We start from the raw sequence: 227699 nt of genomic DNA, 5'->3' as shown, positions 1-227699 counted from the left end.
TGCGCTCGCCAACGGTATGGATCTGACGCGCGACCTCGGCAACCTGCCGGGCAACGTCTGCACTCCGACGTACCTTGCCAACACGGCGAAAAAGCTCGCCAAAGACTGGAAGCTGAAGGTCGAAGTGCTCGGCCAGAAGCAGCTCGAAGCGCTGCGCATGGGTTCGTTCCTGTCGGTTACGCGCGGCTCGGTCGAACCGCCCCAGTTCATCGTGCTGCAGTACCAGGGCGGCCCGGCCAAGGCTGCTCCGGTGGTGCTGGTCGGCAAGGGCATTACGTTCGACACCGGCGGCATTTCGCTCAAGCCGGGCGACAGCATGGACGAAATGAAGTACGACATGCTCGGCGCGGGTTCGGTTCTCGGCACCATGCGCGCGGTTGCGGAAATGGGCCTGAAGATCAACCTCGTAGTGATCGTCCCGACCTGCGAAAACATGCCGTCCGGTACCGCTACCAAGCCGGGCGACATCGTCACCAGCATGAAGGGCCTGACGATCGAAGTGCTGAACACCGACGCGGAAGGCCGTCTCATCCTGTGCGATGCGCTGACCTATGCGGAGCGCTTCAAGCCGGCAGCCGTGATCGACGTGGCAACCCTTACCGGAGCTTGCGTGATCGCTCTGGGTCACCACAACAGCGGGCTGTTCTCGAAAGACGACGCGCTGGCGGGTGAGCTGCTCGACGCTTCGCGCGAAGCGTCCGATCCGGCATGGCGCATGCCGCTCGACGAGGAATATCAGGACCTGCTGAAGTCGAACTTCGCGGACCTCGCCAACATCGGCGGACGTCCTGGCGGCAGCATCACGGCGGCGTGCTTCCTGTCGCGCTTTACCGAAGCGTACCCGTGGGCCCACCTCGACATCGCCGGCACGGGATGGAAGAGCGGTGCCGCGAAGGGAGCAACGGGCCGTCCGGTGCCGCTTCTGTCGCAGTTCCTGATCGACAGGGCCGCTGACGGTCGCACTGCACAATGATCCATCGCAGTACCGATGCGCGTGTTGAGGCGCTGAGGCGGACCCGCCGATGACGAGAATCGATTTTCACTCGAACGTCGGCGATTCGCTGTTGTACGCGTGCCGCCTCGCGCGCAAGGCGTACCTGGCCGGCCAGCCGACTGTCGTGCTGGCCGAGCCGCCGCGGCTGCGCGCATTCGACGAGCAGCTGTGGACCTTTTCGCCGCTCGACTTCGTGCCGCACTGCTACGCCGACAGCCCGCTCGCCGCGCAAACGCCGATCGTGCTGACAGCCAGTGCCGACCGGGTGCCGCACTATCAGGTTCTGCTGAATCTGGGCGCTGAAGTGCCGGCGCAGTTCGCCCGCTTCGAAAGATTGCTGGAAGTGGTCGGTAACGCACAAGACGAGTTGTCCGCGGGCCGCGAACGCTATCGCTTTTATCGCGATCGCGGCTATGCTCTAAACAACTACAAGCAGGGCGGCTAGCGTCGCCGTGCCACTGGGTCTGGACGCCGCCGCACACCGGCAGGGTCCGCGCCGGGTGGCCACGCGGCTTCGCTATATCGCCCGATTCATCGACGGAGTCTATTCGTGCCCGATTCGTCCGATACTCATTTCGACACCTCGATACCGGTCCTCGACGAGGTCCTCGTGCCGGGCAATCCCGATTACCGGCGGCCCTTCAGAGGCGCGGAGGCCGACGCTGCGCCCGTGGATGACAGGGCCGCTGGCGAGTGGGCTGCCGCCGACACGGCGGCTCATGAGCAGGTGCCGGACGTGGAGCCGGCTGACGGCGTAACCGTCCACAGCGTGACCCATGCCCACGTGGAGGCCTTCGAGTTGCCCGAGCCGCCGGCGCCGTTCGAACTGGCCGGCGCGCCGGAGCCTGCTCCCTTCGAGGCCACTTCCGCCTTCCACTTTGCCCGCGCGACTGCTCCCGAGCCTGTCGTGCCGGTTCGCAGCCTCGATGCCGACGTGCTGGCCGAACGTCTGCGTGGACGGTTTGCCAGTTATCTCACCGGAGAAGGGCGTTCGGTGATCGAAGCGCGCTGCCGTGATGCGCTGCAAGATCACACCACGTGGCTGGTCAACCAGATTACGCGGGAAGTCGCATTGGCGCTCGAAACGGAGATGACCGGCTGGGTGCGCGAAGCGGTCGAAGAAGAAATTGGGCGGCGTTCGCCTGAGCATTGAGCGTGTGACGGTGGCAGGGCGCTTGGCGATGACCGCCCGCCACCCGCTACCGTTAGTTAATTCGAAGGCCTTATTTCAGCGTCAGGATCCAGCTGGCGAGGATCGCGGCCTGATCGGGCGTGAGCTGGGTGTTGGCGGGCATCGGCACTTGTCCCCAGATGCCTGTGCTGCCGTCGATGATCTTATGGGCGAGGTAGGTTTCCGCGTCGGCGCGTGAAGCGTATTTGTCCGCGACGTCATGCAGAGCCGGTCCCATGAACGGACGGTTCACCGAGTGACAACTCATGCAGTTCTGCTGCTGCGCCAGCGCGAGGCCGGGTGCGGGCTCCGCCTGCGCCGGGGCGCTGGTTGCGAGAACTCCCGCAAGCGCCAGTGCTGCATACGACGTTGATTTCATTCTGGTCTCCGTCGGTGCAGGTGCCCGACTTGTGGTGGAGGCATTATAAAAGGAAAGGGGCGCACGGTTTTTTCGTGCGCCCCTTTGTGTTTCTTAAGCGTGCTCGCGGCGTTAGCCAGTCACTGCGCCCTTGTTGGCCGGCAGCGCCAACGCCGAGTACTTGGCCAGCACGCCACGCGTGTAACGCGGCTTCGGCTGTTGCCACGCCGCGCGGCGGCGTGCGAGTTCGGCGTCGTCGATGTTCAGTTGCAGCAGCAGCTTGTGTGCGTCGATGGTGATCGAATCGCCTTCCTGCACGAAGGCGATGGTGCCGCCCACGAACGCCTCTGGCGCGACGTGGCCCACCACCATGCCCCACGTGCCGCCGGAGAAGCGGCCATCGGTGATCAGGCCCACGGTCTCACCGAGCCCCTTGCCGATGATCGCTGAAGTCGGGGCGAGCATCTCCGGCATGCCGGGGCCACCCTTCGGGCCAAGATAGCGCAGCACCACGACATCGCCGGCCGTGATCTTGTCCGCGAGAATCGCTTCCAGCGCGCTTTGCTCGTCGTCGAACACGCGGGCAGGGCCGGTGATCACCGGATTCTTCAGACCTGTGATCTTGGCGACCGCACCGTCCGTGGCCAGGTTGCCCTTCAGGATTGCCAGGTGCCCTTCCTTGTACAAAGCCTTGTCGATCGGGAAGATCACCTGTTGGTCCGCACGCGGTTTGGCCGGCACGTCCTTCAGTTCTTCGGCGAGCGTCTTGCCTGTGATCGTGATGCAGTCGCCGTGCAGCATGCCTGCGTCGAGCAGGAGCTTCATGACTTGCGGGATACCGCCTGCCTTGTGCAGATCGGTGGCCACATACTGGCCCGACGGCTTCAGGTTGCAGATCACCGGCACCTTCTTGCGCATGCGCTCGAAGTCTTCAATGCTCCATTCCACTTCGGCCGCGTGAGCGATGGCGAGATAGTGCAGCACGGCGTTGGTCGAGCCGCCGGTGGCCATGATCACGGCTACGGCGTTTTCGATCGACTTCTTCGTGATGATGTCGCGCGGCTTCAGATCCTTCTTGACCGCTTCGACCAGCACGCGCGCCGATTCAGCCGCCGAATCCACCTTCTCCTGATCCGGATTGGCCATCGTCGACGAGTACAGCAGCGACATGCCCAAGGCTTCGAACGAAGAGCTCATCGTGTTGGCGGTGTACATGCCGCCGCACGAACCTGTGGAGGGGCATGAGTTCTGTTCGATCCCATCAAAATCTTCCTGCGACATCCTTCCCGCGGTGAATTCACCTACCGCTTCGAATGACGACACGATGGTCAGATCGACGCCCTTCCAATTGCCCGGACGGATCGTGCCGCCATACACGTAGATGCCCGGCACATTCATGCGCGCAAGTCCGATCATGCCGCCCGGCATGTTCTTGTCGCAACCGCCGATCACGACCACGCCATCCATCCACTGACCCTGCACGCAGGTCTCGATACAGTCCGCAATGACCTCGCGCGACACCAGCGAGTACTTCATGCCCTCGGTGCCCATCGACATGCCGTCGGAGATCGTCGGCGTGCCGAAGATCTGCGGATTCGCATCAGCGCCCTTGACGGCGACGACCGCGGCGTCAGCGAGACGCTGCAGGCCGGCGTTGCACGGCGTGATGGTCGAATGGCCGTTGGCGATGCCGATCATCGGCTTGTCGAAGTCTTCCTTCTGATAGCCGAGGGCGTAAAACATCGAGCGATTCGGCGAGCGCGAGACGCCTTGTGTGATGTTCTTCGAGCGACGGTTGTACGGCATGGGGATCTCCAGGTTGTTCTTGGTCCAGTTTAGCCGGTGGTGCGTCGCGCAAGCGTGCGGTTTCTCGATGCGCGCGTCCAATATATTATTTAGAGGCCATTAGGTCGTAAAATGTATCGATCATGTTGCCCATCACGCCCGATCTGCGCCAGTTGCGCTATTTCATCGCCGTGGCCGAAGAAAAGCACTTCGGCCACGCGGCCGCCCGCCTGTCCATGACACAGCCGCCGCTGTCGCAGGCGATCCGTGCGCTGGAGGAGACGCTTGGCGTCGCGCTGTTTGCACGCACCAAGCGGTCGGTCGAGCTGACCCAGGTGGGAGCCGACCTGTTGCCCGAAGTGCGGCGTCTGCTCGCCAGCGCAGAGGCGCTGCGGCCGCTCGCGCAAAGCCTCGCACGCGGCGAGGCAGGGCTGCTGTCGCTGGCGTTCGTTTCTACTGCGGATTACGGTCTGTTGCCCTCGTTGCTGCGCGACTTCGGGGCGCGTCATCCGCGTGTGCGTCTGCAGTTGACCGAGGCGACCAGCGACGTGCAGATCGAGGAACTGGTGGCCGGCCGCATCGACGCGGGGCTGGTCATTGCGCCGCTGCCACCGCGCCATGCGGCGCAATTGTCGTGGCTCCCGATCGCGCGCGAGCCGCTGGTGATCGCCATGTCGTCCGAGATGGCGGCGCGTGTCGAAGGGCGGGGCGCATCGGCCGGCGCTGAGTGGCGCGACGCGCCAATCAGCCTGCGCGATGTCGCCGATGCTCCGCTCGTGATCTTCCCGCGGCGTCTCGCGCCTGGCTTTTATGACATCATTATGGATTGCTACGGCGTCGCGGGCCTCACGCCGCGTATCGCGCAGGAGGCGATCCAGATGCAGACGATCGTGAGCCTGGTGTCGGCCGGCATGGGTGTCGCACTGGTGCCGCAATCGCTGCGTAATCTGCGCCGCACCGGCGTGGTGTACCGGCCGCTGCGCGAATCGGTGCCGGCCATCGAGACGGGGCTGGTCTGGCGCACGGCGCAGGTAAGTCCGGTGTTGGCCGGCTTTATCGGTATCGTGCAGGCGCATGCGGCCACCGTCGAGTCTTGTTGAGCCTTATTGAATCCGCTTTTGAACCTGAACTGCCCATAACAACACGATGCACATTCATCCCAATTTCGACCCGATCGCCATCCATCTAGGGCCGCTCGCCGTGCGCTGGTACGGCCTGATGTACCTGGTGGCATTTATTCTGGCGATCGTCGTCGGCCGGCTGCGCCTGCGTCTGCCGTACGTCGCAGCGCAAGGCTGGACCGCCAAAGATATCGACGACATGCTGTTCTACGGCGTGCTCGGTACGATCTTCGGCGGCCGTCTTGGCTACGTGCTGTTCTACAAGGCTGACTATTACTTCGCGCATCCGCTCGACATCTTCAAGGTGTGGGAAGGCGGCATGTCGTTTCACGGTGGTTTTCTCGGCGTCACGTTGGCGATGGTGCTATTCGCCTATCAGCGCGGTCGTTCGTGGCTGCAGGTCACGGACTTTGTGGCGCCGATGGTACCCACAGGGCTTGCCGCAGGGCGCCTGGGCAACTTCATCAACGGTGAACTGTGGGGCCGCGTCACCGATCCGAATGCGCCATGGGCGATGATGTTTCCGGGCGCATCGAACGACGACGCCGTCTGGCTCTCACGGCATCCGGAACTGGCCGCAAAGTGGCATCTGAACGAGATCTTCGCGCAATATCACATGCTGCCGCGGCATCCGTCGGAGCTGTATGAAATCGCGCTCGAGGGCGTCACGCTGTTCTTCGTATTGTGGTTCTTCTCGCGCAAGCCGCGTCCGCTGGGCGCCATATCTGCGGTGTTTCTGATCGGCTATGGCCTTGCCCGTTTCACGGTGGAATTCGCCCGTGAGCCGGATGACTTCCTCGGCCTGCTGGCGATGGGACTGTCGATGGGGCAGTGGCTGTCGCTGCCGATGATCATCGTTGGCGTGCTCATCCTGGTGTGGGCGTATCGACGCAAGGACCGCGAAGCGGCCAAGCCGGTCGGCGCGAACTGAGCGTCCATCTAGGCATCCAGACGGGGCTGCACCTCTGCCTGAATGACGAAACGCCACGGCATGCCGTGGCGTTTTGTTTTACTGCGGCCTACAAGTGGGTTACTTCATCTGCACCGAACCCGACACATTCACGCTCACGGTCGACGTACCCGCTTCGAGCGGCAGCGGCGCAGCTGCTTTGGCATCAGCGCCCATGACGCGCGCGCTCATCATCATCATGGGACGCGGCATCACGCCGTTATGCCCGACGGTGACCTCGCGGATCGAATAGCTGCTATAGCCGAATGCCTGAGCACCGGCACTGGCCTGCTGCCGAAACGAGGCGATCGCTTCGCCGGTGAGCTTCTGTTCGGCGGCGCGCTGCGCTTCTGGCGAGAGCGAGAACTGCACGTTACCGACCTGCATGTTAGATGCCATCTGCCCGGCGAGCTTCGAGGCCGCGGCAAAATCATGCGACTCCAGCACGACTTCCGTGCGGCCACGCCATGCGGAGATGCGTCCGTCGCGATCGGTTGACGGAGAAATCGCAAACGATCCGGTGCGCGCGGTGACACCGCTCACGCCCTTGGCCTGACGCAGTGCTGCATCGGCACGCTGGTTCAGCGTGCTGGTGAGCGCGGACGGGTCGCTTGCTTCCTGTTCGTAAAAGAGCGTGATGTCCACGACATCCTGCGGGACTTCGGCACTGGCTTGCGCATTCAGTGACAGCACGCCCGACGGCTCCGCCTGCGTGACGGTTTGTGCGTGGACCGCGGCGGATGCGAACGCGAGGGGAGTGGCGAGAGCCATGGCAAGTGCGATGGCTCGTGCGTTTTTTTGCGTCATTTGTATTGGACTCCTTGCTTGAGCGGTTATGCGCGATGACTCGTGCTTGAGTTCGTGCGATGACCTGCAAGAGGCCACGCACGACTAGCGCTGCGTGCCAGTAGCGGGATTGATCGTTCTACCCGATGGCATGACGCTTGCGAGCCAGTTAGGCGCACACACGGCTGTCTTGGTTCCCCAACTTGACAATTGCCTTGCTGCGACCCACGGTCACACGAGCAACTGCGATCGCATTTGCGTCTTCAGACACGCCACGCAAGTACTGCGCAAACTCGCTGCACAACAAGCATGAACAGCTGCAGCCACTTCAAACAAGCCGCTTTGTGATGAAGCGCCACTCGGCCTCGGTGACCGGCGTGATCGACAGACGGTTGCCTCTGGCGAGCACACGCATGTCGGCGAGTTCAGCATGCTCGCGCAACGCAGCCAGCGGAATCAGCGGCACTTTCTTTTTGAATACGACGTCGACGAGCACCCAGCGGGGTGTCTCAGGCGTCGATTTGGGATCGTAGTACGGGCTCTTCGCATCGAACTGCGTGGGATCGGGATAGGGCGTCGACGACACCTCTGCAATCCCGGCGATGCCCGGCTCGGGACAACTCGAGTGATAGAACAGCACACCGTCGCCGATCTTCATCACGTCGCGCATGAAGTTACGTGCCTGATAGTTGCGCACGCCGGTCCACGGCAACGTGTGATGCGGCGCGTGGGCGAGGTGGTCGATGCTTGCTTCGTCCGGTTCGGACTTCATTAGCCAGTAGCGCATGAATCGAATGGAAGGTTGAATTGAGCGTTAAATTGGGCACCAAAAAGAAAAACGGCACCGGACCCATGTCCGATGCCGTTTGATAAGGTCCCCGCCTTAGCCGCTAGGCCGGCATCCTGAACCGGGAGTTCAGAATTGGTCGCAGTTAGCAGCACTTCGGGTACATCAGACAGAGTGACGCGCACACCCGTGCTGCAAATTTCCACAACCGTGCACATGGCATTGGTTCAAGGAATATATGACCTTGGCGAACCAGGCAGGGAAGCTAAACAGATTGAACTCAGACGTTTGCTGATCCTTGATCACGCACTTCGTCTGGATTCTGAATTTGACCGTACGACTACTTTAGACCTTTTTACTGCACGCTGTACTGCTGAATCACAGTACCTAGCTGTTCGTTCATCTGGTGCATTGTACGCCGGATTTCCTCTGCGGGAAATGCTTCTCCATGGCGCACGCTCGATTGCAGCTTAAGCAGTTCCGATGCCAGCGAGAGCGCAGCCATGACCGCGATGCGATCGATGCCGCGCACGTTGCTGTGCGAGCGGATCTTCGACATCTCTGCGTCGACGCGTGCCACGGCTTCCAGCAGTGCAGCTTCGGTTTCCGGCGAGCAGGCGAGACGATACGGCTGGCCGAGAATCGATACTTCGATCTGCTTGGTGGTCATGCGTTTTCTCCGTGGCGGGTGACGGCGCTACCGGCTTCTTCTTCGTGATGCGCATTGAGTTCGAGCTCGGGCGCGAGAAGATCGAGCTGATTGTCCGGCTCGTTTTGAGCGCGTGCACGCGGCAATTTTTCGAGGATCGCGTTCAGGCGCACCTGGGCGTCGTCGATCTTCGCTGACAGCGCATCGCGCTCCGCTTGCAGTGCGTCGCGTTCTTCGCGCATCTGCGCAAGTTCTGCACGTGTTGCATCGGCTTCGGCGCGCACCTGGGCGAGCTGGGTTTCGAGCGCCTGACGCGCTTCGTTGTGGCGCTGACTGATCGCAATCAGTCTGCCGATATTCTGTGAAAGTGTTTCGAGTTCGGTGAGCATGTGCTGCGTCCTCTAAAGACATCGCATTTTAGCGCGGAATGTCGCAGGTTCCGACAATTGTCTCGTTTCGAGACGTAACAGCATCGCTTTGTGCAGACTTCGCTGGCGGAATCGGCCTGAACGTCCCTCCGAACCAAAAATTCATCCGTCTGTCATCGCACCAAAAGCAGCCTGCTTGACCTTTCTTGACGCGTTCTGCGGGCGCTCCTAAACTTGCGGCACTTCAGTGCCTGCGGGCAATGCGCAGGCAATTTTGTCCGGTGCATGCTGATCAATCGGAAACGGGGACGACGCCCGCCACCCAGGATTATGAGCCGGCCTACATCTGCAACATCCCGCGTCGCAACGTGTGTCCCGCGCCCTGCTCGCAACAGCTATGACGTTGTGTCCGCGGCCGTGGGGCTGCGCGGATGAACCGAATCTTCGCACGCACGATGCCGGTCATGCACGCGAGACGTGCTGCAGCCATCTGGTGTGTGCTCGCCATTCTGGCGCTCGCTGTGCTGTTGGCGTCGCTTGCGCTCGGCAGCGTCCCGCTCACGCCCGCCCGGGTGTTTGCTGCGTTGATGCCGCTCCCTTCTCACTCCGGCGCACCTGCCGGTCTCGCAGCAGAAATCGTGCGCTCGCTGCGTTTGCCGCGAGCGTTAGCCGGTTTCGCATGCGGCGCATTGCTTGCCGTCGCCGGTGCCTTGCTGCAAGTGTTATTGCGCAATCCGCTCGCTGAGCCGTATGTGCTCGGCGTATCCGGCGGTGCCGCGAGCTTTGCGCTGTTCGCGATGATGGCCGGCTGCGCGTGGTGGCTCGTCGATGCGAGCGCGTTTGCCGGGGCGTTCGTCTCGATCCTGCTGGTGCTCGGTCTGGCGCGCCGCGAATTGTGGCGTGGCGAACCGCAGGATACGTCGCCGCGTCTGCTATTGACGGGTGCCGTGATTGCAGCGGGGTGGGGCGCGCTGATCACGTTACTGCTGACCCTCGCACCGGATAACCGCCTGCGCGGAATGCTGTTCTGGCTCACCGGCGATCTGAACGGTGGTGGCTTGCCCTGGATCGCACTCGCGGCGCTGGCGGTTGTGCTGGCGGCCATTCTTCCTGCTGCGCCGCAACTCAACGTGCTGTTGCGCGGCGATGCGGCTGCGCAGGCATTGGGCGTCCCTGTGATGCGCCTGCGTCTGCGTGTCTACCTGGTGGCGTCGCTCGCAGCCGCTGCTGCTGTGACGACTGGCGGGACGATCGGCTTCGTGGGCCTGGTTGTGCCGCATACGTTGCGACTCGCGTTCGGCAACGATCAACGCATGCTGTTGCCCGCTGCCGCGCTTGGCGGCGGTGTGGCCGTGATGGGCGCGGATCTCGTTGCGCGTACGGTGATTGCACCCGCTCAATTGCCGGTGGGGGTGATCACGGCGCTGATCGGTGTGCCGGTGTTTCTCTGGATGCTCTTGCGCAGGCCGCGATGAGAATACATACAACACCGCCAGCGGCTTCCACTGGATCGACCCTGAGCGCGCAACAGGTGACGTTGCGCGCCGGCGAGCGCACGCTGCTCGATCGCTTCACGCATACGTTCTATCCGGGCGAAGTCTGGTGCATCGCTGGACCGAACGGTGCCGGCAAGACCACCTTGATCTCGACGCTGGCCGGTCTGTCGCAGCCGGCAGCAGGCCACGTTGAGCTGGACGGTTTGCGCGTCGCAGCGTGGCCGCCTGTGTCGCTCGCGCGGCGTCGTGCGTTGATGCCGCAAAGTGCGCACGACGCGTTCAGCGCCAGCGTGCTCGAGATCGTGATGCTCAACCGCTTTCCGCACCTCGCAGGCTGGGGATGGGAGCGTCCGGGCGATCGCGCGGCGGCGCATGCCGCGCTCGACCTGCTGGGACTCACGGACTTCGCATCGCGCGACGTGCTGTCGCTCTCCGGCGGCGAACGCCAGCGCGTGGCACTGGCCGCCGTGCTGTGCCAGGATGCGCCGCTGTTGCTGCTCGATGAACCGTTGTCGCATCTCGACCTGCATCACCAGATCGACTGCCTCGAGGCGTTGACCGCCTGGGCAACGGAGCGCAAGCGCACGGTAGTGTTTTCATGTCACGACCTGAACCTTGCGCGGCGCTTCGCGACACACGGGTTACTGCTGGATGGCGTGGGCGGAGCATTCGCCGGCCCGGTGCGCGACGTGTTGACACCGGCGCTGGCGAGCCGCGCGTTCGGCTATCCCCTGATCCTGTTGCAGGACGGCGGCCATGAGGCGCTGATTCCTGCGCCGCGCGCGCACGACGCGCAGCAGGGCACCGCTGGTCCGGCGGGGTGAAGGACGAGCCCCGGTCTTCTCCGTCCCCCACCGTCTGGCAATGCTGCGTTGCGTAGCCCGCGCTTTATGCAGTAGTACTGCGAGTCTGCTCACTGCGCACCCGCTGCCGGTCTGCGCAAGCGCGCTACCTCCAGAAAGCGGCCAGTTCGCCTGAGACTATTAACTCCTGTGCGGAAATAATCTAAGTCTGAATCGCAGTTTTTCTCACTCCACGGTTCGAATACAGTCCGGTCTATCGATGGCGCGCGTGCGCCGTCCCACTCAACTGACAAGGACTCTTGATGAACTCGAACCGTTCAGCCGATTTCGCTGCCACGCTCCTGCGTGTTGCTCTCGGCGTCTTGTATCTCGCGCACAGCCTGCAGAAGATTTTCGTCTTCACGTTGCCTGGCACCGCGCATTTTTTCGAATCGCTTGGTTTGCCGGGCTGGCTCGGCTATGTCACGGCGTTCGTCGAACTGGCAGGCGGCATCGCCTTGCTGCTTGGCGTGCAGGTTCGCTGGGTTGCGCTGGTGCTGCTGCCGTTCATGCTCGGCGCGATGTCCGCTCACCTGCATAACGGCTGGGGTTTCGCGTCGCCGAACGGCGGCTGGGAATATCCGGCCTTCTGGGCAGTGACGCTGGTGGTGCAGTCGCTGCTTGGCGGCGGCGTGGGCGCACTTGCCGGAGCGAAGGTGCCGCGGGCGGTGACGGCTTGAGGGGCCACGTACGAGTTAACTGGTCTCGTACGGGCAGTGTTGTCGAACAAATATGGCGGTTGGTCTATCGCGCGTCAAAGGCAAATTCGAGCCGCCAGCAAACCCGCTTTGGCAGACGCCGGAGCGGGTTTTTACTTTTTCGCTGACCAATATTGCCGAGTGCCACTTGCCGCACACAGCGCTCAAAATGCCAAGGGCTTGATCTTCATCCGCTTGGCATTGCGCGCCAGGACGTCATCGAGTGTCGCCAAACTGTTGGCGTTGGCATCGAGAGCGGCCGCGAGATGCAGCGCATCCCCTGCACGGAGGCCTGTTGTAGCATCCAGGGTCAGCTCGGCAGCGCGATGGAAGGTTGACGGCTCCACGGGTAGTAGTTGCAGATCGCTGGCGCAAAGACGTTCGAACGTTTGCCACGCGAGCATGCCTTGTTCTGCCGATATCTGTTTCGTTCTTTGCTTGATGCCCAAGGCGCTGGCAAATTCGGTCACGCACCATGTCGCGGATCCTAGTTCTTCGGAGCAGACCGCATACCACTGTGCCACGGCGGGGCTCATCGCCTCTTTGACGCACAGTGCGACAAGCACGCTCGTATCGACATACACCATCAGTAGCGCGCTCCGCGCCGAAGCTCTTCCATTACCGATTCCGTCATCGGCATCGACTCGCGCGTCTTTTCCAGTTCCAGCGCAAAAGCGCGACGATCCCATTTTGCGGCGTGAATACTGATGCCGCCATCGACCGTCAGGTTCACCTGAACCTGGTCGCCCTCCCGGATGCCGATATGGCGCACGTAGTCCGCGGGAATACGAAGCGCAAGGCTATTACCCCATTTTGCCACCTGCAAGTTCATCGAAGCCTCACGTATCTACATAATGGTAGATACATTATATCGCGCCAATCTATATCTGCAAGGTCGACTGTTGCTCTTTACCGTTTTGTCGGAACAGTGTGACCAGCGGGAGCAAAGCTGCGTCCACCATTCCGCGCGCTCACCTCACACCAGCACCATCTGCGTACACCGGAACAGCGCAATCGTCTTGCCGTTCGGATCGGACACAGTGGCATCCCATACCTGCGTTGTCCGTCCCAGATGCACGCCCCTGGCGACCGCCCGGATCGTCCCGTCGACGCAGGTGCCGAGGAAGTTGCTCTTCAACTCGATCGTGGTGAAACTGCGCGCCGTCTCCGGCAGATGGGCAATACACGCATAGCCACAGGCCGTGTCAGCCAGGCCGATCACGCTTGCCGCATGCAGAAAGCCGTTCGGCGCCAGCAACTCGCGCCGCACGGTCAATTCGGCCGTGAGCGAACCTTCCTCGAGCGCGATCACCCGCACTCCCAGCATATCGGGCAAGCTGCCCCGCTGACGCTCCATCAGGCTCTCGACCGTGCAACCTGCGCGCAATTTGCTCATCGTATTCGCTCCTTTTTTGTAAGAATGGCAGCCCAAATGCCCCTTCGGGGTTTCGGTCCAACTCGATTTATCGATATTATCAACGGCTGGATCGACGGGGTCGACGCAAGATCAGACTAGAAGCGGCAATCCGGCTGGCGGCGCCAGCCATCTTCCCGGGAGTATTCATGACGGTAATCGTGGTGGCCAATCCGAAGGGCGGCGTGGGTAAGAGCACGCTCTCGACCAATCTGGCGGGCTATTTCGCCGCGGCAGGCGAGTGGGTCGCGCTGGCGGACCTGGACAAGCAGCATTCGGCCCACGCGTGGCTCGAACTGCGGCCCGCCACGCTGCCGCCCATCGAAGTCTGGGAAATCGACCAGGAGACGCCGGTCAAGCCGCCCAAAGGACTGGAGCACGCCGTGATCGATACGCCGGCGGGTTTGCACGGCAGCCGGCTCGGCATTGCGCTCGATCTGGCCGATAAGGTCATCGTGCCGCTGCAGCCGTCGCTGTTCGATATTCTCGCCACCCAGGAATTTCTCGAGCGGCTCGCCAAGGAAAAGGCCGTGAGGAAGGGGGGGATTGAAATCGGCGTGGTGGGCATGCGGGTCGACGCCCGCACGCGCTCGGCCGAGCAATTACACCGTTTTGTCGAGGGACTGGAGTTGCCCGTGCTGGGCTATCTGCGCGACACCCAGAACTACGTGCAACTTGCGGCGCACGGCCTGACGCTGTGGGATGTGGCAAAGAGCCGGGTCGAAAAGGATCTGGAGCAGTGGCAGCCGATCGTCGAATGGCTCGAACGCAAGGCTCCCAAGGCCTGATTGAAAGCGGGCCGGCTTAGGTCCAGTTCTGGGTGGGCACGTGGTCGCGGCTGCCCTTGATCTTGTTCTTGTCGTCGACGAACACCAGATCGGGCTTCCAGCCTGCCTTCAGTTCCGCTTCTTCCACCATCGCAAACGTGGCGATAATCACCAGGTCGCCCAGTTGCGCGCGCCGCGCCGCCGAACCGTTCAGCGAGATCATCCCGCTACCGCGCTCTCCCTTGATTGCGTAGGTCGAGAAACGCTCGCCGTTGTTGATGTTCCAGATATCGATGCGTTCGTTCTCGACGATATTCGCGGCTTCGAGGAGATTTTCATCAATCGCGCACGAGCCTTCGTAATGCAGCTCGCAGTGAGTCACCGCGGCGCGGTGGATCTTCGACTTCAGCATGTGACGTTGCATGACCGTTCTCTTGGGCCTTTTTCCAGGTGTTCTGTTGGTCAGATTTCGAGGTTGTCGATCAGGCGGGTGGCGCCCAGCTTGGCCGCGGCGAGCACGACGAGCGGCGCATCGATGTCCTGCGCGGTGGGCGGCAGCAGGTTCGAGCGCTTACGCACGGCGATATAGTCGGGCTGCCAGCCGCGTGCGGCCAGCGCGTCCATCGCCGCGCGCTCGATAGTCGCGAAATCCCGGTTGCCGGCCAGTACGGCATCGCGCACCCGGTTCAGTTCGGCCGCGAGCTTCGGCGCCTCGGCGCGCTCGGCGGCCTGCAGGTAGCGGTTGCGCGAGCTGAGGGCGAGGCCGTCGCTGTCGCGCACGGTTTCAGCGGCGATGATTTCCGTGGGCAGCGCGAACTGCTGGCACATCTGGCGCACGATCATCAGTTGCTGGTAATCCTTCTTGCCGAACACGGCAACGCGCGGCTGCACGCACGACATCAGCTTCATCACGACTGTGCACACGCCCTGGAAGAAGCCCGGGCGGAATTCGCCCTCGAGGATGTCGCCCAGATCGTGCGGCGGATGCACGCGGTATTCCTGCGGCTCCGGATACAGATCGCGCTCGGTCGGCGCAAACAGCACGTAGACGTTCTCGCTTTGCAGCTTCTCGATATCGGCTTCGAGCGTGCGCGGATATTTGTCGAAATCCTCGTTCGGCCCGAATTGCAGCCGGTTGACGAAAATGCTCGCTACCACCGGGTCGCCATGCTGGCGCGCCAGACGCATAAGCGACAGATGCCCTTCATGCAGGTTGCCCATCGTCGGGACGAACGCAGTGCGGTTCTGGCCGCGCAACTGGTCGCGCAATTCGTGGATCGAGCTGATGACTTTCATGGTCGGACGTGTTTTCCTCGCGCGGCGCAGGACCTGGTTTGCACGATAATGGTGCATGGGGCATCATTTCGGCGGCCAGGCTCCCGTTCCGGTGATGACGGGTTCGGAGCGCGGGATTGTAGTGGATTTGCGCGCGCTGTGCCTACGGATCGGCGCACCGAAGTGAGGCGCGACTCTAATGCGAGGCGCCGCCTATGCCGGCAGGTATGCGAGCCGCACGTAGATAGGCGCGAATGGCTCGGCCTGGGTGATTTCGATCAGCGATTCACGCGACAGCTCCAGCATGGCGATGAAGTTCACCACCACCACCGGCACGCCGCGCGTCGTGTCGAACAGCTCCGAGAACTCCATGAAGCGTGCGTTCTGCAGCCGGCGCAGGATCACGCTCATGTGCTCGCGCACTGACAGCTCTTCCCGCGAAATCCGGTGATGCTGCACGAGCTTCGCTCGTTTGATCACGTCGGCCCAGGCGGCGCGCAGATCTTCGCTATTCACGTCCGGGAAACGCGGCGTGATGCTCTGCTCGATATAGACGTCGGCGCGCAGGAAGTCGCGGCCGAGTTGCGGCAGGTGATCGATACGCTGCGCCGCGAGTTTCATCTGCTCGTACTCGAGCAGGCGCCGCACGAGTTCGGCCCGCGGATCTTCGGCTTCCTCGCCGGTATCCGCCTTCTTGACCGGCAGCAGCATGCGCGATTTGATCTCGATCAGCATCGCGGCCATCAGCAGATACTCGGACGCGAGTTCGAGATTGGTCTGCCGCAGCTGCTCGACGTAGCCCAGATACTGCGTGGTGACATCCGCCATCGGGATGTCGAGCACGTTGAAGTTCTGCTTGCGGATCAGGTACAGCAACAGATCCAGCGGACCTTCAAACGTTTCGAGAAAGACTTCGAGGGCGTCCGGCGGGATGTACAGATCGGTCGGCAGCTTGAAAAGCGGCTCGCCGTACAGGCGTGCGAACGCAATGCCGTCGACGGTATCGGGCGTCGAATCGGTCGCGGGCGCGGCGAGCGCAGCGTCGGGCTGCGCCGCTTTGGCGGCGCGGGCCTCGTCGGCGGAACTCACGCTCAGAAGTTCTGGTAGTACTGGTAGGCGGTCTGTTGCACGCGCGAGGCTTGCTGCTCGGCGCGCTCTTCGAGGTCGATCGGCTGCTTGTCCCACAGCAGCGAGCGGCCGCGGCGTTGTTCCGCCTCGAGGGTGGGCTTTTGTTCCTTCAACTGATTCAGGAACTGCGTGATGTCCGATTGATACATGGCTCAACGTCCGTATGGGGAGGTGGCGGCGGTTATTGAGACCGTCGCTCGGGTCGACGCAATTTTACAGCAAGCGTCGCCTGTGGGCGAAAACTCGCGGAACATCGGCCCGGTTGCCACGTCCAAGGCGGGCGAGCCGCAACTGCAGAGCCCATGCCAGAACAGCCGGGGAGGGCGTGGATAGGCCGCCTCCGCCAATTTCGAGATGCCCGCGAGGCGCCGCCGATGTGGTCAAATAGCGAGCTTCGGGCCGCCGCAGCGGCCGGCAAGCGGAATCTTTCATCAACAACGGCCGCGGAGGTCCTGTTTGGCGGGTTGTGCGATCGAACCGTCGCGTGTGCAACATGGCAAACCGGCTGCGCGGCGCGGTCGGCTCGCGCGCCACGCGCCGGGCGCGGCGTGGCTGTTGCGCGCATGGCTGACGCTGGGTCTGGTCTGGCTTGCGTTCGCGGCTGTCGAGGCACGCGCAGCTTACAAGGTGGATATCCAGGCCTCGCCGCGCGCGGTGCGCAAGCTGCTCGAGGAGCATCTGGATATCGCCCGCTTCGCCAAACGCGACGATGTCAGCGACGACCAGTTCGACTTTCTGGTCACCGCGACTCCGCAGCAGGTGCGCGACCTGACCGCCACCGCGGGCTATTTTTCGCCGGTGGTGCGCACCGACGTTCGTACGGTCGACGGCAAGAAGCGCGTCACGGTGAGCGTCGATCCCGGTCCGCAGACCACAATTTCTTCCGTTACGCTGTCATTCAACGGGCCGGTGCTGACCGAAGACCCGGCGCAGGAAAACGCTACCCGCTTTGCCTTTTCGCTGCATGAAGGCGACCCGTTCTCGCAGGGCGGCTGGGACGATGCCAAAAGCGCGGCGCTCCGCGCGTTGCAAGCACGCCGCTATGTGGCGGCGAAGATTACGCAGTCGCAGGCACGTATCGATCCGCGCACGCATGAGGCGAAGCTGTCCGTCACCTTCGACAGCGGTCCGACCTTCACGATGGGCAAGCTCGAAGTGGTAGGCACCGAGCGCTATCCCGCGAAGATCGTCGACAACGTGAATCCGATTTCCGTCGGCGCCATTTACGACGTGCAGCGAGTGGCTGAACTGCAGCGCCAGTTGCAGAACACGCCGTACTACGCGAGCGTCGCGATCGACGTCGGCAACGACCCGGCCAAGCCGCTCGAGACACCGGTGCGGGTGAAGGTCAGCGAATATCCCTACAACAGCATTCGCGGCGGCGTGGGTTACGCCACGGATACCGGTCCGCAGGTGCAGGGCAACTACTCGTATCTGAATACCTTCGGCGCAGCGTACCCGTTCACGGTGGGCGGCCGGATCGACCAGATCGAGCAGTTCGGCCAGATCCAGCTGTCGATGCCGCCGGGCGAGCGCGCGTGGACCAATAGCGTGCTGGCCTCGTATGGCACCACCAATGTGTCCGATACCCGCATCTACAGTATTCGCGCCGGCGTGCAAACCACCCGCACATCGCAGTACCTGGACTACGGCTACTCGCTCTTCTATTACGACGACAGGCTCGACCAGAATGCGGTCGGACCGATTACCGCCCACGCACTCGTGCCCGCATGGACCTGGACGCGCCGTAATACCGACGACCCGCTGTTTCCGCGCTCCGGCAACCTGATTCACGTCGAAGCGGGTTTCGCGGTCAAGGGCGCCCTGGCCGATCAGACTTTCGGGCGCCTCTATGCGCGTGCCCAGCAGTACTTCCCGGTCGGCAAATCCGATCTCGTCTTGATACGTGCTGAATTCGGCGGTGTGTTCACGTCGGGCAGTTCGAGCGGCATTCCGGCCTCGCTGCTGTTCCGGGCAGGCGGCTCGAACTCGGTGCGTGGGTATAGCTACGAAGGCATCGGCAATAACGTCGACGGCTCGGTGCTGCCGACCAAATATTTGATCACAGCTTCGAGCGAATACCAGCACTGGTTCACCCATGACTGGGGCGGCGCGGTGTTCTTCGACATCGGCACGGCCACCGACACATGGGGCGAAAAAGTGTTCTACCCCGGCGTGGGTTTTGGCGCGCGCTGGCGCAGTCCGGTGGGGCCAGTGAACGTCGACCTCGCGTACGGGATTCGTAACAAGGATATCCGGCCGTATCTGACGCTCGGCATCGCCTTTTGATCTTTTACTTCCAACTGCAGTGACTTTCGCTTCAGGCATTGTGATTCGCATGGCTCGAGTATGACGACGGATTCTTCCGCCAACCCTCCTCCGCAGACACCCGGTGGCACCACGCCGGATGGTTCTGAGACGCCGCCTCCCGTGCGCCGCAAGCGCCGGTTGTGGACGCTGCTCGCGTGGTTTATGGGGGTGCCGGTGGTGCTCGTGGCATTGCTGGCGGGAGCGTTATACGGCGCGGTGGCGACTGAACGCGGCACTGCCTATGCGTGGCACGCTGCAGTGAGGCTGCTGGGCGGCCGCCTCACCGGCACGCTGGACGGCGGCGCGCTGATCACGGGCTTGCGTTTGCACGGGGTGGAGTGGCGCAGTCTCGATGGCAGCGGCACGGACATCAAGGTGGACAAGGTCGATGGCCGCTGGGCGGTGAGCGGGCGGCCGTGGCGTTTTGCGGTCGACTATCTGCATGTGGGCACCATCGACGCGCGGATCGGCTCGTCCTCATCCAGCAGCAGTTCGCCGATGAGCCTGCCGAAGGACCTGCGCTTACCGATGCAGATCGAGATACGTGACGTGCGGGTCGATACGCTGCTGTTGCATCAAGGCGGGTCGACGGCTGAGTATTCGCATTTCATTTTCCATGGACGCAGCGATGGGCAGCATCACGAAGCCGCGATCGATCGGCTCGATACGCCGTTTGGTTCGGTGACGGCGGCGGCGAAGCTGGATGGCGTGCGGCCGTTTCCGTTGAGCGGCAATATTGGTTACTCGGGCAAGGTCAATGAGGAGCCGGTGCAGGTCAGCGGGCGCTTGAGCGGCACGCTCGAGACGCTGATGGCGGAACTGGATGCGAGCGGCATGAAACTCGCGGGCCATGCGCACGTGGAGGCGACGCCGTTTGCCGAGGTGCCGCTGCAGCGCGCGACGTTGACGTTCGATCACATTAACCCGCAGGCTTTCGCGCCTGGTGCGCCGTTGGCGGATCTGGCGGTGCGGGCGGATCTGCAGCCGGTTGTGGGTGAGGGCGGCGGTGGCGCAGCGGCGGCGAGTGCGGCGAGCGCGAGTGGGAGTGGTGTGGTTGCGAGCGGGAGCGTTGCCGGTCCGGTTGCAGCGAGCGCCTCGACCACCGCCGCCCCCGCGGCGAGATCTGCCGCTGGCTTTGTAGTCGCTGGTCAGGTGTCGATCGTCAACGCGAAACCGGGCGCGATCGACGAACATCTGCTGCCGCTCATCGAAGCCCATACCGACGTGCGGCTCGATGCGCACGCCCAAAGCATCTCGAATCTGAACGTGCGACTCGTCAAGAACGCGACGCTCACAGGCGCGGGCACGCTGACTGGCAAGCGTGGCCAACTCGATCTGCATGTGGCCGGTCTCGACCTGAACGCGCTCGAAGCGAGCGTGCGCTCAACCCAGCTTGCCGGGCCGATCGGCATTCGCCTGAATGACGACGTGCAGAGCATCACGCTCGACCTCGCTGATCCCAAGGCCGCGCTGCGCGCCCAGGGCAAAATCACGTTTGACCCGGCGCGCATGAGTTTTAGCGATGTGCGGATCACCTCGGGCCGCGGACGGATTGACCTCTCGGGCGCCATCAAACACGACGCCAGTTCCACATACAACCTGAAAGCACAACTGACCGATTTCGATCCGCTCGGTCTGACTTCGCAGATGCCTTCGCGTTCGCCAGCCGGCGCTGCAGCAAACGACGGCAAGGGCCGCAGCAATCCTGCCAGGGCGACACCGGCAAAAGCCCCGGTGCGTCCAGCACAAGCCCCGGTACCTCCGGCAAAGCGCTCGGCGCCTGCCGCAAAACCATCGTCGTCTCCGTCGCCGAAGATCCAGGCGCGCGTCAACGGCACCATCACGGCAGCCGGCGTGCTCGGTCCTACCTTCACGACCAAAGCTGAGATCAAACTTGGCCAGAGCGTCTACGACGACTTGCCGATGACCGGCGGCGGCACGATCCAGCTCGCAGGTTCGCGGATCCTGCCCAGCAAGCTCACGCTGTCAGTAGCAGGCAACCAGGTCGATCTGCAGGGCAGCTTCGGCGCGCCGGGCGACCGGCTGCGGTTTCGCGCGGATGCCCCGCAAATCGAGCGCCTCGGCTTCGGTCTGGCCGGGCAGGTTACCGCCAACGGCGATGTGACCGGCTCGTTTGCGCATCCGAATGTCACGCTGGACTACAAGGCCGATAGCGTCGTGTTCGGCGCGAACAAGCTCGGCCACGCGGAGGGCCACGCCGAGTTGCGCGACGGTGCGAACGGCGCGATGGTCTTTACGACCGACGCGCGTGACCTGAGCACAAACGGCGTCGAACTGTCGACGCTCAGCGCGCGCCTGAACGGCACGCGCGCGCACCATACGCTGCAAGCCCAGGCGGTCGGCACGCTGTATCAGCGGCCGCTCGACCTGACGCTGGCCGCCAACGGCCGCCTCGCCGATACATCGCAAGGCACGGCCTGGGATGGCACCGTCACGCAGTTGCAGAATCGCGGCACGCCTTCGATCAATCTCGAATCGCCGCTAACCATCAGCGCGGCGCCTAACCACGTGACGCTCGGCGCAACCCGGTTGACGCTGGAAGGCGCGGTGCTCGATCTGAAATCGTTCGCGCTGGATCACGGACGCATCCAGTCGGCCGGCTCGTTGACGGGCGTTTCGGTGGCTCGCCTGATGGCGATCCAGCAGGAGTTCACCGGCGAGCCGCCGCCGATGAAAACCGATCTGGTGTTCGACGGCGACTGGGACTTCGCGCTCGGCAACACGGCGAGCGGCCACATCCAGTTGAAGCGCCGCGGCGGCGATGTGACGGTGGAAATCGGCAACGGTCTTGCATCGATGGGTATCACCGATCTCTCGGCGCGCGTCGACTTTAGCGCCGGCAATCACCTGAACGCGACGGTGCATGCGCAGGCGAGCCGGATCGGCGTGATCGACGCCGACGCTCACACGACGCTTGCGATGAACAACGGTGCATTGAGTGTCAACGACGAGGCGCCGCTCACGGGCAACATTGACGCCAATGTGCCGTCGCTGAAGACCACCGGCGGTCTGCTTGGCCCGACTTATATGCTCGACGGCCATCTCGCGCTGAAGCTCGCGCTTGGCGGCACGGTGGCGAAGCCAAGCGTGTCGGGGTCGCTGCTGGGCGACGGCATCTCGGCCACTGCGGTCGATCAGGGCATCCAGTTGAAGGATGGAGTGATCCGCATTGCGTTGTCGCAGAATCTGGTGGACTTCCAGCAGGTTGAATTCCACGGCGCAACCGGCACGTTGCGCGCTACCGGCAAGGTGCGCCTCGACGGTTCGGAGCCCGATCTGACCGCGAGCATTGTTGCCGACAAGCTGGAACTGTTCGCGGCGCCGGACCGCAATCTGTCGCTCTCGGGCAGCGCGACCGTGGCCAACGGCGGGCACCTGGGGGCTATGAATATCAATGGCAAATTCACCGTCGATCACGCGCTTTTCGACATGCCGGAGCAGGCGGCGCCCAAGCTCGGTGATGACGTGGTGGTCGTGCGGCCTGACGGCACGGTGCCCGGCGAGGCGAAGCCGGGTGTGCTCCCCGGCAACAAGCCGGCAAGCCGCTTTGCGCCGACCGCTACCGTCGAGATCAATCTGGGCAACAAGTTCCGCTTCCGCGGTCAGGGCGCGGACCTCGGGCTGACCGGCAAGATCACTGCGCTGAGCGCGCCTGACGCGCCGCTGCGCGCAGTGGGCGACGTGCGCGTGACACAAGGCTCGACCTATACCGCTTTCGGGCGCAAGCTGAACATCGAGAACGGCTTCTTCACGTTCAACGGTCCGGTGGCCAATCCGGGCATCAACATTCTGGCGATGCGGCGCAACCAGCAGGTCGAAGCGGGCGTACAGGTGACCGGTACCGTCGACGCGCCGGTCGCCAAGCTGATCTCGGAGCCGTCCGTGCCCGACAACGAAAAGCTGTCATGGCTGTTGTTTGGCCACGGCACCGATCAGGGCAACAACCTCGGTCAGCAAAGCGCGATGACGACCGCCCTGGCGCTGCTCGGCAATACGCAAGGCAAGCGGATCGCGCAGACGTTCGGGCTCGACGAGTTTTCGATCGGCACGAGCGATGTGGGGCTGACGGATCCGCAGGTCGTGATGGTGTCGAAGGCCATCAACCAGTGGCTGGTGCTGGGATATGAGCAGGGTCTGCAGTCGGCGAGCAATGCGATCAAGGCGACGGTCAATCTGACGCGCTACTGGTCGGTGGTGGCGTACGGCGGGACGTTCCAGGGGATGAACCTGTTGTACACGCGGCGCTTCGATCGCTGGCCGTGGTTTGGCAAGTCGAAGCAGTAGGGCGATGCATGCGGGTTGCCCCAGCATGCTCGCAAAGCAAAAAAGCACGTCGGCTGACGTGCTTTTTGCTTTTCCAGTGACGGCGGTAGCGCGACCCGCGCCGCGGTCCTACTTGACCCGCATGCCCGGCTTCGCGCCGCTATGCGGTTCGAGGATGTAGAGGCCCGGTTCGGCCTTCTCGTCGGTCGCCGATGCCGCTAGCACCATCCCTTCGGACAACCCGAACTTCATCTTGCGCGGCGCAAGATTTGCCACCATCACCGTCAGCTTGCCGATCAGTTGCTCCGGCTGATAGGCCGACTTGATACCCGAAAACACGTTGCGGGTTTTCTCTTCGCCGACGTCGAGCGTCAGTTGCAACAGCTTGTCAGAACCCTCCACCGCGCGACAGTCGACGATCTTCGCGATACGCAGATCGATCTTTGCAAAGTCGTCGATCGAGATGATGCCGGAGCCGTCGTCTTCGGTGCTTGCCTTGTCGCCGGCGGCAGCAGCTTTTGCCTTGGCCTTGGTTTTGGCGTTGTCGGCGGCGACAGGCGCCGCCGAGTCCGTTGCCTGCAGCGACTCACGATTGGCCGCCAGCAGTGCTTCGATCTGCTTCGGATCGACGCGCGTCATCAGATGCTTGTACGCGTTGATCGGCCGCTCTGAGCTGAGCGGCGTGGCGGCATCGGACCACTTCAGCGGCTCGATGCCGAGGAACCCTTCGACGGCTTCCGCGAGCTTCGGCAGCACCGGCTTCAGCGCGAGCGACAGCAACCGGAACGCCTCGACGCTGACGCTGCAGGTTTCGTGCAGCGCGACCGCGTTGGCTGGATCTTTCGCCTGATCCCACGGCTTGGCTGTATCCACGTAAGCGTTGACGGCGTCGGCCAGATCCATCGTCTGACGCAGTGCGCGGTTGTACTCGCGCGCTTCGTAGTTGGCAGCGATCTGCGGGATCGCCGCGCGCAGCGTGCCGAGCAGCGGATGCTGCATCGCGCTGTCCTGCACGCGCCCGTCGAAACGCTTGATCAGGAAGCCCGCCGCGCGGCTCGCGATGTTCACGTACTTGCCGACCAGATCGCTGTTCACGCGTGCCTGGAAGTCGTCCAGATTCAGGTCGAGGTCTTCCATCGTGCTGTTCAGCTTGGCGGCGAAGTAGTAGCGCAGCCATTCCGGATTCAGGCCGGTGTCGATCACGCTCTGCGCCGTGATAAACGTGCCGCGCGACTTCGACATCTTCGCGCCGTCCACCGTCAGGAAGCCGTGCGCGAACACGTTGGTCGGCGTGCGATGGCCCGAGAACTCGAGCATGGCCGGCCAGAACAGCGTGTGGAAGTACAGGATGTCTTTGCCGATGAAGTGGTACTGCTCGGCGCTCGAGCCCTTGCGCACCCACGCGTCGAAATCGATGCCGCGCTTTTCCGCGAGGTTCTTGAAGCTCGCGTAATAGCCGACCGGCGCATCCAGCCACACATAGAAGTACTTGCCCGGCGCGCCGGGGATCTCGAAGCCGAAGTACGGCGCGTCACGGGAAATATCCCAGTCGGCCAGCTTGGCCTCGCCGGAATCGCCGAGCCATTCGCGCATCTTGTTGGTGGCTTCAGGCTGCGCCAGCCCACCCACCCAGCCGCGCAGGAAATTCTCGCAGCGCGGGTCGGAGAGGCGGAAGAAATAGTGCGTCGACGTCTTGCGGATCGGCGTGGCGCCCGAGACCACCGAGTAAGGGTTGATCAGCTCGGTGGGCTGGTAGGTCGAGCCACACACTTCGCAGTTGTCGCCGTACTGGTCTTTGGCGCCGCACTTCGGACACTCGCCCTTGATGAAGCGGTCCGGCAGGAACATTTCCTTGACGGGGTCATACGCCTGTTCGATATCGCGTGCGTCGATCAGCCCTGCGTCCTTGAGCGCCGTATAGACGGATTCGCTAAGAACCCGGTTCTCTTCCGAGTCGGTCGAATAATAATTGTCGAAGGAAATACCGAAGCTGTCGAAATCGCGCTTGTGTTCCTGCCAGACGCGGTCGATCAGCTGCTTCGGCGTGACGCCTTCCTTTTCCGCCCGCAACATGATCGGCGTGCCGTGCGTATCGTCGGCGCCCACGTAATACACCTCGTGACCGTGCATTCGCAGCGTCCGGACCCAGATGTCCGTCTGGATATATTCGACCAGATGGCCAATATGGATTTGCCCATTCGCATAGGGAAGGGCTGACGTGACGAGAATCTGTCGACGGCCGGACGGCGCGCCTGCGGGGAGACCGGTTGCGGGTGCTGACATAGGGAGTATGAGGGCTTGCGGGAGACGAAACTACGATTCTAGCAGGGCGGCCGCGGCGAGCAGACCCGCGGTGTTTTGGTGCGCCAGACCTTGAACTGAACGGCGCGCGGAACCGGCACCAAAAAAAACCGGGGCTATGGGCCCCGGAGCAACAACGACAAGAGGAGAATGGTGCCGTGGCGGCAAAGCCAGCCACGTACCGTAAAGAGAGACAGCGGATTTTCGGGAGAGTTCGAAATTTTTTTCGATTCACCTACCGGTGTTTCCGTCCCCATCACATGGTGGGATTCGCGGCGCGGCGACTGACTGCACGCCGCGCGCTGGCCCCACACCCATTCCCCGCTGTACTAGCCGTTAGCCTGCGTGTTGCGCGGTCGCGCGCAGGTAGATTTCCACGCGGCGGTTCGCAGCACGGCCCGCGTCCGTGTTGTTGTCGGCGATCGGATTGTTCTGACCCATGCCCTGTGCGGACAGGCGTTGCGGATTGATGCCGCGCTGGAGCAGGGTGTCGGCGACGCTTTGTGCACGGTTGACCGACAGGGTCTGGTTGTACTGGGGCGAACCGGTGCTGTCTGTATAACCGACCACTTGCGCGATCAGCTCCGGATTCTGCTGGAGCGTCTGCGCCAACTGGTCGATGATCGGCGTGAACGACGGCTTGAGCGCATAGCTGTTCGTATCGAACGTAACCGAGCTCGGGATGTTCAGCTTGAGCGAACCGTCCGGCTGTTCCGTGATCTGCGTGCCGGTACCCTTGGTGGCGCCCGACAGCTTGTTGTGAATGGCCTGCCAGTTGTAGCCGGTGATGCCGCCAACCGCTGCGCCGACGCCCGCACCGATTGCCGCGCCCTTGCCACCACCAAAGATCGCGCCGAGTGCCGCACCCGTACCGGCGCCCACGCCCGTACCGACGGCGGTGTTGGTGCCCTGTTGCGTGGCGCAGCCTGCCAGCAGCGAACCGGCGACTGCGAAGACTGCCAGGCGAGTCATGATTTTTGCGTTCATTTTGATTCCTCTTGATTATTAAAGCGGGTCGTCCGTCCACGATGGGCATGTTGGTCGACGCCGCGCAAACACGGTGAAGAAGGGTCTTCCGGCAACCTCCCGCGCCAGCCACTACAATGACGACTGAAGTATCTGGCGATGCGACCCTGCGGCCTGCTGCTGGCGAAGGGTGCCCGGCAAGGCTGATTTGCGCAATCCCACATAACAATTTCTTTCAATTTCCAGTCGGTGGCCGAAACTTCGATTCGGTCGCGCCGCAAGTGTTCCCATGGAGTCTCAATGAGCATTGATCGGGCATTGGTCGACGCCGCCCTCGCGACTGTCGCTGACCCCAACACCGGCCGCCCTTTCGCGGCGGCGAAAGGCCTCAAGAACACCGCTATTGATGGTGCCACGGTTAGCGTCGAAGTGATACTCGGCTATCCGGCCAAACGGCAGTTTGAAGCGATTCGCACACTGATCGGCGACGCGTTGCGCGCCGTGCCGGGTGTGGCCGAGGCACGTGTGCAGGTTTCCCAGCAGATCGCGGCGCACACCGTGCAACGCGGCGTGAAACTGTTGCCGAACGTGAAGAACATTATCGCGGTGGCGTCGGGCAAGGGTGGCGTCGGCAAAAGCACGACCGCCGTGAACCTGGCGCTGGCGCTCGAGAGCGAAGGCGCGTCTGTCGGCATTCTGGATGCGGACATCTATGGCCCGTCGTTGCCGATGATGCTCGGCATCGAAGGCCGTCCGGAATCGGTGGACGGCCAGACAATGAGCCCGATGCGCGGCCACGGCATGCAGGCCAACTCGATCGGCTTTCTGATCGAGCAGGACAACCCGATGGTCTGGCGCGGCCCGATGGCCACCTCCGCGCTCGAACAGCTGCTGCGGCAGACGAACTGGGAAGATCTGGACTACCTGATCGTCGATATGCCGCCCGGCACCGGCGACATCCAGCTCACGCTGTCGCAGCGCGTGCCGGTGACGGGCGCGGTGATCGTGACCACGCCGCAGGACATCGCGCTGCTCGACGCCAAGAAGGGCCTCAAGATGTTCGAGAAGGTCGGCATTCCGATCCTTGGAATCGTCGAGAACATGGGCATCCATATCTGCTCGAATTGCGGCCACGAAGAGCATATTTTCGGCGCCGGCGGCGGCGATCGCATGGCGAAGGAATATGGCGTCGAAGTGCTCGGCAGCCTGCCGCTCGATATAGGCATCCGCGAGCAGGCGGACTCCGGTCGCCCGACCGTGGTGGCCGATCCGGACGGCCGGATCGCTGAGATTTATCGCTCGATTGCCCGCAAGGTGGCGATCCATATCGCCGAGCGTGCCCGCGACATGACTTCGAAGTTTCCGACGATCGTGGTGCAGAACACCTGAAACTCCTTTCGGAACACGGGCGCAGGCGTTGGAGACGCCTCCGCTCGCGGTATCATGTCGACTTCATCAGGTTCGGCTCGGCGACCGCAGGGGCGGCCGGCGGTCGACAAGAGGATCGCATGGGAAAACGAATCGACGGGCAGGCGGTGCATGCGTTCATCGTCCTGGCTGCCAGCAGCCTGCTGCTATGCGGCTGCACTACATTCCTGAGACCACAGGAAAAGCGCGCCGAGGCACAACTGGTGCCGGCCGTAGGAAGCCAGACGCGCGGTCTGGTGACCTTCATTGAGCGCTCCGACGGCGTGCAGGTTACCTACAATCTTTCCGGCTTGCCTCCTGATAGCGATCATGCGCTGCAGGTGCATGAGCGCGGCGATTGCAATTCGGTGGACGGTTCGAGCGTCGGCGCGGTTTTCGCGCCGGCGGCCGAGCGGCTGAAGATGGGTGCACGGGTTGAAGGCGATCTCGGCAATATCCACGCGGATTCGAACGGTGTGGCGAGCGGCTTTATCGTGGCGCCGGACGTTTCGCTCGACGGCATCCGCTCGGTGCTGCAGCGGGCGGTGGTGGTGCATCGCGACGCTTCCGATCCTTACGCCTGGCCGCAACATGGTGCCGGCCCGCTGCTCGCTTGCGGCATCATCCGGCAGTAACGGCGGCCAGTGGTGGCTGGCGCGCGGTCATCATCAAGTCTCGCGCCGCATTTTCGACGCGTCTTCAGCATTCTGCAGAACCGGTCCGTTCTCACTCCGCTGCGCTGCAGCAATCTTATTTGCCGCAGTTGCGGCAGCAGCGCGCTGATCGCGTAAAATAAGCGCCTTTCGTCCGGCAACACGCGGCCCGGCGGGCCTTTGCCGGCTTCATCCTTATTCATCCATGCTTCATCCGTTACGCAGCGTTCAACTATGACCATCAAATCCGACAAGTGGATCCGGCGCATGGCCGCGTCGCACAACATGATCGAGCCGTTCGCGCCCGATCAGGTGCGCGTTTCCGAGGACGGCCGGAAGATCGTCAGCTATGGCACGTCGAGCTACGGCTACGACATTCGCTGCGCGGACGAATTCAAGATCTTCACGAACATCAACTCGACCATCGTCGACCCCAAGAACTTTGACGAGAAGTCGTTTGTCGATTTCAAGGGCGACGTCTGCATCATCCCGCCGAATTCGTTCGCTCTGGCGCGCACGGTGGAGTATTTCCGTATTCCGCGCAGCGTCCTGACGGTGTGTCTGGGCAAGTCGACCTATGCGCGTTGCGGGATCATCGTCAACGTGACGCCTTTTGAACCCGAGTGGGAAGGGCACGTTACGCTGGAATTCTCAAATACGACACCTTTGCCTGCGAAAATCTACGCGAACGAAGGCGTTGCCCAGGTGCTGTTTTTCGAAAGCGACGAAATTTGTGAAACGTCGTACGCGGATCGCGGCGGCAAATATCAAGGTCAGCACGGCGTGACGTTGCCCAAAACGTGACGCTCGCAGCGCACTGACCCACCCGGAAATACAGGTGACCGCTGCTCTTTACCCAGGAAAGCAGCGGTCGTTCCTTTTGGAGAATCGCCCATGAAGTTTCGTTTTCCCGTCGTCATCATTGACGAAGATTTCCGCTCCGAGAACATCTCGGGTTCCGGCATCCGGGCTCTCGCGGAAGCAATCGAGAAAGAAGGCGCGGAAGTGCTCGGGCTGACGAGCTATGGCGATCTGACCTCGTTCGCGCAGCAGTCGAGCCGTGCGTCGTGTTTCATTTTGTCGATCGACGACGATGAGCTGCTGCCGTATTCCGACAACGTGGTGGTCGAGGGCGACGCGCCCGAACTGGCCGCCGCAATCGTCGCACTGCGCGCGTTCGTGACGGAAGTGCGCCGCCGCAACGCCGACATCCCGATCTTCCTGTACGGCGAAACGCGCACCTCGCGCCATCTGCCCAACGACATTCTGCGTGAGCTGCACGGCTTCATTCACATGTTCGAGGACACGCCGGAGTTCGTCGCGCGCCATATCATCCGCGAGACCAAGGTTTACCTCGATTCGCTCGCGCCGCCGTTCTTCAAGGAGCTGGTGCAGTACGCGGACGAAGGCTCGTACTCGTGGCACTGTCCGGGACACTCGGGCGGCGTGGCGTTCCTGAAGAGCCCGCTTGGCCAGATGTTCCACCAGTTCTTCGGCGAGAACATGCTGCGCGCGGACGTGTGCAATGCCGTCGACGAACTCGGCCAGCTGCTCGATCACACCGGCCCGGTGGCCGCCTCCGAGCGCAATGCCGCGCGCATTTTCAGCGCCGACCACGTGTTCTTCGTGACCAATGGCACGTCGACCTCGAACAAGATCGTCTGGCACGGTACGGTGGCGCCGGGCGACATCGTGCTGGTGGACCGCAACTGCCACAAGTCGATCCTGCACGCGATCACGATGACCGGCTCGATTCCGGTGTTCCTCACGCCGACGCGCAACAACTTCGGCATCATCGGCCCGATTCCGCGCAGCGAATTCGAGCCTGAGAACATCAAGAAGAAGATCCTGGCGAACCCGTTCGCGCGCGAAGCGCTGGCGAAGAATCCGGACCTCAAGCCGCGCATCCTGACCATCACGCAGAGCACCTATGACGGCGTGATCTACAACGTCGAGATGATCAAGGAAATGCTCGGCGACTGGCTCGATACGCTGCACTTCGACGAAGCGTGGCTGCCGCATGCCGAGTTCCACGAGTTCTACCAGGACATGCACGCCATTGGCGCGGGTCGTCCGCGCATCGGCGCGCTGGTGTTCGCGACGCACTCGACGCACAAGCTGCTGGCCGGCATTTCGCAGGCATCGCAGATCGTCGTGCAGGATTCGAAGAACAGCCGCTTCGACAAGCACCGCTTCAATGAAGCGTATCTGATGCATACGTCCACGAGCCCGCAGTACGCGATCATTGCTTCCTGCGACGTGGCCGCGGCGATGATGGAAGCGCCGGGCGGCACCGCGCTGGTGGAAGAGTCGATCGCCGAGGCGCTCGATTTCCGCCGTGCGATGCGCAAGGTCGACGACGAATACGTCGACGACTGGTTCTTCAAGGTGTGGGGGCCGGAGGAGTTCGCGGAAGAGGGCATCGGCTCGCGCGAAGACTGGATGTTGCGCCCGAACGACGCGTGGCACGGCTTCGGCCCGCTCGCCGAAGGCTTCAACATGCTCGACCCGATCAAGGCGACCATCGTCACGCCGGGTCTGGACATGGACGGCGGCTTCGGCGAGTCCGGCATTCCGGCGGCAATCGTCACGAAGTACCTGGCCGAGCACGGCATTATTGTCGAGAAGACCGGCCTGTATTCGTTCTTCATCATGTTCACGATCGGCATTACGAAGGGTCGCTGGAACTCGATGGTGACCGAGTTGCAGCAGTTCAAGGACGACTACGACAACAACCAGCCGCTGTGGCGCGTGCTGCCGGAGTTCGTCCAGCATCATCCGATGTACGAGCGCGTCGGCCTGCGTGATCTGTGCGAACAGATCCACAGCGTCTACCGTGCCAACGACATCGCGCGTCTGACCACCGAGATGTACCTGTCGAGCATGGAGCCGGCCATGAAGCCGTCCGACGCGTTCGCGAAGCTCGCGCATCGTGAGATCGACCGGGTACCGATCGACGAACTCGAAGGCCGCGTCACGTCAATTCTGCTCACGCCGTATCCGCCGGGCATTCCGCTGCTGATTCCAGGCGAGCGTTTCAACAGGACGATCGTCAACTATCTGCGTTTTGCACGCGAGTTCAACGAACGCTTCCCTGGCTTCCACACGGACATCCACGGTCTGGTGGGCGAGACGATCAATGGCCGCATCGAGTACTTCGTCGATTGCGTGCGCGGCTGAAAATGAGACGATTGCAACGGATCGGCGGCGCCTGGTTGTTGGCCGCTGCCGCGCTGCTGACGACGGCGTCGACGCTGGCGATCAGCGCGCGCGCCGAAGTGGCCGCGGCCGATCCGATCGACGCGGCGATGCGTACGTGTCTGGCCCGCAGTGACATGTCGTCGACGACGGGCCAGTTGCATTGCATGGAGACGGCGCGCTTTGGCTGGCAGGCCGCGATGAATACGGCATGGCAGCAGCTTGCGGCAAAGCTGCCGCCTGCACGGCGCAAGCTGTGGGAAGAGAGCCAGACCCGCTGGCAGGCTTCGCGCGATGCGCAGGCGCCGTTGCTGGACGCAGTCTTCGCGACAAAGCAAGGTGCCATGTATCAGACCGCCGAGGCGGACATGCAATTGCAGCCGGTGCGCGACCGCGCGCTGGCGCTGCGCAGCGCGGCTGCCGACGCGGGCAGTGGCGGAACTCTGCCGGTTCGCCCACGACCGTGTTCCGCGGACGCGATGTGCGAACACGCGACTTTCGACATGAACCGCTATTACCGCCGCTTGCAGACCAAGCTGCCGGCGCGTGCCCGGACGATCCTGACGCGGGCGCAGCGCGCGTGGAGCGCGTATCTGGAGGCGGCGACCGCGGTGACCGACGAGCGCGGCCGGGTCGACATCATTGGGGCGCGGGTGGCGACGCTCAAGCGGCTGTCGGATACGGTGGGCAGCGACGGCGATTGACCGCGATTAGCGGCGGTGAGCCGCCATTGAGCGTCAGGTCACGAGGAACTGCTCTGCTTCGGGGCCGGGGATGACGAGGGCGGGTTCGGCGAGCAGATCGCGGACGGCGTCCTCGATATAGACGGACATCATGGTCAGGGCGAGGTCGTTTTCGTCGGTGCCGAAGGGGTCTTCGAGCTGCGAGGCGATGGCCTCGTGGGCCATGAAGGCGTAGGCAACGAAGACCGAGAAGACGGGCGTAAAGATACCGATGTTTTCGACGAGTCCGAACGGCAGCGCTGCGCAGAAGAAGTAGACGGTACGGTGAATCATCACCGAGTAGGCAAACGGCAGCGGCGTAGAACCGATACGCTCGCATCCGCCGATGACATCCGACAGCGAATTCAGATTGCGATCGAAGGCGAGCACGGCCATCGGGTCCAGCGCGCTTGTGCGCGACTGGCGATGGACCCATTCGCCGAGCACGAGCATGAGGGTGGTGGGACGATAACGTGAGGCCATGACGCGGTCGAGCAGCGGCGCGGGCAGGCGCGCGGCGAGGTCATCGCGCGGATCGGTTTTGCGGAGCTGATGACGCAGTGCATGGGGCAGCGCGCTTAGGGCCTGGACGAAATCTTTGACGTCTGACTGGGCGAGGGACTCGCGGGGCAGGGTGAGGACCTGGCGGGTCATGGAGCGGGCATCGTTGAGGAGTTGGCCCCAGAGTTTGCGGGCTTCCCACCAGCGGTCGTAGCTGGCGTTATTGCGGAAGCCGAGGAAGACGGCGAGCGCGATACCGATGAGGGAGAAGGGGGTGGTGCTGAGGTTGACGGTGATCCTGAGGAGGTGGTCGTGGACGGCCACGGCCGCGATGGAGATGCAGAAGATCAGGAAGAGGCGCGGCAGAAGCTGCGGGAGGACTGAGCCTCGCCAGGCCAGGAGCATGCGAAACCAGTGGAGGTGGGGGCGGATGATCATTTGGCTTTGTAGGGCTTTTTTTGACCTTCGGTCGGTGGGGGTATTATCGCTTGTGGGGTGGTTGGTTTGGTTGCCTGCGGCGGTTTGTCGTTGTTCTTGCGGTGTTGGCCTTTCCTTGCTTTCTTTTTGGTTTGCTGGCGTTGCCCCTGTGCGGGGCGGCACCTACTTTTCTTTGCCGCCGCAAAGAAAAGTAGGCAAAAGAAAGCGGGCTTGCAACCGCTAGCCTGTAGGTGTCCTCCACTGACATCAAGCCGGAGCGGTCCGCGCACGAAAGGCGCCATCGCACCACACGCATTAGTGACAAAGGACTCATTCATCCCGCCCACGCACTATGTGCGTGGCGGATGGGTCTGCAAGGGGAAGCGGGGCAACGGAAGACTTGAAGCTGCATGCATCGCCGAACCCCGAGCCCAACCGATGAAACGCCCAATCCCGTTGAAGGAAGGCCCCAAATATAGTTAGCATTCCTATAAAGTCTGCAGAAGCATCGGGCTTCTAACGCTGGCCTATCGGACAATTTTCTTCGCACGGCTAGGTGAAGTTATGCCCGACGGCGGGGCGCGCAGCGCAACGCTGGAACGGATGACTGCCTTGTCACTGCCGTGTGTGGCGCGAGGACAGATTTCGTGCGCGGACCGCTCCGGCTTGATGTCAGTGGAGGACACCTACAGGCTTGCGGTTGCAAGCCCGCTTTCTTTTGCCTACTTTTCTTTGCGGCGGCAAAGAAAAGTAGGTGCCGCCCCGCACAGGGGCAACGCCAGCAAACCAATAAGAAAGCAAGGAAAGGCCAACACCCCAAGAACAACAACCCAAACCAAGGCGCCGCAGGCAAAAACACCCCAAGCGCTTACTTGAGCGCTTCCCGAGCAACAACAACAGCCAGCCGAACCTGCTGAGGCGCAGTCCCCCCTGCATGATTCCGGCTAGCCACAGACCCTTCAAGCGTCAAATACTCAAACACATCCTCACCGATGAGGTGAGCCACATTTGGCAGCTCCTGACGCATCTCATCAAGCGAAAGATCCGCCAAATCGCAGTTGCGATCCACACAAACGCGCACAGCATGTGCCACCGCCTCATGCGCATCCCGGAACGGCAACCCACGCTTGACGAGATAATCAGCCAGGTCCGTAGCAGTAGAAAAACCTTGCAACGCCGCAGCCCGCATAGCCTGCGGCTTCACCGTAATCCCTGCCACCATCTCGGCAAAAATCCGCAACGTATCTGCCACCGTGTCCACGGTATCGAACAGCGGTTCCTTGTCTTCCTGGTTGTCCTTGTTATAGGCCAGCGGCTGACCCTTCATCAATGTCAGCAATGCCATCAAATGCCCGTTCACGCGACCCGTCTTGCCGCGTGCCAGTTCCGGCACGTCCGGGTTCTTCTTCTGCGGCATGATCGATGAGCCCGTGCAAAAACGGTCCGCCAGATCGATAAAGCCCACTCGCGGGCTCATCCACAACACCAGTTCTTCGGAGAGACGCGACACGTGTGTCATCACCAGCGCCGATGCCGCCGTGAATTCGATCGCGAAGTCGCGATCCGATACGGCGTCCAGCGAGTTCGCGCAAATACCGTCGAAACCCAGTGTCTTTGCCACCGCGTGACGGTCGATCGGGTAGCTCGTGCCGGCGAGTGCCGCCGCGCCCAGCGGCAGGCGGTTCACGCGCGTGCGGCAGTCGCGCATGCGCTCGGTGTCGCGCGTGAACATCTCGACATACGCCAGCAAGTGATGACCGAACGTCACCGGCTGCGCCACCTGCAAGTGGGTAAAGCCCGGCATGATCGTTTCAGCGTTCTGCTCGGCCAGGTCGATCAGCGCCGCGCGCAGATCCTTCAGCAGGCCGCCAATCCGGTCGATTTCGCCGCGCAGCCACAAGCGGATGTCCGTCGCCACCTGATCGTTGCGCGAGCGGCCCGTATGCAGGCGCTTGCCAGCGTCGCCGATCAGCGCCGTCAGGCGCGCTTCGATATTCAGATGCACGTCTTCCAGGTCGAGTTGCCACTCGAACTCGCCGCGTTCGATTTCGCCCTTGATCTGCGCCATGCCGCGCTGGATAGCCGCCAGGTCGTCCGCGCCGATGATCTTCTGCGCAGCTAGCATCGCGGCGTGCGCGAGCGAGCCTTCGATATCGACCAGCGCCAGTCGCTTGTCGAAGAAAACCGACGACGTGTAGCGTTTGACGAGATCCGACATCGGCTCGGAGAAGCGAGCCGACCAGGCTTCGCCTTTTTTATGCAGTTGGGACGTCATGGTGTTGGGCAATGAAGAACGTGCGGTGGAAAAGCTCTCGGCAGTAGAGGCGCCGCCGAAACGAACAAGACCTCGATTTTAACATCCGGCAGCGCCGCTACTCCCTTACCAGCACCACCAGTTTCAGATCTTCCCGGTGCGCGGGCTTGAACGTGATCTGGTCGTACACCACCCTTCCATCGCGCGGATGGTTGAATTCGCGTCGGCCACCTTCGCGCTCGCCTACGTCCTGCGACGCCCAGAAGCGTGCGAACGCGTCGCTCGTGCTCGTCAGCGTATCGATCAGGCCGTGGGTGGGCGCATCCGCCAGATGGCGGATCGAGTCGGCGCGAAACTCGGCGGCAAGCCGCCGTGCGCGCGTCTCCCAGTCGACGATCAGCTCGCGCGCCGCCGGTTCCATGAACGTGAAGCGCAGCAGGTTGCGGTCGTGCGTGCCGTCGAGCCAGCCGACAAACAGGTCGGCCGCGCGCTCGTTCCAGGCTAATGCGTTCCATTGCCGGTCCAGCACGTAAGCCGGTGCGTTCACCAGTTGGACGGTTTCGATCAGCGTCGCGGGGGCGTCGGCGGCGGCTGGATCGGGTTCGGCCGGGTCGCGTTGCGCCGCCAGTTCGAACAGATACGCCCGCTCGGCGCGCGACAGTTGCAGCGCGACCGCGATCCGCGCGAGAGCATCGGCCGACGCCGAAACCGGCCGTCCCTGCTCGATCCACGTGTACCAGGTGGGACTGACCCCGCAGAGTTGTGCAACTTCCTCGCGGCGCAGGCCCGGCGTGCGCCGGCGCGGCCCGGGCGGCAGGCCGACCGCCTGCGGCGAAAGCCGCTCGCGGTGGGCGCGGATGAAATCGCCCAGCGCGTGAGCGGGCGTCGCATCGAGCGGTGGTGGGGACGGGTCGGCAGGGGACGGCGGGCTCATCGTGTCGGTAAAGGGAGTGTTGTTGATACCAGAATAATCGCCTGACTTGTACTGGTACAGGCGGTCTCTATTGTAGCGGCAGGTGGCAATAGGTAGGCGGACCGTAGACACGCGTGCGTTTGCACGCAGGGCATGAGGCTGCCCGATGCGCCGTTGTGGATGTGCGCACAAAGCAAAGCGCCCCGTATTGCTGTGCAGTACGGGGCGCTTTGAGTATCCAGCTCGGTCATCCAAGGAAGCCAGCGAGAGGTTCTTCCACCAGCGGCCTGCGCCACCGGCGTCTCATCGACCCACAAGCCACTCCCTCAACCCGTATTGCGCAGCCCCGCCGCAATCCCGTTGATCGTCAGATGAATCCCGCGCCGCAGCCGCGCATTCGAATCGCCCGCACGGTGGCGCTTGAGCAGTTCCACCTGCAAGTGATTGAGCGGATCGAGGTACGGGAAGCGGTTCTTGATCGAGCGCGCCAGCAGCGGGTTATCCGCGAGCCGTTCGCTCTTGCCGGTGATTTCGGAGAGCACCTTCGAGGTACGCTCCCACTCCGCGACGATGCGCTCGAACACGTGCTTGCGCAGCTTCTTGTCGCTCACCAGCGCGGCGTAGCGCGAGGCAACCGCGAGGTCGGTCTTTGCCAGCACCATATCCATGTTCGACAGCAGGTTCGCGAAGAACGGCCACGTCTTGTGCATCTTCTTCAGCAGTCCAAGGCGGCGAGCCCGTTCGGCTTCGGATGGTGCGCTGTCCAGATGCGCGGCTACCGCACTGCCGAAGCCATACCAGCCCGTCAGCAACAGACGGCATTGGCCCCACGAGAAGCCCCATGGAATCGCCCGCAGATCTTCGATCTTGCGCTGCTTCGGATCCTGCAGTTTGCGCGACGCGGGACGGCTGCCAATGTTCAGCTCGGCGATCTCCGCAATCGGCGTCGATTCGAAGAAATATTCCTTGAAACCAGGCGTTTCGTAGACCAGCGCGCGATACGACGCCATCGCGGCATCGGACAGTTGCTGCATGGTCTCCTCGAAGGCCGGCAGTTGCGCGGGCGTATTGCCGTGCGGCAGCAGCGATGCTTCGAGCGTCGCAGCGACCACGGTTTCGAGGTTGCGCCGGCCGATTTCCGGGTTGCCGAACTTGCTGGCAATCACTTCGCCCTGCTCGGTCAGGCGGATCTGGCCGTCCACCGTGCCCGGCGGTTGCGACAGGATGGCCTGATAGGTCGGGCCACCGCCGCGTCCGACTGTGCCTCCGCGGCCATGGAACAGGCGCAGCGTCACGCCACGTTCGTTGAAGAGCGACACCAGCGCGAGCTCAGCGCGATACAGCTCCCAGTTTGACGTGAGGAAGCCGCCGTCCTTGTTGCTGTCCGAGTAGCCGAGCATGACTTCCTGCTCGCCGCCCTGATGTTCGATCAGCGTGTCGACGCCCGGCAGCGCGATCAGATCGCGCATGATGTGCGGCGCGTTTTGCAGATCGGGAATCGTCTCGAACAGCGGGATCACCATCAGCGCGCCCTTGGCCGGCTCGTGCGCATTGCCGAGCAGCCCTTGCAGCAGGCCGGTTTCCTTTTGCAGCAGCATCACTTCCACCAGATCGCTGACCGTTTCCGTGTGCGAAATGATGTAGTTGCGCACGGCGCGCGCGCCGAACTTCTCGCGCGTCACGCGGGCAGCTTCGAGCACACCCAGCTCGCTCTTCACCAGATCCGAGTACTCGAGATACGGCGAGCGCAGCAAACGCGGCTGCGCCAGCTCGGCCAGCAGCACGCGCAGCTTGTCGGCTTCGGACAAGCTGGCGTAGTCGGCTTCGACGCCGGCGTGTTTGAGCAATTCGGCGATCACCGCTTCGTGGATGTCCGAGCTTTGCCGCAAGTCGATGCTGGCAAGGTGGAAGCCGAACACTTCGGCGGCACGCGCGAGCGGCGACAGACGCGGGCTCGCGAGCGACGCGCCGTGGTGCTCCGCGAGCGAATCGATCAGCACGTGCAGGTCGCGCACGAAAGCGTCGGAGTCTGCGTACGGTTGCGCGCGCACCGGTGCCGCACCGCGGCCGGCGCTGCGCAACGGCACGGCGCCTTCGCCGAGCCGCACGCGAGCGCTCGCCGCAAGGCGCGTGTAGATGCCGATCAGCGCGCGGCGATACGGCTCGTCGACGCGATGCGGCGACTGGTCCGGCGACGCCTTCGCCAGTTCCTTGAGCGGCTCGCTTGCGCCCGTCAGCAGGTTCGAGATCGACAGCTCGGCGCCGAGCTTGTGCACCTGTTCCAGGTAATGTTCGAAGATCACCGCTGCCTGGCGCGTGATGGCTTCCTCGAGCGTCGTTGCGGTCACGTTCGGATTGCCGTCGCGATCGCCGCCGATCCAGCTACCCATCTGGAAAAACGGCGGCAGACGGGCGTCGAGACCATGCTCGGCGAGCGCGGCTTCGATGTCGGCGTACATGGCCGGGATTTCTTCGAGGAAAGTCGCGCGGTAGTACGACAGTGCGTTCTCGATTTCATCGGCCACGGTAAGGCGTGCGTCGCGCAACATCCGTGTTTGCCACAGCGAGGTGACGCGGGCGCGCAACATTGCCTCGTTGTGGGCGCGCTCGCGCTCGGTCAACGGCTGATCGCGCTCGGCAAGCAGGCGGGCGATGTCGTGCTGCGCGTCCAGAATGCTCTTGCGCTGCACTTCAGTGGGGTGCGCGGTCAGCACCGGTACGATCAGCGCGTCGTTGAAGAACTGCTGCAACACCGGCGTAGCGGCGGCGTTGGCCTCCATCAGACGTTCGAGCGCATAAGCGATCGTGCCGCCCTGCGAAGCCGAGCCGGCCAGCGCGTGAATCCGGTGACGCCGATTGCGGTGCCGGTCTTCCGCGATGTTCGCCAGATGCGAAAAATAGCTGAATGCCCGCACGACGCTCACAGTCTGCTCGGGACTCAGCGAACGCAGCTTCTTGTCGAGCGTCTGCGCGGCGCTGCTGTCGTCTTCGCGGCGAAAGCGCACCGCCGTCTGACGGATCGTCTCGACCACGTCGAACACCTCGTCGCCTTCCTGCTCGCGTACGACATCGCCGAGCAGGCGTCCCAGATAACGGATGTCCTGGAAGAGCGGCTGGTCCTTGTCCTCGCGCGTGCGGCTGCTGGTTTTCGGTGCGGGCGGCACGGCTGTCTCTTTCGACACGTCGTGCAGCGGCGCGGCTGCGGCTGTGCCGTTGCCGGCCTTGGACTTCGAGGCTTTGCCGGCTTTTGCGCTGCCAGCGGCCTTATCGCCTTTCCCTGCTTTCGCGGCCTTACCCGTTTTCACGGCTTGCGTGCTTTTGGCAGAGCTTGCCGTATCGCGTTTGGATAAGGCGCTGGACGTGGCCGGTGCGGTAGGAACAACTGCGGGCGCACCCGCAGAACCGTTGAGCGATGCAGTGTTGCGGCGGGCAGGGCGCGCCGGTCCGGAAGACGTCACGATGGGTTTCCTCAGGGAAGCCAGGGTCTATTGAGAGATGAACTGCTGTTACTGCAACTGCGCTTCAACTACGCTTGAACTGCAGAATCTTCAGTACTGCGAGAGCAATGGCAAACACGGCCATCGGCAAATGGGAGAAGGCGGCCCCTCAGTGCTGTTGCGCGGCGCACCGCATTGCATCATCCCGCATGATGCCGTTTGACGCGCGAACGATCGTGCGTGAACGGCGACACTGCGCTATGGCTGAAATTTGCGGTGTGCCCATGCGGGCCTGTCTCCTCCAGCGGTGGCGCGCCAGCATAGCCATCTGGCCTATAAAGCAAGGCTGGAGCGCGTGCTAACATTGTTTGTTATAACCTCCCGTCATCCACCGAACTTGTAATGAATTCCGAGACGCTTTCGGCGCCACCGCCCTCCACCCTGATCATCGCTTCGCGGGAAAGCCGCCTTGCGATGTGGCAGGCAGAGCACGTACGGTGTGCGCTGCACAAATTATATCCATCTTGTGACGTAAAAATCCTCGGGATGACGACACGTGGCGATCAAATTCTCGATCGCACCTTATCGAAGGTGGGAGGGAAGGGCCTGTTCGTGAAGGAACTGGAGAACGCGCTGGCCGATGGCCGTGCCGATCTGGCGGTTCATTCGCTCAAAGACGTGCCCATGGAGCTGCCGGCGGGCTTCGAGCTGTCCACCATCATGGAGCGCGAAGATCCGCGCGACGCCTTCGTGTCGAATGCCTATGATTCGCTTGCCGCGTTGCCTGCAGGCAGCGTGGTCGGCACCTCCAGCCTGCGCCGCGAGTCGATGCTGCGCGCGCGTTATCCGCAGCTTGTCGTGCAGCCGTTGCGCGGCAACCTCGATACGCGCCTCGCGAAACTCGACCGTGGCGACTATGCGGCGATCATCCTGGCTGCGGCGGGGCTAAAGCGCCTCGGTCTGGGCGAGCGGATTCGCGCGTTGCTCGATCCCGCGGATAGTTTGCCGGCTGCCGGGCAGGGTGCGCTTGGTATCGAGATCCGCGCCGGACGGCCCGAACTCGCGGCATGGCTTGCGCCGCTGCATCACGAGCACACCGCTGCGGCAGTCGAGGCCGAGCGGATGGTGTCGCGTGCGCTCGGCGGCAGTTGCGAAGTGCCGCTCGCGGCGTACGCCACCTGGCGCGACGGCGCGCTGCATCTACGCGGCATCGTCGCGACGCCTGACGGCCAGCAGGTGCTGAGCGCCCATGCATCGGCGCCGGCGCCCACCGTCGAACGCGCGCTGCAGTTGGGCCGCGAAGTGGCGAACGCGCTCGAAGAACAAGGCGCGCTTGAAATCGTCCGCGCGCTCAGCACGGCGAGCGGTCCGGCGACCAGCACGTGATGACGGCGCAAACAGGCGGCAACTCGTCCCCCAACTCGTCTGGCAAGACGCGGTATACGGTTGTGATCACGCGTCCCGCGGGGCAGTCGACCGCGCTCGCGGCGCAACTGGACGCGGCCGGCATCACCACGCTCGAATTCCCGCTGATCGAGATCGTGCCCGTCGAAGACGTGGCGCCGTTGCAGGCAGCGTTGGTCGCGCTCGAACGTTACGCGCTGGTGGTGTTCGTCTCGCCCAACGCCGTCGACTACGCGTTTGCGGAGTTCGACTCGATCTGGCCGCACGCGCTGCCGGTCGGCGTCGTGGGGCCGGGCAGCGTCGCGGCGCTGGCGCGTCACGGCGTCGAGGCACCGGCGTACCGCGTGATTACTCCATCGGCCGGGGCGGATGACGACGTGGCGCGTTTCGATTCGGAGGCGCTCTTCGCGGCCATCGACGCCTCGTTCGGTGCGACCTCGCTGGAAGGCAAGCGCGTGCTGATCGTGCGCGGCGACGGCGGTCGCGAATGGCTGGCCGATCGTCTGCGTGAGGGCGGCGTCGAAGTGGAAACCGTCGCAGCTTACCGGCGGCTCGTGCCGGAGCCGTCCATCGGCGCCTGGAGCCGGGTGCATGAGCTGCTGGCGGGTGAACCGCATGCGTGGCTCATCACCAGTTCCGAAGGCGTGCGCAATCTCGACGAACTCGCGCACGAGCACCTGAACGCTGGCGAAATCGCTCAATTGAAGCGCGCCACGCTCGTCGCGCCGCACCCACGCATCGCGCAGACCGCGCGGGGACTGGGTTTTGATAGCATTACGGTGTCCGGTGCGGGCGATGAGCGCATTGCCCATACCTTGCTTTTAGCCGTACCTCCCGTTGTTCAACCGGTACCGACCAACCCGGCTCACTCACGCATGACTGAATCGAACGCTCCCACGAACACCTCCCCCCAGCCGGCTGCGACCGCTGCGTTGCCGCCCAATCCCCCCTTCACGCCCTACGAAGCGCAGCAGCCGCGCCGCAGCGCGGGCGGACCGCTGCTGTGGTTGGTCATCGTGATCATTGTCTGTGCGGCGGTTGCGGGCGGCATCACGCTCAACCGGAAGCTCATCAGGCTCGATCAGCAATTGACGCAACGGCAGCAGGCCAACGACGCGCAAACTGCTGCACTGAGCGTGAAGACGGACCAGGCGGTGTCGACCGTTCACGAGATCGATTCGCAGATGTCGCAACTCGAGGGCAAGCTGACCGACGCGCAGCAGGCCGAGCAAGCGCTGCAACAACAGTACGCGGACCTCGCGCGCAATCGCGACGACTGGACGCTCGCCGAAGTGGGGCAGATGCTGTCGGCCGCGAGCCAGCAGTTGCAACTGACGGGTAACACGCAACTGGCGCTGTTCGCACTGCAAAGCGCCGATACGCGACTCGCGGCCTCTGACGGCGCGCAGGTCATGGCCGTGCGCAAGGCGATTGCGGAGGACATCGACAAACTGAAGTCCGCGCCGTCGACTGATCTCACGGGTCTTGCCATCAAGCTCGACAACGCGATCGACCAGGTTGACACGTTGCCGCTCGACGGTGAAGCGCTGACCGCTCACACCGTGCCGCAGGCCACTGCGCCCGCCGATACCGCGAAGGTCGCAGCGGCCACCGGCGAGCCGCGTTGGAAGGTATGGTGGCAGGTGTTCTCGGCGGGTATCGCCCAGCAGTTGACGAGCCTCGTGCAAGTGCGTCGCATCGACAATGCGGACGCGATGCTGGTCACGCCGGATCAAGGCTACTTCCTGCGCGAGAATCTGAAACTGCGCCTGCTGTCGGCGCGCCTCGCGTTGCTTTCTCGTAACCAGACCACGCTGAAGTCGGACCTGCACGCTGCCGACGCAGCGCTCGCGCGCTACTTCGACAACGCCTCCAAACGCACGCAAACCGTGCGTGAGTTGGTGAAGGAAGTGGACGACGGCTCGGCGGCGGTGGAAGTGCCGAACCTGAACACGAGCCTGCAGGCTGTCAACCAATACCGGAGCCGGAGTTAATCATGGCGATCCGGGGACTTATCTGGCTGGCGTTGTTATTTGTCATCGCGGTGGCGTTGGCGACGGTGGGACGTTTTGATACGGGGCAGGTGCTGCTCGTCTATCCGCCGTATCGTGTTGACGTGTCGCTGAACCTGTTCGTGGTCGCGCTCGTGGTGCTGTTTATCCTCGTGTATGCGTTGCTGCGTATCGTGCGCAACATCTGGCGCATGCCGCAGCGCGTGGCTGCTTACCGGGCCCGCTCGCGAGTGGCGAAGGCGCACGCGGCGCTGCGCGATGCCATTGGCAATCTGTACGCGGGACGTTTCTCGCGTGCTGAAAAAGCGGCGCGCGACGCGCTTGCCAACGGCGACAACAAGGGTGCGGCGGGCCTTGTTGCGGCCACGGCGGCGCACCGTATGCGCGAATACGCGCGGCGCGACGAATGGCTTTCGCAGATCGATGAGGCCGACTGGCAGGACGCACGTCTGATGGCGACCGCGGACATGCGTGCGGACGGCCGCGACGCAGACGGTGCGCTGACCGCGCTCACGGAGATGCAGTCGCAAGGCGCGCGGCGGATTCATGCGCAGCAGATCATGTTGCGCGCGCAGCAGCAGTTGAAGAACTGGAGCGAAGTGCTCAAGCTCGTCAAGACGCTGGAGAAGCGCGAGGCGATTCACCCGGCTGTGGCGGTGCGTTTGCGCCAGCTCGCGGCGGAGAATCTGTTGCGCGACCGGCGTCACAATGCCGATGCGCTGCTGGAGTTGTGGCATTCGCTCTCGCCAACCGAGCGGCATTCGCCGCGCCTGGCCGATCTCGCCGCTGAACTGCTGGTGACGCTCAACCGTCCGCAGGACGCACGCAAGATCGTCGAGGAAGCGCTGGCGCAGAACTGGGACGCACGTCTGCTGCGCCGCTATCCGGACACGGCAGGTGGCGATGCGCTGCCGCTGATCCAGAAGGCCGAAGCGTGGCAGAAGGAGCGTCCGGAGGATGCCGATCTGATGTTCACGCTGGGACGCCTGTGTCTGCATCAGCAGCTGTGGGGCAAGGCGCAGTCGTTCCTCGAGACGGCGCTCAAGCTGGCCGACAACGAAACCCTGAAGATCCGTTCGCATCGTGCGCTCGCACGTTTGCACGAGCAGCTTGGCGACGCTGACAAGGCGAGCCAGCACTATCGGGAAAGCGCGCTCGCGATGAACGTGGTTTAACAATCCGCGGTGGGCGCTGGCCTGTTCAGGTCGCGCCCCGCTCATCTACACACAACGCCCGCCGTCCACCTCCAGGCATGTGCCGGTAATGAACTCCGCTTCATCCGATGCCAGATAGAGACAGGCATTGGCGATGTCTTGCGGTGTCGACAGGCGTCCAAGCGGAATTCCAGCCAGGAAGCGCTTGCGATTCTCGGGCGTGTCTTCGACGCCCATGAACTCGGATAGCAGGCCGGTTTCGCCCATTACCGGGTTGACGCAGTTCACGCGGATACGGTCCGGTCCCAGTTCGACGGCGAGCGACTTGCTGGCGATGATCACCGCGCCCTTGCTACCGTTGTACCAGACGAGGCCAGGGCGGGGCCGCACGCCCGCCGTCGAGGCGATGTTGATGAACACGCCGCCGCCTTGCTCGCGGAAGTACGGCACGAACGCCTGCACACTCCAATAGATGCTCTTCACGTTGACCGCATAGACGCGGTCGAACTCGGCCTCGCTCACATCGAGGATGGGCTTGTTGCGATGGGTCGTACCCGCATTGTTGACGACCACCTGGACGCTGCCGAAGTCCTCCAGCGCGGCTTCGCGCAGACGGGTCCAGTCGTCGCTGCGGGTGACGTCGCCGGCTACCGCGATGGCCTTGCCACCCGCCAGTGCGATTTCGCTCGCGACGCGCTCGGCTGTCGCGCCGTTCAGATCGTTCACTACCACGTTCGCGCCTTCGCGCGCGTAGGTCTTCGCAATGCCTTCGCCGAAACCCGAGCCGCCACCCGTGACGATGGCCGTTTTACCTCTCAAGCGCATGATGTCTCCGTTGTCGTTGCTGATGCGTTCCGTGCTGCCACTTGCGTTCGTGCCCGCGGTGCGTTCATTACGTTGATGCGTTAGCGCGGCCAAGCCCGCAGGCCGGCTAGCCGTGCCGGATCGCGACCGTCTTCAGCACTGTAAAACCGTACAGCGCTTCAAACCCTTTTTCGCGGCCATGCCCCGAATGCTTGACGCCGCCAAACGGCAATTCGACGCCGCCTCCCGCGCCATAGTTGTTGATAAACACCTGGCCCGAGCGCACACGCCTCGCGAGCCTTAACTGGCGCGCGCCATCGCGCGTCCAGATACCGGCGACGAGCCCGTACGGCGTGCCGTTCGCGAGTGCCACGGCTTCGTCTTCGTCGGTGAAGGCCATCGCGGCCAGCACGGGTCCGAACACTTCTTCGCGTGCCAGACGATGGGCCGGAGGCACATCGCGCAGCAGGGTCGGTGCCTGATAGAAACCAGTTTCCGGCGCCTCGTGGATCACCTCGCCGTGCGCTGCCATCGGAATACCGTCGTGCTGCGCATCGTCGAGAAAATCCCATACGCGCCGCTGTTGCTTCGCGCTGATGAGCGGCCCGCAGTCGAGGTCCGCATGCGACGGCCCGACACGGAGCGCATTGAACGCCGTGGCGAGCTTATCGAGCAACGGCTCGTAAATGGCCCGCTCGATCAGCACGCGGCTGCCCGCCGAACAGGTCTGCCCGGCGTTCTGCACGATAGCGGACACCAGCACAGGGACTGCGGTGTCGAGATCGGCATCGGCGAACACGATTTGCGGTGACTTGCCACCGAGTTCCAAGGTGACGGGCACGTGGTTTTCCGCGGCCATCTGCGTGACAGCCTTGCCTGTCTGCGGCGAGCCGGTGAACGAGATGTGGTCGATCCCGGCGTGGCGCGCGAGCGCGGCGCCCGCCTCGTGGCCGTAGCCCGTGACGATATTTAGCGCGCCGGCCGGCAAGCCGGCTTCGGCAGCCAACTCGGCGACGCGTAGCACCGACAGGCAAGCGTCCTCAGCGGGCTTGACGACGCACGCGTTGCCTGTCGCGAGCGCCGCGCCGACGCTGCGGCCGAAAATCTGCATCGGGTAATTCCACGGCACGATGTGGCCGGTCACACCGTGCGGTTCGCGCACCGTGAAAACCGTGTAGCCGTTCTGATAGGGAAGTGTCTCGCCGTGCAGCTTGTCGGCGGCGCCCGCGTAAAACTCGAAGTAGCGGGCCAGTGCTGTCGCGTCTGCGCGCGCCTGGCGCAATGGTTTGCCGGTGTCGCGCGCTTCGAGTTGCGCGAGCTCTTCGTGATTCGCGGCCACCAGCGTGGATAGCCGGTACAGCACCCGTCCCCGGTCGGCTGCGCTGGTGGCGCCCCATGCGCCATCGAAGGCTTTGCGCGCGGCCTGCACGGCGGCATCGATATCCGCGGCGCTGCCACGGGCTAACTGCGTGAACGGCTGTCCGTCCGAGGGATCGAGCACGGGAATCGTCTCGCCGCCGGCAGGGGCGACCCATTCGCTGCCGATGAAGTGTTTGGCTTCTTCCATGCATGCTCCTGGCTGAAAAGTCTTGGAACGGCTTCTGACGCGCCCGTGGCCGCGGTTGCGGTCACGGCTGCAATCATTGCTGCAAGTGCGACTTCGTCTGCGTCCGAAAGCACGGTTCCAACGATTATCGCGCCGATCGTCACGGAGGTGCCATCGGCCGATTGGCTATAATGGGGTATTCCGCACTTCCGGTCCGCTGTGCCGCGTCCGATCCAGGTCAGACGCCGTATCGCGCGCCGTGTTCCGAATTTCATCCTGTTCAGAGAGCGCTCATGAGCTTCAATCACGTACCCGCAGGCAAAGACCTTCCGCAAGATTTCAACGTCATCATCGAAATCCCGGCGCAAAGCGATCCGGTGAAGTACGAGGCAGACAAGGATCTGGGCCTGCTCGTCGTCGACCGTTTCATCAGCACGGGCATGCGCTATCCGGCTAACTACGGCTTCATTCCACAAACGCTGTCGGGCGACGGCGACCCGGTCGACGTGCTGGTGATCACGCCGTTCCCGCTGCTGGCCGGCTCGGTGGTGCGTGCGCGCGCGCTCGGCATGCTGCAGATGACGGACGAATCGGGCGTCGACGCCAAGCTGATCGCCGTGCCGCACGACAAGGTCTGCCCGATGACGGCAACCCTGAAGTCGATCGACGACGTGCCGTCGTATCTGAAAGACCAGATCAAGCACTTCTTCGAGCAATACAAGGCGCTCGAAAAGGGCAAGTGGGTGAAGGTCGAAGGCTGGGCGGATGTCGAAGCCGCCCACAAGGAAATCACGGAAGGCGTGGCGAACTACAAGAAGTAAGCTGGTTCGAGCATCCCGGTGTTAAAAAACCGCGTTGACCCGAGAGGGCGGCGCGGTTTTTTCATGGGAGTATGTTTTAGCGCAATCATTTGCCTGCTGATCTGAAGCCGCTGGCGATTTCAGCCAAGATATACTTTACCGATGGCGAAGCGTAGAAAAACCAACTCTCCGAGCGATCAATACCCGATGCACAATCGGGCCTCCATGCTCGGGAAACGAGCGCCAGTTGGACCGCCTCGGCGGACGTTTGGCTTTCCCGCGACGGTGACGCATCCGCTTTTTGTCTGGACTGACGACAAAGTACTGAAGCAGCATCCGTCTTATCAGAGTGCAAAAGCCGGTGATGCGGACGCGGCAATTGCTCTTGTTTCCGATATCGCAGGCCCGCTATTGCAGGATGTCATATCTCGTATGGATGCTGGAACGCTGCCAGTCGACGTGATCTTTGTGGCTCCGCATGCGCGAGAAGCCAGGGGCGACAACGCGATACCGCAGGTTCTCGCTACGATGCTAGCCATCGCCGGCGGCGTAGTGGATGAGGACATTGTGCAGACAACGAAGGTCTATCACACCGGGGCGGATCCGATGGAGCGCCTGAACGCACGCGCCTCGTTTCACGGCGTCGTGTTTCGGGGAAGTGACTACGTTCTGGTCGACGACGTCATGACGCTTGGCGGAACGCTTTGCGATCGTGCAGGCCATATACGGCGTGGTGGCGGGAACGTCGTCGCGGCGGCCGTCCTGGTCAGCGCTAGTCGGTCGTAGACTGTATCCAGTCCAAAAGACGGTGCAACGCTTAGAGAAGGAGTTTGGCCATGACATCCGTGAAACCTTTGGGATCGAGCCGGTTGCGCTCACGGCCGACGAAGCACAGTACCTCCTCGGGTTCCGTAGTGCTGAGGAAATCAGAGGTCGCAGTGCTAAAGCGCGGGAAAAAACAGATCTCCGACTCCGCGCAAAAGGCGTTTTCATCCCTCAAGCAGAAGGTGGACGCCGACAGAGGACGCCGCTAAGGCGGCACAAGGTCCCCTTCCCTGGTGCCAGCGCAGTATCAAACATCAGCTCTTGGGTCGGCAAGCGTAAAAGGTAGGGTCCCGCTACGCGTCGCTTCCTGATTTATCGGACTGTTCCTCAGCGATGCTTACCGGCACCACCGATTCCAGCGTACGAACCCCCGCCGCCAACGCACGTTTCTCCACCGCCGTCAGCCGTTTGACGAAGTACTCCGCGCGCGACGCGCTCGACCGATCCGCCAGTTCAAACGAAGCGAGTACATGCAGCGGCTTCCGCGAGCGCGTATAGCGCGCGCCAGTGCCGCTCACATGTTTGTCGAAGCGCGCCTGCACATCGATGGCGATGCCGGTATAGACGCTACCATCTGCGCATTCGATCAGATAAAGAAACCACGGCATGGCGATACGCTAGCTCTTGAACGGGTTGTGATCACGCAACTCATCGACGTATGCGTGAATGCTGTTCGTCTCGTTGTCGAGAAAGCGCGCCACGGCGTCGGAGAAGGCGGGATGGGCGAGCCAGTGCGTCGAGCGGGTGACGGTAGGCAGGAAACCGCGCGCCATCTTGTGCTCGCCTTGCGCGCCACCCTCGAACACCGCGAGTTTCTCTTCGATGCAAAACTCGAGCGGCTGATAGTAAGCGGTCTCGAAGTGCAGGCACGGCACATGTTCGAGCGCGCCCCAATAGCGCCCATACAGCGTGCCACCGGTCTTTTCATCGCGCTGATACACCACGAGAGAACTGGCGATCGGCTTGCCATCGTATTCCGCGATCACCAGCAGCAGGTTCTCGGGCATCGTCGCGCCGATCGTGCGGAAAAACTCGAGATTCAGATATGGACTCGAAAAGTGCTCGCGGTAAGTCTGCCGATAGCACTTGGAGAAAAAGCGCCAGTCGGCATCCGTAGCATCTTCGCCGCGCACCCGGCGCATCGTGATGCCCGCCTCACGCACCTTGCGGCGCTCGGCGCGAATGTTCTTGCGCTTCTTCTGCTCGAGCGTCGCGAGGAATTCCTCGAAGTCGCGGTAGCCGTTGTTGAGCCAGTGAAACTGCACACCTTCGCGCTGCATCATGCCGAGGCCGGTCAGCGCTTCGGCTTCGGTTGCGGTAGGAAACAGCACGTGCAGCGACGACACATCCGCCTGTTCGGCAAATGCCATCAGCGTGGCCGCCAGGTGGCGCAACGCGTGCGCATCCACGGACAGCAGCCGGTTGCCCTGCACAGGCGTGAACGGCACAGCGCACAGGAGCTTCGGATAGTACTCGAGACCGTTGCGCTTGTAGGCGTCGGCCCATGCCCAATCGAACACGTACTCGCCGTACGAGTGCCCCTTCAGATACACAGGCGCGGCGGCCGCGAGCTTTCCCGTGCGCGGGTCGGTCAGCGTGACGAACTGTGTACCCCACCCGGTCTCGTCCACGGCAGAGCGGCTCGTATGCAGCGCGCTCAGGAACTCATGCCGCAGAAACGGCGTGGGTTGTGCCTGCTGGGCGAGGAGGGCGTTCCACTCGGCGGGGTCCACCTCGGAGGGCGAGGCCAGAATGCCCGTGCGATAATCAAAACGTTGCTGGTTCAATCTGTTTGACTGTTCCTGATCTGAGCGATCCTCCGCGTCTGGCGGAGCATCGCTCGTTTGTCCGTGTTGGTACGTTTTTGCGACTTTGTCTGTTTCGTCGAGCCACCTGGCCGATGCAACCGGCAAGCTACGCGGCCTGCCCCTGATCCTGCCATGAAGACCCGAATCGCTCTTGCTCAAATCAATGTCACCGTCGGCGACTTCGCCGGCAACGTCGCGAAAATCGTCGATGCAGCACGCGCTGCGCACAACGATGGTGCGAAGCTGCTCGTCGCTCCCGAACTTGCGCTTTCCGGCTACCCACCCGAAGACCTGCTGCTGCGCCCGGCCTTCTATGCCGCCAGTGCCGCCGCGCTTGCCGATCTCGCCGAACAACTGAAGCCGTTCGCCGGCCTGCACGTGGTGGTCGGTCATCCGCACCGCGACGCCGCGCACGGCCATGGTAAAGCAAACGCGCCAATCGAGCGCGGCGTGCCGCCAGTCGATACCTTCAACGCGGCCTCGCTGATTGTCGACGGCAAGGTGGTCGGTACTTACCTGAAGCAGGAACTGCCCAACAGCGAAGTGTTCGACGAGAAGCGTTACTTCGCCGCGGACCCTCGGCCGCTCGTGTTCGAACTCGACGGCGTCAAATACGGCGTGGTGATCTGCGAAGACGTCTGGCATGCGCCGGCGGCCCAGCAGGCCAAAGCGGCGGGCGCCCAGGTGCTGCTGATTCCGAACGGCTCGCCGTATCACCTCAACAAGGAAGCGGTTCGGGTCGACATCCTGCGGGCGCGCATCCGCGAGACCGGTTTGCCGATGGTCTACGTGAACATGGTGGGCGCGCAGGACGAACTGGTGTTCGACGGCGGCTCGTTCGTGCTCGACGGCAACGGCGAGCTGGTCGCGAAGATGGCGCAGTTCGAGGAAGGCAACGCGATCGTCGAATTCGATGGCGCGCGCCCTGTGCCCACTGCCGTTGCGCCCGAGCTGTCGCTGGAAGCGCAGGTGTATGCGGCGCTCGTGATGGGTGTGCGCGACTACATCAACAAGAACGGCTTTCCGGGGGCGCTCATCGGTCTGTCGGGCGGCGTGGATTCGGCGCTGGTGCTGGCCGTCGCCTGCGACGCGCTCGGCGCCGAGCGGGTGCGCGCCGTGATGATGCCGTCGCGCTACACGGCAGATATCTCCACGACGGATGCCGCCGAGATGGCGCGCCGGGTCGGCGTGCGCTACGACGAGATCGCGATTGCGCCGATGTTCGATGCGTTCCGCACCTCGCTCGCCGAAGAGTTCGCCGGCCGCGCGGAAGACGCCACCGAGGAGAACATCCAGGCACGGATTCGCGGCACGCTGCTGATGGCGTTGTCGAACAAGTTCGGTTCGATCGTGCTGACCACCGGCAACAAGAGCGAGATGGCGGTGGGCTATTGCACGTTGTACGGCGACATGGCCGGCGGCTTCGCGGTGATCAAGGACATCGCCAAGACGCTGGTCTACCGTCTGTGCCATTACCGCAACGCTGCTACCACGTTCCCCAGGCAGGACGTTATCCCGGAGCGGATCCTGACGCGCGCGCCCTCCGCTGAACTGCGCGAGAACCAGACCGACCAGGACAGCCTGCCGCCATATGAAGTGCTCGACGCCATCATGCGCATGTATATGGAGGAAGACCATTCGCTGGCCGAGATCATCGCGGCCGGCTATGCGGTGGATGATGTGAAGCGGGTCACGCGCCTCATCAAGATCAACGAATACAAGCGCCGCCAGGCGCCGATCGGCATTCGCGTGACGCATCGCGCGTTCGGCCGCGACTGGCGCTATCCGATCACGTCGCGCTATACCGAACCGGTGGAATAAACGAAGCCCGGCGCCGCGGCCCGAATCGCGGCGCGGACGCGGCACGCGTCGGAATGGCCGCAAGCCATCCGGCGCGGCGTAGAATCGGAGCTATCGATTTCCTTTCACCCTAACGAACTATTCGCTCAAGAGACGAGGTACACCATGAAGCGCATCACTGCAGTCATCAAACCGTTCAAGCTCGACGAAGTCCGCGAAGCACTTGCCGAAGTCGGTCTCACTGGCCTGACGGTGACCGAAGTCAAAGGCTTCGGGCGCCAGAAGGGTCACACGGAACTGTATCGCGGCGCCGAATACGTGGTCGACTTCCTGCCCAAAGTGAAGATCGAAGTGGTGGTGGCGAACGACCAGTGCGATCAGGTGATCGACGCGATCATCGGCGCGGCGCGCACCGGCAAGATCGGCGACGGCAAGATCTTCGTGGCCGAGGTGGAGCGGGTCATCCGCATTCGCACCGGTGAGGAAAACGAAGCCGCAGTCTGAGGGGTTTAAGGTCTTCTAACGATCTCAGGCAAGAACAAGGCAACGCAAACACGTGCGGCGGTCGCAGAACCGCTCGCACCAATAAAAAACGGTGCGATACCCTTTCGGACATCGCACCGATACGCGCCTCTCGCAGCAGCGTGAAAAAGTTTCTAAATCTAGATCTCGGAGCTACACCGTTCGATTAGAACGAGTGTTGAATACCTGCATACACGCCCGATTGGCTGTGGCCATGAGTCGGGTTTTCGTTGTACGAAACCGAGCTTCCCGAACCGCTGTCGCCGCCGTTGCCTGCTGCGTTGGCATCGAGACCGAAGTTAGCCGTCTTGCTGTTACGCACGGTAGCGATCTGGATGTCGAGCAACGTACGCTTGGACAGGTTGTACGAACCACCAATCGTGTAGATGTTCGCGTTGCCTGCACCGTTGTTCGCGTTGACGTGATACACGGCTGCGATCAGCGCTGCTGCCGGCGTCGCTTGCCACGTCACGCCGCCCCATTCCTGGTCGGTCGTCGTCGGCGTGCCGATAGGTACACCGGTTTCGCCCGAAGTGCGAGCGCCCTGGTACACAGCCTGAATCTTGAACTGGCCGAGGAACACGTTGACGCCAGCGAAGTACTCGCGGCCGTAGTTGAACGGACCGTTCGGAGCGTCTGCGGTCGGATCGCCGAGGCTACCGTTGATGTTGTTGCGGATTTCGTCATACAGGCCACGAACCTGGAACAGCGAGTTCGTGTAGGTCAACTGCAGACCGTCTTCACGCCCTTGTGCCGAACCATTGCCGCCGTTGAAGGACGTCGAGTTCGAGAAGGCGTATTGGCCGTACACGTCAAAGCCGTAGAACTTCGGCGACTGGTACGAAATGTTGTTGCTCGACTGCGGCCAGTTGCGGCCACGGACCAGCGACGCCGACGACCAGTTCGATTGACCGAACGGGTCGAAGTCCCACACGCCGTTGGAGATGAACAGTTCACGGCCGAGCAGGAAGGTACCGAACTGGTCGTTCGCCACACCGACTGTCGCCCAGCGATTCCAGATGGAGCCGGAGGAGCCGAGTGCGCCGGTCGCCGTGCTGAAGGAGCCTTCCAACTGGAAGAGAACCTTATTGCCGCCACCGATGTCTTCGACGCCCTTCATACCCCACAGGCTCGTGCCCCAGTCGCCGCTCTCAAGGCGAACACGCGAGGTGGAACCCGTGTAATTGGCATTCGGAAGGCCGCTGATGTATTCGACACCCGCGTCCAGACGACCGTACAGCGTGACGCTGCTTTGTGCGTGAGCAACTACACCGGCCGACATCAACGCCGCGGCGAGTAATGCTTTCTTCATCTTCTCCTCCATACCCTGTCAAAAGAAAAACCCAGTACTGCGAATGGTGTCCGGACGCCATAGGCGCCGAACAGAAATCCGTACCAGGGAGACGGTTCGGGTCGAGCGGGTGAACTGTGATGACGATGTAGCCTGGGGCTTTCTTTGCGTCATACCGATCCCTCGTCGACCGGATCTCCTCTGCGTTTTGAAGTGAAACTACTTTTAATCAACTTTGTTTTGGTACTTTGGTTACTAATTTATCAAAAATACCCCTCGATGGGAGAAGAAATTGGTCCCAGGGCGCTTTGGTGTCTCCAAATTGCAATAGTGGTGTGATCGAGCACTCGCCAAGGCATCCCAAAAACAGCGGCAAACCCTTGTCTGACAAGGGAATCACGGTTCGTTTGAGGCAACGTTAAGGATTGCCACTATTGACGCTGTAAAACAGTGGGAGTAGGGCAAAAAACGGGATGTTGTTGCGATATTTGGGACGTTTGACGTCGCAAAAGGGGATGCGGAGATGAAAAAAGGCGCCCTTCGTAGGCGCCTTGTAATACTACACAAACTACAAAAGATGTCTTAAGCGTTATTTGAGGCTGCCGGAGAGGAATTGCTTGAGCCGTTCGCTCTTCGTGTTCCTGAATACTTCGTCCGGATGGCCTTCTTCCTCGACGCGGCCTTGATGCAAGAACATCACATGGTTCGACACGTTGCGGGCGAACGCCATCTCATGGGTGACGACGATCATCGTGCGGCCTTCTTCGGCGAGCGTCTGCATGACCTTCAGCACTTCGCCGACCAGTTCCGGATCGAGTGCGGAGGTCGGTTCGTCGAACAGCATCACGTCGGGATGCATGGCCAGCGCCCGCGCGATCGCAACACGCTGTTGCTGGCCGCCGGAGAGATGCGACGGATACTGCTTTTCCAGCCGCGGCGCCAGACCTACCTTTTCCAGATATTGGCGGGCGCGGTCCTCGGCCTCGCGGCGCGGCAGTCCTAGCACGCGGATGGGCGCCTCGACGATGTTCTCCAGCACGCTCATGTGCGCCCACAGGTTGAAGTGCTGGAACACCATGGAGAGCCGTGTGCGCACGCGCTGCAACTGCTTGGGATCCGAGACTTTCAGCGCGCCGTGCTTGTCCTTCTGGGTGCGGACCTCTTCGCCGTCGACAAAGATGCGCCCGGCATTGGGCTGTTCGAGAAAATTAATGCAGCGCAGCATCGTGCTCTTGCCCGAACCGGACGAGCCGATCACGCTGATTACGTCGCCGGCATTGGCGCGCAGCGTAACGCCTTTTAGAACTTCATTGTCGCCGTACTGTTTGTGCAGTTCGTCGACGAAGAGCTTTTGCTTCTTTGTATTCATCGGGATCCTTGACGGCTTACTTGCCTTGGGGCCGCAAATAAGCGAGCCAGCGGCGCTCGGCGCGGCGGAACAGCCACACGAGCGTGAAAGAGATAGCCAGATAGAGCAGGGCGGCGAGGCCGAACGCGTTGAACGACTGATAGGTCGCCGAGTTCACGTCGCGCGCGATCTTGAGGATGTCCGGCACGGTGGCGGTGAAGGCGACCGTGGTGGCGTGCAGCATCAGGATCACTTCGTTGCTGTAGTACGGCAGCGCGCGGCGCAGCGCCGACGGCAGGATCACGCGCCGGTACAGCGTGAACGGCGACATGCCGTAGGCGCGCGCGGCTTCGATCTCGCCGTACGGGGTGGCCTTGATGGCGCCGGCGAAGATTTCGGTGGTGTACGCGCAGGTGTTGAGCGTGAAGGCGAGCAGCGTGCAATGCATGCCGTCGCGGAAGAACGCATTGGTCAGCTCGTGGTTGCGTACTACTTCAAGGCTATAGAGGCCGGTGTAGCAGAGCAGCAGCTGCACGTAGAGCGGCGTGCCGCGAAAGACATACGTATACAGCCACACCAGACTGGCAAGCCATTTCTTCTTCGACACCCGCGCGACCGCCAGCGGAATCGACAGGCAGAAGCCGAGGCCGATCGACACCACTAGCAGCCACAGGGTAATGACGAGACCGGTGAAGCGGTAGCCGTCGCTGTAAAGGTAGTTGCGCCAGTATTCCTGAATGATCTCGATCATAGGTCCGCCTTCCGTACGCCGGTCGAGTAGCGTTTTTCGAGGTACATCAGCACGAAGTTGGAGACCGTGGTGATAACGAGGTAGATAGCCCCGGCAAGCAGGGTAAAGAAGAAGAACCGCAACGTGCCTTTGCCCGCATCCTGCGAAGCCTTCACGACGTCGGCGAGTCCGATGATCGAAACCAGCGCGGTGGCTTTCACCATCACCTGCCAGTTGTTGCCGATGCCAGGCAGCGCAAAGCGCATCATCTGCGGGAACATGATGCGGGAAAACACCTGCCAGCCGCTCATGCCATAGGCGACACCCGCTTCGAGCTGGCCGCGAGGCACGGCGAGAAAGGCGCCGCGGAAGGTTTCGGTGAAGTACGCGCCGTAGATGAAGCCGAGCACGGCGACGCCGGCCACGAACGGGTCGATGTCGATCTGGTCCCAGCCGAGCACGTCGGTCAGGTCGTTCAGCCAGATCTGCAGGCTATAGAACAGCAGCAGCATCAGCACGAGGTCGGGCACGCCGCGCACGAGGGTGGTGTAGAGCGTGCCCACACTATATGAGACACGGTTTTTCGACAGTTTGGCCGCCGCGCCGAGCAGGCCCAGCACGAAGGCGAATGCCAGCGACAGCACCGCCAGCTTGACAGTCTGCCAGGTGCCGTTGAGAAGCAACGGGCCATAGCCTTGAAGGGACATATAAGGTCCTTGACGATGCGTATGAGGCACACCGCGAAAGACGCGGTTTGTCTGCGCCGCGTGAGGTCTGGGTTTCGACTGTAGTACGAAGTGTGAGGCGTTCCCGTCGGATGGTGCTCCGTTGAGCGGTATTCCCGTCCGGGGGGCGCCCGTCGCGCGGCAAGCCCATGCGGGTACTGGCCGTCGCTATTCTAGGCGGTCAAAATTCTCGTGCCGGATCCGTTTTGGCGGCCCACACGGCGATGTCCGCCCGAAAAGCGCGGTATTTTACCCGAACGGATGCGTCACGCGAGTTCGACACCCTCATGCCTCACGGCGCGCGCCGATTGTCTGTATTTATGAAACGATCCGGTGCACGCTTGCGGGTTGTGCCGGATGCCGTGCACCCATACATTCTGTGCATCGCAACGCATTGACCAGGGAAACCCATGATCACGATTCGCCGCTCCGAAGCACGAGGCCACGCCAACCACGGTTGGCTCGACTCTTACCATAGCTTCTCGTTTGCCGACTACTACGATCCGGATCACATGCACTTCGGACCGCTACGCGTGATCAACGAAGACCGTATTGCGGGCGGCCAGGGTTTTGGCACCCATGGACATCGCGACATGGAGATCGTCACCTATGTGCTCGAGGGCGCGCTGGCCCATCGCGACAGCATGGGCAACGGCTCGACGATCCGTCACGGCGACGTGCAGCGCATGAGCGCCGGCACAGGCGTGAAGCATAGCGAGTTCAACGCGTCGCAGGACGAAGAGGCGCATCTGCTGCAGATCTGGATCTTGCCGCAACGCGCCGGCGATCAACCGGGCTACGAAGAAAAGCGCTTCGACGACGCCGACAAGCGTGGCCGTCTGCGGATCGTTGCCTCTCCGGATGGACGCGACGGCTCGGTGACGATTCACTCGGATGCGTCGATCTACGCGGCGCTGATCGATGGGGCGGAGCAGGCTACCTTCCCCCTGCCGGCTGGGCGGCGTGCCTATGTGCATGTGGCGCGCGGCGCGCTGACCGTGAATGGCGAAGCGCTCGCTGCGGGCGATGCCGCCATGATCGTCGACGTTGAGACGATCACGCTCGAACAGGGCCGGGACGCGGAGGTACTGCTGTTCGATCTCGGCTCGTTGAACGCTTAAGTGAGGGGGTGTGCCCAGGCGGCTAAAGACGTTTGACGATGCCAACGCGAGCTGGGGGTAAGCCCAGGAGTCCCTCAGTTCTCCTGAACCCGGCGCAGAAAAACAGAAACGCCACGGAACGAACTTCCGTGGCGTTTCTGTTTGCAAAGACGCAGGGACAGCGCCGCCATCCCTGCCAGCAGTTACGTCTTGTTAGTTAGCAGCCGGTGTCGATGCTGCACCCTTGTCATGGTGCCAATGCTGGTGCATCTTGTCATGACGGGCTTCCATCTTGGCCCAGTGCGCCTTGATGTCCGTGCTGACGATGGTCTTCTGCTTGTCGTTCAGGCCGTTGTAGAAGGTCAGCCAGGCTGCCGAGGTCTGCTCGTGTGCCTGGTGGCGCTGCTCTTCGGCCTTTTCGCGCAGGTCATGCAGGGCGTTCAGATCGAGAATGGGCTGCGACTTCAACGCTTCCATCTGATCGTGCATCTGCTTGTGGGCGGCACGCCCTGCTTCGCGGTTCTGCTTCATCGTGTCGAGAGCGGCCTGCCATTGCTTTTCCTGATCCGGGTTCAGGTTAAGCTGGCCGTGCAGCTTGTTCAGTTCCTGCATGAACTGGCCATGGTGATGGTGCCAGCCTCCCGGACCGCCGGGTGCGCCCTGACCATCAGTTTGAGCGGCGTAGACTGAACCGAGGCCGACTGAGCCAAGACCGATAGCAAGCGATGCTGCGGCGACGGCGACGAAGCGTGACATTTTTGTGGACATGAGTGGCTCCTTGTAATGGAATAGCCGACGATGCAAACACGGCAACACAGGACGGGATGCATTCGGTAAGACACAGCGTAGAGATCTGCAGAGTTCGCTGTGTTACCTGAGCGCGTGTCGCTATTACGCGACATTACGTGCGCCTTTCGTCGTAACACCCGGTAACCCTTTGGGGGACCTCCGGCCCGGTAACCCCAACTGCTGCGCGTTAAACTTCATCCCATGGCTACTCAAATACTTGTTGTCGACGACGACCTCGAACTCCGCGATCTGCTGCGCGACTATCTGGCTCGCCAGGGCATCGAAGTTTCGGTGCTCCACGATGCCGGCTCGCTCGAGCGGCGGCTCGAACGCGAGCGTCCGGATCTGATCGTGCTCGACCTGATGATGCCGGGTGTGGACGGCCTGACGGCGCTGCGCAAACTGCGCGCTGCTGGTGACGACATCCCGGTGATCATGCTGACTGCGCGCGCTGACGACGTAGACCGGATCGTCGGTCTCGAACTGGGCGCGGACGACTACCTCGGCAAACCGTTCAATCCGCGCGAGCTGCTGGCGCGCGTGCAGGCTGTGCTGCGGCGCCGCCGCACGTTGCCTTCGGCGGCCGCACCTGAGCAGCGCGAGCCGTTCACCTTCGGCCGCTTCACGCTGGATTTCCAGTCGCGCACGCTGAATCTGGAAGACAAACCGCTCACGTTGTCGGGCAGCGAGTTCGCCCTCCTAAAGATTTTTGTTAATCATCCTATGCGTACGCTCACCCGCGAACGCCTGCTCGAGTTGCTCCATGGTCCCGAATACGACGGCACCGACCGCGGCATCGACGTCCAGGTCTGGCGTCTGCGACGCATCCTTGAAACCGATCCGTCCACGCCGCGCTTCATTCAGACCGTTCGCGGCCGCGGTTACGTGTTCGTGCCTGATGGCGAACAACATGCGCCGGCCCATTGATTCACTGTTTGGACGGCTGGCGTTGCTGGTCGTCGTGGTACTGCTGCTATCGCATTTTGCGGGCTATGCGCTGTTTCGCCTCGAGCGCAGCCAGTTTCAGAATCGCTACGCTGTAGAAGAGGCGACCTTCCTCGTCGACGCTGTGCGTCAGCACGTCGCCCATACGCCGGATCAGCCGCTGCCCTCGCGCGTGCGCCTCGTCGACCCGGCCTCCAGCGCCGTGCCGGCGGTGCAGCAGGACGACGGCTCGCCGCTTAACCACTTCCTCGACGACGTGCGTGACCGCATGCCGGCGGGCACCCAGGTACGCCTCGGCGAGCCGGGCAAGCCGCCCACGCTGTGGGTGCGCCAGGCGAGTGACCGCGACTGGATCGTCGTGCCGGTGCAGCCGTTGCGGCCACCGCGTTCGGTCGACCGGATGGTGTTGTGGCTCACCATCATCTTCACGTTTGCGGTGATGGCGGCGCTCTTCGCCGCGTGGCAGTTGCAGCAGCCGTTGCGCTCGCTCGCCAGTGCCGTGGCACGTTTTGGCCGTGGCCAGCCGGTGCCGCCGGTGCCCGAGCGCGGGCCGCGCGAGTTGCGCCAGTTGACCCATGGCTTTAACCAGATGGTCCAGGAAGTAGCGCGCACGGAGAACGATCGGGCGGTGATGCTTGCCGGTGTCGCACACGATCTGAAGACGCCGCTAGCGCGGCTGCGCCTGCGAGCCGAAATGATGGACGAGGCGAAGGTGCGAGACGGCGTGGTACGCGACGTCGATTCGATGACGCACATCGTCGAACAGTTTCTGGTGTTCGCACACGACGGCGCGGATCGCAGCGAGGCGGTCGAAGTGGATGCGCAATGCGAACGCGTGGTGCGCAGCTATCGGGCGGTTGCCAACAGCGCGGCCTCGGTGCTGACCGACCTGAAGGCGGGTCCGGGCTTCCTGCTGCCAGCCGCTACGCTCGACCGCATTCTGTCGAACCTGCTCGACAACGCACATGCGTACGGCCAGCCACCGGTTATCGTGTCTACCGCGCGTACGTCGTCGGGTTACACGCTGGCTGTGCAGGACAATGGCCAGGGCATCGCCGCGCAGGATCTGATGAACGCGAGCCGTCCGTTCGTGCGGCTCGACCCGGCACGTGGCGGCAACGGCCATAGCGGGCTAGGGCTTGCGATCGTCGAACGGTTGGTCCGTCGCGCGGGCGGAGAATGGGAAATCGGTAACCATGGCGGGCGCGGCCTGCGGGTCCTGATGACGTTCCCGTTCGAGGCCGTGCCGCGCATGGCTACTGTCTCGGAGAGCGCCTGGTAGGGCCGGCCTGGCAGCGTTGGCCTGGTCGCTGCTGCTTCCAGGCCTGCGGGCCTTCTGCCTTTCAGTCCGGTCCTGACGCCTTCTCTTCCTCCGAAGTCTTACTCCGCAAACAGCGTATTCAGCGCAGCGGCCGCGTCGCTGTCCACCGTATTCCACGTAACGGTTTCTGCTTCGAAGATGTAGTGAGTCGTGTACTTGCCGAGGCGCGTGAGAATTTCTTCCTGGATCAGCTCCGGGGCGACATCGAGCTTCAGATACCACGCCGTTGACGATAGGCGCGTCTGAAAGGCGCCGTATTCGGACAACAGATGATCGAACGCGTCAGCATCGTGATCGCGGCAAACGATGACCAGATTTCCCTTCATGCATCTCTCCTGGTAGAGCGGTGACGACAAGCTTCGTATGAAGGTCGATCATACCTGCTTACCTGCGGAGTGTCGGCGCTCGCAACGTTGCGCCGTATCGATTCACCAGGCTGTCGCGGCGGTGCGCGCCGGCGGCGCGGTGTCGTCTGGCGGCAGCGCTTCAGTGCGGTCGCGCCCGCCGGTTTTGGCGGCGTAAAGGGCGAGGTCGGCCCGGCTCATGATCCGCTCAGGCAGATCTTCGCGCGACAACTCGGTGATGCCGATACTGACGCTCAGACCGGCTGAGGAGGGCAGCTTGGTCGACGGCACGGCCTTGAGCCGGGTGCGCAGCCGCTCGACGACCTCGCGGCCGCCCTCGAGGGCGGTGGCCGGCAACAGGATGCCGAATTCCTCGCCGCCCAGCCGGCCGATCGCGTCGTTGGCACGCAGTTCGGCGCGACAAGTATCGACGAAGTGTTCGAGCGCGCGGTCACCGGCAGCGTGGCCGAAGCGGTCGTTGATCTGCTTGAAGTGGTCGAGGTCGGCGATTGCCATGCACAGCGCGTCGCCGCTCGCCTGCGCGCGTTCGATTTCACGGCGCAACAGGTCGAGGAAATAGCGGCGCGACAAGGCGCCGGTGAGCGCATCGTGGCGAGCCTCGGCAGACAGCAGCGTATTGGCCGATTGCAACTGTTCGGCGAGGTCGCGCGTCGCCCGGTGGTGGCGGCGCTCGCGCACGTAGGACACGGTAATCACCCACGCCAGCGCCGCGGTGCCCGCGAGCGTGAGAAAGACCAGCAGCCGGTCGCGCTTATGGTTGCGCAGCAGTTCGGGCCAGGCCGTGAGCGGATCGACCAGATGCGCGGAGAGTCCCGAATTGAGGCCGCTGCGCGATTCGTACAGCGCCGGCATGGGCCGGTCGGTGATGGCGAACAGCTGTGTGGCGATCGCGGCGGGCACCCACGGCGCCTCCTCGCGTACCTGCCGCATGTCCGCCTCGATCTGGACGTTCGGGAATTCGACGCGGCGATAAACGTTTTCGCGATCGGCGACGCTCATCTGCTTGACGCGTCCATCCGGCAGCACATGGCCTTCCAGCGCGCTGTTGTGGGCCATGATGATCACGCCGTTTTCATCGGCCACGAAGGTGCCCGCGTGGGCGACCCAGTGACGCAAGCGCCCGATCCCGACCTTGGCGATTACCGCACCTACCAGCACGCCATCGTCGTAGGCGGGTGCCGCGATGAAGATGCCGGGCTCGCCGCTCGACCGGCCGACGCCATAGGCTTCGCCGAAGGCGCCGAGTAGCGCGTTAGACAGATAGTTGCGGGTGCGCATGTCGATGCCGACAAAGCCGCGCGACTGCTCATTGCTCGACGCGACGCACACGCCGTTGGCGTTGACGAGCCAGATCGAGTCGAGTCCCGAGAAACCTTGAGCGTCGTGCAGGAAGCTGCTGACCGTCGTCAATTCCGGCACTTTGAGCAAGGCATTGCGCAGGGCGGATTCCGGCGCGGTGCTCGTCACCGAATAAGCTTGCGAGTGGGCGAGCGCCTGCTGGACCACATTCAGTTCCGCCATCGTGGCTGGAATGGCGCGAGCCATGGAGAGGTCGCTGGCGATGACCTCCGCCATGTTGTCGACGACCGACGAGGACATTTGCCGTTGCGCGCGCAGGGCGGCGTCGAGTTCCTGCTGAACCATGCGGTCCGCGATCACACCCGACACGAGCCAGCACACCAGCACGACCAGCGCGAAGCTGACCGGCCCGACTGCATGGCGCAAGGATTTCCTGTTCATCGACTCTCGGATCCGTCTGACTTTTATATGCAACAAGGTCAATCGTTGCAGCGCGCCGGCGCTGAGTCGTTGCTGGGGCGGCGGTATGTCCGCCGCGGCGATCTGGGACAGTTCGGTTGAAGCCCTCGGTATCCGTCCGTCACAGTCGCTTTGTCTCGATTTTAACCGCCAGACGGCGCAGCGCCATCCGATATTGCGATTCGGCGTGTGTCATCAGGTAGTTAACGGCTGTAAGGGGGGCTTTCTGAACAGGGCCGCGGGTTTTCCAGATGTGCCCGGAGCATGTCCGAGGGTGTCCGGTCACCGGTTTTGCCGGTCGGGCAGGGCCGCCAGAGGCCCTGCGCGCAACTGATTTGCCCCGAAAGGTTGTGCCTGAAACACAGGTTGTAGTAGTGTCGTGCCGTCCAAAACAAGGAAAGCTCGCCAGCCCCAGGGCGGCGCCTGTCGTGACAGGCAGCCGGAGCGGCCCTCCAGGGTGGTTTGACGGGGGGAACATGCCCCCGGCCGCCGCCGGTCATTCTCTCTCCGACGCTAACGATTACCTCGCATATGCTTGTTGTCATGCCTGATTTCTGCTTTCCGGACCGACCTTCCGGCCTTCGCGCCGGGTTTGCCGCGCGAGCGGCAAACCTCGCCTGTTCCGTCGTCCCGGCGCCGCTCGATGCGGTCTGTCTCCACGTAGCGTATGCAAACAGGAAGGGTGCAGCCTGATGGACTTCAGTTTCGATCTGAAACGCACCGCCAATGCTTCCGCCTGGCGCTTGCTGCCCAACGGCTGGGACTTCGTCGCCTTTCCGCTGATCATCTGTGTGATTGCCTCCGTGGCAATCGGCTTTCACCAGACGCTCGCGCCCATGTCGACGCTCAAGACCCAGGTGATCTCACTGGCTCCGTCGAGCTTGCCCGAATACGCGTTGCGCACCACGCTGCGCATGCTGGCGGCGATGGTGGCCTCGCTAGCGTTCACGCTGATCTATGGCACGCTCGCCGCCAAGAGCCGCCGTGCCGGTCTCGTGCTGGTGCCGATTCTCGACATCCTGCAGTCGGTGCCGGTGCTGGGCTACATTTCGTTTACGGTTACCTTCTTTCTTGCGCTATTCCCGGGCCGGGTGCTGGGTGCGGAGCTCGCCGCGATCTTCGCGATCTTCACGAGCCAGGCCTGGAACATGACCTTCAGCTTCTACCAGTCGCTGCGCACCGTGCCGCGCGATCTGGACGAGGTCTCACGCGGTTTTCACCTGACCGGCTGGCAGCGTTTCTGGAAGCTCGAAGTGCCGTTCTCGATGCCGGGCCTCATCTGGAACATGATGATGTCGATGTCGGGCGGCTGGTTCTTCGTGGTGGCCTCCGAAGCGATCACGGTGGGCAACAACACGATCACGCTGCCGGGGATCGGCGCCTACCTGGCGCAGGCGATCTCGGACAAGAACATGCACGCGATCGGCTGGGTCATCCTGACGATGACGATCGTGATTCTCGCCTACGACCAGTTTCTGTTCCGCCCGCTCGTCGCGTGGGCCGACAAGTTCCGCATGGAGAACACCAGCTCCGGTAACGCGCCGGAGTCCTGGCTGCTTGACCTCGTGCGCCGCACTCGTCTGATTCACCGCCTGCTGGTGCCAATGGGCTGGATCTTCGCCAATGCGGCGCGCGTACCGATGCGTCTGCCGTCGTTCGCCGGCGTCAGTTTCCCGGTACCGCAGCGTCAGAAGTCGTCGCGCGTGGGCGACATCATCTGGGGCGTCCTCGTGATTCTCCTGACGGTGTACGTCGTCTTTCGCGTCGTGACCTATGTACGCACCGGCGTCACGCTCGATGAGGTGGGCCACGTACTCGTGCTCGGGTTGATCACCCTGTTGCGGGTGGTGTTGCTGATCGCCATTTCTTCCGTGATCTGGGTACCGATCGGCGTGCTGATCGGGCTGCGTCCGGCGCTGGCCGAGAAGATCCAGCCGCTCGCGCAGTTCCTCGCCGCGTTCCCGGCCAACCTGCTGTTCCCGGTGTTCGTGATCGTCATCGTGCGCTTCCATCTGAACCCGGATATCTGGCTGTCGCCGCTGATCGTGCTCGGCACCCAGTGGTATATCCTGTTCAACGTGATCGCAGGCGCCAGTTCGTATCCGAACGACTATAAGGAGGCGGCCGCCAACTTCGGTATCCGCGGCTGGCAGTGGTGGCGCAAGGCGATGCTGCCGGGCATTTTCCCGTACTACATCACAGGCGCGATTACGGCCTCGGGCGGCGCGTGGAATGCGAGCATCGTGGCCGAGTATGTGCAGTGGGGCGACACCAAGGTGGTGGCCCACGGGTTGGGTTCCTATATCGCGCAGACCACGGCGGCGGGCGACTTCCCGAAAATCATTCTCGGCATTGCCGTGATGTCCCTGTTTGTGACTTTGTTTAACCGCCTGCTGTGGCGTCCGATGTACGCCTACGCCGAATCCAAGCTTCGGCTCGATTGACAGGAAATTAAAGGCAAACCGCGATGCAAAATCCTAAAGCTGCCGTTACCGCTGCGCCGGTCCAGACGCCACCCTCGCCGCCGCGTCTGGGTGCGGAGATTCTGGCCGTCAAGGACGTGTCCAGAGGCTTCAACAAGAATCAAGGCGAGCTGCTGGTGCTCGACGACGTGAACCTGTCGCTGCGTGAAGGCGAGATCGTCGGCATGCTGGGCCGCTCGGGCTCGGGCAAGTCGACGCTGCTGCGTATCATCGCCGGCCTGATCGAGCCGACCGGCGGCAAGGTCGACTACTTGGGCAAGCCGCTCGACGGTCCCGCCAAGGGCGTGGCGATGGTGTTCCAGACCTTCGCGCTGTTCCCCTGGCTGACGGTTCTGCAGAACGTGGAAGCGGGTCTCGAAGCGCAGGGCGTCGGTGCTCGCGAACGCCGCGAACGTGCGCTGGCGGCGATCGACCTGATCGGTCTGGACGGCTTCGAAAACGCTTATCCGCGCGAGTTGTCAGGCGGTATGCGGCAACGTGTGGGCTTCGCCCGCGCGCTGGTGGTCGATCCTACGCTGCTGCTGATGGACGAGCCCTTCTCGGCGCTCGACGTGCTGACCGCCGAAACGCTGCGTACCGACCTGCTGGATCTGTGGACGCAGGGCCGTATGCCGATCAAGTCGGTGCTGATCGTCACGCACAACATCGAAGAAGCGGTGTTCATGTGCGACCGGATTCTGGTGCTGTCGTCGAACCCAGGCCGCGTGATCGCCGAGATCAAGGTGCCGTTCAATCACCCGCGTAACCGTCTCGACCCGGCGTTCCGCAAACTGGTGGACGAGATCTACGCGAAGATGACGGCGCGTCAGACCGACGAGTCAACGAAGAAGGGCCTGGAACTCGGAAGCTGGCTGCCGCATGTGTCGACCAACCTGATGGCCGGTCTGATCGAAATGCTGGCTGCGGCACCGTACCATGGCCGCGCGGACATGCCGGAAATTGCCCGTTCGTTGCATCTCGAGGTCGACGATCTGTTCCCGGTCGCCGAAGTGCTGCAGCACTTGGGCTTCGCCGATGTGCGCGAAGGGGACATTTTCCTGACGCCGCCGGCACGCGTGTTTTCCGAGTTCGGTACGCAGGAGCGGAAGATGATGTTCGCCGAGCATCTGCTGCGCCACGTCCCGCTCGCCGCACGAATCAAGAAGGTACTCAACGAACGCCCCGGGCATCGTGCGCCGCGTGTGCGCTTCGAGCAGGAACTGGAAGATTTTCTGTCGGACAGCGCGGCCGAAGAGACGCTCGACGCGGTCATCAACTGGGGCCGTTATGGCGAGATCTTTTCGTACAACGACCAGACGGAAATTTTCAGTCTCGAGGACGTGGAGTCCTGATACGTCGGGTTCGAAGTGAATAGCAAAGGGGCGGCAAGGTCAGACCTGCCGCCCCTTTTGCATTATTGGAGATTGCCCCAGCGGTCCACGGCCGGTTCGGCCGAAGCCCACTTCCAGCCCTGGTCCTGCAAACAGGCGCTGGCGGTGTACCAGCTTTCGTGCGCGTTGGGCTTGTTGCTATCCGCGACCGAGAAGACAAAGTCCTTGCAGATAGCGAGTGCCGACGTGAACGCACGCGTCACGCGTACCTCGCCGTGCCCGTTCTCGATCGGCATCTTGTGCTTGACGCTCCACGGTTTGGTCTCGCCCACCGCCATGCCGCCCGCGAGCTGAGCCATCTCGTTCTGCTGGTCGCTGTGCATGTTGCGCATGTAGCGGGCCACGGCTTCGTCCGTGGCCGCTTGCACCGCAATGCCGACGCCAATGCCGACAGCGGGATTGGCAGTCACGAGACCCGACGCGACCCCGGCGGCCGCACCGCTTGCCGCGCCCACCGACGAGCAGCCGCTCGTCAGCACGCTCGCGCCGACGCACAGCGCAGCGGCCAGCACGAACCGCACGCGCATGGGCATTGTCAGACGCGATTTCATTGCAGCGCGCCCCAGCGTTCGGTGGCGGGTTCTGCGGAAGCCCACTTCCACGCCGTGCCGTCGCGGCAGATCGAGGCGACGTAGAACGCGCTGCTGGCGGGCTTATCCTTGGTCGCGTCCACATCGACCGAGAAGACGATTTCCTTGCAGTCGAGCGCGCCTGCGCTGATGGTGCGGCTCACGGTGACGCGGCCATGCGTGTCGTCTTCGATCGGCACGCTATGCGTGACGCTCCACGGTGCGACGGCACCGACATCGAGCGGTCCGGCGACCTTGGCGATGCCGTCTTGCGTATTGCGGTGGACGACACGTTCCGTGTATTGCACGCCGGCCTGCGCAGCGGCGACGGCACCGAGGCCGATACCGGTAGCAACAGCAGCGTTATGGGTGACCTGGCCGGCGATTGCGGCGCCGCCGATACCGGCGCCGGCGGTGGCCGTCTCCGAGTAGAGCGAACTGCAGCCGCTCAGATTGGCTGAGATGAGCACCGCGACGGCCAATGCCGTGAGCGATGCGAGACTCGCGCGCGAAGTCCGGTGAGTCCTGCGCGCACTACTGTTTGATGTTTGCATTTCCCTACCTGTGCTCCTGCCTCTGCCATACGCGCCGCCTTGTAACGACGCGTCGAGCTGACCTCGCGCCGCGCGCGACGCTGCAGCATTTTGCAGGATGCCATTTGCAAATGGGATAGGAAAAATGCAAGCAATTGCAAAAGATGATGCGCCGCGCAGCCTTTTCTGGCTTGGCTTTTCACGCGCAGCGCAGACAGGCGACTGTCAGGACTCGCTTTCTTTTTCTTCGGTCGCGTCATCGGTGCCGTAGGTGCTAAGCCGGTTGTAGAGCGTCTTCAGGCTCACGCCGAGTGCCTTCGCCGCGCGACGTTTGTCGCCGCCGCAGTACTTCAGTGTGCCGAGGATGATCTGCTTCTGCGCATCAGCAAGCGGCGTGCCGATCCAGACACTCATCGCATCGCCCTGGGTGACCGCTTTCTTCACGCGTGACGCGAGGTGCGGATGAGGCAGTTCGACGGATTTCTCGGCGAGGATGAAGGCGCGGTAAATGGCGTTTTTCAGTTCGCGCACATTGCCCGGCCACGACCAGGTGCGCAGCGTTTCAATCGAACGTTTGCTGAAGCTCTTGCTGGTGCTTTCCTGTGCGTTCAACGCGGCGAGGAAATGCTGCGCCAACAATTCACGATCGCCTTCGCGCTCGCGCAGCGGCGGCGCGCGCAGCGGAAACACGGCGAGCCGATACATCAGGTCTTCGCGCAAACCGTTTTCTTTCACGGCGATCGCAGGGTCACGGTTGGTGGCCGCGATCACTCGCACGTCGCTCTGAATCAGTTCGTTGCCGCCGACCCGATAGAACGTGCCGGTCTCCAGCGCGCGCAGCAGCTTCACTTGACGCACCGGCGCCATCTCGGTGATTTCGTCGAGAAACAGCGTGCCGCCGTTGGCGTGTTCGAAGTAGCCGACGCGGCCCTGCACGGCGCCTGTGAAGCTGCCTTTTTCGTGGCCGAACAGTTCGGCTTCAATCAGTTCATCGGGGATCGCGCCGCAGTTGACGGCGATGAAGGGCGCGTCCTTGCGCCCGCTGTGATCGTGAATCGTGCGGGCGATCAGTTCCTTGCCGGTGCCGGATTCGCCGATGATCAGCGCGGTTGCGTCGGTGGAGGCCACGCGTTCGATTTGTTCGTATAAATCCAGCATGACGGGCGAAGAGCCGTACAGCAGGCCGTACGACTTCAGGCCCGCGACGCCCTCCGTCACGCGAGACTTCCCCCCTGCCGCTGCGTCGCCGCCGGAGGCAAGTGTGGGGGAGTCCAGATCGATTGACGCCATAACCAAGTTGTCCTGTGCAAATGTGTTCGATAGTGCCGCGCAGGCCTGTGAAGAGGGTGAGCCTGTGCATTCATGCAATGGATCACTATCTCATAAAAATTGATTTAACCATCGGTGGCTTGTCACGGCAACGTGCATGTCGACGACGAATGCGGATCGAAGCAAGCCACTAAAAAATTGTGCCGCGTGTTGCCGTCCAAAGCGCATGCTCGGCGCGTGAAGTGTCTGTTTTGCGACGGCGCGCTTACGACGGTGCATTGGTGGCGGTCTGTCTGAATGCCGATCGGTGCGCACAGTCAGCCGGCAATATTGACCGCCGACCGGATATCGAATCGGCACGATTGTCGCGATTGCCGATGCGGAACTCGGTACGCTGCTATCGATCGACTAGATTATCGGGTATGCCGTTTGCAACCCTATCACTTTTGGGACGTGCGGCGCGTTTCCGGCTGGTTTGCGACGCCAAACGCGCGCCGACATAGAGATAGGAGCGACTCATGACTCACACGACACAACAGCTTGAACTCGGGCGGCAGAAGATCGTTGACGACTTGCGGGTGCTGCTGACCGACTCGGAGGAAATACTGCGACTCGCCGCCAACGTGCCGGGTGAAGGTGTCGAGGCATTGCGCGAGCGCCTCGGGGCGCACGTCGAGACCCTGCAAGCGGCGATCGGCGATGCGCAAGGCGCGGCGCAGCGGCGCTACCGGGTCGCCACGGTGAATGCCGAGCGTTATGTGCGGCACAACCCTTGGCGCGCCCTCGGAATTTCTGCCAGTGTGGGATTTCTGCTCGGCGTGCTGGCAACACGCTAGACGGCGCAGCGGACGGTCTGCCTGCCCCGCTATGTGTCAGGACAACCTTAAAGGGCTTGGTCGGGCGAGGCAACGGCACTGAATGATTCCATTGATTACCGGCTTACGTATGGAGGTTGAACATGGCACGGCCCAGGATCGGCATTTTCGGCGCATTGGTGGCTGTAGGCGGTTTGCTGGCGTGGCGCTGGGCGCAAAAGCACCGCGCCTCGCAGGCGCATCTGAACCGGGATCTGAGTCGCTGGGAGGACGAGGGCGGGGCGGTTGTCAACGTTGCTCAAACTGCTCCGGCGACAGCGAGTCCGGCCGGCGCGGCCCCCGCCACCGATACAAACGGCACGAGCCATCCAAACGGACTGGGTGAAGCATGGCCGTTTCCGCACAGCTGAGCCGCATACGCCCCGCGCGAGTTGTCTCGGTTGTTGTCAAAAGGGCCGCAGTTGGGTGTAAGGCAAACCTGACAATTCGCCGCAATAAAGTTTTATAATGGGGATTCATACAACAATAGGACCACTCGGCGCCGCGTAACACGTATATTGTTGCGAATTTGTGCCAGGTGCGGTTTTTTGCTGGAGCTCGAGGAGGCGCCCCGAAAGTTAGTGGGTCCTCACGTCGCCGCCTTCTGTTTGCGGGGACGTACCAGCGCCCAGCCGTTTTTCCATGCCTTCACGCATGCCATCCACAACCAGACCCCTTCGGGCTTTCGAGACGCGATGCCACACGTATTGATTGTTGATGACGATGCCGGTACCCGCGAGGCGCTCGCTGCCATCATTGGCGAAGACGGCCTCACCACTGCCACTGCAGGCGATCTGCGCGAAGCGCGTATCCAGCTGGTCCGGCAGATGCCGGATGTCGTGTTTACCGACCTGAAGCTGCCGGACGGCAGCGGAGTTGACCTGTTCGAAGACCTCGACCCGCGCTCCGGCGTCGAAGTTATTGTGATTACCGGCCATGCCACGGTCGAATCGGCCGTCAACGCCCTCAAGATGGGCGCGACCGATTATCTGGTGAAGCCGATCAACATGCAGCGCGTGAAGGCAATTCTGTCGCGCCTGCCGCGCCCCGGCGATCTCAAGGCGGAAATCGGTACGTTGCGCGGCGAGTTGCGCCGTATGGGCCGCTTTGGGTTGATGCTCGGCAATTCGCCGGCCATGCAGGAGGTCTACGACCAGATTGGCCGCGTCGCGCCTACTGCAGCATCGGTGATGCTGGTAGGCGAGTCCGGCACCGGCAAGGAAGTGGCCGCGCAGACCTTGCACCAGTTGAGCTTGCGCCGTAAGCACGCGTTTCTCGCGGTGAACTGCGGCGCCATTTCGCCGAACCTGATCGAATCGGAAATGTTCGGCCATGAACGGGGTTCGTTCACGGGCGCAGATCGGCAGCACAAAGGCTATTTCGAAAGGGCCAACGGCGGCACGCTTTTCCTCGACGAAATCACCGAAATGCCGATCGAACTGCAGGTGAAGCTGCTGCGGGTGCTCGAAACCGGCATGTTCATGCGGGTCGGCACCACGAAGGAAATCGAAACCGACGTGCGGCTGATTGCGGCGACCAATCGCGATCCGGAGCAGGCAGTGCTCGAAGGCAAGCTGCGTCTGGATCTGTATCACCGCCTGAACGTGTTTCCGATCAGCCTGCCGCCGCTGCGCGAACGCGGCAAGGACGTCGATTTGCTGGCGCAGGCGTTCCTCGACGATCTCAACGAGCGTCACGGCACGCGAAAGCATTTCCCGCCGGCGGTCAAGGAAATGCTGATGTCCTATCCATGGCCTGGCAACGTGCGCGAGCTGAAGAACTACGTGCAGCGCGCGCACATCATGTCGGGCACGGATTCCGATAACACGGCGACGGTGCCGTTGCAGATCACGCTGTCCAAACCGGCCGCCGGCACGGCGATCACGATTCCATTCGGTACCTCGCTTGCCGAAGCGGACCGTCAGCTGATTCTCGCTACCCTTGAGCAGTGCGGTGGCGTGAAAACCCGCGCAGCGGAAATTCTCGGCATCAGTCTGAAGACGCTGTACAACCGTCTGGTCGAGTACGGCAATGATGCCAGCCGCGAGGACGGGGACGCTTCAGACGAATCGCGCGCCCTGGGCGGTGCCGACGCCTGAGGTTGTTGCACCGGGGCGCTTGCGCCCCGGCATAGGCCTTGCTGCGATTGTCCCAAACGCACACAAGGGACTTCTATGCCGTCGCCTACCCACGCTACTGTGCTCGAGGCGCATCGCCCCGAGCCGACTGACCCGCCCAACCCTCACGAGCCCGATACGGTGCCGGACCCGACCCGCGAACCGGTCGAACCCACTGCACCGCCTATCGGCGATCCGCCTCCGCAGCCGAATGAGACGCCGCATATTTCGCGCGGTGCGCTCTCGTAGTTGGCGCTCTGACGCGACTTTCGAGGCGCCGGCCACTTCGCTCTTTATCATTTTGTGGCCGCCATCAGCGCGTTTCATTCGTTGATGTACTTGTTACAAAGCCGGCGACGGTTTTACCGGCAAATTACTGTCGTGAGCCCTAGACTATGTTGATGCCGTCAACGAGGGCGGCGGGCTTCCCCAGGAGGCATCGATCATGAGACACCCGGCATTGCGGCGCTCCGCGCGCCATTCGAAGCGCGATTCGCGCCCCGGCGGCGGAGCAGGGGCATCGCCATCGGGCGGCCCGTCTGCAGGAGCGGACTCGCCAGGACCCGATCCAGCGGGGCAGAACCGCATTGCGCCCGACGCGCCACCGGATGGCGAACACAACCAGGGTGGGGTACGCCCGGAAGGCATCGAATACCAGCGTGACCTCGGTTCCGAGCAGGACGCCTGACTGATTTCGTCGTTTCCTCATACGAAGCAAAAAATTTTCGCGCGATGCCGGCGGACGGCAGGTTTCTGCTTGCCTGTCACATTTGCATACATTTTTATTCCGCGAATTTAGAGATACGGCACGCGACTTGCATGCACCACGACGGCACATCCCCGCATGCAACGAACAACTGAATGAGGTGGAGCACCAATGAGCAGATTGATTGTGGTATCGAATCGTGTCGCGCCGACGCAGGAAGGCCGCCCCGCAGCAGGTGGTCTTGCAATCGGTGTACTGGACGCCCTCAAGGAAACAGGCGGCGTATGGTTCGGCTGGAGCGGCGAAACGGTGGCAGAGCCATCGGCGCCGGTAATCGAAAAGCAGGGCAACGTGACTTACGCGACGGTGGGTCTCACCAAGCGCGACTACGATCAGTACTACCGCGGCTTTTCGAATGCGACGCTATGGCCGACTTTCCACTACCGCAACGACTTGTCGCGCTTCGATCGTCAGGAGTACGCCGGTTACCTGCGCGTAAACCAGACGCTCGCCAAGCAGCTGAAGGAGATGGTCAAGCCCGATGACATCATCTGGGTCCATGATTACCACTTGCTGCCGTTTGCGAAGTGCCTGCGCGAACTCGGCGTGAAAAACCCAATTGGCTTCTTCCTGCATATTCCGTTTCCGGTGCCGGAAGTGTTGCGTAGCGTGCCGCCGCACGAGGAACTCGTGAAGGCCATGTGCAGCTACGACGTGGTCGGCTTCCAGACTGAAGCGGACCGGCAGTCGTTTGTCGACTATATCGAGCGAGGGCAGCACGGCACGTCGAGCGACGACGGCATGGTGCACGCCTATAACCGTTTCCTCAAAGTCGCGGCCTATCCGATCGGGATCTATCCCGATGCAATCGCCAAAGCCGCGGAGCAGTTCACCGACCGCAAACCGGTGCGCAGCCTGCGCGATGGCATGCGCGGCCGCAAGCTGATCATGAGCGTGGACCGCCTCGATTATTCGAAGGGGCTGGTCGAGCGCTTCCAGGCCTTCGAGCGGTTGCTTCTCACGGCGCCCGGTTGGCACGGCCGCGTCTCGTTGGTGCAGATTGCACCGCCGACGCGCTCGGACGTGCAAACATATCAGCGCATTCGTCAGACGCTTGAGGGTGAAGCGGGGCGTATCAACGGCCGCTTTGCGCAGCTCGACTGGACGCCGATTCAATATCTGAACCGCAAGTATGAACGCAATCTGCTGATGGCCTTGTTCAGGCAGTCGCAAGTGGGTTATGTGACGCCGCTGCGCGACGGGATGAATCTGGTTGCGAAGGAGTACGTGGCATCTCAGGATCCCGCGGATCCGGGCGTGCTGGTGCTGTCGCAGTTTGCCGGCGCAGCTGAGCAGTTGCCGGGTGCACTGGTGGTGAACCCGTTCGACCTGTCGCAGATGGCCGAAGCACTCGAGCGTGCGCTGTCGATGCCGCTCGCTGAACGCCAGGCCCGTCATGCGGACATGATGGCGCCGCTGCGCGAAAACAATCTGTCGGTGTGGCGCGATACGTTCCTTGCGGACCTGCGCAATGTGGCGACGGCGTCCTCGGTGACGGCCAAAGCGGTAAAGCTCGCGGACGTGGCAGCAACCTGAAGCGTTGAAGCGACTGAGCGCTCAATGTGGCGCTCAGTCGTGATGATGAGCTCAGGTGTCGGCGGGTCTCAGTTGCTCGCTGTCACGTCGAATCGATCAGGCGGTGAGTTGAGGTTCGGTCGCGCTGCCTGCGGTCCACTCAATTCTACGAAAGCATGCAAACGGCGGCCACCAGGCCGCCGTTTTTGCTTGTGCGTGGTGGACGTGCTGAAGGGTAATGCGAGCCTTCGAGGTTCGCGTTATGCGTGTTGCGGATTCATGAAGCTGTTGTGCGGCACTGGCTACTCATATCCAAATCCACGTCCTCGTCTGCGAAAACGCGAGCCTATACAGCGGCCGAAGTTGTCCGCTGCATCACGCGCAACGTGCTCACCACTGACGCTACCGCCGCAAAACCCGCTGCCACATACAGCGCGACGGTCGGCCCGTGCTGCGGCACGGTGCCGAAGATCACCGCCACCAGCGCGGCACCGAGCGTCTGTCCGGTCAGTCGCGCAGTGCCCAGCATGCCGCTCGCGCCACCGCTGCGCGCGCGCGGCGCCGATGCCAGCATGGTGCGATTGTTCGGTGACTGGAAGATGCCGAAGCCCGCGCCGCATACCGCCATGCGCCAGGCGATCTGCAGACTATCCGGATGTGTGCCGAGCGTGGCGAGCAGCAGCAGACCCACCGTCATGGCAACGAGTCCGATTCCGCCCAGCAAGCCCGCCGACATACGATCCGACAGCACACCCGAAAGCGGCGCGGCGACGATGATGACGAGTGGCCAGGGCGTCATCAGCAAGCCAGTCTGAACCTGCGACAAGCCGAGGTTGTCCTGCATCATGAACGGCAACGAAAGGAACGCCAGCATTTGCGCCGCGAACGAGCAAACCGAGGTGCCGACCGATAGCGCAAACACCGGAATGCGCAGCAGATCCACGGGCAGTAGCGGCGCGGGCTGCGTCAACTGCCGGTGTACGAGGAAATAGCCGATCACCACGGCGCCGATCGCTTCGAGCGCGATATAGCCCTTGGCTTCGCCGTGTCCGAGTCCGTCCACTGCGAAGATCAGCAGGCCGAATGCGAACGCGTTCATCACGGCACTCAGATAATCGTATGGCGCCTTGTGGCCGGGGTTGACCGGCAGCGCCTTGAAGCCGGTGGCGATGGCCGCGAGGCCGATCGGCACATTGATGGCAAAGAGCCATGGCCACGGCGCGATGGCGAGCACCCCAGAGGCCACCGTCGGACCGACCGCGGACGAGACCGCCACCACCATCGCGTTGATGGCGACGCCGCGCCCGAGCTGTGCAGGCGGATAGATGGTGCGTACGAGGGCCGTGTTGACGCTCATGATGCCCGCTGCGCCGAACCCCTGAATCACTCGCGCGGCGGCGAGCGTCACCAGCGAAGTGGACAACGAGCAGCCGAGCGAGGCGACGGTGAACAGGATCAGTCCGCCCAGATAAACGCGCCGGTAGCCGATACGGTCACCTAACGACGCCAGCGGTAGTAGCGAGATCGTGATCGCAAGCTGATACGCGTTGACGACCCAGATCGATGCGGCGGCGCTCGCATGCAGATCGCGCGCGATGGTGGGTAGCGCCACGTTGGCGATAGCGCTGTCGAGCACGGCGAGGGTAATGCCGAGCGCCACGACCACGATTGCCCAATAGCGCTGCGGCAGAGGCAGACCGAGTTCGGGGTCGGGCGGGAGGGAGTGGGCGCCGGCGGGAGCGCCTGCGGGACTGGAACCGTCTTTACCGGAAGCGTGTGCGTGCATCGTCTCAGGAGTTATGTGCGAGTTCGGATGGGAGCACACGGCGCGCATCCTGCGTCGCGCCGCACTGCCTCGTTGCCCGGTTCTCGCTGCGTTTTCTTGGCGCTTTCGTGGCGGCGCCGCAGTGGCCCTGGAGCGCACCGCAGCGCCACTGTGCGCGTGACTATTTCAGCTCGTACAGACCGGTATGCGTCGTCGAATCGAGTTCGTTCAGGTGAGTCATGAAACGGGCGACCGCATTGGTCGTCTCCGCATTGATCGGCAGGTGCGCAACCTTCAGCGCGTGCAAGCGGAAAATGTAGCGGTGGGCCTTGTCGCCGCGCGGCGGCGCTGCGCCGCCGAAGCCGACTGTGCCGTAGTCGTTGCGAACCTGTAGCGCGCCTTGCGGCAGCAGGCTGCCGTCGACCTTGCCGGCGTTGCGCGGCAGCGAGCGGACATCAGCCGGGATATTGACTACGACCCAGTGCCAGAAACCGCTGCCGGTTGGCGCATCGGGATCGTGGACGGTGAGGGCGAAGCTTTGCGTGTCTTCCGGCGGTGCTTCCCACTGCAACGACGGAGAGATGTTCTCGCCATCCACGCCGAACGCCTTGTCGTGGTATTCCTGCGCTTTCGGCATGAAGCCGTTGGTGGGAAAGTCGTCGGACCAGAGACGGAAATCAGCCATCATATGCCTCCTTCAGGTGGTTCCCAGATGGGGCGAGTTGCCGGAAAAACGCGTACTGCGCATTGTGCTGGCAGACTCGCGGACAGACCCGGGTGAGCCAATCGAGTGTATCACCGGCGGCTCGTCTGCCTGGTCGAGGCGGGCTGGGTCACGCCCGCCTCCCGCCGGCTTCCGGACAGGCTTTCACTGGGAATGATGTGCGGTTATGGGGCGGCTCATTTACAGCGGGTTTGCAATGAGCCGGCAAACTGAGCCGGGGCCTCAGCCGCGCTCGTCGAGTTCGGAGACGTCGCTGTGCAGCCAGTCGACCAGTCGTTGCAGCACGCCGTCGAGGTCCCGATTGGCTCCACGCAATGCGCATTCCCACACTACGCCGACGCGCCAGCCGGCCGCGAGCAGAGCGGCGCGCGACTTCTCGTCGTTGGCGCGGTTGCGGCCGATCTTTTCGCGCCAGAAGTCCGGGCGCGTCTGTGGCCATTTGAAGAGCGGGCAATCGTGGCCATGCCAGAAGCAGCCGTGCACGAAGATAACAGCGCCGTAGCGAGGCAGAACGATGTCGGGGCGCCCCGGCAGATCGCGCGCGTCCAGCCGAAAACGGAAGCCCCGCCGGTGCAGCAGGCTGCGGATCAGCAACTCCGGCTTGGTATTGCGTCCGCGAATGCCGGACATCATCCGGCTGCGGGTGGCAGCGTCGACGATGTCGACCATCAGTTCGCGCGCAGGCGCGCCTGCACGTGCGGCAGCATGATGCGCGCGACTTCCTGCATCACCGGCATCACGACGCTATTGCCGAACTGGCGGTAGGCCTGGGTGTCGCTGACGGGAATCCGGAAGGTGTCGGGAAATCCCATGAGCCGGGCACATTCGCGCGGCGTGAGGCGGCGCGGACGCAGCCGCTTGCCTTGCGAGACGAGGATTTCGGAGCCGTCCTTGTGATAACGGGCCGACAAGGTGCGCGTCACGCTATCGGGGTAGGCCATGCCGAAACCGAAGCCGTTGCCTGCCGCGCGATGCTTTTCCGCGTAGTTCTGCAGATAGGTCCACAGATTCGGCGTGAGCGTGTACTTCGGCTGCACGCGTTGTTTCGCGTGATCGAAGAAGCGGTCGTGGTCCCACGGCAGCACCGGTTCGCTGCCGTCGGTACGGTGCAGGATCGAGCCGAGCCGCGGGCCGACGCTCGGCAGACGCAGGTCGTCCCATGAGAACGCGGTCTTGCCGCGAAAGCCGACGATGATGATGCGCTCGCGGTGTTGCGGCGTGAAATGCTGGCCATCGACGACCTTGTAGTGCACTTCATAGCCCAGTTCGTCGCGCAAGGTCTGGAGGATGACTTCGAAGGTGCGGCCCTTGTCGTGGGAGAGCAGATTCTTCACGTTCTCCAGCAGAAACGCTGCAGGCTGCTTGGCCGCGATGATGCGGGCGACGTCGAAGAACAGCGTCCCCTGAGTGGAGCACTCGAAGCCGTGCGGCCGGCCCATCGCGTTCTTCTTGCTGACGCCCGCGATCGAGAACGGCTGGCAGGGAAAGCCGCCGAGCAGGACGTCGTGCGCCGGCACCTCGCTGGCGGGAAACGACACGATATCGCCGATAAACGAGTGATCCGCGCCGTAGTTTTCCAGGTAGGTCTTCTTCGAGAAATCGTTCCACTCGCTTGTGAAGACGCACGCGCCGCCCTGCGCCTCGAAGCCCATGCGGATGCCGCCGATGCCGGCGAACAGATCGATGAAGCGGAAATTGGCTGTCCCGTTAGCCGCACCGTGCTTGACCGCCGCGCCGCCCTGCAGCAGATCGCGCAGCGCGGGTTCGAGCATCGACGGACAGGGCGTTTCACCTTTTTCCCAGCGGCGCACGGTCTTGATGTCCTTGCCAACGTGAGCGGCGATTTCTCGTTGGGTGAAGCGTGTGCGCGCCTGTTGTAGCAGCTCGAGCGGTGGGGCCTGGGTCACTAGCGGTCCTTGCTGGGGATTTTTGCGGACATTATGACCTGGAGTTGTCCCTTTTTCCTGTTTTTCCCCGCGTTGGGTGAGCAAAAGTGGCTGAAACGGCGCGTTGTGGCTCGGCACCGAGGCAAAAATATCGCCGCGGCGAGCATTGATCGCCGTATTGGCACGGCGGGAGGTACGGTTACGTGCTTGGGGGACCGCTTAAAGCAGCCAGCTTGCAGACATGTCAGACAAGAAAGCTGTCCGTATAGGTGCCGCGTTAGGTAGTGTTATTGCGGGCGTGATTTAGGGTTGTTAGGCTTATCCCTAGTGACGCTGATCTCCGCGTTACCGTGTGTTCAGCCGCGGCCCCGAGTCCGCGGCTTTTTTTTACCTGCTGGTTTGCCGGTAAAAGCGGGAAACGAGGGAAGGCGCGACCTGTCCAGAGGGCGGGGCGGTCAGCGAACGCGCCGTGCCTGCGCCGGGCGTTTTTCGTGCGCGCCGAGCGGCAGCGTTTTCCAGGCGGGGAGGCTGTCGGCGGGATCGAACTGGGTGAGTACCAACAGAAGGCTGTCGACTGCGCACAGTTGCGCGTGGCTCAGATGCCCGGTATCGAGCAACTTGTTCAGACGCCCGCGCCAGTAGGCAGGCGGCAGGATCGGGCCGGCCAGATCGCCGAGTAGTGAGGGCTCCATCACGCGACGGATGTGCGCAATGTCCTGATCGATAAACGTCGCCAGCAAGGCGTTGTTCGGCGCGGTCGGAATAGGGTCCATGCCTCGTTATCGGCAGGGTAAATGGCGACTTTAGGGCTGCGCGTAAAAATTTTTTCGGGTGGCATGGCAGGGGGATGAGAGTCGGGCACGGCCGTTGCGGGGATGAAAGTACTGGCGCAATGTCGCGTCGGCACTGCAATCGCATGGAGTCGAACATGAACAAAGACCAAGTGAAGGGTGTGGGCGAGCAAGTCAAGGGCAAGGTCAACGAAGCCGTCGGCAAGGCCACGGGCAACAAGACCCAGGAACTGAAGGGCGATCTCCAGCAAGGCGCGGGCGAAATCCGCAAGGCCTACGGCGACGGCAAGGAACAAGCCAAGGACAACGCCAAGCGGAATGCGCCGTAAGTCAGGTGATCCGGTTTGACGGGAAAGGCGCTTCGGCGCCTTTTCTTTTCCCTGACGCGCTGCAACGGTCTTCGTGCACGTGCTGAGCTGGTTAATTAGCATAACTTCTTAAGTTGCGCTGGACGGCCCTCTTGCAGCCGATAGGCGATTGGCTGGACTCCCTCGTCTTCGCGGGTCCGTGCGTTGCCATGGGCGTTGGATAACCCCGCGTTGCGCGAACCCGGAAAAGTTTTGCTGGAGCGTTTATATTGGACGCCTCGTTCTCTGGGCGGGTTTGTCCCGCACAGAGAACATCGTCACCGCTCCAGTCCATCCAGATCGACAAGGTTTCTATGACCGATCTTTCCGCTTTTCCCATCACCGCCAGGTGGCCGGCCCAGCATCCCGAGCGCTTGCAGCTCTATTCGCTGCCTACGCCCAATGGCGTCAAGGTGTCGATCATGCTCGAGGAGACCGGCCTTGCCTATGAACCGCATCTGGTGCGCTTCGACACGAACGATCAGATGTCGCCGGAATTCCTCTCGCTCAATCCGAACAACAAGATTCCGGCCATCATCGATCCGAACGGTCCAGACGGCAAGCCGCTGCCGTTGTTCGAGTCCGGCGCGATCCTGATTTACCTGGCCGAAAAGACCGGCCAGTTCATGCCGCAGGATGCCGCTGGCCGTTACGAGACGATTCAATGGGTGATGTTCCAGATGGGCGGCATCGGTCCGATGTTCGGTCAACTGGGTTTCTTCCATAAATTCGCCGGCAAGGAGTACGAGGACAAGCGTCCGCGCGACCGCTATGTGGCGGAAGCGAAGCGCCTGCTCGCCGTGCTGGAGACGCGGCTGAGCGGACGTGCGTGGCTGATGGGCGACGCGTACACGATCGCCGATATCGCGACTTTCCCGTGGGTGCGTAACCTGATCGGCTTCTACGAGGCCGCGGAGCTGGTGGGGATTGAGGATTTTCCCAGCGTCAAGCGGGTGCTCGACGCGTTTGTCGCTCGACCGGCAGTGGCGCGTGGGCTGGAGATTCCGAAGCGGAATTGAGGTGCGACTAGTGCGACGGCGCGCCGGTCTCGGCGCGTGTCGCAAGAGCCGCGCGTGCCGACTGGATCGTGCTTGCCCAATCGCCCAGCGCTGGCTGGCGAAATAGCTGGGCGCTCGGATACCACGGACTGTCCCGGCGCTCGAGCATCCAGCGCCAGCAGGTGTCGAAGCGATTCAGGATCCAGACGGGTTTGCCGAGTGCGCCGGCAAGGTGGGCCACTGCCGTATCGACCGAGATGACCAGGTCCAGGTTGGCAACGAGGGCGGCGGTGTCGGCGAAGTCCGTGAGTTCGTCCGTGTAATCGGTGATCCGTTCACCGAGTTCCGGCAGTTGCGCGGGCTGCTGCGCGGCAGGGCCTTTTTGCAAGCTGTAGAAGCGTACATGCGGGACATCGAGGATCGGCCGCAGCGCTTCGAGCGTGATCGAGCGCCGTGCGTCGTTCTTTCTGAGTTCCGCTACGTGGGGACGGTGCCCGCCTGCCCAGACGAGGCCCACTTTTAGCTCGCGGTTGGCGTGCGCATCGTGCCCGAGTCGTTCGGCCCAACGTTGCGATGCCTGCGCCTCGGCGAACAGATAGGGCACCTGCTGCGGCATATTCGCCAGGTCCGTCCTGAACGCGAGCGGCAGACTCAGCAACGGACAGTGACAATCGAAAGGCGGCAGCGGTTGGCCTTGCTCGATCAACTGCGTCACGCCGTCCAGATTCGCGAGCAGGCGGATCAGTTCAGTGGGCACTTCGAGCACGACCTTGGCGCCCAACGCGGATACCAGCGCCGCATAGCGACAGAATTGCAGCGTATCGCCTAGCCCCTGTTCCGCATGCAGGAGGATGGTTTTGCCATCGATCGGGAAATCGCCCAGCCAGAGCGGTTGCTGGAAGGCGCGTTGGCTCGCCTTGATCCGGTTGCGCTTCCAGCGCCATTCGTACTGTTGCCAACCTTCTTCGAACCGTCCCATTTGCAACAGGCACAGCGATTTGTTCCAGTGCGCTTCGGCAAACTCGGGGTTCAGGCTCAGCGCGCGCTCGTAACTCTGCAGTGCCTGCTCATGCTGATTCAGGTCGACGAGCGTGAGGCCAAGATTGTTCCAGGCGTCGGCAAACGCGGGCGTGAATTCGAGCGCTCGCTGGTAACTCAGTTGCGCATCCTGCGGGCGATTCAGATCGCTCAATGCATTCGCGCGGTTGCTCCACGCGTCGGCGTAATTGGGCTGCAGTGCGATGGCCTGATCGCAACTCGCCAACGCGTCCGCCGGACGGCCGAGATCGCGCAGAACGCAGGCTCGGTTGCTCCATGCCTGCGCGAATTCCGGCCGCAATTTCAGCGCACGCTCGAAGCTCGTCAACGCTTCGGCGGGCGCATCGAGCCCCGCCAACGCGTTGCCGCGATTGTTCAGCGCATCGACGAAATTGCCTTGCAGTGCAAGTGCCCGATTTGCGCTAGCAAGGCCTTCCTTGAACCGGCGCAGCGCGTTATAAGCAAAGGCGAGATTGGAGTGGATTGGCGCCTGCATGCCGTTGATCGCAACCGCTTTCTTGAGCAGCTCGATCCCTTCTTCGATGCGGCCTGACTGGAGTGTCAATGCGCCGAGCAACTGGATGGCATCGAAGTGTTTGGGCCTCAGCGCGAGAATTTCGCGGTAGAGCTCTTCCGCGTCGGCGTACGCCGCGTTTTGCTGCAGGGCCACGGCCTGCTGGAGCAGTGCGTCGATCTGGCGTTGCGGGTTCGCTGGCTTGCTCATAGGTGCTGACGGGCTGGGATGGCCGCGATTATCGCCGAAAAAAAGCAGGCCGGCATGTGGCGCGGAAGGTCGGCCAGGTTCCCTACGTCCGTCTCAATGCCCGGCGTATCATGAGCGCGGTTGACTCAATCGGAGAGGGGACGATGAAAGCATGCAGCTCACTTCTGTTGGTTAGCGCGTTGGCGGCGGCGTTGTCGCTGGTGGGATGCGCCCAAAGCGGTCCGGTTGAGTTTTCGGCTACCGGTGCCGATTCCCCAGGCTTGTCGAACGCCGACGATATGGATTTCGGTCCGATGGACCATTCCATCGCCGCTTGCAAGGCCGTGTCCCAAAGTACCGCGGGAGGCCGCTGTGTGAAAGTGCGCGCGTACGAAGCGTGTATGAAAACGCGCGGCTATATAACCGTGCTGGGGCCGGAGAACCCTTCCGGATGCGGCCAGCCTGCATGGGAGCAGGATGTGCGCAAGTGGCTGCAGTGACGAAGCCTTGGTTAGCCTTGCATCCCTATGACGCAAGTTCGACTTGCGCTTGTCGGGACGCAGGGACTTTGGTGCACAGATCGAACTCGTCGAGTTCGAGCAGCAGGCCGTCGACGGTGCGAAGCTGCGCGTTCGACAGGTGCGTAGTGTCCAGGATCTGATAGAGCCGCTGACGCCAGTAGGCGGACGGCAAATATGTGCCGCCGAGCTCTCCGTACAACGCCGGCCTCATCACGCGAGCGATGTGGGCGATGCCTTCGTCGATAAACGGGTTCATATTTTCCTCGTAGATCCTGTGGTCGAGCCGTGTGTGCCTGGTATCTGCTACGTGCGATCCGTCTGATGAATCCCAGGAATCGCAATGCGCGTACTTTTCGTCTGCCTGCGTGAATTAGCTAGGAATCCGATCGATCATGGGAATCCATGGACTGAAGATTACCGCCACGGCAAGCCGGTCAATCGGACGAACAGCGTGGATTTATCGCATCAATTCATGCGCTATGACTCGAGCGCGGCTTCCTCCGATTGTGCTATTCGTCACAACAGTGAATTCGAGATTTAGGTATTTACCCTAGGTGTTGACCCTTCTAGACTGTCGTTACCGGCTGCAAACAACATTGTTTGTAGCGCCGCACAAAACAATCTTCGGAGGTATCACCATGAAATCGCTCATCAAAGCTATCGCTGTTGCTGCTGTCCTCGCTGCCCCGGTTGTGTCGTTTGCCCAGACGAACCAGCCGCTGACGCGCGCAGAAGTTCGTGCGCAACTGGTCCAGTTGGAAAAGGCGGGTTATAACCCGTCGACTGCAGACGAAAACGACTATCCGCAAGACATCCAGGCTGCTGAAGCACGTGTCGCCGCACAAAACGGCAACACGACCGGTTATGGTTCGAATGTCAGCGGCTCGACGCAGGCAGGAACCCGTGCCGACACGACCGTTAGCCCGTATTCGCCGCCGGTCTCTAACGCTCGCTAATCGAGCGTTGCCTGCGCCGTTGCAGGCAGGGCGAGCGTCTGGTTAGACGCCAGCTGTTAAGAATCAGGCCCGCATCTCCTACGAGATGCGGGCCTGATTGTTTTGGTCGAGGCGTTTTGCGGGTGTTGCGTGGTTCGTGGCAGCCAGGCGGAATTTGCAGTATTTTTCCGAGACTCCAACGAGGCCCGCGTGGCCCAACATCCCAGGAATCCTTTATGAACGAGCGCAAGCCGTTTGATGCAGCAGTACGTCGCGTGCTGGACGAGCAGGCCGCGGCCGCGGTCGCGCCACCGGTCGGTGCGACGAATGAAGAGCGGGTGCGTATGGCGCGCGCCCTCATGATGCGTGCGCTGGAAAGCCGGGTGTCGATTGCCGGCTTGCCTAACGGCGTCGAGACCCGTGACGTGGAGATTGCCAGCGGTTTAAATGCGCGCATCTATTTGCCGTCAGGAGAGGCACAACCGCTACCTGTGATGGTGTACTTGCATGGCGGCGGCTGGGTCATCGGCGCAGTGGCGACGGTCGATCCGTTTTGCCGGTTGTTGAGCGAGGCGGCGGGCGTGATCATCGTCTCGGTGGAGTATCGACTGGCTCCGGAGCATCCCTATCCGGCGGCGCTGGAGGACACCCTTGCGGCGTTTGATTGGGTGGCCGCGCATGCGCACGAGTGGGGCGGGGATGCGTCGCGGCTGGCTTTGGGTGGCGATAGCGCCGGGGCGAATCTGGCGGCGGTGACTGCCAACCGGCTTTGCGGCGAGTCGAGGGCCGATGCGCTGCGTGCCCAGCTATTGCTTTATCCAGCCACGGATCATCCGAGTGCGAATCATCCGTCCTACCCGGAGAATGCGACTGGCTACGGGCTCGAGGCGAACACGATGCGCTGGTTCTGGGAACTGTATGCGCCGGGTGTGTCAGCGGATGATACGAGCGTGGCACCGCTGCAATTGCGCGATGTCCCGGCGCTGCCGCCGACGCTGGTGACGACAGCGCAATACGATGTGCTGCGGGATGAGGGTATCGCGTATGCGGAAAAGCTGAAGGCAGCGGGCGTGGCGGTGACCCATCTGCATGCGCCCGATATGGGACATAACTTTCCGGTGACGCCGAGCCAGGTTGTCCGGTTTCCGCAGAGTGTGCAGACCTTGGGTGAAATCGCGGAGTGGCTTAAGGCGAACCTGGTTGGTCGCTAGTCTGTGACGAAAATCGCAACGCGTTTTGGCCGGGTCAACTCGAAGGCGCGGACCCGGCCTGCGCGGACGTCGAGTATCAGACGCTCGATCTGTTCGATCTCTCTCGATTCCATTTCGATGTTGCCGCGGGACGTGTCCGCGATCGCGGCGAACCATGCGCGACGACGCGCCAGTAAATAAGTGACGGCGCTGCCCCGTCTCATGAAAAACTGCTCCATCTCCTTTCTGCCTGTCTGTTCCAACGCGACCTGGTTGGGGTCGGGGCGGAACATAGCACGGGTAAGGGCGCGGGTTGGGGTGGGCGAAGGGGGTGAAAGATTGGGGGGCCGTGACGGCGAAAGCACGCCGCGTCGAGGTCATTTTTGGGATCTAAAGACAGGCATAATTTAAACCCTACTGAAGTCGACCAACCAACCTACGGCGACGCAAGCGTTCGAATGTCTGGAAAGGGTCGCACTAGGCCCCGCCCCGAGCGGGGCTGTTCATTTTCGCGGCAGCATCAAATGCCGAGGCCGCTTTCGGTCCACGCGCCGCGACAGGGTCTCGAACGGCTTTAGGTGGGAGTGGGTGAGAGTAAGGATGGTCCCCCCGACAGGAATCGAACCTGTATCTAGCGCTTAGGAGGCACTTGTTCTATCCATTGAACTACGGGGAGAGGCACCGCGAGCGCATCTGTTCCGCCAAACCGCTACGTTCCTAAGTTGACCCGCCGTAGCGCGGAACGCGTTCAATTCTAACGTCGGCATAGCGGGCGTTGTCAGGCATCGATGACCCGCCGGCACGCGTCTGGATGAATTGCGCCGCAGGGGCCAGAGTATAGCAAAGCCATCTGCGCCTGCGAATGGCGCCGGCATTCGTTCCGAACTATCGCCCCACGAAACAAAACAGCCCGGCGGGCGCCAACCCGGCCGGGCCGTCCATATCGCCGGGCGCATCAGCGATCAAGCCGCGCACCTACAGCAATATGGCCACCTCAAAACTCCACAACCGCAAACTCCGCCTTACCCACATCGCACAGCGGGCAGCGCCAATCCTCGGGGATATCGGCGAAGCGCGTGCCGGCGGCGATACCGTCCTCCGGCAGACCTTCTTCCTCGTTATAGATCCAGCCGCAAATCAGGCAGACCCAGCTTTTGTACTCAACAATAACTTCGCTCACGACACACTCTTTCTTCAGTTCAATGCAACGATCCACGCACTCTGCCCCTTTTTGGGGCGCGCGGCGACGCGCAATATTACCGGAATTTGACAAAGCGCTGATTTGAACCGCCGCCGCGGTGCTGTAAGAACGCCTATGTCTTCCGGCATCCGGGCATCCGCCTGCGCGACCGGTACAATGAGCGGTTCCTGCTCATTGCTGTCTTCTGCCAAATCTCCATGTCGCTTTACACCATTACCGGGGCGCAGCTGGCGTTCGGTCACGTCGCGTTGCTCGATCACGCGGATTTCTCTCTTGAAGCGGGCGAACGCGTCGGGCTGATCGGTCGCAACGGGGCGGGCAAGTCGTCGTTGCTGAAGATCGTCGCAGATCTGAGCAAGCCGGATGACGGCCTCGTCACGCGCCAGCAGGGCCTGACTTCGGTCTACGTGCCGCAGGAGCCGGAGTTCGATACGGACGACACGGTGTTCGACGCGGTCGCCGCCGGTCTTACTCATGCCCGCACGCTGCTGGATGAATACGACGCGGTCGCCAACCAGCTCGCCGACGAGCCCGAAGGCCAGGAGCACGACTCGCTCATGTCGCGCATGAACACGCTGCAGTCGGCGCTGGACCATGCCGACGCCTGGAACTGGAGCACGCGCGTGTCCACCACGCTGCAGCAGATCGGTTTGAACGGAGAGGCGCGGGTCGGCTCGCTGTCGGGCGGCATGCAAAAGCGCGTGGCGCTGGCTCGGGCGCTGGTTGTGCAGCCGGACGTGCTGCTGCTGGACGAACCGACCAACCACCTCGACTTCGAAGGCATTCGCTGGCTCGAAGAACTGCTGGTTTCGCTGCGGGCCGGCCTGCTGTTCATTACCCACGATCGCGCGTTTCTCGACCGGGTCGCTACGCGCATCGTCGAACTGGATCGCGGCCGTCTGCTGTCGTATCCGGGCAATTTCACCGCTTACCAGACGCGCAAGGCGCAGCAGCTTGAAATCGAGCAGGTGGAAGCGGCCAAGTTCGACAAGCTGCTCGCGCAGGAAGAAGTGTGGATCCGCAAGGGTGTCGAAGCGCGCCGCACGCGTAGCGTGGGCCGGATTGCCCGGCTCGAGCAGATGCGCAAGGATCGCGCGGAGCGCCGTAACGTGCAGGGCAACGTCAAGCTGGACGTGGGTCAGGGCGAGCGGTCCGGCAAGATCGTCGCCGAACTGACCGATGTGACCAAGCGCTATGGTTCGCGCACGGTAGTGGACAATTTCACGGCCACAGTCATGCGCGGCGACAAGATCGGCTTCGTCGGCCCGAACGGCGCGGGTAAAACCACGCTGCTGAAGCTGATCCTCGGCGAGTTGCCGGCGGACGAAGGCACGGTGCGTGTGGGCACCAATCTGCAAGTCGCCTATTTCGACCAGATGCGCGCGCAACTCGATCTGGACAAGAGTCTTTCGGACACCATCAGTCCGGGTAGCGAGTGGGTTGAAGTCAACGGCCAGAAAAAGCACGTGATGAGCTATCTCGGCGACTTCCTGTTCGCGCCGGAACGCGCTCGTTCGCCGGTCAAATCGCTGTCGGGCGGCGAGCGTAACCGTCTGCTGCTGGCTCGTCTGTTCGCGCGGCCGGCCAACGTGCTGGTGCTCGACGAACCGACCAACGACCTCGATATTCCCACCCTCGAACTGCTCGAAGAACTGCTCACGGAATACGACGGCACCGTGCTGCTGGTCAGCCACGATCGCGCGTTCCTGGATAACGTCGCGACCTCGGTGATCGCCTCGGAAGGGGCGGGCAAGTGGCGCGAGTATGTCGGCGGCTTTACCGACTGGCAGATCCAGCGCGACCGCTCGCAGCAGATGGCGCAGGAAGCGCAAAAGGAAACCGCCAGGGAAGCGACCTCGAAGGACGGCGGGGCGCCCGCGAGCCGCAACACGCAGCAGCGTGCCGCCAAGCTGTCGTTCAAGGAGCAGCGCGAGCTGGAGGCATTGCCGGCGCAGATCGCCGCACTTGAGGCTGAGCAGAAGACGATTGGTGGGCAGCTCGAAGACGGTTCGATCTTCGCGAAGGATGCGGCGGAAGGTACGAGGCTGACGGCGCGCTATGCGGCGATCGACGATGAGCTGCTGGCGGCGATGGAGCGGTGGGAGGAGCTGGAGAGCCGGCGGAAGTGATCGGTCGGCACCCCCCACCCAAACGGCCAATCAACCATCCGGCAAATTGCTCCCCGTATCGAAATCAGTAAAATACCCCGCGAACAGGCTTCCTCCGGGCGCTCGCGCCGGCCGCGCCGCGTTAGTGCGGCGCAGGAGAGAGTCAGGCGATAAAACAGTTTGCCCGCCGTGCGGGCACCCCACCCACCCCGTTGTTTCGTTTCGCTTTTTTTGAAAACTCAACGCATTGTCCACGGACCTGTCCACAGGACCTGTGGACAACGATGAACCGACGGACCCGAGTCAACCATGTCTACGAAAAAGCCAAACGCCGCGTATAGCGAAGCGTCGATCAAGGTGTTGAAGGGCCTGGAGCCGGTCAAGCAACGACCCGGCATGTACACCCGCACCGAAAATCCGCTGCACATCATTCAGGAAGTCATCGACAACGCATCGGACGAAGCCCTCGGCGGCTACGGCCGGCAGATCACGGTCACGCTGCACGCGGACCAGTCGGTGTCCGTCGACGACGACGGCCGCGGCATCCCCTTCGGCATGCACCCGGAAGAAGGCGTGCCGGTCGTCGAAATCGTCTTCACGCGCCTGCACGCAGGCGGCAAGTTCGACAAGGCCGCGGGCGGCGCCTACACGTTCTCGGGCGGTCTGCACGGGGTGGGCGTCTCGGTCACCAACGCGTTGTCCACGCGCCTCGACGTTACCGTCTGGCGTGAAGGCAAGGTCGCCGAACTGGGCTTTGCCAACGGCGATGTGGCCAGGCAACTAACTGTTCGCCCGGCCGCCAAAGGCGAGAAGAAATCCGGCACACGCGTCACTGCATGGGCCAATCCGAAGTACTTCGACTCGCCGAACCTGCCGCTCAGCGAACTGCAGCGTCTGCTGCGCTCGAAAGCGGTGTTGTTGCCGGGCGTCGAAGTCACGCTCGTCAACGAGAAAACCGGCGAGCGCCAAACCTGGAAGTATGAAGACGGTCTGCGCGGCTATCTGCTCGAAGGCATGAACGGTAGCGACCTGCTGATTCCGCTTTTCGAAGGCGAACGTTACGCCGAGAGTTCGCGCTCGAACGAAGAAACCTTTGCGGAAGGCGAGGGCGCGGCCTGGGTGGTAGCCTGGAGCGAAGAAGGCACGCTCACGCGCGAGTCCTACGTCAACCTGATTCCGACGCCCGCGGGCGGCACGCACGAATCGGGGCTGCGTGATGGTCTGTTCCAGGCGGTCAAGAGCTTCGTCGAGCTGCACAATCTGCAGCCGAAGGGTGTCAAGTTGCTCGCGGAAGACGTGTTCGCGCGCGTGTCGTTTGTGCTGTCCGCGAAGGTGCTCGATCCGCAGTTCCAAGGGCAGATCAAAGAGCGTTTGAACAGCCGCGACGCGGTGAAACTGGTGTCGTCGTTCTCGCGTCCTGCGCTTGAACTGTGGCTGAATCAGCATGTCGAGCATGGCAAAAAACTCGCGGATCTCGTCATCAAGCAGGCGCAAGCCCGAACGCGTGCCGGCCAGAAGGTCGAGAAACGCAAAAGCTCGGGCGTGGCCGTGCTGCCGGGCAAGCTGACCGATTGCGAATCCACGGATATCTCGCGCAACGAACTGTTCCTCGTCGAAGGCGATTCGGCCGGCGGGTCTGCCAAGATGGGGCGAGACAAGGAATATCAGGCCATCCTCCCTTTGCGCGGCAAAGTGCTGAACACATGGGAAACCGAGCGCGATCGCCTCTTTGCCAATAACGAGGTGCACGACATTTCGGTGGCCATCGGCGTTGATCCGCACAGCCCCGACGACCACATCGATCTGTCCAATCTGCGCTACGGCAAGATCTGCATTCTGTCCGACGCGGACGTGGACGGTTCGCACATCCAGGTATTGCTGCTGACGTTGTTCTTCAAGCACTTCCCGCAACTGATCGAACGCGGTCACGTGTGTGTGGCGCGTCCGCCGCTGTTCCGCGTCGATGCACCTGCACGCGGCAAGAAGCCCGCGCAGAAGCTGTACGCGCTTGACGAAGGCGAGCTCGAAGCGATCCTCGACAAGCTGCGCAAGGACGGCGTGCGCGAAACGCAGTGGTCCATCAGCCGCTTCAAAGGCTTGGGTGAAATGAGCGCGGAGCAGTTGTGGGACACCACGATGAACCCGGACACGCGGCGTCTGTCACCGGTCGCGTTGGGCGAGCTCGACTACGACAGCACCGTCGCCCGCATGACGATGCTGATGGGCAAGGGCGAAGCGGCGTCGCGGCGCAGCTGGCTCGAAGAAAAGGGTAACGAAGTCGAAGCGGATATCTGAGCTGAGCGCCTGACGCAGGCTTGCTCGCGCAGCGAAACTTCACGCTACATACGGATACGGAATCTAGATGGACGACAACACGCCTGATCTCTTTACGGTGGCGCCGGCGCCTGGCGACTCCCTTACGCTCGGCAACTACGCTGAGCGCGCGTACCTCGACTACGCTGTGAGCGTCGTCAAGGGCCGTGCGCTGCCCGACGTTTGCGACGGCCAGAAGCCGGTGCAGCGGCGCATCCTGTTCTCGATGAACGAGATGGGCCTCTCCGATAACGCGAAGCCGGTCAAATCGGCGCGCGTGGTCGGCGACGTGCTCGGCAAATATCACCCGCACGGCGACCAGTCGGCGTACGACGCACTGGTGCGTCTCGCGCAAGACTTCTCGATGCGCTATCCGCTGATCGACGGCCAGGGCAATTTCGGCTCGCGCGATGGCGACGGCGCGGCGGCAATGCGATACACAGAAGCGCGCTTGACCCCGATCGCCAAGCTGCTGCTCGATGAAATCGACCAGGGCACCGTCGATTTCATGAAGAACTACGACGGCGAATTCGACGAGCCGCGCCTCTTGCCCGGACGTCTGCCGTTCGTGCTGCTCAATGGCGCCTCGGGCATCGCGGTAGGTCTGGCCACAGAGATCCCGTCGCACAATCTGCGTGAAGTGGCCGCTGCAGCAGTCGCGATGATCCGCAATCCGAAGCTCTCGCACGCGGAATTGATGCAGCACATTCCCGGGCCGGACTTCCCCGGCGGTGGTCAGCTCATTTCCAGCGAAGCCGAAATCTCGGCGGCGTATGAGGCGGGGCGCGGCAGTCTGAAGGTGCGTGCGCGCTGGAAGATCGAAGAGCTCGCACGCGGTCAGTGGCAACTCGTGATCACCGAACTGCCGCCGAACACGGCTACGCAGAAAGTGCTCGAAGAAATCGAGGAGCAGACCAATCCCAAGATCAAGCTCGGCAAGAAGACGCTCACGCCCGAGCAGTTGCAGACCAAGCAGACCATGCTCGCGCTGCTCGACGCCGTGCGCGACGAATCGGGCAAGGACGCGCCCGTGCGTCTCGTGTTCGAGCCGAAGTCGAGCCGCATCGATCAGACCGAGTTCGTCAATTCTTTGCTCGCCCATACGAGCCTGGAATCGAACGCTTCGCTGAATCTGGTGATGGTCGGCTCGGATGGCCGGCCGCGTCAGAAGGGCATTTCCGAAATCCTGCAGGAGTGGATCGGCTTCCGCTTTGCCACCGTTACGCGCCGCACGCGCCATCGTTTGAGCAAGGTCGACGACCGGATTCACATCCTCGAAGGCCGGATGATCGTCTTTTTGAATATCGACGAAGTCATCCGCATCATTCGCGAGTCGGACGAACCGAAGCCGGCGCTGATCAAGGCATTCGGGCTGTCCGACCGGCAAGCCGAAGACATCCTTGAAATCCGTCTGCGCCAGTTGGCGCGGCTGGAAAAGATCAAGATCGAGAAGGAACTGTCCGAGTTGCGCGACGAGAAGGCCAAGCTTGAAGAACTGCTCGGCAGCGAATCGGCGATGAAGCGCCTGCTCATCAAGGAAATCGAGGGTGACGCGAAGCAATACGGCGACGAGCGCCGCACGCTGATCCAGCAGGAAAAGCGCGCGACCTTCGAAGCCCGCGTTGTGGATGAACCTGTGACGGTGGTGATGTCGCAGCGAGGCTGGGTGAGGGCGCTAAAGGGTCACGGGCTGGATCCGGCCGGCTTCACCTTCAAGGCCGGCGACGCGCTCTATGCGGCGTTCCAGTGCCGCACGCCCGATACGTTGATCGCATGGGGCAGCAACGGGCGCGTCTATTCGGTCGCGGTGGCGCTGCTGCCGGGCGGCCGCGGCGATGGCGTGCCGGTCACCTCGTTGATCGAACTCGAGTCGGGTAGTCATCTGATGCACTACTACGCGGCGCCCGCGGATCAGGCGTTGCTGCTGGCATCGAGCAATGGCTTCGGCTTCATTGCCAAGGTCGGCGACATGGTGAGCCGCGTGAAGGCCGGCAAGTCCTTCATGACTATCGACGAGGGCGCGGCGCCGCTCGTGCCGATGCCTATGCTCCCGGATGCAACGCACGTCGCGTGTCTGTCGGGCGGTGGCCGTTTGCTGGTGTTCGGCCTCGAGGAGATGAAGACGCTGTCGGGCGGTGGCCGCGGCGTCACGCTGATGGCGCTCGACGAGAAGGAGACGCTCACGCAGGCGCTTGCCATCGGCAAGGCCGGCGTCGTGCTGCTCGGCACGGGCCGCGGTGGTAAAGCGTATGAAGAAACGCTGAGCGGCGCGGCGCTCACACCGCATATCGGCAAACGCGCTCGCAAGGGCCGCGCGCCGGACAGCAAGCTGAAGCTGTTGGGCATGCGGCCTGCGCTGAAGGCTTAAAGAAGCCGTAGTGTCGCCGCAACCGCGTGCGTAGTCTTCAATCACGGGCCACGCACGCGGCAGGCAGTGAGCAAAAATCGGGGATCGGCGCGCTACGCGGCGCGTCGGCACAACAAATAAAACAAAGGCGAAAAGCGATGACTGCGGAACTGCGCGCACAGCGTGAGGTCGAATGCGGTCATTAGCCGCGTCGGACAAGGCTGTGGACAGCGTCGTAAGGCTCCAGCCTGTCCGCCCACAAGCGGTACGCCCATCATCGAGAGAGAGGAAAACAACATGACCAAAGCCGTCGAGCTCGCGCTCTTTTTGCATTTGCTGGGTGTGGCCGTGTGGGTCGGCGGTATGGTCTTCGCACACTTTTGCCTGCGCCCGGCTCTCGCCGATCTCTCGCCGCAACTGCGCCTGCCGCTGTGGGAATCGGTGTTCGGGCGCTTCTTCAACTGGGTCGCCGCTTCGGTAATCATCATCTTGCTGTCGGGCGGCTTCATGCTGACGCAGTTCGGCGGCGCTCATGCGTCGTGGCAACTGCATGCCATGGCGGGTCTCGGCATCGTGATGATGCTGATCTTCGGGCATATCCGCTTTGCCGTGTTTCCGCGTATCCGTCGCGCGGTGCAGGCGCAAAATTGGCCAGATGGTGCGAGGGCAGTCGGAACGGTGCGGCGTCTGGTGGTCGTCAATCTGGTGCTGGGCGTCGTGACGATCGGTGTTTCAGTGTTGTCCGGTGCCGTGTAGGCGAAGCGTCGCGCACCGCATTACGTTTAGACGAAAGGCCGCTGCCAGGCGGCCTTTTTCAATTCCAATTCATATCCGCGCCACGGTCTGACTCGCCGGCCCCACGAGCCGCTCCGCCAGCGAGTAGCGCTGCATACACCGCTCCATGCTGTCGAGAAACGCATGATCCGCTGCATTCATCTTACGGTCGCGATGCCAAAGCAGATGGACGTCGACATCGGCGAGTCCCTCGTCCGGTGGCAAGCGCCAGAGCCGCTGCTGCGCAAGATCGTCCCGCACGATGTGCTCTGGCAGGCAGCCGACGCCATAGCCTGCGAAAATCAGCCGCCGGACTTCGTCGAGACTCGGTGACGACGCCACGATGCGTCCTGTGAAGCCCTTCTGATCGCGAAACACCGTGAGCGGCGAGAGGCTGTCGCCGATCTGGTCGCTCGTGAACGAGACAAAGTTCTCCGCCAGCAGGTCGTCCATCGTCAGTTGCGACTTGCCGAACAGGCGGTGGTGCCGTCCGCAGAAAATCGCATAGCGTTGCCGCAGAAAACAGCGCATTTCCAGTTTGTCGACCGGCGTGCGGCACAGGCTGAGCCCTGCGGTCGCCGTCTTTTGCAGTAGCGACGAGATGATGTCCGACGAACGCATCACTTCGATCTGCAGATCGATGCGCGGATAGGTGCGATGAAATTCGGCGAGAAATTCGTCGTAGACCGGCGAATCGATCCGGCTCACGCTCAACAGGCGGATCGCGCCGGTAATGTCTGCGGTGCGATCGTCGAGTTCGGTTTCCAGCCGGGAAATGTTGCCGTAGATATCGCTCGCGATCCGGTAGACCTCTTCGCCCGCCTGGGTGGGCACGAAGTGTGGGCCGCGTCGTTCGATCAGCTTGCGTTCCAGCGTGTCTTCGAGGCGCTTGAGCGCCTGGCTGACAGCCGGTTGCGTGACATGCAACCGCGCCGCCGCACGGCTCAAGCTGCGCTCCTGCATGATCACGAGGTAGGTGCGCAGCAGGTTCCAGTCGAGCCGGTCATTGAGAAAAGAGGCAATTTCGGCGCGCATGATGGCCCTGCTAAGCAGTTGAAGTATTAGCCAGATTTATATCAAGAATAATAACTCGAAATTTGACTAATGTTTTATGGCTGCCGATAAACGATCTGTACACCTTTAAAAGTGTGCGCGGCGCGCGCGACCCGGCGGCGCCACAATCGCCACAATCGACAGGCATGTCAGTCGCACGCTCCCGCAGAGGGGCGGCGAACCAGCCAAGGAGCGCTCATGAACCAGCCTGCAATCCCCGCCCGTCAACCGGCACGCGCGGCGACCGCCGCGTTTATCGGCACCATGATCGAGTGGTACGACTTCTACATCTACGCTACCGCCGCCGCTCTGGTGTTTGGCGCGCTGTATTTTCCATCGCAGGATCCGTTTGTCAGCACCATGGCGTCGTTCGCTACGTTCGCGGTGGGCTTCTTCGCGCGCCCGATCGGCGGCCTGATCTTCGGCCACGTGGGCGATCGTTTCGGCCGCAAGAAAGCCCTGATGACCACGCTGATGATGATGGGTATCGCCACGGTCTGCGTCGGCCTGCTGCCTGACTTCTCGAAGGTGGGCGTGCTGGCTCCCGTGCTGCTGGTGTTGCTGCGCGTGGTGCAGGGTCTTGCCGTGGGCGGCGAGTGGGGTGGGGCGGTGCTGATGGCGGGCGAACACGCCCCGCAGGGGCGTCGCACGTTCTTCGCGTCGTTCGCGCAGCTTGGCAGCCCGGCAGGGTTGATCCTGTCGCTGGTGGCGTTTCGCGCGGTGACTTCGCTTGACAAGGCCGACTTCATGTCGTGGGGCTGGCGTCTGCCGTTTCTGGCGAGCTCGGTGCTGCTGGTGGTCGGCGTTCTGATCCGCCTTGGCGTCAACGAGTCGCCGGAGTTTGCTCAGGTGAAGGAAGCGAACAAGACCGTCAAGCTGCCCGTCGCCGAGGTGTTCAGCTCGGCGTGGCGGCTCGTGCTGCTGTGTATCGGCGCAAACACGATCGGCATTGCAGGCGTGTATTTCACCAACACGTTCATGATCGCTTATACGACGCAGTATGTCGGAGTGACACGCTCCCTGATTCTCGATTGCTTGTTTGCCGTCGCGATTATCCAGTTGTGCGCGCAACCGGTCGCCGCGTGGCTTGCCGAGCGCGTCGGCAGCGCGCGTTTCCTCAAGTTCGCTGCGCTCGCTGCGATGCTCTCGCCTTATCCGATGTTCGTGCTCGTGCAAAGCGGCAGTGTCGTACCGATGGTGATCGGCATTGCGATTGCAGTAGTCTGCATGTCGAGCTTCTATTCGGTGATCGCAGGCTTTGTCAGCGGGGTGTTTCCAACGCGTGTGCGTTATTCCGCCATCTCCCTCTCGTATCAGGTGTGCGGCGCCGTGGCGGGCGGTCTGACGCCGCTGATCGGCACTTATCTGGCCCATCGCTTCATCGGCCAATGGTGGCCGCTTGCTGTGTTCTACACTTGTCTCGCAGCTATCTCGCTGTTGTGCATCGCTGCACTGGACGCGCGTCGTTCGCAGCGCGCCGATGTGGCTGAAGCGCTGCGCGCCAGCTGATCTTCTTTCGGCAAATATCATGCAAACTTTCTTCCATCCTGAACAGCTGAAACATCATCCACGCAGCTACTTTTCGCGCGGGCAGATGCGGCCGGCGCAGGAAGTGCCCGAGCGTGCCGCGCACCTCGTTGCGGCGGTGAAGTCGCTCGGCTTTGAAATTCATGAGCCGGTGGACGGCGGCCTCGATGCCATCGCCGCAGTGCATGACATCCACTACCTGCGTTTCCTCGAAGAGGCGCACGCCGAATGGATGCAAATGTCCGACGACTGGGGCGACGAGGTCATGTCGAACATCTATGTGCGCGAGCCGAATCCGCTGCGCGGCATTCTCGCTCGGGCAGGGCGCTACCAGGCCGACGGCAGTTGCCCGATCGGCGAACACACGTGGCGTGCCGCTTACTGGTCGGCACAAAGCGCGCTCGCCGCGGCTACGGCGGTCAACAGCGGCGTGCGTGAGACGTACGCGCTGTGCCGCCCGCCTGGTCATCATGCGCGGCGGGACGCGGCCGGCGGCTTCTGCTATCTGAACAACGCGGCCATCGCGGCGCAGGCATTGCGCAAGCAGTACGGGCGCGTCGCGATTCTCGACACCGACATGCACCACGGCCAGGGCGTGCAGGAAATCTTTTACGGCCGCGACGACGTGCTCTACGTATCGATTCACGGGGACCCCACCAACTTCTATCCGGTTGTGACCGGCTACGAGGACGAGCGTGGCACGGGCGCAGGAGACGGCTTTAACGTCAATTTCCCGATGCCGCACGGTTCATCCGAGGATGTGTTTTTTGAACGCGTCAACGACGCGCTACGTGTGCTCAAGCGTTTCGAGCCGGATGCGTTGGTGCTGGCGCTGGGCTTCGATATCTACAAGGACGATCCGCAATCGCATGTGGACGTGACGACCGAAGGTTTCGGTCGTCTTGGCGCGGCCATCGGCGCGCTGGCGTTGCCTTCGGTGATCGTTCAGGAAGGGGGATATCACCTCGAGAGTCTCGAGTCGAATGCGCGGGCGTTCTTTGGCGGATTTGCCGCGGCGCGCTCGCGCTGAGCGCAAGGGTGCGGCGTCGAGAGACGCCGGCCTACGCGATCGCCGCATAAGCGAGCCACAGCCCGCACGCACCGGCCACCGTACCGTACACGATATAGACCGGCACCTTGAGCTTGGCAAAGCACATGCACGAGAACAGCGCGGTCACCACGTACTGTGGCTGCAACGGCACGCGCTGTGCAATCCGCAATACGGCGACCGCGAGAAAGGCCGTGGTCACCGCGCGCAGAATCCGCATGCCGTGCTCGAAGCGCGGATTGGCCTTCAATTGATGCAGGTTGCGTTGCGCCAGCACGACGAGGCAGCCTGACGGCACGAACAGTGCGAGCGTGGCGATCAACGCGCCAGGCCAGCCATCGACAAGGTAGCCGAAGAACGGCACCACATTCAGCAACGGTCCGGGCGACATCGGCGAGAGCGAGAAGGCCAGCGTGAAATCGTTATCCGATACGCCTATGCCTGGCGTGACAAAGAGCGCCTTCAACACCGGCAACGCAGAGAAGCCACCGCCGAATAGCGTCATGCCCGCGCCTGCGAGCCGCGGCCACAGCAGCGCGAGTTCGTAGCGATGCGGGAGTGGGATAGCGAAAAGAGCCAGCAGTACGCACAGGGCAGCCATCAGTTGCAGGTCGCTGCGCGCAATCGAGATATTGAGCCTCGCCTCGCGCTCGGGACTGTTGAACCAGCCCACCGCAAATGCCACGCCGAGCATCGCAACGTAAGCGGCCGGGCTACGTGCATAGAAGAGTATGACCCAGCCGAGCAGCGCCGCAATCCACGCCACCTTGCCGCGCACGAGCGCGCGCGTCTGCTTGTACCAGGTCACCGCGATCAGCGTGCCCAGTACGACGCTAAAGTGATTGAGAAGGGTTTGCGATGCGACGGCCCGTACGAACGGCGTACGGTAGAAAATCGCGAAGAGCGTCATCAGCATGAAGAAGGGCAGCACGCTGGCGATGCCTGCGACCCATGCGCCCGCTCGTCCGCGTAACGCGTGACCTACCTGCACGGCGACGTTGCAGCCCACTGGACCGGGCACCATCCATGCCAGCGCGATCAGATCGGAGAACGCCACCCGCGACAGACGGCCTTCGCGCTCGACATAGTGGTTCTCGAGTTGCGCCATCAGCGCGAGCCCACCCCAAGAGAGCGCCGACAGGCCGCACACGACCCGGAACAGCGTCCACAACGGTTCCCGCTCTGCGCGTCCGATGGCGTCCTGGCTCGTGATCATGTACATGGCGGTCCGCACGCCGGACATTCCGGACATGCTGTCTGAGTAAGGCTGAACAGGTTGCGCGCCAAGCCTCGGCGGGAAGGCGCGTGGAATGCTTCAGTACTCTTGAATATATCTGTAAATGCGAATGTGTGCACCGCAAGGCTGTCGCGCGCGTCGGGCCGCGCCGCAGCTTAAGCCGATAGTCCGCTGGTGCTCGACGTTGTGCTGGCGTTGTCGGCAGTCGGCTCGCGGGCAATGCGCCGCTCCGGCATGCCGCAGACGCCAAAGCGATCGAGCAGTGCCGGAATGGCGTCGACGGGAACCGGCCGTGAAAACAGGAAGCCCTGCGCTTCGATATGACCGAGCGCTGCAAGCCAGGCGATCTGTTCTTCCGTCTCAGTGCCTTCCACTACCACCGTGAGCCCGAGCGAACGCGCGAGGTTGACGATGGCCGTCACCATCACGCAGACGCTGCGGTCGCCAGGAATGGCCTGCACGAACGAGCGATCGACCTTCAGCGTATCGACGGAGAAGCGGTTCAGATACGACAGCGACGAATAGCCGGTGCCGAAATCGTCCAGCGCGATGCGCACGCCGAGGCGCTTGAGCGCGAAGATTTTCTCCGAGACCAGTTCGGGATATTCCATCATCGCGGTCTCGGTAATCTCGAGTTCGAGGCGGCGGGCGGAGATGCCCGTTTCCTCGATCGCATGTGAGATGGTCTGATAGAGGTCGCCGCGCCAGAACTGCACCGCCGAGATGTTCACCGCCAGCGACAGCGTGTCATACCCCTGCTGTTGCCACAGCGCCAGTTGACGGCAGGCGGTCTCGATCACGAAGTCGCCGATCGGCACGATCAGGCCGGTCGACTCCGCCACGGGAATGAATTCATTGGCCGGAATCAGGCCATGCTGCGGATGGTTCCAGCGCACCAGCGCTTCGAAGCCAGTGATGCAGCGCCGCGTCAGGTCGATCTTCGGCTGGTATGCGAGGAACAGCTGACCTTCGGCGAGCGCCACACGCAGTTGCTGTTCCCACTTCATCAGGTGATCGGCACGATGCGACAGTTGCGGCGAATAAAACTGGTAGCAATTCTTCCCGGCGTCTTTCGCGCTGTACATCGCGAGGTCGGCTTTTTTCAGCAGGTCGATTTCGCTTTCGTTCGGCACCGAATAGAGCGCAATGCCGATGCTCGCATGCAGCACGAAGGCGCTGCCGCGCACTTCGAACGGCTTGGCGAAGACTTCGGCCGCGGCCTCCGCGAGATCGACGGCGCGCTTTTCGACGTCATCGCCTTTGATCACAACCACGAACTCGTCGCCGCCGATGCGGCTCAACGCACCGCCGTCGCCGACTGCTTCGGACAGACGCGACGCGGTCATCTGCAGCACGATGTCGCCGGCGTTGTGACCGAGCGTATCGTTGACGGTCTTGAAGTTGTCGAGGTCGATAAAGAGAATCGCGAGCCGGCCCAGGTTCGTCGGGTTGGCGACGTCGTGGCGCAAGCTCTGCAGCGTCGCATAACGGTTGCGCAGGCCGGTCAGCAGATCGTATTCGACCAGATGCGTCATCTCGCGCTCCCGGCCGAGCAGCTTGCCGATCAAACCGGTGGCCACCGCAAAGAAGCTGAGCATGGCGAGCGAAATGAAACTCGCCATCAGCAGATAGACGTCGCGGGTGTGGTTGTAGTCGGCGAACTCTTCGGCTTGCGAGAGGCCCACCAGCACGCCGAGCGGATAACCGTCGATGTGCCGGTACGAGAAGATGCGCGTGACGTTGTCGATCGAATCGACATAGGTGCCCGACACATGCTCGGAAGTCGGATACGAACCGCTGGCGGAGAACTTGCCATTGGCGGCTTCGGCGTTGCCGGTGCGGCGCGCGAGCACCGTGCCGTTGTCGGAGACCACAGCGATTACACCGTCGTGGCCGATCGCCGCATTGTTGTAGAAATCGCTCGTAAAGTAGCTCGGATCTTCGGAGACCACTACGACGCCCGCAAAAGAACCGTCCGGGTGATTGAGCCGGCGTGTCATCTGCAGCGTCCACTGTCCCGACACGCGGCCGAGCACCGGCTTGCTGATGTAGAGGTTGTCGTCGTTCTCGTGCTCGTGCACCTTGAAGTGATCGCGGTCCGACAGGTCGATCTGCTTGGGATTCTGTTCGGTCGTGTTTGAAACCAGAATGCCGTGCTCGTCGATGATCGAAACCTGCACCAGGGTGTCGCTCTGCACGACGCCTTTCTCAACCGTGCTGGCGAGATCGAAACGATCCGGGGTCTTCTCGAACTCGTATTTGACGAAGCGCGTGATCTGGTCGACCTGATGGATGGCCTTGACCGTATGCTGTTCGAGCGCTGCCGAGAGGATCGCGGCAGAGGCCATCGCCTCACGCGAGGTGGCGTCTTTTTCGACCGACAGGCGCGCGAAGATAACAGTCCATAACAGCACCAGCACCAGCACGCCGAGCGCAGGAATGGCGAGCAGCGCGCGCCGGCGCGGCACGACCGCATCGGGGCGGTGTCTCGCGTCGCGCACAGCTGAGAAGCGGGGCTGACTCATCGGGAGGACCGCGCCCGTGTGCCGTTCCGCAGCGGCTTCGCATACATCGACTGCGCTGGTTTCGAGATTGGCTGCATGGTGAGCGAGGTGCCGGGACTACTGCGCAGGAGGAAAGAGCGTGGCGTGTTGCCAGATCGTCCGTAGGGCGTTGAATACGTTTCGATATTACTGAATGCCAATGGATTAAGGAAGGGGCCATGCTGCGGGTATACGCGGCCCTCGACAGGCATACGTACACAACCTCTGACGGGCGTGCAGCGGCCGTAGCAGGCGCCGCGCCGGGTAAGCGTTTTCGAAGGGTTCGTCGAGGCGAGACTGACCTCTACCCCAAAGTGCTCGCCATCCTTACAGCCGTACGACATGGAGTTGTCCTGACGAGGCGTTTTGTGGACAAGCTTGGCTCAAATGGGCGATCGCCGCTCAAGTGTTTTTTGCATGCAATATGCGCGAGGCTTTCGCATTCCTTCGGCGCGCCGCTACGAGTCAGGGCAACCTGAACGTGCCGTCGACTACCGTGACCGCTGGTCCACCGATCCACGTCTTGCCGGCAGCGTCGTCATAGCGCACGGATACCTGGCCCGCGCGACCCAGCAGGGTGCCTTGGCGGACTGTGTAGGAAGCCCCCGGCCGTCGTTGCTGCGCGCTCAATAGTCCGGCGATTGCTGCGTTCGCACTGCCGGTTACCGGGTCTTCACCCGTGCCGAGACCGCCGCCCACCATCAGGCAGCGCACTTCGAAAGTGGCGGGGCCGTCAGGATCATGTGGACCGTAGACCGCAACGCCATGGGTGCCGACCGCTTCGACGACGCGCTTGAGTGCTGCGGCATCCGGCTTGATGGCGAGACAGGCAGCGGCCGAATTCACCCGCACGACGAGCCATGGTGCACCGTTGTCGATACCACAAGGTGCCGCGCTGAAATCGATCGCTTCGGTACGCAGCGCATCCGTCAAGGATGTGTACAAGTCTGTCGGCAACGGCGTGACACGCGCGCGTGGCGCAACGAAAGCCCATGCACCGCCTGCTTGCGCGTTCAGTTCCACGAGGCCGGCACCGCATTGCTGAAACAGTTTGCCTGGCGTCCTGGGCTGATAGCCGCTTTCGAGCAAGGCATGAGCAGTGCCGATAGTCGGATGGCCCGCGAACGGCAACTCGCCTTCGACGGTGAAGATGCGTACGTGATAGTCCGCATCCGGGTGGGTCGGCTTGACGAGGAACGTGGTCTCGGACAGGTTGGTCCAGCGGGCGATGGCCTGCATCTGGGCGCCGTCCAGGTCGTCGGCCTCGAACACGACTGCAAGCGGATTGCCTTTGAACGGCACCGGAGTGAAAACATCAACCTGCTTGAAGCGGACAGTGCGAGCGGACATTTGGCCTAGCGTTTGATTTATTGAGCAATTGGCTGACGCAGCGATCGATTCTACTGTGGGATCAGCCTTCGAGCCACCGGCTTCGCGTGAATTTTTGTGCAGTTTTTTGCGTGTTTTTATTGGCTCAATTGACTAGCGGCGGAACAGGCATATTGAACGGCGTCAATTGGCGAAAATGGATGGTAGCGATACGCGCGGCGCAATCCACAAAAGAAAACGCGCCGTAAGTGCGCGAGCACTTCACGGCGCGTGACAGAGCGTGGTGGGACGCTCCGGTAGCCGGACTGCTTTACTCCACTTCGGCGATCATCTCGATCTCGACGCAGGCGCCCAACGGAATCTGCGCCACGCCGAAGGCCGAGCGTGCATGCTTACCGCGCTCGCCGAACACATCCGCGATCAGCTCGGACGCACCGTTGGTGACGAGATGCTGCTCGGTGAAATCGAGCGTCGAGTTCACGAGGCTCATCAGCTTGACGATCCGCTTGACGCGATTCAGGTCGCCCACGTGCGCATGCAGTGTGGCCAGCAGGTCGACGGCGATCGAGCGCGCGGCTACCTTGCCTTCTTCCGTGGTCAGGCTGTCACCGAGCTTGCCGGCCCACACCTTGCCATCCTTCTTGGCAATGTGGCCCGACAGATACACCGTGTTGCCGCTCTGCGCGCTCATCACGTAGGCAGCTGCGGGGGCGCCGGCGGTAGGCAGTTCGATACCCAGTTCCTTCAGCTTGTCGTACACATTTGCTTGAGTCATTGCAGGTCCTTGCTAATGAGTAAATGGGTGAATGGTGAGTGGTAAGCGGGTGAGAGCCGTGGCGGTTGCCCGGCTCACGCCCGCCCGAACTCGTTCAAACGCGCGCGCGGATCAGCGCTGCGAGGCGGCTCACGCCTTCGTCGATCCTGGCGGGCGGCACGGTGACGAACGACAGACGCAGCGTGTTGTGCTGCGCCTCGTCGGCATAGAACGGACCGCCCGGCACGAACGCGACATTCTGTGCAACGGCTTCTTCGAGCAGCTTCATGCTGTCGACCTGCGTGGGCAATTTCACCCACACGAACATGCCGCCTTCGGGCCGGTTCCAGCTTACGCCTTCTGGCATATAGCGTTCGAGTGCCGCCAGCATCGCCGCGCACTGATCGCGATACAGCGCGCGGATGGTCGGCACGTGGGTGTCGAGAAAGCCGTCCTTCACCACTTCATGCACGATGCGTTGCGTGAAGCTCGGCGTGTGCAGGTCGGTGGCCTGTTTGGCCTGGACGAGCTTGAAGTGCAGTTCCTCGGGAGCAATGATGTAGCCCACGCGCAGGCCCGGGGCGAGCACCTTGGAGAACGAACCGAGATGGACGATATGGTTCGGCGCCATCGACAGCATGGTGGGCAGCGGTTCGCCGGCGTAATCGAGTGCGCCGTACGGATCGTCCTCGATGATCGGAAACGGCGCGCGCGGGGCCAGTTCGGCGAGGGCGCGGCGGCGCTCGAGCGGTAGACGGCGGCCAGTCGGATTCTGGAAATTCGGCTGCGTGTACAGGAGGCGTGCACCGGCCGTCAGCTCGGGCGTGAGCGCCGAGGGGAGCAAACCGTTGTCGTCAGTCGCGACCTGGACGTAGCGCGGCTCGTACATTGAAAACGATTGCAACGCGCCGAGATACGTCGGTGTTTCGACCAGCACCGGACTGTCTGGGCAAACCAGCACCTTGCCGAGCAGATCGAGCGCCTGCTGCGAACCGGTGGTGACGAGCACCTGCGAGGCGCGGATCTGCGCGCCGTTGACCGAGTGGCGGGCGGCGATCCATTCGCGCAGCGGGAGATAGCCTTCGGTTGCACTGTATTGCAGCGCCGCGGCGGGCGAATCGCGCAGGATCCGGTCCGATGCCTCACGCATTCTTTCTGCAGGGAAGGTGGCCGGGGACGGCAGGCCGCCCGCGAACGAGATGACTTCGGGCCGTTCGGTGACCTTCAGGATTTCGCGAATCGCCGAGCTGGTGAGCTTGCGTGCGCGTTCGGAAAGTTGCCACGTGGGGGCTTGAAGGTCGCTATGGTCCATGTTGTCCTCGACAGGTGTTGCTGGATCGGATTCGTCAAAAGCTTCGATTATCGCGCGAGTGGCCTTGCCACGGGCGCGTCGCAAGGCGCACTGCGCCTTGGTTTGCTGCGGCGAGCAGCGCGCTCGCGTTAATGCTCGTGCAACTATTTCAGGGTGCGCAGGCCGTTCGGGGTTTCGATTTCGGCCACTAGCGTTGCGGTCTTGACCGTACCTTCGCCGTCACCTTTGCCCTCGGCAATGTCCGGCGCCGACAGGGCGATCAGGTGTGCCGCGCCGAGCCAGCGCAGGTGGGCCGCCACGGTCTCCGCCTGCGGGTGAATGCCCTTGAGCGACTTCAGCGCCAGTCCGGTTTCCGGCAACACGTCCGAAGGGTGCTGCGGCGTGTCCCACTGAATCAGCGTCGGCACGATGCCGTCGCCGGCGCCTTGCCAGCCTGGGAACGCACCGTCGTCCGGCACTGACAGCCCCCAGGTGAACACACCGCGACTCATTGGCACGACCGGCGGGATCCGCTGCGGATACTGCGCCTGCCAGCGCGGCAGGTCCTTCGGCCGCTCGACACGCACAACCCAATGCGACAGATAGGGGCCACTGGCGAGGCGCGCGTGGGTCGCCGCGGCATCGAGCGCGAACAGGCGCGGGCGGGCGTCGGCGCCGCTGGCGGGTGCCTCGGCGTCCGGATCGACTGCAATCACCTCGAGATACACGCCATCCCACAGATTCAGCAGCCGGTTGTGGGTGCGCATCAGCGGATGCGAACCGCCGCCGGCCGGCTCCACGCCAAGCGTGTCGGCGACATACTGGGTGCCCTCGTCGAGCGTGCGGGCGGAAATCACGAGGTGGTCGAGTCGAAGCGTGTGTGCGGTCATGGCGATGTACAAAACGGATTCTGCGCTGGGGCCGGCAGACCTGCGGGAAGGCAGGCGGTGTGCCGGGGCCGTAAGCATAACCGTTTGCTGGCGCGGGTTGGCCCTTCAGCCCAAATGTAGCGTTGCCCACCTGCACAGTAACGGTACAATCGTCCCGATAGTGTTCGGTACAGTTGGAGCCTCCTATGTCTGCCGCGCTCGACCAGATTCCCGCCCCGCACGACGCGTCTTCGTTGACGCTCGTCGATCAGCTCGTCCAGTGGGCACGCCGCCGCATCGAGGAACGCGTGTTCCGCGCCGGCATGCGCATGCCGTCCATCCGCAAGCTCGCGCTGGACAAGGGCGTGTCGCGCTTTACGGTGGTGGAGGCCTACGAGCGGCTCGTCGCCCAAGGCTACCTCGATTCGCGGCGCGGCTCCGGTTTCTACGTGCGCGAACGTCTGGCCGCTCCCATGCCCGGCGAGCGCCGTCAGAACCCCGAAGCCGCGCCCGCCACGAAGACGATCGACGTCGTCTGGCTCCTGCGCAACATGCTGCAGACTTCGACCCGGCCGGAACGCGGCCCCGGTCTCGGCTTCCTGCCGAGCCGCTGGCTCGACGGCGAACTGATCACTGGCGCGCTGCGCACGCTGGGCCGGCAAAGCGGCGCCCAGATGCTCAGTTTCGGCACGCCGCAGGGCTTCCTGCCGCTGCGTCAGCAGTTGCAGACGCGGCTCGAGGAGCTGGAAATCGGCGCGTCGCCGGATCAGATCGTGCTCGCCTCGGGCATCACCCAGGCGATCGACCTGATCTCACGCATTTTTGTGCAGCCCGGCGACGCGGTGATTGTCGGCGACCCGGCCTGGTTCCAGATGTTCGGCCGCTTTGTCTCGCAAGGCGCGCACCTCGTCGGCATGCCGTACACACCGGACGGGCCGGATCTGGATGCGTTCGAAACGCTGGTGCAGATGTGGCGCCCGAAAATGCTGGTGATCAACTCGGTGCTGCAGAATCCGACCGGCACCTCGCTCACCGCTGCGCAGGCCTTCCGCATCCTGCGGCTCGCGGAAGAATACGATTTCATCGTCGTCGAGGACGATGTCTACGGCGATCTTTGCCCACCCGGTTATCCGGCTACGCGTCTTGCGAGCCTCGACCAGTTAAAGCGCGTGATCTACCTCGGCAGCTTTTCGAAGACACTGGCGGCCAATCTGCGGGTCGGTTTCATCGCCTGTTCGCCGGCGGTCGCGAAGGCCGTCACGGACCAGAAAATGCTGGTCGGCATGACGAGCCCCGAACTCAACGAGCGCGTGCTGTACAAGATCCTCACCGAAGGCCACTACCGGCGTCACGTGGAACGGCTGCGGGCGCGCCTCGACGGCGTGCGCGACAAGTCCGCGCGGATGCTCGAGAAGACAGGGATGAAGCTGTTCCAGACACCCGGCGCGGGCATCTTCCTGTGGGCCGATACTGGCGTCGACTCGGACGTGCTTGCCGCCGCCGCGCATGAGGCCGGCTTTCTGCTGACGCCGGGCAGCCTGTTTTCGCCGCAGCAGTCGCCGTCGAGCTGGACCCGCTTTAACGTCGCCAATTGCGGCGATCCGGCGCTGCCGGCCTTCCTGTGCCGCTATCTGGATGGCGTCGCGCGGCGCGCCTCTTGAAATCGTGGCGATAGTACCCAATTAGCCCCCGATCCGAATCAACCGCAACAGAGAAAGGAAGTCCGACCATGGCACAAGAAACCATGAGCTTTCAGGCAGAAGTGAAACAGCTTCTGCAACTGATGATTCATTCGCTGTACAGCAACAAGGAAATTTTTCTGCGTGAGCTGATTTCGAACGCATCGGATGCTGCCGACAAGCTGCGTTTCGAAGCGATCGAAAACAATGCGCTCTATGAAAACGACCCGAATCTGCGGATTCGTATTTCGTACGACAAGGCCGCCCGTACCGTCACGATCGACGACAACGGCATCGGCATGAGCCGTGACGAAGCGGTCTCGCACCTCGGCACGATCGCGCGTTCGGGCACCAAGGAATTCTTCGGCAAGCTCTCCGGCGATCAGCAAAAAGACGCGGCATTGATCGGCCAGTTCGGCGTGGGTTTCTATTCGGGCTTTATCGTCGCCGACAAGATCACCGTCGAAACGCGCCGTGCCGGTTTGTCTGCGGCCGAGGGCGTGCGCTGGGAAAGCGCCGGTGAAGGCGATTTCGCAGTGGAGACGATCGAGCGCGCGCAGCGCGGCACGACCATCACGCTGCATTTGCGCCCCGAGGAAGACGAACTGCTGTCGTCGCACCGTCTGAAGTCGATCATCCAGAAGTATTCGGACCACGTCGCGCTGCCCATCCTGATGCAGAAGGAAGAATGGGATTCGGAAAAGAGCGAGATGGTCACGAAGGACGAGGACGAGACCGTCAACCAGGCGAGCGCGCTGTGGACCCGTTCCAAGAACGACATCACCGACGAGCAGTACAAGCAGTTCTACCAGCATCTGTCGCACGACCATCAGGAGCCGCTGACGTGGACGCATAACCGCGTCGAAGGCCGCAGCGAATATACGCAACTGCTGTACGTGCCGAGCGCGGCGCCGTTCGACATGTGGAACCGCGATCATCGCGGCGGGCTGAAGCTGTATGTGAAGCGCGTCTTCATCATGGACGACGCCGAGCAACTGCTGCCCACCTACCTGCGCTTCATCAAGGGCGTGGTCGACTCGAGCGATCTGCCGCTGAACGTGTCGCGTGAAATCCTCCAGGAAAGCCGCGATGTGAAGGCGATCCGCGAAGGCGTGACCAAGCGTTCGCTGTCGATGCTCGAAGATCTGGCAAACGCCGATAACGACGCCGACAAGCAAAAGTATGCGACGTTCTGGAAGGAATTCGGTCAGGCGCTGAAGGAAGGCGTGGGTGAGGATTTCGCCAACAAGGACCGGATTGCCAAGCTGATCCGCTTCGCCTCGACGCATAACGAGTCGCCTGAGCAGACGGTCTCGCTGGCGGATTATGTCGCGCGCATGAAGCCCGAGCAGACCAAGATTTACTACGTGACCGCCGATACGTTCCAGGCCGCGACGCATAGCCCGCACCTCGAAGTGTTCCGCAAGAAGGGCGTGGAAGTGCTGCTGCTGACCGATCGCGTCGACGAATGGATGCTGTCGTTCCTGAATGAGTTCGACGGCAAGCCGCTGCAAAGCGTCGCGCGTGGCGACCTCGATCTGGGCGCATTGAACGACGAGGAAAAGCAGGCGCAGGAAAAGGTCAGCGAAGAGTTGAAGCCGCTCGTCGAGAAGATGAAGGAAGCGTTGAAGGACAAGGCTAAAGACGTGCGTTTGACGTTCCGCCTGACCGACTCGCCGTCCTGCCTCGTGGCCGACGATGGCGAGATGAGCGGTTACCTGCAGCGCATGCTGAAGGCCGCCGGTCAGCAGGCACCGTCGTTCCATCCGATTCTGGAAGTGAACCCAGAGCACGCGCTGGTGAAGACCCTGCATACGGATAGCGCGAACTTCGACGACTGGTGTCATCTGCTGTTCGACCAGGCCATGCTTGCAGAAGGCGGCGCGCTGGAAGATCCGGCGAGCTTCGTCAAGCGGACCAACACGCTGCTGTTGGCACGCGCAGGTTAAACGCGATCGAGACGCCGGTTTTTTAGGCGTTAGTCGTAGGTTTGAAAATAGGCTCAGGGAAATGCGCTGCTTCACGGCAGCGCATTTTTTTTGCCGATGCAGCTACTTAACTTGCAGGTGCCTGCTCGTGCCGACGAACCTGCGCGAGCACCGACCCGGCCAGTTCCCGCGCTTCCATACAGGCGTTGTGGTCGGCCAGCACTCTGGCTGCCAGGCTGCCAATAGCCGCGCTAGTCTGCTTCGCCGTGTGATGTTGCGCAAGCGCAGAACCCGCCAGTTCTTTTTCCAGATGCGATGAACTAGGCCGCGCGAGCACGACCGCAGCCAGATGCGCAATGCGATCAGATGTTTCTTTTAGGCTCTGATTCAATTTCATTTCCTTTGCGATTATTCTTAATGTGGATTAAAGGGGTGAGTCGCGTTCGGCCGAACGAAAATCAGTATGGTTTACTAACTAAAATTTATCAACGCGATTAATTTGAGATCTGAATATGAGATGCGCTAGCGCAAATTCGTCATATGCTGTGGCGCTCCGGCCCCGGACGCACGATCGATCTTGAAGGGATCTCTGTGTGTGACGGCCCGAGGTCTCATCGTCACCTTCTTCAATTTCTTCCATGTCCGAAACAAACGCAGTCACGCTGGATGATCCCGTTTATCTCGTGTGGTCCGCCCTTTGCGAGCTGGGTTTCGACGCTGCTCAGCATCGCGCAGTCGCGCTGGCGCAAGACGGTGTGACACCGCAGATTCACGCGGACCTGTGCGCGAGCGCCGGGCAATTCGAGCAGGCATATCACAGCGCCTCGCTGTCCGGCGGCGAAACCCTCAGTGGCGGCCGCTATGCGCGGCTCGCGCTGTTTGCCGATGCGCTCGGCAAGCAAGATGTCGCAAAGCGCTACAGCGAACTGGCGGTGGGGGCGCAATCCGTTGAGGCGTCGATCCAATGGATTGCGTGGCTGATCGACTCGTGCCAGGCGCATTCGGCGGCAGCGCATATGCTGCGTGCTTACGGCCGGCATGCGCCTCAAGATGGGCGTGCGCCCTGGTGGCTCGCTATTGCGCTCTCGTCGATGCCGGGTCCTGTGGCGAGTGCGGAGCGACGCGAGGCGCTCTTGCGAGCCTATGCGCTCGATCCGGCGATTCATCCCGCGCTGCCGTTGCAACTGGCGCTGGCGTATCGCGAGATTCGCGATTGGGACACGGTCGAACGTGTGTGTCGTGAGGTACTCGCGAAGCACCCTGCCGACGCGGAAATCTCCTGGCAACTGAGTCACGCGCAATGGCAGCGCAACGACGCCGCCGGCGCCGAGGCGACGATGCGCGCAGTCGATGCGGCAGCGCCCGGCAATGCGGCCGTTCTCGCCGCCATTGGTCAGTACCTCGCCGAGCAGGCGCGCTACGATGAAAGTGAAGCAATGCTACATGCCTCGCTTGCGCTGGACCCGGATGCCGCCTTGCCTGCCGTCGATCTGGCCGACCTGGAGTTGCGCCGAGGCGACTGGTCGGCAGCGTGGCCGCGTTTCGAAGCGCGCTTGAAACGCGACGATCGTGAGGTGAACAACATCGTTGCCTTGATGGCGAACCTGTGTCCGCGCTGGCGTGGCGAACCGCTCGCGGGCAAGACGCTCGTCGTGCATAGCGAGCAGGGCAATGGCGACGATATCCAGATGGTGCGGTTTCTCCCGGAGCTGGCAGCGCGCGTACACGACGAAGGCGGCCGGTTGGTGCTGGCAGTGCGGCGGGCGCTCGCGCCGTTGTTCCGGCGTTTTTATGCCGATTGCGTTTCGATCGAAGAGGGTCCGCTCGGCAAGCCCGACTTCGGTTTGCCGATGATGAGCTTGCCGCTCACGCTCGGTTTGCAACTGGACCAGGTGCGCGGTGGGGCTTACTTGCAGGCGGATCCGCAGCGACTGGCGCATTGGCAGAAGAAGGTGAGGGTGGACGATGCGCCTTCGCCCTTGCTGCACGTTGGGCTCGTCTGGTCCGGCAGTCCGACGCACCGCCGCGACGCAAAGCGTTCGATTCCTCTTGCATCACTGGCGCCGGTTCTCGCGCTGCCGGGCGTCGTGTTCTATCCGCTCACGCCGGGGCTGAGTGCAGATGTAGCAGCCATGACAGCGCAGGGCTATCGCGTGCGTGATCTCACTGGGCGCTACGAGGCTGGCTTCGATGACGTTGCCGCACTTGTCGCTGCACTCGATGCTGTGGTGACTGTCGACAGTGCGCCGTTGCATCTGGGCGGCTCGTTAGGCCGTCCGGTACTGGCAATGCTCGATCATGTCTCGCACTGGTGCTGGGGCAACGCGGAAACGCAGCCCTGGTACGACTCGGTTCAGCTCTACAGGCAGCCCGAACCTGGCGCGTGGGCGACGGTGGTCGAGCGGGTGGCGGCACGCTTGCGAACGATGGTGGAGCATGGAAGAACTCGACACGCTGATTGCTCGCGCTGACACCTATCTGGCAGCACATCAGACAAACCAGTCGATACAGCCATACCAGCACGCCGATGCGCTCGAGCGGTTGGCCCACGCATTGAACAGCGTCCACTGCTTCAGGGACGCCATCAACGTAGCGCGCGAGGAGCTCGCTGCCTAGCGTCCCATCAACGTATCCATTGTCTCGCCATGCACGAGGATCTCGGTGCGCCGGTTCAGCGCGCGTCCCTCAGGCGTATCGTTGCTGGCTACGGGATTGTTGTAGGCGTTGCCCTTGGTGCGGATGCGCTCCGTGGCCACGCCGCGTGCCACCAGCGCATAACCCACCGCTGTGGCGCGTGCTTCCGACAGTTGCTGGTTGTACTCGAGCGTGCCGACGTTGTCGGTGTACCCTTCGACGAGGATCGGCTTCTTGCTGCGATTGAGCAAGACCGCCGAACGGTTGATGACTGCAGCCGCGTCGGGACGTATCTCCGACTTGCCGAAGTCGAACAGCGCAGTCTCAGGCAGTTTGACGGAGACGCCGCCGGCAACCGGTTTCACCTCGATGCCCACAGCCTGATTCAACGATGTCTCTTTGGCCCGATCCAGCGGCGCGGCGCAACCGGCCAAAACCAGCGCGGCCATGGCGCACGCGCTTGCACTCAGGAATCTTCTCATCTCTAGTCTTCTCCTTTGGTATCTGATCACATGGCGCGTCCGCGACACATGGAAGAGCGGACCGCCGACTTCGTAACGCAGCGATCTTTTATCGTGCGGGGCGGTGAACGGAGAATCGGAACAGTCCGAAAGCCGGAGATGGGTTGACGCAGGTCAGTCTGGAAGCGAGGTGGTGGGGAACCTTGTAAGCTGCGCGCTGAAAGGCGTATCCCTACACGGCGCCGTTATAATCCGACACCATGGCTATCCGTTTCAATGCCGCTGACGCCCATTGGCGCGTCGCGCCCTTACCCGGTTTCAGCCGGGACCAGAAAGACTGGCTCACCCGCGGTGGCTCGCTCACCGCGCATCTGCGCACGCTCGGCGCCGTTGCGGTGCGGGTCACACGCGAAGCGGTGGCGCTGCCATGGGCCGATGAGTGCGACGCACTTGGCGTCGAGTGCCGCGCACCGGTGTGGGTCCGTGAGGTGGTGTTGTCAGTGGACGGTACGCCGTTCGTCGCGGCGCATAGCATTGCGCCACTGGCCGCGAGCGTTGGCGTCTGGCAGGCCATGCGCAAGTTGCGCACGCGGCCGCTGGCCGAACTGCTCTACAGCGATAGCAGCGTCGCGCGTTCGGCGCTAGTGAGCCGCAGGCTCACAGCGCGTCATCCGCTGTATCGGCTGGCTGCGCGCGAGATTGGTGAGGGGCATCGGCATCCGCAGGCGCTGGTTGCGCGCCGCTCGGTGTTCGAGCGCCATGGCGCGCCGCTGATGGTCACCGAGTGCATGTTGCCCGCCTTGTGGACACATCTGGTGTCTTCCAAGGCCGAATTGTCTGGGCATGAACCGCAGCGCACCCACGTGCGCGAACACGGCCGGCCGCTTGAGCACACCGCGTCGCGTGCCCATCCGGTGCAGCGCGAAACCCGCAAGGGGTAGCTTGCATGACGACGCAAAAGCGCTGCTTTCCTCCCGTCGTGGATGCCAATACGAGAGTCCTGGTTCTAGGTAGTCTGCCGGGCGAAGTCTCGCTTGCGCAATCGCAGTACTACGCGCACAAGCAGAACCGCTTCTGGCATCTGATCGGCGACGTGATTGGCGAGGAGGTTCACAGCCTCGATTACCTCGCGCGTCTGCAGACGCTGCTGCGTCATCGCGTCGGTCTCTGGGACGTCGTCGCGGAGGCGCAGCGCGAGGGAAGCCTTGATAGCCGGATCCGCAACCATGCCAGCAACGACCTGACGGCACTCGTTGAATCGCTGCCTCATCTCGTTGCGGTCGCGTTCAACGGCGGCACGGCTGCGCGACTCGGCATGCGAGCACTACTCGGCGCAGCCGGCAAGGTGGAGTTCATCAGCCTTCCTTCGAGCAGCCCCGCCTACACCGTGCCTTATACGGACAAGCTCAAGGCATGGGAAGCGTTGCGCGGCTGGCTGGTCGAGCCGTCCTCGCCCAAGGTCGTGCAGAGCGGTCGTACCTAGCCGGCCGCACCTAGCCTACACCCCGAGTTTCGCCAACTCGCCATACACGCGCTGCAGCCATATCTTCACGCGTTGCCGCTCCAGCAGACCAAGCCCTGTAGCGGCGCGGTCCGGATGATTGACCGCGGCCCAAAAGCTCGTGCTCTGCTGATCGATCTTCTGCATGGTCGTATCGGGCAGATGACGCAGGGTGATCACGCTGGCGCCCAATGCCTCGGCCCGTGCGCGTTCGCCGGATGCTTCCAGAATCTCGAAGCGATCGCCACGCACTTCGTTCAGAACGATCACCAGCTTGAGACGCCCGCCGAACTGGTCGAGCCATTGCCGCAGCAGATCGACCGAATCGCGGCCGCTATCCATCACATGCCACCACGTCAGCGTGAGGCCACTTTCTTCGGCCACGGTTAGCACGTCTGAATCGTCGAGCCATTTGGCGAGCGGCTGTTGTGTCTGGGCGGCGAGGTCCACCAGAATGCGCCGCTGCGGATCTTCGAGTGCGGCTTCCATCACGGGATCGAGGCTGTCATGCCGGTCCAGCACCGCGGGCGCTGCGTAATCGCCATAGAAGCGCAGCAACGCGCCATGCGAGCGGTCGGTGTCGAAGCCCAGAAACGGCACGTTGGTGTCGATGAAGTACTGCGCCAGCACGCGCGCGACGAGCGATTTGCCCACGCCGCCTTTTTCTCCGCCAATGAAGTGGATGTTGCTCATACTCGAGGATCCTTTGTGGTGGTGTGAGTCTGTCCTGACGACCGTATCAGGCTTCGATGACGGCGCGGCGAAATAAAGTTTCAAGTAATGTAAAGGCCGGATAGCGTGCGGGAAAGCAGATTGCGAACTGGCCGCACACGCTCTGCAAACAGGGTACATGGAAAAGAAATTCGGGTGCTGCGAATGCTATGCTCTCGTTCGACCAAAATATTGCGTCTCTGGCGCGACATCCTCACATGACGAAACTGATCAAGCGCGCTTCGGCCGAGGCCCGTGCATTCCGCAACCGGGAAGCCGAATCGGTCGCCACCCGGCAGAAAACTTTGCGGACAGGCAAGCGCGCGCAACGCGACGAAGACCTTGATGACGCGCCGCAAATCGAAGCGCCACGCAAGCCGCGTTTTGCCCCGGTGACGTTCTCGGAGGAAAGCGGCGTGCGCTATCTGCATTTCGGCACGGAGTGGGTGCAGGGCGCGATGCGTCTGCGCAAGCCCGATCACATCGAACTCGAATACGCGCAGCAGATGATGGCCTGGCTGCTGTTCCTCGAAGCGCCGAAGCGTATCGTACAACTTGGGCTGGGCGCGGCGGCGCTGACCAAGTTTGCGTATCGCTTCCTGAAGAGCTCGAACGTCGAAGCGGTCGAACTGAATCCGGCCGTGGTAATCGCCGCGCGCACGATGTTCCAGCTGCCGTCCGACGATGCCCGTCTTACCGTGCATGAAACCGATGCGTGGGACTTCGTCAACGATCGCACGAACCACGGCACCATCGGCGCGCTGCAGATCGACGTCTACGATGCGACAGCACGCGGTCCGGTGCTCGACAGCGTGGCGTTCTATCGCGCGGTGCGTGCGTGTCTGACGGACGCGGGCCTCGTAACGGTGAACCTGTTCGGGGATCATCCGAGCTTCGTGCGCAACATGAAACGTATGAACGAGGCCTTCGATGGCCGTGTGGTCGCGCTGCCCGAAGTGCATGACGGCAACCGCGTGGCGATTGCGTTTTCGGGCCCGGCACTTGATGTGCCGTTCACGACACTCGAAGCGCGCGCCAGGCTGATTGAAGCCGAACTCGGCTTGCCCGCGCGTCAGTGGATCAAGGGTCTGCGGGAATCGACCGGGCAACACGGCGGGTCGTTCTCAATTTAGGCGGATGAGGCAAGCAGGCGTTGCGTCGGGGTCGCCCCGGCTTGACCGTACCTTTGCGACTCCTATACTCTTTCATTGCTTTCGGGTCGCCCGTGGCTTCTCCGGTATGGGGTTCATTGCCCGTCAACCACGGGACGCAAGTCAATAAAAGGAAAGAGGAGACGTCATGGCTCACGACGCCGACGCCAACAGAGCCAGCAAGCGCTGGCTCTGGTTGCTGTTGCTTCCCTGGATCGCGATGATCTGGGTGCCGTCATATAACAAGGTTGAACCGCAGCTGTTCGATTTCCCGTTCTTCTACTGGTATCAGCTGCTGTGGGTGCTGATCAGCGCGGTCATCACGGCGCTCGTCTACTTCAAGACCAAGCGGCGCGCACCGGATAGCTCGCAAGGGGGCGTTCAATGAATCCCGTCGCCACCTTTGTCTTTGTCCTGTTCTTCATCGGCGTCACGATTCTCGGCTTTATCGCGGCTCACTGGCGGCGCGGCGATCTCGCGCATCTCGAAGAGTGGGGCCTCGGCGGCCGGCGCTTCGGTACCATCGTGACGTGGTTCCTGCTGGGCGGCGACCTGTACACCGCCTACACCTTCGTCGCGGTGCCGGCGCTTGTGTTCGGCGCGGGCGCGACCGGCTTCTTCGCACTGCCTTACACGATCCTGATCTATCCGTTTGCTTTCGTCGTGTTCCCGAAGCTGTGGAGCATTGCGAAACGTCACGGCTACGTGACGTCCGCGGACTTCGTCAACGCGCGCTATGGCAGCCGAATGCTTGCACTGGCAGTCGCCTTGACCGGTATCGTCGCCACCATGCCGTATATCGCGTTGCAGCTGGTCGGTATCGAGGTGGTGATCGGCGCGCTCGGTTTCGACACCAGCGGATTTGTCGGCGATCTGCCGCTCATCATCGCCTTCGCGATTCTGGCGGCCTACACGTACACGTCGGGATTGCGTGCGCCGGCCATGATCGCGGTGGTCAAAGACGTGTTGATCTACGTCACGATCGCAGCTGCGGTAATCGTGATTCCGCCGCAACTAGGCGGCTTCGGGCACATCTTCGCCGCGGTGCCGCCGGCCAAGCTGCTGTTGAAGGCGCCTGACGTGTCGAACCTGAACGGCTACAGCGCTTATGCCACGCTGGCGGTCGGCTCGGCGCTGGCGCTGTTCCTCTACCCGCACTCGATTACGGCGGTGCTGTCCTCGAAATCGGGCAACACGATCCGCCGCAATATGGCGATGCTGCCGGCCTATTCGCTGGTGCTCGGCCTGCTCGCGCTGCTCGGCTTCATGGCGCTGGCGGCGGGCGTGAAGGACATGCCGGAATTCGCCCCGTACTTCAAGGCCTTCGGCCCGAACTTCGCGGTGCCGGCGCTGTTCCTGCATTTCTTCCCGGCGTGGTTCGTCGGGGTGGCGTTCGCGGCGATCGGTATCGGCGCTCTGGTGCCGGCGGCGATCATGTCGATTGCGGCGGCCAATCTGTACACACGCAATATCCACAAGGAGTTCATCAACCGCCATATGACGGGTGAGCAGGAAACCAACATTGCCAAGCTGGTTTCGCTGCTCGTCAAGGTGGGCGCGGTGGCGTTCATTCTCGGCTTGCCGCTCACGTATGCGATCCAGTTGCAGTTGCTGGGCGGCATCTGGATCATCCAGACGCTGCCGTCGATCGTGCTGGGTCTCTACACGCGCATGCTCGACTATCGCGGCCTGCTGCTCGGGTGGGCCGTCGGTATTGCAACCGGGACGTGGATGGCGATCTCGCTGAAACTCGCCGGTTCGATCTTCACGATCCACCTGTTCGGCCTTGCGATTCCCGGCTACGCGGCGGTGTGGTCGCTGATCGTGAACCTGGTGGTGTCGGTGGTGGTGAGCCTGCTGGTGCGCGCCATCGGCATGAAGCACGCCGAAGATCGCACCAACCCGGAAGACTATCTGGACGTCGTCGAAAGCTGATCCTCCGAAGCCATCGTCCGAAAGCGCCCGCAACGAAAAATTGCGGGCGTTTTGCATTTTGGTGCAGGATAGCTACATCGCAGCTTCCGATTTCGCGCGACCATGTCCTCTGCCGATTCTGATTCCGAACGCGATCCCATGATGCCGCGCCGCTCGAGCGCGAGCCGCATCCTCAGGGTTATCACCTCGCCGTATTACCGTTACCGGCACGCCAAGCTGCTACATAGCGTGCGAGTGGGCCTTGCGATGATGGTGTCGATTCTCGCCTCCACCGGCATCAATATTCCGCATGGGATCTGGTCGTCGGTGACGCTGCTGGTGGTGATCGGCGGCTTGCAGCATCACGGCAACATTCGTAAAAAGGCCACCGAGCGGGCGGCCGGCACGATGCTTGGCGCGACCATTGGGCTCGTGCTGATCCTGCAGCAGAACCTGCTCGGCTCGCTGTGGCTGACCTACGTGCTGATGTCCGTCGTGGCGGGGATCTGTGCGTGGTACGCCATTGGCAAGGGAGGGTATGTCGGACTGCTGACGGCGATTACGATGTGCATCGTCGCGGGCCATGGCGACAATCAGATCGACACGGGCCTATGGCGCACGCTGAACGTGCTGATCGGTATTGCGATTGCGCTGGCGTTCTCGTTTGCGCTGCCGTTGCATGCGACTTACTCATGGCGTTACCGGCTCGCGGAAAATCTGCGTGGCTGCGCCCGGACGTACACCCACCTTGTGAACGGTGCGCCGTTTGACGCAGACGAAGAGATCAAGACGTTTCTGGAGTTGAACGCGCGGCTGGTGCAGCTTCGTCCGTTGATGCCTTGGGTAGCCAAGGAAACCGGCGTGCCGCAGGCGAAACTGGAAGAGATCCAGCGTGTTCACCGCTCGATGCTGAGTGCGCTGGAAATGATGGCGACCGGCGCGCTGGCGCACGCGGACATCGCCGCGCGTGCGGCGTTCTCCCGGCAATGCAGTGCCGAGGCGCGCACGGTGCGCGCCATGCTGCTGGCGATGGCGCGCGGCCTGCGTTTCGGCGGTGCGGCGCGCTTTCTGGCGCCTCAGGTGGTGCTGGCCCGTGTGCCGGGCGGTGCGCTGCCTGAGCACCTCGCTCCGGAACTGCAGGGGCCATACTGGCTCGGCGAGCGGATGATCGAGCAGGTCGACCGCTTGCGGGCCTTGCTGCTCGAAACCGAGCCTAACTGGAATATCGAGCGGCACGGCACGGCCGCCCGTGTCGCCGCGGCGAAGCCAGGCTGAGCCGTGTGAGGCGTCGCTTCGCCTTGCTGTCTGGTCACCTGAGCGGGCAGCGGCAGGCGCGTACTTTCAGTGGGTGCTCAGTTGGGTTGTTCGGGGGCCATCACCATCCAGCCGATCCCAAACTTGTCGGTCAGCATGCCGAAGCCTTTGGTCCAGAAGGTGGCCTGCCACGGCATGTCGACCTTGCCGCCTTCGGCCAGGGCGTTGTACAGCTTCTCGGCGTGGGCGAGGTCGTTGCCAGTCAGAGTCAGCCTGAAACCGGTATGAGTGACGCTTTCGCTCATACAGTCGTCGGACATCATGAGGATGGTCGAGCCGAACTTGACCGAGGCATGCATGACCATGTCGGCGAATTTCGGATTGGGCGTCTGGTCGGGATTGGGCGGCGCGTCCTTGTAGTGCATCTTGAACTGCAACTCGGCGCCTAGCTTGTCGGTGTAGAAGCTCAGCGCTTCTTCACACCGGCCTTCAAAAAATACGTAAGGCTGGATTTCCATGGTCGTCTCCCTGTCCCATGCAACTGATTGCGAAAGTGGTCACGCGCGACGCAGCCGCTGCCGAGGCAGACAAAACAACGCCACGACAAACGATTGTAGTCGTCTGTCGTGGCGTTGTTTGTGAAACCAGGTGAAATCCGCCGAAGCCGTGTTGACCGTCCCTGGAGAAGGGCCGGATGGCTCAGGCGTACTTAACGCAGTTAGCGAAGTTCTTCGATCAGCTTTTCCAGCTTGACCGCATCGGCGGCGAACGCGCGGATGCCTTCGGCGAGCTTTTCGGTAGCCATGGCTTCGTCGTTGACGAGGAAACGGAAGGACGATTCGTCGACCGGCACGCGTTCGATGTTCCCGCTCTGGCCCAGTTCCGGCGACAGTTTGCGCTCCACCTTGTCCGTGCTGTCCCGCAGCTTCTGCAGCAGATCCGGGCTGATGGTCAGCAGATCGCAGCCGGCCAGTTCGAGGACCTGACCCGGTGTGCGGAAGCTCGCGCCCATCACCTCGGTCTTGTAGCCGAACTTCTTGTAGTACGCATAGATGCGCCGCACCGATTGCACGCCCGGATCGTTCGCGCCGCCGTCTTTCGCTTCATCCCATGCGCTGCCGGCGTTCTTCTTGTACCAGTCGTAGATCCGGCCGACGAACGGCGAGATCAGTTGCGCGCCCGCTTCGGCGCAGGCAGCGGCCTGGGCGAGCGAGAACAGCAGCGTCATGTTGCAGTGGATGCCTTCCTTTTGCAGTTGCTCCGCGGCGCGGACGCCTTCCCACGTGGAGGCGAGCTTGATCAGGATCCGCTCGCGGCCGATGCCGGCGGCTTCGTACAGCTTGATCAGTTCATGACCCTTCTCGATCGACGCCTTGACGTCGAACGACAGACGCGCATCGACCTCGGTCGAAACGCGGCCCGGGATGATCTTGAGGATTTCGGTGCCGAAGGCGATCAGCAGATTGTCGATGATCGCGCCCACCGGTTTCGACGCGTGATCGCGCACGGTTTTTTCCAGCAGCGGACGGTAGTCGGCCTTCTGCACGGCCTTGAGGATCAGCGACGGGTTGGTGGTCGCGTCCTGCGGTTTGTACTGGGCGAGTTGCTGGAAGTCACCGGTGTCGGCGACGACGGTCGTGAATTGCTTGAGTTGATCGAGTGCGGTAGTCATGTCGAGCCTTTAGGCGCACAGGCGCAATAGTCCAAAAGGTGGAGGTCGCCGCAAAGGCCACTGGAGCGGATGCTCCGGTGCCCCTGACTGCAGCATTTCACGCTGCGGCATTCCTCATGATATGGCCGGGGAATGCCGCCCGATACTTCTATTCTATGGCGGATCGGTCGCTGCGGCTTTTACATGTGCATTTGCCGATCCTTTCAGCCTTCGCCATGCCTGGCCTCAGCTTTCGCTCAGGCCCGCCTCGCATTCAGCACGAGTTGCGTGAGCACGCCTGCCACCAGGCCCCAAAATGCCGAGCCGATCGACAGCAGGGTCAGGCCGGAGGCGGTCACCATAAAAGTGACGAGCGCGGCCTCGCGCTGTTTGAGATCCTGCATGGCGTTGGCGAGTCCGCTCATGATCGAGCCGAACAGGGCCAGCGCCGCTACCGAAACCACCAGCGCCTTGGGCAGCGAAGCGAACAGTGCAGCAATTGTCGCGCCAAAGATGCCGGCGATCAGATAAAAGACGCCCGCCCAGACGGCGGCGGTGTAACGCTTGTTACGATCCTCGTGGGACTCTGGGCCGGTACAGATGGCTGCCGTAATGGCCGCAAGATTGATGCCGTGCGAGCCGAACGGCGCGAGCAGCAACGAAGCGATGCCGGTGGTGGCGATCAACGGCGCTGACGGCGTCGTATAGCCGTCGGCGCGCAAGACGGCAATCCCCGGCACGTTCTGCGAGGCCATGGCGACGACGAACAGCGGAATGCCGATGCTGATGATCGCCGCAGCCGAGAACGCCGGCATGGTCAGTACGGGCTGCGCGAGCGCCACATGAAAGTGGCTGAAGTCGAGCAGGCCGAGGCTGCCGGCCACGGCGGTCCCTACCACCAGCGTCGTCACGATCGCATAGCGGGGCGCGAGGCGCTTGAGGACGAGGTAGGTGAAAAACATCGCCAGCACCAGCGCGGTCTGGAATTGCGCGGCTCGGAAAATTTCGATGCCGATCTCGAACAGGATGCCGGCCAGCAGCGCCGAGGCGATTCCGGCCGGAATCTTTTTCATCAGCGTGTCGAACCAGCCGGTCAAACCCACCACCGTGAGCAACAGCGCGCAGACGATAAACGCGCCGATCGCCTGTGGATATGCCACGTTCGGCAGCGACGACACCAGTAGCGCGGCCCCTGGCGTCGACCATGCAATCACGATCGGCGCGCGAAAGCGCAGCGACAGGCCGATCGTGCAAAGCGCCATGCCGATCGAAAGCGCCCAGATCCACGAGGAAATCTGCGCATCGGAGAGATGCGCCGCCTGACCTGCCTGGAACATCAGTACGAGCGAACTGGTATAGCCCGTCATCATCGCGACAAAGCCGGCCACGAGCGTCGATAGCGATGTGTCCGCGAACGGCCGCAGGCGCGTGGGCCGTGAGGTCGGAGGGGACAGCTCGGGGGAGGAGGGCGAACTCATACAGGAGGTCTCAGTTTTCTTATGGGTGAAGGTCTGGCGGGTGCAGCTTATTGGCGCGGCTGGTTTGCGTCAGTCACTTGCTTAAGGTGCGCATCGCGGTCTCCAGACCGGCGAGGGTGAGAGGATACATCCGATGGCCCAGCACTTCCCGGATCGCCGATACCGATTGCCGATATTCCCACAGCCCTTCCGGCTCGGGATTCAGCCACGCGTGATGCGGGAAATGGTCGGCGAGGCGCCGCAGCCACACCGCACCGGCCTCGGGATTGTTGTATTCCACCGAGCCGCCTGGCTGCAGTACTTCGTAGGGGCTCATCGTGGCGTCGCCGACGAAGATCAGCTTGTAGTCCGGCGTGAACTTGTGCAGCACGTCCCAGGTGGGCATGCGCTCTGCATGACGGCGGCGGTTGTTTTTCCACAGGAAGTCGTACACGCAATTGTGGAAGTAATAGAACTCGAGGTGCTTGAACTCTGCCTTCGCGGCGGAGAAGAGTTCCTCGGTGCGCTTGATGTGGTCGTCCATCGATCCACCCACATCGAGCAGCATCAGCACTTTCACCTTGTTGTGCCGCTCCGGCACCATCTTCAGATCGAGCCAGCCGGCGTTCGCCGCGGTGCTGCGGATGGTGTCGGGCAGGTCAAGTTCTTCGGCCGCGCCTTCGCGCGCAAAGCGCCGCAGCCGCCGCAGCGCGACCTTGATGTTGCGCGTGCCGATTTCCACCTGATCGTCGTAATCGCGATAGGCGCGCGCTTCCCACACCTTGGCGCCGGTGCGGTTGCCTGCCGCGTCGCCACCGATGCGGATGCCCTCGGGGTTATAACCGCCGTTACCGAACGGCGACGTGCCGCCGGTGCCGATCCACTTGTTGCCGCCTTCGTGGCGCTCCTTCTGCTCCTCGAACAGTTCCTTGAGGCGCTCCATCAGCTTGTCGAGGCCGCCCATCGCTTCGATCTGCGCTTTTTCTTCCGGCGACAGATCGCGCTGCAGCTTCTTTTTCAGCCAGTCGAGCGGGACGTCGAGCGCCAGTTCGGATTTGGCCGCCACGCCGTTGAAATAGGCGCCAAAGGCCTGGTCGAACTTGTCGAAATACTGCTCGTCTTTTACGAGCGTCAGACGGGCGAGGTAGTAGAACTCGTCGAGCGACGGCGCGATCACGTTGCTCTTGAGTGCCTCAAGCAGCGTCAGGTATTCCTTGACGGAGACCGGCAGCCTGGCCGCGCGCAATGAGTAAAAGAAGTCGATCAGCATGCGGTTTCCTCCGCTTCAGCGCACCCGGATGCCGGTGCGCCGTCGCAAGGCGTGCGTGTGTGATTCAGGCGCACGCACTCCGTTCAACGGTTGTTGCGGTTCATGAAAATGAGCCGTTCGAACAGGCTCACGTCCTGCTCGTTCTTCAGCAGCGCGCCATGCAGCGGCGGAATGATCTGCTTGTGATCGGACGAGCGCAGCGCTTCCGGCGGAATGTCTTCGGCGAGTAGCAGCTTCAGCCAGTCGAGCAGTTCTGAGGTAGACGGCTTCTTCTTCAGACCCGACACGTTGCGCAGTTCGAAAAAGCTCGCCATTGCCGCGCTCAGCAGGTCTTTCTTGATGTTGGGGAAGTGCACTTCGACGATCTGCTGCATCGTCACCGGGTCCGGGAACTTGATGTAGTGGAAGAAGCAGCGGCGCAGGAATGCGTCCGGCAGTTCCTTCTCGTTGTTCGACGTAATGATGACGAGCGGGCGGTGCTTCGCGCGCACCAGTTCGTGCGTCTCGTAGACGTAGAACTCCATGCGGTCGAGTTCGCGCAGCAGGTCGTTGGGGAATTCGATGTCGGCCTTGTCGATCTCGTCGATCAGCAGCACGGTCTGCTGGTCCGCTTCGAACGCCTGCCACAACACGCCTTTGACGATGTAGTTGCGGATGTCCTTGACGCGCTCGTCGCCCAGTTGCGAATCGCGCAGGCGCGACACCGCATCGTATTCGTAGAGGCCTTGCTGCGCCTTGGTGGTGGACTTGATGTGCCACTGCATCAACGGCATGCCAAGTGCGGCCGCCACTTCCTCGGCAAGCATGGTTTTGCCCGTGCCGGGTTCGCCTTTGATGAGCAACGGACGTTGCAGCGTCATCGCGGCGTTGACCGCGAGCTTGAGGTCGTCGGTGGCGACGTATTGCGATGAGCCTTCGAAACGCATGACGAGACGCTCTTTCGGGGAAAAATTCCAGTATAAGTCAGAAGCCCTGTTGGCCTGATTCGGGCTGTCGTATGGTGTCACCCGCACCGGCTACCGGTGCGCGGCCCGGTGGGCGGGCCGCGTGCGGCGGTTTGTCTCGTGCGGGTTTGCCCTTAGTGCGTGTGCCTCGCGGGGCGCTTTGCCCCGCCGGCTGGCGCTTCCCCGCTCTGTGGACGCCCCGCGCAGCGGCGCGGTACAATTAGCCCGATTTTTTTGGCCTGCGTGGCAACCTTAGAAGAATAATGGTGCAGGCCGTTGCCTTTTCGGGCGCCCGTTTCCCCTCAAGCCAGGTTACATGCTATGAATAAATTCGTCGTCAAACACGTCGTGATCACAGCGCTGTCGGTGCTAGCGGGCTACGCGGCCACTGTGCAGGCAGCGGATATCGTCGGCAACGCCAAGGCGGGCCAGGGTAAGGTCTCGATGTGTATTGGCTGCCACGGCATTCCTGACTACCGCACGGCGTACCCAGAGGTCTATCGGGTGCCTATCCTCGGTGGCCAGAATCAGACGTACATCGAGAACGCACTGCACGAGTACAAGAAAGGCGACCGCCGCTTCGAAACGATGCACGCCATCGCCACGTCGCTGTCGGATCAGGACATCGCCGACATTGCTGCGTACTACGCGGCGCAGACCTCCGCTTCGAAAAACAATCCCGACAAGTGATCGGCTGCGGTCATCCATCCAGTCACTCGGCTATTTACTTTCGCGGGATAGGAGAATTCATGAAGAAGCCTCAACTGGCACTCCATACGATGTTCAAGGCTGCCTGTGCAGCAACGGCATTGCTCGGTCTGGCCGCAGCCAACGTGGCGTATGCCGCCGACGCCGGCAACGGCAAGGTGCTGGCCGATGCGCACAATTGCGCAGCTTGCCACGGCGTGAACCTGAACAAACCGGTTAGCCCGGAATACCCGAAGCTTGCCGGTCAGCATGCCGACTACGTGTACTGGGCGCTGCGCCAGTATCAGATGGGCAACGGCAACCCGCACTTCGGCCGCAACAACCCGATCATGCAGGCGCAGGTGCAGAGTCTGTCGCAAAGCGACATGAAGGACATCGCGGCGTATGTCGAGTCGCTGAGTGGCGACCTGGTCGAGAAGAAGTAAGCACGTCGCGCCTCGCGGCGTGCTTTGCTGATGTGAAAACGGAAACACCCCGCCTTGGCGGGGTGTTTCGCTTTGGGGCGGTTGAACGAGGTGCTTGAATGACGTGTCTGGTGCCGGTCGACGTGCCAACGCGGGATGCGCGTTAGTCGACGCCCGACAGTCGACCCGCGTCAGTCGCGCGACGCGCGGCGCTCGATGCGCTGCAGGTAGGCGTCCGTGTCGGGCGGTGTGCCGGTGCGTTGCGCCTCCCAGAGCGTCTCGCCGAGGCACTCCATGATGGCGTGCTGTGCATCGTGGGTTGAGCCCAGGCGGCCCACGAGCCGCTCATGTGCGGCGCGGATGCCAGGCGGCTGATCGATCGACAGTTGCTCGCTGATCGCCAGATGCATCGACAGATGCAGAAACGGGTTGCTCTGGCCGCGTTCAGGCGAGTAGTCCTGGGCGGATGCGGCCTCGCCATCCGTGAGTTCGGTGTGGTATTCGGGGTGCTCGACGATCCAGTCGGCGGCGATTGCCTCGAGCGGTGTCAGGATCGTGCCTTCGCGCTGCTTGCGCCAGGTCTCGGTGAAAAAGCTTCGGACTTCGTCGCGGCTGGGATTGAACATCGTGGACTGAAAACGGTGGTGAGGGGTGCGAGATACGACTATCTCACAGATCCGGCGGCGGAGTCTTCGGCCTGAATTCGCACAGCGGCTCGATCACGCAGTGCCAGCATTCAGGCCGCCGCGCCTTGCAGACATAGCGCCCGTGCAGGATCAGCCAGTGATGCGCGTCCTGCCTGAATTCGGCGGGCGTGAACTTCTCCAGCGCCGCTTCTACTGCCCGCACATCCTTGCCCGGTGCCAGCCCGGTTCGATTCGCAACCCGAAAGATGTGCGTATCCACGGCGATCGTTGCATGGCCGAAGGCCGTGTTCAGCACCACATTGGCCGTCTTGCGACCCACCCCGGGCAGGCTTTCGAGCGCTTCGCGGTCGTCCGGTACCTCGCCGCCGTACTGGTCGAGCAGAATCCGGCAGGTCGCGACGACGTTCTTCGCTTTGGTCCGGTAGAGCCCGATGGTCTTGATGTAGTCCGCCACGCCGTCCTCGCCCAGATCGAAGATCTTCTGCGGCGTGTTCGCAACCGGGAACATCTTGCGCATCGCCTTGTTGACCGACACATCGGTAGCTTGCGCCGACAGCATCACCGCAATCAGCAGTTCGAACGGTGTGGTGTACTCAAGTTCGGTTGTCGGATGCGGGTTGAGGCTCTGAAGCGTCTCGTAGATGGCGCGGCGTTTGTTCGCGTTCATACCGGGGCGGATAGGTCAGGGTTTAGGCGTACGGGCGATCGGGTCGGCTTTGGCCGCTTGCGTCGGTTCATTGGCTTCGTTACCGGATGCAACGTTATCTTCGATACCGAGGCGCCGGCGGCGCGCTTCGGCAGCGTCGATCTGCGCCTGCACCTCGGCACTCACGCGCTCCACGTTTTGCGGACCGGCGCCTTTTGCGGCGAGCTCTTCCTTTTTCTTGCGCGCGCGTTCGAGCGCGGCCTGGATGATCGCGCGTTTTTTGGCTTCGGGGTCGTCGGTGGTAACCCGTGCGGACGTACCGGTCAACGCAGCAGTCCCGTCAGCGGATGCCTGAGCGGCAGCGCTAACCGACGTACCACCCGCGGCACGGCGGGCCGCTGCGCGTGCTTCGGCGGCATCGCGTTCGCGTGCGAGGCGCGCTTCGCGGCGATCGTGACGTTCACGCGCGGCGTTGGCCTCGGCCGATGTCCAGGCATCCCACCCGGTCGCCTCACCGGTGACGGGCAGCATGGCGATGCAGTCGACCGGGCAGGGCGCGACGCACAGGTCGCAGCCCGTGCACAGCGCCTCGATGACCGTATGCATTTGCTTCGGTGCACCAAGAATCGCGTCCACCGGACACGCCTGCATGCAGAGCGTGCAACCGATGCACAGGCTCTCGTCGATGACGGCAACCGGCCGCGGCCGTTCGATGCCGTTAGCGGGATTGAGCGGGATGACCGGCTTGCCGAGCAGGGCGGCCAGCCGCGCGACACCTTCGTGGCCGCCTGGCGGGCACTGGTTGTAGTTCGCTGTGCCAACGGCTACAGCTTCGGCGTACGGCCGGCATGCTGCGTAGCCGCACTTCGTACATTGTGTCTGGGGAAGCAGATCTTCGATGCGATCTGCGAGTGTTATGGAATCGGTCACAGTGAAGACGGTAAGACTGGCCGGCGGGGCGCCAAAGGCGCCTGCCGACAGTCGGGAGCCGCGCGAATTGGCTGACTCAATCAAGCTTAGGGAAATTGCTTCATTATCGCCGATTTCCCCGATTGCCATTACCAAACCATGTGCCATAATCAAAGCGCTTTTCCGAAAGACCGCAGAAGGGTGTCCCCCAACCAGCCCGTTTAGTGCTGTCGGTGCAAGGCCCGAGGAGAGGCCGGCGGCACGATCCGGATAACGCGGCTCACGATAATGCCACCATGAATCAGCCCAAAATCAAAAGAGATCCTGAAGGCACCCGGCGCCGTATCCTGCTCGCGGCCGCCGAGGAGTTTGCGAATGGTGGGTTGTTCGGCGCACGCGTCGACCAGATCGCCCGCCGAGCTGAAACGAATGAACGCATGCTCTATTACTACTTCGGTAGCAAGGAGCAGCTATTTACGGCTGTGCTCGAACACGCCTTCGGCGCGTTAAACGAGGCGGAACGCACGCTGGAATTGAACGGCATTGCGCCGGTCGAGGCCATTACGCGGCTTGCGCATTTCGTGTGGGACTACTACCGGGATCATCCGGAGCTGCTGCGTCTTGTGAATAATGAGAATCTGCATGAAGCGCGCTATATGCAGAAGTCCACGCGCATCCGGGAAATGATCTCGCCGATTGTTGCAACACTCGGTGGCATTCTCGAGCGTGGTCAGCGAGCAGGCCTGTTTCGAACCAATGTCGACCCGTTGCGCTTCTACGTCACGCTTTCGGGCATGGGCTACTACATCGTGTCGAACCGCTACACGCTGGAAGCAACGCTCGCCCGTGATTTCAGCGCACCCGCGGAGCGCAGCGAAGTCGTGCAGATGAACACCGAGTTGCTGCTCGCGTACCTGCTTAGGCGTTAAACGCCAGGGTTCGCTTCCAAACGACAACGGCCCCTGCAGGGGCCGTTGCTTCACATTTGATGCGCACACAACTTTCGACGTGGCGGCCCGGTTTCAGCAAGGCCGCCATGCTGCGTTGTGTTCAGGCTTCGACTTTTTCCTTCGCGGTCTTCGGCGCCTTGTTGTGCGCGAGGATGAAGTCGCGCAGCTGCGGATAAATGATGGTGCGCCAGCGGCGGCCCGAGAAAATGCCGTAGTGGCCGCACTTTTCCGCCGTGAAATGCTGCTTGTGCGCCGGCGGGATGCCGCTGCACAGATCCTGCGCGGCGCGCGTCTGGCCGTCGCCGGAGATGTCGTCGAGCTCGCCTTCGATCGTGAAGAGGGCAGTCTTCTTGATGTCCTGCGGCCTCACGCGCTCGCCGGCCACATCCCAGGTGCCTTCGGCGAGGCGGAATTCCTGGAAGACCACGCGGATCGTGTCGAGGTAGTATTCCGCGTCCATGTCGAGCACGGCGTTGTACTCGTCGTAGAAGCGGCGGTGTGCTTCGGCGTCTTCTTCGTCGCCGCGCATCAGGCTCTGGTAGTAATCCCAGTGCGAGGCCGCGTGGCGCTCCGGATTCATGGCTACAAAACCCGTGTGCTGCAGGAAGCCCGGGTAAACCTTGCGTCCTACGCCCGGATAATTCGGCGGCACCGTGTAGATCACGTTGTTGTCGAACCATTCGAACGAGTGCTGCGTGGCAAGCGAATTCACCGAGGTCGGGCTCTTACGCGCGTCGATCGGGCCGCCCATCATCGTCATGGTGCGCGGCGTGTCTTCGCCGCGGCTCGCCATCAGCGAGATGGCAGCCAGCACCGGCACGGTCGGCTGACATACGGAGATGACGTGCAGATCTTTCGCGCCGATGTGGCGGATGAATTCCTGAATGTAAGCAACGTAATCGTCGAGCTGGAATCGGCCCTCTTCGAGCGGCACCATGCGCGCATCGATCCAGTCGGTGATGTACACCTTGTGGTCTTGCAGCAGGGTGCGCACCGTATCGCGCAGCAGCGTGGCGTGGTGGCCGGACAACGGCGCGCACACCAGGACCACCGGCTCGTCTTTCAGTTGACTGACAGCGGCGCTGTCGTCAGCGAAACGCTTGAAGCGCAGCAAACGGCAGAACGGCTTTTCAATGATGGTCTGCTCGATGATTGGGATGTTATGACCATCCTTAACAATCTGATGCAGGTTGAATTCGGGTTTTTCGTAGTCTTTGCCGAGCCGGTAGAGCAGTTCGTAACCAGCGGAAAGACGGGTGGCGCCCGGGACATAGGCGAGAGGGCTGGCCGGATTCGCGAAGGATTTCGACGCGGCCTGGGCCCAGGCGGTCAGCGGGCTGAGCAAAGCCCGCTGGAATTCATGCAGTTGATAGAGCATGGGTGCTCCGGCGTTGGGGCGATTCGCATGGGGCTTCGCAAACACGCGTTTCGCGTTGCAGCGGGCCGTTGTGGTTGTAGGCGCTTGATTATCGGCCAAGAGTCTCGCTTGATGATATCGGACAAAGTACTTTTGTGCAACGCAGCAATGCGACGCCTCCTGGTAGCTAAAACGTCATTAACTCATGGTACGGGCGATGTTGCTGCGCCGCTATCAGGGGTTGCCGCAGGGTCAAGTTTGTCGATCTCGCTGCCGTTATGCGCCGCCGCAATTTGAGACGGCGCATTTGGCGACGGCGCATTCTGCGACTCCCCATCATGCGACGGCTGTCCGGTCGCCTTCGCCATCTCCTGTTCGTGTTTCATGAGGTTCAGGCCAGTGTGCACCAGGGCCACGTGTGAAAACGCCTGCGGGAAGTTGCCAACGAGGCGCTTCTCGGCCGGGTCGTATTCCTCGGCCAGCAGGCCGACATCATTAGCCAGCCCGAGCAGCCGCTCGTACATCTCTTCAGCTTCGGCCACGCGGCCCTGCATGGCGAGGTTATCCACCATCCAGAAGCTGCAGGCGAGGAAAGTGCCTTCGCCGGGCGGCAAGCCGTCGTCGAATTCCGTGGTGCGGTAGCGCATCACAAAGCCGTCGCGCATCAGATATTTTTCCGTCGCGGCGACCGTGCCCGCCACACGCGGGTCCGACGGCGGCAGGAAACCGACCTGCGCGATCAGCAGGACGCTCGCGTCGAGCTCGTCGCCTCCGTAGACCTGGGTGAACGCGTTGAGCGTCGGGTTCCAGCTTTTCTCGCAGACCTGGGCGTGGATCTGGTCGCGAATCGCTCGCCAGTGGTCAACCGGACCGTCCAGATCGAACATTTCCGCGGACTTGATGGCGCGGTCGAACGCCACCCACGCCATCACCTTTGAAAAGGTGAAATGTTGGCGGCCACCGCGCGTTTCCCAAATGCCTTCGTCGGGCTCTTGCCAGATGGTTTCCAGATGTTCGAGCATCTCGCACTGCACGTTCCAGGCGGTGTCGTCGGCCTGCAGGCCGCCCACCCGCGCCAGATGCAGGGCGTTCATCACTTCGCCGTAGACGTCGAGTTGCAACTGGCCGGCTGCGTTATTGCCGACGCGCACCGGCTTCGCGCCCTGGTAGCCGGGTAGCCAGTCGATTTCGAATTCCGGCAGGCGCCGCTCGCCGGCAATCCCGTACATGATCTGCAACTGTTCGGGCGCTCCCGCCATCACGCGGGCGAGCCAGCTGCGCCATGCGCGCGCTTCGTCGAAGTAGCCGCCGCGCATCATGGCCAGCAGCGTGATGGTGGCATCGCGCAGCCAGCAATAGCGGTAATCCCAGTTACGCGTGCCCCCCAGGTGTTCTGGTAGCGAGGTGGTAGGAGCGGCCACGATGCCGCCAGTCGGTTCGTAGGCGAGCGCCTTCAGCGTGATCAGCGAGCGGCGGATCGGCTCGGCGTACTTGCCTTCGATCGTGTTGCGCGCCGACCACTCGCGCCAGTGGTTCTCGGTTCGTGCGAGCGCGGTGTGAGGATCGTGGGCGGGAGGCAAACGCAGATGCGACGGCGAATACGCGAGTGAGAACGGCACCCGTTCGCCGGGCGACACGGTGAACTCGGCGACGGTGTGCATATTCTCGCCGTGCAGTTCGACGGGCGTGCGCAGCACGGCGGTGTCCGGCCCGACGATTGCCTTGATGCCACTATCGTGCTTCAGACGGCTGACCCACGGAATCGAAAAGCCGTAATCGAAGCGCAGCACCAGTTCCATCTTCATGCGCACCTTGCCACGGCGGCCCACCACGATCCGGACCAGTTCCGATGAACCGTTGCCGGGTGGCATGAAGTCGATCACCGTGACCGCGCCGTCGGCGGTTTCGATATCGGTTTCGAGGATCAGCGTCTCGCCGCGATAGCGACGGGTGATTTTCGCAGGCGTCTCCGGTTTGCCGGATCTGGACGAGCTGGAGGATTTGCCGGCGCCTTCAGAACCTTCGGTCCCTTTGGTCCCTTTGGCCTCCTCGGACTCCTCGGCTCCGTCAGTCTCTGGAGAGGCCGGCGCGATCAGCCAGCGGCCGTTCTTTTCGGTACCAAGGAGTGCGGCAAAGCAGGCGCCCGAGTCGAAACGTGGCCAGCAGAGCCAGTCGACGGAGCCGTCACGGGAGATCAGGGCGGCGGTGTGACCGTCGCCGACGAGAGCATAGTCTTCAATAAGAGCGGGCATAGATGACTGGGTAAGCGGTTTGAGCGGCGTAAGCAAGGCGTAAAGCGTGCGCCTCGCGCGCGCCGGGACGTTGTTATTACCGGACCTGCGTCATGTACTTTGGTTCAGCAAGCCCTGCGGACAATCCGTCTTGGCATTCTGGGATAACGATGCTTACAATTGGATTTTCGGTAGATGAGCAAGGATCTTGCCGCAGGTCCGGGTACGTCGGTCCATTGCATACGCAAACGCTGTTTTCGAGGACGAAAGCCATGCTGAACCCGTCGAAATCCGATTGCATCACCATTCTCTCGGCCGCCAGCGAACTCGCTGACGATTCCATGCTTGCCCTCGATGCCAGCCGTCTGGGCCTCTCACGCAACGGGATGCAGGCTGCCGTTTGCTTCCTGATCGAGCGCGCCTGCTTCAGGCACTACCAGAAGGGTGAGGGCCATTATGCCGTTGGTGGCCTGTCGCTGCAGGGAAGGCTGCGCCTCGAGCAACTTGCCCACGGTTGAAGCCAGGGATAAACCCCGTTGATTGCCACGGTAAGCCCCACAGGTAACCCGAGGCAGGGCGCAGCCTTGCCCGGTCACCCGCAGATCAGATCGCTTACGCAGACAGAGCGCCGGAATCAAAACCCGGATGCATCAGAAGTGTGACGCCCCTACGCCGAAGATCCCGATAATGCCGATGATGATCAGATAGAGCGCGACGATGTAGTTCAGGAGGCGCGGCATCACAAGAATCAGAATGCCGGCGATCAGCGAAACAAGCGGGCCGAGACTAAAGGTCACGTTCATGGAGACTCCGGGTGGTTGAGAGAGCTGTAAGAGGGAATTCTCATCGGGCGGCAGGATGCGCCACCCGCCATTACCGGAGCGAGCCTGCGGGCTGCGCGATCCGGCTCGACGCTTTGCTTCTATCTTCTATACTTGCCCCCACAATAAAAACACCTGGAACGAGGCGTTCCCGAACCGGGCGTTTCTAAACCGGGTGTTCCAGACCGCGTGGCAGACCAGTGGCACGATCAAAAACTGATAACCCGATGTCCAGGAGGTCGACATGCATCGTAGTGCCCAAGCCGCTGCAAGCGTCACGCATCAGCCGTCGTTTCAGTCCGCCAGGAAGGCCGCATTTGCGCCATCGTCGCGGTCTGCCCATTCGATAATAAAAGGTTTCGTGCTTATGGTTTCGATTGTTGCTTCACAGGCGTTCGCGCAGGATGCCGGACCCGCACCGGCCGATGGTGTCTACGACATGATCGTCGGCACCTACACGGGCGGCAAGAGCGAAGGCATTTACGTCTACCGGTTCGATACGAAGACCGGCGACGCGACTCCGGTGTCCGTCGCGAAGACGGTCAATCCATCGTATCTGGTCGTGAGCAGCGACCGCCGTCATGTGTATTCGGTCAACGAACTGCCGGGCGACAACGGCCCGGCCTCGCAACGCGGCGGCATCAGCGCGTTCGGTTTCGATCCGGCGAGCGGGCAGCTGACGTTTCTCAACAAGGTATCGGCAGAGGGCAATGACCCGTGCTATCTGAAGATCTCGCCGGACGGCAAGTATCTGCTGACGGCGAACTACTCGGTGGCGGCGGATCCCGGCGGCAGCTTCGCAGTTTTCCCGCTGCAGGGCGATGGCCAGGTGGGGCAGGCCGTGTTGACCGTGCATCATGAGGGCGGCGGTCCGGTGAAAGGGCGCCAGGACAACTCGCATGTGCATTCCACGGTGTTCTCGCCCGATGGCCAGTATCTGTTCGCCCAGGACCTCGGCGCGGACAAGCTGTATTCGTACCGCTATACGCCCGACGGCAGCCGCGGTCTCTTCGGACCCACCGAGTGGCGTTATACGGATGTGAAGGCCGGCAGCGGTCCACGTCATCTGGTGTTTGGGCCGGACGGCAAATACGCGTATCTGACGAGCGAACTGGCAGCGACCGTCACCACGTTCCGCTACGACAACGGCAGGCTGACGCAGCTGCAGGTGTCGCCGCTCACCGAGCACGGCTTCAAGGGGCAGGTGGGGGCGGCGGCGATCCATCTGTCGCCGGATGGACGCTTCCTCTATGCGACGAACCGTGGAGACGCGAACGAGATCGTGATCTTCTCGGTAGATCCAGCCAACGGGCATCTGAAACTGATCGGACGCCAGTCGAGTCTCGGTAAATCGCCGCGCGAGTTTGCCATTGATCCGACCGGCAACTGGTTGATCGTCGGTAACCAGAACAGCGATACCGCGTATGTGTTCAGGCGCGATCAGCAGACTGGTTTGCTCGAGGCGAATCCCAAGCGCATCGACATCGGCTCGCCGGTTGATTTCAAGCTGGTGTCGCCTTCGTAAGTCTGCTTACTCGGCGGGGCCTGGCGCGAGGACTTCGCGGCTGCCGTTGATGCCCATCGACGACACGAGGCCCGCTGCCTCCATCTGTTCCACCAGCCGCGCTGCACGGTTATAGCCGATGCGCAACTGGCGTTGCACCGACGAGATCGATGCGCGCCGCGTGCGCACCACAAAGGCGACCGCTTCGTCGTAGAGGGGGTCGGCTTCGGCATCGGGCACATCGCCGAACAGGTCCTGGGTGGCGCCGTCGGAGGTGGGGCCATCGAGAATTCCTTCCTCGTATTGCGGCTCGCCGAACTGCTTCAGGTACTCGACGATCCGGTGCACTTCCTCATCGGCGACGAATGCGCCGTGTACGCGTTGCGGATAGCCGGTGCCAGGCGGCAGGAACAGCATGTCGCCCTGGCCGAGCAGCGACTCGGCGCCCATCTGGTCGAGAATCGTCCGTGAGTCGATCTTCGACGATACCTGGAAGGCGACCCGGGTCGGGATATTGGCTTTGATCAAGCCGGTGATCACATCGACCGAGGGACGCTGCGTCGCGAGGATCAGATGGATGCCGGCTGCGCGCGCCTTCTGCGCGAGACGGGCGATCAGTTCTTCGATCTTCTTGCCGGCCACCATCATCAGGTCGGCCAGCTCGTCGATCACAACCACGATCAATGGCAGCGCTGCGAGCGGTTCGGGCGCTTCGGGCGTCAGCGAGAACGGGTTGCCGAGCTTCTTGCCGTTGGCTTCAGCATCGCGGATTTTCTGGTTGAAGCCCGCGAGGTTGCGCACGCCGACGGCCGACATCAGCCGGTAGCGCTTCTCCATTTCACCGACGCACCAGTTGAGCGCGTTGGCGGCGAGTTTCATGTCCGTGACGACCGGTGCAAGCAGATGCGGAATGCCCTCGTAGACCGACAGCTCGAGCATCTTCGGGTCGATCATGATGAGCCGCACGTCTTCGGGCGTGGCCTTGTAGAGCAACGAGACGATCATCGCGTTGATCGCCACCGACTTGCCCGAACCGGTCGTGCCGGCCACCAGCATATGCGGTGCTTTCGCCAGATCGGCGACCACGGGATGTCCGGTGATGTCTTTGCCCATGGCGAGCGTGAGCATCGAATGCGAGTGCTGGTAGACGTTGGCTTCGAGGATTTCGGACAGCCGGATGGTCTGGCGCTTCGCGTTCGGCAGCTCGAGACCCATGCAGGTTTTGCCGGGGATCGTTTCGACTACGCGAATCGAGGTGAGGCCGAGGCCGCGCGACAGGTCCTTCATCAGTCCGACGATCTGGCTGCCGCGTACACCGAGCGCGGGCTCCACTTCGAAGCGGGTGATCACCGGGCCGGCCGAAGCGCCGACCACGGTCACCGGCACCTTGAATTCCTGCAGGCGCTGTTCGATCAGCAAGCCGGTTTCTGCGAGCTTTTCTTCGGAGACGGGTTCGACGTCCGTGTCGGCGCGGGCGAGCAGATCGAGGGTCGGCAGTTCGACGCGGGATGCGGCCGGGGCGTGGAACTCGAATACGGTTGGCGCGTGGCCGCTTACCGGTGGCCGAGGTGCGACGGGTTCGTTGGCCGGTTCGCTGCGTGGGAGCGTGAACGGGGCTGCGGCCGTGGCCGCGGCTGCCGCAACGGCGGGGGCGATTGGGGTGTCGGGTTGGTCGTCGTCTTCGCCTTCATCTTCGTTGAGATGTGAGGCGATGCGTGGGGCGGCGTGGTGATCGAAGGGCGTGTCTTCGAAGTCGTCGGCGGTCGTGTCGAATGGTGCCTGGCTACCATGCGATGCGGCGCTCGCGCTGCTCCCGACGCTCGCTGCGGCAAAGCCGGGGAAGCGGACGACGTTCGATGCAACAGGAGCAGGCGCCGGTTCGGCCACGACGTGTTCAGACGCACTCGACGTATCGGCGCGATGGCCGGCATCGGGTTCGGTGTCAACTTCCGTTTCCCATGGCGCTAGCGATTTGTCGATGATGAGGTCGGCGGCCGGCGCGAGTGCCGCACTGGCCGCGCTCGCGTGGTCGATGTTTGCTGCCGGCGTCTTCGCGATGCTTTGCTGGTCGGGCAGGGCGGCTTCGATCAATGCCGAGGTCGTCGCGCGCGGTTGCACTTCGAGCGGAGCGGACACCGGCGCAGCCTTCGGCACTTCCACGGGTGCGACAGGCTCTGGCGAAGGGGTGGCCGGTGCGCCAACATCAGCTCGACTGTCAGCAGCTTCCCTATCGGGTCGCGCAGAGGATGTGCCGATGGGGGTTGCCTCCGGCACCGGCGTCGGACTAACCGCAGGTTCGTCGACGGGCATGTCAGCATCGGTGCTGATCCTGACGTTTTCCGGGCTGCGTCGGGCGAGACTCACGCCTGCGATCGTCGTCCAGCGTGCCGCATTCTCTTCGATGCTGCGTAGGGTCTCCTGCACGCTGGCGGGCGGCGTGACGTGCTCCGCTGCCGCCGCGGGTCGGGAAAAACCGGGTGCGCTCGGCACGCGCGCACCCGAAGCAGCCGCATGTTGCGGGGTCGGTGCTGTACCGGCCATGGGCCGCAGGGTTGGGATGGAAACGGTCGGCGTCGCGTTGCGCGGCACCGCTGGCGGCATGCTGGTAGGCACGGGTGTCGTGAAGGGCTGTATTGACGGCGCGCGGTTCGGGGTCGGCCTTGACCCGGTTGCTGCATCAGGCATAGCCCGGCTGGAGTCGAATGCCCGTGGGACGCTCGTTGCAGCACCAGCACCAGCACCAGCACCAGCACCAGCACCAGCACCAGCACCAGCACCAGCACCAGCCGCCGGTGTCGCCGGCAGCCCACTCCGAACCGGTGCCGTACCGCGCAACGCATTGCCTGGCTCGCGCGGCCATCCGGCTGGCGCGACAGGTTCGGCCGCCGCGCTCCGGACGCCAGCTTGCCGACCCGGCGTGCCTACGCGCATCGCGCCAGCGCTATCAGCCGGCGCTGCCTGTCCACGCCGGCCCGTGCTTTTCGCTTGCCAGGCCGCGCTACCAGACGCTGCGTTTCCGCGCGCATCCGCGGCCACCGAATCCTTCGCGCCCACGGCACCCGCGCCACCCGCTGCCGCACCGGACCCCGCCGCCGCACCGCGTGCGCCCGCAGAAGGCCGCCACACCGTCGGCCGCGCGTAGCGCCCCTTGGCCTTCGGGGCCATCGGATTGGCCGGTGTCGACGCATAAGCAGGCAACGTATCGTCGACGCTACTACGCCGGCGCGCGTCCTCGTCGCGTTTGGCGAGCCCGCGGTTCAAGCCGAGGCCAAGGCCAAACGCACCGTCCGCCCAGCGCGCGACGCGGCTCCAACGAAAACCGATCAGCCACGGCAGGCTCACTACCAGCACCGCAAGCATCACGAGCGGCGTGCCGATATGCCCGAGCAGGCGGCCGAAACCCGCCGCCAGCGCATGCCCGAAGCCGTCCGTGCCTACCGTCCCGGGCAGCAACGCTTCCAGCGTCGAGCTCGCCACCAGCACGCCGATAAAGCCGAGCCAAAGCCGGATCGTGCCGGGCCCGCGCAGCCCGGCGCCGCCTGGCAGCACAGACTTTGCGAGACGCAACAGAAGAGGGATGAACCAGACGGCCGACACGCCGAACCAGCCGAAAACTACCGTGTGCATGCTAGACATCAACGAATGAGGGATCCGCGAAGACGCAACCCATCGAGTTTAACCGGGGAAGCGTAACGCTTCGAAGACAGCCTCATTTGCCGTCGTGCCGCGCGAACGTCAACTTGTCGCCGTCTTCGAGGATCAACTGCATTTCCTGCGGCGCGCGCATCTGCACGCCGGTACGGGCGACGTGCGCCAGCGCGTCGAGGTAGTCGCCTTCAATCTGGCCGCCGGGCGTCGAACACGCCATCCGCGTTCCGGCGAGCGGCCCGAAGCTCAGCTTGCCGTCCTTCAGCCCGTAGGTACCCATATAACGGTTGCAACCGGAGAAACCGCTGGCGCGCCGCTGGCCGGTGGCCGTCGAGAGCATGAGGGTGATCGGCGCTCCGCTGTCGGCGCCCGGGACGGCGCGCATCGTGCCGTCGGCCTGCTTCCAGCTGCTGAGATCCCATGAAGTGTCGTCGAGCAACTGCGTTGCCGCCGGGTTGAACGGGTCGGGCGGCGGCGCCTTGGAATCCGGATGCGTGGGCATCGAGCAGGCGGCCAGCAGGGTGGCAACGCCCAGCGCGGTGAAAAGCGGTGCGGGCAGCGCGGCAACGAGACGCGCAACACGTCGCGCTGAAGACGTTTTGATCATGGCGTCGGTCCTCTTCAAACTGGCAAAGGCGTAAGGGTAACGCACTCAGGATGCCGCGCGCGAGCGCTCGTCGCTGCGCGCCCGGTGCAGAGGTTGCGCATGTTAACATTGCTGATCTACCCATTCCATCTCATCCGACATTTTTCTGGAGACCCCATGCAGATCGGCCAACGGATCGGCACCCCGCTTTCTAACTCGGCGACGCGCGTGATGCTGCTCGGCGCGGGCGAGCTGGGCAAGGAAGTGATCATTGCATTACAGCGCCTTGGCGTTGAAGTGATCGCGGTGGACCGTTATCCGAACGCACCGGGTCATCAGGTCGCGCATCGCGCCCATGTGATCGATATGACCGACCGCGCCGCACTGCGCGCGCTGGTCGAACAGGAACGGCCGCATCTGATCGTGCCGGAAATCGAAGCCATCGCCACCGACGCGCTCGCCGCCATCGAGTCCGACGGTCTCGCCGAAGTGATTCCCACCGCGCGCGCCACGCAACTGACGATGAACCGTGAAGGCATCCGGCGTCTGGCGGCCGAAGAACTCGGCTTGCCGACTTCGCCGTACGCGTTTGCGGACTCGCTCGAGGAACTCAAGGCGGGCATCGCGAAGGTCGGTTATCCGTGCGTCGTGAAACCGGTGATGTCGTCGTCGGGCAAGGGCCAGTCCGTGCTCAAGAGCGACGCCGACGTCGAACCGGCATGGCAATACGCGATGGCGGGCGGCCGCGTCAACCATGGGCGTGTGATCGTCGAAGGCTTTATCGACTTCGAGTACGAAATCACGCAGTTGACGGTGCGCGCGATCGATCCGGCAACGGGCAGCACAAGCACATATTTCTGCGATCCGATCGGCCATGTGCAGGTTGCGGGCGACTACGTCGAATCCTGGCAGCCGCAGCCGATGAGCCCGGTCGCGCTCAAGCGTTCGCGTGAGATCGCCCACAAGGTCACGGAGGCGCTTGGCGGCCGCGGCCTGTTCGGCGTGGAACTTTTCGTGCGCGGCGATGACGTATGGTTTTCGGAAGTGAGTCCGCGTCCGCATGACACGGGACTCGTGACGCTGTGCTCGCAACGTCTCTCTGAGTTCGAGTTGCATGCGCGGGCGATCCTCGGATTGCCGGTCGACACATCCCTGCGTGCGCCGGGGGCGTCAGCCGTGATCTACGGCGGCCTGGATGAAGCCGGTATCGCGTTCGAAGGTGTAGCTGCGGCGCTGGCCGTGCCCGATGCGGATCTGCGGCTGTTCGGCAAGCCCGAGAGCTTCGTCAAGCGGCGTATGGGCGTGGCGCTCGCCACCGGCGCGAATACCGACGAAGCCCGGGCACGTGCGAAGCAGGCTGCTGCCGCGGTACATCCGGTGTCGGCGAAATAAGCTGGAACGCGCGCTCGTCTGTCACAGTGAGCCGCGGTAACTCGCACGCCACGCATCCCGCAGGCGCGCACGGAGTTGCAGTATTGAAGGCAGGAGCAGTACCCATGAAGTCAGACACCCGCAAGATTGAGCGGCTTCGCCGGATGGGCCGCCTCGGAGCGCTGGGCGTGCTGGTAGCGCTGTGTGTGGGCCTGGCGGGTTGCGGTCTTGCCGCCGCGCCGTGCCGCGTCGCTTCTGCCGGATTGAAAATCGTGCCGGTGGTCGGCCACGTCGCGGCGGCGCCGACCGACGCGTGCGCTGACGTCATCGATCCCTGAACGAACGGCAACCCTTCCAGACGGCTGACAGCCAGGCGAGGAATCCAATGAGGAAACGGCTCGTTGCGGTAACGGGTTTGCTGGCTGGGCTGCTGGAGATGGCGGGGTCGATCGCTCCGGTTTCGGCGGCGCCGTTGAGTCTCGCCCAGATCCAGCCGAAAAACCCGCAGACCCACAAGTACACCTGCGCTACCGGCAAAATCCTGCAGGTCACCTACTGGAACGCAGTGAACGGGCAGAGCTTCGCGCTCGTGCCCGTCAAAGGCCAGTCGATGCTGTTTGTCAACACGCTCTCGGGCTCCGGGGCGAAATACCAGGCCGGCAGCTATACCTGGTGGACCAAAGGTCCGCGCGCCGATCTGTACGACGCGACCGCGGGCGAGAATGCGCCGCCGATTCTGTCGGACTGCGTGACGATCGTGCGCTAGAGCCTGACCGCTTGATAGTCGGCCACCCTGGCCGCGAGGCCGCATCACCCCAAGCCATTGCCGATCTGCGCGCAGATTTTTCTCTCAGGTAGTAAGCTGTTCGGCGCGCCCACCGGTTTCCGCGTGGCCGCGCCTGTCATCGTCTTCGATCACCCGTTCCCGGATCCCACTGCGTGGGCGTGCCGTCCGCGCTCGTTCGTCAAGCGAGACTCTCAATGAAAGCATCGGATCTGTTCGTCAAGTCGCTGGAAGCCGAAGGCGTCGAATATATCTTCGGCATCCCAGGCGAAGAAAACCTCGATCTCCTCGAGTCGCTGCGCCGCTCCAAAATCAAGCTGATCCTTACACGTCACGAGCAGGCGGCCGGTTTCATGGCTGCGACCTACGGGCGTCTGACGGGGCGCACTGGGGTGTGTCTGTCGACGCTCGGGCCGGGCGCCACCAACTTCGTCACCGCGGCGGCGTATGCGCAGCTAGGCGCCATGCCGATGCTGATGGTCACGGGCCAGAAGCCGATCAAGACCAGCAAGCAGGGGCATTTCCAGATTGTCGACGTGGTACGGATGATGGAGCCGCTCACCAAGTACACACGGCAGATCGTCTCGATCGGCAATATCCCGGCGCTGGTGCGCGAAGCGTTCCGTCAGGCCGAGGAAGAACGCCCCGGCGCGACGCATCTGGAGTTGCCTGAGGACGTCGCCGACGAAGAGGGCGATGGCAAGCCCATTCCCAAGAGCTTCAGCCGCCGTCCGGTCGCGGAGGAGAAGGCGGTTGCGCGGGCGGTCGAGGCGATCACGAGCGCCAGGCATCCGCTGCTGATGATCGGCGCGGGCGGCAATCGCAAGACCACCACCAAGATGCTGCGCGAGTTCGTCGATCAGACCGGTATCCCGTTCTTCACGACGCAGATGGGCAAGGGCGTGATCGACGAATCGCATCCCATGTGGCTCGGCAACGCCACGCTTTCGGACGGCGATTTCGTGCACCGCGCCATCGACCATGCGGACTGCATCATCAACGTGGGCCACGATGTGATCGAGAAGCCGCCGTTCTTCATGCGCGGCACCGATTCGCACGAAAAGACCGTGATTCACGTGAACTTCCTCGGCGCTGAGGTCGATCCGGTGTATTTTCCGCAGATCGAAGTGGTGGGCGATATTGCCAATGCGGTGTGGCAGTTGAAAGAGAGCCTGAAGGAAGGTCAGGAGCATTGGGATTTTTCGCGCTTCAAGGAGATCAAGCAGCACTTCGAGGAGCATCTGGCCAAAGGTCAGAACGACAGCCGTTTCCCGATGTACCCGGTGCGGATCGTCCACGATGTCTACGAGACGACGCCGGTCGACGGCATCGTGTGTCTGGACAACGGCATGTACAAGATCTGGTTCGCACGTTATTACCGCGCGCACGAGCCGAATTCGCTGCTGCTCGACAACGCGCTCGCCTCGATGGGCGCAGGGCTGCCGTCGGCGATTGCAACCAAGATCGTGCACCCGGATCGCAAGGTGATGGCCGTGTGCGGCGACGGCGGTTTCATGATGAACTCGCAGGAGCTCGAGACGGCGGTGCGTCTGAAGCTCGATCTGGTGGTGCTGATCCTGCGCGACGATGCGTTCGGGATGATCCGCTGGAAGCAGGAGAACATGAATTTCCCCGACTACGGGATGACGCTGCGCAACCCTGATTTCGTGGCCTATGCCGAGAGCTACGGTGCCAAGGGGCACCGCATTTCGTCGGCGGACGAGTTTGCGCCTTTGTTGCGCGAATGCTTCGTGACGCCGGGCGTGCATGTGATCGACCTGCCGATCGACTACTCCGATAACGAGCGGGTGCTGAACCGTGAGATCAAGCGGCTGAGTGCGCAACTCTGAGCGCGAGCGGGGCATGCGGTTTGCTGTAATGGCTGCGTTTGCCACATGCCCCGCTTCAACAGGCGTGGAACTGGTCGCATCGAGGAGAACGTGTCATGTTGAAAAAGACTTACCCGTACTACCTGGCCAATGTTGCGGTTGCAGCCAATACCGATCTTGAAGTCACGGACAAATTCAGCGGTGAAGTCGCCACGCGCGTTGCCATGGCTGACGCGGCGGCGATCGACAAGGCCATCGGTCTCGCCGTGGAGGCGCTGCCGGCGCTGCGCGAGTTTCCGCCGTTCAAGCGTCAGGCCGTGCTCGAACACTGCGTGAGCCGTTTCCGCGAGCGTTACGACGAACTGGCAATGGCGCTGTGCATCGAAGCCGGCAAGCCGATCAACGATTCGCGCGGCGAAGTCACGCGGCTGATCGATACGTTCAAGGTTGCCGCGGAAGAAGCGGTGCGTATCGACGGCGAGATCATCAATCTGGAGATTTCGCCGCGCGCGAAGGGCTATCACGGCTATGTGAAGCGCGTGCCGATCGGGCCGTGCTCGTTTATTTCGCCGTTCAATTTTCCGCTCAACCTGACCGCGCACAAGGTGGCGCCAGCGCTCGCCGCGGGCGTGCCGTTCGTGCTGAAACCGGCCAGCCGCACGCCGGTGGGCGCGCTGATCATGGGCGAGATCCTCGCGGAAACGGATCTGCCCAAGGGCGCGTTTTCGATCCTGCCGGCGCATCGCGATGGCGCGGATCTGTTCACCACCGACGAGCGCTTCAAGCTGCTGTCCTTCACCGGTTCGCCGGCTGTGGGCTGGGAACTGAAGCGGAAAGCCGGCAAAAAGAAGGTGATTCTGGAGCTGGGCGGCAACGCAGCGGCGATCGTCGACGGCGATCAGGGCGGCAAGCTCGATTACGTGGTCGACCGGCTCGCGTTCGGTGCGTTCTATCAGTCGGGACAAAGCTGTATCGGCGTGCAGCGGATTCTGGTGCACACGAGCATCTACGATGCGCTGCGCGAGAAGCTGATCGCGAAAACGCGCTCGCTGATCATGGGCGATCCGAAGAACGAAAAGACGTTCGTCGGGCCGATGATTTCCGAATCGGAGTCGAAGCGCCTCGCCGGCTGGATGGAGAGCGCGGTGCTGGACGGCGCCAGGATTGTGGCCGGCGGCAAGGTGGAAGGTGCGATGTTCGAGGCGACGCTACTCGAGGATGTGAAGCGCGATTCGGACCTCTATCGCAAGGAGGCGTTCGGTCCGGTGGCGATTCTGGAGCGCTTCGACGATTTCGATGCGGCGCTCACGACCGTCAACGACAGCGACTTCGGTCTGCAGGCTGGGATATTCACCGATTCGCTCGCCCATGCGCATCAGGCGTGGGACCGGCTGGACGTGGGCGGCGTGGTCATCAACGATGTGCCGTCGTTCCGGGTGGACAACATGCCGTATGGCGGTGTCAAGGATTCCGGGCTCGGGCGTGAGGGCGTCCGCTACGCGATCGAGGATATGACCGAGCTGCGGTTGATGGTGATGCGCGAGACGTGGTGATCTGGGAGTGAGAGTGGCTGAAGGGCGGCGGGCGACCGCTCCAGCTTACGTTTGTCATACGTTTGCAGTTCTTCGGCCACAGCCCGCTCCCGCTTGATGCGCTGTCACAGGACTGTCGCCTGCATACCCTAGTCTGTGCGGGCTTGTAGCCGTTCCCGGCGCTCTTGCGCCCCGTTTTCCGGCGTGTGAGCAGAAAGCGGGCGCATGCGCCATGAGTGTTTTTGCTGAAGTGCTACAATACCGGCCTTTCCGGCGGGTGTTTCCGTCGGCCGGAGCCGGCTGCATCCTTCCCTGACTAAATCGGGTCCCGTGCGGCACGCCGTGGCTCCGCTTCATCCTGATGCCCTACGCGGCCCCGGCCGCTGCCGCGCCCCCCGCGCAGGCGCATTTTTAGCGAAAGCCACCATGTCCGACATAGCCGTCACCCCCGCTACCGCGAACTTCGATCAGTTTGGCCTCGCGCCCGACATCCTGAAAGCCATTGTGGAGCAGGGCTACACGACGCCTACACCGATCCAGGAGCAGGCGATCCCCGTCGTCCTGTCGGGTCGCGATGTGATGGGCGCCGCGCAAACCGGCACCGGCAAGACCGCGAGTTTTTCGCTGCCGATCATCCAGCGTCTGCTGCCGCATGCGAGCACCAGCGCTTCGCCGGCCCGCCACCCGGTGCGTGCCCTGATTCTGACACCGACTCGTGAACTCGCCGACCAGGTTGCCGCCAACGTGCATGCGTACGCTAAACATACGGCGCTGCGTAGTGCTGTGGTGTTCGGTGGCGTGGATATGAATCCGCAGTCGGATCAGCTGCGCCGCGGCGTCGAGATTCTGATCGCGACGCCCGGGCGTCTGCTCGATCATGTGCAGCAGAAGACGGCCAACCTGGGTCAGGTGCAGATGCTGGTGCTGGACGAAGCCGACCGGATGCTCGATATGGGCTTCTTGCCGGATCTGCAGCGCATTCTGAATCTGCTGCCGAAGGAACGTCAGACGCTGCTGTTTTCCGCGACGTTCTCAGGTGAAATCAAGAAGCTGGCGGCGACGTATCTGCGCAATCCGCAGACTATCGAAGTGGCGCGCAGCAATTCGACGGCAACCAATGTTACCCAGACGGTTTATGAAGTGGCCGAAGGGGATAAGACCGGCGCTGTAGTGCAACTGATTCGCGAGCGCGGTTTGAAGCAGGTGATCGTGTTTTGCAACAGCAAGATTGGGGCTAGCCGCCTGGCGCGCAATCTCGAGCGCGACGGGGTAGTGGCTACGGCGATTCACGGCGATCGTACGCAGAACGAGCGGATGCAGGCTCTCGATGCGTTCAAGCGCGGTGAGATCGAAGCGCTGGTTGCTACTGATGTCGCGGCGCGCGGGCTTGATATTGTCGAGCTTCCGGCAGTGATTAACTTCGATCTGCCGTTCAATGCCGAAGATTATGTGCATCGGATTGGGCGCACTGGGCGTGCTGGGGCTTCGGGAGATGCGCTTTCCTTGTGCAGCCCGAATGAACGCAAGCAGCTTGCTGATATCGAGAAGCTGATCAAGCGGCCGCTCGATGTGCAGCGGCTTACTGTTGAGGTGCCTGTTCGGCATCATCATGAAGAGCGCGCGCCGCGGCGTGAGAGGGATGAGCGCGGTGGTGGGCGTCGTCGTGCTGGGGCTGCGGGTTCCGGTGCGGGGGCTTCGTCGTTTGAGCGGCCGCATCATCATCGGCAACAGCCTGTTGACGACTTCTTTTCCAAGCCGTATGAGCCTTCGCCTTCCGCTAGTCGGAAGATTGATGAGACGGATGAGGTTGCTGCTGCGCAGAAGCCGGTTTCGAAGCAGCCGTTGGCTGCGTTGTTGGGTGGGTTTGGGATGCCGAGGCGGACTACTTCTTCTTAAGGAGTCTCGCCCAGGCCGGTATCGCCGCGTCATAGAACGCTTCCAGCGATTCGTGGCGCTCGTTGCCCATATCCAGCCCTAGATGCGCCGCTGCCGCGCGCAGTGCGTCCAACGGACGGCTTGTGTCCAACGCCGTCGCCCCATTTTGCTTGCTTAATTTCTCGCCTTCGCGATTCGTTACCACAGGGACGTGCAGGTAGGACGGTGTCGGCACACCCAGGCAACGTTGCAGGTAGATCTGACGTGCCGTCGAGTCCAACAAGTCGGCGCCTCGCACAATGTGCGTAATGCCCGCGTCCGCGTCATCTACTACCACCGCCAGTTGATATGCCCACTGGTCATCCGCGCGTCGCAACACGAAGTCGCCTACCTCAGTCGCCAGATTCTGCGTCTGAAAATCCTGCCAGCTGTCGTCGAACATGATCGTCTCGGAGCCTCTTTCAGTACGTCTTGCGGGGTTCCCCGCCGCGTCCTCTCCCGCATGCGTCTCGACATCCTCATCCGGCACGCGCAACCTCCACGCGCGCGCGGGTTTGCCGTGCAGGCCGTTGCGGCATGTGCCAGGGTAGGCAAGTGTGGTGTTGCGGGCGTGGGCGTTCAGCAGCGAATCGCTGATCTCCTTGCGTGTGCAGCCGCATGGATACACAAGGCCGGCGGCCCGCAGTTGGTCCAGCGCCTGCTGGTAGCGTTCCGTGCGCTCGCTTTGCCAGATGGGCCGTTCGTCCGCATGCAGGCCGAACTGGTCGAGAGTCTTCAGGATGTCCTCGGCTGCGCCGGGTACCGTGCGCGGTCCGTCGATGTCCTCGATTCTCACCAGCCATACGCCATTGTGCGCGCGTGCATCCAGCCAGCTCGCAAGAGCGCTTACGAGCGAGCCAAAATGCAGCGGCCCCGTGGGGGAGGGGGCAAAACGGCCGCGGTAACTCATGTTCGGGTTCTCGGTCCGGTGCCGTTTTCGTGCCTGTCAGGCTGCGCGCACGGCGTTCCGATCCGGATGGCATTCGGGACACGTCTTGCCCGGGACGTACAGCGGCGATTGTTGAGCCTCTGGACTCACTACTGCGCGGCAGCCAAAGCATTGCGCCGTCGCTGTCGGCTTCAGCTCGGGATCGAGAGCGGTACGGTAGTCGAACACGAAACACTCGCCGTGGTAATGCGCGCCGCCCACTTCCTCGAAATACTTCAGGATGCCACCCTCGAGCTGGTACACGTTTTCGATGCCCACTTCCTTCATGTGGATCGCCGCCTTCTCGCAACGAATCCCGCCGGTGCAGAAGGACACCACCGTCTTGCCTTCCAGGTCGGCGCGGTTCTGTTCGATCACCGCCGGAAACTCGCTGAATTTGTGGATGCGGTAGTCGAGCGCGTCATCGAATGTGCCGACATCCACTTCGAACGCGTTGCGTGTGTCCAGCATTACGACCGGCCGGCCTTCGTCGTCATGGCCACGGTCGAGCCAGGCCTTCAGCGTGGGTGCGTCCACGGACGGCGCGCGGCCCAGTTCCGGCCGGATCGCTGGCTTCTTCATGGTGATGATCTCGCGCTTCAGTTTCACCAGCATGCGGCGGAACGGCTGCTTCTCGGACAGGCTCTCCTTGAACTGCAGCTTCGCGAACTTGCCCTCGAATAGCGGATCGTGGCGGATGTAGTCGATAAACCCCTGCGCGGCTTCCGGTGTGCCTGCGACGAACAGGTTAATGCCCTCGGGCGCGAGCAGGATGGTGCCGCGCAGGCCCAGCGCGTTGCACCGCTCAGTAACGAGCGGGCGCCACTCGGCAGTCGCTTCGAGGGTCTCAAACTGGTAGGCGGCGAGATTGACGATGCTCATGATGGTCCAGCGGTAAAAAAGTGGCCCGGCGGCGCTGCAAACGCACGTGCGGCCGTGGAAGGCCGCGTGCGTGGCGCGGCCACGGCAAATTGGGCGAAACCCGTATTATCCCTCAAGCGGCCGGCTTGCCCGAGTCGGCCGAATGGCTATCCGGTTGCGGCAGCGCAAGGCACGGTTGAATTGTGCCGGGTAGATCGCGTTTTACGCCTTGCAAATGGTGTCGCGCCGGTGGCTCGCGGGGCCGGTCAACGGTTGGCGCCACCGCGATCGCGGGTCGCGCAGTGGCCTCCCCTGGCCGGATGGCTAGCGCGTCTGTTTGCTCTCAAATCTTCGGGAGGGTGGAGTTACAATAACGCCCATGTCAGATCCTCGCTTCGTTCATCTCCGCGTTCACTCCGAATTCTCGATTGCCGACGGCATCGTGCGCCTTGACGACATCGTCGCGGCCGCGGCCAAAGACGGTCAGGGGGCGCTCGCGCTCACCGACCTCGGCAACGCCTTCGGCCTCGTCCGTTTCTACAAGGAAGCCCGCGGCAAAGGGGTCAAACCCATTGCTGGCTGTGATGTCTGGATAACCAATCCGGATGATCGCGACAAGCCCTCGCGCCTGCTGCTTCTGGTTAAAGACAAGCGCGGCTATCTGAACCTGTGCGAGTTGCTCACCAAGGCGTGGCTCACCAATCAGTATCGCGGTCGCGCCGAGGTCGAGGCCGGCTGGCTCGAAACCGGGCTCGGTGAAGGGCTGCTGGCGCTGTCCGGCGCGCAGCAGGGCGATATCGGTATGGCGCTCGCGGCCGGTAACGAAGATGCGGCGCGGCGCAACGCGCAACACTGGGCCAAGGTTTTTCCGAACGGTTTCTATATCGAGTTGCAACGCTGCGGTCAGCCCGGCGGCGACGCCTACGTGCAGCAGGCAGTGACGCTCGCGGCGTCGCTCAAGCTGCCGGTAGTCGCCACTCACCCGCTGCAGTTCATGACGCCCGACGACTTCACCGCGCACGAAGCGCGCGTGTGTATTTCGGAAGGGGACATGCTTGCGAATCCGCGTCGCCAGAAGCGCTTCACGACCGAGCAGTATTTCCGCACGCAAGAGGAAATGGCAGCGTTGTTCGCGGATATTCCGTCGGCGCTTGCCAACACCGTTGAGATTGCGCGCCGCTGCAACCTGACGCTCGAACTCGGCAAGCCGAAGCTGCCGCTGTTTCCGACGCCGGACGGCATGTCGCTCGACGACTACCTTGTGCACCTCTCGAAGGAAGGGCTGGAAAAGCGCCTCGAGCAGTTGTACCCGAACGAGGCGGATCGCGAGGCACAGCGCGAGACGTACTACAACCGCCTCGAATTCGAGTGCGGCACGATCATCAAGATGGGCTTCCCAGGCTACTTCCTGATCGTGGCGGACTTCATTAACTGGGCCAAGAACAATGGCGTGCCGGTTGGGCCGGGCCGGGGTTCGGGCGCGGGCTCGCTGGTCGCCTATGCGCTCGGCGTGACCGACCTCGATCCGCTGCGCTACAACCTGCTGTTCGAACGTTTCCTGAATCCGGAACGGGTGTCGATGCCTGACTTCGACATCGACTTCTGTCAGCACGGGCGCGATCGCGTCATCCAGTACGTGAAGGAAAAGTACGGCGCGGACGCGGTGTCGCAGATCGCCACCTTCGGCACGATGGCGGCGAAGGCGGCCGTGCGCGACATTGGCCGGGTGCTCGATCTCGGCTACATGTTCACCGACGGTATCGCCAAGCTGATTCCGTTCAAACCCGGCAAGCACGTCACGATTGCCGACGCGATGAAGGAAGAGCCGCTGCTACAGGAGCGCTTCGACAACGAAGACGAAGTGCATCAGCTGATCGAACTCGCGCAGCGCGTGGAAGGCTTGACGCGTAACGTCGGCATGCACGCGGGCGGGGTGCTGATCGCGCCCGGCAAGCTCACTGACTTCTGCCCGCTCTACACGCAGGGCGACGAGAGCGGCGTCGTGAGCCAGTACGACAAGGACGACGTGGAAGCGGTCGGCCTCGTCAAGTTCGACTTTTTGGGTCTCACCACGCTGACGATCCTCGACTGGGCCGAGCGCTATATCCGCAGGCTCGATCCGTCGAAGCAGGACTGGTCGCTCGCGCAGGTGCCGCTCGACGATCCGGCGTCGTTCTCGATCCTCAAGAAGGCCAACACGGTCGCCGTGTTCCAGCTGGAAAGTCGCGGCATGCAAGGCATGCTGAAAGACGCGCAACCTGACCGCTTCGAAGACATCATCGCGCTGGTGGCGCTCTACCGTCCAGGCCCGATGGATCTGATCCCGAGCTTTTGCGCGCGCAAGCACGGCCGTGAAGTGGTGGAGTATCCGGACCCGCGCGTCGAACCTGTTCTGAAAGAGACCTACGGCATCATGGTCTATCAGGAGCAGGTGATGCAGATGGCGCAGATCATCGGCGGCTATTCGCTCGGTGGCGCTGACTTGCTGCGTCGCGCGATGGGTAAGAAGAAGGCCGAGGAAATGGCCGAGCACCGCGCGTTGTTCCGCGAAGGTGCAGCGAAGAACGGCCTGACGGGCGAGAAAGCCGACGAAATCTTCGACTTGATGGAGAAGTTCGCCGGCTACGGCTTCAACAAGTCGCACGCGGCGGCCTATGCACTGCTCGCGTATCACACCGCGTGGCTCAAGGCGCACCATCCGGCCGAATTCATGGCAGCGAATATGTCGCTCGCCATGGACGATACCGACAAGGTCAAGATTCTGTTCGAAGACTGCATCACGAACAAGATGGCCGTTTTGCCGCCGGACATCAATCTGTCGGCGTATCGCTTCGAGCCGGTCGCGGAAGCAGACGGCAAGCGTTCGAAGACGATCCGTTATGGTCTGGGCGCTATCAAGGGCAGCGGTCAGAACGCGATTGAAGAAATTCTGCGGGCGCGCGAAGAAGGGCCGTTCATCGACCTGTTCGATTTTTGCAACCGCATCGACCGGCGTATCGTCAACCGTCGGACGGTGGAAGCGCTGATCCGCGCCGGGGCGTTCGACGCGCTGCATGCGAATCGCGCGCAGTTGATCGCATCGGTGTCGCTGGCCATGGAAGCCGCCGATCAAGCCAGCGCTAATGCGATGCAGGCAGGCCTGTTCGACATGGGCGATGCGCCGTCGCAAGGTCATGAGCTTGTCGACGAACCCGAATGGGCGGAAAAGAAGAAACTGCAGGAAGAGAAGGGTGCGCTCGGTTTCTACCTGTCGGGCCACCTTTTCGACGCCTACAAGGACGAAGTGCGCCGCTTCGCGCGCCAGAAAATCGGCGAGCTGAAGGAAGGGCGCGACAAGCTGATCGCCGGCGTGATTGCGTCGCTGCGCACGCAGATGACCCAGCGCGGCAAGATGCTGATTGCACTGCTCGATGACGGCACCGGTCAATGCGAAGTGACGGTCTTCAACGAGACCTTCGAAGCGCACAAGCAGCTCTTCAAGGAAGACGAATTGCTGGTGGTGCAAGGCCAGGCGCGCAACGACGCATTCACCGGTGGCATCCGCTTCACCGTTGAAACCGTGATGGACCTCGGCCGTGCGCGTTGCCGCTATGCAGAGGCGGTCAAGGTGCAGATGAATGGCAACGCCGATGCGCTCGCGCTGCGTCGCGTGCTGGAAGCGCACAGCGCGGGGGCTGATGAGCCGCAGGCCGCGCAGGCACCCGCGACGCCATCGCGCGGCGGTGGTTTCGGTGGTGGCGGCGGCCGCAACGGTGGAGGCTACGGCGGTGATGGCGGCCGTCAACGTCAGCCGGTACACATCCCGAACGGATTAGCGGTGCAGATCGTCTATCGCAGCGAGAATGCCGAGGGCGAAGTACGCCTCGGCGACGCATGGCGCGTCAAGCCCACGGACGAACTGCTCGCGGCGCTGCGTGGCGAGTTCGCTGGAAGTTCGATCGAGATCGTCTACTGACCGGCGCGGCCCGTGCGTTCCGCGCGGGCTCGCTAGCGGCACCTGGCGCGCGCCCGGCGCATCAAAACCCGCGAGAAACACCGGTAGCGCCAGGCACTCGCGTGAAAGCCATGACGTACGCCTACCGCTCCCGCGCGCCCAGGCGTGCGAGCTTCAGAAACCGGTAGTACACCGTTTCCGCGTTGAACATCGCGATCATGAAGCCGGCGCGTCCGTCCAGAAAGCCGCGCCGCAGCACGTAGGTGCGCACGAATGCCCACGCACCGCGCGCAAGCGCCTTGCCAAAGCTGCCGCCTTTGCCTGCGGCGTGGCGTTGTTGCGCGCCCGCTGTCGAATAGGTATCGAGCTTGCGCAGCACGGTTTCGAAGTCTTCGTACGAGTAGTGCATCAACTTGCCGGTCAGGCGTTGTGCCGGCGTATCGAACACTAGCCGTTCATGCACCAGGTCGTCAGAGAAGCGCGCGGCGCCGCGTCTGAAGAGGCGCGGGATCCAGTCCGGATACCAGCCGCTATGCCTGATCCAGTGTCCGCAGAAGCTCGAGAGGCGGTCCACCGCGTAAACCTGCGCGGACGGCGCGTCGATTGCGGCGCGGATCGCCGCAGCGAGCTCGGGCGTGACGATTTCGTCGGCGTCGATGGAGAGGATCCACCCGGTGTCGAGCGCGTCCAGCGCGCGGTTCTTCTGCGGCCCGAAGCCCGGCCAGTCGGGTTCCTGCAGTACGCGGGCGCCGTGTGCGCGGGCAATCTCGACGGTGCCGTCGGTGCTGCCGCCGTCGATCACGACGATCGCGTCGGCGAACGCCACGGCGGCGAGGCACTCGGCCAGGCGCGACGCCGCGTTTTTGGTGATGATGGCGACGCCGAGGGTGGTTTCTTTCATGCCTGATTAGCGGAGAGGGGGCGGATGGGCAAAATGCGTCGGGGAAGTATACACAGCGCACCGCCGTCTCACGCCCTTGGCACTCACCTTGAGCCCGCACGGAACAAACCGTAAGAACCACTACCGGTCTGGTGTCACCGGGGCACAACGGCCCCAGGTATCCAGTTCGCCCAACCGTTTACAATGCGGTATTCAGGATTCGCCCACCGGGCGGATGCCTTGTTCGCCTTTTCAGAGGATTCCTTGAGCGCGAAGCCCACGTTAAGCAAAGTCATCGGTGGATCAGGAGATGTCACATCGCCTGCCGCCTTACTGAGCCGGCTTTGGCCGTATATCAAGCCGGTCCTTTGGACCCTGATTGGTGCGATTGTCGCCATGGCTGTCAGCGCCGGCACTGACGCGCTGATTCCCATGATGCTCAAGCCGCTGCTGGACAAGGGCTTCGGCCCGAATGCCGTGCATGGCCTGGTATGGATGGTGCCGCTTGGTATCCTCGTGCTCGCGGTGGTGCGGGGCGTTTCCCAATACGCGTCGGGGTACCTGATCGCGTACATCTCGAATACGGTCCTGCTACGCTTGCGCCTGGAAATGTTCGAGCGGCTGGTTCACACGAGCGTCGGGTTCTTTCAACGCGAGACCGCAAGTACCGTCATCAACGCAATCGTGTTTGAGGTCAACCAGATTCTCAACGTGCTGTTGGGCGTGCTGATTACGCTGGTGCGCGATTCGCTGACGGTCCTGTACCTGCTCGGCTATCTGTTCTGGCTCGACTGGAAACTGACGTTGATTGTCGCGGTGATGCTGCCGGTAATCGGCTGGGTGATCGGCAAGATCAACCGGAAGCTGCGCCGGCTCAATCGCGAAAACCAGATGTTCACCAATGAGTTGTCGTACATCGTCGAGGAGACGGTGGGCGGCTACAAGGTGGTCAAGGTGCACAACGGCGAGCAGTATGAGATGGATCGCTTTGCTCAAATGAGCCGTCGCCTGCGAGGTTACTCGCTGCGCATGATTGCGTCGGGTGGACTCGCCCAGCCGCTTACCCAGTTTCTGGTGTCGATTGCGCTGGCGGTGGTAGTCACGATTGCGGTCGTGCAATCGGCGCATGGCGGAACCACGGTGGGTGGCTTCGTTGGTTTCATTACGGCGATGCTCCTGATTGTCTCGCCGCTCAAGCATCTGATGGACGTCAATCAGCCGCTGCAACGCGGCATGACCGCTGCCGAACTGATCTTCGGTCTGATCGACGAACCGTCCGAGCCGCAGGGCGGCGGTAAGCCACTTGATCACGCATCGGGCGAAGTCGAGTTCCGCGACGTCTCGTTCAACTATGGCGCCACCAGTACGCACGAACGACAGACCCTCGACCGTGTGTCGTTCAAGGTCGCGCCGGGCGAGATGGTGGCATTGGCGGGCCCCTCGGGCAGCGGCAAAACCACGCTCGTCAACCTGCTGCCGCGTTTCTTCGATCCGACAGACGGCGAGATTCTGGTCGACGGCGTCGCTTTGCCGGAGTACGGCATTCACGCGCTGCGCAGCCAGATTGCCATGGTTAGCCAGGACGTCGTGCTGTTCAACGACACGATCGCGCACAACGTCGCTTACGGCCAGACGGCAGATCCCGAGAAGGTGAAAGCGGCGCTGCAGGCGGCGAACCTGTGGGATACCGTCCAATCCATGCCGAAGGGCACCGAGACGCTGGTCGGCGACAACGGCCTGATGCTCTCGGGCGGTCAGCGCCAGCGTCTGGCGATCGCCCGCGCCATCTACAAGGACGCGCCGATCCTGATCCTCGACGAAGCCACCTCGGCGCTCGATTCGGAATCGGAACGCCATGTGCAGGCCGCGCTGGAAACGCTGATGAAGGGGCGCACCACGCTCGTCATCGCACACCGTCTGTCCACCATCGAGCGTGCCGACCGGATTCTGGTGCTGGAAGCCGGGCGCATCGTCGAGCGCGGCAGTCATCGCGAACTGCTCGAGCAAGACGGGCTGTACGCGCATCTGCATCGCATCCAGTTTCAGCAGAACGCGGCCTGATGCGCTGAATGATGAAAATCGGACTTTCCAGCAATGCGCTGAAACACAGCGGCGGGCTCGAGCGTTACGCGATGGATCTGGTGCGCGGCTTTGCCGCGCGAGGCATGACGCCGGCGTTTTTTGCCCGGCGCTTCGATATGTCGGTGCCGGAAAGCCGCATGGTCGAGACGCATCGCATCAAGGTGTCCTTGCTCCCCGGCAAGCTGCGCGATTACTGGTTTTCATGGCGTTTGCGCCGGGCGCGGCGCGCGGCCAGAGTCGACGTGCTGATCGGCTGCAACCGGGTCGACTCTTCAGAAATTGCGATCTGCGGCGGCACTCATCTCGGGTTTTTGCGTGCGACGGGTCGCGTGCAAAAACGCTCCGATACCTGGCAGATCGCACTCGAGCGCAAGCAGTACGAACAGGCGAGCTTCGTTGTCGCTCACTCGAATCTGATGCGCGACGAACTGCGCGAGCTGTATGGCGTCGCGGAGGCGAAGGTTCGCGTGCTTTACCCGCCGGTCGACGGCGCTCGCTTCAAGCCGGTAGATAGTGAGCAGCGCGGCGCGCTACGGCGCAAGTTCGGCTTCGCGGATCACGAGATCGTGTTGCTATTCCCGTCGAGCAGTCACGAGCGCAAGGGCTTGCCGCTTATCGAAGCGGCGCTGGAAGGGACGACGCTGCCGGTGGTTCTTGCCGTCGCAGGCCGACCGCCCGCGCGCACCTCGGAGCGGGTGCGCTACATCGGCTATGTGAAGGAAATCGAGGACGGTTATCGGGCCGCCGACTTTACGATCCTCGCGTCAAAGTACGAGCCGTTCGGACTGGTGGGCGTCGAATCGGCGATGTGCGGCACGCCGGTGATCTTTCCGTCGAGTATCGGCTGCTGCGATGCGATTGCGTCGCATGCAAAATTCGTCTTCGCGCCGGATGATCTCGCCGATCTGCGCGCCACGCTCGAACGTGCTATTCGGCCTCGGCTCGCCAGCGGCGCAACGTCGCCCACGGCGGCCGCAGCTCCGGCCGATGTCGCACGTGAAGCGGTGCTCTACGACGCAAGCGTTGCGAATCACGTCGATGCGCTGCTGGGGCTAGCCACACAGATAGTCGAGCGTCGCTGAGCGAGAGAACGCGGACGCAGGCGGCAAGCCTGCCGCCTTAGCGTGCTCGCCTGAGCCGCTTGATCCAGAGCGTCGGCGCGTAGACACCCGGAAAGGTACTGTAGAGCAGCATCCGGATCCGCAGCCCCAGTTTGACGTTGTGGCTGGCGGCGATCAGCGTGAGGCGCTCGCCGATCCCGCGAGCGCTGAACATCGAATGAATGAACTGTTCGCGCGCGAGTTTCGGCGCTAGAACGGCGCGCATTCTGTCGCCGAGTCCGGCAATTTCAGCGTCGTGCTGCAGCTGCTTCACTTCAACTAATGCGAAGCCGTTGCCCTGGCGCAATCGTCCCACCAGTTCGGCCACCGTCCGATACCGCCGCTTGCCCGACAGGCCACCGCGCCGGTACCACACCAGCGGTTCACGCAGGCTTAGCGCTCCACCGGAGACGATGGCACGAAAGGTCATCACCTGATCTTCGGCAGCCGTGCCGGGCATCATCGGTCCGAAACGCTCGAACAGCCGGCGCGTCCATGTATGCGCTGCACCCACCAGCCAGGGCCGTTCGGCAGCCCAGTCGTCGAAGCTCCTATACGTGCCGAGATCGGTCGGCTCCATCCGCTCGTGGACGGCGCCGGTTTCGTCCATATCGGCGAGATCGGTGGCGATCAGGTCCGGGCGGCGATCCTGTGCAAGCCAGTACTCGACCACCCGTTCGCAGCGGTTCGGGGCGGACATATCATCACCTGCGGCAACGAACAGCAATTCACCATGGGCCATCCCGGCGAGCCGCGACAGGTGCGCACTGATGCCTTCGTTGCTCGTGTTGCGGCGCGTGACGACCTTGTGCGGTCCGTTATAGCCGCGTACGGCAGCCTCGATCGCGGCGAAGGTGCCGTCGCTCGAAGCGTCGTCGGAGATGATGAGTTCCAGCGGTTCGTAAGTCTGCGCAAGCACGCTGCGCACTGCGTCGCCAACCAGTGTTTCCTGGTTGTAAGCGATCAGTAGCACTGAAGCTAGCGGTTTGGCCGCTACGGCAGACGGGGAGGGCTGGACGCTGTTGTTCATGGCGCGGGCTGAGTTGGCTCGGCTAGATTCTAATCGTTGTTGGACTCTGGCCAGGCATTCTGATTGCCGCTGCCCCAGTTCGCCATTCTGGCGTGCACAGCACTATAAACGAGATGCTTTATCTTGAAAAAGCATCTCGTTTTAACTACTCACCTACCTACCGGATTGCAGGATGCGACAGCTCGCGTTTGCGCGCGTCGATGACGGCCAGAAACGCAGCACTTAGCAGCGCGAGCAGCGACGTGACCATGACGGGCACCAGCACGTCGATCGTCAGGCCGAACACGATCGTACTGAACGACACCGCTAGTCCGGAATAGGCAGCAGCCCGAATCGTGGGATCCTGGTTGCGCCGCTCGCGCCAGAAATGGACGGTCAGGCCGAAATAGAAAATCAGCAGGCAGACCGCGCCGATAGCGCCTGTTTCGGCGATGGTCGAGAAGAAATCGCTGTGGGCGCGCTCGTTGACGATCTCGGTTCTGGCCTGACCGTGCGCGGCGAGGTCGCCGAGCGCCCGCTCCAGTTTGCCCTTGCCGACACCGTACACAGGATGCTCTGTGAACAGTCGGAACGAGGCCTGCCACAACTGCAGGCGCAAGCCGACGGAGGTGTTTTCGTCGCCATGATGCAGCGCGGAGAAATCGGTGGTGGCATCTTCGAGCCGCCGCTCGACGCGTTCAGTCGAAAGCAGCGCAGCGGTGCATACCACGATGGCGAGCGCCGCAACCCACAGGCGCTTCTTGTGCACGAACCAGTGGAACTGGCAGCCGAGCAGGATCGCAAAAATGGGAATCGTAATCCAGCCGCCGCGCGAGCCGGACAGGTAAGAGGCATAGCCACCGCCGACCAGCGCAAGGAGCTTGACCGCAAGCATCCGCCAGTCGCGCGGGCCGTCCCAACCCAGCGTAAAGACGGACAGGAAAGCGAGCAGCAAGGCGGTGTCGCCGAACGGGATCGCGTTCGTGTAGGCATTGCTGGCGCGGCTCGCATCGGTCCAGCCGCCCTGCGGCTGCGCGATCAGAGCCCAGGCGCCCACGGCGATGGCGCCCGCTGCGCAACCCCAGCCGATGGCCCGCAGGTTGCGCGACGGAAACTGGCGCAGCAGCAAAAACAGCGGTAGTGCGAGCGTGAAGCGCGACAGTGCATCGAACTGGCGCGGCAACCAGTAGTGCATCACCAGTTGCTGGAACATGATCGCGACCAGAAACGCGAGCATGCCCAAGGTGTACCAGTTATAGGTGCGTAAACCCTTGAAATAATCCGGAGTGCGTTTGTTGGCGACGGCGGCTCCGAGCGACAGCGCGACGAGTCCGAAGAAACCGTAGCCGGTGCCGCCGCGCCATACGAGGTTCACGGCGGGGGCAAAAAATAGCAAGGCTGTGCTGAGCCAGATCAGACTGGGAGCAAAAATCATAGGCTGTGAATTCTTATGAACGCTACCGTTCCAGTTCGCCGAATGCATGGCCGGAGGCTCGGAGCACTCCTTTTCAAGACGGCAGGGCGATGGCGATTATAACCGCGCGGGGAACTCGACTGCGCCTTGTGGCCGGGGGCGTGCGGCCTCGCGGCGCAATAGGCATGGAGGCGTTCGCAGGGTGCGAAATGGTCCCGATCGGGCCGGAAACACTTCGAATGGCCGGCCCCAACCGGCGCAGAGCCAAGGCTGGCGCGAGTTCCCGGCCATCACAGCAGATCGGCTGCGCATGCCGGGGCTTTCTGAGCATGGCGGCCTGGTCGCGCATGACGTGGTGGTTGGTGGGTTCCCGAGGGCCTGATCGCTATTCATTTCGATTTCTTACGGCGCGGGGAATCTTTGCCGTGCTTGTGGCCCGCCGCGCTAGACGCCGCCCGTCACCAACGACAGTACCGACAGGTCCGGATGCGTCCCGTCGACGATGCTGCGTCCCGTATGCACGGCCTCGTAGCGCGCTTCCTCCATGCTGGCGAACCACTCTTCGCCGTCCGCATGGAACGGCACTACATGACCGGGGATGGCCGGATCCGCGCCAGGATGGCAAACGTAGCCCATGTAGGTGAAACGGCTCTCGCCGGACTGTTTGGGGCGCGGTGACAGGTGGATTTCGAAGCCCTCGTATTCGAGCATTTGCCAGCCGTGGATTTCTTCAGACATGGTTGCCTCCGTTCTGGCCGCGCGCGCAGGGAGCATGTCGGCGCGTGCGGTTGCGATTGGCGGCTTGAAAGCCGCCGCGCCGGCCGCTGCTGGGGCGCGGCCGCTGCCGCGTCGTTTGGGATGGCGGCGACCGGGGTCAGTGCCGGTGCCGCATCCGGTCCCAGAGCCGGTGGCCGTCGAGCCGCGTCGGCGGACGCGTCTTGTGCAACTCGCGCCGGTGATGCGAACTCAGGATCACGATCCCCGTGATGATGACGACCAGTCCCACTACGATGCTGACCATCGATTCCGCCATGGCAGCCTCCATCCAGTTCCACTGCATCTTAAAAGTCTAGGTTATTTGGGCGAAAACCGAAGGACCGTGGCCCGGCGTTGCAGGACTTTTTACTGTTCGACAGCGCCCAGGTGTCTGAGCTGTCGTCTGAACTGCGCCAGTAGGTAGCCTTCAGACGTCAGTTTTCGACGACGCAGCCGTCCTTGACGAGGTGGAGATGGCATTCCAGCAAATCTATCGCCTGACCAGAGCCTCGATGTTCTGCAACTGGCAAGTGAATAGTTATCCGAATCAATGTGAAGCTGAAATCTTTACGCCGGCATGCCATGCATCGTTTGCACACGCATTGTGGTCCCTCACCGGAGCAGTGTCGTATAGAATGGTGCGCTTTGCCTGTACGCCCATGTGGTTCAAAAACCTTCAGCTTCATCGTCTTCCCGTTCCGTGGTCTGTTAACCCCGAGCAGATGGAAAAGTGGCTCGCGCCGCATGCGTTCCAGCCGGGCAGTAGCGTCGAGATGCAAACGCAGGGATGGGCCTCGCCGCGTGATAACGACTCGCTCGTCTACTCGATCAATCGGCAAATGCTGCTGGTGTTTCGCACCGAAAAGAAATTGCTTCCCGCGTCGGTGGTCAACCAGGTGACCAAGGCTCGCGCGCTTGAAGTCGAAGAGCAGCAGGGCTTCAAGCTCGGCCGCAAGCAGATGCGCGAACTGAAGGAGCAGGTCACGGATGAACTCCTACCGCGGGCGTTCAGCATCCGACGTGATACGCGCGTCTGGATCGACACGGTGCACGGCTGGCTCGTGATCGACGCCGCTTCGCAAGCTGTCGCCGACGATGTGCTCGGCCTGCTGGTCAAGTCAATCGATCAGCTGCCGCTCTCGAGCGTGCGTGTTGCACAGTCGCCGGTAGCGGCAATGACGGAATGGCTGTTGTCCGGCGATGCCCCGGCCGGTTTCACGCTCGATCAGGACACGGAGTTGCGGTCCGCCGCGCAAGGCAATGCAACCGTGCGCTACGTTGGGCATGCGCTGGATGTCGAGGACATGCGTCGTCATATCGAAGCGGGCAAGCAATGCATGCGTCTTGCCATGACATGGGACGACCGCGTTTCATTTGTCCTCACACCGTCGCTGACCATCAAGCGCATCACGCCGCTCGACGTGATCAAGGACGCAAGCGACCCCACCGCGCAGAATGACGACGAGCAATTCGACTCGGATATGACGTTGATGACAGGCGAACTCGCGCGCATGTTTGCCGACATCGTCGAAGTGTTGGGCGGCGAGCAGGGTGATGCCATCTTGCAGGCCGCGGCGGCTTGAAACCGGCGTGTTCTGCAAGATGAAAGTACTGCGCAAGCCGGTCGAAAGTCTCGTGAATTTCGCCGATTTTATTTTGTAACCAGGTGTCACTCGCGCGGCGGCGGAGCGGGAAATACAGAATTTCTTCCGCGCCGCCAATTCGCTCTGTCTGCGTCACGCACTTCGATAGACAGGCCGTTCTAGCCTGTCTCCAGGCCCTCCCAAAATCTGACGATGCATCGCGCCCGTGTCGCGCGATGCATCGCCACGTCCGCATGCAGACTGCATGAAATATCCCGACGCAATCTCCAGGGGAACTGCCCAGACACCCTCATGTCGCACTGGGACGATGCGGCTTTTGACGGCCTTTTGACGCTAACGGCATCCGCAGCGTAACGCGCAGAAAAATCGCTGTGGGAAGCCGTAATTGAATGACGGGAGTGCGTGGCATAGCGTTGAGTCGTACCCGATGGTATCCGCAGTAACGGCCAGTCTCTCACCCATTCGCGCCGGCAAGTCTTGCAGATTGCGGCCGAACCGAAAACGGAGTTGTCGTTGATGAATTCGCCCGTCCGGCGATCGCTCGAAATCGACTTCCTGCGCGGAGTCGTTTTGATCGTCATCGCTCTCGATCATATTCAGGGCAGCGTTCTCTCACGTTTCATGCTGCACAACTATGCGTACTGCGATGCGGCCGAAGTCTTCGTGTTTCTTGGCGGCTATGCGTCAGCGGCCGCTTATACGAACGTCGCCACGTACCGTAGCGAACACGCTGCGCAGCGGCGCTTCATCGTGCGGGCATGGGAAATTTATCGCGCTTATCTATTCACGGCGGCGCTGATGCTGCTGGCGGGCGCCGCGCTCATGTTGTGGCGCATCGATTCGCCAGTGGTGCAGGAGACGGGATGGAGCGATGTGCTGCATCACCCGGTCGGCACGTTGCTCGGTGTCGTCACCTTACGTCACCAGCCGTTCCTGTCTTCGGTCTTGCCGATGTACACGCTGTTTGCACTGTGTGTGCCGCTCTCGGTGCCGTTGGCGAATCGTCGGCCCGCTGCGGCGCTGGGCATGAGTCTCGCAGTGTGGCTCGCGTCCACATGGCTGGCGCGCGCTTTGCCAAGCAGTGATCCGGGCGGCTGGGCGTTCAATCCGTTTGCATGGCAACTGATGTTCATGCTCGGAATACTGTGCCGTCTGCATCCGGTGTCGAATGAATTTCAGGTTTCGAAGGCGGGGCGCTGGCTGACCTATGCGGCACTTGCCGTCGCGCTGACCTTTGCGTTCGTCAAGCTGTGCCTCGAGACCCAGGCCACGCCCGGTTACATGAAGCAGAATCTCGCCGCAGTGCGCGTGGTGAGCTTTGTCGTCATTGCATGGCTGATGGCGCAGGCGGTCCGCATGCAGGTGATACGCCGGATCGCCGAGCGGCTGCCGGCGGTCGTCACGGTGGGCAAGCAGGGGCTCGTGTGTTTTGTCGGCGGCACGGTGGTCTCGATCGTCGTGGATACGGCCGTGCGGATGGCGCGTGGCCCCGCCTGGCTGAACGGACTCGCGGGCGATGTGGTCGCGATCGGTGTACTGCTACTGCTTGCGGCCGCGGCGAAAAAATGGAAGGCGCTGCGCGCGCGTCCCGCGCCGATCCGGGGCAGGGTGGTACCGGTCCAGGCGGGCCGGCGCGACGGCTAACCTGGCCTCTCACAAGCGGGCAGGCCACCCGCAACTTCTTCGTACTCCGGCGCAATCCCATTGCGGCATGTCGCAAGCGTGATATATAACGCTGAAAGGCACGTTGCCGCGCAGCTTCCCGCGTGACAACGCTCGATCACGGCGCTGGCACGCGGAGACTGACGATGGTTCGGCTGGTGATGATCCTGCTAGGGGTCGATTATCTGCGCACCCGCTGGCGCGCTCTGACGACGGCAGGCTGGATCAGCGTCGCAATCGGCATCGCGGTCTTCATCGATGCGCTCGACAGTGCGCTCTACTTCCCGATCACGCCGTTCGCCTGCCTGTTCCTGCTCGAGGGGCTCGCCACGCTCGCGGTCGCATGGACCGGCATGGGCGGCCAGCGCACGCTGCGTTACGTGAAGGGCCTTACGTTTTGCGTGGCCGCGCTTCTGATTCTCGCCGGCCATCACCACGGTAATTTCATCCTGTCGATGATCTTCGGCACGCTGTTTCTGACCGATGGCCTGTTGCAGATCATCTCCGCACGCGTCGTGCGTTATCGAACCTGGCGGCTGGCAGTGACAGGTGGAGCGATCGAAATCGCGCTCGCCGTTTTCTTCTATCAGCCGTTCCCGACGCACTACGTGGGCACCGTGCCGTACTGCCTCGGCCTTGGGCTGATGTTCGGCGGCTGGAACATGATCTTGCTGGCCTCGCGCGTGCGGCGGCTGTCGACGAATCCTGCCGTCGCAGCCGATGACGCTGCGCAAGCCGCCAGCGCGACCGCCGCGTCGCAGCAGGCGGCCCCGGCGGTGGTGGAATGGGACGGCCCCCCGGCTGCAGATGAACCCGCGCTGACCGTGCATGTGTGGACGCCGGTGGGGTCATCGAAGGGCGAGGCGCGTCGCCAGCCGATCATCGACCGCTACATTGCCGCGGTGGACCGCAACGGCGTCATCTCGACCGGCCACGCAGCGCTCGAGTCGCCCGAAGGGATCTATATCAGCCTCTATCCTGGCGTGGAGATCGACCGCTCGCCGGACGAGTTCTCGCGGCTCTTGCGCGCCACCCGCGAGAACGACGTACCGGGTCTGTTCCAGCCGGACTACGGGACTGAATCGAAGGCATGGTGCGAATCGACCACCCAGGTGCGCATCCGCAACTACGATCCTGAGCGGCTGCGGCGCTTCTGGGAAACCTACCGGCAGGATACGACCTACAACCTCACTTATCGCAATTGCTCCAGCACGGTTTCGCGCGCTCTGGAAGCGGCGATCGAAGGAGCGTCCGCGCGTGTCTGGGGACGTCATGACGGATGGAAGCCGTTTCTGAGGGTGATCAGCACGCCCGAATTGTGGGTCGCTGCGCAGGTGCGCAAACGGGCCGCGACGATGGCATGGACCCCCGGTCTCACGCTCGACTACGCGCGCGCCCTCAGTATGCTGGCAGACCCGCGGCCATCCGGCTGGGTCAAGATGGCGCGTCTCGCGCTGGGCAAGATGTACCGCTCGCGGCGGCAATGGGCGCAGGAGCAGAAAGCGGCGTCGAGCGTGCACGAGGGCGAGCGTACAGACACCGCAGGACGGGGTGTGTAGCCGTCCAGCGGGCGCAAACACGCCCTGACAGCGCAGGCATTCTGACCGGATTCAGTGTTACCCGGTAAAGTCGAAACACATCAAAGACTTACCGATTTCCCTGGCGAGTTATCAACAGATTTATAAACGTTTTCTGTTGATAACTCCTGGGTCTTCCACACGGGACACGCCGCCCCATAACGATGCGAGCCGCATTGGCGGCGCCGCTCACCGACGATGTCAAGTCTGCCAGGTAGACGCTCCGCGCCTGTGCACAAGCTGATTCGGCCAATCGCATCCAAATGAATGCTTTCAACTAATCTGGCAGGTGTATGCTGGGCCGGAGGATGTTTTCTGCGCAATCAGTGCACCACCCTGAACGTTAGACGCGGCTACATAACGCCGGTGGCAAATGCTGCCGATCCTGCAGCAGCAGGTTTTCAAGGGCGGTCATGTGACTACCGAGTTGATAAAGGAGGTCGGCAAGACGACCGAGCCGCAACGTCTGAGCGTGCGGCACGTAAGCGTCTACCGTTACGCCGAACCGGTGCGCTTCGGCGAACACCGGATGATGTTCCGGCCACGCTCGGGTCACGATGTGCGCGTCGTCGCCACCCAGCTTGTCATCACCCCGACGCCCTCGCGACTGCACTGGCTTCACGATGTATTCGACAATTCTGTGGCGATCGCCAATTTTTCCGGCGAGGCGTCCGAGCTGCAATTCGATAGCCAGGTCACGCTCGAACACTACGAGTCGCCGCTTCCCGATTACGCGCTTGAACCGTACGCCGCTACGTGGCCCTTTGCGTACACGAATGAGGAAGCGTCGGATCTCGTGAATGCGCGCAGCCGGCAATATCCGGACGACGAAGTGAATGTCTGGGCCCGCCGCTTTCTGGCCAAACGTGGACCCACCTCCACGATGACGATGCTGCGTGCCATGACGCAGGAGATCAAGAGCGGTTTTCGCTACGTACGGCGTGCGGAAAAGGGCGTGTACCGTCCCGCCGATACGTTGCGCCACCGCAGCGGCAGTTGCCGCGACTTTGCGGTGCTGATGATGGACGCGGTGCGCTCGCTGGGGCTCGCCGCGCGCTTTGTGAGCGGCTACATCTTCGTACCGGAATTCGATACGACACTGGGCGGCGGCGCAACGCATGCGTGGCTGCAGATTTACCTGCCGGGCGCGGGCTGGGTCGATTTCGATCCGACCAACAGCATCATCGGCAATCGCCATCTGATTCGCGTGGCGGTAGCCTGGAACTACTATCAGGCGCTCCCGTTGTGGGGCACCTGGCACGGCGCAGCGCATTCATTCCGTGGCCTGCAGGTCGACGTGTGCGTGACTGAAGATGTTTGACGGTTTTATTTGAGGCGAGGATGGGGCGATGAAATTGCGCGTTGGTTACGAACTGGTCTACGAGTGTGAGCAAGCCACTCCGATGCTGCTGATGTTGAACACCCACTACTCGCGTGTGCAGGATGTCTTGAGCGCCGATGTGCTGAAGGTCGATCCACCGGTTCCGATTACGCAGTATCGCGACGGCTTCGGCAATCTGTGCAGCCGCATCGTCGCGCCGGCGGGACAGATTGCACTGTCGACCACGGCCGTGCTCGAGATTTCCGCCGAGCCGGAAACGATCGAGCCGAACGGCTATCAGCATCCGGTCGAAGAGCTGCCCAGTGAGACGCTCGTGTATCTGCTTGGCAGCCGCTATTGCGAGACCGATCTGCTAAGCGATCTCGCGTGGCGTCTGTTCGGCAAGACGCCACTCGGACGTCCGCGTGTGCAGGCGATCTGCGATTACGTGCATCGTCATATCGTGTTTGGCTACCATCACGCGCGGCCGACGAAAACCGCCTGGCAGGCATGGAATGAGCGGACCGGCGTGTGCCGCGACTTCGCGCATCTGGGTGTCGCGCTGTGTCGCGCGATGAATATTCCGGCGCGTTATTGCACGGGCTATATCAGCGACATCGGGGTGCCGCCGCCGTATTCCGCAATGGACTTCGCTGCATGGTTCGAGGCTTATCTGGGCGGTACCTGGCAGACCTTCGATCCGCGCAATAACGTGCAACGCACGGGCAGGGTGTTGATGGCGCACGGGCGCGATGCAGCGGACGTGGCATTGAGCAATACGTTTGGGCCGACCAAGCTGGTCAGCTTCAATGTGCATTGCGCGCCGGAATCGGAGACGGCGGTTGCGCCCTCGGCTTGAGGCACGCGCGAGGATGTTGTTTTATCTCGTCAGATCGAATTTCGAGACATTCGATCGACCCTGAAGTTTGATATGTTCTCCTTTGCAATTTGGCCGCTCCACCTGTTGAAGTCGGGTGGTCGATTGTCGTGGTGTGGCTAATGCGTTTCGCGCAATGAGTATGCACAGCAGTGCTCGATGTGAGGTGCGAGATGCAAAAGCGAACGGAGGGCTCTGTCGGGGTTGCGAGTGAATGTAATCACCAAGACTAACCTACTTGCCAAATATAACCAACTAGGTTAGTCTTGGATGGAAAAGAACAGTCCGCATTGCAAGTTGTCCATTGTCAAAGCCTTGATTCGGGCGAAAAAGGTCCGGTCAACCTTTTCAGCGCTCAGAGGTGCCGCTGCGCTGGGTATCGATTTCGACGGAATACTCGCTGTTTTGATGGATTTGACCTCTGCCGACTTCTATAAAAGCATGACTACGTATGGCGATCATCGAGTCTGGCAAGACGTGTACCGTCCGACCACGCCGGCAGGAGAGGTCTATCTGAAACTCACCGTGGTCGACGACGTCCTCATCATCTCATTCAAGGAATTGTGAACATGAAATGCCCATTTTGCGCGGCGGCGAAACTGGTGCGTGACACGCGGGATCTGCCGTACGTGTACAAAGGAGAGTCGACGGTCATCCCTGCAGTGACCGGCGACTTTTGCCCAGCCTGTGGCGAAGCCGTGCTGGATGTGGCCGAGTCGGCGCGTACCAGCGCGGCCATGCTTGAGTTCAACAAGCAGGTCAACGCGTCGATCGTCGACCCGGTGTTCATTGCCAGCGTTCGCAAGAAACTCGCGCTGGACCAGCGAGAAGCAGCGGAGATTTTCGGTGGCGGCATCAATGCCTTTTCGCGCTATGAAAACGGGAAAACCAAGCCACCGTTGGCGCTAGTGAAACTGCTCAAGGTGCTGGATCGTCATCCCGAACTATTGGCCGAGGTAAAGGCGGCATAACCGGGTCCATTGGCAACCCCTATCCACATATGGCATCCTTACGCCATGCAGCCAATGAACCTTTCCCTGCTTCACGCCTGGTGGCGCTCCTGAAGGAGCGGCATCGTCACGTCTTTACTACGACCATGGCCGCCGCAGTCTGGCTGACATGGTGCTGTATCCCCGGTTGGCCTGTCCTGCGGCGGCGTTTCAAGAGAGCCCGTTTATGCAAGACAGCACCACCTCCCCGCGCCGTACCGTCCTCACTGGCGACCGTCCCACCGGTGCGCTCCATCTTGGCCACTATGTCGGCTCGCTGAAAACCCGTCTTGCGTTGCAGGAGACGCATCAGCAATTCGTGCTGCTCGCGGACACGCAAGCCATGACCGATAACGCGCACGATCCCGACAAGGTGCGCCGCAACGTGCTGGAAGTCGCGCTCGACTATCTGGCGGTCGGCATCGATCCTCGCAAGACCACGATCGCCGTGCAGTCGGCTCTCCCCGCGCTCGCCGAGTTGACCCTGCTGTATCTGAACTTCGTGACCGTCGCGCGCCTCGAGCGCAACCCGACCATCAAGGAGGAGATTCAGGCGCGCGGTTTCGGCCGCGATATTCCGGCGGGCTTTCTTTGCTATCCGGTCGCTCAGGCTGCCGACATCACCGGTTTCAGGGCGCATGTCGTGCCAGTCGGCGAAGACCAGGCGCCGCTGATCGAACAGACCAACGAGATCGTGCGCCGTATCAACCGTCAGGTCGGCAGGGACGTGCTGCCCGAAGCAGAGGCGTTGATTCCGGCCATGGGCCGGCTGCCCGGCGTCGACGGCAAGGCGAAGATGAGCAAGTCGCAGGGCAACTCGATCCCGCTTTCGTCCTCTGCCGACGCGATCCGCGATTCGGTCAAAAGCATGTACACCGATCCGAACCATCTGCGCGCCTCCGATCCCGGCACCGTGGAGGGCAACGTGGTCTTCACGTATCTCGACGCCTTCGACGAGGATCGCGCTACCGTCGAGCGCCTGAAGGCCGAGTATCGCGCGGGCGGCCTCGGCGACATGGTGGTCAAGCGCCGTCTCGAGGAGCAGCTGCAGGCTTTGATCGCACCGATTCGGGAGCGGCGCGAACAGCTCGCGCGCGATCCGGGCCACGTGTTCGATATGCTGCGCGAAGGCACGCAGCGAGCGAAAGACGTGACCCAGGCCACGCTGGATGAAGTGCGCGCGGCGCTCGGCACGTTTTCGTTCGATGCGGTGGTGCGTTAAAAAAGCGCGTCAAACAGCACTTTAAATCGCGCTTTAAATAGCGCGTTGAAAACTACTGCATCGCGCGGACGGCTTCCTGCATTTCTTCCATCGATACATCGCGCGTGTGCGTCGCCACCGACCAGCGGTGCCCGAACGGATCTTCGAGCTGGGCGAAGCGGTCGCCCCAGAACATATCGGTGGGCGGCATCGTGACACGGGCGCCGGCCGCGGCCGCTTGCTCGACGGTAGCGTCGACGTTCGTGACGTACAGGTGAATCGCGACCGGCGAGCCTTTCAGCGACTTCGGTCCGAGCATCGAGCAGCCGGCCATTTCGTCGACCAGCATGAGCATCGAGTCGCCGATCTTCACGCATGCGTGCATCAATTTGCCTTCCGGACCAGGCAAGCGGAACTGCTCGACAGCGCCGAAGGCCTCCGTGTAAAACCTGATCGCGTCGGCGGCGCCGGCGCAAATCAGATGCGGGGTGAGCGAATGCATTCCTTCCGGAATCGGTTTCACAGCGGCTGCAGACATGGTGGTCGCTCCTCGAATGGGCGGGTTGACGAGTCAGAAGGCCCAGCCGTTTTCAGCAGGGCTTCATCAACACGACGAGCGAACAGACGGACAATCGACACGGTCGCCGGGAAATTTTGCGCACCGGTGTGCGTTGTGTTGTGTTGTAACGGCGTAAATGCGGATGGCTAAACAGAAGCCGTTATGATGAGATTTGTGCAGAGCATCATGTTGCGAATCATCGAAGGTGAATTTCGAGTGACGCCACGTGCCGCAGCCGTGACAAATGAATACTCGCGGCCGCCGGTCGCCTGGAGGCTGAACTGAGCCTGCCTTCCGGGCGCAGGTGTCATGATTCAAATAAATATTGAGAGAGAGGGCGGAAGAGCTATGAACGGGCGCTTACATCCGAGTTTTGTCCCAGGTGCGCACGCCTGGCCTGGCTCGGACAGGCCTACGCGCTGAAGGGGCGGCTATGCACCACGATCGCAAAGCCGCGGCGCCTGTGCAGAACAGCGCACTCGACGCCGCACCCTACGGCGCGTTCATCTACACGGCGGACGGCACCTTCCGCTACGTCAACGCCGCCTTTGAGCAACTGACCGGGTATCGGGCGGAGGAGCTGATCGGCCGCCGCAGCTTCGATTCGTTGCACGACCCGGCGGAACTCGCGCGGCGCCGCAGCGAATTGCCCGGCGTTGGGAATTGGGGCGTGGGCACGCCGGGTTCCGTGTCTCCCGGCTCGTTGATGGCCCCGACCCGCTACGAAAGCGAATGGACCTACATCCGCCGCAACAACACGCGGATGTCGGTCATGCTGGCCGTGTCGCCCTTGCCGGCCGGCGAAGCGGTGCCACAACGGCTCCAATCCGCGGACGAACCGCTTGCCTTCGATAGCCGCGCGAAGGACGATTGCGCAAGCTACGTAGGCATGGCCGTCGAGATGACGCGCTACGCCCAGTCCGAAGCCCGCCTCTGGTACGTCTCGCACCATGACGGCGTGACGCGCCTGCCGAACCAGACCCTCTTCACCGAGCGGCTCGATCTGACGCTGGCGCGTTGCCGCCGCGACGGCACGGGCTTTACCGTGCTGCTCGTCGAACTGAACTCCCTGCGCAAGCTGCGCGATGCGCTTGGCTCCTACGCGGCTGAGCTCGTACTGCAAATTGTCGGCGAGCGCCTGCGCGGCCTGATTGCCAACGAGGGCACGATTGCCTCAGTCAGCGGCACGCAGTTCGCGCTACTGGTCAACGAGACGGGCGCGGCGGTCGACGCCCTGGCCGCTGCAGCGCTGGCACGCGTTGCCGAGCCGATCGACTGCTCGGGTACGACGATCACGGTGACGGCAAGCATCGGCTGCGCGGCGTATCCGGAACACAGCGCGGAACACGGCGACGATGTGCCGACGCTGATGCGGCGCGCCAACGTCGCGTTGTCCGCGGCGAGCGGCGCGGGCGGCAACGTGATGCGGCGCTTTTCAGCGGCGCTCGACGGACAGGCCGCGCGCCGCTTCGAACTCGAAACCATGCTGCGCGATGCGCTTGACCGGCAGCAACTGCATCTGGTCTACCAGCCGCAGATCACGCTCGCGACCGGGCGCATCGCTCAGGTCGAGACCCTGCTGCGCTGGAATCATCCGCAACGCGGCCCGATCAGCCCGGTCGAGTTCATCCCGGTCGCGGAGGAGGCGGGTCTGATCGAACGGATCGGCGAATGGGTGATTCGGACCGCCTGCCGCGATGCTGGCAAGCTGTTGCGGCTCACCGGCAGCCTGCCGCGGGTGGCAGTGAATGTGTCGCCCCAGCAGTTCCAGCGGCAGAATCTGCTGGCGACCATCGAAAGCGCGCTGCACGACGCGGCGCTCGATCCGTCCTACCTCGAAGTGGAAATCACCGAAGGCGTCCTGCTCGGCGACACCGAGGAAGCGTTGCGCACGCTGCATGCGCTGCGCAATCTCGGCGTCGAAGTGGCGGTGGACGATTTCGGTACGGGCTATTCGAGTCTGGCCTATCTGACGCGCTTTCCCCTGAACCGGCTCAAGGTGGACCGCTCGTTCGTCATCCGGATGATGAGCGACCCGCAATGCGCGGCGCTCGTCGGCGCCATCATCGCGATGGCCCACGCGTTAAAGCTCCGCGTCACGGCGGAAGGCGTGGAGACCGAGGAGCAGGCCGAGCGTCTGCGCGAACTGGGTTGTGACGAGGTGCAGGGGTACTGGTTCGCGCGTCCTCTCAGTCTGTCGGCACTGCGCAACCTGCTTGCGCCGCTGGGGGCATGAGTTTTGGCACGCGGTTTCGTCTTTTTCTCGCAACCGTCGGACGGCCGGTTCGAGAAATTTTTCGAATCAATCGACAGCCTTGTGCCAAAATGGCGCGCAAATTGGTTTACGATCGGGGCTGCCTGAATATTACGTTTTGCCTTCTGCTGGGGGTGTTCTCCGGCGGCGTCTTCTGGCAAAATTTGCGGTCCGAAACATTCGCTCATGTTGGGTAATCCTCTCCTTCAGGGCGAATCCTTGCGTTAAGAACCGTTCGGTCGGGGGCTACCACCTGGCAGATGTTGCGTCGCATATTTTTCGTGTTATGGTATGCAACTTCTCGAAAATTGGCGGCAGAGCGTAAGTATGACCGCAGGGAATGTATGAATCTGTAATAAGTTGGAAGTAGTCCGCATGTAATCGAAGTAAGTCCCGCAGCCACAAAACCGTTCTATACTCCTGACCTGCTCGGCACGAGAAACAGAGCGTGAAGTGTGCGATGCCGTGCGAAGGTGATACCTCCGGCATCAGACTGCGGTAGACCCAAGAGACATCACCCATCCGCGCCGTGGGCCAGAGATTGGAAAAACAAGCGGCGGCGGTTCCCATGTTGCATTGAAATCTTGTCGCTTATCCTGCATGAAGGTTCAAACACTATCGGCCCGCAGCGCCAGGGCGCTGACATTTATCGGCCTGAGCGTCACAGCAGCCTCGGCCTTTGCCACCGACTCTTTTGTGGTTCGCGACATCCGGCTCGAAGGCTTGCAACGCGTCGAACCGAATACCGTCTTCGCGTACCTGCCCATCAAGCAGGGCGACACTTTCACTGACGACAAGGCCTCGCAGGCCATCCGTGCGCTGTACGCGACGGGCTTCTTCAACGACGTCAAGATTTCGACCGAAGGTAACGTCGTCGTCGTGCAGGTGCAGGAACGTCCGGCAATCGGCACCATCGATTTCTCGGGCCTGCACGAATTCGACAAGGACAACCTGAACAAGGCGCTGAACTCGGTCGGTTTGTCGCTGGGCCGCTATTACGACAAGTCGCTCGTCGACCGCGCCCAGCAGGAACTGAAACGCCAGTACCTGACGCACGGCTACTACGCAGCCGAAGTCACGACCACGGTCACGCCGATCGACCGCGACCGCGTCGGTCTGCTGTTCTCGGTGATCGAAGGTCCGAGCGCGAAGATCCGCCAGGTCAACTTCATCGGTAACAAGGTGTTCAGCGACGGCACGCTGCGCGATGAAATGCAGCAGTCCACGCCTAACTGGTTCTCGTGGTACACGAAGAACGACCTGTACTCGAAAGACAAGCTGACCACCGACCTCGAGAACATCCGCTCGTACTATCTGGATCGCGGCTACCTCGAGTTCAACATTGACTCGACTCAGGTCTCGCTGTCGCCGGACAAGAAGGACATGTACCTCACGCTCACCCTGCATGAGGGCGAGCCGTACACGATTTCGGGCATCCATCTGGCCGGCAATCTGCTGGACCGCGAGGCGGAGCTTTCGAAGCTGGTCAAGATCAAGGCGGGCGACCGTTTCTCGGCTGCCAAGCTGAAGGCTGCCACGAAGGCCGTGGTCGACAAGCTCGGTGAATACGGTTACGCGTTCGCCACGGTGAATGCGCAGCCGCAGATCGACCAGCTGCACCATACCGTCGACCTGACGCTGCAGGTGGATCCGAGCCGCCGCGTCTACGTGCGCCGCATCAACATTATCGGCAACACCCGCACGCGCGACGAAGTCGTGCGCCGCGAAATGCGCCAACTTGAAAGCTCGTGGTTCGATTCGAGCCGTCTGGCGCTGTCGAAAGACCGGATCAACCGTCTCGGCTACTTCACCGATGTCGATGTGACGACGATACCGGTCGAAGGCACGGCGGACCAGGTGGACGTCGACGTGAAGGTCACGGAAAAGCCGACTGGCTCCGTTACTCTCGGTCTTGGCTACGGTTCCGGCGAAGGCCCGATCATTTCGGCAGGCGTGTCGCAGGACAACGTGTTCGGTTCGGGCACCAGTCTCGCGGTGAACGTGAATACCGCAACGACGTTCCGTACGCTGACGGTCACCCAGGTCGACCCGTACTTCACGGTGGACGGCATCAAGCGTATTACCGACGTCTACTACCGTACCAGCGAGCCGCTGTACTACTCGAACACGACCGACACGAGCTTCCGGATCATCACCGCAGGCGCGGATATGAAGTTCGGCATTCCGTTCTCCGAATCGGACATGGTGTACTTCGGTCTCGGCTTCGAACAGAACCGTCTCGACGTCGACGCCACCACGCCGCAAAGCTATATCGACTACGTGAACGACTTCGGCCGCGTGTCGAACAACGTGCCGCTAACGATCGGCTGGTCGCGCGACAATCGCGACAGCGCACTGGTGCCGAGCCGCGGTTACTTCACGCAGGCGAACGCAGAATGGGGCTCGCCAATCGGCAGTACGCCTTACTATAAGGCCGACCTGCAGGCACAGTATTACTACTCGTTCGCGCGCGGCTTCGTGCTGGGCCTGAACTTCCAGGGCGGTTACGGTAACGGTCTCGATGGCAAGCCGTTCCCGATTTTCAAGAACTACTACGCCGGCGGTATCGGTTCGGTGCGCGGCTACGAGCCGAGCTCGCTGGGTCCGCGCGATGCGACCACAGGCGATCCGATCGGCGGTTCGAAGATGCTGGTGGGTAACATCGAGTTGACGTTCCCGCTGCCGGGCACCGGCTACGACCGCACGCTGCGCGTCTTCACGTTCTTCGACGGCGGTAACGTCTGGGGCGACGAAGGCAGCAGTATCGGCGCGAATGGCCTGCGCTATGCGTATGGTGCGGGTCTCGCGTGGATCTCGCCGATCGGGCCGCTCAAGCTCAGCCTTGGCTTCCCGCTCGTCAAGCACTCCGGCGACCAGTACCAGAAGTTCCAGTTCCAGATCGGGACAGCGTTCTAAGTCTCGCATCAAGTCGCAAAACGAGGGCAGCCGGTGGCTGCCCTCAGTCGTTTACTGTCCCTCGCTGCACCTCTCTGCGCACCTTGCGGGCCTTCTGCCTGCACGACACGCCGCCACCGCGAGCGCTGCGGCGCGTGCTGCCGTCCTCAGAGCAGCAAATATGAAAATCAGGTAGGGTTCTTGCCGCGATTACAGCGCACAGTCCTGCGCGTATGCTGCATTTGCCGGCCCTCGGCGTTCTTCGTTCGAGGCTCGGTTCTTGAGAGATGCCGCTCCGGCGAGACGCGGCGAGAGGAAGAGACATCATGGATAACAACGGAACTGGACCAACCCACCCACACCCCCATCCCAGCGAGCGCCGGCGCGGCATCGTAGCCGGGCTCGTCTACGTGTTCGAGCAGGTTATGCCGGACCCGTTCGTCCTATCAATCGGTTTGACCGTGGTCGTCATTCTGCTGGCGTTCGCCTTTGCGCCGCACGCCACTGTCCCCGTGATCCTGACGTCCTGGTATGGCGGTACCTTCAACATTCTGGGCTTCGCGCTGCAGATGATCCTGATTCTGGCGACAGGTTACGCCATCGCCGAGGCGCCGCTCGTACAACGCGGTTTGCGGGCAATGGCAGCCGGCGTGAGCACACCAGCACGCGCCGCGCTGCTCGTCTTTCCGATCGTCGCGGTGGCCGCATGGTTGAACTGGGGGCTTGGTCTGATCGTCGGCGCGTTGCTGTCGCGCGAAATCGCGAAGCGCGTGAAAGTGGACTTTGCGTGGCTCGTTGCGGGCAGCTATTCGGCCTGGTCGGTCTGTAACAGCGGGCTGTCGAGTTCGATCGCGTTGTCGCAGGCTTCGCATGGCAATGCCTTGAACCTGGTGGAGAAAGCCACCGGACAGGTGATCCCGCTGAGCCAGACTGTGTTCGCCCCATTCGTCTTCATTCCGACTGTGCTGGTGGTGGTGGTCATGACGGCGATCTTCATCCGGATGCACCCGAAGCCTGAACACGTGGTCGCTTTTAGCGAAACCGCACCGGAAGCGGGCGCCGCTACGAATGGCAGCGCGCAAGCCCAGGCGGACGCCGATCCGCATGCGCGTGGCGCGTCGCCGACTTCGCTCGCCGCCCGCGCCGAGCACTCGATGCTGGGCACGCTGATTCTGCTCGTGCTGGGCATCGGTTATCTGGCGATGACCTGGTCTGCGAAGGGCTTCGAACTCGACATCAACACGACGATCCTGATCTTCCTGCTGGTGGGGCTCGCGCTGCAGCGCACTCCCATCGCCTACGCCGATGCGATCCGCCGCGCCGCGCGGCAAACCGGTTCGATGCTGCTGCAATATCCGGTGTACGGCGGCATCATGGGCATCATGACGGGGACGGGCCTCGCATCGACGATTGCCAAGACCTTCGTCGCGATTGCCACGCCGGTGACGCTGCCGGTGCTGAGCTATCTGAGCTCGCTGATCATTACGCTGCTGATTCCGAGCGCGGGCGGGCACTGGGCCGTGCAGGGGCCGTTCGTGCTGCCGGCGGCGCTGAGCCTGCATGCATCCGTACCGCGTACCGCGATGGGCGTGGCGATGGCCGAGAACGTCTCCAATATGCTGCAGCCGTTCTGGGCAGTCCCCGTCGTGGCGATTGCGGGGATTCGCATTCAGCGTGTGATGGGCTACACGGCTGTCACCTTTGCGGTGTCGCTGGTGATTTACGGTGTTGCGCTCTGGCTGATTCCGTAAGCGTCGCGATGACGGACGGACTCACTGACGCCACGCGCATGCACGACAACGGTGCGCGTGGCTCGCGGTGAAATTCCGGTGAGATCCAGCGAAACTCAAATGGACGGCGCCACCATCAGAATGGCGATGACTTCACCGGCCGTGGCGATCGCTACAGCCGATTCGACCGGGTTGGTGTTGAGGAACGTCCATAGGTCGATATCGTCGCGGAACTGACTCCAGGTGCCGAAAAAACCCAGCGAGAGAATCAGTCCGAACAGCAGGCTAAAGCCCAGTGTGATGCCTAGCCACTTGTCCTGACTCAGCAGATTGGCGGCGAAGGAAAAGGCAGCGAGACAGACGACCTGGGCGGCCAGAACAATGAGCATGCCGGGATGGTACTGGATGCCTTTATACGTAAACGAGCGCGACAGGCGTGAGCGCTCATAGCGGTTGCCCATGGTCTTTCCTTGCGAGTCCCGGCTCGCCAAACGTGCGGTGGTAATGTTAACGGTACGCCCAAATTCAATGAAGTCAAGGCACACCGGCTAAGGATAAGCGAGTAAGGATACCTACGGAATCCTGTCGCCGGTCCGCTCACGGTTCGGCGCAGGTAAAGCTGCTTGCGCGATTGATATTGCCCTTGCCGACATAGCGCGGAAAGGTCGGATACCGGCAGATCGGACGTGTGCGCCCGTTAGTGGCCAGGGCGATATCCGTCGCCGTCAGCGTCTCCGGCGCCACACCATGCGTGACCCAATTGTCGAGTGCGCCGAGCAGGTCGACCGACGGAATGAACGCACCATTGCCGTGCTGATAACCCGGCACCATGTAGAGACGCATGAACGCATCGACCTTGTCGTTGCCAAAACGCCTGTTCAGCGCTTCGTAGTACGCAATGGTCTGGTTCGGGCTGATGACTTCGTCCGCGAGGCCCTGCAGCGTGATCAGTTTGCCGCCGTGCGCGATGTAGCGCGACAGGTCGGTGTCCATCGCGCCGATCGTTTCCGAAAGCGCGAACAACTGCTGCCGGTAGCGTCCTGGATGCAGCGGATCGAAGTTCAGCGAATTGAACTTCGCATCCTGAGTGACGAAGTAGCGCACGTAACTGTCGCCCTGGGTGAACATATAGCCGTTGGCAACAAACGTGGGCAGCGGCAGGCGCACGGGGTCATGTCCAAGACCGAGTCCGCTGGTGAAACGCGTGCCCTCGAACACGTTGTAGCCTACATAGCGATTCGCGTTCCACGCGAGCGGGTAGGGCAGGGACAGGCCATCGGTGAGCACGCGCAGCGTCGCGATCTGCGCTTCCGTCAGACACGCGTCGCTGTTGCCCGATGACGCGACGGGCATGGACGGCGTGGATGGCGGGCAGCGCAACGAATCGATGATCTCCTGCTCGTGCTGGTGGCATCCCTCCACGTCGCTGACGATGCCGTCGGCGGCGCCGTCGAGTTTGTCGCAGATCTCCAGCGAGCGTTGATAGATGCGCTCGAGCATCGCAGGTGGCAGATAGCCACCCGGCGTGCCGTACTCGGCGTGCCCGAGCACCACACCGAGCAGGCGCACGCCGGAAAAATTCAGCGCGGGCGAATTGGCGATCACGCCGTCGTAGTCGTCGGCAAAACGCTGCATGACCGTGTAGCCTTCGCGGCCGCCGGTCGAGCCGCCCGCAAAGTACATCTTCTCGGGCGGCCGGCCGTACGCACGCTTGATGAGTTCAAGCACGGCGTCGTGGGTTTTCTTCAGATGCGCGTAACCGAAATTGATCACAGCTTCGTTGACGAGGCCGAAGTTGGCGAGCGCGGAATTGCCGGTGTGGCCGGAGTCGTCGCCGAAGGTCGCATAGCCTTCCGCGAGCGGCGCATGATCCGGCGAGAACGGCATCACGCCGGTGCCGCTCACCACCACGCCGTCATATCCGCCGCCGCCGATCTGCAGTGCGCGGCCGTTCCAGTTGACCGGCAGGTTCAGGTCGAAATGGATATCGGGCGTGTTTGCGTCGAGGGCCAGGATGCTGCCGGTGATCCGGCAGAATTCGCCGCTCTGGTTGCCCGAGGCGGTGGCGGGAATCATGACGGCGCTGTCGATCCGCGCGCCGCGGGTGGGTAAGGCGATCACCTGGGCAGGCAGCGTGCTGCCGGCGAGCGCTGTGCATTGTGCGGCGAGTGCGCCTCTGGACGACAAGGCGGCAGCATCGAGAGGCTTGAAGAGAAGAAGCATCGCGCAGAGCAGCACGGCCATCGCGTACGGCGCCTTGACGATTGCGGCGCGGATGGTTCTGGCGACGCATACGGTCCTTGCCACCGCCGCGCTCATCTGCACCCTGCGCCGGTCACGGCGGGGCGCGACGAATCACCTTTCCAGCCGCTCCAGCCGCGTGCGATGACGAGCATCGCGGTGATCGCAACGAGGTCGCCGCTGAGCGCTACGAGCTCGCCAGTGAGGCCGCGAAAGGCATGCGGCGTAGCCGTATCGACGATCAGGGACACCAGCGTGCCGGTCACGAAACAGACGAGACCGGTGCGCCCGACACGTACTACGGCCGGCAAGCGTTCCGCAATCCACGCGATGCTGCCGAGGCGCACCAGGCGGGTAGTCAGCCACAAAATGGCGAGAAAGTTGATTACGCGATCCACCGAGAGATTCTGTTTATACGTGCCGGGCAGCGGCTGCGTCAGCACGAAGAGTTTGACCACGGCGAAGGCAAGCACCGCGGCGAGGCCGGCACGTACCAGCCAGCGCGCCGTGTTCGACGCATGGAAGGCTTCGCTCAACGGATGCAGGCGGCACACGATGCCGAGTACGAACATCAGTTGCCATGCAAACGGATTGAAAGCCCAATCGATCACGTCGTCAATACTGAAGAACGCCGCCAGCGGCCGCGCCGCGGCCCACACGGCCACGCTCAGCAGCAATGCCGTGACAGCCGAACGCCGCGCGAGCGGCACGATGAGCGGCACGCACAACGCGAACATCACGTACATCGGCAAGACACTCGATAGGTACGGCTGGCGTCGCAACACGAGGATATCGAACGCTTCGCGCAGAGGATGACTGGCGAACGGCGGCCAACCGGTCAGCGCGACCATCGGCGGGTTCAGGTGAGACACCGCCAGCAGCGCGCCGGACAGCAGCGTCAACACAGCGGTCAGCAGATATGCGCGGTAAATCTCCCAGCAGCGTTTGACAAAGCGCATCTGCGCGGCCCCTGGACCACGACGTGTCAGCACCGCCGTATAGGCTGCGGCCGACGCATAGCCGCCAAGAAACACGAACACCTCGGCCGAGTCGCAAAACGCGTAGGCGTGCAGCATCAGATGCGACAGCGCGCTGCCGGGAATGTGATCCAGCACGATGACGATCAGCACGATCCCGCGGAAAAAGTCCACTTCGATCGAGCGTCCGCTTCCTGATTCCATGGAGTTCCCTGGGGTGAGAGGCCGGCTGGAACAGCCGGGTTCTCGCTTGTAAGAAACACCTTAGGAAGGATCGTTCCCGGTCACAGGCAGCGCCGTGCCTAATGGATTCACAACACTGAATTTGCCTTTTCGGAGCGGGGGTTACAGGGCTGGCCGGCGCGGTTGGCCCGCAATTTGCTCAGTTTGTCGCGCCGGCCGGCGGAACGAGCGCCTTTGCTGAGGCTCGCCCGGGCGGCACATGTTCAATAATCACGTCAGATCATGACGTCACAACCATGACGCAGAATAAGGCTAACGAGCGCGCTGCGCGATTATCTTCAGGGATCGAAGGGATCGACGACATCCTTGGCGGTGGCTTGACGCCGCATAGGATGTACCTCGTGGAGGGCGCGCCGGGCACGGGCAAAACCACCCTGGCGTTGCAATTTTTACTGAAAGGCACCGCTGAGGGGCAGAGAGGTCTCTACATCACGCTGTCCGAGACGAAGTCCGAACTGATCTCGGTCGCGGCCAGCCACGGCTGGGATGTCAGCCAGTTCAAGATCGTCGAACTGCTCTCCGACGAGGGGCTCGATCCGCGCTACGAACAGACCGTCTTGCAGCCCGCTGAAGTCGAGCTGGGCGAGACCGTGCGCGACGTCATCCAGCAGGTGGATGAACTCAAGCCCGTGCGTATCGTGCTGGACAGTTTGTCGGAATTGCGGCTGCTGTCGCAGAACCCGCTGCGCTACCGGCGTCAGATTCTGGCGTTGAAGCGCTATCTGGCCACCCGCGAATGCACGGTGCTGCTGCTCGACGACAACACGGCGGAGCCTGGCGATCTGCAATTGCATAGCATCGCGCATGGCGTGATCAGTCTGGACAGCATGGCGCACGACTACGGCGGCAACCGGCGCCGTCTGCGGATCGCCAAGATGCGCGGCATCAAGTTTCGCGAGGGCTATCACGACTTCTCGCTCGATACCGGCGGCATCAAGGTCTATCCGCGTCTGGTCGCAGCCGAGCACCATGCGAAGTTCGATTCGCATGCGCTCAGCACCGGCAGCGAGCGCTTGAACACGCTGCTCGGCGGTGGCCTGATTCCGGGCACCAGCGCGCTCATGATCGGGCCGTCGGGCGTCGGCAAGACCACGACGGTGGTGTCGTGCCTGATCGCGGCGCTCAAGCGCGGCGAGCGCTGTGTCTACTACCTGTTCGACGAGACGCTCAGCACGCTGTTGCTACGCTGCTCGAATCTCGGCATGGACCTGCAACCGCATATCGATGCAGGACTGTTGCACGTGCGCCAGATCGATCCGGCGGAACTCTCGCCAGGCGAATTTGCCGCGGACGTGCGCGACGCTGTCGAGAACCGCAACATGAAGTACGTCGCGATCGACAGTCTCAATGCCTATCTGCAAGCCATGCCAGGCGAGCGCTATCTGCTGCTGCAGATGCACGAGCTGCTCGGTTATCTAAACCAGAAGGGCGCCATCACACTGCTCGTGCTGGGTCAGCACGGCATCATCGGCGAGGTGCAGAACGATATCGACATCAGTTACCTCAGCGATGTCGTGGTGTTGTTCCGCTACTTCGAGCACGGTGGCGAGGTGTTGACCGCGATCGCCGCGGTCAAGAGCCGTGCGAACGCGCACGAACGCTCGATTCGCCAGTTCCGCCTCGGCGCCGACGGCGTCGAGATAGGCGAGGCACTGCGCGACTTCGACGGTGTACTGACCGGCTTGCCTTCCTACAAGGGCGGCACTGCCTTGTTGTCCACTACGGAAAATGTTATCGCTCGTGCCGGCTAATCCATCCATGGAGCGTCGCGTCCTGATTCTGGCCCCGTTCGGTCGCGATGCCGACGTGATTTCCGAGTTGCTTACCCGGGACGGCCGCTCTTGCGTCCAGTGTGCCGACGCGCAGGCGCTGACGGCCGAGTTGGGCAATGGGGCGGCTACGGCGCTGATCACCGAAGAGGCGCTCGGCGGTGAGCAGGCCGCCGCGCTGTTCGACTGGCTGGAAAGCCAGCCCGCATGGTCCGACTTCCCCATCATCCTGCTCGCCAGCAACCGTGTGTCGCGGCGTTCGGCGCAAAGCCTCGAGGTGCTCGAGCGGCTTGGCAATGTGGTCGTGCTGGAGCGGCCCCTGAACTCCGAAACGCTGCGCCGGGCCGTGACTTCGTCGTTGCGTGCGCGTATCCGGCAGTACGATTCGCGCCGGCATCTCGACGAGTCGCGCCAGCATCTTGCACAACGCATCGAAGCCCAGGAAGCCCTGGTTCAGCTCAACGACTCGCTGGAAAGCAGGATTGCGGCGCGCACGCACGAGCTTGCGTCTGCGAACAACCGTCTGATGAAGGAGATTCACGAGCGTGCCAAGGTGCAGGCCGTGCTGGTCCAGTCGCAGAAGATGGAAGCGTTAGGTCAACTGACTGGTGGCATCGCGCACGACTTCAATAACCTGCTCAACGTCATCATGGTCAACGCGGAATTGATCGCGCGCGTGAGCGCCGATGAGCGCGTACGCACCATGGCCGCGACCGCGAAACGCGCCACCGAGCGCGGCGCGAAACTGACGGGCCAGTTGCTGACGTTCTCGCGCACGAGTAACTTCGATCTGAAAGCGGTGGATGTGGTGGCCTTGCTGCATGGCATGCGCGACATCATCACGGTCTCGCTAGGCTCGACGATCCAGTTCACCACTCACTTCGACGCCGAGGAGTTCTGGACCGAAGCGGATGCCAATCAGCTCGAACTGGCCATTCTCAACCTCGCCATCAATGCGCGCGATGCGATGCCGGGCGGTGGCAAACTCGATGTGCAGGTCGGTCTGCGCACGGCGCCGGATCCCACGCTCGCGGACGGGCACTATGTCGTCGCCGAGTTCCGCGATACCGGCATGGGCATTCCGGTAGACGTCATTTCACGCGTGTTCGATCCGTTCTTCACCACCAAGCCGATCGGCAAAGGTACCGGGCTCGGTTTGAGCCAGGTGTATGGGATTGCCCGCCAGGCCGGCGGCACGGCGCGTATCGAGAGCGAACCAGGACGGGGCACGACGGTGCAGCTATGGCTGCCATTGCGCGAGCGTGTCGTGTCGGAGTCCGAAGCAGTCTCTGCGGTCGAGCAGAAAGTGGAGGGCATCAAGCGGATTCTGGTCGTCGAGGACGACAACGAGGTCCGTGGCATGCTCGTCGACTCGCTCAAGATGCTCGGCTATGTGGTTACCGAGGCGCCGGACGGCAGGGCGGGTCTCGGGCGGCTCGCGAGCGACAAGCCCGATCTGCTGATGGTCGACTTTGCGATGCCAGGGATGAATGGCATCGATGTGATTTCCGCGGCGCGCAAGGTGCGAGATGACCTTCCTGTCATTCTCGCGACAGGATATGCCGACGTCGATATTTCGCGTCTGGCGGTAAGGCGCTGCAGTATTTTGCGCAAACCGTTCCAACTCGACGAACTGGCGCGAACGGTGCGGCTCAGTCTGATCGGATAACGCGGCGCCGGCGGCAACCGTTGCGGCCTTTGTGGCCAGCGCATTAGGGTTTCCTCTGCCTGCTTAATTGTGTGCCGGTGTGCGATTGTGCTGGGTGGCGCCGATCGATGCGGTCGACGCCGGTTGCATCGGGACGTGCGTTCGGCAAAACAGAATTCCCTTTGCCGGTGCCGATCGGGCGACTACCCTTTGGCTACCTGGGCGGATTGCCGCTCAAGCGTCGGTGATCCGCATCGAGTTTCGTGAAGGGGAGCATTCATGGAGATTGAGACCCGTACTCTGGCGCGCGTGACGGCGCGGCTAGTACCGTTTCTGGTCGTCTGTTATTTCGTCGCTTATCTGGATCGCGTCAACGTCGGTTTTGCCGCGCTTCAAATGAACAAGGATCTGGGCCTGTCCTCAAGCGCATTTGGCTTCGGCGCCGGGATCTTTTTCATTGCCTACTTTTTCTTCGAAGTGCCGTCGAACCTGTTGCTGGAGAAATTCGGTGCGCGGCGCTGGATTGCGCGGATCATGTTCACGTGGGGCATCCTCGCCGGCGCGATGGCGTTCATACCGGACCTTTCCAGATACACAGGCATGTCCCCCGCTCACGTGTTCTACACGCTGCGCGTCCTGCTTGGCATCGCCGAGGCCGGGTTTTTCCCAGGCATCATCTTTTTGCTGACGCTGTGGTTTCCCGCCATGTATCGCGCCCGCGTGGTCGGCTATTTCATGGCGGCAATTCCGCTGTCCACGGTGATTGGATCGCCGATTTCCGGCGCCTTGCTCGGTCTCAATGGCATGGGCGGCATGGCGGGGTGGCAGTGGGTGTATCTGCTCGAGGCGGCGCCCGCTTTGGTGCTGTCGATCGTGGTGTTCTTCTATCTGACCGACCAGCCCGCCAAGGCTACCTGGCTCAAAGACGAGGAGCGCGACTGGCTCGTCACGCGGCTTGCTCAGGAGCGCTCCAAGCGCGAGGCCGTGCGCAGTTTCAGCGTGCGCGAAGCGTTATTCAACCCGCGCGTACTGGCGATCGCGCTGATCTATTTTGGTGCAAACGCAACCAATTACGGTCTGAGCTTTTTCTTGCCGCAGATCGTCAAGGCGTTTGGCCTCACGAACCTGCAGACGGGCTTTGTGACCTCGCTGCCCTATGTGGTCGGCGTGATCAGCATGATCTTCTGGGGGCGGCGTTCGGATCGCAAACTCGAGCGCAAGTGGCACGTGGCGATTGCGCTGCTGGTGGCCGCGGGTGGGATCGGCGCGGCAGCGGGGCTGGATAACCCGGTGTTGAAGATGGCCGCGCTGTCGATTGCTGGCTTCGGCATTTTTGGTTGCCTGCCGATCATCTGGACGCTGCCGGCGGCGTTTCTGTCCGGCGCAGCGGCTGCGGCTGGCATTGCTACGGTGAACTCGCTGGGCAATCTGGCGGGTTTCTTCGGACCGTATGCGATGGGCTGGATCAAGGATAGTACAGGTGGCTTTGGCGCGGGCCTGCTGTGTCTGTCCGGTGCCGGGCTGGTGGGCGTAGCAGCGGTGCTGCTGCTGCATCACGACACGGCGCTGGAGCACGAGCCGGGAACGCTAGCCACACCTTCGGCTGCGGGGAATGAGGCTGGGCATCACGTCTAGCAGGGTTTGGCAAGCAGCTGCGCAGGCACCTCGCTCGGCTCAGGTGCCTGACGCAGGCACCTGAACTGGCAGGTCGATGCTTCGATCCGGCGCCTTGATCAGGTACCTTGATCCGCGTTGCGGCGCGTGCGCTGATAGGTCAGGAACGTATACGCCGGTTCGGCGCTGACTTCCACCCGCTCGATGCATTCGAAGTCGGCCGGCAACTCTGGAAACACCGCGTCGCCGGCCGGCTCCACTGCAACTTCCGTCAGGTAGAGCGTGTCCGCATAGGGCAAGAACAGCTTGTAGATCTGTTCGCCACCCGCGATGAAAATTTCCGAGCGTGCATCGTCCGCGATGATCCTGGCTGCTTCATCGAGCGAGTGGCACGTCGACACGCGCTCTGCCTCGATCACCTGCGAGCCGATCACAAGCACATCGCGCTTCGGAAGCGGCCGGCCGATCGACTCATAGGTGCGCCGGCCCATCACCACCAGATGTCCTTCGGTCAGTTCGCGAAAGCGCCGCTGTTCTCCGGGCGCCTTCCATGGAATATCGTTGGCCGCGCCGATTACCCGATTCATTGCCATTGCCGCCACCATCGAAATTCGCTTTCCGTTGAGCATGGTTATTTTCCGTCATCTGGACAGGGCTTCATTCTAGCGGCCGCGTCGTGCTAAGTTGTGAGCACTATTCACACGGGAGTGCCGATGGAATACCGCGTTGAGCTATTGACCGAGCGTCTGCATCTGCGCCGCGCCAGAAAAGGCGATGCGGCCGTGCTGTTTCGCAACTACACCGGCAGTCAGGCTTGTTCGCGCTTCCTGCAACGCCGCGCCGACCCCGATGCTGCTCGCACCCAGTCCATGCTGAGTAACTGGTGCGATGCGGCCTGGAAGCGGGGCGATGAGGCGTCGTTCGCATGGGTCATCAGCACACGCGCAGAGGAAGAGGCGGTTGGCCTCTTTGTCGTCATTCCGCATGGACACAAGACCGAGATCCATTACGGAATCGGCGAGCGTTTCTGGGGGCAGGGACTGGTGGCCGAGGCGGGGCGTGCTGCGTTGTCCGCGCTCTGGCGGAACCCGGCCACCCAGCGCATCTGGACGGTTTGCGATCCTGAGAACACGGGGTCGAGGCGCGTGCTCGAAAAACTTGGTTTGCAGTGCGAAGGCACTTTGAAGAAATGGCTGCTGCTCCCCGCGTTCGGCGAAGAAGCGAGGGATTGCCTTGTCTTCTCCACGACTTCGCGCCCCGCGGGCGCGCCGGCGTAAGACCGCGTATCCGGCCCGGCAGCCAGAAGTCGTCTGAAGCCTGATCTGCGGCGTAAATGCGGTCTGCCTGCGTGTTATGCTTGGATGCGCCCCGCACACGCTACCGGCAATCCTGCGCGATGCGCCATGGCTACGGGGCAGGAGTCGTCTCACGCGCTGCATCGGCCGCGCCACGATCAAAACAAGCACGGCCCACTTTCTCTTCATATGGATTATCGTCATCTGCAACAACGCAAGAGCCTGCATGGCCGCATCGTGCAGGAACTCGGCATCTTTATCGTCAGCGGCAAGGTTCAGCCGGGACAGCGCCTGCCTGCCGAAGCCGAGTTGTGCGAACGCTATGGCGTGAGCCGCCCGGTGCTGCGCGAGGCAACGCGCGTGCTGGTGGCCAAGGGACTGGTGGTGTCGAAGCCGCGCGTGGGCAGCGTCGTGAGGCCACGTGAAGAATGGCACATGCTCGACCCCGACGTGCTGTACTGGACACTGAGCAGCGTGCCCGAAGGCGAGTTCTTCCGCTCACTGCTGACCGTGCGCCGCGTCATCGAGCCGGCCGCGGCCGCACTCGCTGCGACTGCAGCAACCAGCGAAGATCTGGCCCGTATCGCTTCCGCTTACGACAGCATGGAGCACGCGCCAACCGCCAACGCGTTGCTCGAACCGGACCTCGAGTTTCATCGCGCCATCATGGCGGCCACGCACAACGACCTGCTTGCGCATATCGGCAATATGCTGTCGCTCGCGCTCTCGGAGTCGATCAAGCTGACAAGCCGTCATCCGGACACGCATGCGCTGTCATTGCCGCGGCATAAGGCGATTCTCACGGCGATCCAGAGCCGTGATCCGCTCGGCGCGCGGCAGGCGAGCCTCGTTCAGCTCGAGAATGCGAGTGCAGATGCCGAGAGCATCCTCGAAGTGGGACGTGGGCACGCGGCCTGAATCCGCAGACGGCTTTCCCGCTTACACACTTTAGGCTTGCGACGCGGCCGCTCCTGGCACAGTGCGCATCAGCGCATCTTCGCGTCCACCCGCGTGCATGCTCAATGCGAATGCCGCGGCACTTCCGCACCCCGGCATCCTACCAGGAAGTCGAAGTCGCATCCCTGGTCCGCCTGCAATACGTGTTCGACGTACAGGTTCCGGTAGCCACTCGCATCGGCGGGGACCGGTTGTTTGGCCTGCTTCCACTCGTCGAGGCGCGCCGCCAGTTCTGCGTCGCTCACATCCAGGTGTAGACGGCCGCCGTGACAGTCCATTTCGATCCAGTCGCCGTCTCGCACCACGGCGAGTGGACCGCCGGCGCGCGCCTCGGGCGCCACGTGCAACACCACCGTGCCGTAGGCCGTCCCGCTCATGCGGGCATCGGACAGACGCACCATGTCCGTGACGCCTTGCGCGAGCAGCTTTGGCGGCAAGCCCATGTTGCCCACTTCGGCCATGCCTGGATAACCCTTCGGCCCGCAATTCTTCATCACGAGCACGGAGTCTGCGGTCACGTCGAGGTCGGGGTCGCCGATGCGTGCCTTGTAGTCTTCGAAATTTTCGAACACAACGGCGCGGCCGCGGTGCTTGAGCAGGGCCGGCGTAGCGGCGGACGGCTTCAGCACCGCGCCGTTCGGCGCGAGATTGCCGCGTAGCACGCAGAGTCCGCCGTCGGCGACTAGAGGTTTGTCCAGAGGACGGATCACTTCGTCGTTATAGAGCGGCGCGTCCTTGCAGTTGTCCCACAAGGTCTTGCCGTTGGCGGTCAGCGCGGTGGGATGCGGCAACAGGTTCGCCTCGCCGAGGCGCCGTATGACCGCGGGCAGACCGCCTGCGTAATAGAACTCCTCCATCAGGAAGCGACCCGATGGCTGCAGATCGACGAGCGTCGGCGTGCCGCGGCCCATGCGGGTCCAGTCGTCGAGTTCGAGGTTCACACCGATACGCCCGGCAATCGCCTTCAGATGGATCGCCGCATTGGTCGAGCCGCCGATCGCCGCGTTCACTCGAATCGCGTTCTCAAACGCTTCGCGCGTTAGCAGTTTCGACAGACGCAGGTCTTCAAGCGCCATCTCCACGATACGCATGCCCGACATATGGGCGAGCACGTAGCGGCGCGCATCCACGGCAGGAATCGCAGCGTTGTGCGGCAACGTTACACCAAGCGCTTCGGCCATGCACGCCATCGTCGATGCCGTGCCCATCGTATTGCAGGTGCCCGCCGAGCGTGACATGCCGGCTTCCGCAGACATGAATTCATGCAGAGAGATCTTGCCCGCCTTGACTTGCTCGCTCAATTGCCAGACGACGGTACCGGAGCCGATATCGCGCCCGTGGTGTTTACCGTTGAGCATCGGCCCACCGGTTACCGCAATGGCGGGCACATCGCAACTCGAGGCGCCCATCAGAAGCGCGGGGGTGGTCTTGTCGCAGCCGACCAGCAAAACCACCGCATCGATCGGATTGCCGCGGATCGACTCTTCCACGTCCATGCTCGCGAGGTTGCGCGTAAACATGGCAGTGGGCCGCAGGTTCGACTCGCCGTTCGAGAAGACCGGAAACTCGACGGGGAAGCCGCCCGCTTCGAACACCCCACGCTTCACATGTTCTGCAAGCTTGCGGAAGTGTGCGTTGCACGGCGTCAGTTCGGACCACGTATTGCAGATGCCGATGATCGGTTTGCCCTGAAACTCGTGATCGGGAATCCCCTGGTTTTTCATCCAGCTGCGGTACATGAAGCCGTTCTTGTCGGCTGTGCCGAACCATTGGGCTGAACGTAGCGTGCGTTTGGCTTCCGTCATGGGGCTGTCTCCGTAGTCTTTGATGATAGTAATACTATTCGCGCCGCATGGAGTATCGGTGTCTACCTGGCGTTCAGGATGCGCAAACTTTGGGTTTAAGGCGAGCACGAAGTGCCGGCCATTGTTTAGTACAGCGCATGCCGGGGAATAGTCCGACTAGTTAAGGGTATACATCGATTATGGGGTGCAGGCACGTGATATAGCATTTTCCGTGGACCTTGATGCGGAACCTTAAGCGCTTGAGCAAGCGGGTTTCGTTGTACGTGGTAGTGCCCGGCAAAGGCGCTTTCCCGGCCGGCGTCGTCATGAACAGTGCGTGTTGAACAACTGAGAGACGGGAGACTGATATGGCCGAGGAGCGGGAAGACCAGAAGGGTGAAGCACGGGACGAAGTAATACAGACCACGCGACGTGGTTTGCTGCAAGGCGCGGGGCTGGCAGCAGCGATGGCAATGCTTGGCGGTGTATCGACGCCGGCATTCGCAGCTGAAGGGTCGCCGTTTCCTTCGCACAAGAAGTGGAAGATTGTCTTCGTTAATCACGTCACAACCAATCCGTTCTTCGTGCCGACCCAGTACGGTATTGAGGACGCCTGTGGATTGTTGGGAATGGATTACCAGTGGACGGGTTCCGCCAACGCCGACGTCGGCGAGATGGTCAATGCGATGAACGCAGCGATTGCCGCCAAGGCCGATGCTATCGCGGTGCCAATCGTCGATCCGAAGGCGTTCGATGGTCCGATTCAGAAAGCGCTGGATGCCGGCATTCCGGTGTTCGCCTACAACGCGGATGCGCCACGCGGCAGCACCAATCCGCGCCTCGCGTACATTGGCCAGGACCTGTACCTGTCGGGTTATCAGATGGGCGAGCGCATCGCCAGCCTGGTCGACAGCGGCACTGTCGCACTCTTTATCGCCACGCCAGGGCAGCTGAACATCCAGCCCCGGCTGGACGGTGCATCGGACGCGATCAAGAAGTCCGGCAAGAAGATCGACGTGCAGACGATTGCAACGGGCGCTACGGTCAACGAAGAACTCTCGAAGATCAAGTCGTTCTATCTTGGACACCAGGATGTGAAGGGCATGTTCGCGGTCGATGCGGGCAGCACGCAAGGTGTGGCCGAGGTGATGAAGGAATCGAACCTGCCGGCCAAGGGTGTGCATGGCGGTGGCTTCGACCTTTTGCCGCGCACGGTGCAGCTGATTCACGACGGCTTCCTCGACTTCACGATTGATCAGCAGCCCTACGTGCAAGGCTTTTATACCGTGGTGGAAGCGTTTACGTTCCTCGCCTCGGGTGGCCTCGTCGGACCGGCCAACGTCAACTCCGGCCTGAAGTTCGTCATCAAGGGCACGGTCGATCCGTACCTGAACACCGAAACGCGTTACGAAGGCAAGAGCACCAAGCCGCAAATCGTGCCGCATAGCGGTGGGATCAAGTCGTAATGTCATCTGTGACAGACGCGACGAAATCCAGTGGTCGCGCCAGGCGCTGGCCTGGCGCGATCGGACGTTCCAGCGAGATTCGCATTCTGGCGGTCGCGCTGATTCTGGCCGCCTACTTCGAGATCGCGAATCACGACTTTCTGCTGACCAGCGCGAGCCTTGAGAACCTGTCGCAGTTCATCGCGCCGGTGGCGATTATCGCGTGCGGCGAAATCATGTTGATGATTGGCGGCGAGATCGATCTCTCTGCCGGCATGGTGTTCGCCTTTGCACCGTTCATCATGCACTTCGTGCACGAGGCGGGGGCGCCGACATGGATCGCATTGATCGTGGGCGTGGCGGCCGCCGGGGTGGTGGGGCTTATCAACGGTGCGGTCACGGTCTATCTTCGCATTCCCTCGTTCGTGACGACGCTTGGCACGCTGTTCTTCATCAACGGTCTCACGCTGACGATCTCGCGCGGCACACCGGTGTCCACGCCGGAAGGCGAAGGCTTCGCCTCCTTCATGGGCGCCTGGGGGTACAGCGAGATCATCTGGACCGTTGGGATCGCGATGATCATGCATGTGCTATTGCGCAACACGCGCTGGGGCTTGCATACGATTGCGTCCGGAGCGAATCCATTAGGTTCGAGCGAAGCGGGTATCAACGTGAAGCGGCTGAAACTCGGCAACTTCATTATCGCGGCGGTGCTGGCCGGCTTTACCGGGATTCTCGAAGGCTTTCGCATCACCTCGATCGATCCGCAGGCCGGCGGCAACCAGATCATGTTCCTCGCGGTGGCTGCGGCGGTGATCGGCGGGACGCCGCTCGCGGGTGGGTCGGGTACGATCATCGGCGGCCTGATCGGCGCAGCGGTGCTGGGCATTCTGAACGACGGCTTCACGCTGATCGGCATCAACGCCTTCACCTTCAACATGATTCTCGGCGCTGCGATTCTCGGCGCGATGATCTTCAACATCCACGTCGTGCGTCTCGCGCGTAAGTAAGGGAGAGTCGTGATGTCCGAAGTGGCGTATGCGCTGCGCGGCGAAGAGATCGTCAAACGCTTCGGTGCGGTTACCGCGCTCGATGGTGTGTCGCTGACGCTCAAGCAGGGAGAAATTCTCGGCGTGCTCGGCGACAACGGCGCGGGCAAATCGACGCTGATCAAGATACTCACCGGCTTTCATCAGCAGACCACCGGCAAGCTGTTTATTGGCGGCGAGGAAACGTTGCTGCGCTCGGTGGATCATGCGCGCGCGCTCGGCATCGAATGCGTCTATCAGGATCTGGCGCTGGCGAATTCGCTGAGCATCTACCACAACATGTTCCTGAACCGCGAGATCATCTATCCCGGTCCATTCCGCCTGTTGAACAACCGCGCGATGCGTAATCGCGCGGCGGAATGTCTCGAGGAGATCGGCGTGCGGATCCCTTCCGTCGACTTGCCGGTCGAGCAGCTTTCCGGCGGACAGCGGCAGGCGATTGCCGTGGCGCGCGCTGTGAACTCCAATGCGAAGATCCTCCTGCTCGACGAGCCGCTCGCCGCAATGGGCGCGCGCGAAGCCGGCCTGATCATCGATCTCGTGTTACGCCTGAAGGAGAAGGGCGGCCTCTCGATCGTGATGATCATGCACAACTACGCGCAGACGCTCGATATCGCAGACCGCGTCATGCTGATGCAGCGTGGCCGTGTTACGTACGAGAAGGAAGCGGCCAGCACCTCGGTCGCAGAATTGATGGATATCGTGCGGCGGGAGTACCGGGCCATGCGTGCGGCCGAGCAGTGATCCGCGTGGCCGCTTTGCGCTTTTGCAAAAACTTTGTTACCTTAGCTGCGGTCGGCCTGTTTTTCGCACGTGAATCTGGCGCAGGCAAGCCGACATTCGATCCGCCACGTTGATTATTTTTCTCCAGACCATGTGCCGTTTTAGTCGTCTCAGCCTGAATAATAATTTGTCGCCTTTGGGTGACAGGAGATTATTTGTCTGTTGAAAAATAAGCACCGTCAAGCCAAAGGCACTCACGAAACTGAGTGCCTTTTTTTATTTCCGCGCGCTTTTCATCAAGGCAGAAGACCATGAGGACCTTAGTTGAAGACCTGAAGCACCACGTGGGTGAAGTCGTCACGCTGTATCTCACGCTGGATGTGCTGAGGGACCAGAAAAACCTGCAGTTCCTGCTTGCTCATGATGTGACCGGGAAGATTCAGCTTGTCGTCGACAAGTCGTCTGTCGCGGAGCATCCGCAAGTGGGGCAGTTGTTGGTGGGTTCGACTTTCGCCACGACGGGACGGATCGTGGCTGCCGCGCAGAGCAAGACTTACGGCGTGGAAATTCAGGTGCAGTCCGTGGAGATTTTTTCCAAAGCGCAGCCCTATCCGGTTACCGAGGCGAGCAGTGTCGATCTGCGCTTCAACTATCGTGTGGTGGACCTGAAGGCGCCGAAGTGGCAACTGATGCTGCGCTTGCGCAGCGCGTTCGAATTCGCGTGCCGCGAGTTCGCCCTGAACCGCGGCTTTACCGAACTGCACACGCCGAAGCTGATGGGCAACGCCAGCGAGAGCGGTGCCCAGGTGTTTCGTGTCGGCTACTTCGAGACGCAGGCGTTTCTCGCTCAATCGCCGCAGTTCTATAAGCAGATGGGGATTGCGTCGGGTCTCGAAGGTGTCTTCGAGATCGGACCCGTGTTCCGCGCGGAGGAGAGCCGCAGCAGCCGCCATATGACCGAGTTCACCGGCCTCGATGTCGAATTCGCGTGGGCTTTCGAAACAGCTCAGGTCATGGCGTTCGAGGAGCAGATGCTGAGCTATGCGTTTGCGAAACTCGAACCGTTTGCTGAAGACGTCAAAGCGCTGTTCGGCGTCGACTTGCCGCTTGCGCCGAGCGTCAGGTATCTCACGCTGAGCGAAGCCAAGGAGATCCTCTCGGCCCACGGTATGAGTCTCGGCCCTGCGCAAGACCTGCCGGATGAAGGCGAGAGCATGCTGCACAAGCTGCTGGGTAGCGACCTCATCTTCGTGAGCGACTATCCGATCGCCAGGCGCCCTTTCTATCATGCGTGGGACTGCGGGCAGGGCACCACGAAAAGCTTTGATCTGATCTTCAAAGGGATTGAGATTACGACCGGAGCGGTGCGCGAGCATCGGTACGAGGTCTTATGTGAGCAGGCTACTGAGAAGGGTGTCGAACTGGCTTCCATCACGCATTATCTCGACAACTTTCGCTACGGTTGTCCGCCGCACGGTGGCTTTGGCCTGGGCGTCGACCGGGTGATCGCCAGATTGCTGGGGCTGTCGAACGTGAAGGAAGCGGCGTTTGTGCCGCGGGATCCGGAGCGGCTCGTGCCGTAACAGCAGTGCGGAGCATAGGTTCCCCGTTCGGATATATGCTTCGTTATGCGAATGGATTGATGATGTTGCGCGGCCGCGCATAAAACGGATCGCAGAGGCTGTACGAACGGCGCGGACGACGCGTTTGCGGAGTCATTCCAGGTCATTGCGCGTTGGCGGGCAATGCATCCTTGAAAAACGCAAGCGCCCGTTCGACTGTCTGTGCATGGACGGCGTCACGGTCTACCCCCGGTCCGTCGTTGCAGATTGCAGCGGCCTGATCAGCCAGCGCCGGTATGCAGGTATCCAGGAAGGTGTTATGCAAGGCACCCGGCACCATGCTGACTTTCGCATTTGGCATGAGGCTGGCGATACGCTGAATGTTGGTCGCAATCGGGGCGATCGGATCATTGGTGCCCGCCGTCAGCGAGATGGGGATGTCGACGCCTGCGAAGGCGTCCGTGCCGAAAGCCTCGCCCAAGGCGGGAGCGATCGCAAACACCGCCTTGATGCGAGCGTCGCGATAGGAGTCGCCGGAGCGTGCCATGGACGCAGTTGTCGCGGGCGAGAAGCTCGCCGGTTTCACCGGGCCGTCAGGAAGACGCTTCATTTCGGGCGGATGGCAGATGGCGTCGGCAGCGGGCGACGCGCAGAAGTCCTGGAATCGTTTGAGGTCCGTTCGTGCGCCGGCCAGTTCGAGCACGGTATAGCCGCCGAGCGAAAAGCCCACCGCGCCGATGCGGGTCGTGTCGATACGGGCACCCAGTACCGGATCGTCGAGCATGCCGTCGAGCACTTCGCTCAGGTCGGTGGCTCGCTCCCACCACAGCAGAAAGCCATCCAGGGTCACCGGTTCAAGTGCGTTATTGCCCGGATGATTGACGCCAGCCACGATATAGCCGTTTGCGGCAAGCGCGGAGGCGAGCCAGTCGAGCGTTTCGGCGGTCCCGCCAGTGCCGTGCGACAACACCAGAAGCGGGTATCGGGCGTGAGCCGGCGACAGCGGCGCGCCGCTCGCAAAAGGGTGCGCCTGGAAGGGTGAATCACCCATCGCATGAGGCGTTTCAGGGATGGCAGGGTCGACCGGATACCAGATTCTTGTCACGAGCGCTTCGGTGTGCGCACCACGCCAGTTGCGCGCGACGTCAGGGTGAAAGACACGCACGGCGGCGCCGACGTGATAGGGCACAGCGTTGCCGCTATCTGCGGCGAGAGCGGCGGTGCTTTCGCATGCGGCAAGGAGTGCAACGAACTTGAGGGCGCAGAGAAACAGGCGAAGCATGGTCACTCCTTGCGGATGGGGATCATGAGGTCGGTGACGTATTCGTGCTGCCTGTCGGGCGAGGGCCGGCTGCGATAGAACTCGAGAGCGGGCCGGTCGTCGGGTTCGTAGCCGCTGCGTGGCAGCCAGCCGCCGAACAGTGCCCGAAAGGTCGGGGCGATCAGCGCATAAGGACCCACGAGCCGGTGCGCCGCATACAGACCGCCGTCGATCCGCACGGCTTCGACCTGGCCGCTCGCCTCCATTGCCGCAGCCGGAACGACGCCGGCGAGGTAGCGGAAATCGCCATCCTCCTCGGGGTCACCGGTACTCATGCCGATCGTGCCTTGAGCCAACGCCCAGTCGGCGCTGCAGCCCAGCATTTGCCATAGCGTCCTGAAGGTCTGGCTGATGGTGGCGGCGGGACCCTCGTGCCGCAGACAAAGCAGATCGAGCGGCGCGAGTTCTACGAGTTCGACGAACTCGTAGAAAGGTACGTCGGCATGCGTCGCAGATGCATCGTCGTCTGCGGCTTCAGATCCGTCTGCCGGCGATACAGTCAGGCGTCGCTGGCGCGTCTGGAATGCGCTGGGGCTGACACCTGTGAAGCCGCGGAAAGCTCTCGCGAACGCTTGCGGGCTGTCGTAGCCCACGGCCCCCGCGACGGTGGTCACCGAATCGTCTGCCACGGTCAGGCGGTGGGCCGCCCGCGCGAGCCGCACCCGCTGAACGGTCTCGACGATGCTTTCGCCGGTCAAGGCGCGGTAGATCCGGTGGAAGTGGTACGGCGACAGATGCGCGAGCGCGGCGAGGCTCTCCACGTTGTGGGGCGCGCCCGGGTCTGCCAGGATCGCCTCGATGACGCGGGCGATCCGCCGGTGGTAATCGCGTTCGGTGCTGGGCTTCATGATGGCCGTAGCATAGTCCGTCCGCTGCCTGATGGCGGTGCAGGGCTTGCTGAATTTTGTCCACACAAACCGTTCATAAGGCTGTGGACAATTCGCGGGCAAGCGGCGCAAGTGGCTGAAACGATGGGCTTTGTGCGGCGCGCAACCGGAGTGTGCAGCCGAGTGTCCCGCGGCCTCAGCCAGGACAGACGATGTCCGGCTCGCGCGCGACCCCTTCGTCCACCATGCCGGCGGGTGCCTCTGGCAGCGCGGACGGAGCCTCGGACAACGCATATCGGGGCAACTCCATGAACAGCGTCACGCGCCGCACGATCTGCCAGAAGACCTTTTCGAACGACCGGGCGCGCTCCTCTGGCGTCATTCCTTCCGCCAGAGGGTCCGCAAACTCCCAGCTGACAAATAGGGGTTTGCCCGGAAACACCGGCGCATGGTATTCGGCGACCCGCTCGTCCAGCGCGACGATCAGATCCATGTGCGGTGCCCATTCGCCGGTGAATTCGAGCCAGCTCTTGGGATTGAGCAGGCCGAGCTCGGAGATACCCGGGCGCAGTTGCGCAATCGCCAGCGCATGAACCCGTGCAGCGGGATCGGATCCCGCGCTGAATACCTCGAACCGATGGCCCGCCAGCTCGCGCAGCAGCGCCTCTGCAATGATGCTGCGTGCTGAGTTCTCACGACAGAGAAACAGCACCTTATATTTTCTGGTCACCCTCTTTGCCCCGTTGCCTGTATTTTCATTGTGACCGGGATTCTGCCAATCGAGTCTTGCACTTATGTGACACTACAATGACTGGTAAGGCAGGCTCGCTTCGACTGGCGCTGCATCGAAACTGTCATCCCGGATCTGCTGTTTTTGCTATTTTTTCTGCTGTTCCGCTCTCGTGGTTCATTCGAGCCGCTTCTCCGGGCGCGGGCAGCAGCCCGCTAACGCTCGGAAAGCACTTAAAACGTGTTCGGTGAACCATCCCATGCCTGACATCCCGGCAAAACCGGCTCGCCCGCCGGAGGCGATCGAAAACGATTTCACGGACCTCATGGCCTCGAGGTTACCCATTACCGTAGCACGAGAAAAATTCGAACGGCTATGGGATGAAGCGAATTCCATTGCCGCGCGACTCGTTTCCACGGAGCAGGGCAAACCGTATCTCGTGCTGCTCAGGCGCATGCACGAGGCTTTCGAAAATCACTATCGCGGCGTGCCGCAGCGCAATCCGTCGGGCGGGCGGCTTCATTGAACGGCTGGCGGGTCTGGCCGGCTTCTGGGTGTTGTCTGGCGGAGGAGAGCAAAACGCGTGAGGTCGTACTGCGTCGATCCTAAGGGTTACTAAGGTTTCGCATCCGGAGGACTACGGTTACCTACGACTACGGCTACGACGCTCTTGACCCTAAGCGTATTCCCGTTGCGGCACACGTTGCTCACCGTCGGGAACGAACACGTAGCCGCGACCACGGACAGTTTGAATCAGGCGTGGCGAGGACGGATTGGTTTCGAGAATCTGCCGCAGACGCCAGACCTGCACGTCGACGCCGCGATCGGTATGTTCGTCTTCGGGACCGTACAGCAGGTCGATCAGGCGCTCGCGGGTGAGCGTGCGCATTGCATGATTGATGAAAACCTTGAGCATGGCGAATTCGGTGGCCGACAGGATCTGCGAGCGGTCTGCGGCTTTCAGGGTGCGAGACTCGAAATCGAGCGTGAAGCGTCCAAAGCGGAATGGTTCGCGGTGTTCCAGCGCAGTGGGTGACAACGCCACGCGACGCCGCCGCAAGATGGCTTCTACGCGTGCGATCAGTTCACGCGGGTTAAACGGCTTGCCGATGTAATCGTCCGCACCCATTTCAAGTCCGACGATCCGGTCGATGTCATCGGAGCGTCCGGTCAGCAGGATCACGGGGATATCGTCGCCTGAGGCACGCAGGCGCCCCAGCGCGGTTAGCCCATCCACGCCCGGCATCAGCACGTCGAGGACGATCACGTCCGGCCGGTCGCTCTCGAGCCAGTGTTGCAGCGCACCCGCCTCGTGCAGCGTCGAGATTTCGATGCCCTGGCGTCCCAGGTAGTCGCATAGCAGGGTGCGCAGTTCTGGATCGTCATCAACGAGAAGAATTCGAATGGTCATGGCGTTTGAGCTCGTACGGAGTGGGCTGGCGCGTCGACTTGCAAGAGTGCTTTTGATGCTTAAACGGCTGGGAGCGTGGAATCCGTCGCTGCGAGGAGATTTTTTTTGCGCAGCGCACGGGCGGGGATTATCGCGAAGGAGGCGGCACTTTCTGACAAGAAGCTTTCTTCCCGGTCGGAGCGCCTGAGATCGTGCCTCGGTGCCTTGCTGGGCATTGTCGAGGAGCGACTCACCGGGATGATTACGGAGGCGGATCCGATTGCCGGCCTAAGTATCACAAAGTGATATAATTTGGTTTTTGCATTTTCCTTCGGGACTTCGATGAAAACACTCGCGCGCGGTTTGACCAAGACGAACTTCGAGCAACTGTCCGAGTTTCGCTACCAGATGCGCCGCTTCGAGCGATTTTCCGAGCAGGCCGCGCAGGGCGAAGGCATTACCCCTTTGCAGTACCTGTTGCTGCTGCATATCAAGGGCTATCCGGAGCGCGACTGGGCGACCATCGGCGAACTCGCGGAACGGCTCCAGTCGCAGCACCACGGCGTGGTCGCCCTGGTGTCCCGTTGTGAGGCACTTGATCTCGTCCGGCGCAAGATCAGCGACACCGATCGCCGCCAGGTCGAGGTTCATCTGCTGAAAGCGGGCGAGCAGGTGCTCTCCCGTCTGGCGAAAATGCATCGTGCCGAATTGAAATCCCTCAAGGGTGCCTTCAAGGTTCCCCAGATCGACGTTGAGTAACCATGAACCACGATACGCATAAGCGCGACTTCTCGTCCAACGCGCGGCTTCCTGGAATTTCCCTGCTAGCGGCAGCGATTGGCGCGCTCAGCACGCTCGCGGCGTTTGTGCTGCTGAGCCTGATTCACCTGTTCACGAATCTGTTTTTCTTCGGTGCGTTCTCTTTCGCGGATCGATCGCCGGCACTGAACACGCTCGGTGGCTGGGTGATCGTGATACCGGTGGTGGGTGGCCTGATCGTGGGTCTCATGGCGCGCTACGGTTCGGAGAAAATCCGCGGCCACGGTATTCCGGAAGCAATCGAAGCCATCCTGTTCGGCAAGAGCCGCATGTCACCGAAAGTCGCGATTCTCAAGCCGCTGTCGTCCGGCATCGTGATCGGCAGCGGCGGCCCGTTTGGTGCCGAAGGCCCGATCATCATGACAGGTGGTGCACTCGGTTCGCTGATCGCGCAGTGCGTGAAGGTGACGTCGGCGGAACGCAAAACGCTGCTGGTGGCCGGTGCGGCAGCCGGTATGACCGCAGTCTTCGGGACGCCCGTGGCCGCAGTGCTGCTGGCGGTTGAACTGCTGTTGTTCGAATGGCGGCCGCGCAGTTTCTTGCCGGTTGCACTGGCGTGCGCAATCGCGGGCTTTGCGCGTGCGGCATTCTTCGGCACAGGTCCGCTGTTTCCCCTCGAAACGGCGCCTCCTGGCGCGCTCTCGCTCGTGTCATGCGTGATTGCCGGCCTGTTGAGCGGGGCGCTAGCCTCCGGCCTGTCCGCGGCTTTGTACAAGACCGAAGACCTGTTCGGCAAGCTGCCTGTTCACTGGATGTGGTGGCCCGCGCTCGGCGGCCTTGTGGTGGGGATCGGCGGATTTCTCGAACCTCGCGCGCTTGGCGTGGGCTACGACGTGATCGGAGACCTGCTGCATCAGCATGTCGTGCTGCAGGTCGCTATCGCCATTCTGGTTGTGAAGGCCATTATCTGGGTGGTTGCGCTGGGTTCCGGCACGTCGGGCGGGGTGCTCGCTCCGCTGCTCATGTTGGGTGCAGGACTTGGCACCGTGCTTGGCCACGCGCTGCCAGGCGGCGAACCAGCGCTGTGGCCGCTCGTTTGCATGGCAGCGACACTCGGTGCAACGCTTGGTGCGCCGCTCACGGCAATCGTGTTTGCGTTTGGCCTGACGCACGATAGCAACGCGTTGTTGCCGCTCCTGGCCGCTACGCTCGTGGCACACGGCTTTGCGACCGTGGTCATGCGGCGCTCCATCATGACGGAGAAGATCGCTCGCCGCGGATACCACATCTACCGCGAGTATGGTGTCGATCCGCTCGAGCGCCACTACGTCGACGAGGTGATGTCCCGGTCCGTCGAGACGATCGACGCCAACCTGTCGGTGAGCGAGGCGCTGATGACATTCTTCGGCACCACGCAAACGCATCGAGCCTATCCGGCGCTCAAGGACGGTGTGGTGACCGGCATGGTAGACCGCGCGGCGCTAGAGCAGTTTCGTGACAAGGGGACCGCAGGGGCTGCCCAGGCGTCCGACGCGCGCCTTGCCGATCTGTTGAGCGCAAACGCGCCGATTGTTGCGTTGCCCGATGAAACCTGCAGGCTGGTCGCGACGCGGCTCGCAGTCCATGGTCTCGAACGTTTGCCCGTAGTTGCCGACAGGCAGACGCTCCGTCTGGTCGGGATCGTCTCGCGAAGCGATCTGATCAAGCCGTCTCTCGCGCATTTCGAAGACGAACACAAGAGAGAGCGGTTCCGCCGCGTTACGTTTAACCGCAGTGCGAAGCGTTTTCCGCCAGTGCGGCGGACGGGATGATTTGAAACTTCTGGAATATGACCTGCTTTGAACTACATCAGCACAATGTCGTACTGCTCCTGGCTCAAATTCGACTCCACCTGCAGCGACACCGGCTTGCCGATGAAATCGATCAGCATCGCCAAATGTTGCGACTCCTCCTCGAGGAATAGATCAATCACCTGCTGCGAAGCCACCACGCGAAACTCACGCGGATTGAACTGCCGCGACTCACGCAGAATCTCGCGCAGCACGTCGTAGCAAACAGTCCGTGCGGTCTTGACCTGCCCCTTACCTTGACACACCGGACACGGTTCGCAAAGCACATGCGCCAGCGACTCGCGAGTCCGCTTACGCGTCATCTCCACGAGCCCAAGCTGCGAAAACCCGTTGACCGTCACCCGCGTGCGGTCGCGCGACAGCGCCTTCTTCAGTTCACCCAACACCTGGTCGCGATGCTCGACGTTCTCCATGTCGATGAAGTCGATGATGATCACGCCGCCCAGATTGCGCAGGCGCAATTGCCGCGCGATCGTATGCGCAGCTTCGAGGTTGGTTTTGAAAATCGTGTCGTCGAAGTTACGCGCGCCGACGTAGCCACCGGTGTTCACGTCGATGGTCGTCATTGCTTCAGTCTGATCGATGACGAGATACCCCCCCGACTTCAGATCCACGCGCCGCGACAATGCCCGCTGAATTTCGGTCTCGATGTTGTAGAGATCGTAGAGCGGCCGTTCGCCCGCGTAATGATGCAGCTTCGATGACACCGCGGGCGTAAATTCCGCCGCGAAATCGGACAGCATCTGGAACGTCTCGCGCGAATCGACCTGAATACGCGAGGTCTCGTCGTTTACAAAATCGCGCAGCACGCGTTGAGCCAGATTCAGATCCTGATACAGCAGACTCGTCGGCGGCATGCGCTGACCCTGCGAGAGAATCGTCGTCCACGTCTTGCGCAGATATGCCACGTCGCTGGCCAGTTCCTCGCTGGTGGAGTCCTCGGCGATCGTGCGCACGATGTAGCCACCTTTCTCATCAGCCGGCAACACGGCAGTCAGCCGGGCGCGAATCGCTTCGCGTTCTGCTTCGCTTTCGATCTTCTGCGAAATCCCGATATGCGGTTCCTGCGGCAGATAAACGAGTGTGCGCCCCGCGATACTGACCTGCGTGGACAGCCGCGCGCCCTTGGTGCCAATCGGATCTTTGACGACCTGGACCATCAAGGTCTGACCTTCGAAGACGATTTTTTCGATCGGCTGATGCGGCGCCTGATGCTGGGGTTCGCCCGCGAGGCGCGGATGCCAGATGTCGGCCACGTGCAGGAACGCTGCGCGCTCGAGGCCTATATCGATAAAAGCGGATTGCATGCCCGGCAACACGCGAACGACCTTGCCGAGATAGACGTTGCCGACGCGTCCGCGCGACAGTGTGCGTTCGACGTGAAGTTCCTGGACGGCGCCTTGCTGGACCAGCGCGACGCGCGTTTCCTGCGGCGTGACATTGATCAGGATTTCTTCATTCATGGTGTTGTTCTAGAAGTCGATGCGCGCCGCACGCAGGAGTGCAGCGGTTTCAAAAAGAGGCAAACCCATGATACCTGAATAGGACCCTTCGATACGTTCGATAAACTCCGCGGCACGTCCCTGTACGCCGTACGCTCCTGCCTTGCCGAACGGCTCGCCGCTGTCCACATAGTGTTGCAGGGCGCCCGCCTGCACTGCAGCAAAACGCACGCGCGATACCGACAACGCAGCCGGCAGCAGCGCCCCGTTCGCATCGACGACGGCCAGCGACGTCAGCACCTCGTGTTCGCGACCGGCGAGGCGCGTGAGCATGGCGAGCGCGTCGTCGGCATTGGTGGGCTTGCCGAGAATCGCGTCATCGATCGTGACGGTTGTGTCCGCAACGAGGATCGGCGCAGACACATGAGCACCCGCGACCAGGCGCGCACGTGCCGCTTGCGCTTTGGCCTGGCACACGCGCACTACGTAGTCGTGTGCAAGCTCGCCGGGCAACTCGGCTTCGAGCGCTTCGGCGTCTTCGTCGGGGCGGGGCAGCAGCAGCTCGTAGCGCACGCCTAGCTGTTGCAGCAGCTCCTGACGGCGCGGACTTTGGGAGGCAAGATAGACAAACGGATGGAGTGCAGCAGCGGGCGTTGCCATAAAGGGTCTCAGTTGGGCATGGGTTGGTTTTGAGGTCGCGCGTGAACAGCGTACGGCATACGCGAACGGCGCGCATTCACCGGGCACATCAAAGGCACATTCGGAAAAGCGCGTATAACCGCGGCGCGCAGGTGGTATATACGCAAGACGCAAGCGACTAAACAAAAGGTGCGCCGGAATGTCCGGACAGCCGTAGGCGCTTATCTCAGCCGCTCACACGCGGTGATAGGGGTGATTTTGCGTGATGGTCCACGCGCGGTAAAGCTGTTCGGCAAGCAGCACACGCACCATGGCGTGCGGCAGCGTCAGGCTGGAGACGCGCAACAGCATGTCGGCGCGCGCCTTGAGATCGGGGTCGAGTCCATCGGCACCGCCGATCAGGAACGCCACATCGCGTCCATCCTGCTGCCAGCCGGGCAGCGCGGCGGCGAGCTGCATGGTGGTCCAGTCCTTGCCGCGTTCGTCGAGCGCGACAATGCGCGCGTTCTTCGGCAACGCGGCTTCGATCTTCAACCGCTCCGCCGCCATCACGCTCTCGGCGGGACGCCCCGACGATCGCTGTTCGGGCTTGATCTCGCGCAACTCGATACGCAGCTCGGGCGGCATGCGCTTCGCGTACTCGTCGAAGCCGGTGGCGATCCAGTCCGGCATCTTGTGGCCGACGGCGAGGATGTGCAGTTTCATTGCGAATGTGATTGCGGACGCACTCGCGGATGTAATCGCTGACGGACGGTCAACGTTACGTACAGCAAACCGCTCTCGTGCTCACCCACGTACTTATCGACGGCGCGCCGGCGTCTTGCGAGCCGGCTTGGCGGCCGGTTCGTCCTCTTCGTCTTCATCGAGCGGCTCGCTGGCGCTGGCGCCGCCGAACGGGCTCGAGCTTGTCAGCTTGATGCGCACGGGCTTGTCGCCCCAGATTTCTTCGAGGTTGTAGTACTGGCGCAGCGCCGGTTGCAGGATGTGCACGACCGCGTCGCCGCAATCGACCAGCACCCATTCGCCCACGTCTTCACCTTCCGTGCTGATGATTTCGCCGCCGTTTTCCTTGACCTTTTCGCGCACGCTGGAAGCGAGCGCCTTGGTCTGACGGTTCGAGGTGCCGGAGGCGACGATCACGCGGTCGAACAGTCCGGTCAGATGGCTGGTGTTGAACACCTTGATGTCTTGCGCTTTCACGTCTTCAAGGGCGTCGACGATCGTGCGTTGTAGTTTGCGAATATCCATGGGGTTACCGGTGGTACAGATGGTGTTGAAGAATATAGTCCCACACCGCGGTGGGGACATGGCTCGCGGCCTCGTTCTGTTGCTGGCCGCCGGCATGCTGAGCTAGACGTTCGCGCAGATGCGCGCGGATATCGGTGGCCGAAACGTCGAAGGCCAGCGTGGTATCGATCAGCAGATGACCACTGGGTGTTGCTTGCAGCACGCTGGCGTCAGCCTGGCGTGCGGCGATTTCGGCGGTGACCGGCGGCGGGATCGAGGCGAGCTCGAAGCCGGGGCGGGTCGACGCGCAGATATGCGCGAACTCGAACAAACGGTGCCACTCGCGCCAGGTATCGAGCCGCACGAGCTGGTCGGCGCCGATCAGCAGCGACAGCGATGCCTGCGAACCTTCCTTCTCGCGCCAGCGTTGCAGCGTCTCCACCGTGTAGGTGGGGCCGTCGTGTTCGATCTCGTCGGTGGCGACGCTCACCTTTACGCCCGGCAGCTCCAGCGAGCCGGCTGCGGCTCGGGTCATCGCCAGGCGGTCGGCGGCCGGCGAGACGTCCGGCTTCTGCCAGGGCTGGCCGGCTGGCAGCAGCACCAGCTCGGTGAGCTGCAGCACCTCGGCGAAGCGGCGCGCAAGCGCCAGATGGCCGTCGTGAATCGGGTCGAAGGTGCCGCCCAGCAGGCCGATCCGGCGGGGCAGGGCAACAGGGTGAGCGTTCGCGTTCAGGTGAGAATCCTTTGTCGTGACGGCGCCAGCGGGCGGCGAGGCCGGCGGGTAGCCCAGGCCTTCAGTGGCCCTTGGTGCGCATCGATGCGTTCAGTGCTCTTCAGACCCACTCGCGCGGCACGAGGAAATCGCTGTAAAGGCGTGCTTCGGGCGTGCCGGGCTCCGGCTGCCAGTTGTAGCGCCAGTTCACCACAGGCGGCATCGACATCAGGATCGACTCGGTGCGTCCGCCGCTCTGTAGCCCAAACAGTGTGCCACGGTCGAAGACCAGGTTGAACTCAACATAGCGGCCACGCCGGTATGCCTGGAATTCGCGCTCGGCCTCGCCGTACGGAATGTTGCGGCGCTTTTCGATGATCGGCAGGTACGCTTTGAGGAACCCGTCACCCACGCTTTTCAGCATCGCGAACGATTGCTCGAAGCCCGGCTCCGAGAAATCGTCGAAGAAAATCCCGCCGATACCACGCGCTTCGTTGCGGTGCTTGAGGAAGAAATATTCGTCGCACCAGCGCTTGAAGCGCGGATACAGCTCGGCGCCATAAGGCTGCAGCGCGTCGCGGCAGACGCCATGGAAATGCTGTGCATCTTCCTCGAAGCCATAGTACGGCGTCAGATCCATGCCGCCGCCGAACCAGAACACCGGCGCTTCGCCTGCCTTGGTGGCGATCAGCAGGCGCACGTTCATATGCACGGTCGGGCAGTACGGATTGTGCGGGTGCAGCACGAGCGACACGCCCATCGCTTCGAAACCGCGTCCGGCGAGCTGCGGGCGGGCGGCGCTTGCCGAGCCCGGCAGTGCGTCGCCGGCGACGTCGGAGAAGCCGATTCCGGCGCGCTCGAAGAACTGGCCGCCTTCCAGAATCCGCGTGATGCCGCCCCCGCGCAGCTTCTCGCCGGGGGCGCGCTGCCAGGCGTCGGTGGCGAACGGGGTGCCGTCGAACGCGCCGAGCGTCTCGGCGATGTGCGTCTGCAGGCCTTGCAGCCAGCTACGTACAGCCTGTACGTCGTAGTTCGAATCCGTCATGAATGCAGGTGCTGGGGCGGCGCGCAGGGCGCGCCGCGGGTTCGTCGGGTTGCGATGTGGCTCAGCTATGTTTGCGGTTCAGCGCACGATAGCCGATGTCGTGACGATATTGCATGCCGTCGAACGAAATCTGGTTGATCGTCTCGTAGGCCACAGATTGCGCGCTGCGCACCGAATCCGCCAGCCCCACCACGCATAGCACCCGGCCGCCCGAGGTGGTCAGCTTGCCGTCGGCCAGCGTGGTGCCGGCGTGGAACGTTACCGAATCGTCGGTCTCGGCCGGAATATCGCTGATCCGGTCGCCCTTGCGCGGGCTGTCCGGATAGTTGTGCGCAGCCAACACCACGCCGAGCGCGGTGCGGCGATCCCATTCCAGTTCGACCGTGTCGAGCGTGCCGGCGATCGCCTGCTCCACCACCTTCGAGTAGTCGCCCTTCAGACGCGCCATGATCGGCTGCGTTTCGGGGTCGCCCATGCGGCAGTTGAATTCGAGCGTCTTCGGGTTGCCGTGGGCGTCGATCATCAGGCCCGCATACAGGAAACCGGTGAAGCGGATGCCTTCCTTCTCCATGCCCTGCACGGTCGGCAGAATGATTTCGCGCATCACGCGGGCATGCAGTTGCGGCGTGACGATCGGCGCGGGCGAATAGGCACCCATGCCGCCCGTATTCGGGCCCTGATCGCCGTCGAGCAGCCGCTTGTGGTCCTGGCTCGAGGCAAGCGGCAACACATGCTTGCCGTCCACCATCACGATGAAACTCGCCTCTTCGCCAGCGAGGAATTCTTCGATCACGACGCGTGCGCCGGCGTCGCCAAGCTTGTTGTCCGACAGCATCATGTCGACCGCGGCGTGCGCTTCTTCGAGCGTCAGCGCGACCACCACGCCCTTGCCGGCGGCGAGGCCGTCGGCCTTGATGACGATCGGCGCACCCTTGGTGTCGAGGTAGGCGTGGGCGGCAGCGACATCCGCGAAGGTTTCGTATTCGGCCGTCGGGATCGCATGACGCTTCATGAACGCCTTGGCGAAGTCTTTCGAGCTTTCGAGCTGCGCAGCTTCCTTCGTGGGCCCGAAAATCTTCAGGCCGCGCGAGCGGAACAGATTGACGATGCCCGCTGCGAGCGGCCCTTCCGGCCCCACCAGCGTGAAGGCGATCTGTTCCTTCTCGACAAAATCGGCGAGCGCAGCCGGCTCGGTGATGTCGACGTTGCGCAGACGCTCGTCCTGGGCGGTGCCGCCGTTGCCAGGTGCCACGTAGACGAGCTGGACTCGCGGCGATTGCGCGAGCTTCCATGCGAGCGCATGTTCGCGACCGCCGGACCCGACGACGAGTAACTTCATGTGATTCCCCGAAGACTTAAAAACCATGAACGACCGGCGCATTGGCGGCGCCGACCGTGAATATCCACAAGGTTCGCACAAGGCGAACGGCTAACCTGTGACGCCGGCACAAAAAGACGCCTGACGTGCAGCTGGTTTGCAAAAAACGTTGGCAAAGCAAAGACGGCAGACAGCGGGACACAGCGACCGACAGCACCGGCAAAGGACTTTATGCAAGACGCGTGCTACGCGCCGCGACAGCCTGCGGGCGCCACGCATGGCGCGCCCGCGCGGCGCTTATTAGTCGGCGATGGCCGCGTTTGTATAGACTTCCTGCACGTCGTCCAGATTTTCGAGTGCGTCGAGCAGCTTTTGCATCTTCACCGCGTCGTCGCCGGTGAACTCCACTTCCGTCTGAGGTTTCATCGTCACCTCAGCCAGTTCCGCCTTGAAGCCGGCGGCTTCGAGCGCAGTCTTCACCTTCGGGAAATCGTTCGGCGGGCACAGCACTTCGATACTGCCGTCCTCGTTCGTCACCACGTCGTCGGCGCCGGCTTCGAGGGCTGCTTCCATCAGCTTGTCTTCGGGCGTGCCCGGCGCGAACAGGAACTGGCCGACGTGATCGAACATGAACGCGACCGAGCCGTCCGTGCCCATGTTGCCGCCGTTCTTGGAGAACGCGTGACGCACTTCCGCGACGGTGCGGATGCGGTTGTCCGTCATGGTGTCGACGATCACTGCCGCGCCGCCGATACCGTAGCCTTCGTAGCGGATTTCTTCGTAGCTTGCGCCGTCGACGCCGCCAACGCCACGCTGGATGGCGCGATTGACGTTGTCTTTCGGCATGTTGGCGTCATACGCCTTTTCGACGGCGAGCCGCAGACGCGGGTTCGTGTCGATTTCGCCTCCGCCCATGCGGGCGGCAACCTGAATTTCCTTGATAAGCCGCGTCCAGATCTTGCCGCGCTTGGCATCGGTCGCTGCTTTTTTATGCTTGATGTTGGCCCATTTCGAATGACCCGCCATACCTTTCTCCGTCGCGCGCGCCTGCGGGGCGCACGCATAGTGCAATTGTCGTTGCGATGTCGGGCGCTTGGGAAGGCGCGCCTCGATGTCAAACCGCGCTGCCGGACCGCGATGTCCGACCCATTTCATCTTGAACCTGAAGCGCCCGGCAATCGGACCGGACCGGTCTGAACTGGGTCCCGCGGACCCCGCAAAGGCGCGATGCGCCGGGCGATTGTGCAAGTTGAGCCGCTTGATGAGCGGATGCGAATTTTATCATGCCGCGGGGGTGCGGCAGAGGGGTGGCGACGCGAAAGAGCGTGCCTGTTGGGGTTGCGGCGCCAATTTAGCGCCGCTGCGACTCTTTCAAACTCAGTTCTTCGTCCCAAACAGCCGGTCACCCGCATCGCCCAGCCCCGGCACGATATACGCGTGTTCGTTCAGATGCGAATCGAGCGACGCCACGTAAAGTTTCACGTCCGCGTGCGCGTCCTGGAATACCTGCACGCCTTCCGGCGCGGCCACCAGCGCGAGGAACATGATGTTTTCGCCCGGCACGCCACGGCGCTTGAGCACATCCACGGCATGCACCGCCGAGTAGCCGGTCGCCACCATCGGATCGCACAGGATGAAAATCCGGTCTTCCAGATCCGGCAGCCGCACCAGATACTCGACCGGCCGGTGGTCGTCCGCCCGGTACACGCCGATATGGCCGACGCGGGCCGACGGAATCAGCTCCAGCAGCCCGTCGGACATGCCGACGCCGGCCCGCAGCACCGGCACGATCGCCAGTTTCTTGCCAGCGATCACCGGTGCATCGATCTCGAGCAGCGGGGTGGTGACGCGTCGCGTGGTCATAGGCAGGTTGCGGGTGATCTCATAGCCCATCAGCAGCGTGATCTCGCGCAGCAACTCGCGGAAGGTGCGCGTCGAGGTGTCCCGGTCGCGCATATGCGACAGCTTGTGCTGGATCAGCGGGTGATCGAGGATGAAAAGATTGGGGAAACGGCTGTCCTGTGTCATGGCGGGAGCGCTAGCGGCGGCAAGAGGAATCGGTCGGCGGCCCGTTTAACCGGCAGAACCGGCAGGTGGGCTCGCCACGCGCTGCAAGTTTACCGAAACTGCCGCCCGAAGATACCGGAGATTGCGGGGGCCGTCGGCAGTCAGGCACCGTTTCTTCTAGAATCGGGGGAAACCGTCCGCTCGGGCGCAAGCGGCAGTCGTGGCGTTGCCCTTTCTGAGGCTCCGCCGCGCCGTTATAGGATCAGGAAGAGATAGAGGAGGATGGGCAGATGGACATGGGAATCGCAGGACGTACCGCGCTGGTCTGCGCGGCCAGCAAGGGGCTCGGCCGCGGCTGTGCGGAAGCGCTGGCCGCCGAGGGCGTGAATCTGGTGATCGTCGCCCGCACGGCGGAGACGCTCGAGGCCACCGCCGCCGAAATCCGCGCCAAAACCGGCGTCAAGGTCAAGACTGTGGCGTGCGACATCACCACGCCGGAAGGGCACGCGGCTGCGCTCGCCGCATGTCCAGAGCCGGACATCCTCGTGAACAACGCAGGTGGGCCGCCACCCGGCGACTTCCGTAACTTCACGCACGACGACTGGATCCGCGCGCTTGAATCGAACATGCTGACGCCGATCGAACTGATCCGCGCCACCATCGATCCGATGATCGCGCGTGGCTTCGGCCGGATCGTCAACATCACGAGTTCGGCGGTGAAGGCGCCGATCGACGTGCTGGGTCTCTCGAACGGCGCCCGCTCAGGTCTGACCGGTTTCGTCGCCGGCCTCGCGCGCAAGGTGGCGCGCGACGGCGTGACGGTCAACAACCTCCTGCCGGGACTGTTCGACACCGACCGCATTGCCACGACCATCAACGCTCAGGCGAAGGCCCAACACCTGTCCGTCGAAGAAACACGCAAGCAGCGCATGGCGTCGATTCCGGCGGGCCGTTTCGGCAATCGCGATGAATTCGGCCGCGCTTGCGCGTTTCTGTGCAGCGTGCATGCCGGCTACATCACCGGGCAGAACTGGCTGCTGGATGGAGGCGCCTATCCGGGCACCTTCTGAGCGGTCGCTGTTTCAGCGCCACACCCCGAAATCACAACCACAACAACACATCTGGATCTGGAGATTGAGTCCCTCATGACGACCCGCATCGCGCTGATTGCGCACGACCACAAAAAGGACGCCATCGTCCAGCTTGCCGGCGAATACGTCGACACGCTACGACGTTGCGACATTGTTGCAACGGGCACGACCGGCTCGCGAATCGCGGACACGCATGGGCTGAACGTCGAGCGAATGCTATCCGGCCCGCACGGCGGCGATCTGCAGATCGGTGCGCAACTCGCCGAAGGTCGCGTCGATATGGTGATCTTCCTGCGCGATCCGATGACGCCGCAGCCTCACGAACCGGATATCAACGCGCTGGTGCGCGCCTGCGACGTCCACAACGTGCCGTGCGCGACCAACATTTCGACGGCGCGGATGATTCTTGACGTCCTGACCTTGCGCCTCGCGGAGAAGGTCTGAGATTCGCACCTCGAATTCACTCATCGCAGATAACTTGTACGTCGACAGGAAACATCATGGTCAAGGCAATTCGTTTCGATAAGACAGGCGGCCCCGAGGTGATGAAGTGGGTCGATGTCGAGGTAGGGGAACCGGGTAATGGCGAGATCCGCATCAGGCAGCATGCGGTCGGCCTGAACTATATCGACGTCTATTTCCGTACCGGTTTGTACCCCTTGCCGCTGCCGGGCGGTCTCGGCATGGAAGCGGCCGGCGAGATCACGGCGGTGGGCGCCGGCGTGACGGGTCTGAAGAGCGGCGACCGGGTCGCGTATGTGGCGCGTCCGCCGGGCGCCTATGCCCAGGAGCGCGTGTTGCCCGCGGTTCAGGTCGTCAAGCTGCCGGATGCGCTGAGCTACGAGCAGGCCGCCTCGGTGATGCTGCAGGGCTTGACCGCGCAGTATCTGTTGCGGCGGACCTATCCGGTTAAGGCAGGCGACACGATCCTGATCCAGGCGGCTGCTGGCGGCGTCGGCCTGCTGGCGTGCCAATGGGCAAAGGCGCTGGGCGCGACGGTGATCGGCACGGTCGGCTCGGACGAAAAGGCGGAGATCGCCAAAGCGCATGGCTGCGATCACCCCATCGTCTACACGCGCGAGAACTTCACCAAGCGCGTGCGCGAGATCACCAACGGCGCGGGCGTGCCGGTTGTCTACGACTCGATCGGCAAGGACACGTTTACCGCCTCGCTCGACTGCCTCGCACCACTCGGCCTGTTCGTGAGCTTCGGCAATGCGTCGGGTCCGCTGCCGCCGATCGATTCCTCCGAGTTCGCCGGACGCGGGTCGCTCTTCTTCACCCGGCCAACCCTGTTTACGTACATCGGTAAGCGGAGCGATTACGAGGCGATGTCGGCGGAGCTGTTCGACGTATTGGTGTCGGGCAAGGTCAAGACCAGCATCAACCAGCGCTATCCGCTGTCCGAAGTCGGGAAGGCGCACACCGAACTGGAAAGCCGCCGCACCACCGGTTCGACGGTGCTGCTGCCGTAGCCGCAGTCCGCATCAAGGTGTAATAGCGGCGCCATAAAAATTCCGCGCCGCACCACGCTCCGCACGAGCATGGTCTCTCCGCCGTAAAAGCCAGCCCCCACGCGCGCCAGGCCGTTCCAGCCACACCGGAACGGCCTTTTTCGTTTACACATTTTTTACATCGCCCCTGCCATCTTTGACCAGGACTTTACGCCGATCGGCATAACGTTCTACCCATCCAAAGTCCGCTACTGGAGAACACAAATGGATGTGCTGTATGTCGGGGGGATGGTGCTATTTGCAGCGCTGACCTTTGCTTTGATTGCCGGCTGCGAGAAGTTGATGCAGTTCCGGCGTGGCCAGGGAGCACGCTCATGACCTGGATTCTGTGGTTATCGGGCGCAGCCACTGCGCTGCTTTTCATATACCTGGTCTATGCGCTGCTGCGCGCGGAGGACATTGAATGAACTCGAACAATGTCCTTCAAACGGTCATTTATCTGGTCGTGCTGCTTGCACTCGCCGTACCGGTCTCGCGCTATATCACGCGCGTGATGGATGGCACCTCCCGCGTGGTCCGCTTCGGCGGTCCGCTCGAGCGTGTGCTGTATCGCATCGCCGGCGTCGATTCGTCGGCCGAGATGAGCTGGAAGCATTATGCGATCGCCACCATCGCGTTGAATGCGCTCGGCACGCTATTCCTGTACCTGATATTGCGCGTGCAGGGCTGGCTCCCAGGCAACCCGCAGCAGTTCGGTCCGATGTCGGTCGACAGCGCCTTCAATACGGCTGTCAGCTTCGTCACCAACACCAACTGGCAGGATTACACGCCTGAGCAGACCACCGGCTATCTGACGCAGATGCTTGGCTTCACGGTGCAGAACTTCCTGTCCGCAGCCACAGCCATCGCCGTGGTGATCGCGCTGATTCGTGGCTTTGCGCGGCACACGGCGCAGACCATCGGTAACTTCTGGGTCGACATCACACGGGCAACGCTGTACGTGCTTATGCCGATGGCGGCCATCATCGCCGCGTTGCTGATGAGCCAGGGCGTGATCCAGAACTTCAAGGCATATCAGGACGTGCCGACCCTGCAAACCACTACCTATGCCGCGCCGAAGCTCGACGCACAAGGCAACCCGGTGAAGGATGCGAAGGGTAATGCGGTGACGGTCGACACCAAGGTGACGACGCAGACTATCGCGATGGGCCCGGTGGCATCGCAGGAAGCGATCAAGATGCTCGGCACCAACGGTGGCGGCTTCTTCAACGCGAACTCGGCGCATCCGTATGAAAATCCGACGCCGTTCAGCAACTTCCTGCAGATCGTCGCGATCCTTATCATTCCCGCGGCGCTGGCTCTGGTGTTCGGACGGATGATCGCGGACCGCAGGCAGGGTATCGCCGTACTTGCCGTGATGACGATTGCCTTCACCGCCTGTGTGGTGGGTGAAATCAGCGCCGAGCAGGCAGGCAACCCGGCCTTTACCGCACTGCATGTCGATCAGTCCGCCAATGCGCTGCAGTCGGGCGGCAACATGGAAGGCAAGGAAACGCGCTTCGGCATCGCGCAGTCGGGCATCTTTACGGTCGCCACGACGGCGGCGTCGTGCGGTGCAGTCGACAACACGCATGACTCGCTGACCCCGCTCGGCGGCCTCTACCCGATGTTGCTGATCCAGTTGGGCGAAGTGATCTTCGGCGGTGTGGGCTCCGGTATGTACGGGATGCTCGTGTTCGCGCTGCTCGCCGTGTTCGTCGCAGGCCTGATGATCGGTCGTACGCCTGAATATGTCGGCAAGAAGATTGAAGCGTATGAGATGAAGATGGTGTCGATCGTCGTGCTGCTCACGCCGCTGCTGGTGCTCGTGGGGACCTCGATCGCAGTGCTGAGCGATGCGGGCAAGGCAGGTATCGCCAACCCCGGGCCGCACGGCTTCTCGGAAATTCTCTACGCGTTCAGCTCGGCTGCAAACAACAACGGTAGCGCGTTCGCGGGACTGTCGGTGAATACGCCGTTCTACAACTGGCTGACGGCGATCGCGATGTGGTTTGGCCGCTTCGGCACGATCGTGCCGGTGCTGGCGATTGCCGGCTCGCTGGCAGCCAAGAAACGCCTGGCTGTCACCGGCGGCACGCTGCCTACGCATGGTCCGCTGTTTGTGGTGCTGCTGCTTGGCACCGTGCTGCTCGTCGGCGCACTGACGTACGTGCCTGCGCTCGCTCTTGGCCCAGGCGTCGAACATCTGTTGATGATCGCCGGCCATTGATCCGGGCAACCAGGAAAAAACGAGGCTTCAATGACTGAACATAATGCAACGCGGTCCATGTTCGATCCGGCGCTAGTGCGTCCGGCGATCGTGGACTCATTCAAGAAACTCACGCCACGCACCCAGTTTCGCAACCCGGTGATGTTTTGCGTGTATGTCGGCAGCATTCTGACGACGATCCTCTGGATCGCCGCGCTGGGCGGCCAGGCCGAAGCGCCCGCGGGGTTCATCCTCGCGGTGTCGCTGTGGCTGTGGTTCACGGTGCTCTTTGCCAACTTCGCGGAAGCGCTTGCTGAAGGCCGTTCCAAGGCCCAGGCTGCGTCGCTGCGCAGTGCGAAGAAAGACGTGATGGCCAAAAAGCTCAACGAGCCGCATCCGAAGTCGCCGATCCGCATCATGACGGCTTCCGATCTTCGCAAGGGCGACGTCGTACTGGTGGAAACCAACGACGTGATCCCGGCTGACGGCGAAGTGATCGAAGGTGTGGCATCGGTGGACGAGTCGGCAATTACCGGCGAATCCGCACCGGTGATCCGCGAATCGGGCGGCGATTTCTCGTCGGTGACCGGCGGCACGCGCGTGCTGTCCGACTGGATCGTCGTGCGCGTCACGGCGAATCCGGGCGAAGCCTTCCTCGACCGCATGATTGCGATGGTCGAAGGCGCGAAGCGTCAAAAGACGCCGAACGAAATCGCACTGACGATTCTGCTGGTCGCGCTGACGATCGTGATGCTGCTCGCTACCGCGACGCTGCTGCCGTTCTCGATCTTCTCCGTCGAAGCCGCCAAGGCTGGCCAGGTGGTGAGCGTCACCGCGCTCGTGGCACTGCTGGTGTGTCTGATTCCGACCACGATCGGCGGCCTGCTGTCCGCCATCGGTGTGGCCGGTATGAGCCGCATGATGCAGGCCAACGTGATCGCGACGTCGGGCCGTGCGGTGGAAGCGGCCGGTGATGTCGACGTGTTGCTGCTCGACAAGACCGGCACGATCACGCTCGGTAACCGTCAGGCTTCGACCTTCGTGCCGGCGCCGGGCGTGACCGAAGAAGCGCTTGCCGATGCTGCGCAACTGTCGTCGTTGTCTGACGAAACGCCGGAAGGCCGCAGTATCGTCGTGCTCGCCAAGCAGCGCTTCAACATCCGCGCTCGCGACATGGCTTCGTTGCAGGCAACTTTCCTCGCCTTCACCGCGCAAACGCGGATGAGCGGTGTGGATCTGCCTGGCCGCGAAATCCGCAAGGGCGCGGCCGACGCCGTCAAGACCTACGTCGAAGCAAACGGTGGCCGCTATCCGGCTGAAGTGAACAACGCGGTAGCCGAAGTGGCACGCCGCGGCAGCACGCCGCTGGTGGTGGCCGAGAAGGGTGAGCACGGTGCACGCGTCCTTGGCGTGATCGAGCTGAAGGACATCGTCAAGGGTGGCATCAAGGAACGTTTCGCCGAGCTGCGCAAGATGGGGATCAAGACCGTCATGGTGACGGGCGACAACCGTCTGACGGCAGCCGCGATTGCAGCCGAAGCAGGCGTGGATGACTTCCTGGCGGAAGCCACCCCGGAAGCCAAGCTGACGACGATCCGCGCGCACCAGGCCGAAGGCAAGCTGGTGGCGATGACCGGTGACGGTACCAACGACGCCCCGGCACTGGCGCAAGCCGACGTCGCAGTGGCGATGAATACCGGCACGCAGGCGGCGAAGGAAGCCGGCAACATGGTCGACCTCGATTCGAACCCGACCAAGCTGATCGAGATCGTCGAAATCGGCAAGCAGATGCTGATGACGCGCGGCTCACTGACGACGTTCTCGATTGCCAACGACGTCGCCAAATACTTCGCCATCATTCCAGCTGCGTTCGCTACGACGTATCCGGCGCTGAACGCGCTGAACGTGATGCATCTGGCGACGCCGGCCTCGGCGATCATGTCGGCGGTGATTTTTAACGCGCTGATCATCGTGCTGCTGATTCCGCTGGCACTGAAGGGCGTGAAATACCGGCCGCTCGGTGCTTCGATTCTGCTGCGCCGCAATCTGCTGATATATGGCCTGGGCGGGATCATCGTGCCGTTTATCGGCATCAAGCTGATCGACATGGTACTGGCCGCGTTCGGCTGGGTTTAACAGGCAGCGGCCGGCGGCGTGGGCTGCCGGCTGCGTCTACAAGGATTGCCAATCATGAAACTTTTTCGTCCGCTTATCGTGATCTTTGTCGTGCTGGCGGCGATCACGGGACTCGCTTACCCCGCTGTAATGACGGCCGTGGGCCAGGCTGCGTTCCACGACCAGGCCAACGGCAGCATGATCGAGCAGAACGGCAAGGTGGTCGGCTCGAAGCTGATCGGCCAGCAGTTCGATGCGCCGCAGTACTTCTGGGGCCGTCTGTCGGCCATTAGTCCGAAACCGTATGACCCGACGAGTTCGGGTGGCTCGAACATCGGACCGACCAACCCGGCGTTGTCGGATGAAGTCAAAGGCCGTCTCGACGCGTTGAAGGCGGCGGGTACCGATATGTCGAAGCCGGTTCCGGTCGACCTCGTGACCTCGTCGGGTAGCGGCCTTGATCCGGAAATCAGCCCGGCTGCGGCGGCTTACCAGATCGACCGTGTCGCGAAGGCGCGCAAGATGTCGCCGAACGACGTGCAGGCGCTGGTCGACCGCTACACCAGCGGCCGTCAGTTCGGCGTGCTCGGTGAAGCACGCGTCAACGTGCTGGAGCTCAATCTCGCACTCGACGCTGCGCATCAAGGCTAAGTCTGTAGTCGTGACAAGGACGGCGGCTGGTTTGGCGCCGTCTTTGGCTTTTGTAGAGCGCGCTGTATGATCGAACAGAACAGAACAGAACCATAACTAACCACACCGCATGAACCGACCCGATCCAGACGAGTTGCTCGACAAGCTGCAACGCGACGAAGAAAAACGCCAGCGCGGCAAGCTGAAGATATTCTTCGGTGCGTCGGCGGGTGTGGGCAAAACGTACGCGATGTTGCAGGCCGCAAAGCGGCGCAGCGACGAAGGCGTGGATGTGCTGGTCGGCATCGCCGAAACGCATGGCCGTGGCGAGACCGCGGCGCTGCTTGAAGGGCTCGAGGTTTTGCCGCTCGCGCATATCGAATACCGCGGCCGCAAGCTCGGAGAATTCGATCTCGATGCCGCGCTCGCCCGCAAGCCGCAACTGATTCTCGTCGACGAACTCGCGCACTCGAACGTGCAGGGCGCACGCCATCTGAAGCGCTGGCAGGACGTCTACGAACTGCTCGATGCGGGCATCGACGTCTACACGACGGTCAACGTTCAACACCTTGAAAGCCTCAATGACGTGGTCGGACAGATCACCGGCATCCGCGTATGGGAGACGGTGCCTGACCGCGTGTTCGACCGTGCCGACGAAGTCACGCTGGTCGACTTGCCGGCCGAGGAACTGCTCGACCGGATGCGCGACGGCAAGGTTTATCTGGCGCAGCAGGCCGAGCGCGCGGTGCGCAACTTCTTTCGCAAAGGCAATCTGATTGCGCTGCGTGAACTGGCGCTGCGCCGCACGGCGGACCGGGTCGATGCGCAGATGCGTGAGTACCGCGCCGATCGTTCGATTCAACGTATCTGGCAGGCGCGCGACCGGCTGCTGGTGTGCGTGGGCCCAGGTCCCGAAGCGCCGATTCTGGTGCGCGCCGCGGCCCGTCTTGCCTCCAGTCTGAAAGCCGACTGGCTGGCCGTGTATGTCGAGACACCGAAGCTGCAACGGCTGCCGGAAGCGCGTCGCGAGCGCACGCTCAACGCGTTGCGGCTTGCCGCCGAACTCGGCGCGGAAACCGCCACGCTCGCGGGCGCCGATGCGGTCTCCGCATTGATCAGTTATGCGCGCGTGCGCAACGTCTCGAAGCTGGTAGCAGGAGCGTCCGCGCGTATCGGTGTAGCGCGCTTGCTGCGCCGCCCGCTTGGCGATCGCATCGCGGAGAAGGCCGGCGATCTCGACTTGACCTTGATTCGCGCGTCGTCGGAACGCGACGGCCTCGAACGCCGCACGATCGCCGACGAAGGCGTGAACGCGTGGCGCGAGGCGCTTTCCGCGGCTCGCGAACGGCGTTCGCCGCCGGGTGCGTATGGTTGGGCACTTGCGATCTGCGCGGGCATCACCGCGGTGGCGAGCCAGCTGTTCGCCCATATCGACCTGACCAATCTCGTGATGCTGTACCTGCTCGGGGTGATCTTCACCGCGGTCAAACTGGGACGCGGGCCGGGCGTGGTGCAGTCGTTTGTCAGCGTGGCGGCGTTCGATTACTTTTTCGTGCCGCCGCGCATGTCGTTCTCGGTGTCCGACACCCAGTATCTGCTGACCTTCTTCGGCATGCTGCTGACCTCGCTGGTGATCAGCCACCTGACGTCGAGCCTGCGCCGCGAGGCGAGCGTCGCGCGGCGGCGCGAACAGCGCACTGGCGCCATGTACGCGATGGCGCGCGAGTTGGCCGCGGCGCTGACGATGGAGCAGATCGTCGGCATCGGCAGCCGCCATGTGAGCGAAGTGTTCGGCGCGCGCGTCGCGATCCTGTTGCCGGATAGCGCGGATCAGGTGAAGCAGAAGATCGAAGATCCGGATGCAGCGATCACGCTCGAAGGCGAATCGCTCGATATCGACGTCGGACAGTGGGTGTATGACCAGCAGAAGCCGGCCGGTCATGGCACCGATACGCTGCCGGCCGCCACTGCACTGTATTTGCCGCTGAAGGCGCCGATGCGTACGCGCGGCGTGCTGGCGGTGGTGATGCGCGACGAGCGTGAGCTTGCCGTACCGGAGCAGCAGCGCATGCTCGACGCGTTTGCCGCGCAGATCGCGCTCGCCGTGGAGCGGGTGCACTACGTCGACATCGCGCGCGACGCGCTCGTCAACATGGAGTCGGAGCGCTTGCGCAATTCGTTGCTGTCGGCCATTTCGCACGATCTGCGTACGCCGCTGACGACGATTGTCGGCTTCTCGTCGATGCTCGCGCAGACCCGCGAAGGCCAGGCGGTCAAGCAGCCTGGCGACGAACTCGTGGAAGCGATCCACGAGGAGGCGCTGCGCATGACCGGCATCGTCACCAATCTGCTCGACATGGCGCGTTTGCAGGCGGGCGGTCTGCAACTGAACCGCCAGTGGTCGCTGCTCGAAGAAACCGTGGGCGCTGCGCTGCGCGCATGCCGCCGCGTGCTTGCGAAACACCCGGTGCAGGTGAAACTGGCGCCGGACCTGCCGCTGCTGCAACTCGACGCAGTGCTGATGGAGCGGCTCTTCTCGAACCTGTTCGAGAACGCAGCGAAGTACACGCCGGCCGACACCCCGCTCACGATCGGTGCAGACGTCATCGATGAGGACGGCAAGCCGTTCGTCCGTGTGACGGTCGACGATACCGGCCCAGGGCTGCCCGTCGGCATGGAAGCGCGCGTGTTCGAGAAATTTACCCGCGGCGAGAAAGAGTCGGCCAAGCCTGGCATCGGTTTGGGCCTGGCGATTTGCCGGGCCATTGTCGAAGCCCATGGCGGTACTATCGGCGCAATGAACCGGGTGGCGCGCGACGGCCATGTCGAAGGCGCGCGCTTCTGGTTCAATCTGCCCGTGGAGACGCCCCCGCCTGCGCCCGACGTGCAGGAAGATAACGACGAGGGGATGTCCCCCGAGCCGTACCCCAAGCAGACTTCAAAGCCTACCCATGAGTGACCCGAGCATCACCGTCGTCCTGATCGAAGACGAAAAACAGATTCGCCGTTTCGTGCGTGCCTCGCTGGAAGGCGAGGGTATCGTCGTCCATGACGCCGAGACCGGCAAGCAAGGGCTCGTGGAAGCCGCGACGCGCAAGCCCGACCTCGTGATCGTCGATCTCGGCCTGCCCGATACCGACGGGCTCGACGTGATCCGCGAACTGCGCGGCTGGAGCGACCTGCCGGTGATCGTGCTGTCGGCGCGAACCCAGGAGACCGAAAAGGTGGCCGCGCTCGACGCCGGTGCCGACGACTATCTGACCAAACCGTTTGGCGTGTCGGAGTTGCTGGCGCGGATTCGCGCCCATATGCGCCGGCGCAACCAGGGCGGCGCCAATGAATCACCGCAAGTGCATTTCGGGGCGGTGACGGTCGACCTGGCGTTGCGGCAGGTGAGCCGCGACGGCGCTGCGATCCATCTGACGCCGATCGAATACCGGCTCCTTGCCACATTGGTGCGGCATGCCGGCCGGGTGCTCACGCACCGGCAGTTGCTGCGCGATGTGTGGGGGCCGTCGCATGTGGAGAGCCATCACTATCTGCGCATCTATATGGCCCATTTGCGGCAGAAGCTCGAGCGCGACCCGGCGCAGCCGGAACATATCGTTACCGAGACGGGGGTCGGATACCGGCTGGTTGGGGCCGCATAGGAGCGCCCAATCTTGATATAATTACAGATCGTAAGGACGACCTTGCGCATCTGCATCGAACGGGGACGGCCCCATCTGAATCATGGAGTCGTTTCATGTCCTGGTTTCTTCTGCTGATTGCCGGTTTGCTCGAAGTCGCTTGGGCGGCCGGTCTCAAGACCTCCGAAGGCTTTACCAAGCTGTGGCCGTCTGTGTTCACGGTCGTGACTTCCCTCGGCAGCTTTGCGCTGCTCGCCATCGCCATGCGCCAGTTGCCGCTCGGCACCGCCTACGCGGTGTGGACCGGAATCGGCGCGGTGGGCGCGTTTATTTTTGGCATCGTCATAATGGGCGAAGCGTTGACGGTGGCGCGGGTGGCCAGCGCGTCCCTGATTGTGATCGGCCTGATCGGACTCAAACTCTCCTCCGGCCATTAAAACGGCCCCCTGACTGCTCGTTTTGCAGTCTATAGCCGGTTTTCGCGGATACTAGAGCCTGAAATTGCAGTCTGCTCTGCGGTCTGCGAATTAACGTGGCTATAATGAAGTCGATCTCAATTTAATCTGTCCCGCGCCCGGCTTGGCGTGGGTCTGACAGCTTCGCTGCAGCGGGTGTCCGCAGTGGCAGAAGCGCCCGGCACGCGCAACGTGCCTGGAGGCTGCCATGCTTGAACCTCTCTCGCTAGCGGCGGGCCTGTCCTGGGGCAGTGGCCTCCGTCTCTATCTGACCGTCCTGTTAGCCGGCGTGTTTGCGCGCCTCGGTCTCGTCCATCTTCCCGATACCTTGTCCGTGCTGGCCTCGCCATGGGTGATCGGGGTGGCGGCTGTGCTGACGGTCACCGAGTTTCTGGCCGACAAGATTCCTGCTTTCGATTCCCTCTGGGACGCGATTCACACCTTTATCCGGATTCCCGCCGGTGCCGTGCTGGCTGCCGGTGCGCTCGGCCATGCCGATCCGGCGCTGCTGACCGTGGCGGCGCTCGCCGGCGGTACGTTGGCCGGTACCGCGCATCTCGCGAAGGCTGGTACGCGCGCGCTGATCAACCTCTCGCCTGAGCCGGTTTCGAACATCGTGACCTCGACCGCCGAGGATGGGCTCGTGTTCGGCGGTTTGTTGCTGGCGCTCTTCGTCCCGGTGCTGTTCCTGCTGCTGATGGTCGGCTTTCTGATGCTGGCGGCCTGGGTGTTGCCGCGTCTGTGGCGCGGCGTGCAGGGCGGCTTTCGCGGCATGGCGACCCATATGGTGTCGCGCTTCGCCAGGAGTCGGCACGATTGAGCGATTCGGCACGAGTATCGCCGGCGCCGCCAGCGGCCGTCGTCCGCGCCGCGCCGGGGCGTCGTTTTAGCGGGGGCGATCTGGTGCGTCAGGCCGTGCGGATGACCGCCCGCGACTGGCGCGCAGGCGAGTTGACGATGCTGCTGCTGGCGCTGGTGCTGGCCGTGGCGGCCCTCTCGAGCGTCGGCTTTCTCGCCGACCGATTACATCTGGGGCTTGAGCGCGATGCGCGGCGAATGATCGGCGCCGACTTCATCGTGCGCTCCGATCATCCCGTCGATCCGCAATTCAGCACCGAGGCCAAATCGCTTGGCCTGCAGATGGCGAACACCGCCATTTTCCCCAGCATGATCAGTACGATGGGCGCCCAGCCGGTCTCGCGGCTGGCGGCGCTCAAAGCCGTTACATCGGCGTATCCGCTGCGTGGCGCGCTGCGCATTACGACTGCGCCGAACGCGCCCGATCACGAGGCGCGAGGGATTCCCGCGCCCGGCACGGTGTGGGTCGATCAGGCGCTGCTCGACGCGTTGAAGGTGCATGTCGGCGATACGGTGAGGGTCGGCAACCGCACGTTCACGATCGCCGCGATCATCACGCGTGAACTGGACCGCGGCTTCGGCTTTGTCAATTTTTCGCCACGGTTGATGCTGCGTGACGATGAGCTCAAGTCCACCGGTTTGATCGTGTTCGGCAGCCGCGTGACGTACCGGTTGCTGGTGGCGGGTGCGCGCCCGGCGGTGGAGAAGTTTGCGGCTTTCTCTCATGCTCGCGTCGATGACGGCAAGATGCGCGGCGTCGCCCTCGAATCGCTGAAGGACGGTCAGCCGCAGGTGCGCGAAACGCTCGATCGCGCGGGACATTTTCTGACCCTGGTGTCGCTGCTCACCGCGATGCTGGCGGCGGTCGCGATTGCGATGGCTTCGCACCGCTACATGCGGCGCCATCTCGATGGCTGCGCGGCGATGCGCTGTCTCGGTGTCAGTCAGCGCACGCTGCGTTCGCTATTTCTGCTGGAGTTTCTTGGACTCGGCCTGCTTGGCGGAGCAATCGGCGTGCTGCTTGGCTATGCGGGACATCTGGCGTTGCTGAGCTGGCTGGGCACGTTGATCGACGTAGTGCTGCCGTATCCGGGCGCGTGGCCCGCGGTCGAGGGGATTGCGGCAGGTCTCGTGCTGCTGCTCGGCTTCGCGTTGCCGCCGTTGTTGCCGTTGACGCGTGTGCCGCCGGTGCGCGTGCTGCGCCGCGAATGGGGCGAGGAGGCGCGCACGGCATGGGCCGCGTATGCCCTGGGAATCGTGCTGTTCGCCGCACTGCTGATCGTGGCGGCCGGCGAAGTAAAGCTGGGAGGGATCGTCGCTGGCGGCTTTGCCGGCGGCCTGCTGGTTTTTGCCTTGATCGCCCGTCTCGCGTTGTGGGGCGCCGCGCGCATCGTGCGGAGCGAACGCGTCAATGCCGGCATTGGCTGGCGCTATGCGCTGGCCTCGCTCGAGCGGCGCAGCAGCGCCAGCGCGTTGCAGATCACGGCACTCGGTATCGGCCTCATGTGTCTGCTGTTGATTGCAATGACACGCAACGATCTGGTGGACGGCTGGCGCAAATCGACGCCGCCCGACGCACCCAACCGGTTCATCATCGACATCCAGCCCGACCAGCGTGCAGGGGTGACGCAGTACCTCAAGAGCCACGACGTGACCGATGCGGCGCTCTCGCCGATGGTGCGCGGGCGGCTGATTGCGATCAACGGCAAGCCCATCAATCCGGACCAGTACAAGAGCGATGATGCCAAGCGCCTCGTCGACCGCGAATTCAACCTGTCGTACACGACGAGTCTGCCCGACGACAACCGGATCGTCGCGGGTAAGTGGTACGGCGACACGAAGGCGCCGCAGATTTCGATCGAGGAAGGACTCGCGAAAACGATCCACGTGAAGGCTGGCGACACGCTGCGCTTCGACGTAACCGGTTTGCAGATCGACGCGCCGGTAACGAGCATCCGCAAGCTCGACTGGGGTTCGTTCAAGGTCAACTTTTTCGTGTTGATGCCGCCTGCTGCGTTGCAGGATTTCCCGGCCAGCTTCATCACGAGTTTCCACTTGCCGCCTGAGAAGAGCGCGACGATCGATGGTCTGATCGGTGCGTATCCGAATCTCACGGCCATCGATGTGGGCCCGATTCTCGCGCAGATGCAACGCATGCTGGAGCAGGTGATCGGCGCGGTGCAGTTCCTGTTTGCCTTCACGCTCGCCGCGGGTGTGCTGGTGCTGTACGCGGCGCTCGCGGGCACGCGCGACGAGCGTATGCGAGAATCCGCGCTGCTGCGCGCGCTCGGTGCGTCGCATCGGCAGGTGCGCGCCGTGCAGGTGGCGGAGTTCGTCGCGGTAGGGGCGCTGGCCGGGCTGATGGCGGCGGCAGGCGCTGAAGTGGTGGGTTGGCAACTCGCGACGCGGGTGTTTTTCTTCTACCTGAACTTCGACCCATGGCTGCTGCCTGCCGGTATCGCAGCAGGCATCGCTTGCGCGGGTGTCGGCGGCTGGTTGAGCCTGCGTCATGTGCTGGCCCGTCCCGCGTTGCAATCGCTGCGTGATGCGTGATACCTGAGCGGCAGTAACCGGGTAGTTCTTTCTTCGATTCCTTTTGCAGATAGCAGTTGACCGTATGACCGATCCGATCAACGAAGCGCCGGCGCAACCGACGGCCTTCGAACTGGTGGGCGGCGAGACGCGCGTGCGCGAACTCATCGACCGTTTCTACGACCTGATGGACCTCGAGCCCGAATTCGCGGGGATCCGCGCGCTGCATCCGCCGACCCTCGACGGCTCGCGCGACAAGTTCTTCTGGTTCCTATGCGGCTGGCTCGGTGGCCCGGACCATTACATCAGCCGCTTCGGCCATCCGCGTCTGCGTGCCCGGCATCTGCCGTTTGCGATTGCTTCGAGTGAGCGCGATCAGTGGCTGCGGTGTATGGCGTGGGCGATGCAGGACGTGGGACTGGACGAGCCGCTGCGTGAGCGCCTGCTGCACTCGTTCTTTGATACCGCCGACTGGATGCGGAATCGGCCGGATTGATGGGGAAGGGGAGACACGTCAGATGAGCGGGCTGTCTGGTTCCGTTGCCTATGACGCCGCAGCCGATTACGCCGCGCTCGACGAGCGGGCGCGGGTGGTGCTGGACTCTTGGTTTGGCGCGCCGGATTCCGTTACGTATGGGCAGGACAGAAAGCTGTGGTTCAAGCGCGATGCCGCGTTCGACGCCATGCTGCACGAGCGCTTCGGTGAACTGCTCGAGCTCGCTGCGCAGGGGGCCCTGGACGCGTGGGCCGTTACACCGCTTGGGGGTCTTGCGCTCGTTATCGTGCTCGATCAGTTTTCACGCAATCTATATCGCGGAACAGCGCGAGCATTCGCTGGCGATGCGCATGCGCTGAGGATTGCCAGGCAAATGATCGCAAACGGTGCCGACCAGCTTCTGCCGACCCTGCTTCATCGTGCCTTTGCTTATTTGCCGTTCGAGCACGACGAGTCGCTTGCCAGCCAGCGTGAATCGCTGCGGCTGTTCAAACCGTTCGAAGCGCAGCCGAAGAGAATCGCAAGTTACTACCAGGCCGCAGTCAGACACGCGGCGGTCATCGAACGGTTTGGGCGGTTTCCACATCGCAACGCGGCGTTGGGACGTGTGTCTACCGAAGAAGAGCAGGATTTCCTGCGCAAACCGGGATCGTCGTTCTGAGGAGCGCGTGCTGTGCCCAGGTTATCGAGCGCGGCAGGCGAACGAAAAATCAGCGTCCGCCGGCTATATCAAGCACTGCGCCGGTCACATACGAAGCCGCATCGCTCAGCAGCCAGACGATGCCTTCCGCGACTTCATCGGCGCTGCCGGGACGACCCAGCGGCGTCTGCGAGCCAAGCACCGCGGCGCGGTCCGGACGCCCACCGCTGGCATGGATCTCGGTATCGATCAGACCAGGCCGCACCGCGTTCACGCGTATCCCTTGCGGGCCGAGTTCCTTGGAGAGGCCAATCGTCATCGTGTCGATGGCGCCTTTCGAGCCCGCGTAATCGACGTACTCGTTCGGCGCCCCGAGACGCGCGGCGGCCGAAGAGAGATTGACGATCACACCACCTTGGCCGCCGCGGTCCTTCGACATCCGGCGGGCAGCTTCCCGGGCGCAAAGATAAGCACCGAGAACGTTGACGTCGAACATGCGCTGCAGGCGTGCCACATCCATATCGGCCAGCGGCATGCCGGGCGCGACGATGCCCGCGTTGTTCACCAGTGCATCGATGCGGCCAAATGCCTCAACGACCGCATCGAACATTCCAATCACGTCTGCTTCGCTCGTCACGTCGCCTTTGATCACGCGGGCATGGCCGCCAGCCCGCACGACCTCCGCCGCGGTTTCCTGCGCGGCGTTTTCGTTGCTAGCGTAGTTCACACCGACCGACCAGCCGCGTGCGCCCAGCAAACGCGCTGTCGCGCGGCCGATGCCGCGGCTTGCGCCCGTGATCAGAACGACCTTCGTCATGAATGACTGCCCCTGTAAGCGGTAAGCGGTAAGCGTCGTGCGGCCTGCGGCGCTCAAACTGCGTCGCGGTTTTCGGCCCATTTGTCTTTCGGCGGCGACTGATAACCGCGCAGCCTGGCGATCAACGCCGCCGGGTCTGAATCGACCTGCAGGATGTCGTGATAGGTCTGGCGCATGAAGCCTTCCTGCACCGTATGCTCGAGCATCGCGATCAGCGGGTCGTAGTAGCCGTCTATGTTGAGCAGTGCCACCGGCTTCTGGTGATAGCCGAGTTGCGCCCACGTATAGGCTTCGAACAGTTCTTCGAGCGTCCCCACGCCGCCGGGCATCGCAACGAACGCATCCGACAGGTCCGCCATCATCTTCTTGCGCTGGTGCATGTCGGGCACCACGTGCAATTCGGTCAGACCGTTGTGGCCGACTTCCTTGTTGACGAGCAGCTCTGGAATCACGCCGATGGCGCGGCCGCCGGCCTCCATCACCGCGTCGGCAATCGTGCCCATCAGGCCGACCTTGCCACCGCCATAGACGAGCGCCAGGTCCGCAGCGACCAGAGCCCGGCCGAAGCTGCGGGCGGCCTCGGCGTAGAGGGGTTTGGCTCCGTTAGAAGAGCCGCAGTACACACATACCGCCTTCATGTTCAAACGTCCTTCGGTTCGTTGCGCGGCGTGGCGCCTTCTTTTTGCGGCAGGTAGTCGTAGAACTCGCGCTTGGGTAGTTTGCCCGAAATCAGATCGTCGAACAGTTGCCGCGAGCGGCCACGCAGATACGGCGCCATCAGCGAAACGATCTGCACGCTGACCTGATGCAATTCAGCGCGAATCGCTTCCTGCTCGTTGTATTTGCGCGGGTTCATCACGAACTGGTACGACAGCCAATAAGTGCCGATTACGCCGACGTTGGTGGCGATCACGTTCAGTTCATCCGGCGTCGCCACCATTTCGCCGTCTGCGACGAGTTGATCGCAGAACTGGCTGGCAAAGCGCACCTTATGGCTGATGATCTGCTTGAAGTGCGTCTCGAGCGTGCGGTTGCGCGCCAGCAGATCGTTGAGGTCGCGATATAGGAAGCGATAGCGCCATGTGAAATCGACCATGTACTGCAGATAGGACCACATCTCGTCGATCGTCGCGCGGTGATCGTCCGGAAAGCGCAGACGCTTTTCGATCTCCTGCTCGAACTGGCTGAAGATGCTGTTGATGATGTCGTCTTTGTTGCGGAAGTGGTAGTACAGATTGCCCGGACTGATTTCCATTTCCTCGGCGATCGTCGTCGTGGTGACGTTCGGCTCGCCGATTTCGTTGAATAGCTTCAACGACAGTTCGAGAATCCGTTCGCGGGTGCGGCGGGGAGGTTTTGCTTCCATGTCGTCCGGCCCTGGTAGCGCCGGGCCGGCCGCGCAGCGCTGTGCCGCTGCTGCCTGCTAACCCTGACGCGGTTGGTATATTTCGAGACTATCGAACGATTATAAACCGACCGTTCTGATACCCAAGCCAAAGTCAGGGTTTTCACGCCGTGGTCGCATGCGCAGCGCGAGGCTAGAGCCACGCGCCGATCCAATGCACCAATAATGGGCCGACAATCAGCACCCACGTCATCAGACACATACCGAGCGCCACCATCACGGCCGCGCTGCCGAGATCCTTGGCGCGCCGCGACAACTCGTGCCGTTCGAGCGAGATACGGTCAATAGCGGCCTCGACGCTCGAATTCAGCAGTTCGACGATCAGCACCAGCAGCACCGAGCCGAGCAGCAGCACGCGGCTCACCGGATCGACGGGGACGATCACGCCGCAGGGCACGAGGATGGCTGCCAACGTCAGTTCCTGGCGGAACGCGCTTTCTTCGCGGATTGCGACCTGAAAGCCTGCCAGCGAGTTTTTCATCGCGTGCCATGCACGTGTCACGCCGCGATTGCCTTTGTACGGGTTGAACGGCAATGGCGCGAGGGGATCGTCCGGACCGAGCGGCTCATGGGCTTCAGCGTGCGCGTCGTGAGCAGCGTCTGTCGCGGCAGCGGACTGTCGTGCTTGGCCACGGGTCTGCGCGTCGTTTGCAGAATGTGAATTCGGTTGCAGCGAAGGGCCAGGCCCGCGGCGCAGCGATGCGCCGTCCGTCGCTTGCGGCGCGCTCGCTTCGTGGACGTCGTCGAACGGATCGATACCGGTCCGATCCGTTTCGACGGAGTGCAGCGTGTCGTGCGGTGCACGACGGGCGCTGGAGGGTCTTGCTCGCATGGGCGGCTTGGCGGAGCGCGTCACGCGGCCGCGCTCTCCTCGCTGAACGTAGGCCGCGGCAGCGGCTTCAGATGCGCGGCGAACTGCTCGGAAGCGGCGGTCCACGAAAAGCGCTCGGCCCATGCGCG

202 protein-coding genes, 1 tRNA gene, 1 other RNA gene and 1 pseudogene (2 of these 205 cut by a window edge) are annotated in these 227699 nt (G+C 62.5%); 107 read left to right on the top strand and 98 right to left on the bottom strand.

Going from position 1 to position 227699, the window contains the following annotated elements; translation table 11 throughout:
- From P3T20_RS05665 to P3T20_RS05655, 3 genes are all read left to right on the top strand, one after another.
- Nucleotides 1-973 carry the 3' portion of a leucyl aminopeptidase gene (locus tag P3T20_RS05665; RefSeq protein WP_074265511.1) on the top strand. The gene continues 554 nt to the left of window position 1, outside the view, so only the last 973 of its 1527 coding nucleotides appear in the window; its start codon lies off the left edge, out of view; its stop codon occupies nucleotides 971-973.
- 49 nt (nucleotides 974-1022) lie between these two features.
- The gene (locus P3T20_RS05660) at nucleotides 1023-1439 is read left to right on the top strand and encodes a DNA polymerase III subunit chi (protein WP_074265510.1); all 417 of its coding nucleotides are present in this window, start codon (nucleotides 1023-1025) and stop codon (nucleotides 1437-1439) included.
- A gap of 105 nt (nucleotides 1440-1544) precedes the next feature.
- A complete protein-coding gene (locus P3T20_RS05655; RefSeq protein ID WP_429286316.1) occupies nucleotides 1545-2147 on the top strand; it encodes a DUF2486 family protein in 603 nt (200 codons plus the stop codon).
- A gap of 70 nt (nucleotides 2148-2217) precedes the next feature.
- Here P3T20_RS05655 and P3T20_RS05650 read toward each other — a convergent pair whose 3' ends face one another.
- Nucleotides 2218-2544, bottom strand: a complete 327-nt coding sequence (locus P3T20_RS05650; protein WP_074265508.1) for a c-type cytochrome — start codon at nucleotides 2542-2544, stop codon at nucleotides 2218-2220.
- Nucleotides 2545-2655: 111 nt separating this feature from the next.
- A complete protein-coding gene (gene ilvD / locus P3T20_RS05645) occupies nucleotides 2656-4329 on the bottom strand; it encodes a dihydroxy-acid dehydratase (RefSeq protein WP_429286315.1) in 1674 nt (557 codons plus the stop codon).
- A gap of 122 nt (nucleotides 4330-4451) precedes the next feature.
- Here ilvD and P3T20_RS05640 point away from each other — a divergent pair, with 122 nt between their 5' ends.
- Entirely contained in the window at nucleotides 4452-5408 is a 957-nt protein-coding gene (locus P3T20_RS05640; RefSeq protein ID WP_429286314.1) for a LysR family transcriptional regulator, read from the top strand.
- A gap of 46 nt (nucleotides 5409-5454) precedes the next feature.
- On the top strand, nucleotides 5455-6360 hold the full coding sequence (lgt, locus tag P3T20_RS05635; protein WP_074265505.1) for a prolipoprotein diacylglyceryl transferase: 906 nt from the start codon (nucleotides 5455-5457) through the stop codon (nucleotides 6358-6360).
- 99 nt (nucleotides 6361-6459) lie between these two features.
- Here the strand turns inward: lgt and P3T20_RS05630 are convergent, their stop codons facing one another.
- The 5 genes from P3T20_RS05630 to P3T20_RS05610 all read right to left on the bottom strand — a co-directional run bounded on the left by P3T20_RS05630 (nucleotide 6460) and on the right by P3T20_RS05610 (nucleotide 8989).
- On the bottom strand, nucleotides 6460-7185 hold the full coding sequence (locus tag P3T20_RS05630; RefSeq protein ID WP_429286313.1) for an SIMPL domain-containing protein: 726 nt from the start codon (nucleotides 7183-7185) through the stop codon (nucleotides 6460-6462).
- Between the two features lie 307 nt (nucleotides 7186-7492).
- A complete protein-coding gene (locus P3T20_RS05625; protein WP_074265503.1) occupies nucleotides 7493-7951 on the bottom strand; it encodes an EVE domain-containing protein in 459 nt (152 codons plus the stop codon).
- A gap of 84 nt (nucleotides 7952-8035) precedes the next feature.
- A non-coding RNA gene (ssrS, locus tag P3T20_RS05620) (6S RNA) lies at nucleotides 8036-8217 on the bottom strand.
- A gap of 89 nt (nucleotides 8218-8306) precedes the next feature.
- Nucleotides 8307-8621, bottom strand: coding sequence for a cell division protein ZapA (locus tag P3T20_RS05615; RefSeq protein WP_074265502.1), 315 nt, complete (start codon nucleotides 8619-8621; stop codon nucleotides 8307-8309).
- The gene (locus P3T20_RS05610) at nucleotides 8618-8989 is read right to left on the bottom strand and encodes an ATPase (RefSeq protein ID WP_074265501.1); all 372 of its coding nucleotides are present in this window, start codon (nucleotides 8987-8989) and stop codon (nucleotides 8618-8620) included. Before P3T20_RS05610 ends, P3T20_RS05615 begins: the two co-directional genes overlap by 4 nt.
- 410 nt (nucleotides 8990-9399) lie before the next feature.
- On the opposite strand from P3T20_RS05610, the gene P3T20_RS05605 reads away from it, so the two are divergent.
- The 3 genes from P3T20_RS05605 (at nucleotide 9400) to P3T20_RS05595 (ending at nucleotide 11986) form a co-directional block, all read left to right on the top strand.
- Nucleotides 9400-10443 (top strand): FecCD family ABC transporter permease, encoded by a 1044-nt coding sequence (locus tag P3T20_RS05605; RefSeq protein WP_429286312.1) that lies wholly within the window; start codon nucleotides 9400-9402, stop codon nucleotides 10441-10443.
- A complete protein-coding gene (locus P3T20_RS05600; protein ID WP_429286311.1) occupies nucleotides 10440-11288 on the top strand; it encodes an ABC transporter ATP-binding protein in 849 nt (282 codons plus the stop codon). The genes P3T20_RS05605 and P3T20_RS05600 overlap by 4 nt, the downstream gene beginning before the upstream one ends.
- Before the next feature lie 281 nt (nucleotides 11289-11569).
- Nucleotides 11570-11986, top strand: a complete 417-nt coding sequence (locus P3T20_RS05595) for a DoxX family protein (RefSeq protein ID WP_429286310.1) — start codon at nucleotides 11570-11572, stop codon at nucleotides 11984-11986.
- A gap of 182 nt (nucleotides 11987-12168) precedes the next feature.
- Here the strand turns inward: P3T20_RS05595 and P3T20_RS05590 are convergent, their stop codons facing one another.
- From P3T20_RS05590 to P3T20_RS05580, 3 genes are all read right to left on the bottom strand, one after another.
- Nucleotides 12169-12591 (bottom strand): type II toxin-antitoxin system VapC family toxin, encoded by a 423-nt coding sequence (locus P3T20_RS05590; RefSeq protein WP_429286309.1) that lies wholly within the window; start codon nucleotides 12589-12591, stop codon nucleotides 12169-12171.
- Nucleotides 12591-12836, bottom strand: a complete 246-nt coding sequence (locus P3T20_RS05585; protein WP_074265496.1) for an AbrB/MazE/SpoVT family DNA-binding domain-containing protein — start codon at nucleotides 12834-12836, stop codon at nucleotides 12591-12593. Before P3T20_RS05585 ends, P3T20_RS05590 begins: the two co-directional genes overlap by 1 nt.
- A gap of 144 nt (nucleotides 12837-12980) precedes the next feature.
- Nucleotides 12981-13400, bottom strand: a complete 420-nt coding sequence (locus P3T20_RS05580; protein ID WP_429286308.1) for a PaaI family thioesterase — start codon at nucleotides 13398-13400, stop codon at nucleotides 12981-12983.
- 167 nt (nucleotides 13401-13567) lie between these two features.
- Here P3T20_RS05580 and P3T20_RS05575 point away from each other — a divergent pair, with 167 nt between their 5' ends.
- The gene (locus P3T20_RS05575; protein ID WP_429286307.1) at nucleotides 13568-14206 is read left to right on the top strand and encodes an AAA family ATPase; all 639 of its coding nucleotides are present in this window, start codon (nucleotides 13568-13570) and stop codon (nucleotides 14204-14206) included.
- 16 nt (nucleotides 14207-14222) lie between these two features.
- Here P3T20_RS05575 and panD read toward each other — a convergent pair whose 3' ends face one another.
- From panD to P3T20_RS05555, 4 genes are all read right to left on the bottom strand, one after another.
- The gene (gene panD, locus P3T20_RS05570; RefSeq protein ID WP_074265493.1) at nucleotides 14223-14609 is read right to left on the bottom strand and encodes an aspartate 1-decarboxylase; all 387 of its coding nucleotides are present in this window, start codon (nucleotides 14607-14609) and stop codon (nucleotides 14223-14225) included.
- Between the two features lie 38 nt (nucleotides 14610-14647).
- Nucleotides 14648-15481: a pantoate--beta-alanine ligase gene (gene panC, locus P3T20_RS05565; protein ID WP_429286306.1), complete on the bottom strand. Its 834-nt coding sequence runs from the start codon at nucleotides 15479-15481 to the stop codon at nucleotides 14648-14650.
- Nucleotides 15482-15673: 192 nt separating this feature from the next.
- Nucleotides 15674-16549, bottom strand: a complete 876-nt coding sequence (locus P3T20_RS05560) for a segregation and condensation protein A (protein ID WP_074265492.1) — start codon at nucleotides 16547-16549, stop codon at nucleotides 15674-15676.
- 2 nt (nucleotides 16550-16551) lie between these two features.
- Nucleotides 16552-16737: a DUF3460 family protein gene (locus P3T20_RS05555; protein WP_074265491.1), complete on the bottom strand. Its 186-nt coding sequence runs from the start codon at nucleotides 16735-16737 to the stop codon at nucleotides 16552-16554.
- 307 nt (nucleotides 16738-17044) lie between these two features.
- Here P3T20_RS05555 and P3T20_RS05550 point away from each other — a divergent pair, with 307 nt between their 5' ends.
- Together P3T20_RS05550 and P3T20_RS05545 are read left to right on the top strand one after the other, a co-directional pair.
- Nucleotides 17045-18877 (top strand): autotransporter assembly complex protein TamA, encoded by a 1833-nt coding sequence (locus tag P3T20_RS05550; RefSeq protein ID WP_429286305.1) that lies wholly within the window; start codon nucleotides 17045-17047, stop codon nucleotides 18875-18877.
- Between the two features lie 60 nt (nucleotides 18878-18937).
- Nucleotides 18938-23203 carry a translocation/assembly module TamB domain-containing protein gene (locus tag P3T20_RS05545; RefSeq protein ID WP_429286304.1) on the top strand — a complete coding sequence of 1422 codons (4266 nt, stop codon included), beginning with the start codon at nucleotides 18938-18940 and terminating at the stop codon, nucleotides 23201-23203.
- A 108-nt stretch (nucleotides 23204-23311) separates the two neighbouring features.
- Here the strand turns inward: P3T20_RS05545 and metG are convergent, their stop codons facing one another.
- Complete coding sequence (metG, locus tag P3T20_RS05540; RefSeq protein ID WP_429286303.1) at nucleotides 23312-25465, bottom strand: methionine--tRNA ligase; 2154 nt, start codon at nucleotides 25463-25465, stop codon at nucleotides 23312-23314.
- A gap of 354 nt (nucleotides 25466-25819) precedes the next feature.
- Nucleotides 25820-26470: an OmpA family protein gene (locus P3T20_RS05535; RefSeq protein ID WP_074265486.1), complete on the bottom strand. Its 651-nt coding sequence runs from the start codon at nucleotides 26468-26470 to the stop codon at nucleotides 25820-25822.
- Between the two features lie 279 nt (nucleotides 26471-26749).
- Between P3T20_RS05535 and apbC the strand changes: the two genes are divergently transcribed.
- From apbC to P3T20_RS05510, 5 genes are all read left to right on the top strand, one after another.
- Nucleotides 26750-27838 (top strand): iron-sulfur cluster carrier protein ApbC, encoded by a 1089-nt coding sequence (apbC, locus tag P3T20_RS05530; RefSeq protein ID WP_074265485.1) that lies wholly within the window; start codon nucleotides 26750-26752, stop codon nucleotides 27836-27838.
- Between the two features lie 119 nt (nucleotides 27839-27957).
- Complete coding sequence (locus P3T20_RS05525) at nucleotides 27958-28491, top strand: superoxide dismutase family protein (protein WP_074265484.1); 534 nt, start codon at nucleotides 27958-27960, stop codon at nucleotides 28489-28491.
- Nucleotides 28492-28743: 252 nt separating this feature from the next.
- On the top strand, nucleotides 28744-29313 hold the full coding sequence (gene dcd, locus P3T20_RS05520; RefSeq protein WP_012432068.1) for a dCTP deaminase: 570 nt from the start codon (nucleotides 28744-28746) through the stop codon (nucleotides 29311-29313).
- Between the two features lie 90 nt (nucleotides 29314-29403).
- Nucleotides 29404-31689 (top strand): arginine/lysine/ornithine decarboxylase, encoded by a 2286-nt coding sequence (locus tag P3T20_RS05515; RefSeq protein WP_074265483.1) that lies wholly within the window; start codon nucleotides 29404-29406, stop codon nucleotides 31687-31689.
- A 2-nt stretch (nucleotides 31690-31691) separates the two neighbouring features.
- A complete protein-coding gene (locus P3T20_RS05510; protein WP_429286302.1) occupies nucleotides 31692-32411 on the top strand; it encodes a lysozyme inhibitor LprI family protein in 720 nt (239 codons plus the stop codon).
- Between the two features lie 33 nt (nucleotides 32412-32444).
- Here the strand turns inward: P3T20_RS05510 and P3T20_RS05505 are convergent, their stop codons facing one another.
- The 4 genes from P3T20_RS05505 to ppc all read right to left on the bottom strand — a co-directional run bounded on the left by P3T20_RS05505 (nucleotide 32445) and on the right by ppc (nucleotide 39972).
- Nucleotides 32445-33368: a bestrophin family protein gene (locus tag P3T20_RS05505; protein WP_074265481.1), complete on the bottom strand. Its 924-nt coding sequence runs from the start codon at nucleotides 33366-33368 to the stop codon at nucleotides 32445-32447.
- An 847-nt stretch (nucleotides 33369-34215) separates the two neighbouring features.
- The gene (gene argH / locus P3T20_RS05500; protein ID WP_429286301.1) at nucleotides 34216-35622 is read right to left on the bottom strand and encodes an argininosuccinate lyase; all 1407 of its coding nucleotides are present in this window, start codon (nucleotides 35620-35622) and stop codon (nucleotides 34216-34218) included.
- 97 nt (nucleotides 35623-35719) lie between these two features.
- Nucleotides 35720-36535 (bottom strand): helix-turn-helix transcriptional regulator, encoded by an 816-nt coding sequence (locus P3T20_RS05495; RefSeq protein WP_429286300.1) that lies wholly within the window; start codon nucleotides 36533-36535, stop codon nucleotides 35720-35722.
- Between the two features lie 305 nt (nucleotides 36536-36840).
- On the bottom strand, nucleotides 36841-39972 hold the full coding sequence (gene ppc, locus P3T20_RS05490; RefSeq protein WP_429286299.1) for a phosphoenolpyruvate carboxylase: 3132 nt from the start codon (nucleotides 39970-39972) through the stop codon (nucleotides 36841-36843).
- A 381-nt stretch (nucleotides 39973-40353) separates the two neighbouring features.
- Between ppc and hemC the strand changes: the two genes are divergently transcribed.
- From hemC to P3T20_RS05475, 3 genes are read left to right on the top strand one after another with little or no spacing between them, the layout of a single operon-like run.
- Complete coding sequence (gene hemC / locus P3T20_RS05485; protein WP_429286298.1) at nucleotides 40354-41337, top strand: hydroxymethylbilane synthase; 984 nt, start codon at nucleotides 40354-40356, stop codon at nucleotides 41335-41337.
- Complete coding sequence (gene hemDX / locus P3T20_RS05480) at nucleotides 41337-43349, top strand: fused uroporphyrinogen-III synthase HemD/membrane protein HemX (protein WP_429286297.1); 2013 nt, start codon at nucleotides 41337-41339, stop codon at nucleotides 43347-43349. The genes hemC and hemDX overlap by 1 nt, the downstream gene beginning before the upstream one ends.
- A 2-nt stretch (nucleotides 43350-43351) precedes the next feature.
- Complete coding sequence (locus tag P3T20_RS05475) at nucleotides 43352-44542, top strand: heme biosynthesis protein HemY (protein WP_122153935.1); 1191 nt, start codon at nucleotides 43352-43354, stop codon at nucleotides 44540-44542.
- A gap of 45 nt (nucleotides 44543-44587) precedes the next feature.
- Here the strand turns inward: P3T20_RS05475 and P3T20_RS05470 are convergent, their stop codons facing one another.
- Together P3T20_RS05470 and P3T20_RS05465 are read right to left on the bottom strand one after the other, a co-directional pair.
- Nucleotides 44588-45346, bottom strand: coding sequence for an SDR family oxidoreductase (locus P3T20_RS05470; protein WP_074266169.1), 759 nt, complete (start codon nucleotides 45344-45346; stop codon nucleotides 44588-44590).
- Nucleotides 45347-45452: 106 nt separating this feature from the next.
- Complete coding sequence (locus tag P3T20_RS05465; protein ID WP_429286296.1) at nucleotides 45453-46892, bottom strand: aldehyde dehydrogenase family protein; 1440 nt, start codon at nucleotides 46890-46892, stop codon at nucleotides 45453-45455.
- Between the two features lie 272 nt (nucleotides 46893-47164).
- Between P3T20_RS05465 and ppa the strand changes: the two genes are divergently transcribed.
- Nucleotides 47165-47692: an inorganic diphosphatase gene (gene ppa, locus P3T20_RS05460; protein ID WP_074266168.1), complete on the top strand. Its 528-nt coding sequence runs from the start codon at nucleotides 47165-47167 to the stop codon at nucleotides 47690-47692.
- A gap of 141 nt (nucleotides 47693-47833) precedes the next feature.
- Nucleotides 47834-48457: a hypothetical protein gene (locus tag P3T20_RS05455; RefSeq protein WP_429286295.1), complete on the top strand. Its 624-nt coding sequence runs from the start codon at nucleotides 47834-47836 to the stop codon at nucleotides 48455-48457.
- Between the two features lie 335 nt (nucleotides 48458-48792).
- On the opposite strand, the pseudogene P3T20_RS05450 reads toward P3T20_RS05455, so the two are convergent.
- Both P3T20_RS05450 and P3T20_RS05445 read right to left on the bottom strand, forming a co-directional pair.
- Nucleotides 48793-49104: pseudogene (locus P3T20_RS05450) on the bottom strand (GIY-YIG nuclease family protein); the annotation flags it as partial.
- A gap of 9 nt (nucleotides 49105-49113) precedes the next feature.
- The gene (locus P3T20_RS05445) at nucleotides 49114-50283 is read right to left on the bottom strand and encodes a GNAT family N-acetyltransferase (protein ID WP_429286294.1); all 1170 of its coding nucleotides are present in this window, start codon (nucleotides 50281-50283) and stop codon (nucleotides 49114-49116) included.
- Nucleotides 50284-50436: 153 nt separating this feature from the next.
- Here P3T20_RS05445 and P3T20_RS05440 point away from each other — a divergent pair, with 153 nt between their 5' ends.
- Together P3T20_RS05440 and glnK are read left to right on the top strand one after the other, a co-directional pair.
- Entirely contained in the window at nucleotides 50437-52125 is a 1689-nt protein-coding gene (locus P3T20_RS05440) for an NAD+ synthase (RefSeq protein WP_429286293.1), read from the top strand.
- Nucleotides 52126-52269: 144 nt separating this feature from the next.
- A complete protein-coding gene (gene glnK / locus P3T20_RS05435; RefSeq protein ID WP_074265470.1) occupies nucleotides 52270-52608 on the top strand; it encodes a P-II family nitrogen regulator in 339 nt (112 codons plus the stop codon).
- Nucleotides 52609-52792: 184 nt separating this feature from the next.
- Here the strand turns inward: glnK and P3T20_RS05430 are convergent, their stop codons facing one another.
- From P3T20_RS05430 to P3T20_RS05415, 4 genes are all read right to left on the bottom strand, one after another.
- Nucleotides 52793-53938: a porin gene (locus P3T20_RS05430; RefSeq protein ID WP_429286292.1), complete on the bottom strand. Its 1146-nt coding sequence runs from the start codon at nucleotides 53936-53938 to the stop codon at nucleotides 52793-52795.
- A gap of 568 nt (nucleotides 53939-54506) precedes the next feature.
- Nucleotides 54507-55286, bottom strand: a complete 780-nt coding sequence (locus tag P3T20_RS05425; protein WP_074265468.1) for an ABC transporter ATP-binding protein — start codon at nucleotides 55284-55286, stop codon at nucleotides 54507-54509.
- A 16-nt stretch (nucleotides 55287-55302) separates the two neighbouring features.
- Nucleotides 55303-56016, bottom strand: a complete 714-nt coding sequence (locus tag P3T20_RS05420) for an ABC transporter permease (RefSeq protein WP_074265467.1) — start codon at nucleotides 56014-56016, stop codon at nucleotides 55303-55305.
- Nucleotides 56013-56702 (bottom strand): ABC transporter permease, encoded by a 690-nt coding sequence (locus P3T20_RS05415; RefSeq protein ID WP_074265466.1) that lies wholly within the window; start codon nucleotides 56700-56702, stop codon nucleotides 56013-56015. The genes P3T20_RS05420 and P3T20_RS05415 overlap by 4 nt, the downstream gene beginning before the upstream one ends.
- Nucleotides 56703-57130: 428 nt before the next feature.
- Between P3T20_RS05415 and P3T20_RS05410 the strand changes: the two genes are divergently transcribed.
- Nucleotides 57131-57841, top strand: a complete 711-nt coding sequence (locus P3T20_RS05410) for a pirin family protein (RefSeq protein ID WP_074265465.1) — start codon at nucleotides 57131-57133, stop codon at nucleotides 57839-57841.
- Nucleotides 57842-58033: 192 nt separating this feature from the next.
- Here the strand turns inward: P3T20_RS05410 and P3T20_RS05405 are convergent, their stop codons facing one another.
- Nucleotides 58034-58588 (bottom strand): periplasmic heavy metal sensor, encoded by a 555-nt coding sequence (locus tag P3T20_RS05405; RefSeq protein ID WP_429286291.1) that lies wholly within the window; start codon nucleotides 58586-58588, stop codon nucleotides 58034-58036.
- A gap of 222 nt (nucleotides 58589-58810) precedes the next feature.
- Here P3T20_RS05405 and P3T20_RS05400 point away from each other — a divergent pair, with 222 nt between their 5' ends.
- Both P3T20_RS05400 and P3T20_RS05395 read left to right on the top strand, forming a co-directional pair.
- Nucleotides 58811-59536 carry a response regulator gene (locus P3T20_RS05400; protein WP_074265463.1) on the top strand — a complete coding sequence of 242 codons (726 nt, stop codon included), beginning with the start codon at nucleotides 58811-58813 and terminating at the stop codon, nucleotides 59534-59536.
- Complete coding sequence (locus P3T20_RS05395; RefSeq protein ID WP_429286290.1) at nucleotides 59520-60836, top strand: ATP-binding protein; 1317 nt, start codon at nucleotides 59520-59522, stop codon at nucleotides 60834-60836. The genes P3T20_RS05400 and P3T20_RS05395 overlap by 17 nt, the downstream gene beginning before the upstream one ends.
- Before the next feature lie 98 nt (nucleotides 60837-60934).
- On the opposite strand, the gene P3T20_RS05390 is transcribed toward P3T20_RS05395, so the two are convergent.
- On the bottom strand, nucleotides 60935-61201 hold the full coding sequence (locus P3T20_RS05390; protein ID WP_429286289.1) for a hypothetical protein: 267 nt from the start codon (nucleotides 61199-61201) through the stop codon (nucleotides 60935-60937).
- A 102-nt stretch (nucleotides 61202-61303) separates the two neighbouring features.
- Complete coding sequence (locus P3T20_RS05385; RefSeq protein ID WP_429286288.1) at nucleotides 61304-62980, bottom strand: sensor domain-containing diguanylate cyclase; 1677 nt, start codon at nucleotides 62978-62980, stop codon at nucleotides 61304-61306.
- A 710-nt stretch (nucleotides 62981-63690) separates the two neighbouring features.
- Here P3T20_RS05385 and P3T20_RS05380 point away from each other — a divergent pair.
- Nucleotides 63691-65442 (top strand): ABC transporter permease, encoded by a 1752-nt coding sequence (locus P3T20_RS05380; RefSeq protein ID WP_074265459.1) that lies wholly within the window; start codon nucleotides 63691-63693, stop codon nucleotides 65440-65442.
- 23 nt (nucleotides 65443-65465) lie between these two features.
- Nucleotides 65466-66812: an AAA-associated domain-containing protein gene (locus P3T20_RS05375; RefSeq protein ID WP_074265458.1), complete on the top strand. Its 1347-nt coding sequence runs from the start codon at nucleotides 65466-65468 to the stop codon at nucleotides 66810-66812.
- Between the two features lie 62 nt (nucleotides 66813-66874).
- Here P3T20_RS05375 and P3T20_RS05370 read toward each other — a convergent pair whose 3' ends face one another.
- The 3 genes from P3T20_RS05370 to P3T20_RS05360 all read right to left on the bottom strand — a co-directional run bounded on the left by P3T20_RS05370 (nucleotide 66875) and on the right by P3T20_RS05360 (nucleotide 69243).
- The gene (locus P3T20_RS05370; RefSeq protein ID WP_429286287.1) at nucleotides 66875-67402 is read right to left on the bottom strand and encodes a hypothetical protein; all 528 of its coding nucleotides are present in this window, start codon (nucleotides 67400-67402) and stop codon (nucleotides 66875-66877) included.
- Entirely contained in the window at nucleotides 67399-67974 is a 576-nt protein-coding gene (locus P3T20_RS05365) for a hypothetical protein (RefSeq protein ID WP_074265456.1), read from the bottom strand. Before P3T20_RS05365 ends, P3T20_RS05370 begins: the two co-directional genes overlap by 4 nt.
- Nucleotides 67975-68178: 204 nt before the next feature.
- Nucleotides 68179-69243, bottom strand: coding sequence for a sigma-54 interaction domain-containing protein (locus P3T20_RS05360; RefSeq protein ID WP_429286286.1), 1065 nt, complete (start codon nucleotides 69241-69243; stop codon nucleotides 68179-68181).
- A 497-nt stretch (nucleotides 69244-69740) separates the two neighbouring features.
- On the opposite strand from P3T20_RS05360, the gene P3T20_RS05355 reads away from it, so the two are divergent.
- From P3T20_RS05355 to otsA, 6 genes are all read left to right on the top strand, one after another.
- The gene (locus P3T20_RS05355; protein WP_074265454.1) at nucleotides 69741-70058 is read left to right on the top strand and encodes a DUF883 family protein; all 318 of its coding nucleotides are present in this window, start codon (nucleotides 69741-69743) and stop codon (nucleotides 70056-70058) included.
- A gap of 122 nt (nucleotides 70059-70180) precedes the next feature.
- Nucleotides 70181-70447 carry a hypothetical protein gene (locus P3T20_RS05350; RefSeq protein WP_429286285.1) on the top strand — a complete coding sequence of 89 codons (267 nt, stop codon included), beginning with the start codon at nucleotides 70181-70183 and terminating at the stop codon, nucleotides 70445-70447.
- A gap of 324 nt (nucleotides 70448-70771) precedes the next feature.
- On the top strand, nucleotides 70772-72175 hold the full coding sequence (locus tag P3T20_RS05345) for a sigma-54-dependent transcriptional regulator (RefSeq protein WP_074265452.1): 1404 nt from the start codon (nucleotides 70772-70774) through the stop codon (nucleotides 72173-72175).
- Nucleotides 72176-72250: 75 nt separating this feature from the next.
- Nucleotides 72251-72442, top strand: coding sequence for a hypothetical protein (locus P3T20_RS05340; protein ID WP_429286284.1), 192 nt, complete (start codon nucleotides 72251-72253; stop codon nucleotides 72440-72442).
- Between the two features lie 196 nt (nucleotides 72443-72638).
- On the top strand, nucleotides 72639-72881 hold the full coding sequence (locus tag P3T20_RS05335) for a hypothetical protein (RefSeq protein WP_429286283.1): 243 nt from the start codon (nucleotides 72639-72641) through the stop codon (nucleotides 72879-72881).
- 189 nt (nucleotides 72882-73070) lie between these two features.
- The gene (otsA, locus tag P3T20_RS05330; protein ID WP_074265449.1) at nucleotides 73071-74495 is read left to right on the top strand and encodes an alpha,alpha-trehalose-phosphate synthase (UDP-forming); all 1425 of its coding nucleotides are present in this window, start codon (nucleotides 73071-73073) and stop codon (nucleotides 74493-74495) included.
- A gap of 325 nt (nucleotides 74496-74820) precedes the next feature.
- Here the strand turns inward: otsA and P3T20_RS05325 are convergent, their stop codons facing one another.
- The 5 genes from P3T20_RS05325 to P3T20_RS05305 all read right to left on the bottom strand — a co-directional run bounded on the left by P3T20_RS05325 (nucleotide 74821) and on the right by P3T20_RS05305 (nucleotide 79622).
- The gene (locus P3T20_RS05325) at nucleotides 74821-76260 is read right to left on the bottom strand and encodes an MFS transporter (RefSeq protein WP_429286282.1); all 1440 of its coding nucleotides are present in this window, start codon (nucleotides 76258-76260) and stop codon (nucleotides 74821-74823) included.
- A 160-nt stretch (nucleotides 76261-76420) separates the two neighbouring features.
- Entirely contained in the window at nucleotides 76421-76924 is a 504-nt protein-coding gene (locus tag P3T20_RS05320) for a YbhB/YbcL family Raf kinase inhibitor-like protein (RefSeq protein ID WP_074265447.1), read from the bottom strand.
- Nucleotides 76925-77185: 261 nt separating this feature from the next.
- Nucleotides 77186-77632 carry a very short patch repair endonuclease gene (locus tag P3T20_RS05315; RefSeq protein ID WP_429286281.1) on the bottom strand — a complete coding sequence of 149 codons (447 nt, stop codon included), beginning with the start codon at nucleotides 77630-77632 and terminating at the stop codon, nucleotides 77186-77188.
- Nucleotides 77632-78870, bottom strand: a complete 1239-nt coding sequence (dcm, locus tag P3T20_RS05310; protein WP_429286280.1) for a DNA (cytosine-5-)-methyltransferase — start codon at nucleotides 78868-78870, stop codon at nucleotides 77632-77634. The genes P3T20_RS05315 and dcm overlap by 1 nt, the downstream gene beginning before the upstream one ends.
- A 434-nt stretch (nucleotides 78871-79304) precedes the next feature.
- The gene (locus tag P3T20_RS05305; RefSeq protein WP_429286279.1) at nucleotides 79305-79622 is read right to left on the bottom strand and encodes a hypothetical protein; all 318 of its coding nucleotides are present in this window, start codon (nucleotides 79620-79622) and stop codon (nucleotides 79305-79307) included.
- 155 nt (nucleotides 79623-79777) lie between these two features.
- On the opposite strand from P3T20_RS05305, the gene P3T20_RS05300 reads away from it, so the two are divergent.
- Together P3T20_RS05300 and P3T20_RS05295 are read left to right on the top strand one after the other, a co-directional pair.
- The gene (locus tag P3T20_RS05300) at nucleotides 79778-79969 is read left to right on the top strand and encodes a CsbD family protein (RefSeq protein WP_074265443.1); all 192 of its coding nucleotides are present in this window, start codon (nucleotides 79778-79780) and stop codon (nucleotides 79967-79969) included.
- 332 nt (nucleotides 79970-80301) lie between these two features.
- Nucleotides 80302-81006, top strand: a complete 705-nt coding sequence (locus tag P3T20_RS05295) for a glutathione binding-like protein (protein ID WP_429286278.1) — start codon at nucleotides 80302-80304, stop codon at nucleotides 81004-81006.
- Between the two features lie 7 nt (nucleotides 81007-81013).
- Here the strand turns inward: P3T20_RS05295 and P3T20_RS05290 are convergent, their stop codons facing one another.
- Nucleotides 81014-82747 (bottom strand): tetratricopeptide repeat protein, encoded by a 1734-nt coding sequence (locus P3T20_RS05290; protein WP_429286277.1) that lies wholly within the window; start codon nucleotides 82745-82747, stop codon nucleotides 81014-81016.
- 143 nt (nucleotides 82748-82890) lie between these two features.
- Between P3T20_RS05290 and P3T20_RS05285 the strand changes: the two genes are divergently transcribed.
- Nucleotides 82891-83226, top strand: a complete 336-nt coding sequence (locus P3T20_RS05285; RefSeq protein WP_074265440.1) for a hypothetical protein — start codon at nucleotides 82891-82893, stop codon at nucleotides 83224-83226.
- A gap of 25 nt (nucleotides 83227-83251) precedes the next feature.
- On the opposite strand, the gene P3T20_RS05280 is transcribed toward P3T20_RS05285, so the two are convergent.
- Complete coding sequence (locus P3T20_RS05280; RefSeq protein ID WP_074265439.1) at nucleotides 83252-83503, bottom strand: hypothetical protein; 252 nt, start codon at nucleotides 83501-83503, stop codon at nucleotides 83252-83254.
- Between the two features lie 382 nt (nucleotides 83504-83885).
- Here P3T20_RS05280 and P3T20_RS05275 point away from each other — a divergent pair, with 382 nt between their 5' ends.
- A complete protein-coding gene (locus P3T20_RS05275) occupies nucleotides 83886-84203 on the top strand; it encodes a DUF4148 domain-containing protein (protein ID WP_074265437.1) in 318 nt (105 codons plus the stop codon).
- 215 nt (nucleotides 84204-84418) lie between these two features.
- The gene (locus P3T20_RS05270) at nucleotides 84419-85393 is read left to right on the top strand and encodes an alpha/beta hydrolase (RefSeq protein ID WP_429286276.1); all 975 of its coding nucleotides are present in this window, start codon (nucleotides 84419-84421) and stop codon (nucleotides 85391-85393) included.
- On the opposite strand, the gene P3T20_RS05265 is transcribed toward P3T20_RS05270, so the two are convergent.
- From P3T20_RS05265 to P3T20_RS05255, 3 genes are all read right to left on the bottom strand, one after another.
- Nucleotides 85390-85665 (bottom strand): hypothetical protein, encoded by a 276-nt coding sequence (locus P3T20_RS05265; protein WP_429286275.1) that lies wholly within the window; start codon nucleotides 85663-85665, stop codon nucleotides 85390-85392. The two genes, P3T20_RS05270 and P3T20_RS05265, sit on opposite strands and share 4 nt — an antisense overlap.
- A 308-nt stretch (nucleotides 85666-85973) precedes the next feature.
- Nucleotides 85974-86048 (bottom strand) — tRNA-Arg (locus P3T20_RS05260).
- 318 nt (nucleotides 86049-86366) lie between these two features.
- The gene (locus P3T20_RS05255; protein ID WP_074266166.1) at nucleotides 86367-86552 is read right to left on the bottom strand and encodes a rubredoxin; all 186 of its coding nucleotides are present in this window, start codon (nucleotides 86550-86552) and stop codon (nucleotides 86367-86369) included.
- 218 nt (nucleotides 86553-86770) lie between these two features.
- Between P3T20_RS05255 and P3T20_RS05250 the strand changes: the two genes are divergently transcribed.
- The 4 genes from P3T20_RS05250 to P3T20_RS05235 all read left to right on the top strand — a co-directional run bounded on the left by P3T20_RS05250 (nucleotide 86771) and on the right by P3T20_RS05235 (nucleotide 94097).
- Nucleotides 86771-88702, top strand: coding sequence for an ATP-binding cassette domain-containing protein (locus tag P3T20_RS05250; RefSeq protein WP_074265425.1), 1932 nt, complete (start codon nucleotides 86771-86773; stop codon nucleotides 88700-88702).
- Between the two features lie 288 nt (nucleotides 88703-88990).
- On the top strand, nucleotides 88991-90976 hold the full coding sequence (locus tag P3T20_RS05245; protein ID WP_429286274.1) for a DNA topoisomerase IV subunit B: 1986 nt from the start codon (nucleotides 88991-88993) through the stop codon (nucleotides 90974-90976).
- A gap of 67 nt (nucleotides 90977-91043) precedes the next feature.
- Complete coding sequence (gene parC / locus P3T20_RS05240; RefSeq protein ID WP_074265423.1) at nucleotides 91044-93362, top strand: DNA topoisomerase IV subunit A; 2319 nt, start codon at nucleotides 91044-91046, stop codon at nucleotides 93360-93362.
- Between the two features lie 276 nt (nucleotides 93363-93638).
- Nucleotides 93639-94097 carry a CopD family protein gene (locus tag P3T20_RS05235; RefSeq protein WP_074265422.1) on the top strand — a complete coding sequence of 153 codons (459 nt, stop codon included), beginning with the start codon at nucleotides 93639-93641 and terminating at the stop codon, nucleotides 94095-94097.
- Nucleotides 94098-94166: 69 nt separating this feature from the next.
- Here P3T20_RS05235 and P3T20_RS05230 read toward each other — a convergent pair whose 3' ends face one another.
- Nucleotides 94167-95150 (bottom strand): LysR family transcriptional regulator, encoded by a 984-nt coding sequence (locus P3T20_RS05230; protein ID WP_074265421.1) that lies wholly within the window; start codon nucleotides 95148-95150, stop codon nucleotides 94167-94169.
- A 216-nt stretch (nucleotides 95151-95366) separates the two neighbouring features.
- On the opposite strand from P3T20_RS05230, the gene P3T20_RS05225 reads away from it, so the two are divergent.
- Both P3T20_RS05225 and P3T20_RS05220 read left to right on the top strand, forming a co-directional pair.
- Complete coding sequence (locus P3T20_RS05225) at nucleotides 95367-96677, top strand: MFS transporter (protein ID WP_429286273.1); 1311 nt, start codon at nucleotides 95367-95369, stop codon at nucleotides 96675-96677.
- Between the two features lie 19 nt (nucleotides 96678-96696).
- The gene (locus P3T20_RS05220; protein ID WP_429286272.1) at nucleotides 96697-97725 is read left to right on the top strand and encodes a histone deacetylase family protein; all 1029 of its coding nucleotides are present in this window, start codon (nucleotides 96697-96699) and stop codon (nucleotides 97723-97725) included.
- A 31-nt stretch (nucleotides 97726-97756) separates the two neighbouring features.
- Here the strand turns inward: P3T20_RS05220 and P3T20_RS05215 are convergent, their stop codons facing one another.
- The 6 genes from P3T20_RS05215 to P3T20_RS05190 form a co-directional block, all read right to left on the bottom strand.
- Nucleotides 97757-98965, bottom strand: coding sequence for a chromate transporter (locus P3T20_RS05215; protein ID WP_429286666.1), 1209 nt, complete (start codon nucleotides 98963-98965; stop codon nucleotides 97757-97759).
- A gap of 170 nt (nucleotides 98966-99135) precedes the next feature.
- Nucleotides 99136-101505: a bifunctional diguanylate cyclase/phosphodiesterase gene (locus P3T20_RS05210; RefSeq protein ID WP_429286271.1), complete on the bottom strand. Its 2370-nt coding sequence runs from the start codon at nucleotides 101503-101505 to the stop codon at nucleotides 99136-99138.
- A gap of 483 nt (nucleotides 101506-101988) precedes the next feature.
- A complete protein-coding gene (locus P3T20_RS05205; protein ID WP_429286270.1) occupies nucleotides 101989-102873 on the bottom strand; it encodes a PhzF family phenazine biosynthesis protein in 885 nt (294 codons plus the stop codon).
- 289 nt (nucleotides 102874-103162) lie between these two features.
- The gene (locus P3T20_RS05200; protein ID WP_074265415.1) at nucleotides 103163-103627 is read right to left on the bottom strand and encodes a RidA family protein; all 465 of its coding nucleotides are present in this window, start codon (nucleotides 103625-103627) and stop codon (nucleotides 103163-103165) included.
- Between the two features lie 94 nt (nucleotides 103628-103721).
- Nucleotides 103722-104918 (bottom strand): PLP-dependent aminotransferase family protein, encoded by a 1197-nt coding sequence (locus tag P3T20_RS05195; RefSeq protein WP_429286269.1) that lies wholly within the window; start codon nucleotides 104916-104918, stop codon nucleotides 103722-103724.
- A gap of 143 nt (nucleotides 104919-105061) precedes the next feature.
- Nucleotides 105062-105787: a VOC family protein gene (locus tag P3T20_RS05190; protein ID WP_429286268.1), complete on the bottom strand. Its 726-nt coding sequence runs from the start codon at nucleotides 105785-105787 to the stop codon at nucleotides 105062-105064.
- Nucleotides 105788-105972: 185 nt separating this feature from the next.
- Here P3T20_RS05190 and P3T20_RS05185 point away from each other — a divergent pair, with 185 nt between their 5' ends.
- On the top strand, nucleotides 105973-107427 hold the full coding sequence (locus P3T20_RS05185; RefSeq protein ID WP_429286267.1) for a PLP-dependent aminotransferase family protein: 1455 nt from the start codon (nucleotides 105973-105975) through the stop codon (nucleotides 107425-107427).
- 68 nt (nucleotides 107428-107495) lie between these two features.
- A complete protein-coding gene (gene htpG / locus P3T20_RS05180) occupies nucleotides 107496-109394 on the top strand; it encodes a molecular chaperone HtpG (RefSeq protein WP_429286266.1) in 1899 nt (632 codons plus the stop codon).
- A 106-nt stretch (nucleotides 109395-109500) separates the two neighbouring features.
- Here the strand turns inward: htpG and P3T20_RS05175 are convergent, their stop codons facing one another.
- Nucleotides 109501-109770 (bottom strand): hypothetical protein, encoded by a 270-nt coding sequence (locus P3T20_RS05175; RefSeq protein WP_074265412.1) that lies wholly within the window; start codon nucleotides 109768-109770, stop codon nucleotides 109501-109503.
- A gap of 241 nt (nucleotides 109771-110011) precedes the next feature.
- Between P3T20_RS05175 and P3T20_RS05170 the strand changes: the two genes are divergently transcribed.
- Nucleotides 110012-111844, top strand: a complete 1833-nt coding sequence (locus P3T20_RS05170; protein WP_074265411.1) for a tetratricopeptide repeat protein — start codon at nucleotides 110012-110014, stop codon at nucleotides 111842-111844.
- On the top strand, nucleotides 111810-111989 hold the full coding sequence (locus P3T20_RS05165; RefSeq protein WP_074265410.1) for a hypothetical protein: 180 nt from the start codon (nucleotides 111810-111812) through the stop codon (nucleotides 111987-111989). Before P3T20_RS05170 ends, P3T20_RS05165 begins: the two co-directional genes overlap by 35 nt.
- Here P3T20_RS05165 and P3T20_RS05160 read toward each other — a convergent pair.
- Nucleotides 111986-112489: an OmpA family protein gene (locus P3T20_RS05160; protein WP_074265409.1), complete on the bottom strand. Its 504-nt coding sequence runs from the start codon at nucleotides 112487-112489 to the stop codon at nucleotides 111986-111988. The two genes, P3T20_RS05165 and P3T20_RS05160, sit on opposite strands and share 4 nt — an antisense overlap.
- 239 nt (nucleotides 112490-112728) lie before the next feature.
- On the opposite strand from P3T20_RS05160, the gene P3T20_RS05155 reads away from it, so the two are divergent.
- Nucleotides 112729-113409, top strand: a complete 681-nt coding sequence (locus tag P3T20_RS05155) for a chorismate--pyruvate lyase family protein (protein ID WP_429286265.1) — start codon at nucleotides 112729-112731, stop codon at nucleotides 113407-113409.
- Between the two features lie 5 nt (nucleotides 113410-113414).
- The gene (locus tag P3T20_RS05150) at nucleotides 113415-113951 is read left to right on the top strand and encodes a DNA-deoxyinosine glycosylase (protein WP_074265407.1); all 537 of its coding nucleotides are present in this window, start codon (nucleotides 113415-113417) and stop codon (nucleotides 113949-113951) included.
- Nucleotides 113952-113966: 15 nt separating this feature from the next.
- Here P3T20_RS05150 and P3T20_RS05145 read toward each other — a convergent pair whose 3' ends face one another.
- Entirely contained in the window at nucleotides 113967-114662 is a 696-nt protein-coding gene (locus P3T20_RS05145) for a mobilization protein (RefSeq protein WP_074265406.1), read from the bottom strand.
- A gap of 236 nt (nucleotides 114663-114898) precedes the next feature.
- On the opposite strand from P3T20_RS05145, the gene P3T20_RS05140 reads away from it, so the two are divergent.
- The 4 genes from P3T20_RS05140 to P3T20_RS05125 all read left to right on the top strand — a co-directional run bounded on the left by P3T20_RS05140 (nucleotide 114899) and on the right by P3T20_RS05125 (nucleotide 119020).
- Nucleotides 114899-115813: a spermidine synthase gene (locus P3T20_RS05140; protein WP_074266163.1), complete on the top strand. Its 915-nt coding sequence runs from the start codon at nucleotides 114899-114901 to the stop codon at nucleotides 115811-115813.
- Nucleotides 115814-115979: 166 nt separating this feature from the next.
- A complete protein-coding gene (locus P3T20_RS05135; RefSeq protein ID WP_074265405.1) occupies nucleotides 115980-116219 on the top strand; it encodes a DUF3311 domain-containing protein in 240 nt (79 codons plus the stop codon).
- Nucleotides 116216-117766 (top strand): monocarboxylate uptake permease MctP, encoded by a 1551-nt coding sequence (gene mctP, locus P3T20_RS05130; protein WP_074265404.1) that lies wholly within the window; start codon nucleotides 116216-116218, stop codon nucleotides 117764-117766. Before P3T20_RS05135 ends, mctP begins: the two co-directional genes overlap by 4 nt.
- Nucleotides 117767-117868: 102 nt before the next feature.
- A complete protein-coding gene (locus P3T20_RS05125; protein ID WP_083611454.1) occupies nucleotides 117869-119020 on the top strand; it encodes an FUSC family protein in 1152 nt (383 codons plus the stop codon).
- A 77-nt stretch (nucleotides 119021-119097) separates the two neighbouring features.
- Here P3T20_RS05125 and P3T20_RS05120 read toward each other — a convergent pair whose 3' ends face one another.
- The 5 genes from P3T20_RS05120 to P3T20_RS05100 all read right to left on the bottom strand — a co-directional run bounded on the left by P3T20_RS05120 (nucleotide 119098) and on the right by P3T20_RS05100 (nucleotide 124303).
- A complete protein-coding gene (locus P3T20_RS05120; protein WP_074265403.1) occupies nucleotides 119098-119517 on the bottom strand; it encodes a VOC family protein in 420 nt (139 codons plus the stop codon).
- Between the two features lie 200 nt (nucleotides 119518-119717).
- Nucleotides 119718-120671, bottom strand: a complete 954-nt coding sequence (gene tal, locus P3T20_RS05115; protein WP_429286264.1) for a transaldolase — start codon at nucleotides 120669-120671, stop codon at nucleotides 119718-119720.
- Nucleotides 120672-120907: 236 nt separating this feature from the next.
- A complete protein-coding gene (locus P3T20_RS05110; protein ID WP_429286263.1) occupies nucleotides 120908-122128 on the bottom strand; it encodes a benzoate/H(+) symporter BenE family transporter in 1221 nt (406 codons plus the stop codon).
- Between the two features lie 73 nt (nucleotides 122129-122201).
- Nucleotides 122202-123377, bottom strand: coding sequence for a vWA domain-containing protein (locus P3T20_RS05105; RefSeq protein WP_074265400.1), 1176 nt, complete (start codon nucleotides 123375-123377; stop codon nucleotides 122202-122204).
- An 83-nt stretch (nucleotides 123378-123460) separates the two neighbouring features.
- Nucleotides 123461-124303 (bottom strand): AAA family ATPase, encoded by an 843-nt coding sequence (locus tag P3T20_RS05100; protein WP_074265399.1) that lies wholly within the window; start codon nucleotides 124301-124303, stop codon nucleotides 123461-123463.
- 339 nt (nucleotides 124304-124642) lie between these two features.
- Between P3T20_RS05100 and P3T20_RS05095 the strand changes: the two genes are divergently transcribed.
- Nucleotides 124643-125011 (top strand): c-type cytochrome, encoded by a 369-nt coding sequence (locus P3T20_RS05095; protein WP_074265398.1) that lies wholly within the window; start codon nucleotides 124643-124645, stop codon nucleotides 125009-125011.
- Between the two features lie 59 nt (nucleotides 125012-125070).
- Nucleotides 125071-125454, top strand: a complete 384-nt coding sequence (locus tag P3T20_RS05090; RefSeq protein ID WP_074265397.1) for a c-type cytochrome — start codon at nucleotides 125071-125073, stop codon at nucleotides 125452-125454.
- Between the two features lie 170 nt (nucleotides 125455-125624).
- On the opposite strand, the gene P3T20_RS05085 is transcribed toward P3T20_RS05090, so the two are convergent.
- The 3 genes from P3T20_RS05085 to rsxB are packed head-to-tail and all read right to left on the bottom strand — an operon-like array spanning nucleotide 125625 to nucleotide 127656.
- Nucleotides 125625-126059, bottom strand: a complete 435-nt coding sequence (locus tag P3T20_RS05085; protein ID WP_074265396.1) for a DUF1841 family protein — start codon at nucleotides 126057-126059, stop codon at nucleotides 125625-125627.
- 43 nt (nucleotides 126060-126102) lie between these two features.
- Nucleotides 126103-126747: an endonuclease III gene (nth, locus tag P3T20_RS05080; RefSeq protein ID WP_074265395.1), complete on the bottom strand. Its 645-nt coding sequence runs from the start codon at nucleotides 126745-126747 to the stop codon at nucleotides 126103-126105.
- 15 nt (nucleotides 126748-126762) lie between these two features.
- On the bottom strand, nucleotides 126763-127656 hold the full coding sequence (rsxB, locus tag P3T20_RS05075; RefSeq protein WP_074266161.1) for an electron transport complex subunit RsxB: 894 nt from the start codon (nucleotides 127654-127656) through the stop codon (nucleotides 126763-126765).
- A 275-nt stretch (nucleotides 127657-127931) separates the two neighbouring features.
- Between rsxB and P3T20_RS05070 the strand changes: the two genes are divergently transcribed.
- Nucleotides 127932-128564 (top strand): TetR/AcrR family transcriptional regulator, encoded by a 633-nt coding sequence (locus P3T20_RS05070; RefSeq protein ID WP_074265394.1) that lies wholly within the window; start codon nucleotides 127932-127934, stop codon nucleotides 128562-128564.
- A gap of 121 nt (nucleotides 128565-128685) precedes the next feature.
- Here the strand turns inward: P3T20_RS05070 and P3T20_RS05065 are convergent, their stop codons facing one another.
- Both P3T20_RS05065 and P3T20_RS05060 read right to left on the bottom strand, forming a co-directional pair.
- Complete coding sequence (locus P3T20_RS05065; RefSeq protein ID WP_074265393.1) at nucleotides 128686-129963, bottom strand: polyhydroxyalkanoate depolymerase; 1278 nt, start codon at nucleotides 129961-129963, stop codon at nucleotides 128686-128688.
- Between the two features lie 182 nt (nucleotides 129964-130145).
- Entirely contained in the window at nucleotides 130146-132194 is a 2049-nt protein-coding gene (locus tag P3T20_RS05060) for a glycoside hydrolase family 15 protein (RefSeq protein WP_074265392.1), read from the bottom strand.
- Between the two features lie 251 nt (nucleotides 132195-132445).
- On the opposite strand from P3T20_RS05060, the gene P3T20_RS05055 reads away from it, so the two are divergent.
- On the top strand, nucleotides 132446-132691 hold the full coding sequence (locus tag P3T20_RS05055) for a hypothetical protein (protein ID WP_074266160.1): 246 nt from the start codon (nucleotides 132446-132448) through the stop codon (nucleotides 132689-132691).
- A 132-nt stretch (nucleotides 132692-132823) separates the two neighbouring features.
- On the opposite strand, the gene P3T20_RS05050 is transcribed toward P3T20_RS05055, so the two are convergent.
- A complete protein-coding gene (locus P3T20_RS05050; RefSeq protein WP_074265391.1) occupies nucleotides 132824-132976 on the bottom strand; it encodes a DUF3096 domain-containing protein in 153 nt (50 codons plus the stop codon).
- Between the two features lie 262 nt (nucleotides 132977-133238).
- On the opposite strand from P3T20_RS05050, the gene P3T20_RS05045 reads away from it, so the two are divergent.
- On the top strand, nucleotides 133239-134519 hold the full coding sequence (locus P3T20_RS05045) for a lactonase family protein (protein WP_429286262.1): 1281 nt from the start codon (nucleotides 133239-133241) through the stop codon (nucleotides 134517-134519).
- A 6-nt stretch (nucleotides 134520-134525) separates the two neighbouring features.
- Here the strand turns inward: P3T20_RS05045 and P3T20_RS05040 are convergent, their stop codons facing one another.
- Both P3T20_RS05040 and P3T20_RS05035 read right to left on the bottom strand, forming a co-directional pair.
- Nucleotides 134526-138125 (bottom strand): FtsK/SpoIIIE family DNA translocase, encoded by a 3600-nt coding sequence (locus P3T20_RS05040; protein ID WP_074265390.1) that lies wholly within the window; start codon nucleotides 138123-138125, stop codon nucleotides 134526-134528.
- Between the two features lie 82 nt (nucleotides 138126-138207).
- Nucleotides 138208-138753: an META domain-containing protein gene (locus P3T20_RS05035; RefSeq protein ID WP_074265389.1), complete on the bottom strand. Its 546-nt coding sequence runs from the start codon at nucleotides 138751-138753 to the stop codon at nucleotides 138208-138210.
- A gap of 156 nt (nucleotides 138754-138909) precedes the next feature.
- Between P3T20_RS05035 and purT the strand changes: the two genes are divergently transcribed.
- From purT to P3T20_RS05005, 6 genes are all read left to right on the top strand, one after another.
- On the top strand, nucleotides 138910-140124 hold the full coding sequence (gene purT, locus P3T20_RS05030; RefSeq protein WP_074265388.1) for a formate-dependent phosphoribosylglycinamide formyltransferase: 1215 nt from the start codon (nucleotides 138910-138912) through the stop codon (nucleotides 140122-140124).
- A 104-nt stretch (nucleotides 140125-140228) separates the two neighbouring features.
- Complete coding sequence (locus tag P3T20_RS05025) at nucleotides 140229-140441, top strand: DUF6726 family protein (RefSeq protein ID WP_074265387.1); 213 nt, start codon at nucleotides 140229-140231, stop codon at nucleotides 140439-140441.
- A 47-nt stretch (nucleotides 140442-140488) separates the two neighbouring features.
- Complete coding sequence (locus tag P3T20_RS05020; protein ID WP_074265386.1) at nucleotides 140489-140869, top strand: MliC family protein; 381 nt, start codon at nucleotides 140489-140491, stop codon at nucleotides 140867-140869.
- Nucleotides 140870-141084: 215 nt separating this feature from the next.
- Nucleotides 141085-142737 carry an acetolactate synthase large subunit gene (locus tag P3T20_RS05015; RefSeq protein WP_074265385.1) on the top strand — a complete coding sequence of 551 codons (1653 nt, stop codon included), beginning with the start codon at nucleotides 141085-141087 and terminating at the stop codon, nucleotides 142735-142737.
- Between the two features lie 95 nt (nucleotides 142738-142832).
- Complete coding sequence (locus tag P3T20_RS05010) at nucleotides 142833-144269, top strand: aldehyde dehydrogenase family protein (RefSeq protein ID WP_429286261.1); 1437 nt, start codon at nucleotides 142833-142835, stop codon at nucleotides 144267-144269.
- 405 nt (nucleotides 144270-144674) lie between these two features.
- Nucleotides 144675-146144 (top strand): DEAD/DEAH box helicase, encoded by a 1470-nt coding sequence (locus tag P3T20_RS05005; protein WP_429286260.1) that lies wholly within the window; start codon nucleotides 144675-144677, stop codon nucleotides 146142-146144.
- Here the strand turns inward: P3T20_RS05005 and gluQRS are convergent.
- A complete protein-coding gene (gluQRS, locus tag P3T20_RS05000; protein ID WP_429286259.1) occupies nucleotides 146131-147072 on the bottom strand; it encodes a tRNA glutamyl-Q(34) synthetase GluQRS in 942 nt (313 codons plus the stop codon). The two genes, P3T20_RS05005 and gluQRS, sit on opposite strands and share 14 nt — an antisense overlap.
- Before the next feature lie 36 nt (nucleotides 147073-147108).
- Nucleotides 147109-147972: a sulfurtransferase gene (locus P3T20_RS04995; protein ID WP_074265381.1), complete on the bottom strand. Its 864-nt coding sequence runs from the start codon at nucleotides 147970-147972 to the stop codon at nucleotides 147109-147111.
- Nucleotides 147973-148321: 349 nt separating this feature from the next.
- Between P3T20_RS04995 and dnaE the strand changes: the two genes are divergently transcribed.
- A complete protein-coding gene (dnaE, locus tag P3T20_RS04990; RefSeq protein ID WP_429286665.1) occupies nucleotides 148322-151906 on the top strand; it encodes a DNA polymerase III subunit alpha in 3585 nt (1194 codons plus the stop codon).
- A 121-nt stretch (nucleotides 151907-152027) separates the two neighbouring features.
- Here dnaE and P3T20_RS04985 read toward each other — a convergent pair whose 3' ends face one another.
- The gene (locus P3T20_RS04985; RefSeq protein WP_429286258.1) at nucleotides 152028-152786 is read right to left on the bottom strand and encodes a glycosyltransferase family 2 protein; all 759 of its coding nucleotides are present in this window, start codon (nucleotides 152784-152786) and stop codon (nucleotides 152028-152030) included.
- A gap of 243 nt (nucleotides 152787-153029) precedes the next feature.
- On the opposite strand from P3T20_RS04985, the gene msbA reads away from it, so the two are divergent.
- Together msbA and P3T20_RS04975 are read left to right on the top strand one after the other, a co-directional pair.
- A complete protein-coding gene (msbA, locus tag P3T20_RS04980; RefSeq protein ID WP_074266156.1) occupies nucleotides 153030-154826 on the top strand; it encodes a lipid A export permease/ATP-binding protein MsbA in 1797 nt (598 codons plus the stop codon).
- An 11-nt stretch (nucleotides 154827-154837) separates the two neighbouring features.
- The gene (locus P3T20_RS04975; protein ID WP_429286664.1) at nucleotides 154838-155929 is read left to right on the top strand and encodes a glycosyltransferase family 4 protein; all 1092 of its coding nucleotides are present in this window, start codon (nucleotides 154838-154840) and stop codon (nucleotides 155927-155929) included.
- 37 nt (nucleotides 155930-155966) lie between these two features.
- Here P3T20_RS04975 and P3T20_RS04970 read toward each other — a convergent pair whose 3' ends face one another.
- The 4 genes from P3T20_RS04970 to P3T20_RS04955 form a co-directional block, all read right to left on the bottom strand.
- Complete coding sequence (locus tag P3T20_RS04970; RefSeq protein ID WP_429286257.1) at nucleotides 155967-156977, bottom strand: glycosyltransferase; 1011 nt, start codon at nucleotides 156975-156977, stop codon at nucleotides 155967-155969.
- A gap of 157 nt (nucleotides 156978-157134) precedes the next feature.
- Nucleotides 157135-158391: an O-antigen ligase family protein gene (locus P3T20_RS04965; protein WP_429286256.1), complete on the bottom strand. Its 1257-nt coding sequence runs from the start codon at nucleotides 158389-158391 to the stop codon at nucleotides 157135-157137.
- A 423-nt stretch (nucleotides 158392-158814) separates the two neighbouring features.
- Nucleotides 158815-159108, bottom strand: a complete 294-nt coding sequence (locus tag P3T20_RS04960) for a hypothetical protein (protein ID WP_074265378.1) — start codon at nucleotides 159106-159108, stop codon at nucleotides 158815-158817.
- 136 nt (nucleotides 159109-159244) lie between these two features.
- The gene (locus P3T20_RS04955; protein WP_429286255.1) at nucleotides 159245-159403 is read right to left on the bottom strand and encodes a hypothetical protein; all 159 of its coding nucleotides are present in this window, start codon (nucleotides 159401-159403) and stop codon (nucleotides 159245-159247) included.
- Between the two features lie 382 nt (nucleotides 159404-159785).
- Between P3T20_RS04955 and P3T20_RS04950 the strand changes: the two genes are divergently transcribed.
- The 8 genes from P3T20_RS04950 (at nucleotide 159786) to trpS (ending at nucleotide 168378) form a co-directional block, all read left to right on the top strand.
- Nucleotides 159786-160709: a recombination-associated protein RdgC gene (locus tag P3T20_RS04950; RefSeq protein WP_074266154.1), complete on the top strand. Its 924-nt coding sequence runs from the start codon at nucleotides 159786-159788 to the stop codon at nucleotides 160707-160709.
- 537 nt (nucleotides 160710-161246) lie between these two features.
- On the top strand, nucleotides 161247-162374 hold the full coding sequence (locus tag P3T20_RS04945; RefSeq protein ID WP_429286254.1) for an OpgC domain-containing protein: 1128 nt from the start codon (nucleotides 161247-161249) through the stop codon (nucleotides 162372-162374).
- Nucleotides 162375-162538: 164 nt separating this feature from the next.
- Entirely contained in the window at nucleotides 162539-163951 is a 1413-nt protein-coding gene (locus tag P3T20_RS04940; RefSeq protein WP_429286253.1) for an HdeD family acid-resistance protein, read from the top strand.
- A 391-nt stretch (nucleotides 163952-164342) separates the two neighbouring features.
- Entirely contained in the window at nucleotides 164343-165290 is a 948-nt protein-coding gene (locus P3T20_RS04935; protein ID WP_429286252.1) for a transglutaminase family protein, read from the top strand.
- Between the two features lie 28 nt (nucleotides 165291-165318).
- The gene (locus tag P3T20_RS04930) at nucleotides 165319-166149 is read left to right on the top strand and encodes a transglutaminase-like domain-containing protein (protein ID WP_074265376.1); all 831 of its coding nucleotides are present in this window, start codon (nucleotides 165319-165321) and stop codon (nucleotides 166147-166149) included.
- A gap of 288 nt (nucleotides 166150-166437) precedes the next feature.
- A complete protein-coding gene (locus tag P3T20_RS04925) occupies nucleotides 166438-166734 on the top strand; it encodes a type II toxin-antitoxin system MqsR family toxin (protein WP_429286251.1) in 297 nt (98 codons plus the stop codon).
- Nucleotides 166735-166736: 2 nt separating this feature from the next.
- Nucleotides 166737-167138, top strand: coding sequence for a type II toxin-antitoxin system MqsA family antitoxin (locus P3T20_RS04920; RefSeq protein WP_429286250.1), 402 nt, complete (start codon nucleotides 166737-166739; stop codon nucleotides 167136-167138).
- A 205-nt stretch (nucleotides 167139-167343) separates the two neighbouring features.
- On the top strand, nucleotides 167344-168378 hold the full coding sequence (gene trpS, locus P3T20_RS04915) for a tryptophan--tRNA ligase (protein ID WP_429286249.1): 1035 nt from the start codon (nucleotides 167344-167346) through the stop codon (nucleotides 168376-168378).
- Between the two features lie 52 nt (nucleotides 168379-168430).
- Here the strand turns inward: trpS and P3T20_RS04910 are convergent, their stop codons facing one another.
- The gene (locus P3T20_RS04910) at nucleotides 168431-168895 is read right to left on the bottom strand and encodes a VOC family protein (protein WP_074265374.1); all 465 of its coding nucleotides are present in this window, start codon (nucleotides 168893-168895) and stop codon (nucleotides 168431-168433) included.
- 454 nt (nucleotides 168896-169349) lie between these two features.
- On the opposite strand from P3T20_RS04910, the gene P3T20_RS04905 reads away from it, so the two are divergent.
- The 3 genes from P3T20_RS04905 (at nucleotide 169350) to P3T20_RS04895 (ending at nucleotide 175816) form a co-directional block, all read left to right on the top strand.
- Nucleotides 169350-171152, top strand: coding sequence for an EAL domain-containing protein (locus P3T20_RS04905; RefSeq protein ID WP_429286248.1), 1803 nt, complete (start codon nucleotides 169350-169352; stop codon nucleotides 171150-171152).
- Nucleotides 171153-171770: 618 nt separating this feature from the next.
- Nucleotides 171771-174086, top strand: a complete 2316-nt coding sequence (bamA, locus tag P3T20_RS04900; protein ID WP_083611451.1) for an outer membrane protein assembly factor BamA — start codon at nucleotides 171771-171773, stop codon at nucleotides 174084-174086.
- Between the two features lie 305 nt (nucleotides 174087-174391).
- A complete protein-coding gene (locus tag P3T20_RS04895; protein WP_429286247.1) occupies nucleotides 174392-175816 on the top strand; it encodes a short-chain fatty acid transporter in 1425 nt (474 codons plus the stop codon).
- Nucleotides 175817-175911: 95 nt separating this feature from the next.
- On the opposite strand, the gene P3T20_RS04890 is transcribed toward P3T20_RS04895, so the two are convergent.
- The 3 genes from P3T20_RS04890 to P3T20_RS04880 form a co-directional block, all read right to left on the bottom strand.
- The gene (locus tag P3T20_RS04890) at nucleotides 175912-176256 is read right to left on the bottom strand and encodes a hypothetical protein (RefSeq protein ID WP_083611450.1); all 345 of its coding nucleotides are present in this window, start codon (nucleotides 176254-176256) and stop codon (nucleotides 175912-175914) included.
- 136 nt (nucleotides 176257-176392) lie between these two features.
- Nucleotides 176393-178039: a tannase/feruloyl esterase family alpha/beta hydrolase gene (locus tag P3T20_RS04885; RefSeq protein ID WP_429286663.1), complete on the bottom strand. Its 1647-nt coding sequence runs from the start codon at nucleotides 178037-178039 to the stop codon at nucleotides 176393-176395.
- Between the two features lie 71 nt (nucleotides 178040-178110).
- Nucleotides 178111-179217, bottom strand: coding sequence for an OpgC domain-containing protein (locus P3T20_RS04880; protein ID WP_429286246.1), 1107 nt, complete (start codon nucleotides 179215-179217; stop codon nucleotides 178111-178113).
- A 275-nt stretch (nucleotides 179218-179492) separates the two neighbouring features.
- On the opposite strand from P3T20_RS04880, the gene P3T20_RS04875 reads away from it, so the two are divergent.
- From P3T20_RS04875 to P3T20_RS04865, 3 genes are all read left to right on the top strand, one after another.
- Nucleotides 179493-181007, top strand: a complete 1515-nt coding sequence (locus P3T20_RS04875; RefSeq protein WP_074265370.1) for an ATPase domain-containing protein — start codon at nucleotides 179493-179495, stop codon at nucleotides 181005-181007.
- A gap of 7 nt (nucleotides 181008-181014) precedes the next feature.
- A complete protein-coding gene (locus tag P3T20_RS04870) occupies nucleotides 181015-182694 on the top strand; it encodes an ATP-binding protein (RefSeq protein WP_074265369.1) in 1680 nt (559 codons plus the stop codon).
- Between the two features lie 258 nt (nucleotides 182695-182952).
- Entirely contained in the window at nucleotides 182953-184308 is a 1356-nt protein-coding gene (locus tag P3T20_RS04865; protein ID WP_074265368.1) for an MFS transporter, read from the top strand.
- 98 nt (nucleotides 184309-184406) lie between these two features.
- On the opposite strand, the gene P3T20_RS04860 is transcribed toward P3T20_RS04865, so the two are convergent.
- A complete protein-coding gene (locus P3T20_RS04860) occupies nucleotides 184407-184916 on the bottom strand; it encodes a dihydrofolate reductase (RefSeq protein ID WP_429286245.1) in 510 nt (169 codons plus the stop codon).
- A gap of 84 nt (nucleotides 184917-185000) precedes the next feature.
- On the opposite strand from P3T20_RS04860, the gene P3T20_RS04855 reads away from it, so the two are divergent.
- The gene (locus P3T20_RS04855; RefSeq protein WP_074265366.1) at nucleotides 185001-185564 is read left to right on the top strand and encodes a GNAT family N-acetyltransferase; all 564 of its coding nucleotides are present in this window, start codon (nucleotides 185001-185003) and stop codon (nucleotides 185562-185564) included.
- A 207-nt stretch (nucleotides 185565-185771) separates the two neighbouring features.
- The gene (locus P3T20_RS04850) at nucleotides 185772-186500 is read left to right on the top strand and encodes a FadR/GntR family transcriptional regulator (RefSeq protein WP_074265365.1); all 729 of its coding nucleotides are present in this window, start codon (nucleotides 185772-185774) and stop codon (nucleotides 186498-186500) included.
- Nucleotides 186501-186601: 101 nt separating this feature from the next.
- Here the strand turns inward: P3T20_RS04850 and P3T20_RS04845 are convergent, their stop codons facing one another.
- Nucleotides 186602-188344, bottom strand: a complete 1743-nt coding sequence (locus tag P3T20_RS04845; protein WP_429286244.1) for an IlvD/Edd family dehydratase — start codon at nucleotides 188342-188344, stop codon at nucleotides 186602-186604.
- 347 nt (nucleotides 188345-188691) lie between these two features.
- Between P3T20_RS04845 and P3T20_RS04840 the strand changes: the two genes are divergently transcribed.
- The 4 genes from P3T20_RS04840 (at nucleotide 188692) to aspS (ending at nucleotide 193123) form a co-directional block, all read left to right on the top strand.
- Nucleotides 188692-189789: a sugar ABC transporter substrate-binding protein gene (locus tag P3T20_RS04840; RefSeq protein ID WP_429286243.1), complete on the top strand. Its 1098-nt coding sequence runs from the start codon at nucleotides 188692-188694 to the stop codon at nucleotides 189787-189789.
- Nucleotides 189789-190778 carry an ABC transporter permease gene (locus P3T20_RS04835; RefSeq protein ID WP_074265362.1) on the top strand — a complete coding sequence of 330 codons (990 nt, stop codon included), beginning with the start codon at nucleotides 189789-189791 and terminating at the stop codon, nucleotides 190776-190778. The genes P3T20_RS04840 and P3T20_RS04835 overlap by 1 nt, the downstream gene beginning before the upstream one ends.
- Before the next feature lie 12 nt (nucleotides 190779-190790).
- Nucleotides 190791-191561 (top strand): ATP-binding cassette domain-containing protein, encoded by a 771-nt coding sequence (locus P3T20_RS04830; protein ID WP_429286242.1) that lies wholly within the window; start codon nucleotides 190791-190793, stop codon nucleotides 191559-191561.
- A gap of 290 nt (nucleotides 191562-191851) precedes the next feature.
- A complete protein-coding gene (gene aspS / locus P3T20_RS04825) occupies nucleotides 191852-193123 on the top strand; it encodes an aspartate--tRNA(Asn) ligase (protein WP_429286241.1) in 1272 nt (423 codons plus the stop codon).
- A 142-nt stretch (nucleotides 193124-193265) separates the two neighbouring features.
- Here the strand turns inward: aspS and P3T20_RS04820 are convergent, their stop codons facing one another.
- From P3T20_RS04820 to P3T20_RS04810, 3 genes are all read right to left on the bottom strand, one after another.
- On the bottom strand, nucleotides 193266-194384 hold the full coding sequence (locus P3T20_RS04820; RefSeq protein ID WP_429286240.1) for an alpha/beta hydrolase family protein: 1119 nt from the start codon (nucleotides 194382-194384) through the stop codon (nucleotides 193266-193268).
- Nucleotides 194385-194386: 2 nt separating this feature from the next.
- Nucleotides 194387-195271: an AraC family transcriptional regulator gene (locus P3T20_RS04815; protein WP_429286239.1), complete on the bottom strand. Its 885-nt coding sequence runs from the start codon at nucleotides 195269-195271 to the stop codon at nucleotides 194387-194389.
- A 175-nt stretch (nucleotides 195272-195446) separates the two neighbouring features.
- A complete protein-coding gene (locus P3T20_RS04810; protein ID WP_429286238.1) occupies nucleotides 195447-195980 on the bottom strand; it encodes an arsenate reductase ArsC in 534 nt (177 codons plus the stop codon).
- A 259-nt stretch (nucleotides 195981-196239) separates the two neighbouring features.
- Here P3T20_RS04810 and P3T20_RS04805 point away from each other — a divergent pair, with 259 nt between their 5' ends.
- Entirely contained in the window at nucleotides 196240-196506 is a 267-nt protein-coding gene (locus P3T20_RS04805) for a hypothetical protein (RefSeq protein ID WP_074265358.1), read from the top strand.
- 150 nt (nucleotides 196507-196656) lie between these two features.
- On the opposite strand, the gene P3T20_RS04800 is transcribed toward P3T20_RS04805, so the two are convergent.
- Complete coding sequence (locus P3T20_RS04800; protein WP_429286237.1) at nucleotides 196657-197391, bottom strand: response regulator; 735 nt, start codon at nucleotides 197389-197391, stop codon at nucleotides 196657-196659.
- Between the two features lie 321 nt (nucleotides 197392-197712).
- Between P3T20_RS04800 and P3T20_RS04795 the strand changes: the two genes are divergently transcribed.
- Together P3T20_RS04795 and P3T20_RS04790 are read left to right on the top strand one after the other, a co-directional pair.
- Nucleotides 197713-198129 (top strand): MarR family winged helix-turn-helix transcriptional regulator, encoded by a 417-nt coding sequence (locus tag P3T20_RS04795; RefSeq protein ID WP_429286236.1) that lies wholly within the window; start codon nucleotides 197713-197715, stop codon nucleotides 198127-198129.
- 2 nt (nucleotides 198130-198131) lie between these two features.
- Nucleotides 198132-199940 (top strand): chloride channel protein, encoded by a 1809-nt coding sequence (locus P3T20_RS04790; protein WP_429286235.1) that lies wholly within the window; start codon nucleotides 198132-198134, stop codon nucleotides 199938-199940.
- A 32-nt stretch (nucleotides 199941-199972) separates the two neighbouring features.
- Here P3T20_RS04790 and rng read toward each other — a convergent pair whose 3' ends face one another.
- The 9 genes from rng to upp form a co-directional block, all read right to left on the bottom strand.
- Complete coding sequence (gene rng / locus P3T20_RS04785; RefSeq protein WP_074265353.1) at nucleotides 199973-201442, bottom strand: ribonuclease G; 1470 nt, start codon at nucleotides 201440-201442, stop codon at nucleotides 199973-199975.
- 9 nt (nucleotides 201443-201451) lie between these two features.
- Nucleotides 201452-202081 carry a Maf family protein gene (locus P3T20_RS04780; RefSeq protein WP_429286234.1) on the bottom strand — a complete coding sequence of 210 codons (630 nt, stop codon included), beginning with the start codon at nucleotides 202079-202081 and terminating at the stop codon, nucleotides 201452-201454.
- A 213-nt stretch (nucleotides 202082-202294) separates the two neighbouring features.
- Nucleotides 202295-202765, bottom strand: coding sequence for a 23S rRNA (pseudouridine(1915)-N(3))-methyltransferase RlmH (gene rlmH / locus P3T20_RS04775; RefSeq protein WP_429286233.1), 471 nt, complete (start codon nucleotides 202763-202765; stop codon nucleotides 202295-202297).
- A gap of 93 nt (nucleotides 202766-202858) precedes the next feature.
- A complete protein-coding gene (rsfS, locus tag P3T20_RS04770) occupies nucleotides 202859-203308 on the bottom strand; it encodes a ribosome silencing factor (RefSeq protein WP_074265350.1) in 450 nt (149 codons plus the stop codon).
- A 4-nt stretch (nucleotides 203309-203312) separates the two neighbouring features.
- A complete protein-coding gene (locus P3T20_RS04765; protein ID WP_254368910.1) occupies nucleotides 203313-204020 on the bottom strand; it encodes a nicotinate-nucleotide adenylyltransferase in 708 nt (235 codons plus the stop codon).
- A 100-nt stretch (nucleotides 204021-204120) separates the two neighbouring features.
- A complete protein-coding gene (gene hemF / locus P3T20_RS04760; RefSeq protein ID WP_429286232.1) occupies nucleotides 204121-205044 on the bottom strand; it encodes an oxygen-dependent coproporphyrinogen oxidase in 924 nt (307 codons plus the stop codon).
- A 61-nt stretch (nucleotides 205045-205105) separates the two neighbouring features.
- Entirely contained in the window at nucleotides 205106-206383 is a 1278-nt protein-coding gene (purD, locus tag P3T20_RS04755; RefSeq protein ID WP_074265347.1) for a phosphoribosylamine--glycine ligase, read from the bottom strand.
- A gap of 279 nt (nucleotides 206384-206662) precedes the next feature.
- Nucleotides 206663-207388: a YebC/PmpR family DNA-binding transcriptional regulator gene (locus P3T20_RS04750; protein ID WP_429286231.1), complete on the bottom strand. Its 726-nt coding sequence runs from the start codon at nucleotides 207386-207388 to the stop codon at nucleotides 206663-206665.
- 351 nt (nucleotides 207389-207739) lie between these two features.
- Nucleotides 207740-208390, bottom strand: coding sequence for a uracil phosphoribosyltransferase (gene upp / locus P3T20_RS04745; RefSeq protein ID WP_074265345.1), 651 nt, complete (start codon nucleotides 208388-208390; stop codon nucleotides 207740-207742).
- 269 nt (nucleotides 208391-208659) lie between these two features.
- Between upp and P3T20_RS04740 the strand changes: the two genes are divergently transcribed.
- The 15 genes from P3T20_RS04740 (at nucleotide 208660) to P3T20_RS04670 (ending at nucleotide 224538) form a co-directional block, all read left to right on the top strand.
- A complete protein-coding gene (locus P3T20_RS04740; RefSeq protein ID WP_074265344.1) occupies nucleotides 208660-209439 on the top strand; it encodes an SDR family oxidoreductase in 780 nt (259 codons plus the stop codon).
- A 75-nt stretch (nucleotides 209440-209514) separates the two neighbouring features.
- Complete coding sequence (locus P3T20_RS04735) at nucleotides 209515-209904, top strand: methylglyoxal synthase (RefSeq protein ID WP_074265343.1); 390 nt, start codon at nucleotides 209515-209517, stop codon at nucleotides 209902-209904.
- 56 nt (nucleotides 209905-209960) lie between these two features.
- The gene (locus tag P3T20_RS04730) at nucleotides 209961-210935 is read left to right on the top strand and encodes a quinone oxidoreductase family protein (RefSeq protein WP_429286230.1); all 975 of its coding nucleotides are present in this window, start codon (nucleotides 209961-209963) and stop codon (nucleotides 210933-210935) included.
- Nucleotides 210936-211178: 243 nt separating this feature from the next.
- Nucleotides 211179-211292, top strand: coding sequence for a hypothetical protein (locus P3T20_RS04725; RefSeq protein ID WP_063495261.1), 114 nt, complete (start codon nucleotides 211179-211181; stop codon nucleotides 211290-211292).
- Complete coding sequence (gene kdpF / locus P3T20_RS04720; protein WP_074265341.1) at nucleotides 211289-211381, top strand: K(+)-transporting ATPase subunit F; 93 nt, start codon at nucleotides 211289-211291, stop codon at nucleotides 211379-211381. The genes P3T20_RS04725 and kdpF overlap by 4 nt, the downstream gene beginning before the upstream one ends.
- Nucleotides 211378-213183: a potassium-transporting ATPase subunit KdpA gene (kdpA, locus tag P3T20_RS04715; RefSeq protein ID WP_429286229.1), complete on the top strand. Its 1806-nt coding sequence runs from the start codon at nucleotides 211378-211380 to the stop codon at nucleotides 213181-213183. The genes kdpF and kdpA overlap by 4 nt, the downstream gene beginning before the upstream one ends.
- Before the next feature lie 30 nt (nucleotides 213184-213213).
- The gene (gene kdpB / locus P3T20_RS04710) at nucleotides 213214-215298 is read left to right on the top strand and encodes a potassium-transporting ATPase subunit KdpB (RefSeq protein WP_429286228.1); all 2085 of its coding nucleotides are present in this window, start codon (nucleotides 213214-213216) and stop codon (nucleotides 215296-215298) included.
- A gap of 51 nt (nucleotides 215299-215349) precedes the next feature.
- Nucleotides 215350-215928, top strand: a complete 579-nt coding sequence (gene kdpC / locus P3T20_RS04705; protein ID WP_143787615.1) for a potassium-transporting ATPase subunit KdpC — start codon at nucleotides 215350-215352, stop codon at nucleotides 215926-215928.
- Between the two features lie 109 nt (nucleotides 215929-216037).
- Nucleotides 216038-218866: a DUF4118 domain-containing protein gene (locus tag P3T20_RS04700; protein ID WP_429286227.1), complete on the top strand. Its 2829-nt coding sequence runs from the start codon at nucleotides 216038-216040 to the stop codon at nucleotides 218864-218866.
- Entirely contained in the window at nucleotides 218859-219557 is a 699-nt protein-coding gene (gene kdpE, locus P3T20_RS04695) for a two-component system response regulator KdpE (protein WP_074265336.1), read from the top strand. The genes P3T20_RS04700 and kdpE overlap by 8 nt, the downstream gene beginning before the upstream one ends.
- Before the next feature lie 95 nt (nucleotides 219558-219652).
- The gene (gene sugE, locus P3T20_RS04690; protein WP_074265335.1) at nucleotides 219653-219973 is read left to right on the top strand and encodes a quaternary ammonium compound efflux SMR transporter SugE; all 321 of its coding nucleotides are present in this window, start codon (nucleotides 219653-219655) and stop codon (nucleotides 219971-219973) included.
- Nucleotides 219974-220199: 226 nt separating this feature from the next.
- Nucleotides 220200-220811 carry a DUF4126 domain-containing protein gene (locus P3T20_RS04685; protein WP_074265334.1) on the top strand — a complete coding sequence of 204 codons (612 nt, stop codon included), beginning with the start codon at nucleotides 220200-220202 and terminating at the stop codon, nucleotides 220809-220811.
- 101 nt (nucleotides 220812-220912) lie between these two features.
- On the top strand, nucleotides 220913-223402 hold the full coding sequence (locus P3T20_RS04680) for an ABC transporter permease (protein ID WP_429286662.1): 2490 nt from the start codon (nucleotides 220913-220915) through the stop codon (nucleotides 223400-223402).
- A 64-nt stretch (nucleotides 223403-223466) separates the two neighbouring features.
- Entirely contained in the window at nucleotides 223467-223877 is a 411-nt protein-coding gene (locus P3T20_RS04675; RefSeq protein ID WP_074265332.1) for a group II truncated hemoglobin, read from the top strand.
- A gap of 22 nt (nucleotides 223878-223899) precedes the next feature.
- Nucleotides 223900-224538: a DUF924 family protein gene (locus tag P3T20_RS04670; RefSeq protein WP_429286226.1), complete on the top strand. Its 639-nt coding sequence runs from the start codon at nucleotides 223900-223902 to the stop codon at nucleotides 224536-224538.
- Nucleotides 224539-224587: 49 nt separating this feature from the next.
- On the opposite strand, the gene P3T20_RS04665 is transcribed toward P3T20_RS04670, so the two are convergent.
- The 5 genes from P3T20_RS04665 to P3T20_RS04645 all read right to left on the bottom strand — a co-directional run.
- Nucleotides 224588-225334 carry an SDR family oxidoreductase gene (locus P3T20_RS04665; protein WP_429286225.1) on the bottom strand — a complete coding sequence of 249 codons (747 nt, stop codon included), beginning with the start codon at nucleotides 225332-225334 and terminating at the stop codon, nucleotides 224588-224590.
- A gap of 53 nt (nucleotides 225335-225387) precedes the next feature.
- Nucleotides 225388-225972: a TIGR00730 family Rossman fold protein gene (locus P3T20_RS04660; RefSeq protein ID WP_429286224.1), complete on the bottom strand. Its 585-nt coding sequence runs from the start codon at nucleotides 225970-225972 to the stop codon at nucleotides 225388-225390.
- A gap of 2 nt (nucleotides 225973-225974) precedes the next feature.
- Nucleotides 225975-226700 (bottom strand): TetR/AcrR family transcriptional regulator, encoded by a 726-nt coding sequence (locus P3T20_RS04655; protein WP_074265328.1) that lies wholly within the window; start codon nucleotides 226698-226700, stop codon nucleotides 225975-225977.
- A 172-nt stretch (nucleotides 226701-226872) separates the two neighbouring features.
- A complete protein-coding gene (locus P3T20_RS04650) occupies nucleotides 226873-227571 on the bottom strand; it encodes a diacylglycerol kinase (RefSeq protein WP_429286223.1) in 699 nt (232 codons plus the stop codon).
- A gap of 20 nt (nucleotides 227572-227591) precedes the next feature.
- Nucleotides 227592-227699: the 3' end of a glycosyltransferase family 4 protein gene (locus P3T20_RS04645; RefSeq protein WP_074265327.1), read on the bottom strand. The gene runs 924 nt beyond the window's last position; only the last 108 of its 1032 coding nucleotides appear in the window; the start codon falls outside the window, past its right edge — the gene reads right to left on this strand; the stop codon is at nucleotides 227592-227594.

The sequence above is a fragment of the Paraburkholderia sp. GAS206C genome (assembly GCF_050435645.1).
GTDB lineage: Bacteria > Pseudomonadota > Gammaproteobacteria > Burkholderiales > Burkholderiaceae > Paraburkholderia > Paraburkholderia phenazinium_B.
The sequence above is the reverse complement of the archived record's forward strand: the minus strand, read 5'-3'. Positions and strand labels throughout refer to the sequence as shown.

What these genes read in the sequence shown, in the direction of transcription:
- P3T20_RS05660 (WP_074265510.1), top strand. Translation starts at nt 1,023, where the DNA reads ATGACGAGAATCGATTTTCACTCGAACGTCGGCGATTCGCTGTTGTAC.
- P3T20_RS05650 (WP_074265508.1), bottom strand. Translation starts at nt 2,544, where the DNA reads ATGAAATCAACGTCGTATGCAGCACTGGCGCTTGCGGGAGTTCTCGCA.
- ilvD (WP_429286315.1), bottom strand. Translation starts at nt 4,329, where the DNA reads ATGCCGTACAACCGTCGCTCGAAGAACATCACACAAGGCGTCTCGCGC.
- P3T20_RS05640 (WP_429286314.1), top strand. Translation starts at nt 4,452, where the DNA reads ATGTTGCCCATCACGCCCGATCTGCGCCAGTTGCGCTATTTCATCGCC.
- lgt (WP_074265505.1), top strand. Translation starts at nt 5,455, where the DNA reads ATGCACATTCATCCCAATTTCGACCCGATCGCCATCCATCTAGGGCCG.
- P3T20_RS05630 (WP_429286313.1), bottom strand. Translation starts at nt 7,185, where the DNA reads ATGACGCAAAAAAACGCACGAGCCATCGCACTTGCCATGGCTCTCGCC.
- P3T20_RS05625 (WP_074265503.1), bottom strand. Translation starts at nt 7,951, where the DNA reads ATGCGCTACTGGCTAATGAAGTCCGAACCGGACGAAGCAAGCATCGAC.
- P3T20_RS05615 (WP_074265502.1), bottom strand. Translation starts at nt 8,621, where the DNA reads ATGACCACCAAGCAGATCGAAGTATCGATTCTCGGCCAGCCGTATCGT.
- P3T20_RS05610 (WP_074265501.1), bottom strand. Translation starts at nt 8,989, where the DNA reads ATGCTCACCGAACTCGAAACACTTTCACAGAATATCGGCAGACTGATT.
- P3T20_RS05605 (WP_429286312.1), top strand. Translation starts at nt 9,400, where the DNA reads ATGAACCGAATCTTCGCACGCACGATGCCGGTCATGCACGCGAGACGT.
- P3T20_RS05600 (WP_429286311.1), top strand. Translation starts at nt 10,440, where the DNA reads ATGAGAATACATACAACACCGCCAGCGGCTTCCACTGGATCGACCCTG.
- P3T20_RS05595 (WP_429286310.1), top strand. Translation starts at nt 11,570, where the DNA reads ATGAACTCGAACCGTTCAGCCGATTTCGCTGCCACGCTCCTGCGTGTT.
- P3T20_RS05590 (WP_429286309.1), bottom strand. Translation starts at nt 12,591, where the DNA reads ATGGTGTATGTCGATACGAGCGTGCTTGTCGCACTGTGCGTCAAAGAG.
- P3T20_RS05585 (WP_074265496.1), bottom strand. Translation starts at nt 12,836, where the DNA reads ATGAACTTGCAGGTGGCAAAATGGGGTAATAGCCTTGCGCTTCGTATT.
- P3T20_RS05580 (WP_429286308.1), bottom strand. Translation starts at nt 13,400, where the DNA reads ATGAGCAAATTGCGCGCAGGTTGCACGGTCGAGAGCCTGATGGAGCGT.
- P3T20_RS05575 (WP_429286307.1), top strand. Translation starts at nt 13,568, where the DNA reads ATGACGGTAATCGTGGTGGCCAATCCGAAGGGCGGCGTGGGTAAGAGC.
- panD (WP_074265493.1), bottom strand. Translation starts at nt 14,609, where the DNA reads ATGCAACGTCACATGCTGAAGTCGAAGATCCACCGCGCCGCGGTGACT.
- panC (WP_429286306.1), bottom strand. Translation starts at nt 15,481, where the DNA reads ATGAAAGTCATCAGCTCGATCCACGAATTGCGCGACCAGTTGCGCGGC.
- P3T20_RS05555 (WP_074265491.1), bottom strand. Translation starts at nt 16,737, where the DNA reads ATGTATCAATCGGACATCACGCAGTTCCTGAATCAGTTGAAGGAACAA.
- P3T20_RS05545 (WP_429286304.1), top strand. Translation starts at nt 18,938, where the DNA reads ATGACGACGGATTCTTCCGCCAACCCTCCTCCGCAGACACCCGGTGGC.
- metG (WP_429286303.1), bottom strand. Translation starts at nt 25,465, where the DNA reads ATGTCAGCACCCGCAACCGGTCTCCCCGCAGGCGCGCCGTCCGGCCGT.
- P3T20_RS05535 (WP_074265486.1), bottom strand. Translation starts at nt 26,470, where the DNA reads ATGAACGCAAAAATCATGACTCGCCTGGCAGTCTTCGCAGTCGCCGGT.
- apbC (WP_074265485.1), top strand. Translation starts at nt 26,750, where the DNA reads ATGAGCATTGATCGGGCATTGGTCGACGCCGCCCTCGCGACTGTCGCT.
- P3T20_RS05525 (WP_074265484.1), top strand. Translation starts at nt 27,958, where the DNA reads ATGGGAAAACGAATCGACGGGCAGGCGGTGCATGCGTTCATCGTCCTG.
- dcd (WP_012432068.1), top strand. Translation starts at nt 28,744, where the DNA reads ATGACCATCAAATCCGACAAGTGGATCCGGCGCATGGCCGCGTCGCAC.
- P3T20_RS05515 (WP_074265483.1), top strand. Translation starts at nt 29,404, where the DNA reads ATGAAGTTTCGTTTTCCCGTCGTCATCATTGACGAAGATTTCCGCTCC.
- P3T20_RS05510 (WP_429286302.1), top strand. Translation starts at nt 31,692, where the DNA reads ATGAGACGATTGCAACGGATCGGCGGCGCCTGGTTGTTGGCCGCTGCC.
- P3T20_RS05505 (WP_074265481.1), bottom strand. Translation starts at nt 33,368, where the DNA reads ATGATCATCCGCCCCCACCTCCACTGGTTTCGCATGCTCCTGGCCTGG.
- argH (WP_429286301.1), bottom strand. Translation starts at nt 35,622, where the DNA reads ATGACGTCCCAACTGCATAAAAAAGGCGAAGCCTGGTCGGCTCGCTTC.
- P3T20_RS05495 (WP_429286300.1), bottom strand. Translation starts at nt 36,535, where the DNA reads ATGAGCCCGCCGTCCCCTGCCGACCCGTCCCCACCACCGCTCGATGCG.
- hemC (WP_429286298.1), top strand. Translation starts at nt 40,354, where the DNA reads ATGAATTCCGAGACGCTTTCGGCGCCACCGCCCTCCACCCTGATCATC.
- hemDX (WP_429286297.1), top strand. Translation starts at nt 41,337, where the DNA reads ATGACGGCGCAAACAGGCGGCAACTCGTCCCCCAACTCGTCTGGCAAG.
- P3T20_RS05475 (WP_122153935.1), top strand. Translation starts at nt 43,352, where the DNA reads ATGGCGATCCGGGGACTTATCTGGCTGGCGTTGTTATTTGTCATCGCG.
- P3T20_RS05470 (WP_074266169.1), bottom strand. Translation starts at nt 45,346, where the DNA reads ATGCGCTTGAGAGGTAAAACGGCCATCGTCACGGGTGGCGGCTCGGGT.
- P3T20_RS05465 (WP_429286296.1), bottom strand. Translation starts at nt 46,892, where the DNA reads ATGGAAGAAGCCAAACACTTCATCGGCAGCGAATGGGTCGCCCCTGCC.
- ppa (WP_074266168.1), top strand. Translation starts at nt 47,165, where the DNA reads ATGAGCTTCAATCACGTACCCGCAGGCAAAGACCTTCCGCAAGATTTC.
- P3T20_RS05455 (WP_429286295.1), top strand. Translation starts at nt 47,834, where the DNA reads ATGGCGAAGCGTAGAAAAACCAACTCTCCGAGCGATCAATACCCGATG.
- P3T20_RS05440 (WP_429286293.1), top strand. Translation starts at nt 50,437, where the DNA reads ATGAAGACCCGAATCGCTCTTGCTCAAATCAATGTCACCGTCGGCGAC.
- glnK (WP_074265470.1), top strand. Translation starts at nt 52,270, where the DNA reads ATGAAGCGCATCACTGCAGTCATCAAACCGTTCAAGCTCGACGAAGTC.
- P3T20_RS05430 (WP_429286292.1), bottom strand. Translation starts at nt 53,938, where the DNA reads ATGAAGAAAGCATTACTCGCCGCGGCGTTGATGTCGGCCGGTGTAGTT.
- P3T20_RS05425 (WP_074265468.1), bottom strand. Translation starts at nt 55,286, where the DNA reads ATGAATACAAAGAAGCAAAAGCTCTTCGTCGACGAACTGCACAAACAG.
- P3T20_RS05420 (WP_074265467.1), bottom strand. Translation starts at nt 56,016, where the DNA reads ATGATCGAGATCATTCAGGAATACTGGCGCAACTACCTTTACAGCGAC.
- P3T20_RS05415 (WP_074265466.1), bottom strand. Translation starts at nt 56,702, where the DNA reads ATGTCCCTTCAAGGCTATGGCCCGTTGCTTCTCAACGGCACCTGGCAG.
- P3T20_RS05410 (WP_074265465.1), top strand. Translation starts at nt 57,131, where the DNA reads ATGATCACGATTCGCCGCTCCGAAGCACGAGGCCACGCCAACCACGGT.
- P3T20_RS05405 (WP_429286291.1), bottom strand. Translation starts at nt 58,588, where the DNA reads ATGTCCACAAAAATGTCACGCTTCGTCGCCGTCGCCGCAGCATCGCTT.
- P3T20_RS05400 (WP_074265463.1), top strand. Translation starts at nt 58,811, where the DNA reads ATGGCTACTCAAATACTTGTTGTCGACGACGACCTCGAACTCCGCGAT.
- P3T20_RS05395 (WP_429286290.1), top strand. Translation starts at nt 59,520, where the DNA reads ATGCGCCGGCCCATTGATTCACTGTTTGGACGGCTGGCGTTGCTGGTC.
- P3T20_RS05390 (WP_429286289.1), bottom strand. Translation starts at nt 61,201, where the DNA reads ATGAAGGGAAATCTGGTCATCGTTTGCCGCGATCACGATGCTGACGCG.
- P3T20_RS05385 (WP_429286288.1), bottom strand. Translation starts at nt 62,980, where the DNA reads ATGAACAGGAAATCCTTGCGCCATGCAGTCGGGCCGGTCAGCTTCGCG.
- P3T20_RS05380 (WP_074265459.1), top strand. Translation starts at nt 63,691, where the DNA reads ATGGACTTCAGTTTCGATCTGAAACGCACCGCCAATGCTTCCGCCTGG.
- P3T20_RS05375 (WP_074265458.1), top strand. Translation starts at nt 65,466, where the DNA reads ATGCAAAATCCTAAAGCTGCCGTTACCGCTGCGCCGGTCCAGACGCCA.
- P3T20_RS05370 (WP_429286287.1), bottom strand. Translation starts at nt 67,402, where the DNA reads ATGAAATCGCGTCTGACAATGCCCATGCGCGTGCGGTTCGTGCTGGCC.
- P3T20_RS05365 (WP_074265456.1), bottom strand. Translation starts at nt 67,974, where the DNA reads ATGCAAACATCAAACAGTAGTGCGCGCAGGACTCACCGGACTTCGCGC.
- P3T20_RS05360 (WP_429286286.1), bottom strand. Translation starts at nt 69,243, where the DNA reads ATGGCGTCAATCGATCTGGACTCCCCCACACTTGCCTCCGGCGGCGAC.
- P3T20_RS05355 (WP_074265454.1), top strand. Translation starts at nt 69,741, where the DNA reads ATGACTCACACGACACAACAGCTTGAACTCGGGCGGCAGAAGATCGTT.
- P3T20_RS05350 (WP_429286285.1), top strand. Translation starts at nt 70,181, where the DNA reads ATGGCACGGCCCAGGATCGGCATTTTCGGCGCATTGGTGGCTGTAGGC.
- P3T20_RS05345 (WP_074265452.1), top strand. Translation starts at nt 70,772, where the DNA reads ATGCCACACGTATTGATTGTTGATGACGATGCCGGTACCCGCGAGGCG.
- P3T20_RS05340 (WP_429286284.1), top strand. Translation starts at nt 72,251, where the DNA reads ATGCCGTCGCCTACCCACGCTACTGTGCTCGAGGCGCATCGCCCCGAG.
- P3T20_RS05335 (WP_429286283.1), top strand. Translation starts at nt 72,639, where the DNA reads ATGAGACACCCGGCATTGCGGCGCTCCGCGCGCCATTCGAAGCGCGAT.
- otsA (WP_074265449.1), top strand. Translation starts at nt 73,071, where the DNA reads ATGAGCAGATTGATTGTGGTATCGAATCGTGTCGCGCCGACGCAGGAA.
- P3T20_RS05325 (WP_429286282.1), bottom strand. Translation starts at nt 76,260, where the DNA reads ATGCACGCACACGCTTCCGGTAAAGACGGTTCCAGTCCCGCAGGCGCT.
- P3T20_RS05320 (WP_074265447.1), bottom strand. Translation starts at nt 76,924, where the DNA reads ATGGCTGATTTCCGTCTCTGGTCCGACGACTTTCCCACCAACGGCTTC.
- P3T20_RS05315 (WP_429286281.1), bottom strand. Translation starts at nt 77,632, where the DNA reads ATGGTCGACATCGTCGACGCTGCCACCCGCAGCCGGATGATGTCCGGC.
- P3T20_RS05305 (WP_429286279.1), bottom strand. Translation starts at nt 79,622, where the DNA reads ATGGACCCTATTCCGACCGCGCCGAACAACGCCTTGCTGGCGACGTTT.
- P3T20_RS05300 (WP_074265443.1), top strand. Translation starts at nt 79,778, where the DNA reads ATGAACAAAGACCAAGTGAAGGGTGTGGGCGAGCAAGTCAAGGGCAAG.
- P3T20_RS05295 (WP_429286278.1), top strand. Translation starts at nt 80,302, where the DNA reads ATGACCGATCTTTCCGCTTTTCCCATCACCGCCAGGTGGCCGGCCCAG.
- P3T20_RS05290 (WP_429286277.1), bottom strand. Translation starts at nt 82,747, where the DNA reads ATGAGCAAGCCAGCGAACCCGCAACGCCAGATCGACGCACTGCTCCAG.
- P3T20_RS05285 (WP_074265440.1), top strand. Translation starts at nt 82,891, where the DNA reads ATGAAAGCATGCAGCTCACTTCTGTTGGTTAGCGCGTTGGCGGCGGCG.
- P3T20_RS05280 (WP_074265439.1), bottom strand. Translation starts at nt 83,503, where the DNA reads ATGAACCCGTTTATCGACGAAGGCATCGCCCACATCGCTCGCGTGATG.
- P3T20_RS05275 (WP_074265437.1), top strand. Translation starts at nt 83,886, where the DNA reads ATGAAATCGCTCATCAAAGCTATCGCTGTTGCTGCTGTCCTCGCTGCC.
- P3T20_RS05270 (WP_429286276.1), top strand. Translation starts at nt 84,419, where the DNA reads ATGAACGAGCGCAAGCCGTTTGATGCAGCAGTACGTCGCGTGCTGGAC.
- P3T20_RS05265 (WP_429286275.1), bottom strand. Translation starts at nt 85,665, where the DNA reads ATGTTCCGCCCCGACCCCAACCAGGTCGCGTTGGAACAGACAGGCAGA.
- P3T20_RS05250 (WP_074265425.1), top strand. Translation starts at nt 86,771, where the DNA reads ATGTCGCTTTACACCATTACCGGGGCGCAGCTGGCGTTCGGTCACGTC.
- P3T20_RS05245 (WP_429286274.1), top strand. Translation starts at nt 88,991, where the DNA reads ATGTCTACGAAAAAGCCAAACGCCGCGTATAGCGAAGCGTCGATCAAG.
- parC (WP_074265423.1), top strand. Translation starts at nt 91,044, where the DNA reads ATGGACGACAACACGCCTGATCTCTTTACGGTGGCGCCGGCGCCTGGC.
- P3T20_RS05235 (WP_074265422.1), top strand. Translation starts at nt 93,639, where the DNA reads ATGACCAAAGCCGTCGAGCTCGCGCTCTTTTTGCATTTGCTGGGTGTG.
- P3T20_RS05230 (WP_074265421.1), bottom strand. Translation starts at nt 95,150, where the DNA reads ATGCGCGCCGAAATTGCCTCTTTTCTCAATGACCGGCTCGACTGGAAC.
- P3T20_RS05225 (WP_429286273.1), top strand. Translation starts at nt 95,367, where the DNA reads ATGAACCAGCCTGCAATCCCCGCCCGTCAACCGGCACGCGCGGCGACC.
- P3T20_RS05220 (WP_429286272.1), top strand. Translation starts at nt 96,697, where the DNA reads ATGCAAACTTTCTTCCATCCTGAACAGCTGAAACATCATCCACGCAGC.
- P3T20_RS05215 (WP_429286666.1), bottom strand. Translation starts at nt 98,965, where the DNA reads ATGTACATGATCACGAGCCAGGACGCCATCGGACGCGCAGAGCGGGAA.
- P3T20_RS05210 (WP_429286271.1), bottom strand. Translation starts at nt 101,505, where the DNA reads ATGAGTCAGCCCCGCTTCTCAGCTGTGCGCGACGCGAGACACCGCCCC.
- P3T20_RS05205 (WP_429286270.1), bottom strand. Translation starts at nt 102,873, where the DNA reads ATGTCCGCTCGCACTGTCCGCTTCAAGCAGGTTGATGTTTTCACTCCG.
- P3T20_RS05200 (WP_074265415.1), bottom strand. Translation starts at nt 103,627, where the DNA reads ATGACTCAAGCAAATGTGTACGACAAGCTGAAGGAACTGGGTATCGAA.
- P3T20_RS05195 (WP_429286269.1), bottom strand. Translation starts at nt 104,918, where the DNA reads ATGGACCATAGCGACCTTCAAGCCCCCACGTGGCAACTTTCCGAACGC.
- P3T20_RS05190 (WP_429286268.1), bottom strand. Translation starts at nt 105,787, where the DNA reads ATGACCGCACACACGCTTCGACTCGACCACCTCGTGATTTCCGCCCGC.
- P3T20_RS05185 (WP_429286267.1), top strand. Translation starts at nt 105,973, where the DNA reads ATGTCTGCCGCGCTCGACCAGATTCCCGCCCCGCACGACGCGTCTTCG.
- htpG (WP_429286266.1), top strand. Translation starts at nt 107,496, where the DNA reads ATGGCACAAGAAACCATGAGCTTTCAGGCAGAAGTGAAACAGCTTCTG.
- P3T20_RS05175 (WP_074265412.1), bottom strand. Translation starts at nt 109,770, where the DNA reads ATGAAATTGAATCAGAGCCTAAAAGAAACATCTGATCGCATTGCGCAT.
- P3T20_RS05170 (WP_074265411.1), top strand. Translation starts at nt 110,012, where the DNA reads ATGTCCGAAACAAACGCAGTCACGCTGGATGATCCCGTTTATCTCGTG.
- P3T20_RS05165 (WP_074265410.1), top strand. Translation starts at nt 111,810, where the DNA reads ATGGAAGAACTCGACACGCTGATTGCTCGCGCTGACACCTATCTGGCA.
- P3T20_RS05160 (WP_074265409.1), bottom strand. Translation starts at nt 112,489, where the DNA reads ATGAGAAGATTCCTGAGTGCAAGCGCGTGCGCCATGGCCGCGCTGGTT.
- P3T20_RS05155 (WP_429286265.1), top strand. Translation starts at nt 112,729, where the DNA reads ATGGCTATCCGTTTCAATGCCGCTGACGCCCATTGGCGCGTCGCGCCC.
- P3T20_RS05150 (WP_074265407.1), top strand. Translation starts at nt 113,415, where the DNA reads ATGACGACGCAAAAGCGCTGCTTTCCTCCCGTCGTGGATGCCAATACG.
- P3T20_RS05145 (WP_074265406.1), bottom strand. Translation starts at nt 114,662, where the DNA reads ATGAGCAACATCCACTTCATTGGCGGAGAAAAAGGCGGCGTGGGCAAA.
- P3T20_RS05140 (WP_074266163.1), top strand. Translation starts at nt 114,899, where the DNA reads ATGACGAAACTGATCAAGCGCGCTTCGGCCGAGGCCCGTGCATTCCGC.
- P3T20_RS05135 (WP_074265405.1), top strand. Translation starts at nt 115,980, where the DNA reads ATGGCTCACGACGCCGACGCCAACAGAGCCAGCAAGCGCTGGCTCTGG.
- mctP (WP_074265404.1), top strand. Translation starts at nt 116,216, where the DNA reads ATGAATCCCGTCGCCACCTTTGTCTTTGTCCTGTTCTTCATCGGCGTC.
- P3T20_RS05125 (WP_083611454.1), top strand. Translation starts at nt 117,869, where the DNA reads ATGTCCTCTGCCGATTCTGATTCCGAACGCGATCCCATGATGCCGCGC.
- P3T20_RS05120 (WP_074265403.1), bottom strand. Translation starts at nt 119,517, where the DNA reads ATGGAAATCCAGCCTTACGTATTTTTTGAAGGCCGGTGTGAAGAAGCG.
- tal (WP_429286264.1), bottom strand. Translation starts at nt 120,671, where the DNA reads ATGACTACCGCACTCGATCAACTCAAGCAATTCACGACCGTCGTCGCC.
- P3T20_RS05110 (WP_429286263.1), bottom strand. Translation starts at nt 122,128, where the DNA reads ATGAGTTCGCCCTCCTCCCCCGAGCTGTCCCCTCCGACCTCACGGCCC.
- P3T20_RS05105 (WP_074265400.1), bottom strand. Translation starts at nt 123,377, where the DNA reads ATGCTGATCGACTTCTTTTACTCATTGCGCGCGGCCAGGCTGCCGGTC.
- P3T20_RS05100 (WP_074265399.1), bottom strand. Translation starts at nt 124,303, where the DNA reads ATGCGTTTCGAAGGCTCATCGCAATACGTCGCCACCGACGACCTCAAG.
- P3T20_RS05095 (WP_074265398.1), top strand. Translation starts at nt 124,643, where the DNA reads ATGAATAAATTCGTCGTCAAACACGTCGTGATCACAGCGCTGTCGGTG.
- P3T20_RS05090 (WP_074265397.1), top strand. Translation starts at nt 125,071, where the DNA reads ATGAAGAAGCCTCAACTGGCACTCCATACGATGTTCAAGGCTGCCTGT.
- P3T20_RS05085 (WP_074265396.1), bottom strand. Translation starts at nt 126,059, where the DNA reads ATGTTCAATCCCAGCCGCGACGAAGTCCGAAGCTTTTTCACCGAGACC.
- nth (WP_074265395.1), bottom strand. Translation starts at nt 126,747, where the DNA reads ATGAACGCGAACAAACGCCGCGCCATCTACGAGACGCTTCAGAGCCTC.
- P3T20_RS05070 (WP_074265394.1), top strand. Translation starts at nt 127,932, where the DNA reads ATGAATCAGCCCAAAATCAAAAGAGATCCTGAAGGCACCCGGCGCCGT.
- P3T20_RS05065 (WP_074265393.1), bottom strand. Translation starts at nt 129,963, where the DNA reads ATGCTCTATCAACTGCATGAATTCCAGCGGGCTTTGCTCAGCCCGCTG.
- P3T20_RS05060 (WP_074265392.1), bottom strand. Translation starts at nt 132,194, where the DNA reads ATGCCCGCTCTTATTGAAGACTATGCTCTCGTCGGCGACGGTCACACC.
- P3T20_RS05055 (WP_074266160.1), top strand. Translation starts at nt 132,446, where the DNA reads ATGCTGAACCCGTCGAAATCCGATTGCATCACCATTCTCTCGGCCGCC.
- P3T20_RS05050 (WP_074265391.1), bottom strand. Translation starts at nt 132,976, where the DNA reads ATGAACGTGACCTTTAGTCTCGGCCCGCTTGTTTCGCTGATCGCCGGC.
- P3T20_RS05045 (WP_429286262.1), top strand. Translation starts at nt 133,239, where the DNA reads ATGCATCGTAGTGCCCAAGCCGCTGCAAGCGTCACGCATCAGCCGTCG.
- P3T20_RS05040 (WP_074265390.1), bottom strand. Translation starts at nt 138,125, where the DNA reads ATGCACACGGTAGTTTTCGGCTGGTTCGGCGTGTCGGCCGTCTGGTTC.
- P3T20_RS05035 (WP_074265389.1), bottom strand. Translation starts at nt 138,753, where the DNA reads ATGATCAAAACGTCTTCAGCGCGACGTGTTGCGCGTCTCGTTGCCGCG.
- purT (WP_074265388.1), top strand. Translation starts at nt 138,910, where the DNA reads ATGCAGATCGGCCAACGGATCGGCACCCCGCTTTCTAACTCGGCGACG.
- P3T20_RS05025 (WP_074265387.1), top strand. Translation starts at nt 140,229, where the DNA reads ATGAAGTCAGACACCCGCAAGATTGAGCGGCTTCGCCGGATGGGCCGC.
- P3T20_RS05020 (WP_074265386.1), top strand. Translation starts at nt 140,489, where the DNA reads ATGAGGAAACGGCTCGTTGCGGTAACGGGTTTGCTGGCTGGGCTGCTG.
- P3T20_RS05015 (WP_074265385.1), top strand. Translation starts at nt 141,085, where the DNA reads ATGAAAGCATCGGATCTGTTCGTCAAGTCGCTGGAAGCCGAAGGCGTC.
- P3T20_RS05010 (WP_429286261.1), top strand. Translation starts at nt 142,833, where the DNA reads ATGTTGAAAAAGACTTACCCGTACTACCTGGCCAATGTTGCGGTTGCA.
- P3T20_RS05005 (WP_429286260.1), top strand. Translation starts at nt 144,675, where the DNA reads ATGTCCGACATAGCCGTCACCCCCGCTACCGCGAACTTCGATCAGTTT.
- gluQRS (WP_429286259.1), bottom strand. Translation starts at nt 147,072, where the DNA reads ATGAGTTACCGCGGCCGTTTTGCCCCCTCCCCCACGGGGCCGCTGCAT.
- P3T20_RS04995 (WP_074265381.1), bottom strand. Translation starts at nt 147,972, where the DNA reads ATGAGCATCGTCAATCTCGCCGCCTACCAGTTTGAGACCCTCGAAGCG.
- P3T20_RS04985 (WP_429286258.1), bottom strand. Translation starts at nt 152,786, where the DNA reads ATGAAAGAAACCACCCTCGGCGTCGCCATCATCACCAAAAACGCGGCG.
- P3T20_RS04975 (WP_429286664.1), top strand. Translation starts at nt 154,838, where the DNA reads ATGAAAATCGGACTTTCCAGCAATGCGCTGAAACACAGCGGCGGGCTC.
- P3T20_RS04970 (WP_429286257.1), bottom strand. Translation starts at nt 156,977, where the DNA reads ATGAACAACAGCGTCCAGCCCTCCCCGTCTGCCGTAGCGGCCAAACCG.
- P3T20_RS04965 (WP_429286256.1), bottom strand. Translation starts at nt 158,391, where the DNA reads ATGATTTTTGCTCCCAGTCTGATCTGGCTCAGCACAGCCTTGCTATTT.
- P3T20_RS04960 (WP_074265378.1), bottom strand. Translation starts at nt 159,108, where the DNA reads ATGTCTGAAGAAATCCACGGCTGGCAAATGCTCGAATACGAGGGCTTC.
- P3T20_RS04955 (WP_429286255.1), bottom strand. Translation starts at nt 159,403, where the DNA reads ATGGCGGAATCGATGGTCAGCATCGTAGTGGGACTGGTCGTCATCATC.
- P3T20_RS04950 (WP_074266154.1), top strand. Translation starts at nt 159,786, where the DNA reads ATGTGGTTCAAAAACCTTCAGCTTCATCGTCTTCCCGTTCCGTGGTCT.
- P3T20_RS04945 (WP_429286254.1), top strand. Translation starts at nt 161,247, where the DNA reads ATGAATTCGCCCGTCCGGCGATCGCTCGAAATCGACTTCCTGCGCGGA.
- P3T20_RS04940 (WP_429286253.1), top strand. Translation starts at nt 162,539, where the DNA reads ATGGTTCGGCTGGTGATGATCCTGCTAGGGGTCGATTATCTGCGCACC.
- P3T20_RS04935 (WP_429286252.1), top strand. Translation starts at nt 164,343, where the DNA reads ATGCTGCCGATCCTGCAGCAGCAGGTTTTCAAGGGCGGTCATGTGACT.
- P3T20_RS04930 (WP_074265376.1), top strand. Translation starts at nt 165,319, where the DNA reads ATGAAATTGCGCGTTGGTTACGAACTGGTCTACGAGTGTGAGCAAGCC.
- P3T20_RS04925 (WP_429286251.1), top strand. Translation starts at nt 166,438, where the DNA reads ATGGAAAAGAACAGTCCGCATTGCAAGTTGTCCATTGTCAAAGCCTTG.
- P3T20_RS04920 (WP_429286250.1), top strand. Translation starts at nt 166,737, where the DNA reads ATGAAATGCCCATTTTGCGCGGCGGCGAAACTGGTGCGTGACACGCGG.
- trpS (WP_429286249.1), top strand. Translation starts at nt 167,344, where the DNA reads ATGCAAGACAGCACCACCTCCCCGCGCCGTACCGTCCTCACTGGCGAC.
- P3T20_RS04910 (WP_074265374.1), bottom strand. Translation starts at nt 168,895, where the DNA reads ATGTCTGCAGCCGCTGTGAAACCGATTCCGGAAGGAATGCATTCGCTC.
- P3T20_RS04905 (WP_429286248.1), top strand. Translation starts at nt 169,350, where the DNA reads ATGCACCACGATCGCAAAGCCGCGGCGCCTGTGCAGAACAGCGCACTC.
- bamA (WP_083611451.1), top strand. Translation starts at nt 171,771, where the DNA reads ATGAAGGTTCAAACACTATCGGCCCGCAGCGCCAGGGCGCTGACATTT.
- P3T20_RS04895 (WP_429286247.1), top strand. Translation starts at nt 174,392, where the DNA reads ATGGATAACAACGGAACTGGACCAACCCACCCACACCCCCATCCCAGC.
- P3T20_RS04890 (WP_083611450.1), bottom strand. Translation starts at nt 176,256, where the DNA reads ATGGGCAACCGCTATGAGCGCTCACGCCTGTCGCGCTCGTTTACGTAT.
- P3T20_RS04885 (WP_429286663.1), bottom strand. Translation starts at nt 178,039, where the DNA reads ATGGCCGTGCTGCTCTGCGCGATGCTTCTTCTCTTCAAGCCTCTCGAT.
- P3T20_RS04880 (WP_429286246.1), bottom strand. Translation starts at nt 179,217, where the DNA reads ATGGAATCAGGAAGCGGACGCTCGATCGAAGTGGACTTTTTCCGCGGG.
- P3T20_RS04875 (WP_074265370.1), top strand. Translation starts at nt 179,493, where the DNA reads ATGACGCAGAATAAGGCTAACGAGCGCGCTGCGCGATTATCTTCAGGG.
- P3T20_RS04870 (WP_074265369.1), top strand. Translation starts at nt 181,015, where the DNA reads ATGGAGCGTCGCGTCCTGATTCTGGCCCCGTTCGGTCGCGATGCCGAC.
- P3T20_RS04865 (WP_074265368.1), top strand. Translation starts at nt 182,953, where the DNA reads ATGGAGATTGAGACCCGTACTCTGGCGCGCGTGACGGCGCGGCTAGTA.
- P3T20_RS04860 (WP_429286245.1), bottom strand. Translation starts at nt 184,916, where the DNA reads ATGCTCAACGGAAAGCGAATTTCGATGGTGGCGGCAATGGCAATGAAT.
- P3T20_RS04855 (WP_074265366.1), top strand. Translation starts at nt 185,001, where the DNA reads ATGGAATACCGCGTTGAGCTATTGACCGAGCGTCTGCATCTGCGCCGC.
- P3T20_RS04850 (WP_074265365.1), top strand. Translation starts at nt 185,772, where the DNA reads ATGGATTATCGTCATCTGCAACAACGCAAGAGCCTGCATGGCCGCATC.
- P3T20_RS04845 (WP_429286244.1), bottom strand. Translation starts at nt 188,344, where the DNA reads ATGACGGAAGCCAAACGCACGCTACGTTCAGCCCAATGGTTCGGCACA.
- P3T20_RS04840 (WP_429286243.1), top strand. Translation starts at nt 188,692, where the DNA reads ATGGCCGAGGAGCGGGAAGACCAGAAGGGTGAAGCACGGGACGAAGTA.
- P3T20_RS04835 (WP_074265362.1), top strand. Translation starts at nt 189,789, where the DNA reads ATGTCATCTGTGACAGACGCGACGAAATCCAGTGGTCGCGCCAGGCGC.
- P3T20_RS04830 (WP_429286242.1), top strand. Translation starts at nt 190,791, where the DNA reads ATGTCCGAAGTGGCGTATGCGCTGCGCGGCGAAGAGATCGTCAAACGC.
- aspS (WP_429286241.1), top strand. Translation starts at nt 191,852, where the DNA reads ATGAGGACCTTAGTTGAAGACCTGAAGCACCACGTGGGTGAAGTCGTC.
- P3T20_RS04820 (WP_429286240.1), bottom strand. Translation starts at nt 194,384, where the DNA reads ATGCTTCGCCTGTTTCTCTGCGCCCTCAAGTTCGTTGCACTCCTTGCC.
- P3T20_RS04815 (WP_429286239.1), bottom strand. Translation starts at nt 195,271, where the DNA reads ATGAAGCCCAGCACCGAACGCGATTACCACCGGCGGATCGCCCGCGTC.
- P3T20_RS04805 (WP_074265358.1), top strand. Translation starts at nt 196,240, where the DNA reads ATGCCTGACATCCCGGCAAAACCGGCTCGCCCGCCGGAGGCGATCGAA.
- P3T20_RS04800 (WP_429286237.1), bottom strand. Translation starts at nt 197,391, where the DNA reads ATGACCATTCGAATTCTTCTCGTTGATGACGATCCAGAACTGCGCACC.
- P3T20_RS04795 (WP_429286236.1), top strand. Translation starts at nt 197,713, where the DNA reads ATGAAAACACTCGCGCGCGGTTTGACCAAGACGAACTTCGAGCAACTG.
- P3T20_RS04790 (WP_429286235.1), top strand. Translation starts at nt 198,132, where the DNA reads ATGAACCACGATACGCATAAGCGCGACTTCTCGTCCAACGCGCGGCTT.
- rng (WP_074265353.1), bottom strand. Translation starts at nt 201,442, where the DNA reads ATGAATGAAGAAATCCTGATCAATGTCACGCCGCAGGAAACGCGCGTC.
- P3T20_RS04780 (WP_429286234.1), bottom strand. Translation starts at nt 202,081, where the DNA reads ATGGCAACGCCCGCTGCTGCACTCCATCCGTTTGTCTATCTTGCCTCC.
- rlmH (WP_429286233.1), bottom strand. Translation starts at nt 202,765, where the DNA reads ATGAAACTGCACATCCTCGCCGTCGGCCACAAGATGCCGGACTGGATC.
- rsfS (WP_074265350.1), bottom strand. Translation starts at nt 203,308, where the DNA reads ATGGATATTCGCAAACTACAACGCACGATCGTCGACGCCCTTGAAGAC.
- hemF (WP_429286232.1), bottom strand. Translation starts at nt 205,044, where the DNA reads ATGACGGATTCGAACTACGACGTACAGGCTGTACGTAGCTGGCTGCAA.
- purD (WP_074265347.1), bottom strand. Translation starts at nt 206,383, where the DNA reads ATGAAGTTACTCGTCGTCGGGTCCGGCGGTCGCGAACATGCGCTCGCA.
- P3T20_RS04750 (WP_429286231.1), bottom strand. Translation starts at nt 207,388, where the DNA reads ATGGCGGGTCATTCGAAATGGGCCAACATCAAGCATAAAAAAGCAGCG.
- upp (WP_074265345.1), bottom strand. Translation starts at nt 208,390, where the DNA reads ATGACACAGGACAGCCGTTTCCCCAATCTTTTCATCCTCGATCACCCG.
- P3T20_RS04740 (WP_074265344.1), top strand. Translation starts at nt 208,660, where the DNA reads ATGGACATGGGAATCGCAGGACGTACCGCGCTGGTCTGCGCGGCCAGC.
- P3T20_RS04735 (WP_074265343.1), top strand. Translation starts at nt 209,515, where the DNA reads ATGACGACCCGCATCGCGCTGATTGCGCACGACCACAAAAAGGACGCC.
- P3T20_RS04730 (WP_429286230.1), top strand. Translation starts at nt 209,961, where the DNA reads ATGGTCAAGGCAATTCGTTTCGATAAGACAGGCGGCCCCGAGGTGATG.
- P3T20_RS04725 (WP_063495261.1), top strand. Translation starts at nt 211,179, where the DNA reads ATGGATGTGCTGTATGTCGGGGGGATGGTGCTATTTGCAGCGCTGACC.
- kdpF (WP_074265341.1), top strand. Translation starts at nt 211,289, where the DNA reads ATGACCTGGATTCTGTGGTTATCGGGCGCAGCCACTGCGCTGCTTTTC.
- kdpA (WP_429286229.1), top strand. Translation starts at nt 211,378, where the DNA reads ATGAACTCGAACAATGTCCTTCAAACGGTCATTTATCTGGTCGTGCTG.
- kdpB (WP_429286228.1), top strand. Translation starts at nt 213,214, where the DNA reads ATGACTGAACATAATGCAACGCGGTCCATGTTCGATCCGGCGCTAGTG.
- P3T20_RS04700 (WP_429286227.1), top strand. Translation starts at nt 216,038, where the DNA reads ATGAACCGACCCGATCCAGACGAGTTGCTCGACAAGCTGCAACGCGAC.
- kdpE (WP_074265336.1), top strand. Translation starts at nt 218,859, where the DNA reads ATGAGTGACCCGAGCATCACCGTCGTCCTGATCGAAGACGAAAAACAG.
- sugE (WP_074265335.1), top strand. Translation starts at nt 219,653, where the DNA reads ATGTCCTGGTTTCTTCTGCTGATTGCCGGTTTGCTCGAAGTCGCTTGG.
- P3T20_RS04685 (WP_074265334.1), top strand. Translation starts at nt 220,200, where the DNA reads ATGCTTGAACCTCTCTCGCTAGCGGCGGGCCTGTCCTGGGGCAGTGGC.
- P3T20_RS04680 (WP_429286662.1), top strand. Translation starts at nt 220,913, where the DNA reads ATGACCGCCCGCGACTGGCGCGCAGGCGAGTTGACGATGCTGCTGCTG.
- P3T20_RS04675 (WP_074265332.1), top strand. Translation starts at nt 223,467, where the DNA reads ATGACCGATCCGATCAACGAAGCGCCGGCGCAACCGACGGCCTTCGAA.
- P3T20_RS04670 (WP_429286226.1), top strand. Translation starts at nt 223,900, where the DNA reads ATGAGCGGGCTGTCTGGTTCCGTTGCCTATGACGCCGCAGCCGATTAC.
- P3T20_RS04665 (WP_429286225.1), bottom strand. Translation starts at nt 225,334, where the DNA reads ATGACGAAGGTCGTTCTGATCACGGGCGCAAGCCGCGGCATCGGCCGC.
- P3T20_RS04660 (WP_429286224.1), bottom strand. Translation starts at nt 225,972, where the DNA reads ATGAAGGCGGTATGTGTGTACTGCGGCTCTTCTAACGGAGCCAAACCC.
- P3T20_RS04655 (WP_074265328.1), bottom strand. Translation starts at nt 226,700, where the DNA reads ATGGAAGCAAAACCTCCCCGCCGCACCCGCGAACGGATTCTCGAACTG.
- P3T20_RS04650 (WP_429286223.1), bottom strand. Translation starts at nt 227,571, where the DNA reads ATGCGAGCAAGACCCTCCAGCGCCCGTCGTGCACCGCACGACACGCTG.